The organism is Shewanella putrefaciens, from assembly GCF_016406325.1.
Taxonomy (GTDB): domain Bacteria; phylum Pseudomonadota; class Gammaproteobacteria; order Enterobacterales; family Shewanellaceae; genus Shewanella; species Shewanella putrefaciens.
The window spans coordinates 3,227,884-3,458,569 of the sequence record NZ_CP066370.1 but is presented as its reverse complement, the minus strand read 5'-3'; the positions used below and the strand labels follow the sequence as shown (position 1 = coordinate 3,458,569).

General features: G+C 44.9%; 190 protein-coding genes, 1 tRNA gene, 6 pseudogenes and 1 riboswitch (2 of these 198 running past the window's edge). Of the genes and pseudogenes, 112 read left to right on the top strand and 85 right to left on the bottom strand.

What is annotated here, in order from left to right:
• The 4 genes and pseudogenes from putA to JEZ96_RS15430 all read right to left on the bottom strand — a co-directional run.
• Positions 1–3,048: the 5' portion of a bifunctional proline dehydrogenase/L-glutamate gamma-semialdehyde dehydrogenase PutA gene (putA, locus tag JEZ96_RS15445; protein ID WP_174704333.1), read on the bottom strand. Its footprint begins 147 nt before the window's first position; only the first 3,048 of its 3,195 coding nucleotides appear in the window; its start codon is at positions 3,046–3,048; its stop codon lies beyond the left edge, outside the window.
• A gap of 248 nt (positions 3,049–3,296) precedes the next feature.
• Positions 3,297–3,845 (bottom strand): annotated as a pseudogene (locus JEZ96_RS15440) (TIGR04211 family SH3 domain-containing protein).
• Between the two features lie 196 nt (positions 3,846–4,041).
• Positions 4,042–5,331 carry an inorganic phosphate transporter gene (locus JEZ96_RS15435; protein WP_011788224.1) on the bottom strand — a complete coding sequence of 430 codons (1,290 nt, stop codon included), beginning with the start codon at positions 5,329–5,331 and terminating at the stop codon, positions 4,042–4,044.
• Between the two features lie 25 nt (positions 5,332–5,356).
• A complete protein-coding gene (locus tag JEZ96_RS15430; protein ID WP_011788225.1) occupies positions 5,357–6,037 on the bottom strand; it encodes a TIGR00153 family protein in 681 nt (226 codons plus the stop codon).
• A gap of 232 nt (positions 6,038–6,269) precedes the next feature.
• On the opposite strand from JEZ96_RS15430, the gene JEZ96_RS15425 reads away from it, so the two are divergent.
• Positions 6,270–7,781: a CYTH domain-containing protein gene (locus tag JEZ96_RS15425; RefSeq protein ID WP_164841990.1), complete on the top strand. Its 1,512-nt coding sequence runs from the start codon at positions 6,270–6,272 to the stop codon at positions 7,779–7,781.
• Positions 7,782–7,856: 75 nt separating this feature from the next.
• Here JEZ96_RS15425 and JEZ96_RS15420 read toward each other — a convergent pair whose 3' ends face one another.
• The 8 genes from JEZ96_RS15420 to JEZ96_RS15385 all read right to left on the bottom strand — a co-directional run bounded on the left by JEZ96_RS15420 (position 7,857) and on the right by JEZ96_RS15385 (position 14,890).
• Positions 7,857–8,678: a potassium channel family protein gene (locus JEZ96_RS15420; RefSeq protein ID WP_011788227.1), complete on the bottom strand. Its 822-nt coding sequence runs from the start codon at positions 8,676–8,678 to the stop codon at positions 7,857–7,859.
• Between the two features lie 130 nt (positions 8,679–8,808).
• The gene (locus JEZ96_RS15415) at positions 8,809–9,138 is read right to left on the bottom strand and encodes a hypothetical protein (protein WP_011788228.1); all 330 of its coding nucleotides are present in this window, start codon (positions 9,136–9,138) and stop codon (positions 8,809–8,811) included.
• Between the two features lie 121 nt (positions 9,139–9,259).
• Entirely contained in the window at positions 9,260–9,913 is a 654-nt protein-coding gene (locus JEZ96_RS15410; protein WP_128090257.1) for a DUF4178 domain-containing protein, read from the bottom strand.
• Between the two features lie 158 nt (positions 9,914–10,071).
• A complete protein-coding gene (locus JEZ96_RS15405; RefSeq protein WP_011788230.1) occupies positions 10,072–10,761 on the bottom strand; it encodes a PspA/IM30 family protein in 690 nt (229 codons plus the stop codon).
• Between the two features lie 11 nt (positions 10,762–10,772).
• Positions 10,773–11,186, bottom strand: coding sequence for a YjfI family protein (locus JEZ96_RS15400; protein ID WP_011788231.1), 414 nt, complete (start codon positions 11,184–11,186; stop codon positions 10,773–10,775).
• Between the two features lie 78 nt (positions 11,187–11,264).
• Positions 11,265–12,989 carry a polyamine aminopropyltransferase gene (locus JEZ96_RS15395; protein WP_011788232.1) on the bottom strand — a complete coding sequence of 575 codons (1,725 nt, stop codon included), beginning with the start codon at positions 12,987–12,989 and terminating at the stop codon, positions 11,265–11,267.
• Between the two features lie 4 nt (positions 12,990–12,993).
• The gene (locus JEZ96_RS15390; RefSeq protein ID WP_011919909.1) at positions 12,994–13,893 is read right to left on the bottom strand and encodes a DUF350 domain-containing protein; all 900 of its coding nucleotides are present in this window, start codon (positions 13,891–13,893) and stop codon (positions 12,994–12,996) included.
• Positions 13,894–13,906: 13 nt separating this feature from the next.
• The gene (locus tag JEZ96_RS15385) at positions 13,907–14,890 is read right to left on the bottom strand and encodes a hypothetical protein (RefSeq protein WP_011919908.1); all 984 of its coding nucleotides are present in this window, start codon (positions 14,888–14,890) and stop codon (positions 13,907–13,909) included.
• Between the two features lie 225 nt (positions 14,891–15,115).
• Between JEZ96_RS15385 and glnE the strand changes: the two genes are divergently transcribed.
• Positions 15,116–17,980, top strand: coding sequence for a bifunctional [glutamate--ammonia ligase]-adenylyl-L-tyrosine phosphorylase/[glutamate--ammonia-ligase] adenylyltransferase (gene glnE / locus JEZ96_RS15380; RefSeq protein ID WP_014611240.1), 2,865 nt, complete (start codon positions 15,116–15,118; stop codon positions 17,978–17,980).
• A gap of 76 nt (positions 17,981–18,056) precedes the next feature.
• On the top strand, positions 18,057–19,028 hold the full coding sequence (locus JEZ96_RS15375; RefSeq protein WP_011788236.1) for a GGDEF domain-containing protein: 972 nt from the start codon (positions 18,057–18,059) through the stop codon (positions 19,026–19,028).
• An 82-nt stretch (positions 19,029–19,110) separates the two neighbouring features.
• On the opposite strand, the gene JEZ96_RS15370 is transcribed toward JEZ96_RS15375, so the two are convergent.
• Positions 19,111–20,070 carry a sodium-dependent bicarbonate transport family permease gene (locus JEZ96_RS15370; protein ID WP_198779818.1) on the bottom strand — a complete coding sequence of 320 codons (960 nt, stop codon included), beginning with the start codon at positions 20,068–20,070 and terminating at the stop codon, positions 19,111–19,113.
• 138 nt (positions 20,071–20,208) lie between these two features.
• Here JEZ96_RS15370 and JEZ96_RS15365 point away from each other — a divergent pair, with 138 nt between their 5' ends.
• The 8 genes from JEZ96_RS15365 (at position 20,209) to JEZ96_RS15330 (ending at position 30,416) form a co-directional block, all read left to right on the top strand.
• Positions 20,209–21,204: a LysR family transcriptional regulator gene (locus tag JEZ96_RS15365; protein WP_025007584.1), complete on the top strand. Its 996-nt coding sequence runs from the start codon at positions 20,209–20,211 to the stop codon at positions 21,202–21,204.
• Between the two features lie 567 nt (positions 21,205–21,771).
• On the top strand, positions 21,772–21,852 hold the full coding sequence (gene kdpF, locus JEZ96_RS19680; protein WP_081429803.1) for a K(+)-transporting ATPase subunit F: 81 nt from the start codon (positions 21,772–21,774) through the stop codon (positions 21,850–21,852).
• A gap of 8 nt (positions 21,853–21,860) precedes the next feature.
• On the top strand, positions 21,861–23,585 hold the full coding sequence (gene kdpA, locus JEZ96_RS15355; protein WP_025007586.1) for a potassium-transporting ATPase subunit KdpA: 1,725 nt from the start codon (positions 21,861–21,863) through the stop codon (positions 23,583–23,585).
• A gap of 2 nt (positions 23,586–23,587) precedes the next feature.
• Complete coding sequence (kdpB, locus tag JEZ96_RS15350) at positions 23,588–25,606, top strand: potassium-transporting ATPase subunit KdpB (protein ID WP_025007587.1); 2,019 nt, start codon at positions 23,588–23,590, stop codon at positions 25,604–25,606.
• Between the two features lie 9 nt (positions 25,607–25,615).
• Positions 25,616–26,215, top strand: coding sequence for a potassium-transporting ATPase subunit KdpC (gene kdpC / locus JEZ96_RS15345; protein ID WP_025007588.1), 600 nt, complete (start codon positions 25,616–25,618; stop codon positions 26,213–26,215).
• A 34-nt stretch (positions 26,216–26,249) separates the two neighbouring features.
• On the top strand, positions 26,250–27,020 hold the full coding sequence (locus JEZ96_RS15340; RefSeq protein ID WP_061782946.1) for a TorF family putative porin: 771 nt from the start codon (positions 26,250–26,252) through the stop codon (positions 27,018–27,020).
• Positions 27,021–27,022: 2 nt separating this feature from the next.
• Positions 27,023–29,683: a sensor histidine kinase gene (locus tag JEZ96_RS15335; protein WP_061782945.1), complete on the top strand. Its 2,661-nt coding sequence runs from the start codon at positions 27,023–27,025 to the stop codon at positions 29,681–29,683.
• 49 nt (positions 29,684–29,732) lie between these two features.
• A complete protein-coding gene (locus tag JEZ96_RS15330) occupies positions 29,733–30,416 on the top strand; it encodes a response regulator (protein ID WP_011788245.1) in 684 nt (227 codons plus the stop codon).
• A gap of 27 nt (positions 30,417–30,443) precedes the next feature.
• Here the strand turns inward: JEZ96_RS15330 and zapE are convergent, their stop codons facing one another.
• Positions 30,444–31,661, bottom strand: coding sequence for a cell division protein ZapE (zapE, locus tag JEZ96_RS15325; protein ID WP_025007590.1), 1,218 nt, complete (start codon positions 31,659–31,661; stop codon positions 30,444–30,446).
• A gap of 255 nt (positions 31,662–31,916) precedes the next feature.
• Between zapE and JEZ96_RS15320 the strand changes: the two genes are divergently transcribed.
• Entirely contained in the window at positions 31,917–32,744 is an 828-nt protein-coding gene (locus tag JEZ96_RS15320; RefSeq protein WP_061782944.1) for an N-acetyl-ornithine deacetylase, read from the top strand.
• A gap of 63 nt (positions 32,745–32,807) precedes the next feature.
• On the opposite strand, the gene JEZ96_RS15315 is transcribed toward JEZ96_RS15320, so the two are convergent.
• From JEZ96_RS15315 to JEZ96_RS15305, 3 genes are all read right to left on the bottom strand, one after another.
• Positions 32,808–33,722, bottom strand: coding sequence for a L,D-transpeptidase family protein (locus JEZ96_RS15315; protein WP_011788248.1), 915 nt, complete (start codon positions 33,720–33,722; stop codon positions 32,808–32,810).
• Between the two features lie 171 nt (positions 33,723–33,893).
• Positions 33,894–35,447, bottom strand: a complete 1,554-nt coding sequence (norR, locus tag JEZ96_RS15310; protein ID WP_025007591.1) for a nitric oxide reductase transcriptional regulator NorR — start codon at positions 35,445–35,447, stop codon at positions 33,894–33,896.
• A 226-nt stretch (positions 35,448–35,673) separates the two neighbouring features.
• A complete protein-coding gene (locus tag JEZ96_RS15305; protein ID WP_198779817.1) occupies positions 35,674–37,959 on the bottom strand; it encodes a nitric-oxide reductase large subunit in 2,286 nt (761 codons plus the stop codon).
• Between the two features lie 611 nt (positions 37,960–38,570).
• On the opposite strand from JEZ96_RS15305, the gene JEZ96_RS15300 reads away from it, so the two are divergent.
• Positions 38,571–40,295, top strand: a complete 1,725-nt coding sequence (locus JEZ96_RS15300) for a potassium/proton antiporter (protein ID WP_198779816.1) — start codon at positions 38,571–38,573, stop codon at positions 40,293–40,295.
• Positions 40,296–40,361: 66 nt separating this feature from the next.
• Here JEZ96_RS15300 and JEZ96_RS15295 read toward each other — a convergent pair whose 3' ends face one another.
• On the bottom strand, positions 40,362–41,288 hold the full coding sequence (locus JEZ96_RS15295; protein ID WP_082785942.1) for an LpxL/LpxP family Kdo(2)-lipid IV(A) lauroyl/palmitoleoyl acyltransferase: 927 nt from the start codon (positions 41,286–41,288) through the stop codon (positions 40,362–40,364).
• A gap of 103 nt (positions 41,289–41,391) precedes the next feature.
• Here JEZ96_RS15295 and hldE point away from each other — a divergent pair, with 103 nt between their 5' ends.
• From hldE to JEZ96_RS15280, 3 genes are all read left to right on the top strand, one after another.
• Positions 41,392–42,822, top strand: a complete 1,431-nt coding sequence (hldE, locus tag JEZ96_RS15290) for a bifunctional D-glycero-beta-D-manno-heptose-7-phosphate kinase/D-glycero-beta-D-manno-heptose 1-phosphate adenylyltransferase HldE (RefSeq protein WP_011919901.1) — start codon at positions 41,392–41,394, stop codon at positions 42,820–42,822.
• On the top strand, positions 42,819–43,646 hold the full coding sequence (locus JEZ96_RS15285; RefSeq protein WP_025007592.1) for a hypothetical protein: 828 nt from the start codon (positions 42,819–42,821) through the stop codon (positions 43,644–43,646). Before hldE ends, JEZ96_RS15285 begins: the two co-directional genes overlap by 4 nt.
• 152 nt (positions 43,647–43,798) lie before the next feature.
• Entirely contained in the window at positions 43,799–44,278 is a 480-nt protein-coding gene (locus JEZ96_RS15280; RefSeq protein ID WP_011788255.1) for a TetR family transcriptional regulator, read from the top strand.
• A gap of 107 nt (positions 44,279–44,385) precedes the next feature.
• Here JEZ96_RS15280 and pntB read toward each other — a convergent pair whose 3' ends face one another.
• Together pntB and JEZ96_RS15270 are read right to left on the bottom strand one after the other, a co-directional pair.
• Complete coding sequence (pntB, locus tag JEZ96_RS15275) at positions 44,386–45,870, bottom strand: Re/Si-specific NAD(P)(+) transhydrogenase subunit beta (protein WP_011788256.1); 1,485 nt, start codon at positions 45,868–45,870, stop codon at positions 44,386–44,388.
• An 11-nt stretch (positions 45,871–45,881) separates the two neighbouring features.
• Entirely contained in the window at positions 45,882–47,408 is a 1,527-nt protein-coding gene (locus JEZ96_RS15270; RefSeq protein WP_011788257.1) for a Re/Si-specific NAD(P)(+) transhydrogenase subunit alpha, read from the bottom strand.
• 420 nt (positions 47,409–47,828) lie between these two features.
• Between JEZ96_RS15270 and JEZ96_RS15265 the strand changes: the two genes are divergently transcribed.
• The 5 genes from JEZ96_RS15265 (at position 47,829) to JEZ96_RS15245 (ending at position 55,559) form a co-directional block, all read left to right on the top strand.
• On the top strand, positions 47,829–49,628 hold the full coding sequence (locus JEZ96_RS15265) for an assimilatory sulfite reductase (NADPH) flavoprotein subunit (protein WP_061782941.1): 1,800 nt from the start codon (positions 47,829–47,831) through the stop codon (positions 49,626–49,628).
• Positions 49,629–49,727: 99 nt separating this feature from the next.
• A complete protein-coding gene (cysI, locus tag JEZ96_RS15260; RefSeq protein ID WP_025007593.1) occupies positions 49,728–51,425 on the top strand; it encodes an assimilatory sulfite reductase (NADPH) hemoprotein subunit in 1,698 nt (565 codons plus the stop codon).
• Positions 51,418–52,200, top strand: a complete 783-nt coding sequence (locus tag JEZ96_RS15255) for a phosphoadenylyl-sulfate reductase (RefSeq protein ID WP_061782940.1) — start codon at positions 51,418–51,420, stop codon at positions 52,198–52,200. Before cysI ends, JEZ96_RS15255 begins: the two co-directional genes overlap by 8 nt.
• Before the next feature lie 582 nt (positions 52,201–52,782).
• Positions 52,783–53,568, top strand: coding sequence for a monofunctional biosynthetic peptidoglycan transglycosylase (gene mtgA, locus JEZ96_RS15250; protein WP_025007594.1), 786 nt, complete (start codon positions 52,783–52,785; stop codon positions 53,566–53,568).
• 254 nt (positions 53,569–53,822) lie between these two features.
• Entirely contained in the window at positions 53,823–55,559 is a 1,737-nt protein-coding gene (locus tag JEZ96_RS15245) for a hypothetical protein (RefSeq protein ID WP_011788262.1), read from the top strand.
• 116 nt (positions 55,560–55,675) lie between these two features.
• Here JEZ96_RS15245 and JEZ96_RS15240 read toward each other — a convergent pair whose 3' ends face one another.
• The 3 genes from JEZ96_RS15240 to JEZ96_RS15230 all read right to left on the bottom strand — a co-directional run bounded on the left by JEZ96_RS15240 (position 55,676) and on the right by JEZ96_RS15230 (position 58,020).
• Complete coding sequence (locus JEZ96_RS15240; RefSeq protein WP_011788263.1) at positions 55,676–55,861, bottom strand: hypothetical protein; 186 nt, start codon at positions 55,859–55,861, stop codon at positions 55,676–55,678.
• Positions 55,862–55,945: 84 nt separating this feature from the next.
• Complete coding sequence (locus JEZ96_RS15235) at positions 55,946–57,367, bottom strand: cytochrome c biosynthesis protein (RefSeq protein ID WP_011919895.1); 1,422 nt, start codon at positions 57,365–57,367, stop codon at positions 55,946–55,948.
• A gap of 227 nt (positions 57,368–57,594) precedes the next feature.
• Positions 57,595–58,020 (bottom strand): organic hydroperoxide resistance protein, encoded by a 426-nt coding sequence (locus tag JEZ96_RS15230; protein WP_025007595.1) that lies wholly within the window; start codon positions 58,018–58,020, stop codon positions 57,595–57,597.
• A 134-nt stretch (positions 58,021–58,154) separates the two neighbouring features.
• Here JEZ96_RS15230 and JEZ96_RS15225 point away from each other — a divergent pair, with 134 nt between their 5' ends.
• The 5 genes from JEZ96_RS15225 to JEZ96_RS15205 all read left to right on the top strand — a co-directional run bounded on the left by JEZ96_RS15225 (position 58,155) and on the right by JEZ96_RS15205 (position 64,268).
• Entirely contained in the window at positions 58,155–58,661 is a 507-nt protein-coding gene (locus JEZ96_RS15225; protein ID WP_011788266.1) for a MarR family winged helix-turn-helix transcriptional regulator, read from the top strand.
• A 105-nt stretch (positions 58,662–58,766) separates the two neighbouring features.
• The gene (locus tag JEZ96_RS15220; RefSeq protein ID WP_014611219.1) at positions 58,767–59,942 is read left to right on the top strand and encodes a glycerol-3-phosphate dehydrogenase/oxidase; all 1,176 of its coding nucleotides are present in this window, start codon (positions 58,767–58,769) and stop codon (positions 59,940–59,942) included.
• Positions 59,943–60,018: 76 nt separating this feature from the next.
• Positions 60,019–61,188, top strand: a complete 1,170-nt coding sequence (gene rlmC, locus JEZ96_RS15215; protein ID WP_011788268.1) for a 23S rRNA (uracil(747)-C(5))-methyltransferase RlmC — start codon at positions 60,019–60,021, stop codon at positions 61,186–61,188.
• 128 nt (positions 61,189–61,316) lie between these two features.
• The gene (chrA, locus tag JEZ96_RS15210) at positions 61,317–62,468 is read left to right on the top strand and encodes a chromate efflux transporter (protein WP_011788269.1); all 1,152 of its coding nucleotides are present in this window, start codon (positions 61,317–61,319) and stop codon (positions 62,466–62,468) included.
• A 135-nt stretch (positions 62,469–62,603) separates the two neighbouring features.
• Positions 62,604–64,268 (top strand): methyl-accepting chemotaxis protein, encoded by a 1,665-nt coding sequence (locus JEZ96_RS15205; protein WP_011788270.1) that lies wholly within the window; start codon positions 62,604–62,606, stop codon positions 64,266–64,268.
• A 75-nt stretch (positions 64,269–64,343) separates the two neighbouring features.
• Here the strand turns inward: JEZ96_RS15205 and fdhF are convergent, their stop codons facing one another.
• Positions 64,344–68,618, bottom strand: a complete 4,275-nt coding sequence (gene fdhF, locus JEZ96_RS15200) for a formate dehydrogenase subunit alpha (protein ID WP_025007597.1) — start codon at positions 68,616–68,618, stop codon at positions 64,344–64,346.
• A gap of 496 nt (positions 68,619–69,114) precedes the next feature.
• Here fdhF and prfB point away from each other — a divergent pair.
• Positions 69,115–70,213, top strand: a protein-coding gene (gene prfB, locus JEZ96_RS15195) for a peptide chain release factor 2 (RefSeq protein ID WP_014611215.1) whose coding sequence is annotated in 2 segments (ribosomal slippage) — positions 69,115–69,189 and positions 69,191–70,213 — 1,098 coding nt in all. Because the reading frame shifts where the segments join, the coding sequence is not laid out codon by codon here.
• A 29-nt stretch (positions 70,214–70,242) separates the two neighbouring features.
• Positions 70,243–71,745 (top strand): lysine--tRNA ligase, encoded by a 1,503-nt coding sequence (lysS, locus tag JEZ96_RS15190; RefSeq protein ID WP_011788273.1) that lies wholly within the window; start codon positions 70,243–70,245, stop codon positions 71,743–71,745.
• Between the two features lie 111 nt (positions 71,746–71,856).
• On the opposite strand, the gene JEZ96_RS15185 is transcribed toward lysS, so the two are convergent.
• A complete protein-coding gene (locus JEZ96_RS15185; protein ID WP_198779884.1) occupies positions 71,857–72,195 on the bottom strand; it encodes a DUF2846 domain-containing protein in 339 nt (112 codons plus the stop codon).
• 462 nt (positions 72,196–72,657) lie between these two features.
• Here JEZ96_RS15185 and pbpG point away from each other — a divergent pair, with 462 nt between their 5' ends.
• Positions 72,658–73,626: a D-alanyl-D-alanine endopeptidase gene (gene pbpG, locus JEZ96_RS15180; protein ID WP_011788275.1), complete on the top strand. Its 969-nt coding sequence runs from the start codon at positions 72,658–72,660 to the stop codon at positions 73,624–73,626.
• Positions 73,627–73,680: 54 nt separating this feature from the next.
• Here pbpG and JEZ96_RS15175 read toward each other — a convergent pair whose 3' ends face one another.
• Both JEZ96_RS15175 and JEZ96_RS15170 read right to left on the bottom strand, forming a co-directional pair.
• Positions 73,681–75,246 carry a S41 family peptidase gene (locus JEZ96_RS15175; protein ID WP_014611213.1) on the bottom strand — a complete coding sequence of 522 codons (1,566 nt, stop codon included), beginning with the start codon at positions 75,244–75,246 and terminating at the stop codon, positions 73,681–73,683.
• 241 nt (positions 75,247–75,487) lie between these two features.
• Positions 75,488–76,369 carry a phospholipase A gene (locus tag JEZ96_RS15170; protein WP_014611212.1) on the bottom strand — a complete coding sequence of 294 codons (882 nt, stop codon included), beginning with the start codon at positions 76,367–76,369 and terminating at the stop codon, positions 75,488–75,490.
• A 438-nt stretch (positions 76,370–76,807) separates the two neighbouring features.
• On the opposite strand from JEZ96_RS15170, the gene cobA reads away from it, so the two are divergent.
• The 5 genes from cobA to cysC all read left to right on the top strand — a co-directional run bounded on the left by cobA (position 76,808) and on the right by cysC (position 82,550).
• The gene (cobA, locus tag JEZ96_RS15165) at positions 76,808–77,641 is read left to right on the top strand and encodes a uroporphyrinogen-III C-methyltransferase (RefSeq protein WP_014611211.1); all 834 of its coding nucleotides are present in this window, start codon (positions 76,808–76,810) and stop codon (positions 77,639–77,641) included.
• Positions 77,642–77,706: 65 nt separating this feature from the next.
• The gene (gene cysD / locus JEZ96_RS15160; RefSeq protein ID WP_014611210.1) at positions 77,707–78,615 is read left to right on the top strand and encodes a sulfate adenylyltransferase subunit CysD; all 909 of its coding nucleotides are present in this window, start codon (positions 77,707–77,709) and stop codon (positions 78,613–78,615) included.
• Between the two features lie 82 nt (positions 78,616–78,697).
• A complete protein-coding gene (cysN, locus tag JEZ96_RS15155) occupies positions 78,698–80,140 on the top strand; it encodes a sulfate adenylyltransferase subunit CysN (RefSeq protein ID WP_014611209.1) in 1,443 nt (480 codons plus the stop codon).
• A 3-nt stretch (positions 80,141–80,143) separates the two neighbouring features.
• The gene (locus tag JEZ96_RS15150; RefSeq protein ID WP_025007599.1) at positions 80,144–81,868 is read left to right on the top strand and encodes an SLC13 family permease; all 1,725 of its coding nucleotides are present in this window, start codon (positions 80,144–80,146) and stop codon (positions 81,866–81,868) included.
• Positions 81,869–81,932: 64 nt separating this feature from the next.
• Positions 81,933–82,550, top strand: coding sequence for an adenylyl-sulfate kinase (gene cysC / locus JEZ96_RS15145; protein ID WP_011788282.1), 618 nt, complete (start codon positions 81,933–81,935; stop codon positions 82,548–82,550).
• Positions 82,551–82,607: 57 nt separating this feature from the next.
• On the opposite strand, the gene JEZ96_RS15140 is transcribed toward cysC, so the two are convergent.
• Positions 82,608–83,447, bottom strand: coding sequence for a TIGR03899 family protein (locus tag JEZ96_RS15140; protein WP_011919885.1), 840 nt, complete (start codon positions 83,445–83,447; stop codon positions 82,608–82,610).
• 468 nt (positions 83,448–83,915) lie between these two features.
• Between JEZ96_RS15140 and hemG the strand changes: the two genes are divergently transcribed.
• Positions 83,916–84,437, top strand: a complete 522-nt coding sequence (gene hemG, locus JEZ96_RS15135) for a menaquinone-dependent protoporphyrinogen IX dehydrogenase (protein ID WP_011788284.1) — start codon at positions 83,916–83,918, stop codon at positions 84,435–84,437.
• 33 nt (positions 84,438–84,470) lie between these two features.
• Positions 84,471–85,016 carry a cytochrome b/b6 domain-containing protein gene (locus JEZ96_RS15130; protein WP_025007600.1) on the top strand — a complete coding sequence of 182 codons (546 nt, stop codon included), beginning with the start codon at positions 84,471–84,473 and terminating at the stop codon, positions 85,014–85,016.
• A gap of 48 nt (positions 85,017–85,064) precedes the next feature.
• Here JEZ96_RS15130 and JEZ96_RS15125 read toward each other — a convergent pair whose 3' ends face one another.
• The 3 genes from JEZ96_RS15125 to nfsB form a co-directional block, all read right to left on the bottom strand.
• A complete protein-coding gene (locus JEZ96_RS15125) occupies positions 85,065–85,817 on the bottom strand; it encodes a DsbA family protein (RefSeq protein ID WP_011919882.1) in 753 nt (250 codons plus the stop codon).
• 303 nt (positions 85,818–86,120) lie between these two features.
• Positions 86,121–86,765 (bottom strand): DNA-J related domain-containing protein, encoded by a 645-nt coding sequence (locus JEZ96_RS15120; protein WP_011919881.1) that lies wholly within the window; start codon positions 86,763–86,765, stop codon positions 86,121–86,123.
• A 311-nt stretch (positions 86,766–87,076) separates the two neighbouring features.
• Positions 87,077–87,730, bottom strand: a complete 654-nt coding sequence (nfsB, locus tag JEZ96_RS15115) for an oxygen-insensitive NAD(P)H nitroreductase (protein ID WP_025007602.1) — start codon at positions 87,728–87,730, stop codon at positions 87,077–87,079.
• A 122-nt stretch (positions 87,731–87,852) separates the two neighbouring features.
• Here nfsB and JEZ96_RS19675 point away from each other — a divergent pair.
• From JEZ96_RS19675 to JEZ96_RS15105, 3 genes and pseudogenes are all read left to right on the top strand, one after another.
• Positions 87,853–88,023 (top strand): annotated as a pseudogene (locus JEZ96_RS19675) (glyoxalase superfamily protein); the annotation flags it as partial.
• 77 nt (positions 88,024–88,100) lie between these two features.
• Entirely contained in the window at positions 88,101–88,457 is a 357-nt protein-coding gene (locus JEZ96_RS15110; RefSeq protein ID WP_233058891.1) for a DUF6547 family protein, read from the top strand.
• A 602-nt stretch (positions 88,458–89,059) separates the two neighbouring features.
• The gene (locus JEZ96_RS15105) at positions 89,060–89,797 is read left to right on the top strand and encodes a hypothetical protein (RefSeq protein ID WP_025007604.1); all 738 of its coding nucleotides are present in this window, start codon (positions 89,060–89,062) and stop codon (positions 89,795–89,797) included.
• Between the two features lie 480 nt (positions 89,798–90,277).
• Here JEZ96_RS15105 and JEZ96_RS15100 read toward each other — a convergent pair whose 3' ends face one another.
• From JEZ96_RS15100 to JEZ96_RS15085, 4 genes are all read right to left on the bottom strand, one after another.
• Positions 90,278–91,003, bottom strand: coding sequence for an amino acid ABC transporter ATP-binding protein (locus JEZ96_RS15100; protein ID WP_025007605.1), 726 nt, complete (start codon positions 91,001–91,003; stop codon positions 90,278–90,280).
• Positions 90,996–91,676, bottom strand: coding sequence for an amino acid ABC transporter permease (locus JEZ96_RS15095; RefSeq protein WP_011788294.1), 681 nt, complete (start codon positions 91,674–91,676; stop codon positions 90,996–90,998). The genes JEZ96_RS15100 and JEZ96_RS15095 overlap by 8 nt, the downstream gene beginning before the upstream one ends.
• Positions 91,677–91,683: 7 nt before the next feature.
• Positions 91,684–92,418: a basic amino acid ABC transporter substrate-binding protein gene (locus JEZ96_RS15090; protein ID WP_025007606.1), complete on the bottom strand. Its 735-nt coding sequence runs from the start codon at positions 92,416–92,418 to the stop codon at positions 91,684–91,686.
• Between the two features lie 425 nt (positions 92,419–92,843).
• Positions 92,844–93,734, bottom strand: coding sequence for a LysR family transcriptional regulator (locus tag JEZ96_RS15085; protein WP_011788296.1), 891 nt, complete (start codon positions 93,732–93,734; stop codon positions 92,844–92,846).
• A 122-nt stretch (positions 93,735–93,856) separates the two neighbouring features.
• Between JEZ96_RS15085 and JEZ96_RS15080 the strand changes: the two genes are divergently transcribed.
• From JEZ96_RS15080 to JEZ96_RS15060, 5 genes and pseudogenes are all read left to right on the top strand, one after another.
• Positions 93,857–94,291: a CidA/LrgA family protein gene (locus tag JEZ96_RS15080; protein ID WP_014611199.1), complete on the top strand. Its 435-nt coding sequence runs from the start codon at positions 93,857–93,859 to the stop codon at positions 94,289–94,291.
• A 2-nt stretch (positions 94,292–94,293) separates the two neighbouring features.
• Positions 94,294–95,013 carry an LrgB family protein gene (locus tag JEZ96_RS15075; RefSeq protein WP_128090259.1) on the top strand — a complete coding sequence of 240 codons (720 nt, stop codon included), beginning with the start codon at positions 94,294–94,296 and terminating at the stop codon, positions 95,011–95,013.
• A 147-nt stretch (positions 95,014–95,160) separates the two neighbouring features.
• Positions 95,161–95,665 (top strand): annotated as a pseudogene (locus JEZ96_RS15070) (GNAT family N-acetyltransferase).
• A 112-nt stretch (positions 95,666–95,777) separates the two neighbouring features.
• Positions 95,778–97,250, top strand: coding sequence for a carbon starvation CstA family protein (locus JEZ96_RS15065; RefSeq protein ID WP_011788300.1), 1,473 nt, complete (start codon positions 95,778–95,780; stop codon positions 97,248–97,250).
• A 258-nt stretch (positions 97,251–97,508) separates the two neighbouring features.
• Positions 97,509–99,191, top strand: a complete 1,683-nt coding sequence (locus JEZ96_RS15060) for a glucan biosynthesis protein (RefSeq protein WP_041408330.1) — start codon at positions 97,509–97,511, stop codon at positions 99,189–99,191.
• Positions 99,192–99,263: 72 nt separating this feature from the next.
• On the opposite strand, the gene JEZ96_RS15055 is transcribed toward JEZ96_RS15060, so the two are convergent.
• Entirely contained in the window at positions 99,264–99,992 is a 729-nt protein-coding gene (locus tag JEZ96_RS15055; RefSeq protein WP_025007607.1) for a type 1 glutamine amidotransferase, read from the bottom strand.
• Between the two features lie 83 nt (positions 99,993–100,075).
• Between JEZ96_RS15055 and JEZ96_RS15050 the strand changes: the two genes are divergently transcribed.
• Positions 100,076–100,918, top strand: a complete 843-nt coding sequence (locus tag JEZ96_RS15050; RefSeq protein ID WP_025007608.1) for an AraC family transcriptional regulator — start codon at positions 100,076–100,078, stop codon at positions 100,916–100,918.
• 211 nt (positions 100,919–101,129) lie between these two features.
• Positions 101,130–102,599, top strand: coding sequence for an inorganic phosphate transporter (locus JEZ96_RS15045; protein ID WP_011919870.1), 1,470 nt, complete (start codon positions 101,130–101,132; stop codon positions 102,597–102,599).
• Between the two features lie 209 nt (positions 102,600–102,808).
• Here JEZ96_RS15045 and JEZ96_RS15040 read toward each other — a convergent pair whose 3' ends face one another.
• Positions 102,809–103,705, bottom strand: a complete 897-nt coding sequence (locus JEZ96_RS15040; RefSeq protein ID WP_011788305.1) for a DUF72 domain-containing protein — start codon at positions 103,703–103,705, stop codon at positions 102,809–102,811.
• Positions 103,706–104,098: 393 nt separating this feature from the next.
• Here JEZ96_RS15040 and JEZ96_RS15035 point away from each other — a divergent pair, with 393 nt between their 5' ends.
• Entirely contained in the window at positions 104,099–105,526 is a 1,428-nt protein-coding gene (locus JEZ96_RS15035; RefSeq protein WP_025007610.1) for a sensor domain-containing protein, read from the top strand.
• 127 nt (positions 105,527–105,653) lie between these two features.
• Here the strand turns inward: JEZ96_RS15035 and JEZ96_RS15030 are convergent, their stop codons facing one another.
• The 7 genes from JEZ96_RS15030 to JEZ96_RS15000 all read right to left on the bottom strand — a co-directional run bounded on the left by JEZ96_RS15030 (position 105,654) and on the right by JEZ96_RS15000 (position 114,483).
• Entirely contained in the window at positions 105,654–107,546 is a 1,893-nt protein-coding gene (locus tag JEZ96_RS15030; protein ID WP_025007611.1) for a methyl-accepting chemotaxis protein, read from the bottom strand.
• Between the two features lie 209 nt (positions 107,547–107,755).
• Positions 107,756–110,389: an aminopeptidase N gene (gene pepN, locus JEZ96_RS15025; RefSeq protein WP_061783116.1), complete on the bottom strand. Its 2,634-nt coding sequence runs from the start codon at positions 110,387–110,389 to the stop codon at positions 107,756–107,758.
• 256 nt (positions 110,390–110,645) lie between these two features.
• Entirely contained in the window at positions 110,646–111,239 is a 594-nt protein-coding gene (gene lpoB / locus JEZ96_RS15020) for a penicillin-binding protein activator LpoB (RefSeq protein WP_014611191.1), read from the bottom strand.
• Positions 111,240–111,308: 69 nt separating this feature from the next.
• Positions 111,309–112,712, bottom strand: a complete 1,404-nt coding sequence (locus JEZ96_RS15015) for a COG3014 family protein (RefSeq protein ID WP_128090260.1) — start codon at positions 112,710–112,712, stop codon at positions 111,309–111,311.
• Positions 112,712–113,257 (bottom strand): peptide deformylase, encoded by a 546-nt coding sequence (def, locus tag JEZ96_RS15010; protein ID WP_061783114.1) that lies wholly within the window; start codon positions 113,255–113,257, stop codon positions 112,712–112,714. The genes JEZ96_RS15015 and def overlap by 1 nt, the downstream gene beginning before the upstream one ends.
• A 53-nt stretch (positions 113,258–113,310) precedes the next feature.
• Entirely contained in the window at positions 113,311–113,523 is a 213-nt protein-coding gene (locus tag JEZ96_RS15005) for a SlyX family protein (protein WP_011788313.1), read from the bottom strand.
• A gap of 9 nt (positions 113,524–113,532) precedes the next feature.
• Positions 113,533–114,483: a WD40 repeat domain-containing protein gene (locus tag JEZ96_RS15000; RefSeq protein ID WP_025007612.1), complete on the bottom strand. Its 951-nt coding sequence runs from the start codon at positions 114,481–114,483 to the stop codon at positions 113,533–113,535.
• A 154-nt stretch (positions 114,484–114,637) separates the two neighbouring features.
• Between JEZ96_RS15000 and fkpA the strand changes: the two genes are divergently transcribed.
• The 7 genes from fkpA (at position 114,638) to JEZ96_RS14965 (ending at position 122,093) form a co-directional block, all read left to right on the top strand.
• Positions 114,638–115,408: an FKBP-type peptidyl-prolyl cis-trans isomerase gene (gene fkpA / locus JEZ96_RS14995; RefSeq protein ID WP_011788315.1), complete on the top strand. Its 771-nt coding sequence runs from the start codon at positions 114,638–114,640 to the stop codon at positions 115,406–115,408.
• Between the two features lie 478 nt (positions 115,409–115,886).
• Complete coding sequence (gene exeM, locus JEZ96_RS14990; protein WP_025007613.1) at positions 115,887–118,517, top strand: extracellular exonuclease ExeM; 2,631 nt, start codon at positions 115,887–115,889, stop codon at positions 118,515–118,517.
• 226 nt (positions 118,518–118,743) lie between these two features.
• On the top strand, positions 118,744–119,181 hold the full coding sequence (locus JEZ96_RS14985; RefSeq protein ID WP_011788317.1) for a PaaI family thioesterase: 438 nt from the start codon (positions 118,744–118,746) through the stop codon (positions 119,179–119,181).
• 115 nt (positions 119,182–119,296) lie between these two features.
• A complete protein-coding gene (locus JEZ96_RS14980; protein ID WP_011788318.1) occupies positions 119,297–119,524 on the top strand; it encodes a YgjV family protein in 228 nt (75 codons plus the stop codon).
• 233 nt (positions 119,525–119,757) lie between these two features.
• The gene (locus JEZ96_RS14975) at positions 119,758–120,753 is read left to right on the top strand and encodes a dienelactone hydrolase family protein (RefSeq protein ID WP_011788319.1); all 996 of its coding nucleotides are present in this window, start codon (positions 119,758–119,760) and stop codon (positions 120,751–120,753) included.
• Between the two features lie 179 nt (positions 120,754–120,932).
• Positions 120,933–121,676 carry a CPBP family glutamic-type intramembrane protease gene (locus JEZ96_RS14970; protein ID WP_227498142.1) on the top strand — a complete coding sequence of 248 codons (744 nt, stop codon included), beginning with the start codon at positions 120,933–120,935 and terminating at the stop codon, positions 121,674–121,676.
• Positions 121,677–121,709: 33 nt separating this feature from the next.
• Positions 121,710–122,093 (top strand): MAPEG family protein, encoded by a 384-nt coding sequence (locus JEZ96_RS14965; protein WP_011788321.1) that lies wholly within the window; start codon positions 121,710–121,712, stop codon positions 122,091–122,093.
• A gap of 9 nt (positions 122,094–122,102) precedes the next feature.
• Here the strand turns inward: JEZ96_RS14965 and pdxR are convergent, their stop codons facing one another.
• On the bottom strand, positions 122,103–123,566 hold the full coding sequence (gene pdxR, locus JEZ96_RS14960; protein WP_025007614.1) for a MocR-like pyridoxine biosynthesis transcription factor PdxR: 1,464 nt from the start codon (positions 123,564–123,566) through the stop codon (positions 122,103–122,105).
• Between the two features lie 117 nt (positions 123,567–123,683).
• Here pdxR and JEZ96_RS14955 point away from each other — a divergent pair, with 117 nt between their 5' ends.
• The gene (locus JEZ96_RS14955; RefSeq protein WP_011788323.1) at positions 123,684–124,142 is read left to right on the top strand and encodes a GNAT family N-acetyltransferase; all 459 of its coding nucleotides are present in this window, start codon (positions 123,684–123,686) and stop codon (positions 124,140–124,142) included.
• A 278-nt stretch (positions 124,143–124,420) separates the two neighbouring features.
• On the opposite strand, the gene JEZ96_RS14950 is transcribed toward JEZ96_RS14955, so the two are convergent.
• From JEZ96_RS14950 to pyrC, 6 genes are all read right to left on the bottom strand, one after another.
• Positions 124,421–126,475: a toxin-antitoxin system YwqK family antitoxin gene (locus JEZ96_RS14950; RefSeq protein ID WP_061783113.1), complete on the bottom strand. Its 2,055-nt coding sequence runs from the start codon at positions 126,473–126,475 to the stop codon at positions 124,421–124,423.
• Between the two features lie 241 nt (positions 126,476–126,716).
• The gene (gene murI, locus JEZ96_RS14945) at positions 126,717–127,529 is read right to left on the bottom strand and encodes a glutamate racemase (protein ID WP_011788325.1); all 813 of its coding nucleotides are present in this window, start codon (positions 127,527–127,529) and stop codon (positions 126,717–126,719) included.
• A 1,344-nt stretch (positions 127,530–128,873) separates the two neighbouring features.
• On the bottom strand, positions 128,874–129,287 hold the full coding sequence (locus JEZ96_RS19550) for an FRG domain-containing protein (protein WP_233058888.1): 414 nt from the start codon (positions 129,285–129,287) through the stop codon (positions 128,874–128,876).
• Positions 129,288–130,080: 793 nt separating this feature from the next.
• The gene (locus JEZ96_RS14935; RefSeq protein ID WP_011919856.1) at positions 130,081–130,374 is read right to left on the bottom strand and encodes a DUF3144 domain-containing protein; all 294 of its coding nucleotides are present in this window, start codon (positions 130,372–130,374) and stop codon (positions 130,081–130,083) included.
• Between the two features lie 419 nt (positions 130,375–130,793).
• Positions 130,794–131,840 (bottom strand): hypothetical protein, encoded by a 1,047-nt coding sequence (locus JEZ96_RS14930; RefSeq protein WP_025007615.1) that lies wholly within the window; start codon positions 131,838–131,840, stop codon positions 130,794–130,796.
• A 131-nt stretch (positions 131,841–131,971) separates the two neighbouring features.
• Positions 131,972–133,003 (bottom strand): dihydroorotase, encoded by a 1,032-nt coding sequence (gene pyrC / locus JEZ96_RS14925; RefSeq protein ID WP_025007616.1) that lies wholly within the window; start codon positions 133,001–133,003, stop codon positions 131,972–131,974.
• A 350-nt stretch (positions 133,004–133,353) separates the two neighbouring features.
• On the opposite strand from pyrC, the gene JEZ96_RS14920 reads away from it, so the two are divergent.
• The 10 genes from JEZ96_RS14920 to JEZ96_RS14875 all read left to right on the top strand — a co-directional run bounded on the left by JEZ96_RS14920 (position 133,354) and on the right by JEZ96_RS14875 (position 143,565).
• The gene (locus tag JEZ96_RS14920; protein WP_014611178.1) at positions 133,354–134,616 is read left to right on the top strand and encodes an efflux RND transporter periplasmic adaptor subunit; all 1,263 of its coding nucleotides are present in this window, start codon (positions 133,354–133,356) and stop codon (positions 134,614–134,616) included.
• Between the two features lie 88 nt (positions 134,617–134,704).
• Positions 134,705–134,968 (top strand): hypothetical protein, encoded by a 264-nt coding sequence (locus JEZ96_RS14915; RefSeq protein ID WP_011788331.1) that lies wholly within the window; start codon positions 134,705–134,707, stop codon positions 134,966–134,968.
• Between the two features lie 96 nt (positions 134,969–135,064).
• Positions 135,065–135,805: an ABC transporter ATP-binding protein gene (locus tag JEZ96_RS14910; RefSeq protein WP_011788332.1), complete on the top strand. Its 741-nt coding sequence runs from the start codon at positions 135,065–135,067 to the stop codon at positions 135,803–135,805.
• 11 nt (positions 135,806–135,816) lie between these two features.
• Entirely contained in the window at positions 135,817–137,127 is a 1,311-nt protein-coding gene (locus tag JEZ96_RS14905) for an ABC transporter permease (protein ID WP_011919852.1), read from the top strand.
• Between the two features lie 10 nt (positions 137,128–137,137).
• Positions 137,138–138,337, top strand: coding sequence for an FtsX-like permease family protein (locus tag JEZ96_RS14900; RefSeq protein ID WP_011788334.1), 1,200 nt, complete (start codon positions 137,138–137,140; stop codon positions 138,335–138,337).
• A 111-nt stretch (positions 138,338–138,448) separates the two neighbouring features.
• The gene (locus JEZ96_RS14895; RefSeq protein WP_025007618.1) at positions 138,449–139,906 is read left to right on the top strand and encodes a sigma-54-dependent transcriptional regulator; all 1,458 of its coding nucleotides are present in this window, start codon (positions 138,449–138,451) and stop codon (positions 139,904–139,906) included.
• A gap of 52 nt (positions 139,907–139,958) precedes the next feature.
• The gene (locus tag JEZ96_RS14890; RefSeq protein ID WP_025007619.1) at positions 139,959–141,647 is read left to right on the top strand and encodes a sensor histidine kinase; all 1,689 of its coding nucleotides are present in this window, start codon (positions 139,959–139,961) and stop codon (positions 141,645–141,647) included.
• A 295-nt stretch (positions 141,648–141,942) separates the two neighbouring features.
• Entirely contained in the window at positions 141,943–142,353 is a 411-nt protein-coding gene (locus tag JEZ96_RS14885) for a curli production assembly/transport protein CsgE (RefSeq protein ID WP_011788337.1), read from the top strand.
• A 10-nt stretch (positions 142,354–142,363) separates the two neighbouring features.
• Entirely contained in the window at positions 142,364–142,759 is a 396-nt protein-coding gene (locus JEZ96_RS14880) for a curli assembly protein CsgF (protein WP_011919849.1), read from the top strand.
• Positions 142,759–143,565 (top strand): CsgG/HfaB family protein, encoded by an 807-nt coding sequence (locus JEZ96_RS14875; protein ID WP_025007620.1) that lies wholly within the window; start codon positions 142,759–142,761, stop codon positions 143,563–143,565. Before JEZ96_RS14880 ends, JEZ96_RS14875 begins: the two co-directional genes overlap by 1 nt.
• 101 nt (positions 143,566–143,666) lie before the next feature.
• Here the strand turns inward: JEZ96_RS14875 and JEZ96_RS14870 are convergent, their stop codons facing one another.
• Together JEZ96_RS14870 and JEZ96_RS14865 are read right to left on the bottom strand one after the other, a co-directional pair.
• Positions 143,667–144,272: a TetR/AcrR family transcriptional regulator gene (locus JEZ96_RS14870; RefSeq protein ID WP_025007621.1), complete on the bottom strand. Its 606-nt coding sequence runs from the start codon at positions 144,270–144,272 to the stop codon at positions 143,667–143,669.
• A gap of 17 nt (positions 144,273–144,289) precedes the next feature.
• On the bottom strand, positions 144,290–145,714 hold the full coding sequence (locus tag JEZ96_RS14865) for a coniferyl aldehyde dehydrogenase (protein ID WP_025007622.1): 1,425 nt from the start codon (positions 145,712–145,714) through the stop codon (positions 144,290–144,292).
• Between the two features lie 222 nt (positions 145,715–145,936).
• On the opposite strand from JEZ96_RS14865, the gene JEZ96_RS14860 reads away from it, so the two are divergent.
• Together JEZ96_RS14860 and JEZ96_RS14855 are read left to right on the top strand one after the other, a co-directional pair.
• A complete protein-coding gene (locus JEZ96_RS14860; protein WP_011788342.1) occupies positions 145,937–146,320 on the top strand; it encodes a SpoIIAA family protein in 384 nt (127 codons plus the stop codon).
• A 63-nt stretch (positions 146,321–146,383) separates the two neighbouring features.
• A complete protein-coding gene (locus tag JEZ96_RS14855) occupies positions 146,384–146,815 on the top strand; it encodes a universal stress protein (protein WP_011788343.1) in 432 nt (143 codons plus the stop codon).
• 18 nt (positions 146,816–146,833) lie between these two features.
• Here JEZ96_RS14855 and JEZ96_RS14850 read toward each other — a convergent pair whose 3' ends face one another.
• Complete coding sequence (locus tag JEZ96_RS14850) at positions 146,834–147,691, bottom strand: substrate-binding periplasmic protein (protein ID WP_011788344.1); 858 nt, start codon at positions 147,689–147,691, stop codon at positions 146,834–146,836.
• A gap of 339 nt (positions 147,692–148,030) precedes the next feature.
• On the opposite strand from JEZ96_RS14850, the gene JEZ96_RS14845 reads away from it, so the two are divergent.
• The 4 genes from JEZ96_RS14845 to JEZ96_RS14830 all read left to right on the top strand — a co-directional run bounded on the left by JEZ96_RS14845 (position 148,031) and on the right by JEZ96_RS14830 (position 152,445).
• Positions 148,031–148,366 carry a winged helix-turn-helix domain-containing protein gene (locus tag JEZ96_RS14845; RefSeq protein ID WP_011919847.1) on the top strand — a complete coding sequence of 112 codons (336 nt, stop codon included), beginning with the start codon at positions 148,031–148,033 and terminating at the stop codon, positions 148,364–148,366.
• A 175-nt stretch (positions 148,367–148,541) separates the two neighbouring features.
• The gene (locus JEZ96_RS14840; protein ID WP_014611172.1) at positions 148,542–149,831 is read left to right on the top strand and encodes an NCS2 family permease; all 1,290 of its coding nucleotides are present in this window, start codon (positions 148,542–148,544) and stop codon (positions 149,829–149,831) included.
• 205 nt (positions 149,832–150,036) lie between these two features.
• Entirely contained in the window at positions 150,037–151,155 is a 1,119-nt protein-coding gene (proB, locus tag JEZ96_RS14835; protein WP_011788347.1) for a glutamate 5-kinase, read from the top strand.
• A 12-nt stretch (positions 151,156–151,167) separates the two neighbouring features.
• Positions 151,168–152,445, top strand: coding sequence for a glutamate-5-semialdehyde dehydrogenase (locus JEZ96_RS14830; protein WP_025007623.1), 1,278 nt, complete (start codon positions 151,168–151,170; stop codon positions 152,443–152,445).
• An 84-nt stretch (positions 152,446–152,529) separates the two neighbouring features.
• Here JEZ96_RS14830 and JEZ96_RS14825 read toward each other — a convergent pair whose 3' ends face one another.
• The 3 genes from JEZ96_RS14825 to JEZ96_RS14815 all read right to left on the bottom strand — a co-directional run bounded on the left by JEZ96_RS14825 (position 152,530) and on the right by JEZ96_RS14815 (position 154,508).
• Positions 152,530–152,832: a hypothetical protein gene (locus tag JEZ96_RS14825; protein WP_011919845.1), complete on the bottom strand. Its 303-nt coding sequence runs from the start codon at positions 152,830–152,832 to the stop codon at positions 152,530–152,532.
• 127 nt (positions 152,833–152,959) lie between these two features.
• Positions 152,960–153,436, bottom strand: coding sequence for a Cys-tRNA(Pro) deacylase (gene ybaK / locus JEZ96_RS14820; protein WP_011788350.1), 477 nt, complete (start codon positions 153,434–153,436; stop codon positions 152,960–152,962).
• A 136-nt stretch (positions 153,437–153,572) separates the two neighbouring features.
• A complete protein-coding gene (locus tag JEZ96_RS14815) occupies positions 153,573–154,508 on the bottom strand; it encodes a DMT family transporter (protein WP_025007624.1) in 936 nt (311 codons plus the stop codon).
• A gap of 289 nt (positions 154,509–154,797) precedes the next feature.
• Here JEZ96_RS14815 and dnaK point away from each other — a divergent pair, with 289 nt between their 5' ends.
• Both dnaK and dnaJ read left to right on the top strand, forming a co-directional pair.
• Positions 154,798–156,717, top strand: coding sequence for a molecular chaperone DnaK (dnaK, locus tag JEZ96_RS14810; RefSeq protein WP_011788352.1), 1,920 nt, complete (start codon positions 154,798–154,800; stop codon positions 156,715–156,717).
• A gap of 130 nt (positions 156,718–156,847) precedes the next feature.
• Positions 156,848–157,978 carry a molecular chaperone DnaJ gene (gene dnaJ / locus JEZ96_RS14805; RefSeq protein WP_011919843.1) on the top strand — a complete coding sequence of 377 codons (1,131 nt, stop codon included), beginning with the start codon at positions 156,848–156,850 and terminating at the stop codon, positions 157,976–157,978.
• Between the two features lie 123 nt (positions 157,979–158,101).
• Here the strand turns inward: dnaJ and JEZ96_RS19670 are convergent, their stop codons facing one another.
• Positions 158,102–159,424 carry a methyl-accepting chemotaxis protein gene (locus JEZ96_RS19670; RefSeq protein ID WP_011788354.1) on the bottom strand — a complete coding sequence of 441 codons (1,323 nt, stop codon included), beginning with the start codon at positions 159,422–159,424 and terminating at the stop codon, positions 158,102–158,104.
• Between the two features lie 928 nt (positions 159,425–160,352).
• On the opposite strand from JEZ96_RS19670, the gene JEZ96_RS14795 reads away from it, so the two are divergent.
• The 6 genes from JEZ96_RS14795 to JEZ96_RS14770 all read left to right on the top strand — a co-directional run bounded on the left by JEZ96_RS14795 (position 160,353) and on the right by JEZ96_RS14770 (position 165,078).
• Positions 160,353–160,754, top strand: coding sequence for a hypothetical protein (locus tag JEZ96_RS14795; protein WP_025007626.1), 402 nt, complete (start codon positions 160,353–160,355; stop codon positions 160,752–160,754).
• Positions 160,755–161,303: 549 nt separating this feature from the next.
• Positions 161,304–161,702 carry a hypothetical protein gene (locus JEZ96_RS14790; protein ID WP_025007627.1) on the top strand — a complete coding sequence of 133 codons (399 nt, stop codon included), beginning with the start codon at positions 161,304–161,306 and terminating at the stop codon, positions 161,700–161,702.
• Positions 161,703–161,840: 138 nt separating this feature from the next.
• Positions 161,841–162,248 (top strand): DMP19 family protein, encoded by a 408-nt coding sequence (locus JEZ96_RS14785; protein WP_014611166.1) that lies wholly within the window; start codon positions 161,841–161,843, stop codon positions 162,246–162,248.
• 99 nt (positions 162,249–162,347) lie between these two features.
• Positions 162,348–163,304, top strand: coding sequence for a Shedu immune nuclease family protein (locus tag JEZ96_RS14780; protein ID WP_014611165.1), 957 nt, complete (start codon positions 162,348–162,350; stop codon positions 163,302–163,304).
• A 224-nt stretch (positions 163,305–163,528) separates the two neighbouring features.
• Positions 163,529–163,873 (top strand): hypothetical protein, encoded by a 345-nt coding sequence (locus tag JEZ96_RS14775; RefSeq protein ID WP_128090261.1) that lies wholly within the window; start codon positions 163,529–163,531, stop codon positions 163,871–163,873.
• 269 nt (positions 163,874–164,142) lie between these two features.
• Positions 164,143–165,078, top strand: a complete 936-nt coding sequence (locus tag JEZ96_RS14770; protein ID WP_128090262.1) for a hypothetical protein — start codon at positions 164,143–164,145, stop codon at positions 165,076–165,078.
• A 435-nt stretch (positions 165,079–165,513) separates the two neighbouring features.
• On the opposite strand, the gene metH is transcribed toward JEZ96_RS14770, so the two are convergent.
• Positions 165,514–169,248 (bottom strand): methionine synthase, encoded by a 3,735-nt coding sequence (gene metH, locus JEZ96_RS14765; protein WP_025007632.1) that lies wholly within the window; start codon positions 169,246–169,248, stop codon positions 165,514–165,516.
• Positions 169,249–169,504: 256 nt separating this feature from the next.
• Here metH and JEZ96_RS14760 point away from each other — a divergent pair, with 256 nt between their 5' ends.
• The 8 genes from JEZ96_RS14760 to cobO all read left to right on the top strand — a co-directional run bounded on the left by JEZ96_RS14760 (position 169,505) and on the right by cobO (position 177,718).
• Positions 169,505–170,230 (top strand): histidine phosphatase family protein, encoded by a 726-nt coding sequence (locus JEZ96_RS14760; protein ID WP_061783108.1) that lies wholly within the window; start codon positions 169,505–169,507, stop codon positions 170,228–170,230.
• Positions 170,231–170,442: 212 nt separating this feature from the next.
• A riboswitch (cobalamin riboswitch) is annotated at positions 170,443–170,642 on the top strand.
• A gap of 100 nt (positions 170,643–170,742) precedes the next feature.
• Entirely contained in the window at positions 170,743–171,624 is an 882-nt protein-coding gene (locus tag JEZ96_RS14755) for an ABC transporter ATP-binding protein (RefSeq protein WP_025007633.1), read from the top strand.
• Positions 171,624–172,751: a FecCD family ABC transporter permease gene (locus JEZ96_RS14750; protein ID WP_164837998.1), complete on the top strand. Its 1,128-nt coding sequence runs from the start codon at positions 171,624–171,626 to the stop codon at positions 172,749–172,751. The genes JEZ96_RS14755 and JEZ96_RS14750 overlap by 1 nt, the downstream gene beginning before the upstream one ends.
• 78 nt (positions 172,752–172,829) lie before the next feature.
• A complete protein-coding gene (gene cobT / locus JEZ96_RS14745) occupies positions 172,830–173,882 on the top strand; it encodes a nicotinate-nucleotide--dimethylbenzimidazole phosphoribosyltransferase (protein WP_025007635.1) in 1,053 nt (350 codons plus the stop codon).
• Positions 173,883–173,989: 107 nt separating this feature from the next.
• Entirely contained in the window at positions 173,990–174,778 is a 789-nt protein-coding gene (locus JEZ96_RS14740) for an adenosylcobinamide-GDP ribazoletransferase (RefSeq protein WP_011788363.1), read from the top strand.
• Positions 174,775–175,386 (top strand): bifunctional adenosylcobinamide kinase/adenosylcobinamide-phosphate guanylyltransferase, encoded by a 612-nt coding sequence (gene cobU, locus JEZ96_RS14735; RefSeq protein WP_011788364.1) that lies wholly within the window; start codon positions 174,775–174,777, stop codon positions 175,384–175,386. The genes JEZ96_RS14740 and cobU overlap by 4 nt, the downstream gene beginning before the upstream one ends.
• 107 nt (positions 175,387–175,493) lie before the next feature.
• A complete protein-coding gene (locus tag JEZ96_RS14730; protein ID WP_233058887.1) occupies positions 175,494–177,098 on the top strand; it encodes a cobyric acid synthase in 1,605 nt (534 codons plus the stop codon).
• The gene (gene cobO, locus JEZ96_RS14725) at positions 177,095–177,718 is read left to right on the top strand and encodes a cob(I)yrinic acid a,c-diamide adenosyltransferase (RefSeq protein ID WP_061783106.1); all 624 of its coding nucleotides are present in this window, start codon (positions 177,095–177,097) and stop codon (positions 177,716–177,718) included. Before JEZ96_RS14730 ends, cobO begins: the two co-directional genes overlap by 4 nt.
• A gap of 246 nt (positions 177,719–177,964) precedes the next feature.
• Here cobO and JEZ96_RS14720 read toward each other — a convergent pair.
• Positions 177,965–178,629, bottom strand: a pseudogene (locus JEZ96_RS14720) (integron integrase); the annotation flags it as partial.
• A gap of 83 nt (positions 178,630–178,712) precedes the next feature.
• On the opposite strand from JEZ96_RS14720, the gene JEZ96_RS14715 reads away from it, so the two are divergent.
• From JEZ96_RS14715 to JEZ96_RS14690, 6 genes and pseudogenes are all read left to right on the top strand, one after another.
• Positions 178,713–179,576: a tyrosine-type recombinase/integrase gene (locus tag JEZ96_RS14715; RefSeq protein ID WP_061783105.1), complete on the top strand. Its 864-nt coding sequence runs from the start codon at positions 178,713–178,715 to the stop codon at positions 179,574–179,576.
• Positions 179,555–180,671 (top strand): annotated as a pseudogene (locus JEZ96_RS14710) (IS91 family transposase). Before JEZ96_RS14715 ends, JEZ96_RS14710 begins: the two are co-directional and overlap by 22 nt.
• Before the next feature lie 341 nt (positions 180,672–181,012).
• Entirely contained in the window at positions 181,013–181,462 is a 450-nt protein-coding gene (locus JEZ96_RS14705) for a hypothetical protein (protein ID WP_025008454.1), read from the top strand.
• An 82-nt stretch (positions 181,463–181,544) separates the two neighbouring features.
• On the top strand, positions 181,545–181,919 hold the full coding sequence (locus JEZ96_RS14700; protein WP_025008455.1) for a hypothetical protein: 375 nt from the start codon (positions 181,545–181,547) through the stop codon (positions 181,917–181,919).
• Positions 181,920–182,889: 970 nt separating this feature from the next.
• Positions 182,890–183,927, top strand: coding sequence for a DUF2235 domain-containing protein (locus JEZ96_RS14695; RefSeq protein ID WP_011788370.1), 1,038 nt, complete (start codon positions 182,890–182,892; stop codon positions 183,925–183,927).
• A gap of 16 nt (positions 183,928–183,943) precedes the next feature.
• Complete coding sequence (locus JEZ96_RS14690; protein WP_198779815.1) at positions 183,944–184,771, top strand: cobalamin-binding protein; 828 nt, start codon at positions 183,944–183,946, stop codon at positions 184,769–184,771.
• Between the two features lie 62 nt (positions 184,772–184,833).
• On the opposite strand, the gene JEZ96_RS14685 is transcribed toward JEZ96_RS14690, so the two are convergent.
• Positions 184,834–186,225 carry an NAD-dependent succinate-semialdehyde dehydrogenase gene (locus JEZ96_RS14685; protein WP_011788372.1) on the bottom strand — a complete coding sequence of 464 codons (1,392 nt, stop codon included), beginning with the start codon at positions 186,223–186,225 and terminating at the stop codon, positions 184,834–184,836.
• A 217-nt stretch (positions 186,226–186,442) separates the two neighbouring features.
• Positions 186,443–187,561 (bottom strand): glycerol dehydrogenase, encoded by a 1,119-nt coding sequence (locus JEZ96_RS14680; RefSeq protein WP_115017454.1) that lies wholly within the window; start codon positions 187,559–187,561, stop codon positions 186,443–186,445.
• Between the two features lie 489 nt (positions 187,562–188,050).
• Between JEZ96_RS14680 and JEZ96_RS14675 the strand changes: the two genes are divergently transcribed.
• The 7 genes from JEZ96_RS14675 to JEZ96_RS14645 all read left to right on the top strand — a co-directional run bounded on the left by JEZ96_RS14675 (position 188,051) and on the right by JEZ96_RS14645 (position 197,308).
• Positions 188,051–189,328, top strand: a complete 1,278-nt coding sequence (locus JEZ96_RS14675; protein WP_025008456.1) for a DEAD/DEAH box helicase — start codon at positions 188,051–188,053, stop codon at positions 189,326–189,328.
• 99 nt (positions 189,329–189,427) lie between these two features.
• Positions 189,428–190,237: a M48 family metallopeptidase gene (locus JEZ96_RS14670; RefSeq protein WP_011788375.1), complete on the top strand. Its 810-nt coding sequence runs from the start codon at positions 189,428–189,430 to the stop codon at positions 190,235–190,237.
• A gap of 128 nt (positions 190,238–190,365) precedes the next feature.
• Positions 190,366–190,983, top strand: a complete 618-nt coding sequence (locus tag JEZ96_RS14665; protein WP_011788376.1) for an FKBP-type peptidyl-prolyl cis-trans isomerase — start codon at positions 190,366–190,368, stop codon at positions 190,981–190,983.
• 72 nt (positions 190,984–191,055) lie between these two features.
• Positions 191,056–191,868 (top strand): 4-hydroxy-tetrahydrodipicolinate reductase, encoded by an 813-nt coding sequence (gene dapB, locus JEZ96_RS14660; protein ID WP_011919818.1) that lies wholly within the window; start codon positions 191,056–191,058, stop codon positions 191,866–191,868.
• 173 nt (positions 191,869–192,041) lie between these two features.
• A complete protein-coding gene (gene carA / locus JEZ96_RS14655; protein ID WP_025008459.1) occupies positions 192,042–193,202 on the top strand; it encodes a glutamine-hydrolyzing carbamoyl-phosphate synthase small subunit in 1,161 nt (386 codons plus the stop codon).
• Positions 193,203–193,229: 27 nt separating this feature from the next.
• The gene (gene carB / locus JEZ96_RS14650) at positions 193,230–196,454 is read left to right on the top strand and encodes a carbamoyl-phosphate synthase large subunit (protein WP_011788379.1); all 3,225 of its coding nucleotides are present in this window, start codon (positions 193,230–193,232) and stop codon (positions 196,452–196,454) included.
• Positions 196,455–196,597: 143 nt separating this feature from the next.
• The gene (locus JEZ96_RS14645) at positions 196,598–197,308 is read left to right on the top strand and encodes an RluA family pseudouridine synthase (protein WP_025008460.1); all 711 of its coding nucleotides are present in this window, start codon (positions 196,598–196,600) and stop codon (positions 197,306–197,308) included.
• Between the two features lie 60 nt (positions 197,309–197,368).
• Here JEZ96_RS14645 and JEZ96_RS14640 read toward each other — a convergent pair whose 3' ends face one another.
• The 4 genes from JEZ96_RS14640 to JEZ96_RS14625 all read right to left on the bottom strand — a co-directional run bounded on the left by JEZ96_RS14640 (position 197,369) and on the right by JEZ96_RS14625 (position 201,776).
• Positions 197,369–198,142, bottom strand: coding sequence for a substrate-binding periplasmic protein (locus JEZ96_RS14640; protein ID WP_011919816.1), 774 nt, complete (start codon positions 198,140–198,142; stop codon positions 197,369–197,371).
• A gap of 196 nt (positions 198,143–198,338) precedes the next feature.
• Positions 198,339–199,427, bottom strand: a complete 1,089-nt coding sequence (locus JEZ96_RS14635; RefSeq protein WP_011788382.1) for a methyl-accepting chemotaxis protein — start codon at positions 199,425–199,427, stop codon at positions 198,339–198,341.
• Between the two features lie 248 nt (positions 199,428–199,675).
• Positions 199,676–201,049 (bottom strand): magnesium transporter, encoded by a 1,374-nt coding sequence (mgtE, locus tag JEZ96_RS14630; RefSeq protein WP_025008462.1) that lies wholly within the window; start codon positions 201,047–201,049, stop codon positions 199,676–199,678.
• Between the two features lie 19 nt (positions 201,050–201,068).
• Positions 201,069–201,776: a hypothetical protein gene (locus JEZ96_RS14625; protein WP_025008463.1), complete on the bottom strand. Its 708-nt coding sequence runs from the start codon at positions 201,774–201,776 to the stop codon at positions 201,069–201,071.
• Between the two features lie 773 nt (positions 201,777–202,549).
• Between JEZ96_RS14625 and JEZ96_RS14620 the strand changes: the two genes are divergently transcribed.
• Together JEZ96_RS14620 and JEZ96_RS14615 are read left to right on the top strand one after the other, a co-directional pair.
• Positions 202,550–203,725: an endonuclease/exonuclease/phosphatase family protein gene (locus tag JEZ96_RS14620; protein WP_061783374.1), complete on the top strand. Its 1,176-nt coding sequence runs from the start codon at positions 202,550–202,552 to the stop codon at positions 203,723–203,725.
• Between the two features lie 302 nt (positions 203,726–204,027).
• A complete protein-coding gene (locus JEZ96_RS14615; protein ID WP_011788387.1) occupies positions 204,028–205,218 on the top strand; it encodes a class I SAM-dependent rRNA methyltransferase in 1,191 nt (396 codons plus the stop codon).
• Between the two features lie 168 nt (positions 205,219–205,386).
• On the opposite strand, the gene rpiA is transcribed toward JEZ96_RS14615, so the two are convergent.
• Positions 205,387–206,049: a ribose-5-phosphate isomerase RpiA gene (rpiA, locus tag JEZ96_RS14610; protein ID WP_014611139.1), complete on the bottom strand. Its 663-nt coding sequence runs from the start codon at positions 206,047–206,049 to the stop codon at positions 205,387–205,389.
• A gap of 230 nt (positions 206,050–206,279) precedes the next feature.
• Here rpiA and JEZ96_RS14605 point away from each other — a divergent pair, with 230 nt between their 5' ends.
• From JEZ96_RS14605 to JEZ96_RS14595, 3 genes are all read left to right on the top strand, one after another.
• Entirely contained in the window at positions 206,280–207,212 is a 933-nt protein-coding gene (locus JEZ96_RS14605; RefSeq protein ID WP_061783375.1) for a DUF808 domain-containing protein, read from the top strand.
• A gap of 81 nt (positions 207,213–207,293) precedes the next feature.
• On the top strand, positions 207,294–208,190 hold the full coding sequence (locus JEZ96_RS14600) for a 3'-5' exonuclease (protein WP_025008464.1): 897 nt from the start codon (positions 207,294–207,296) through the stop codon (positions 208,188–208,190).
• Between the two features lie 206 nt (positions 208,191–208,396).
• Positions 208,397–209,326 carry a hypothetical protein gene (locus tag JEZ96_RS14595; RefSeq protein ID WP_061783376.1) on the top strand — a complete coding sequence of 310 codons (930 nt, stop codon included), beginning with the start codon at positions 208,397–208,399 and terminating at the stop codon, positions 209,324–209,326.
• A gap of 105 nt (positions 209,327–209,431) precedes the next feature.
• Here JEZ96_RS14595 and JEZ96_RS14590 read toward each other — a convergent pair whose 3' ends face one another.
• Positions 209,432–209,770 (bottom strand): PBPRA1643 family SWIM/SEC-C metal-binding motif protein, encoded by a 339-nt coding sequence (locus tag JEZ96_RS14590; RefSeq protein WP_011919807.1) that lies wholly within the window; start codon positions 209,768–209,770, stop codon positions 209,432–209,434.
• A 348-nt stretch (positions 209,771–210,118) separates the two neighbouring features.
• Here JEZ96_RS14590 and JEZ96_RS14585 point away from each other — a divergent pair.
• Positions 210,119–210,195, top strand: a tRNA-Trp gene (locus JEZ96_RS14585).
• Between the two features lie 268 nt (positions 210,196–210,463).
• On the opposite strand, the pseudogene JEZ96_RS14580 reads toward JEZ96_RS14585, so the two are convergent.
• Positions 210,464–210,526: pseudogene (locus JEZ96_RS14580) on the bottom strand (integrase); the annotation flags it as partial.
• 292 nt (positions 210,527–210,818) lie between these two features.
• On the opposite strand from JEZ96_RS14580, the gene JEZ96_RS14570 reads away from it, so the two are divergent.
• A complete protein-coding gene (locus JEZ96_RS14570; RefSeq protein WP_025008467.1) occupies positions 210,819–211,238 on the top strand; it encodes a tetratricopeptide repeat protein in 420 nt (139 codons plus the stop codon).
• A gap of 134 nt (positions 211,239–211,372) precedes the next feature.
• Here the strand turns inward: JEZ96_RS14570 and JEZ96_RS14565 are convergent, their stop codons facing one another.
• Complete coding sequence (locus JEZ96_RS14565; protein WP_061783377.1) at positions 211,373–211,993, bottom strand: IS6-like element ISSpu17 family transposase; 621 nt, start codon at positions 211,991–211,993, stop codon at positions 211,373–211,375.
• 202 nt (positions 211,994–212,195) lie between these two features.
• On the opposite strand from JEZ96_RS14565, the gene JEZ96_RS14560 reads away from it, so the two are divergent.
• The 3 genes from JEZ96_RS14560 (at position 212,196) to JEZ96_RS14550 (ending at position 215,962) form a co-directional block, all read left to right on the top strand.
• Positions 212,196–212,486 (top strand): DUF2607 family protein, encoded by a 291-nt coding sequence (locus JEZ96_RS14560; RefSeq protein WP_011788396.1) that lies wholly within the window; start codon positions 212,196–212,198, stop codon positions 212,484–212,486.
• An 85-nt stretch (positions 212,487–212,571) separates the two neighbouring features.
• A complete protein-coding gene (locus tag JEZ96_RS14555) occupies positions 212,572–214,716 on the top strand; it encodes a TonB-dependent siderophore receptor (RefSeq protein ID WP_128090265.1) in 2,145 nt (714 codons plus the stop codon).
• Positions 214,706–215,962 (top strand): DUF1624 domain-containing protein, encoded by a 1,257-nt coding sequence (locus JEZ96_RS14550; RefSeq protein WP_061783378.1) that lies wholly within the window; start codon positions 214,706–214,708, stop codon positions 215,960–215,962. The genes JEZ96_RS14555 and JEZ96_RS14550 overlap by 11 nt, the downstream gene beginning before the upstream one ends.
• 95 nt (positions 215,963–216,057) lie before the next feature.
• Here the strand turns inward: JEZ96_RS14550 and dpsA are convergent, their stop codons facing one another.
• Positions 216,058–216,525 (bottom strand): DNA starvation/stationary phase protection protein DpsA, encoded by a 468-nt coding sequence (gene dpsA / locus JEZ96_RS14545; RefSeq protein ID WP_011788399.1) that lies wholly within the window; start codon positions 216,523–216,525, stop codon positions 216,058–216,060.
• A 207-nt stretch (positions 216,526–216,732) separates the two neighbouring features.
• Here dpsA and JEZ96_RS14540 point away from each other — a divergent pair, with 207 nt between their 5' ends.
• Entirely contained in the window at positions 216,733–217,083 is a 351-nt protein-coding gene (locus JEZ96_RS14540) for a DNA polymerase III subunit psi (protein ID WP_011788400.1), read from the top strand.
• Between the two features lie 23 nt (positions 217,084–217,106).
• A complete protein-coding gene (rimI, locus tag JEZ96_RS14535) occupies positions 217,107–217,604 on the top strand; it encodes a ribosomal protein S18-alanine N-acetyltransferase (protein ID WP_025008471.1) in 498 nt (165 codons plus the stop codon).
• A gap of 67 nt (positions 217,605–217,671) precedes the next feature.
• On the opposite strand, the gene lipA is transcribed toward rimI, so the two are convergent.
• From lipA to leuS, 14 genes are all read right to left on the bottom strand, one after another.
• The gene (lipA, locus tag JEZ96_RS14530) at positions 217,672–218,637 is read right to left on the bottom strand and encodes a lipoyl synthase (protein WP_011788402.1); all 966 of its coding nucleotides are present in this window, start codon (positions 218,635–218,637) and stop codon (positions 217,672–217,674) included.
• A complete protein-coding gene (gene lipB / locus JEZ96_RS14525) occupies positions 218,634–219,287 on the bottom strand; it encodes a lipoyl(octanoyl) transferase LipB (RefSeq protein ID WP_011788403.1) in 654 nt (217 codons plus the stop codon). The genes lipA and lipB overlap by 4 nt, the downstream gene beginning before the upstream one ends.
• A gap of 93 nt (positions 219,288–219,380) precedes the next feature.
• A complete protein-coding gene (ybeD, locus tag JEZ96_RS14520) occupies positions 219,381–219,647 on the bottom strand; it encodes a DUF493 family protein YbeD (protein ID WP_011788404.1) in 267 nt (88 codons plus the stop codon).
• Positions 219,648–219,765: 118 nt separating this feature from the next.
• Positions 219,766–220,941, bottom strand: a complete 1,176-nt coding sequence (locus tag JEZ96_RS14515; protein WP_014611130.1) for a serine hydrolase — start codon at positions 220,939–220,941, stop codon at positions 219,766–219,768.
• Positions 220,942–221,086: 145 nt separating this feature from the next.
• Positions 221,087–221,932 carry a septal ring lytic transglycosylase RlpA family protein gene (locus JEZ96_RS14510; RefSeq protein WP_011788406.1) on the bottom strand — a complete coding sequence of 282 codons (846 nt, stop codon included), beginning with the start codon at positions 221,930–221,932 and terminating at the stop codon, positions 221,087–221,089.
• The gene (mltB, locus tag JEZ96_RS14505) at positions 221,916–222,980 is read right to left on the bottom strand and encodes a lytic murein transglycosylase B (RefSeq protein ID WP_011788407.1); all 1,065 of its coding nucleotides are present in this window, start codon (positions 222,978–222,980) and stop codon (positions 221,916–221,918) included. Before mltB ends, JEZ96_RS14510 begins: the two co-directional genes overlap by 17 nt.
• Before the next feature lie 16 nt (positions 222,981–222,996).
• Positions 222,997–224,103, bottom strand: coding sequence for a rod shape-determining protein RodA (gene rodA / locus JEZ96_RS14500; RefSeq protein WP_011788408.1), 1,107 nt, complete (start codon positions 224,101–224,103; stop codon positions 222,997–222,999).
• Positions 224,100–225,956: a penicillin-binding protein 2 gene (gene mrdA / locus JEZ96_RS14495; RefSeq protein ID WP_011788409.1), complete on the bottom strand. Its 1,857-nt coding sequence runs from the start codon at positions 225,954–225,956 to the stop codon at positions 224,100–224,102. The genes rodA and mrdA overlap by 4 nt, the downstream gene beginning before the upstream one ends.
• Before the next feature lie 61 nt (positions 225,957–226,017).
• A complete protein-coding gene (gene rlmH, locus JEZ96_RS14490; protein ID WP_011788410.1) occupies positions 226,018–226,488 on the bottom strand; it encodes a 23S rRNA (pseudouridine(1915)-N(3))-methyltransferase RlmH in 471 nt (156 codons plus the stop codon).
• Positions 226,488–226,817: a ribosome silencing factor gene (gene rsfS / locus JEZ96_RS14485; RefSeq protein WP_011788411.1), complete on the bottom strand. Its 330-nt coding sequence runs from the start codon at positions 226,815–226,817 to the stop codon at positions 226,488–226,490. Before rsfS ends, rlmH begins: the two co-directional genes overlap by 1 nt.
• 107 nt (positions 226,818–226,924) lie before the next feature.
• Positions 226,925–227,572: a nicotinate-nucleotide adenylyltransferase gene (nadD, locus tag JEZ96_RS14480; RefSeq protein WP_011919761.1), complete on the bottom strand. Its 648-nt coding sequence runs from the start codon at positions 227,570–227,572 to the stop codon at positions 226,925–226,927.
• 9 nt (positions 227,573–227,581) lie between these two features.
• Positions 227,582–228,613, bottom strand: coding sequence for a DNA polymerase III subunit delta (holA, locus tag JEZ96_RS14475; RefSeq protein WP_025008473.1), 1,032 nt, complete (start codon positions 228,611–228,613; stop codon positions 227,582–227,584).
• A gap of 52 nt (positions 228,614–228,665) precedes the next feature.
• Positions 228,666–229,160: an LPS-assembly lipoprotein LptE gene (locus JEZ96_RS14470; protein WP_011788414.1), complete on the bottom strand. Its 495-nt coding sequence runs from the start codon at positions 229,158–229,160 to the stop codon at positions 228,666–228,668.
• A gap of 20 nt (positions 229,161–229,180) precedes the next feature.
• Positions 229,181–230,686, bottom strand: the 3' portion of a protein-coding gene (leuS, locus tag JEZ96_RS14465; protein WP_061782753.1) for a leucine--tRNA ligase. The gene runs 1,074 nt beyond the window's last position; 1,506 of the gene's 2,580 nt are visible here — the last part of the coding sequence; its start codon lies off the right edge, out of view; it ends in the stop codon at positions 229,181–229,183.

Sequence of the window (230,686 nt, the reverse complement as noted above, 5' to 3'; positions counted from 1 at the left end):
GAAAGGCTGTACGCCAACCACAGCGCCGATTTGGTTACGGTTGATATACACGTTACCCACGTTAACCTTGTCAGCTACTTCGAGGGCATGGCCTTCGTTACGGCTGTGGATGCCTAAGGTTAAGCCAAAGCCCGTGCTGTTGATTTCATCGATCACTTTGCCAAGATCTGCCGCTTTATAACGGATCACATGCAGGATTGGGCCAAAGTGTTCTTTCTCAAGCACTTTAATTGAATCGATTTCAACCGCGGTTGGCGACACGAAGTGACCGTTCTCAGTGCCCGCAGGCAGTGGCATTTGCTTGATAAGCTTACCGACTTGTTTGATATGGTCGATGTGGGCATCTAAGTTAGCTTTGGCTGTGGCGTCAATCACTGGGCCTACGTCGGTTTTCACTGAACTTGGGTTGCCAATCACTAATTCATCCATAGCACCTTGCAGCACGTCGATCACGCGATCAGCGATATCTTCTTGGAGGAAGAGTACGCGCAGCGCCGAGCAGCGTTGGCCCGCACTGGTGAATGACGATGAAACCACATCGTTCACTACTTGCTCAGGTTGAGAGGTTGAGTCCACCACCATGGCATTTTGACCGCCAGTTTCGGCGATTAATGGAATAATCGCGCCTTCGCGGTTGGCGAGTGTGCGGTTAATCAGTTTTGCTGTGCCAGTTGAACCAGTAAAGCATACACCACCGATACGTTCATCGGCCGTAATTGCGCTACCCACAGTCGCACCAGTACCCGGTAGGAATTGCAGCACCTCGACAGGAATACCTGCTTGGTGTGCGAGTTGCACCGCACGGTAACCAATAATCGAGGTTTGCTCCGCAGGTTTTGCGATGACTGTGTTACCCGCCGCTAATGCCGCAGACACTTGGCCTAAGAAGATAGCCAATGGGAAGTTCCATGGGCTGATACAGACGAACACACCGCGGCCTTGGAGGAACAGTTCGTTCAGTTCACCCGTTGGGCCAGGAAGCAGTTCAGGTTTTGCCATCATTTTCTTGGCTTGCACTGCGTAGTAACGACAGAAATCAACGGCTTCACGCACTTCGTCGATACCGTCTTGAATGCTCTTGCCCGCTTCACGGGTACAAAGCGCGATCAATTCTTCACGGTTTTCTTCTAATAAATCCGCTAACTTTTGCAGTGCAGATGCACGGGTTTCTACTGGCGTACGTGCCCAAGAGGTAAATGCCGCTTCGGCGGATGCCAGTGCTTGTTCGATAGCAGCTTTATCTGCAAAGGCCACTTGACCCACGGTTTGAGTGGTATCGTATGGGCTAACAACCGTTTTATGTTCACCAGTTAAGGTTTTACCGTTAACCAGAGGGCCCGCTTGCCATTGGGTATTTTTAAATTTGTCTAAGGCTGCGAAGAATGGCTCAGATTCGGAAATGATGTTCATATTGAGTCCCTTGGAATTTTTGCGATCACTACCGAAAATGTCGGTAGGTAAAACGATTCTGTTGTTAGCCAGGGTTTTATAGCCCGTCAATGTCTTTAACGGATGTACCACTAATGATTCGATTGGCGTTTTAGGATCGACTAGTTTGTGGACGAACGAAGTATTCGCGCCGTTTTCCAGCAGGCGACGGACTAAGTAGGGCAGCAGATCTTTATGGGCACCGATAGGCGCATAGATACGTACCGCTTTCGCGCCAGCTTCCGATAAAATAGTGTCGTACAGTTCTTGTCCCATGCCGTGTAAGCGTTGGAACTCATGGTTACGATCGCCCGCCATATCGGAAATGGCCGCCACGGTTTGCGCATTGTGGCTAGCAAATTGTGGGTAGATAGCACCACGAGTCGCATCCGATAACAGGTAACGTGCACAGGCTAGGTAAGATACGTCGGTACCGGCTTTACGAGTGTAGAGAGGATAGGCGGCTTCACCCGCTTGCTGCGCCCATTTTAGTTCGCTATCCCAATAGGCGCCTTTTACTAAGCGGACGGGGATTTCATCCCCTTGCTCTTTCGCCAGACGCGTTAACCAAACTAGCACGGGCAGGGCACGCTTAGAGTAAGCTTGAACCACAATACCCAGTAATCCCCAGCCTTTTGTCGCTTCAGAATTAAACAGTTTTTGGAACAGTTTCAGTGATAACTCGAGGCGATCGACTTCTTCAGCATCGATAGATATACCGATATTTAAGCCACGTGCCAGCTTAATCAGGCGAATCACTGTATCGTACAGCTCAGTTAAAACACGATCTTCATTGGCCACTTCGTAACGTGGGTGCAGTGCCGATAGTTTGATGGAGATAGTTGGGCGCGGTGATTCATTTTCGTTATAGCTTTGAGCACCGAGTTCGGTTATCGCATTGGCGTAATCGGTATAGTATTTATCGGCATCTTTGCGAGTTAACGCCGCTTCGCCCAGCATATCGTAGGAATGGGTATAGCCTAATTTGCGCTTGTCTTCGCTGTTTTTGAGCGCTTCTTTCATCGTGCGGCCAAGGACAAACTGTTTACCCATGATCTTCATCGCCGCCATCATGGCCTGACGGATCACGGGTTCACCCAAGCGATTCACTAAACGGCTGAGTAGGCTGCTTGGGGTGCCATCGAGTTTTTTATCTAAACTAACAATTTTACCCGTGAGCATTAGGCCCCAGGTCGATGCGTTAACCAGCACTGAGTCACTTTTACTCATATGCTCATCCCACTTAGCGCCTGAAAGCTTATCTTCAATTAGCGCATCTGCGGTGGCGGCATCGGGAATACGTAACAGCGCTTCGGCTAAGCACATCAGGATAATGCCTTCCTGTGTTTCTAGGCTGTATTGCTGCAGGAAGGCATCAATGCCAACCATTAAGCCTTTTTTCTCAAATTGACGAACCTTGTTGACCAGTTCATGGGCTCGACGAGTGACACGCTCTATGGCTTCATCACTGGAGGGCACTAGTTTGATTAGCTCTGACAAGTATTGTTCTTCATCGACAATGTAGTTGTCGCTGATAGCTTTGAACAGTTCGTCGAGATTGGCAGAATCGTAGCGGCCTGCCAGCACTTCACTCGCTTTGAACATAGTTATCGCTTCCATCTTGGCCGTTATTGGGGCGCTATTGTTGAAACAAATAGGGAGACGCGAAACGCATTTGATATTTTGTATACAATATGAAGGTTTGCGCGCGCAGATTATACAAGCAAAATGTGACGGACAACACTATCGAGTGGAAGAATGTGAAGAATGTTTAACTGAGGCGTAAATGAATTGATGTAACGCTTAATTGACAAAAAGCCAGTGGTTTAAAACACTGGCTTTTTGCTCGATATTGATTAGGTCCAGAATTACATCCAACGCTTTTTATTACGACGTTGTGGTCTGGGGAGATAGACTAAGATCATACCCGCAATTAACCCCGCACCTGCAATCAATCCACCCTGACGCCACAATTCGAAGCGCTCATCTTGGGCGCTTCAATCAACAGCGACTTTTAAATTATCCCGTTCTTTAATTGTTTGTTCCAAGGTATTTTCCAGCTCACTCAGCTTGGCTTTTAATTCGATAACCTCACCAGCATGGTTATCTTTTGAATTAAACACCTCTGCTAATTCCGCCTTTGCTTTAGCTAATTCATCTTTTAAGACTGGTACTTGCTCACGGAAACTTTGAGTCGAGCTAATTAAATTGGTAAGTACCCAACCTTCTCGGCCTTTGTGATCAATTATTTTTGAATAATCACCTTGGGTTTCATTTAAAAAGGTAACAGGTTGACCCGCTTCAATGGAACCTAAAATACGATAATCTGTACTTGGACCATTTAAAAGATAAAGAAACACGTTATCCGAGATGTAGCGGGATTGGCCTTCGGCCAGCAGGTTGGGAGATAGCAACATCATTCCCACCAGAGTCAGGAGTCTTAACACTTTTGTATTCTCATCAACGAAATAGTGAACACATGCTATGGATTTGATGCCTGCAATGCAAGAGGGAAGTCATAGACTTCCCTCAACTTTGCGGCATCCATGCTAGCTATTCCTGTTTGTTTTATGCTTTTCTACAATTTGAAAGTTGTAGACGCTTTACATCTTCTTAATTAAAGATACCTTTAATAATAAAGAAGAAGACAATTGATAGACCCGCACCAGCAGGTAAAGTTACAACCCAAGATACAACAATATTGCGTACTACACCGAGATTAATCGCCGCAATACCACGTGCCATGCCTACGCCTAAAACTGCGCCCACTAAGGTTTGCGTAGTTGAAATAGGTAAACCAGTACCGGATGCAATAACGACTGTTGAGGCGGCTGCTAACTCTGCAGCAAAACCACGGCTTGGTGTTAAGTGAGTAATGTTTTTACCGATAGTTTGCATTACACGCTTACCGAAGATCGCTAAGCCCATCACAATACCCACAGCACCAAGGGGTAAAATCCACCAGACTAAAGCAGATTTAGCAGCAATCTCACCGCCACTATTCACAACAGAAACGACAGCCGCTAATGGGCCAATGGCATTTGCGACATCGTTCGAACCATGGGCAAAAGCCATACAACAAGCGGTAACGACCATAAGAATAGCAAACACTTTCTCAACGTTAGCGTACATTGTTTGACGGCTGGTTTTATCACTCATTTTTAAACGAGAAATTGCTACCTTACCGAAAAGACCCACAGCTATCGCTACTGCGCCGGCTAACAAATAGGCATCAGCACCTTTTAGGTTGATACCTACATGGCTTAATCCCTTCAAAATAGTCACTAATGCCATGATAAAGCCTGCAAATGCCATATAGAAAGGCACATAGCGTTTTGCATTACTTAGTGGGTCATCAGTGTTAAAAATTAGCTTTTGGGTACTTTGGAAGAGGATAAATGCGATAAAACCAGAAATTGCAGGGGTAACGACCCATGAGCCAACAATTCCGCCTACTTTATCCCAAGAGACCGAATCACTCCCGACACCTACCGCAGCAAAGCCGATAATGGCGCCAACGATAGAGTGAGTTGTTGATACTGGCCAGCCTAGGGCTGAAGCCACGACTAGCCAAATACCTGCAGCAAGCAGCGAACCTATCATACCGTAAACCAGTAATTCAGGCGTGTCCGTGAAGTAATTGGGATCGATAATTCCGTTACGTATCGTACTGGTGACTTCGCCACCGGCTAAATAAGCACCCGCGAATTCGAAAATCATCGCGATAATAATCGCTTGTTTTATCGTGATTGCATTTGAACCGACGGAGGTTCCCATCGCATTAGCAACGTCATTCGCGCCAATACCCCACGCCATGAGAAAACCAAATGCAGCCGCAACGGCAATAAGCCACGGGCCATTGGTGACTAAAACGTTAGCCACCTCAATACCTGCATCAACCATATTGATACCTTGATAACCTTATTTGTTAAACGCGAGCCAGCATAAGCTCAAGACGCGAACCGACGCGTTCGGCGAGATCTGCAAGACCACCGACCCATTCAATCGTTTTGTAGAGGAACATCACATCGACAGGATTCAATTCAGATTCCAAGGTAAATAACTGACGGCGTAACTGAATTTGTAGATCATCAGTGTCTTCTTCGATGATATCGAGTTCGTTGATCATTTTTGCCACTAAATCCACTTCACGACCGCGGAAACCTGTTTCTAATAGATCTTCGAGTTCGTTAATGACTTCTTTTGCTAAACCTACTGCATCGATACAACGTTGTAGATAAGCAATAAAAGGGACTTGCATGACCTGAGGGATTAACAGTTGACGGCCGATTACACGACCAGAGATATCTTTTGCTTTATTAGCGATTTTGTCTTGTTGAGTTAAAAGTTCCAATAAATCAGTGCGTTCTACCGGCATAAACAAACCGCTTGGCAGAGTGAGGCGAATTTCACGTTTCAGCGAGTCACCTTGCTTTTCTGCTAAACTAATTTGCTTGCGTAGTTGAACTGCACTATCCCAGTTACCTGTGATAGTGGCTTCGAAAAAGGGGACCAGTAACGATGCGCAATCGTAGACTTTGTCCATGTGCTCTTGAAGAGGCTTAATTGGCGATTTTGCAAACACGCCCAAAATAGAGTTTACTGGCATTGCCGTTTACCTATTTAGATTGTTCCATGATTGGAAAAAGCGGGCGCATGTTAACCTATGCGTCCGCGTATTGAAACTGTGTTTTTTGAAGAAAAAACCACAGCTTTATTCTAACGGGTTATATACCAACTGCAAAACCAAATCCTACGGGTTTTTTATGACACATTTGTGACATTATGAACCAAAAATGACGCATTGATGAATATTTGATGACAAAATGAGCGGTTACGCAATGAGTGCTGAGATAGAATTAAAACTGTTTTTCCTGCCTAAATATCAAGATTTCCTGATAAATAAATTAGATAGCCTCGATAACGCTATCCCTCAGGGCCAACGCCGTTTGGTCAATGGCTACTTTGATACTCCTGATTTACAGTTGCGAAAATGGCACATGGGATTAAGAGTGCGAGGCTACGATGCGCATAAAGAACAAACCATCAAAACTGCAGGGCAAGTGGTGGGCGGGATCCATTCCCGCCCAGAGTATAATGTCACTATTGAGGGGGATGGCCCTGATTTAAGTCTATTCCCTGCTGAAATTTGGCCTGTAGATGCGGATTTGCTCACAACTCAGGCCCAACTTTCCTGTGTATTTCACACCGATTTTTATCGCCGAGCTTGGCATATTCAGGTTGGTGGTAGCTTAGTTGAAGTGGCGTTGGACACCGGAGAAATTACAGCGAATGGTAAGCAGGAGGCTTTGTGTGAATTAGAGTTTGAGCTACTCAGTGGTGAAACACAGGCTTTACTTACTCTTGCTTCTGAAGTCGCCAATGTTGTTCCTGTTCGTTTGGGCAAAGCGAGTAAAGCGCAGCGGGGATATCATCTTGCGGGCAAATCTACGCCATTGGCTTTAAGTGCGTTAGCATTTTTGCCTCTGCCAACCCCGGAGGAGGTGAATCTTCATCAATCCCATCAGCAAGCATTAATGACTACTTGTCAGGTTTTACTTGAGACAGCACTCGAGCGTTGGCAACTCCTAGAAGGCATGATTGCAGAAGAGCAAGATAACGAAGCCTGTGTGGCGCTTTGGTGGCGGATGAGAGCTTGTATTCGCTTGCTACGAATGACCTTAAATCAGTTTGGGTTACTTGATGTCAGATTGTCACATCTGTTTACCCATATAGAAAAGCAATTAGCTTTTATTGAAGAAGCGCAATCCCTGACGGCATTGCTCGGCAGTCAAAAATGTTTAATGACAAAGCTGACGGACAATATGGCGCTGACGCGGCAACTACAGATACGATTAGCCGCGCTTAAGTTGGCTGAACAGTTGCCCTTGTTATGGCAGCAAGTTGAATATGGTCAATTGCAGTTAGCTATTGTTGATATTTTACTTGGTATCAGTGCTGGGCGTATTCCATTAATGGGTAGGTTAGATTTGCGGCAGCACGCTGACTGTGTTCAGCAAGCCTCCTGGCAGGCGATACTCGATATTATGTCGCCTGATAAGTCGATGGATTGTGATGACTATTTGCGGGTATCTCCTGTTTTGGATGAAGGGCTACTTGTTGGGCAGGTATATGGCAGTTTGTACGAGGCTGAATCTCGCGACGCTTTTCGGGCCCCTTGGCAGGATCTTGTACTTGGAGTTAAAACATTAGCTAACTATCGCGTCTTAAATTTGACCGCACAGCAGCTAGGTATTGATTTAAGTGAGTGGCTTGAAGATAAACAGCAAAGCTTATTATTTGCGATGGAATCATCAAGACGTAATGCTATGCAGCAAAAAACATATTGGTAGCAGAGCGCAGTTTAGGTGGGTAAAAGGGCTTAAAATTGAGCCCTTTTTATTGAGATGTTTTCAAACAGAAAATTATCATTTTTTATTTTCTAAGGCTTGTCTTAACTCTGTAATTTGCTGCAACATTTTAGTCTGATTTTCTTCAATTTGCTTTTGGTTCTCTTCCATCCTAAGGAGTGCGAGTTCAAGCTCAGACTTAATTTCGGCCTTATGGGCATCCTGACGTTCTTGCTGCTCTGTTTCATCGGGTGCGACAAATACGGATGCCATATAACCTGAAATAACCCCGAAGAAACTGACGCCGCTAACAATAACCAGACCACCAACAATATGCCCGACTGTACTTACCGGATAATAATCTCCGTAACCTACGGTAGAAATAGTCACTAGAGCCCACCAAATCGCCTGTTCAGCCGTTTGAATATTGGCACCTTCAGTGCCACTTTCAACAATTAAAATAATGATGGAAGCGAAGGTAAGTATTGTTACCATGGCAACTAATAGACTGGCTAAGGTGGCTTGTTTTCGTTGTTTTATCAGCGGTAATAGCAGTGAGCTACTCATGCGGATCAAACGGATCACTCGTAGGATCTGGAAAACACGCGCGATACGTAGTGCTTCTATTGCTGGAATGCTTGCAATAAAGTCAATCCAGTGATGGCGTAGATAAAACGTCTTATTGCGAGCACGGAATAAACCCACAAAAAAGTTGGCCATAAAAATCAGACAGACACTGGTATCAATAAAAAAGAGTAAACGATAGGTTTCAGTGTCGAGTCGGACAAAGGTCATGACGAGGACGATGATCACCGACAGTAGGGATAACAACATCATCGCCAGCTCAATAGGTGATGGGCCATTAAGCGAACGGAGCGACCATGGTGTTTTATCTGTCATGGTAAACATGATCCCTTTAAAGTGCGATAAATCTCTAAAGTAAAAGACTTTATGCTACGAGTAAATTGTGTTTGTGATAAATGGCGTCTTTACTGTGCCTGTCATCAAATCATTGTCAAGGTAGGATGTGCTAGGTCTTATCCACAAAATGCACTAGATCATCGAGTACACGACGTTTTATCTCAAGTTGCGCCTCAGCACTTAGCCCATATTTTTTGGCGAGTTGAACATAGTCATCGGCATTGAGTGATACGGTGAGGCGTGGTCGGGTCGGGCGTTTGGATACACTTAAACCTAAAATGGTACGGATTTGGTCAGAAGGACTCACACCTGCATCGAGTGCCGCTTTACGGATGGAGTATTGAAATTTTTCATCAAGATCAAAAGCGACTTGAGTTGCTTTTGCCGCCTGTTGATTTTTTAGCCATTGTTCGGGAAGTGGATTTTTTGTTTTACTCATTGCGTATTACCTATTGCTATCAACTGGTTGCATCACGCTTTCACGCTGGCGTTAATTATACAGGGAGTGTATTGAGATTAGCGATAAAGTGCGTGCCACGCACTTTATCTTATTCTAGCCGCTACTTACTAGGCCAGTATTCCCTAATATCAGTAAGAGGGCGGTATAGGGTCAATACCACATCGGTATCGCCACCTTCATAAACTTCAATTTCGATTGCACGGCTCTCATCATCATTGAGTAGCAAGTAATATTCAAAAGGTTCGCCCGTATTGCCATTAGCATCTTGGGGTGGCTTTAGGCCTCGGTAATCTTCGCGGTGGAAATAACCAAAGGCGGCAAAAGTCACTTGATGGTATTGCTTTCCAAGCCATTGCTCAAGTTGAGCAGCGTTATCAGTGGATAACGCCTGAGTTGTTAATTCGGCGTGTCCAGGCTCATCAAATAGAGTACTAAATTGTTCTAAATCAAAGATCTGTTCAACTTGGTTACGGGTGATCTTAATGGACAATGCGAGGTAGGTTTCATCGTCTTCTTCAATACTTAAATAAATGGTATCGCTACCATGCCCCTTAAGCACCCATTCGGCTTGTTGGTTACGCTCGAACTCATAGGTGTTAACAGCTTCGACTTTAAGCTGTTGACCTCGTAATTGTGTTGGTAGGGCAAAACTATCATCTATTGAGATCATATCGCCCACATTAAGCTGGGATGGATGATTGAGCTCACGTTGTGGTGGCGTTTTTGTACCAAAAATACTGTTAAAAAATCCCATATTCACTCCTGCTGACTTTGCCTGTGTGCTGCGTGATAAGCGAATAGCTGCGGATAATCACTGACGAAGGTGAGCTTATTTAATGGTTGAAACAAAAAATGCCGAGTTCAATAGGGGGTGATGATCCCATCGATACTCGGCATTCGGTCACTCTTTACTTAGCTTTTGCGAGCCTTGATCCTGTCAAGTACTGCATTTGCATTGGATTTTTGCTCACCGATGCCAGCTTCAGCTAACTTAGCTTGCAGTGATTTATCGCTGCTTTCTTCAGCTAAAGTTTCTGCGGCTTTTAGCCTGTCATCAAACTGTTGTTGACGTGCTTTGATACGCTCTAATGAATCTTTTGCATTCAGCAGTTTAGAGTTGCTTGAAGCAAAAGAGTCGGTAATCGTTGCCGTGGCTTTTTGAACGCTTTCAGTGGTTTTAACCATGCTCAACTGACGTTGATAATCAGACAGTTGGCGTTCGGTTTTCTTCACTAAGTCTTTCAAGCGTGCAGCATGGGCACTAAAGCTATCGTTTGCACTTTGTTGCTCGGATAACTCTTGATCCAACTGTGCAATCTTCTCTGCAATTTCAATCGCGAGAGGTTCATTACCTTTATCCAGCGCTTGAGTTGCATAGCCTTCGTGTTCAGCAATAGAACGCTTCAAACGATCGATTTCACGACTGGCCTGCATTTCTTTTGCCATCACATCGGTCAGTTCGCGTTTAGCGTTGGTTAAGTGTTTTTCGGCGTCACGGATTTCCTGCTCGAAAATACGGGTTGAGTTTGCGTCAACGATGCTTTGGCCAACTTCGGTGGCACCACCGCGAAACGCTGTTAAAATTTTATTCAGAATGCCCATTTTGTGGCTCCTTATTTCAGATAGTCGACCAATTCATCAATAACTTCTAAACAGTTATCAGATAAAACTGCTAATTCTTGCTCTATTTCAAGCATGCTAGATTGTAGTGATAGCGCGCCGTAAACTACGTATTTGTCATCGATTTTTGCAAAGGCTGACAAAGGCATTGGAATGTTGAGCTCTAGCATAGTTTCAAACATTTCACTGCGACGTTCTTGGTTTACTTCATTCTCGCCCCACAGGTAACTGATGCAGAGAATTTGGTTATCCGTTACCGATACGAATACCGGGATTTCTTCACGGCCGACCACATTCACTTGCAACACTTCTACTTCGCCATCAATCGGATAACAATCAAATTGAAAGCCTGTTTGGCTGTTATTGCCAAGACTGTTGAGGTGATTGGCAAGGGTATGGATATTCATATTTGTCCTTATTGACATATTATGTCTGTGTTCAAAGATAGCACCGAGACATAATATGTCAAGCACTATCTTTCTCCGTTAAAAAAGATCGATTCCTTGGTTTTCAGACCAAGCCTGTAAATGGTAGTGGTACAACTGTAATGAGCCTAATTCATTGGGTTTTATATTGACAGCATCCAGATAAAAGTTAGCTGGAAACTCAAATGCGCCCTTCACAAGTCCTAATGTGAGCCAATCATCTTTGATAGGGAATTCCGTTAACTGCGCAAGCCTGTACTGTGCATCCCGTCCACCAGCGGTAGCAATGCTCCATCCCCATTCGCCAAAGCTGGGGACATTATGGTGATATTGCTTAACGTCAAATCCTGCTACAACTAAGGTTTTTGCCACTGAAATAAAGGCCTTAGGAGCATGATAAGGCGAGGTTGACTGTACAGTCAGTGCGCCATCACTGCTCATTAGTTCCTTTAATTTACGGTAGAAATAATCTGAGTACAGCTTATTGAGATCGGGGTGGCTCGGGTCGGGTAAGTCCACAATAATGGCATCGTATTTAACGCCTGTGGCAATTAGTTTATCGACGCCGTTAAAGGCATCATCATTGATGATTGTGACACGGGGATCATTCAGTGCGTCGCCATTTAATGCCAGCATAGCTTGAGTTAAATTTTCAGGCATATCTGTATCGGGTGACTTAAATAACTTAACCAGATCAGCATCAAGATCGAGTAGGGTAACCTGTTCCGGTTGCCAACGCAGTACCTGTTTTAATCCAAGCCCGTCACCACCGCCAATAATGAGTACTTTGTTATGGCGGGCACTGGCGGCGAGTGTGGGATGCACGAGAAATGTATGGTAGATGTGCTCATCTATGCTCGAAAATTGTAAACGGCCATTGATATATAAAGCATATACAGGTGCTAATCCATTACCCCGTAGGCGTTCAGTAAACGTCAGTTGTTGGAATCGAGTTGCCTTGCTATAAACCACTTTATCTTTATAAAGCAGATTGTTAAATTCTTGCTCCCAGCGTGGGCCGTGTATCGCTAACACCAACAAGACGCCGGTGACAACAAGATGCCCGATTAACAGCAGTTTAGCTTGGCGGATTTTCGGCCAGAATCGCCAGATAAACACAAAACCCGCTAATAGGTTAAAACTGGCGGTTAAGGCGGCGGCGAGCTGAATATCAATGGCAAGCATAAAACCCACCCAAATGGCGGCACCTATGCCTGCACCTATGTAATCAGCACCATAAATAGTGCCAGCATTATGGAGCAAATGTTCATCAGAAAGGGATTGGCGTACCCTTGCGATAAGGGGGATTTCCATACCAATCATCAAGCCTAGCAACACACCCCACATATAGGGTAAGTATTCACTGAGTTTTTGCAGCGTACCTATCACACCGCCATCCGGTAATTGATCCGGTGGTAACCCTAATGTACTTGCAATGATTAAAGGCAGTTGTTGACCAAAACCAATCACCGCCGCGGTGATTAAAATGGCGAGTGAGCCACAAAGTGCGACTGTGAGTTCTAATATGACAAAACCGGTAAAGGCATCTCGGATTTTACGTGCAGCAAAGGCCCCCAATCCCATAGAAACGATCATCAAGCCAATCATAGTGTAGATGGCCGCTTCTAATGCACCTAAAATACGCCCCGCATAATGTGACAGTAGATATTCGTAAATCAGGCCGCAGCCTGCTAATACGGCCATAATGCCCAATAATAGGACATCGTCAAACCAACCTAAGCGGCTAGGTTTAGCCGCTAAGGGAGCTAAACTGTTTTCTTGCATTCGATTAGGCCATCAGTGCCGTAAGAATAAGCGCGATAGCGATACTGATCGCCATTTCTACTGCAGCAATACCAATATTGTGCTGTCTTTCCACTTCATTAGCCAAATCGATGCGAGCCAAGACTAATTTTTTCACCACAAATATCAGTAGTGAAAGCACAATCAGCATAATGATTGAAAATACCAACCAGCCAATCACATTTGTTACGTATGCTGTTGGATTAAAAATAATAAAATGACTTGCGGCATTAAAGCTCAATGCCATTGCAATCATGTAGCCCGCGTGGCGAATCGCCAGCGCAGTGTGCCCTTGTTCGAGCGCATGTTGCATAGAAGAGTCTTGGTTGCGGCTTGCAAAACGGTTTTCACGCCAGCGAGTCAGTAATACTAGCATTAATTGCGAAATCGCAAATGCACTGAAAATTGCGATGAAAGTATCGACCGTTAAATCCTCAGCCCAGAGCAAAACAGCGCGGATAATAATGGCGGTCGCAATGGCGGCGCTTGCATCAACGATGGCAACAGAAATATTTCCTTTAATGATTTGCTGATTTTTATCCAGTTCATTTAAGGCGATTTTATCGTGCAAAAAACGTCCGAGCTTGATTAGTACTAAACCAAACAGTCCATAGGCGCTCATGCCTATCGCCTCGGTCATATAGGAGTGAGCTGCAGCCCCTGTTATTGCCCCAGTTAATACAATGCCGAGAGCAGCAACTGCGCCAGCGGTACTGATACCAAAGGCAAAATTATCTCGCTCGGCGAGTTCTTTACTGCTATTAACTTTTACACTCCAGCCTTGTAAATAACGCATTAAGGTTAGCAAGATAACTGCAATAGTAAGATCGATAGCGAGTATCGTGACTAGCTCTGATGTGATACCGAAATCCTGAAATAGTGTCATTGGAAATCCTTAGTTACTTGCCCCGGCGCACACTGCGGGTCGTACGATTGCTGGAATTACGGAAACTACTGTCTTTAGAATAGTTTGAACGGAACTTACTGCTTGAATTATTCGCAGAACTTTTACTCGCGCTCGTTGTATTGGCTTTGGGTGTACTCGTGCTTTCACGGGATAATGCCGTGGCTCCTGTACGTGGTTTCGCATAGGGACTATCAAAACGCTTACCTTGAGAGTCAAATCGTTTTTTAGTTTGTTCAAATGTTTTCGCTTGGGCATCGGCTTGCTTTGGTGAGGTATAGCGATAACGGCCTACGTCATTGTAATAACTATAGCCACGATTACCTGACCAGCGGTCATAGGCAATGGGACGATTAAAAATATTTGAGAACATGGAATACATGCCGTACCAAGCCCAAAATGACGTACCACTGGAATCGGTTTGCCAACTGCCGTAGGCAGGGTTACCAACAAGTTGGCTACCAGGGCCAAAGTCTTCTGCGCCATTGGCTAATGCTGCGGCTTCACGGCTAATCGCATTTACGCGGGCGAGCTTACCCTCGGACATATCGGCAACCACGTTAACGGGATCGGACAGCATATCGTTAAACAGGCTCGGATCTGCCGCTTGATAGAGGTTTTCAGCTTCGGCTAATTGCTGATCGAGATCGGCAAAATTTGCCGCATTTTTAGACTCTTCTAAGCGACGTTTTAGTGATGTATACATAGGCCCTTTGGGGCCTGAATCCTTCGCTAGTTCATCAAGCAGTGGTGCTAAATCGGGTTTTTGCTGTTTTAACAGTGTGCTGTATTGTTTTAGCAGATTGGCGTTACGCAATTGCCCGTCATCGAGCATAGTGCCGAGCGACGCGAGACGCTGCTCAGTGAGTTGTTGATACTTAGCTATTTTATCCGGTCTATCATCACCACATCCCGTCAAGGATAAAGTCACCGTAATCAAGAGTATCGATATGAGAACATGCCTTAGCATTCCTGCCATGTTGTCTCCAAAAGGGTTGAAATAAAACTCAAATACTTGCGGGCAAATAATAATCCTCTTGCCCAATATGCCTGTTGCACAGGTTATAGTACCCTTAAACAGCACTGATAAAAGGGCATTCCTTTATTTGTGTGTTACATCAGGTAGCTGCAAGTCTCGTTGAACATGTCAATCTATATCATTTACGACATAATATGTCGATAGTTTAATTTGTTAGGGATTATTATGACCATGCAAAAAGACAGTAAGAAGTCATTGTCTACACTCATCACACAAACCGCAGAGCGCCATTGGCAGCGGCTAGAGGATGTATGGTCCGATGGGCTGTCACATTTGACACCAACAGCTAAACAAGAATTAAAAACGGTACTGGGGTTAAGTGATTATGTGGCCGCGCAGTTAAGTAGACATCCCGAATGGATTAATCGACTATTCATGGGAGACTTAACGGATGTTAATCGTAAACATTATGATGTTGAATTACATGAGTTGCTAAGTAATGCGACTAGCGAGGATATGGCTAAATCCGTATTACGTCGTTTTCGTAATTATCAAATGGTACGCTTAGCTTGGCGTGATTTTTTAGATTACACCAGTTTAGAAACCTCCCTTCTAGATTTATCTGCACTGGCTGAAGCGTTAGTGATCTGTGCCCGCGATTGGCTTTACAAAGAGATGTGCGCGCAATATGGCACACCAATGGATAAAGCTGGTAATCCGCAACCGCTGCTGATTTTAGGTATGGGGAAACTCGGTGGTCGTGAGCTTAACTTTTCCTCGGATATCGATCTGATTTTCACTTTTCCCGAGCATGGCGAAACCCTTGGTGGCCGTCGGAGTTTAGATAACCAACAATTTTTTATTCGTATGGGGCAAAGGCTTGTCAATCTACTCGATCAAATAACGGTCGATGGTTTTGTTTTCAGAGTCGATATGCGTTTGCGTCCTTATGGTGAGAGTGGTCCACTGGTGGTGAGTTTTAGTGCACTTGAGGATTATTACCAAGAGCAGGGGCGTGATTGGGAACGCTATGCCATGGTTAAAGCCCGTGCACTTGGTCCGTGGAATCATTTTTCCGATGAACTACACAGTTTACTTCGCCCCTTTGTGTACCGCCGTTATATTGATTTTTCGGCTATCGACTCCCTACGAAAAATGAAGCAGCTTATCGCTCAAGAGGTACGTCGTCGTCAGCTAACTGACAATATCAAACTCGGTGCTGGCGGTATTCGAGAAGTGGAATTCGTGGTGCAAAGTTTTCAACTTATTCGCGGTGGAAGAGAGCCAGCACTTCGCCAACAGAGTTTATTTGGCGCTATGGACACGCTTTATAGTCTTGGGCAGTTTGAATACCTGGCGGTGGACGAATTAAAACACAGTTACTTGCTGCTGCGCCGAGTCGAAAATCTACTACAAGCGATTGATGATAAACAGACTCAAACCTTACCGAATAATCCCCTCGATTGGGCAAGATTATGTCATGTACTCGATATGGCAAATGAGGTTGAGTTACGCAGTCATATTGAAGCGGCAATGGCGAAAATACACCGTCATTTTAAAGCGACCGTTGGGGGTGAAGAAGGGGAAGAAAAAACAGAGCATTGGACTGTGCAATTGTGGAATGTACAGCAGGATGATCATGCACTTGCATTGTTTGCCGAGCAACAGATCGAAGATGACAAGCTATGGCCTATGCTTAGCTGTTGGCGTGAAACGGTGATAAAGCGATCTATTGGACCTCGAGGCCGGGAAACTTTAGATAAATTAATGCCAAGATTATTGGAGGAGCTTCTCAATCAACACAGTCCGTCGGCGGCCTTCGAACCCGTTTCTAAGGTACTTGAACAGATTTTAACGCGCACCACTTACCTCGAGCTTTTATGCGAAAACCCTGGTGCGCGTCAACAATTAGTGAGCTTGTGTTGTGCAAGTCCTTGGATTGCGACTCAGTTAGCTAAATTTCCTATGTTATTGGATGAGCTTATCGATCCCGCGCATTTGTACGACACCACTTCATTGGACGATTATCCCAGCGAGTTACGCCAATATCTGCTTAGGGTGCCGGAAGATGATATGGAGCAGCAAATGGAGGCGCTGCGACAATTTAAACTTTCACAACAACTTAAGATTGCCGCAGCCGATGTCACAGGCGTATTACCTGTGATGCAAGTCAGTGATCATTTAACCTTTTTAGCTGAAGCCATTATTGAGCAGGTTGTGATGCAAGCATGGCAACAGGTGGCGCAACGTCATGGTGTGCCAGGGTATCTTGAGGGCAGTGATACTGGTTTTGCCGTTATTGGCTACGGTAAGTTAGGCGGTATTGAACTTGGGTATGGATCGGATCTGGATTTGGTATTCCTATACGAAGCCCATAAAAATATGGAAAACAGCCTAACTAATGGCGATAGACCGATAGAAGTAGGACATTTTTACCTTAAACTTGCCCAACGCATTTTGCATTTATTCTCCACTCGCACCACATCAGGAGAATTGTATGAGGTCGATATGCGTCTGCGCCCCTCTGGCGCCTCGGGGTTGATGGTCAGTGAGATTGAACGCTTCGGGGAATATCAAGCTAATGAGGCTTGGACTTGGGAGCATCAAGCCTTAGTTCGCTCACGTTTTGTTTTTGGTGACAATAGTTTAGCGGTTAAGTTTAGTCATATCCGAGCCTCAGTGTTAGAACAGTCGAGGGATAAAGCGGAGCTTAAAAAAGCCGTGCGTGAGATGCGCCAGAAGATGCGTGATCATTTGTTAAAAGTGACCGAAGGCCAATTCGATTTAAAACAAAGCATTGGTGGAATCGCCGATATTGAATTTATTGCTCAGTATCTTGTGCTTGCTAATGCCCATGAGTATCCAGAACTATCGATTTGGTCTGATAATGTGCGAATTTTTGCTGTGTTAGCCGAACTTGCGCTTTTACCTATTATGAGTGCGCAACATTTAACTCAATCCTATTGTTGGCTAAGGGATGAGAATCACCGACTTACACTACAGCAAAAGTCGGGGCAGTTGCCTTACATTGAGGTTGCAGAACATGCAGAGCGGGTACTGAACATCTATCGAGCCGTGCTTGAATCGTAAACTTTTGTCTATTCAAATTCTCTAGGTCGGGGGATTTGGTCTAAAGTTTAATGCAGAGCAGCTATTAGAGAGTGCCATGGAATTACCTCCCATCCCAGAAAATGAGCTGCAACGTTTAGCCACGTTGCGAGCTCTCAATGTGTTAGATACCGATGCAGAGGAGCGCTTCGACCGTATCACTCGCCTGACTCGGCGAATTTTTTCGTTGCCAATTTGTGTCATTACCCTTGTAGATGCTCAGCGCCAGTGGTTTAAATCTCGCCAAGGACTTGAAATAACTGAAACATCACGGGATATTTCCCTTTGCGCCCACGCAATAAACTATGAGGGTATTTTTATTATTAACGATACTCTCCTCGATCCGCGGTTTTGTGATAATCCTTTTGTGGCACAAGAACCCTTTATTCGTTTTTATGCAGGTTACCCACTCACGATAAATCATCATTACCGAGTAGGAACACTATGTGTAAATGACACTGAACCTCGGGAGTTTAGCCAAGAAGATATTGAAACCTTGACAGATCTCGGCCAAATGGTTGAGGCCGAGTTATTATCTATCGCGCAGAATACCTTAGATCCTTTAACGGGCATTTCAAATCGTCGAGGATTTGAGTTATTAGCACATCAGGCCATAGCGAGTTGTCGACGCACTGAATCGGAGGCGGCTTTAGTGTTCTTCGATCTCGATTTTTTTAAAGAAGTGAATGATAGCTTTGGTCATCGTAAGGGCGATCAGGTGTTATATGATTTTGCCCATATCTTAATGACTGCTTTTAGGGAGTCGGATGTGATCGCAAGGCTTGGCGGCGATGAGTTTGTGGTGCTGTTAAGTTTTGTGCATAGAGATACAGTTAATCGAGTCATCGAGCGCTTTACGCAGTTACTTGAGCAATATAATCAACAGCATCCTAAGCAACATCGATTGGCGACCAGCATAGGTATAGCCCATTGGACGCCGGATTCAGATATGGGCTTAGAGGATCTGTTAGATTCCGCCGATAAAGCCATGTATCAGAATAAAGCCGCACATCACAGTGATGCATCTTAAATTGCTTATGCCAGATGAAAAGGGAGACAATAATGTCTCCCTTTTCATTGGATCTGATTAGGCGAAAAACTAAATACCGGCGTTAAGCCGTAATGAGCATGACCCAATGTTGATATAAAGGTAAGCCAATTAATACGTTAACTGGAAACGTGATCCCAAGAGAAGCTAGCATTGCTAAGCCTATATTGGCTTCAGGGATTGCGGCACGTATGGCTGCAGGTGCCGCGATATAGGATGCGCTAGCACTTAAGCCCGCTAATACTAAAATACTGCCAGCGGGTAGATCTAGCCATACACCCACACCAATGCCGAACCAGGCTAAAACGAAAGGAACCACCGCCGCAAATACGAGTAGGCGCCATTGTTTGAGGGGCAGAGGTAAGCATACCTTGGCCGTGACTAAACCCATCTCGAGTAAAAATAAGGCCAATAAGGTTTTAAAGCCACCGAGTAGCACGGGCGTTATTGGTGCCAGCCCATTTGGGCCATAGAGCCAACCAATAGCGACACCACCGAGCAGAAGGGCAACACCACGGCTGGTTAAAGCCTCGTGCAATACATTGGATTGTGCCTCCACTTTAGGCATTGTTTCTGTAGCATTTTTAGCACTTAAATATCGATGTAGCCAGAGCATCACAATAATTGCAGGCAGTTCGAGTAACACTAAATACAGTGTTGTTTCGGGTCTTAAGGTGAGTCCGGTATTTTCCACGATCGCCATGACTACCGCAAAAGTCCCCGCACTCACAGAGCCATAATGGGCGGCAATGCTAATGGCATCGGTGCGGCCTATGCGTACCAGTTGGGTTAATACTGGATATAGGACTAATGGAATGATTAAACCTAGCGCAATGACGGCTAAGAGTTCACTAAGCACTAAGTTTTGGGTGTGCCCATGGAGTGACATCCCTCCCTTTAATCCCAAAGTCAGCATCAACAGAATGGATAAGGTTTCGTAAATAGCTGGGGGGACTTTAAGATCTGATTTTACGAGGCCAGCTAATAAACCTAAAGCGAAGAAGGCAATCACAATATCGGGCATAAGTATCTCATTAGTTTTGACTCTTACACCCTGTCATACCGGGTGAGTGGTCGAGTAATCCTGATGGCTGGTGATTTTGAACCTAATTGGTTATATTGGAAAATAAATTGTTTACCACTTAGGTATAGATCATTATCTATGGAAAAGCATTCGTCATTGACCCCATTTAAATTGCGGCACTTAAGTTTTCGTTTATTGCAGGTCTATGTGCAGGTTGTTCGGCTTGGCAATATTTCCGCAGCAGCAAGGGTTTTACATTTAACTCAGCCGACAGTGTCATTGCAACTTAAGAAACTGGCCGATGTGTTGGGCGAGCCATTACTGGAGAGCCGTGATGGCCGCATGTTGCCTACTTTGATAGGTAATGAACTTTACCGCGCCGCCTGCGATACCTTAAGTCGTTTTGAGGATGTTGAAGCTTTTATGCAGCAGGCTAAAGGTGGCAGCGTTGGTCATATCAATATTGGCATAGTCACCACTGCAAAATACGTATTACCACGGATTTTAGGTGCATTTTATCGGCAATTTCCACAGGTTAAAGTGACCTTAAATATTGGTAATCGTGCCCATGTGTTAGGCCGATTTGAACGCCAAGAAGATGATTTATATCTGTTTAGCCATCCACCAAGTGGTGATAATGTGTTATCCGCGCGCATCATTAAAAACCCACTGCAATTGATTGTGCCTAAAGATCACTGGGCGGTGGGCCGCGAGCAAGTGAATTTTAATGAGCTTAAACATGAGCGTTTTATCGTGCGCGAACCAGGCTCAGCCACGCGCTTGATGTTTGAGTCTTGGTGTAGTGCTCAAGGCATAACCCTAAGCGATACGATGCAAATTGAGAGCAATGAAGCCATCCGTTTGAGCGTTGCGTCGGGTTTAGGATTATCCGTCATATCAGCACACACACTGCAAGAAGGGCGTGAAAAACCAGCGGTTTTGCCTGTTATTGGTTTTCCTCTTGAAAGTAATTGGTATCTGGTTGGTCGTAAAGATCGCCGCTTACCCTATGCGGCCATGCAGTTAGTGGATTTTATGGCAGCGCACTTGGCCGAATGTATTGAACCAGAGTGGGTGGCTACGGATATCCAGCAGCTTAGCATGCATTTTAATCCTGCAAGTCTATCTAGGTAAGGGGAATCTAGCTGAACTTTTTTTAGTGATAGCAAGATTTAATAGGACTTTCATCTTGATAGGATGATGAAATATGAATAATTGGGTTTTACTGAATCTTGGCGATGCGCTATTAGCTGGCAATCAGCTCAGCAGATTACAAAAAACTTAATTGATTTATATCATCGGTATAAACGCCTGATTCATTTGCCGCCTATTATCGATATGAGTCATCGTGATAAAAATAAACTCGGCAAAAGAATGATGGCTTTTTTATTTTACTTTTACAGCTAATTCTATGGCTTTTTGCGGCCTTAATTACCACTGATTATGATGATTCAATCAGCTTTGGCTTGGAATGATAACTTATTGTTAATTGGCAATAGAATCCTAATTGATATTCTGCTGTTTGAGTGACTTTATCATCCGCAAAAACACACTAATTTTACATGTTCCTCATCATGTTTATTCTCTGATAGTTGATGATTTTTACGTATTCTTTACGGGATTAGTCATTTGAACTCTAGAGACTTTACACCGTTAATTCATATATTTGTCCCGTTACTCAATTTCTTAAGGACAAATTATATGGACTGGATATTTCTAATACTTTCCATAGCACTTTTCATTTACTTAGCAGTGGCAATGTTTGCCCCTGATAAGTTTTAGGAGTCGTTATGTTTGAAATTACCCTTATTTTTACTACTGCGCTTGGGCTCGCATGGCTGTTGGGATCCTATATGACAGGGGTTTTCTCTGGTCAGTCCCATTTTTCAGATCGTTTATTTAATCCTATTGAAAAGTGGATTTATCGGGCTATCGGCGTAAATGCCCATTCGGGGATGACATGGAAATCCTATGGTGCGGCGTTTCTTATCAGCAACTTAGTACTTGGCATTTTGGCGTTTCTTATCCTTAAATTCCAACATGTGTTACCGCTTAACCCCGATGGCATAGGACCATTATCTTGGGATCTGGCGTTGCACACTGCGGTGTCATTCCTCACCAATACCAATCAACAGCACTATTCTGGGCAGGCTCAGCTCAGTTATCTGTCCCAAGGATTTGTCATTGTCACGCTGCAATTTGTCACTCCAGCCATGGCGCTGGCGGTTTGTGTGGCGATTTTGCGGGGAATGTTAGGCGGGTTGAATAATGACAGCGCCAAAGAGGGCGAGGCTCGAAATCTGGGTAACTATTATGTTGACCTAGTGCGCGGTGTGCTCAGACTTATGCTGCCATTAGCGGCTATTGTGGCGCTATTACTGACTTGGCAAGGCGTACCGAGTAGTTTTGACGGTGCGCAAAAAGTGAACACCTTAGATTCAGTATCACCTATCTCTGAGCAGGTCGTTCCGATTGGCCCCGTTGCTTCTATGGTGGCCATCAAGCAGTTAGGCACTAATGGCGGGGGCTGGTATGGTCCCAACAGCAGTAACCCGCTGGAAAACCCAACGCCAGTCAGTAATGCAATCGAGACCATTGCCTTAGTGTTGATCCCTATGTCCGTCGTTTTTATGGCGGGCGGCATGCTAAGACGCAAAAAATTTACCTTGATGGCTCTGGTGGCAATGGGTCTATTGAGCGTCAGTTTTCTTGGGGCAACTGTGTACAGCGAGTTGCAACCCAACGCCGCCTTTGCGGGATTAAGCGCCCAAGGGCCTAATATGGAGGGTAAAGAAGTTCGCTTTGGACCTGAGCTATCGGCGCTATGGGCTTCTTTTACCACACAAACCTCTAACGGTTCGGTCAATGCCATGCACGATTCCTTCAATCCAATAGGGGGATTGATGACGCGATCAGGCATGTTGCTCAATGCGATATGGGGCGGTATTGGCTGCGGTTTTGTTAACTTTATCGTTTATGTGTGGATTGCTGTTTTCTTATCGGGATTGATGATTGGCCGTACGCCAGAGATATTTGGTCGTAAGCTCGAAACCCGTGAAATCACCCTTTTGGGAAGTCTATTAGTTTTACCTACCTTATGCGTCTTAGGTTTGACGGCGATCAGTGTGGCGATCCCGAGTATTACGGGCAACAGCAACCCCGGCTTTCATGGAATTTCGCAAGTCTTTTACGAATATACCTCCGCTTTTGCTAATAACGGTTCGGGTTTTGAAGGTTTAGGTGATAACACACCTTGGTGGAATATCAGCTGCGTTATCGCCTTACTGCTTGGTCGATACCTGCCACTGTTTTTACCGCTGGCGATTGCGGGGATGATGTCGAGTAAAAGAGTGAGCCCTGACAGTAACGCGAGCCTGAAGCTCGAGAGTCCCACCTTTTGTTTCACCCTTATTGCCGTGATTTTAATCATTAACTTCCTGTCTTTCTTACCAGCGGCGGTATTAGGGCCTATTGGCGAAGCTTTAGAACTTGCCACTATGAGTCTGGAGAAATAGTCATGCATAAACCTGCTCAAATATTAGATAGCGCTGGCGTGAAGCAAGCTGCCTTTGGTGCTGTAAAGAAAATGTCCTTAGTGAGTATGGCTGGCAATCCTGTGATGTTCGTGGTGCTGGTGGGCGCTTTACTCGCCGCATTGATCACAGGACAAAAGTTCTTCAATGGCGAGGCTGTTGCTTTTGAGTTAGCCACGACCCTTATTCTTTTGCTTACCGTGTGGTTTTCTAACTTTGCGGAATCCGTGGCAGAGGCCAGGGGGCGCGGACAAGCGGCTAGCTTAAAGTCGGCGAAAGAGGCCTTGCAGGCTCGGCGCATACGCCACGGTGAGTTGGAATCAGTATCCGCAACTTTGCTTGTCAAAGGCGATAAGGTGAAGGTTTTACAGGGGGATTATATTCCTGCCGATGGTGAGATCATCGAAGGGATAGCCACTATCAATGAATCTGCTATTACCGGTGAATCTGCGGCTGTGCTGCGTGAAGCAGGCACAGATCATTCCGGTGTGATTGGCGGCACTAAGGTACTTACGGGTGAAATTACCGTGCTGGTTGCCAATGATCCTGGGAATAGCTTTTTAGATCGTATGATAGGGCTGGTCGAAGGGGCGAAGCGTCAGAAGACACCGAACGAAACGGCGTTGACTGTGCTACTTGCATCATTGACTGCGGTTTTCCTTATCGTGGTGATGACTTTGCCACCCATGGCGGGTTTCGTCGGTGCAAGCCTTGATTACACTATGTTAATTGCGCTGTTAGTGTGTTTGATCCCAACGACGATTGGTGGCTTGTTACCTGCCATTGGTATTGCCGGCATGAACCGTGCCTTAGCCGCCAATGTGGTCGCTAAATCGGGTAAAGCCGTGGAAGTTGCGGGGGATATCGATACGTTACTGCTGGATAAAACTGGCACTATCACTTTCGGTGATCGCCAAGCGACCGCGTTTCTACCCGTGAAAGGCATTGCAGCTGAGATGTTGCGTGATGCGGCGGTACTTTCCTCCCTCGATGACCCCACCCCTGAAGGGAAATCTGTACTCAAATTGGCCATAGATTTTGGGGCGGTATTGCCCGTCAAACCTACGGATGCAACTTTTATCCCTTTTACGCCGGAGACTCGGGTTTCTGGGGTGATTTTAACCGATGGTATTCAAGGCATAAAAGGCGCGGGCGATGCGATGCAGTTTTGGGCGCAGCAGCATCAAATTCACTGGCCTGAATCTGTTAACGCGCTTATCCGTAAAGTGGCTTTGCAAGGGGGTACTCCTTTAGTCGTTGCCAGTGGCACGCACATTTTAGGGGTTATAGCCTTAAGTGACGTGATTAAGCCAGGCGTTGCGGAGCGGTTTGCCCGTTTAAGGGCGCTCGGTGTACGGACCATCATGGTGACAGGGGATAATCCGCTAACGGCTGGCGTGATTGCCGCCGAAGCTGGGGTTGATGATTTTGTCGCTGAAGCTAAACCTGAGGATAAACTTGCCCTTATTCGTGCTGAGCAGGCCAAAGGTCGATTAGTGGCTATGGTGGGGGATGGCACTAACGATGCGCCGGCATTAGCGCAGGCCGATGTAGGTCTTGCAATGAACTCAGGTACCCAAGCCGCTAAAGAAGCTGGCAATATGGTGGATTTGGATTCTGATCCCACTAAATTACTGGCTATCGTTGAAGTCGGAAAACAATTGCTGATCACCCGTGGCGCCTTGACTACATTTTCCCTCTCCAATGATGTGGCTAAGTATTTTGCCATTATTCCAGCGGTATTTGCGGGGGCTTTGCCTGCGATTGGTGCACTGGATCTGATGCAGCTTCACAGCCCAACCTCAGCCATACTCGCAGCGCTCGTATTTAATGCTCTTATCATTCCCGCCTTAATTCCATTGGCATTAAAAGGCATCAAGCTCAGACCCATAAGTGCAGAAAAATTACTGCGAAATAACATGCTGATTTATGGCTTAGGTGGGGTGATTTTACCCTTTGTCGGCATTAAAGCGCTCGACTCAATCATTGCCCTTATGCTCTAGGAGACAGTAATGAATTCAATCGTATACACCACTAAAACCCAGCATGCCGTTATGGGATTGAGAGCCAGTCTCGCCCTGTTATTTGTGTGTGGCGTTGTCTATACCGGCACTGTGACTCAGCTCGGTGGCGCTTTATTTCCCGTACAAGCTAAGGGCAGTGTGATCCACAGGGATAATGTTGCTATGGGTTCTGAGTTCATCGCTCAGCCCTTTGTTAATCCTGCCTATTTTTATAGTCGGCCGAGCGCTGTTGATTACGATCCTATGGCGACAGGTGGTAGTAACCTTGCGCCGAGTAACCCAGCGTTACGTGAACGTGTGATGGCAACGAGCCAAGAAATCCAAGCCAGAGAATCCGTTCAGGCCGCTGATATCCCTGTGGATTTACTTGCCACATCGGGGGCGGGGTTGGATCCTCATATTTCTCCCGCAGCAGCCAAACTGCAAGTCGCACGTGTGGCTCAGGCTCGACAGTTAGCTGAACCACAAGTGTTGACCTTAGTGGCGCAATTTATCGAACCACCGCAGTGGGGCATTTTTGGGCAAGCGCGCGTCAATGTGCTCAAGCTCAACCTCGCTCTCGACCAGATTGCTAAACACGCTCAATAAAACAATATTCTACTGAATTTAAGGATACATTTTTATGTTACCGATTAAGTCGGCTCTTTGTTCGCGTTGCTCGCGCCTTTGCGCGGGTGTGATGATGGCGTTATCTTCACTCTCTATGGGCGCGCTTGCCAGCACTGAGGCTCAAGGGGGCAATGCCTCTTGGCAGAGCCAAGGGAGTGTGATGCTCATCAGTGATTATGCGTTTCGCGGTATTTCTCAAACCGATGAAGGACCAGCAGTTCAAGCAGGGTATACCTTAAGCCATGATTCTGGCTGGTATGGCTCGCTTTGGGGCAGTAACATCGAATTTGGGGATGGAAGTTTAGAACTCGACTTGTCTGCTGGCTGGGCCAAGGATTGGGATAATGGCTTAACAACGGACCTAGGCGTGATACGTTATCAATACTCGCAGGACGATACAGACCTGAGTTATAACGAAATTTATGCTGTGGTAAGCTACGCCGATGCTAAGTTAGGGTTGGTTTATTCTCCTGATTATTTCGGCGAGAATGTGGACGATTTTCAGTATGTCTACGTAAGCTATGAGCCGCAACTATTCTCTAATGTAAGCCTCGCTCTGCATCTTGGGAGTAATTTTTTTGCGTCCCAGCAAGATATGGCGCAGTTCTTAGGCTCTATGGTCGCAGACAATAACCACTATTGGGATTGGCGAGTGGGGCTGAACCTCAATATGACTGAGCAGGATGTGTTGAGTGTCGGTTATGTCGATACGGATTTATCGCAGAGTCAGTGCCAGTCCCTGTGTGATGCGCGCTGGCTAGTGAGTCTTTCAAGGAGTTTCTAATCGTGGTTCCAATCAGTCAAACACAGCAAGCCAATGCGCTTTTAAGTCAGATACAGCAAAATGATAAAGGTAAACTGACGGTTTTTCTTGGGGCGGCACCTGGCGTGGGCAAGACTTATGGAATGCTCAGTGCGGCAAGGGAAATAGCCCACCAAGGTGTCGATTTGCTGGTTGGACTGGTGGAAACCCATGGGCGTGCCGATACCGAGGCCATGCTAGCAGGTTTTGAGGTATTGGCGCGTAAACCCATTGATTATCACAATAATCGTTTAACAGAATTTGACTTAGATGCGGCGCTGCTTCGTCGGCCTAAGCTGATCCTCGTCGATGAACTGGCCCACACGAATGTTCCCGGTAGTCGCCATAAACGGCGCTATCAAGACGTTGCAGAATTATTGGCTGCGGGTATCGATGTCTATACCACAGTTAACATTCAACATTTGGTCAGTTTGAATGATCTGGTTTTGCAAATTACTCAAGTGCGGGTACGGGAAACCGTACCTGATCGCTTCCTTGATGAAGCCCATGAAATTATATTTGTCGATTTACCGCCATCAACACTTATCGAACGCTTACAGCAAGGCAAAGTTTATCTGCCGGAGTATGCTCGCTCAGCCTTAGATGCTTTTTTTTCGGTCTCGAATTTGACGGCTCTGCGCGAATTGGCAATGAAAAAAGTCATAGAGAGAGTCGATGCAAAACTGATTTGTGAACTCGATGCCAAAGCACAGGGAACAGATTTTGTTCTCAAAGATAGATTGTTGGTTTTAGTCAGTAACAGCAGTGATCATCAATATTTGATCCGCATAGGTCGGCAGATTGCTGAGCGGCGGCAAATTCCTTGGTTAGTGCTTTGGGTCGATACAGGTAAAGCGCTGGGCCTTTATCAGCGAAAAAGACTAAATGAGGCCTTTGCCTTAGCCAAAGAACTCGGTGCGCAGACCGAAGTATTACGTGGCACGAGCAGTTATCAGGCCATTTTACCCTACATAGCCCTACATCGAATTAATACAGTGTTAGTCGGCGCGGGTGTGAAACGCACCTATCCTTGGTGGCGTAAAAGGCTCTACCAACGCTTGATTGAATCTGGTTTACCCGTTGAAGTCAGCGTATATCACGCCCCCGACAGTCAAGTACAAGTACGAGACCCTATCAAGCCTAAAGTCAGTTTTGGTGATCTTCGAGGCCATATTCTTGGGCTGATTGGTGTGGTGGTTATTTTCCCGCTGGTGGCATTTTTAGATACTTGGCTCAGTAATGGCAATCTGGTGTTGTTATATGTTTTCTTGATTGTCAGCATTGGCTTAACCTATGGCGCTCGGCCTGCGATGGCGACGGCGGTATGGTCATTTTTTAGTTTTAACTTCTTTCTCACTGAGCCTAAATTCACTATGAATGTGAATAGCCAGGATGACATTGCCACCTTAATCTTTTTGGTTTTTATCGGGCTTATCAGCGGCCCGGCCGCTTCTCGGATCAGGAACCAGTTTATTTTACTGCGCGAGTCAAATCGTTATGCAGAAACGTTAAAGGATGTCGCCCAAGAATTATCGGTCGCCGATGATGAAAAAGCCCTTTGGCAAACGATAGGACGCAAGATTACAGGTTCAGTGAATGCCGATTGTTATATTGTTTTGCAGCGTAAAGACGGTCAGCGATCCTATTTACCGCTGCTGAATACGCCATTTAACGACCTCGATTTGGCGGCAATCGATTGGACCCTGCGCCATGGGCAAGCTGCGGGGCGTTTGAGCGATACCTTGAGTGCATCGGGTGTCAGTGTGTTCCCCATTGAACTTGAAGGTACGACGATTGGCGCGGCGATTTTAGATTGGCAACCCACAGTCAACGAACTCAGTCCGTTTGATAGAGAGCTTATTCTTGCCATGTTACAGCAAGGCGCTAATACTTGGCGGCGTATTCAGTTAGTGTCAGATCTTGAATCGGCACGGGTGAAAACAGAAATTGAGCAGTTACGTTCGGCATTATTATCATCAGTATCTCACGATCTAAAATCACCACTCTCAGCTATGATGGGGGCGGCGGAGAGCTTAAAACTATTGAATAAGCAATTGCTAGAGGCCGACCGAAACGAGCTACTCGATACTATTTTGCAAGAAAGCCGTCGCTTGGACAGCTATATCCAAAATTTACTCGACATGACACGCCTAGGTCATGGCACTTTGAGCATAGAGCGTGATTGGGTTTCGGCAGATGACATTATTGGCAGCGTACTTGGTAGGCTTAAACGCTATTTCCCTAACGCAATCGTTGAATATCACAGAGAAAAAGAACCCCCACTCCTCTTTGTGCATGCGGCGCTGATCGAACAAGGATTATTTAACATTCTAGAGAATGCCGTTCGATTTTCACCACCAGAAGAGCCTATTTGTATTGAATTAACCATTTCCAATCACCGTTGCTGTATTGCCATTGAAGACAGAGGGCCGGGGATCCCCGTCAGCCATAGGGATCAAATTTTCGATATGTTTTATGTGGTTGCCGATGGCGATCAGAAAAAACAGAACACAGGTATGGGGCTGGCTATTTGTAAAGGCATGATAGCTGCACACGGGGGGAGTGTTCGCGTTACCGATTGCCTACAGGGGCAAGGCACTCGTTTTGAAGTTGAATTGCCGTTAGACTACCCTGTTCCTGGCTAATCATTTTTAGTCAAAATATCCTTACTAAACCACAGAATGGACTAGAGACGTGGCAATAAAAATCGTGGTTATCGATGATGAGACCCAAATACGCCGCATGTTGCGGATTGCACTCGCCAGTGAAGGTTATGATGTTACTGAGGCAGAAAATGGTCAGCAAGGACTCTCAGCTGTCGCTCGCCAGCAACCTGAATTAGTGATTTTGGATTTAGGCTTGCCGGATATGGAAGGCCATCAAGTGCTACAGGAGTTACGGGGATGGTCCGATGTTGCTGTGATTGTATTGTCGGTTCGCAATCAAGATAAGGAAAAAGTCGCAGCATTAGATGCAGGCGCGCAGGATTATGTAACTAAACCCTTTAGTGTGGAAGAGTTACTGGCAAGGGTGCGGGCAATTTTAAGGGACCATATCAAACCTGAAAAATTACCCATATTAGATGATGGTAAGTTGCAGATTGATTTAAGTCGTAGGTTAGTGAAAGTGGATAACCAAGTTATCGAACTCACACCCAAGGAATACGCGGTATTGTCTAAATTGGCGTCGTCACCTAACTGCGTTGTCACTCAGACTCAGCTACTAAAGGAAATTTGGGGGCCAGCCCACACAGAAGACACACATTATCTACGAATTGTGGTCAGTCACTTAAGGCAAAAATTAGGCGATTCCCCGAGTGAGCCTCAGTATATGCGGACTGAACCTGGTGTCGGTTATCGTTTATATTTTGAGCTATAGGTTATAGATATATTTTTACTTTGAACCTTAAGTGCTGCGGCTCATTTCGATTAATCGACTGTAGGTTCTGCGAAATTCGAAACTGAGCGCGCCACCTTGGTAGAGTTCATTGAGTGGTACATCGCAACTCAGATATAAACGGACATGTTGATCGTACAGTTCATCAATTAAACTGATAAAGCGCCGTGCTGGGTCGTCGTTGACTGCATAGGAGAGTTTACGCTCGCCTGTCGCGGCGGCTTGGTTTTCTCCTGTGCCATCCTCGGTACCGCGGGCGCGGATCCAACCTTTGACTTCACCGCCTAGTTTAGGGACACCGCTTACCATTACGATTTTAAATCGACTTGCGATTTCGATGTAATCGAGCTGGGATCTTGGGCCGTCACAGAGAGCATGAAAGTCGAACCAAGCAATTGAGTTGTCTGTGTGGGCTAATGTAGCGCGGATAACTGGGATTTCACGGTTGCAGATGGTAAGGCTAGTATTGCTTAAGTAGGGAGCATTTGGGGCTAATTTATTCACAATATTGTCAAATATCTGCTCGAAATTAAGCGTTCCACTAATACCTATATTTAGGGACGTTGAGGCGCTGATATCAGCTATCGAATCAGTATGTATCCTATGGTCTTGATTGCCTGCAAGGTGCAGCATTTGCGTATGTGTTTGCAACAGTTGGATACAGGGCAAAAATCTGTGTCTGGCTAAGCCGTTTTCATATAAGCGCTCTATGGGGATATTTGATGTGGCTACCAAGACCACACCTTGTTTGAATAGGCACTCAAACAGCCCTGCGAGTATCATGGCATCGCCAATATCTGAGACAAAAAACTCATCAAAACAGAGCACCTTGCACTCTTTCGCTAGATTTTTGGCAATCACAGTTAAGGGATCTCGTTTACCCGAATGTTCGCGTAATGCTTGGTGGATCATAGCCATAAATCGGTGAAAATGCAGTCTTAACTTTCCTTCTGTTGGTAAACAGTCGAAAAATAAATCCATCAAAAATGTTTTGCCCCGACCGACATCGCCCCACAAGTACAGACCTTTAATCTGCGAGTACTGTTGCTGGCAGCTATTTTTAGTAGGTGAAGTCAATTGATGGAATAAATCTTCTAGGGCGAAAACGGCCTGTTGTTGGGCAGGATCTACAACCAAATTTACGCCAACTTGAGCTTGGTAAATGGCCAGTGGAGATATGTTGGTATTTTTAGTGATTTTTTGATTTAAAAGCATAGTATTAGCCATATTCACAATCTAGTTTACTCTCACCTTTCAAGCCGCCACTCCAAGTCGTCGCCACGCAGGCAGCTTAGCTGCTAAGTCGGGGGATTATTCTGCCTGCTCTGGTTAAAAATGTCGCACTTTACTTTGTGAGTATTGGTAAGGCGTAGGGTAAAGTCAGAGACTCGTCGGATTTCATCGAATTCAGTTGAATATCATTCAGTTTTCTAAAAGAACTACTATGATGGCACAGTTCTTTTTCTGGCATAAGTACAAGATATGGTAAGCAGATCTCCGTTCGAATCCTTTCAGTGGAAAAGCGATATTTTTAACTGTGAAAGCACTGATATTGATAATTTTTATCTACTGCTTGAGCAAGAAATGTCCCGTTTGGGCATGGTTGAGAAGGTATTGGGTGAAGTAGGTAAATATAAGGTTAGCTTGTATCAATCTCCTGCCGCTAAATCGAGCTTACCGTCTTTATTAATCAGTGCTGGTTTTCACGGTGAAGAATCCGCTGGGCCATGGGGGTTATTGCACTTCTTAAGTGAGGCTTCCTCCGAGTTATTTGAGCGCGTTAACCTAAGTTTACTGCCCCTCGTTAATCCAACAGGATTTAATCGCGGCCATAGATTCAACAAATTCGGTGAAAACCCTAACCGTGGATTTGTGTTTGAAAATGGTAAACCAAAGGCGAATGAAACCACATCAATAGAAGGTAAATTATTACTCGAACATGCACAGTTACTGATTGCTGCGAGCCGAGAAGGGATTTTAACTTGCCATGAAGATGTGTTAAGCCATGAAGCCTATGTGTATTCGTTTGAACCAAGCCAAGTACCTGGGCGTTTTAGCCTCGATTTACGCGACACTTTAGGGGGATATTTCCCTATTGCACCCGATGGTGAGATAGACGGTTGTCCTGTAAAGGATGGTTTGATCTTCAACCACTTCGATACTTCATTTGAGGCTTGCTTGGTCCGCAGTGGTGCAAGAGTCGGGGCTTGTACCGAAACCCCTGCACTGCACAATTTTGATCAACGGATCTTGGCCAATAGTGCGGCGATGACGCACTTTTTAGCACTTTGTGCACCATTATGTGATTGAAAAACCTATTTATAGATAAAAAAATACCCGCGAATAAGCGGGTATTTTTTTAGCTGTGCAGTATTACTGATTGATAACGGTGGGCACGCCAGTACGTTCATCAAGCAGTTTTTTAATCACAGAAGAATCGGTATCCGCCTTCGCGATAAACTTAACGATATCCTTGGGTAAGGAGATAGCAACAGGTTCATTTGATTCAAACTCTGCAATAGTACGCGATAGCGGTTGATGTACCGCTAAATAGCGTTTTCCATCAGGCTCTTCTGTCGCTTTAATCGGTTGATTAACAAATTGCACACGAGTGCCGACAGGCACTGTTTTAAATAAATGCTCGATATCTTCGTGGCGTAAGCGCACGCATCCTTGACTGACGCGTAAACCAATACCAAAGCTGGCGTTAGTACCATGGATAGCATACAAGTTGCCAATATAGAGCGCATATAAGCCCATTGGGTTATCAGGGCCTGCTGGCCATACCGCGGGGAGAATTTCGCCTTTTGCCGCGTATTCTTTGCGGATACGTGGTGTTGGTGTCCACGTAGGATTGGCACGCTTACGTTGAACGCTAGTCACCCAGTTTTCTGGCGTATCTTTGCCAATTTGTCCAATACCAATAGGCAGGACTTCAACGGTCTTTTTGCCCTTCGGGTAGTAGTACAAACGCATTTCCGCAACGTTGATCACAATGCCTTCACGCGGGGCGTTTGGCAGAATTAACTGGTGTGGAATTAATAACTGGCTGCCAGGTTTGGGTAAGAATGGATCGACACCAGGATTGGCTTCCATCAAGTTACTTAGACCCAGCTGGAATTGAGCCGCGATATCTTCTAGGGTGTGTTTACCCTCTGGCACAGTGTAATAATGGTTTTCGCCAACTAACCGACTTGAAGGCGGCGGTAAAGGGTATTCCGTTGCTAAAGCGGAGAGACTTGGGAACGCTAAAGTCAATAATAAAGCTGTGGTGCGAAGCATACTCATAAGCGGATACTACGATTCCTGTTAATAAAAAAGCGTGTTGAACGCTGCTTTCTCTACCTAAAATAGCGCGGCAAATTGACGGGCAACATGCTCTGGCGCGCGAAGCTCGCATCCTTCCTTATTTTGAACATTATTTCAACTGAAATATGATCCGTACAGCGTATTTATCACTTATTTTAACTTTAGACGCTTAGCCAAGCGATGTAGATTGCCAGGATCGACGCCCAATATCCTTGCTGTAGCGGCCCAATTGTTATCTTGCGTAGCAAAGACGCGTTTAATGTAATCGCTCTGAAATGACTCAGTCGCAAGCGTTAAGTTTAAAAATTCCCTCGTTTCTCGTGCGGACACATCGCTAGTCGCTATTGATTGGCTCGTTTCGAGGGGATTGAGTTTCAGTGGTAAGTCAAAATGCTGTGGCTCAATGGTGCAGCAGCCATTTTCGGCGGATACGCGAGCTAGAACCGTTGCCCTATGGATTGCATGTTCTAGCTCTCGTACGTTACCAGGCCAAGTGTATTGGTTGAGTAGTAATAAGCTAGTGGGACTAAAATTGAGTTGTTTTATCCCAAGCTTTTGCTTGTAACGCTCGGCAAAGAAACCACTTAATAGCGTGATATCCTGTCCACGCTCCCGTAGTGGGGGCACTAATAGGGGAAATACGCTTAATCTATGGTAAAGATCGGCTCTAAAGCGTCCTTCTAGCACTTCAGTTTTAAGCACTTTGTTGGTAGCAGCAATAATCCGCACATCGACTTTTAGGCTGCGATCGTCTCCTACTCTTTGTAGATCACCGTATTGCAGTACCCGCAGTAATTTTGCTTGTAGTGTGAGTGACAACTCACCTATTTCATCTAAAAATAAAGTGCCTTTATCCGCCATTTCGAATTTGCCACTACGATGGCTTATTGCACCAGTAAAGGCGCCCTTAACATGCCCAAAGAGTTCACTTTCTGCGACCGACTCGGGGAGCGCTGCACAATTTAGGTAGACTAAGGCTTTAGTCGCTCTTGCTGATTTTTGATGTATGGCTTGAGCGACTAATTCTTTTCCTGTACCCGTTTCGCCTAGGATTAATACATTGAGATCACTGTGGGCAACGACTTCGATTTCTCGATTTAGACTTTGTATGATGGGAGAATGACCAATGAGTTCGCCATCCGTATTCAAGTTTGGGGCATTTTCTTCTGTATGGCTGGCGTGGCTATTAAGGGCCAAACGCTCAAGTTTTTCTACCAATAATGCATTGCTTAATGAGGCGGCTGCGATAGCACTTAAACTGCGTAGCTCGGTATTGCTAAATTGATCAAATTGAAGGGGATCAAACGCATCAATAGTGACAGCCCCGATAAGACGTTCATTGGAAAAGAGTGGCAGACCAATGCAGGCGTGTACTTTTAGTTGGTCAGCTTGATTCGGAATTAAACCATCGTAGGGATCGGGCAATTCACTATCAGCGGGAAAACGCACTATATCCCCCGCCCTTGCGATGGCTTCAAGCCTAGGGTGTTCACTGAGGATAAATCGTCTACCAAGCACATCGTCATTTAAGCCATTGATCGCCAGTGGCGTAAAGTATTGTCCATGGAAAGTGAGCAGTGCCGCGGCATTACAGTGGAGATTTTGTCTTACGGTATCCAGTAAACGTGAGAAACGATCCCTATGACCTAAACCTGAAGTGATATCAAGGGCAATACGGGTCAGTTCGGTTTGACTTAATGCCATACAAACTCCAGTGTATCCAGTGGGTATAAATAATTGTGATATTGACACAGGTAGTTTAAACAATGCCAGTCTGCTTTGAACTGGTAAGTTGAGTTATTATGTAACCGACGCAATAAAATCCAGTTTGATGCATGGTGGCTAGACTGACTATGGCTAGACTCACCGCTGTTAAACTATAAGTCCAAGGCATCGTAAATGATGCCTTGGACAAGTTTAAAAGAGGGCGTTAGCGATTGGGTTCGAGTAATTCATGCTGAACTTGCGGTGTTTTATTCAGTGCTTTTTTAATCAGATCGAATAGGAATGCTCCCATCAACAAACCGCCGACACTAAAAATAACGTCCCCAAACATGCGCATCCAGACGAGCCGTTCGACTAATGGGCTGTGGATAACCTCAGGCGAGCGAGCATACCAATATCCATGGTCGATGACGGCAAAGAATTGTGTAATGCCCACAGGTAGCAGTGACATAAAGACCATAGCTGCAAGACCGATATTGAGGCTCCAGAAGGCTCCTTTTAGCATTTTTTCATTCCATTGCATCTTGCCTGTTAATCCGCGTAGACAGAAGAGCATCAAGCCCATGCCTAACATACCGTATACTCCCATAAATGCCGCATGAGCATGGGTTGCCGTTGTGTTTAAGCCTTGTATGTAATAAAGGGCGATAGGTGGGTTGATTAGGAACCCAAGTATGCCTGCCCCAACTAAATTCCAAAACGCAGTAGCGACAAAGAACATAATGGCCCAATGATATCTTTGCATCCAGTGACTGGCTTTGCGTAGGCGATACGTTTCCATCGCTTCAAAACCAATAATGGCTAATGGGACTACTTCTAATGCGGAGAAAATCGCACCCCAAGCAATAACGGATGTGGGTGTTCCGGTAAAATAGAGGTGGTGTAAGGTGCCAATGAGCCCGCCAGTTAAAAAGATCATAGTGGTAAAAAGTACGGCGCTGTTGGCGCTGCGACCACGTATTAAACCAAGACGCACTAACATCAGGGCGATAACGGCGGTGGCGAAGGTCTCAAAGAAGCCTTCGACCCACAAATGCACCACCCACCAACGCCAATATTCGGCAATCGCGAGGTTAGAGTGTTTCCCCATAAAAAGACCTGCGCCATAGAATAATCCAATAGCAACACAGGAGGCGTAAAGTACCCATATAACGGGGCGCATTTCACTTTGGACTTTGAGCGCGGGTTTCATTGCCGCAGTGACTAGAGCCAACCAAATTAATAATCCAATTAACAACAGTATTTGCCATACGCGGCCTAAATCTATGTATTCATAACCTTGATGGCCGAAAAGGAAATTCATATCAAGATCAAAGTACTGCTGTACTCCCATCCACTCACCTGCCATTGAACCAACTACAATTATGACTAAGGCGACCCATAGCACGTTAACACCGAGGCGTTGATATTTAGGCTCATGACCTGATAATGCTGGGGCAATATATAATCCTGTGCCTAGCCAAGCAGTGGCAATCCAGAATACTGCTAATTGAGTATGCCAAGTACGAGTGACAGAGTAGGGTAGGATTTCTGCAAGGGGGAAACCGTAGAATTCTTGGCCTTCCACCGCATAGTGGGCGGTAATACCACCGAGTAAAATTTGTAGTAGAAAGAGGCCAATCGCGGTAATAAAGTATTTACCAACCGCTTTTTGTGAGGCGGTTGGTTTAGCCAAGAATAGTGGATCTTGCTCAGCAGGTTTAGGTAGGCTTTCGTGTTTACCACTGGCGTGATGCCAGATTAAGCCACCAATTCCTGCGATTAAAGTGACAATACTGAGGATTGACCAAACAATATTATCCGAGGTTGGGGTATTGCCTAGCTGCGGATCGAAGGGCCAGTTATTTGTATAAGTATATGAAGCATCTGGACGTTCAGTGATTGCGGCCCACGCCCCCCAGAAGAGAAAAGCATTGAGTTGCTCACGGCGGGCAAGATCGGGCACAGTGCCTTCTTTCATTGCATATTGCTCGCGTAAGTTTTTTAGCTCAGGATCGCTACCAAACAATGAGAGGTAGTGCTGGCTGACCTTATTAATGGCTTCAACTCGTGTTGTAGATAATCTGATAATACTTGTGCCATCAGCATGTTGTTCTACAGTATTACGACGCAAATCATCCCTTAGTGCTTGTTCTAAACCAGCCTTTGCAGGATTAGTCAGTTGTTCAAAGGGTTGTTGATATTGTTCCATTGCGCGTATGTTGAGCCAAGCCTCCGCTTCTTTGTGTAACCAGTCGGCGGTCCAATCAGGGGCAACATAAGAACCATGTCCCCAAATGGAACCCAGTTGATGACCTCCCATAGATCGCCATACTAATTGGCCTTGTTCTATATCTTGTCCACTAAACACTGTGTGTCCACTGGCATCGGTAAAGGCTGTTGGTATGGGTGGTTTTTCTCGATAAATTTCACTGCCAATACTAAGCAGTACCGTAAATGAAGCAATTAACACTAATAATAGTGCAATTACTGTGAGTTTTTGTTTGCTCATAAATCCCCTTAATACAACGTCATTTTGATACCTTTGTGTTATCTATAGCTGGAAATGTGCCAACATTTATCTTATTGAAATTAAATGAATATTTATTGTATGGGTGTCTTTTTGATACGCTTTTAAAGTGTCATAATGACATCTATTGTTTTTATGACACTATTTATTGAGTTGTGTCTTTAAAACAATCGTATTTAGGCTTCTTATCCTAGAACTTACTATTTTTATTGGTATTTTTATTGTTTGTGCTAATTTTCATAGTATATCGGGGTTTCTATTGCGTTATTGCTTGGTTTTAACGTCAATTAGGTGGGTTTTAATTGAATGGTTATTTTCTTAATATATTGATATTTAGCTATTTTAATTGCAATTTATTGGGTTGTTGGTGTTATCGTGAATTTAGAATTTTTTACTGGTTTTTACATCAAAGCTAATACAAAGTTACTGTTGAAGCTATTTGTCTGTAGATGATTGAAATTTAATATTTAACGCTCCAATAATTCGCTATTTTTGTGCTAATATAAAATCATAAAAATTGTAAGTTGAGTCATTTTTAACCTCGGTGATTTGTCTATCGTTTAACTAAACAACCTGTATTTAAGGAGGCATGTGTGGATGCAGATTCCATCAATAGTTTTTTTCTGATCGGTGCCTTGCTTGCAGCAGTGAGTGTTTTGCTTAGTCCTATGTCTTCCCGTTTAGGCATTCCAATTTTATTGATTTTCCTTGCTGTAGGTATTTTGGCTGGTGAAGATGGTCTTGGTGGTATCCAATTTGATGATTACTCCACAGCTTATTTAGTCAGTAACTTAGCCTTAGCGATTATTTTGCTCGACGGCGGTATGCGCACGCGCGTAGCCAGTTTTAGGGTGGCGCTATGGCCTGCATTATCCTTGGCGACTTTTGGCGTTGCGATTACCACCAGTATTACTGGTTTGATGGCCGCATGGTTGTTTGATTTGCATTGGCTGCAGGGGTTACTGGTTGGGGCTATTGTGGGCTCGACCGATGCGGCTGCGGTATTTTCCTTACTTAAAGGACGAAGTCTTAATGAGCGGGTTGGGGCAACCTTGGAAATTGAGTCCGGTAGTAACGATCCTATGGCGGTATTTTTAACCGTCACATTAATTGCTATTTTGGCTAATGTTGATACTGAGCTTTCGGTTAGTTTTATGCTGGTAAGCTTTATTAAACAGTTTGGTTTGGGAATTTGTTTAGGTTTAGGCGGTGGTTGGCTGCTATGGAAACTGGTTAATTTAAGTAAGCTTGCAGAGGGGCTTTACTCAATTTTAGTCTTAAGTGGCGGACTGATTATTTATGCTGTATCTAACAAGTTGGGTGGAAGTGGCATTTTATCCATTTACTTAGTCGGATTATTCCTCGGTAATAAACCCACTCGTGGTCGTCATTCTATTTTAAACGTACTCGATGGTATGACTTGGGTCAGCCAAATCGGTATGTTCCTTGTCTTAGGCTTGCTACTTACCCCTTCTGATTTATTTGATATTTTGCTGCCTGGTTTTGCCTTGGCATTTGGGATGATCTTATTCGCCCGTCCTCTGGCTGTGTGGCTGAGCTTATTGCCCTTTAAAAGCTTTAGTAGCCGGGATCGTTGGTTTATTTCTTGGGTGGGGTTACGCGGCGCTGTACCGATCATCTTAGCAGTATTTCCTATGATGGCGGGCCTGCCAGGGGCTCAGTTATATTTCAACTTAGCTTTCTTCGTCGTGCTAGTCTCGCTGCTGATCCAAGGAGCTTCGTTAACCACGGCAGCGCGCTTGGCAAAGGTGGAACTGCCCCCAAAGCCGCTCCCCATTTCACGCTCGGGTGTTGAAATTTATCCGAGTAGTGAATGGGAGGTCTTTGTTTACTGTTTGAGCGAAAATAAATGGTGTGTTGGTGAGCCCTTAAAACGGTTATCTATGCCTGATGGTACGCGTATTGCGGCTGTTTTTAGGGGAGACAAACTATTGCATCCCTCTGGTAGTACTTGCTTAGAGGCTGGAGATATACTCTGTGTTCTCGGTCAGGAGCGAAGTTTAGATGCATTAAGTCATCTTTTTAGCCAAGCACCTGAAATTAAGGAAGTTCCACGTTTCTTCGGTGATTTCTTTATTGAGACTGATGTCAAGTTAGCTGATCTGGCCCCTATCTATGGTTTGGACTTAGATGAGGAGGCGAGTGAGATGACAGTGGCTGATCTTGTGGCATCTGAGCTTGGTGCACATCCGGTCATAGGGGATCATTTCCAATGGCAATCTTTACACTGGGTTGTTGCAGGATTGCATGAAGGCAAAGTGACGAATATCGGGATTCGCTTACCGCCAGAAACCTAGCATTCTAGGGCCTATAAAAAATGCCAGCTTAATTGCTGGCATTTTTGTGTTAAAAAGTGTGTTAGGTTACTGATATACAGATTTATCAGAGGGATCAGGACGAGTCTTAAAGCGGCGATGCAACCACATATATTGGGCGCGGTTTTTATCTATGATGGACTCGATAATCTTGTTACCGCGAATGGCATCAGCTAATTCATCTTCGCCGGGGAAATTATCCAGCGGTGGCATGATTTCAATTCGATAACCTTCATCACCTTCAGTACGCTCTACAAAAAAGGGGAGCACTTTAGCTTTACCGAGTTTGGCTAAGGTCGTCGCGCCCGTAATCGTTGCCGCATCAGGCATGGCATAAAAGGGAATAAATACGGCACTTGAACGGCCAAAGTCCTGATCGGCTGTGTACCAAATTACATCTGGATTACGTAGGCAGCGCACCATTTGGCGTAAATCCCGTTTAGAGACCAAACCTTTGTTGGAACGTAAACGCCCCTCGACCTGCAGATATTCCATGACTGGGTTATTGTGTGGGCGATAAACGCCAACACCGGGTTGAAATTGGCCAAAGATACGTGCCCCCATTTCTAGCGGTAAACAATGCACGGCAAAAAGGATGACTCCGTGGCCGGCATCGAGTGTGTCTTGTACGTATTCTTTGCCTTTAATACTCATGTGTTGTTGCACTTTTTCATCGGACCACCACCACGCATTAATCGTATCAAAAATGGCTTTACCCGTTTCTTCAAAGTTACGTTTGAGCAGATTTTCCCTTTCAGTTTCAGACATATCTGGGAAGCAAAGGGTTAAATTGCGGCGTGCGGTATGGGTGCGGCCAGCGGCAAATTTCATCACTAAGCGACCTAACCCCTTGCCCAGTTTCATCTGCCAAGACAGTGGTAGAAACTGAGTTAAACGCATCAAAAATACGCCAAACCACATGGGCCAATGCTTGGGATGATATAAAGAAGATGAAAATTCGGCTTTCTCGACCACAAAAATACTCACTCGTTTTGAAAATTACTGCTTATTCTAACTCAATTTTTACTGAAAATTAGGTACAATCACGGTTAAATTTCTGCATGAAGATAAGAGCGCTATGAAGGTTTCTCTGCCAGCATTTGAAAAAGCCAGAGTGTTAGTCGTCGGCGATGTGATGTTAGACCGTTATTGGGTTGGCCCTACGGGACGTATCTCCCCTGAGGCACCCGTACCTGTAGTGAAGATTAATCAGGTTGAAGACAGACCGGGTGGCGCGGCCAACGTGGCCCTCAATATCGCAACCTTAGGTGGCCAAGTCCAGCTTGCAGGGCTCGTTGGCCAAGATGATACCGCCGTAGCCTTAACACTCGGTGTGCAAACCTTAGGGGTTGAACCCCAATGGTTAAGTATTGCGGATAAACCAACTATCACTAAGTTGCGGGTATTATCACGTAATCAGCAGCTTATTCGCCTCGATTTCGAAGAAGCCTTCGACAAGGCTGACAGCGTGCGTTTACTTAAGCAATCCGAAGCCTTACTCGACTCTGTCGATGTGGTGGTGTTGTCCGACTATGCCAAGGGCGCTATCGATCAGCCGCGAGATTTTATTGCCTTAGCGCGTTCGAAAGGTGTGATGGTATTAGTCGATCCTAAGGGCAGTGACTTTGGTCGTTATCATGGCGCGTCACTAATTACCCCAAATATGAGCGAGTTTGAAGCTGTTGTGGGTACGGTGACCTCTGAAGCCGATCTACTAGAAAAAGCCCGTGGTTTACTCAAAGAACATCATTTCGATGCCATTTTAGTGACCCGCTCTGAAAAGGGCATGACCTTAGTGACTGCTAATGCGCCTGAATTACACATCCCAACCGTTGCCCGCGAAGTCTATGATGTGACGGGGGCTGGCGACACTGTGATTTCGGCCTTAGCAACCTCATTAGCCGCAGGGGCCGATTTACCCCAAGCTTGTGCTATTGCAAATACGGCTGCGGGTGTGGTGGTCGGAAAACTTGGCACTTCAACCGTGAGTCGTATCGAGCTTATCGAAGCCTTAGCTTTGCACCATGGAGAATCGGGTTTTGGTGTGGTGAGTGAAGATCAGCTTGCCTACGCCTTAGAGCAAGCCAAACTGCGCGGTGAACGTGTGGTGATGACCAATGGTTGTTTCGATATTTTGCATGCGGGTCACGTGAGCTACTTAAAGCAGGCTAAAGCCTTGGGTGATCGTTTAATTGTCGCAGTAAACGATGATGCCTCGGTTAAACGCCTCAAGGGTGAAGGCCGTCCAGTTAATCAGGTTGATCGTCGTATGGCAGTGCTCGCAGGCTTAGCTTCTGTCGATTGGGTGGTGCCTTTTAGTGAAGATACGCCGCAGCGGATCATCGCCAGATTGCTGCCGGATCTCTTGGTCAAAGGTGGCGATTATAAAATTGAAGATATTGCGGGTGGCGCTGAAGTGATTGCCGCTGGTGGTCAAGTACAAGTACTTGGGTTTGAAGATGGTATTTCAACAACGGCCATTATCCAAAATATTATGGCTAATCAGTGAGTTTAATTGTTCTGACATTGGTTTCAAGCCTGTCTTGGGTGCCTATCGCGGATAAGCAGGCTTTAATTTGTCCTTTGTCGGCGTTAAACAAATGTCTCGATACACTTCCGGCATCTGTGCGAACACAGTTACCCGATACGCTTGAGCAATTCAAGCGTGATATCGGTTTTAGAAGTGCTATGGTGATACCTGTTGATGATAGTCATTTCTCTGGATTAATCCTCGTAAATAAGCAAGAAACACCCCAAATAGAAGTGGTCAATATTGACGGTGTGACCTACCAGTTAGATCTGAGAGAACAGTCGCTGCTAACGCTATGGCACGAGTTAGGGCACCTTGAGAACATTGCTCTGCAAGGAAGCATATTACCAAATGATTTAAGTACTTATCAGCATGAATCCTTAGCTGATATTTATTTAATTTGGCGCATAGCGAGGGAAAATAATAACTTTGCCCTTGCATGGCAGCAATACCATAGGCGTAATCTTGCCGCATTAACAAATGCGCATAATATGTCCCATTGGAGTGCGCCAATGATGATACAAGTGTTAAATAAATACAGCCCGGCACAGGTTGGACAATATGCTCGTTATCGAGATTTTTTGGCAGACTTTTATCCTAAAATTGACCAATTAGAACCTCGAACGTTGAATGAGTATTCGAGTTTAATCCAACGAACGTTTGGGGGGAGTGTTCTGCAATCCCTTCCTGAATACCTGTTTTGGCGTAAATCCGAACTTGGCCTTTACTTAAAACCTACCTTCATTTTGCTTATGGGAGAAGAAAAAGCCCATGACTGGTTGGTACAAAATTCAATGTTGTGAATATGTAAATAAAACAGGCCAAACCCCCTGTTTAAAACTGAACCCTAGCTGAACAAAAGTGAAATACACTCGTTTTAGTCCTTTAGATAGCAGTAATCCCTGAGATGCTTTGGTAAGCTCTGCGCCCAGAAAAAGAAGAAGGGGACTTTACTATGGCTAAACGCTCGCGGGTACAAACTGAGCAAACCATTAATCAAATTATGGATGAAGCGTTAAAGCAGATTTTGACTATTGGCTTTGAGACAATGTCTTATACTACGTTATCTGAAGCTACGGGTATTAGCCGTACAGGCATTAGTCATCATTTTCCGCGCAAAAGCGATTTTCTGGTTCGTTTAGATAGTCGTATTGGCAATCTATTTGTTGCGGCTCTGGATTTTTCTAGCCAAGAGGCATTGGAAACATCATGGATGCAGGCAATGCAGGAAGAACATTATCGTGCGGTATTGAGACTGTTTTTTAGTCTTTGTGGTGGTGCAAATAATGAAATCACCCTCTTTAGAGCGGTGAGTTCCGCTCGTCAGCAAGCGATTTCAGAGCTAGGCTTAGCGGGCGATCGTACAATCAATCATTTATTGGGCCGTACTGCTATGATGTTGTTATCAAACTTTGATATCGCTAAAGCGGCATAAATCATCTGATTGGTGTAAAACAGGGGCCGAATGGCTCCTTTTTTACGCTTGAGATTAAAAAATAAGGGGAGCGATATAGCTCCCCTTACTGGATTGAAAAACACTTGTTACAGGGCTTTTAGAATCGCCTCAACACTGGCTTTAGCATCTCCAAATAGCATTTGGGTATTTTCTTTGAAGAACAGTGGGTTTTGCACGCCGGCATAACCTGTGTTCATCGAACGCTTAAAGCCAATCACATTTTGCGCTTTCCACACTTCGAGTACTGGCATACCTGCGATGGGACTACCAGGATCTTCCATCGCTGCGGGGTTAACCGTATCGTTTGCGCCGATAACGAGCACGACATCTGTGTCTTTAAAGTCTTCGTTGATTTCGTCCATTTCGAGCACGATATCGTAGGGGACTTTCGCTTCCGCGAGCAGTACGTTCATATGACCGGGTAAACGGCCAGCCACAGGATGGATACCAAAACGCACTTTCACGCCGCGATCACGTAGTTTTTGAGTGATTTCCGCAACAGGATATTGTGCCTGTGCCACTGCCATTCCGTAACCTGGAGTGATGATGACCGAGGTTGCATTTTTCAGCATTTCCGCCACATCTTCGGCGTTGGTTTCGCGGTATTCGCCCATTTCTTCATCACCAGATGAGGCTACACCATCAGTGCCAAAGCCGCCCGCGATAACAGAAATGAACGAGCGATTCATCGCCTTACACATGATGTAAGACAGAATAGCACCCGATGAACCCACTAAGGCGCCGACTACGATTAAGAGGTCGTTCGATAGCATAAAGCCCGCCGCTGCCGCTGCCCAACCAGAGTAGGAGTTCAGCATAGACACAACCACTGGCATATCCGCGCCGCCAATCGATGCCACTAAATGCCAGCCAAAGGCGAAGGCAATTAGACTCATCAGTAGCAGTGCAGGCATAGTGCCGCCTGTCTGAACGAAGTACACCATGAGTGCGAAAGACACTAGCACGGCGACTAAGTTGAGTTTGTGGCGATGTGGCAGCATTAACGGTTTAGAAGAAATCAGTCCGCGCAACTTACAAAAGGCCACGATAGAACCTGTAAAGGTGACCGCACCGATAAAGATCCCGAGGAAGACTTCGACCAAGTGAATATTAAGCATAGCGCCTGTGAGATGCGCTTTGCTGGCGGTGTCGGCTGCTTTAGTAAGGGCATCCTGCACTGCCGCTAGCGTGGTATTAATATCACCACCTACGGCAACCACGACCTGTGAAACGTCCTGTGGATGTAAGTCGATAAAACTATTAAAACCCACTAATACCGCGGCCATGCCCACAAAACTGTGAAGTACGGCCACCAACTCTGGCATTTCAGTCATTTCAACTTTTAATGCGAGACGGATACCAATGGCACCGCCGATTACCATGGCAATTAAGATCCATGCGATACCATTAGTATCAGGATTGAAAATGGTCGCCAATAGGGCGATTGCCATACCTAATATACCGAACAAGTTGCCATTTTTTGCCGTTTCTTGCTTCGACAGTCCTGCGAGACTGAAGATGAAGAGAATGGCGGCAACGATATAAGCTGCTGTTACCAGTCCTTGAGACACGTTATACCCCCTTAACCCTTACGGAACATCTTCAGCATACGCTGAGTGACAGTAAAGCCACCGAAGATGTTAATACTGGCGATCAGCACGGCGATAAATGCCAGTACAGTGACCAAAGTTGAACCCTGACCGATTTGCAGTAGGGCGCCGACCACGATAATGCCTGAAATAGCATTAGTCACTGACATTAAAGGCGTATGCAGAGAGTGGGATACGTTCCACACTACGTAATAGCCAACCACGCAGGACAACACAAAAACGGTGAAGTGAGAGAGGAACTCTGGCGGTGCAACCGATGCTACAGCGGCGAATCCTAGCGCACCTAAGGCGGCGAGCACATATTTCAGTTTTGAGGGAGCTTTTGGCGTTGTGCTCTTAGGTTCGATTTTTGCGACAGGTTTTGCTGGCGCAGCAGAGACTGAAATCGGCGGTGGTGGGAAGGTCACTTCACCTTCTTTTATCACCGTCATATTGCGCATGACCACATCATCGAAGTTGATGCTGGCTGTGCCATCCTTTTCTTTGCACATTAACTTCATCAAGTTGACTAAGTTAGTGCCGTAAAGTTGTGATGATTGCGCCGGTAGACGACCGGGAAGGTCAGTATAACCAATGACTTTTACACCGTTAGCGGTAATAAATAGCTCGCCCGATTGGGTGTATTCACAGTTACCGCCCGTCGCAGCGGCTAAATCGACGATTACAGAGCCGCTCTTCATGCTATCGACCATGGCTTTGGTGATGAGCTTAGGTGCAGGACGGCCAGGGATCAGCGCAGTAGTGATGATGATATCGACTTCTTTGGCTTGCTCGGCAAACAGCGCCATTTCGGCGGCGATAAATTCGTCCGACATGGTTTTAGCATAACCGTCCGATGAACCGCCTTCTTCGTTACCAAAATCCAGTTTAAGGAACTGGCCACCCATGGATTCGATTTGCTCGGCCACTTCTAAGCGGGTATCGAAGGCGCGCACTATAGCACCTAGTGAGCCCGCTGTACCAATGGCGGCAAGGCCAGCTACACCAGCACCAATCACTAATACTTTGGCGGGAGGCACTTTACCAGCAGCAGTAATTTGACCAGTAAAGAAACGGCCAAATTGATGCGCGGCCTCAACAACGGCGCGATAGCCACCGATATTTGCCATCGAGGAGAGGGCATCCAGTGACTGGGCACGGGAGATGCGTGGCACCATGTCCATTGCCATGACATTGATGTTACGTTTAGATAGCTTCTCAACCAACTCAGGATTTTGAGCGGGCCAAATAAAACTGATTAACGTCGCACCATCTTTAATTTGTTCAATTTCAACATCGCTTGGTGCATTGACCTTAAAAATGAGATCCGCTTGCCAGACATCCTTAGTTACACTCGCGCCCGCAGCTTCAAAGGCCGCATCATCGAAGCTTGACAGTTGACCCGCATTGGCCTCAATAACAACCTCAAAGCCGAGCTTTTTAAGCTGCTCAACGGTGGCAGGGGTCGCGGCGACCCGAGTTTCACCGGCGAGACTCTCTCTCGGTATTCCAATCTGCATGACTACTCCCTGGTGGTTTATATAATCGTTCTGCCTGAGTACTTTCCCCTGCGCTAAACCTAGGTAGGGCTAGGCAGCAACAAGAGTTAACTCGTCTATTTGATTGCGGCAAGTTAGTGCATTAAATCTTGAGTGTGAAATTTGTGCTTTCAAAACAAACTTCTCAGCGAGCAACAGAGGTCACTGTACAGCAGGCTCATACCATTGTGGCAAGACTTTGGTTTGACACAAGCGCATATTTCTCAAGCGAGTCGTTTCTGTACTGGTCGTATCAAAAACTTTTAACCAGCGCACACTTTTGTAGCTTAAATTTTGCCCTTTGTATATTCCAAAATGGAATTAAAAATCAAATTTTATTCTTTTTTGCTTTTCTTAAACCACGATAAGCTGGTGGACATTACACTGTCATAGGGCCGTCTCATGTTGTTAAAAGAACTTTCATCGCTAGCTTCGCCATTGTCTCAAGGACAAGTCGAGAAGCTAAAACAACTCACTTCTGAGTTAAGTGCAGTGCAACTGGCTTGGGTGAGTGGCTATCTTGCTGCAACTGCCAATGCGGGTCAATTAGCGCCTGTTGCGCAGGCGCAAACGGCTCAAACTGTGACGATTCTCTATGGCAGCCAAACGGGTAATGGCCGGGGTGTGGCTAAGGCGCTTGCCGAGAAGGCACAATCCCAAGGCTATGTGGTCAATCTGGCTTCTATGGGCGAATACAATGTTCGCCAATTAAAGCAAGAAGCTGTGCTTTTGCTGGTGGTCAGCACCCATGGTGAAGGTGAAGCGCCGGATGATGCGATTGAATTACACAAGTTTTTAGCATCGAAACGTGCCCCTAAGTTAGACAATCTACATTACTCAGTGCTCGCGTTGGGGGATTCTAGCTATGAGTTCTTCTGCCAAACAGGTAAAGACTTCGATGCCCGCTTAGCAGCACTGGGTGCTAAGTCACTGTTACCTTTGATTGAATGCGATATGGATTATGAAGCTGCCGCGGGTCAGTGGCACGCCGATGTATTAGAGGCCGTTAAGCCGCTGATCGAAACCTCGTCCGCCAGTGTGGTATCCATCGGCACGGCCAAAGCGATTGGCGAAAGTGAATTTACTAAGCAAAACCCCTATAGCGCCGAAGTGCTTGTGAGCCAGAAAATTACTGGTCGCGGTTCGGACCGAGACGTGCGCCATGTTGAAATTGACCTTGGCGACTCAGGGTTAACCTATCAAGCGGGTGATGCCCTCGGTGTGTGGTTTAGTAATAACGAAGCCTTAGTTGAGGAGATTTTAACTGCACTGTCACTCTTAGGTGATGAGCAAGTGGTTGTCGAAAAAGAATCTTTGACCCTTAAGCAAGCCTTAGTTGATAAGAAAGAATTGACCCAGTTATACCCTGGATTAGTCAAAGCTTGGGCCGAATTGAGCGGCAGCGCTGAACTGCTGGCATTGAGCGAAGATAAAGAACAAGTGCGCCACTTTATCCTTAAGCATCAATTTGCCGATTTAGTCACTCAGTATCCGTTATCAAATAACTCAGTAACCTTAAATGCAGCAAAACTGCTTGAGCTACTGCGTCCATTAACGCCAAGACTTTACTCTATCGCCTCAAGTCAAAGCGAAGTTGAAACAGAAGTCCACTTAACGGTGGCCTTAGTGGAAGATGAGCGCCACGGCGCGGCACGTTTTGGCGGCGCGTCACACTTCTTAGCCTCAGCGCAGGAAGGCACGCAAGTTAAGGTTTATGTTGAGCCTAATAAGCACTTCCGTTTACCCGAAAACCCAGAAACACCGGTGATCATGATTGGACCTGGCACGGGGGTTGCGCCGTTCCGTGCCTTTATGCAGGAGCGCGTAGCACAAGGGATCCAAGGTGATAGCTGGTTATTCTTCGGTAATCCACACTTTGAGCAGGATTTCCTGTATCAAACCGAGTGGCAACAGTATTTGAAAAATGGCGATCTCAGCCGTATCGACGTAGCGTTCTCCCGCGATCAGGCCCATAAGATTTATGTGCAGCACCGCATTAAAGAACAAGGCCAAGCCCTGTGGCAATGGTTGCAAAACGGCGCACATCTCTACATTTGCGGTGATGCCGAGCGGATGGCAAAGGATGTTCACCAAGCCTTGATTGAGGTGGCAGTCGAAGTCGGTGGTTTGAATACCGAAGCTGCCGAAGCCTATTTTGAAACCCTGCGCAGCAATAAACGCTACCAAAAAGACGTGTATTAATCTCAACCGTTGCGCAGATAAGAAACGCATAAGAATAGCCAAAGCTGCACACGTGATGACCTGTGCAGCCAGCGAACCCAATTTTAAGAGGCAGTTGCCATGAGTGAGCAAAAGTTAGCGTTAAACGAATACCTAAAGACCGACAGTGATTACCTGCGCGGGACCATCAAAGAAGGTTTAGATTCTTCTGTGACAGGCAGTTTCAGCGATGGCGATCAGCAGCTGATCAAATTTCATGGCTTCTATCAGCAGGATGACCGCGATTTACGTAACGAACGTAAAGAGCAAAAACTCGAACCTTTATATAGTTTTATGTTGCGCGCCCGTGTACCTGGCGGTATTTGTTCTCCGCAGCAATGGTTAGGCGTGGACAAAATTGCTTCGACGCTCACCAGCTCGAACAGCATTCGTTTGACGACCCGTCAAACCTTCCAATATCACGGTATTCCTAAACGTAACTTAAAGACCATTATTCAAGACTTAGATCGGCAGGCGCTGGATTCGATTGCTGCCTGTGGTGATGTTAACCGTAACGTGATGTGTAACCCCAATCCGGTGGAATCTAAACTGCACGAGCAGGCCTATGCGGTGGCGAAAAAGCTCTCAGATCATCTGCTGCCACACACTCGCGCCTACGCCGAAATTTGGTTAGATGAAGAAAAGTTACTGACCACCGAAGATGAAACCGTCGAACCTGTGTATGGCAAAACCTATCTGCCACGTAAGTTCAAAATGGCGGTTGCGGTTCCTCCCGACAACGATGTCGATGTTTACACCAACGATTTAGGCTTTATTGCTGTTGCCGAAAATGGCGAGCTAGTTGGCTTTAACCTGACTGCGGGCGGCGGCATGGGCTCGACCCATGGCGAAGTGGAAACTTTCCCACGTCTGGCTGACGACTTTGGTTTTATCAAAACTGAAGATGTGATGAAATTTGCCGAAGCTGTGATGACAGTGCAACGCGACTGGGGTAATCGCTCTAATCGTAAGCGTTCACGCCTTAAATACACCATTGTCGACCATGGCTATGAGAAGTTTAAAGCCGAAGTCGAGGCCCGTGCTGGGGTGAAATTTGAACCTAAGCGCGAGGTTGTGATCGGCGATCGCGGCGATCGTTATGGTTGGGTCGAAGGCGTTGACGGTAAGTGGCATTTAACCTTATTTATCGAAAGCGGTCGTATTAAAGATTTACCGGGCCAAACGTTGCAAACGGGGCTGCGTGAAATTGCTAAGATCCACAAGGGCGATTTCCGCATGACCTCGAATCAAAACATGATCATCGCAGGCGTCGCGGCGGAAGATAAAGCCACCATTGAAGGCTTAGCCCGCAAACACGGTCTACTTGGCCAAGTGTTGACACAAACCCGCGGTCACTCTATTGCCTGTGTGGCGTTGCCGACGTGTCCATTAGCGATGGCGGAAGCCGAGCGTTATTTCCCTGAGTTTATCGATCATATCGATGCGCTGCAGGCAAAACACGGCATTAGCGAGCAAGCGATTGTGGTGCGGATGACAGGTTGTCCTAACGGTTGTGCCCGTCCATTTGCCGCTGAAATTGGCCTTGTGGGTAAGGCGCCGGGTCGCTATAACTTGTATTTAGGTGCAAGCTTTGAAGGGACTCGCCTGAACAAGATGCACAGAGAAAATATCCAAGAGGCGGACATTCTCGCCGAATTGGATGCCCTGTTTGGCCGCTACGCCGTTGAGCGTGATGCAGGCGAAACCTTTGGTAACTTCACCGTCCGCGTGGGCGTAGTGAAGGCGGTGATCGATGCCGCTAAGGATTTTCATGGTTGATCTTGAGCATAAAACCAGTGATAAAGTGCCGACTGTGGTCAGCGCTGCCGAACTCAAGGCATTATTGAGTGCGCCAAAGGCTGAGCAAGCGATAGAGCTTGAGCGTATCAATCAGTTTTTAGCTGGACTGAGCGCGCAAGAGCGAGTGCTATGGGGCTTAACTTATTTGCCCGGTAATCACGCACTGTCCTCAAGCTTTGGGATCCAAGCCGCAGTGATGCTGCATATGGTGAGTCAGGCACAGGCGAATATTCCGGTTATCCTCACGGATACGGGTTATTTATTCCCTGAGACTTATCAGTTTATCGATGAACTGACCGAGCGTTTATCGCTGAATTTAAAAGTGTATCAAGCAGTGATGACATCGGCATGGCAAGAGGCACGCTTTGGTCAGTTGTGGGAGCAAGGGTTAGACGGGCTAGAGCAATACAACCGTTTAAACAAAGTTGAGCCTATGCAACGCGCTTTAGCCGAGCTTGAAGTCGGCACTTGGTTTGCAGGGCTGAGACGCAGTCAAGCCAGTACCCGTGAGGCGCTGCCGATACTGGCAATTCATGGCACACGCTTTAAGTTACTGCCGATTATCGAATGGTCGAATAAAGATGTGCACCTCTATTTGACGCAATTTGACTTACCGTACCATCCACTTTGGGAGCAAGGCTATGTTTCTGTGGGGGATACCCATTCGAGTAAACCACTCGAATTAGGCATGACGGAGGAAGAAACCCGCTTTAATGGCCTAAAACGTGAGTGTGGTCTGCACTACGAAATCTAACTATCTTATTGAGTTAAAAACTTAACACCTCGATTTTGCTCGGGGTGTTTTTATTTATGGTCTTTTATTGTTTGATTTTGAAGCGAATTAATAGTTACAAAATTTGGGTTGTCATTCTGCCGTCATTAAAGTGAGTTAGATTGATTTTCATATAGTTAACCAATGTGTTTCTGTTGTTGAAAAAAAATTGTACATTTTTACTCACAGACTTATGCACAATTTGTTGGGTATGAACTATATTTTGAAGTCCCCATAGATAGTCTTGGGAGATTTTACTGCATAAATTTGATTGGCTTGCTAGCGCTCGTTAATCGGTTATTTCACCTCGGCGAGCTGCTGTCAAAGCTGCCGAGGTTGAATCCAGTGTGTTCTTAGACGTTAACTGGTTTATCATTCCTTAATTTTTCGTTCCTATATGCCCATTACCATTTTTGACTCGGCTTATTGCGCAGGTTGTGACAATATAATCGTTTGTTTCTGAGCGGCTATTTTTATCGCCTTGAGTGAAGTCGTGAAGAATGGATTAATCATCTGTTTAAATAACAAGTTAATATTAATGATTTTTTTAATGAGACGATATAAATGACCGCACCTTTGTATGCGATGCGGGATCATGTCAATCATCCCCGAGTTAATAGAACCAATCATCCCGCCCCCAAGCCAGGTAAGCGTGGCTTTAAGCGCTTAATTTCTTGGTTAGTTAAGATTGTATTTTGGCTGTGGTTAAGCTCGATCTTTATCGTCGTCTTTTTGCGTTTTGTCGATCCGCCTATGTGGACTTGGCGAATTGAACGCGCTTTGTTTCCGCCTGCCACTATCACTGAGGTTCGTCATCAATGGCGGGCTATTGGGCAAATTTCCCCTGAGTTACAGTTGGCGGTGATTGCCGCAGAAGATCAAAAATTTGCGGATCATACGGGTTTTGATTTAGCCGCAATCAGCGCTGCGTTTGAATATAACCAGAAGGGGAGTAAGGTACGCGGTGCCAGTACGCTGAGTCAGCAAGCTGCGAAGAATCTATTTATGTGGTCTAGCCGCAGTTTTTTGCGTAAAGGAATAGAAGCTTGGTTCACCCTACTCATGGAACTGACTTGGGATAAGTCACGCATTCTTGAAGTGTATTTAAACATTGTCGAATTTGGCCCTGGTATATACGGGGCAGAGGCTGCCGCTCAGTATTACTTTGGCAAATCTGCTGCAAAACTCACCCGTTATGAGGCATCTTTACTTGCTGCCGTGCTACCTAATCCATGGCGCTATAAGGTTTCTCCTCCTTCATCTTATGTTGAACAGCGATCAGCTTGGATCCGTAAACAAATGCGTCAACTTGGTGAAGTGACCCTTAATAAAGTACACGGTGCTGAATAAGCAGAACTAATCGAGTTTATTTTTTAATTGTTTTTACTGACTAAATCTTAGCTGTTAGCCAATAGCCTTGATTAATGCTAAATTATCGGGCAAATTTTACGTCTTGTAAGAGTGCAATATTTATTGTTACTCACGGAGGACAATTGATTTTTCGTTTTACATTGCCTTTATCGAACAGGTGTAAACGTGAATGTGCTTTTAAATACCTAAGGGTATTACTGACAAAATTATATGTACTTAAATGGAGTTTTTAGATGAAAAAGATTGTGATAGCCGCGGCAATTATAGCAGCGGGTGCAGGCGCGTATTGGTACACTCAGCATGGAACAAGCTCTAGTGTCTCTGCAAATCCGTTGCTTGATTATGTGCCTGCTGACACACCGGTGTTTTCAGGCCAATTAAAGCCATTCCCGTTAAAAGCGTATTTACAGTCTATTTCTGGAAATTATCAGCAATATCCAACGGATGTTTTTGCTGAGTTAGGCGAATTAGACAACCCAATGGGCAAGTTTTTTGTCAGCGTTTATCAGCAGTATATGGAAGGAATTAAAGAACCTGCCTTACTGCTTAAAACCTTTGGTTTTCCAGATGAAATCAAACCTTATTTTTATACGTTAGGTGCCTTACCTGTCCTTAAAATCGATGTGGATCAAGTCGCTGCATTTTGGGCTGTTTTAGATAAAGCCGAAAAAGACAGTGGTGTTACCCATGAAATGCGTCAGATTGGTGGTGTTGATTACCGCGCCTATGCATTATCCGATGAGAGCTCATCTGAAAAGGCGGATCTGCTATTTGCCCATAAAGATGGCATTCTTACTGTGACTTTTAGTACTTCAGTGACTGAACCTGAATTATTAGAAATGGCATTAGGATTGAAGAAAGCGCCACAATCTTTGGCTGCATCAGGTATGTTGCAAGAGATCATTAAAACCCACGGTTTTATGGATGATAGCATTAGCTTTATCAACCATGTGGAAATTGTAAAAGCCTTAACCTCACCCGATAGCAATATGCTTTCTAAGCAGCTAACTAAGTTATTTGCCGATGAAAACAACGGTGAAGATCCATTAGCTGAAATAAGAACGCCAGAATGTCGTGCTGAATTAACTGCGATTGCTGGCAATTGGCCACGGACAGTTGCTGGTTTAACGGCTTTTTCTGTGACGGAAAAAGAAAGCCATATGGCAGCTTCCTTTGTGGTGGAAACGAAAAACCAGCCTATCCTTACCGCTTTGCAAAAAATGCGTGGTTTTATCCCTGCTCATTTAGCGAATATTGATAGCACTATTTTCTCTCTTGGACTGGGTTTTGATGTTAACGAAGTTGCACCATCACTGACTGCCGTGTGGGATGATTTACAAAAACCGCAATTAACATGCGCACCATTGGCCGATTTGCAAGCTGAACTGAGCCAACAAAGCCCTGCTATGCTAGGTATGTTTACGGGGATGGCGAATGGCGTAAAAGGCATGAGTGTTTCATTACTCGATTACAAAATGGGGACGCAAGAGTCTGAACCTCAGCTAGAGAGTTTAGATGCCTTAGTGAGTTTAAGTGCCGATAATCCCGCAATGTTATTTAATATGGTGAAGCCATTTGCGCCTATGTTGGCAGAGGTTCAACTTGCTGAGAATGGTGATGCTACTGATTTATCCCCATTACTGATGTTGCCACCTGAATTAGGCATTAAGCCAATGTTGGCCATCAAAGGTCAGCATTTAGTGGTTTATAGTGGTGATAAAGGCTTAGCGCTTGCAAACAAATTGGCGAGTGAAAAATTGTCGGCCAATGGCATGTATAGCCTCTCAGCAGACTATGGCAAGATGTTTACGCCGGTCATTACGCTGTTAGAAATGAGTGGTGAGCCAATCCCTGAAGAAGTGCAAATGCTAAAAGATTACAATATGCGGATTCAAATGAGTTTTGACGTGAATAAGCAGGGAATCGTTTTAGGTTCTGTCGTTAATTCAAAGACCAGCGATAACAAGTAAGTCATTACACTCCTAAATGCGTTTGAAAAGTGTCAACGCTATTTATGACGGGTCAATTGCCATAAAAAAAGCGCCTGATTAAGGCGCTTTTTTATTTATCCTTAAGAAACTAAGGACTAGGCTGTTGTGTTGATATTGTGGCCAGTATTACCAACAGGTTGCGGTGTTGCGGCTTGAATTAAATCTACCGCAATCTGCCCTTCAACCTTTTGCTGCTCTTTGGCTAATTGAGCGACTTTAACTCCAATAGCACCATTTTCTAGATTAGGTGTGATTGCTTGAGTGTTTAATGAAATTGACATAATTAACCTCAGTGATGAGCCAGTCCTGTCTATCGGCAAACTCAGGATTTACTTTAGCTGAATTTGCCCTGTTTTGCACATTTGTTAGCCAGCCTTCTTAGAGCCAAGGAATTTTCTACTCATTACAATAATGGCCGTGACCCCAAGTGAGCCTAAAATTAATCCTAGCGCGAGGCCAACATTTTGCAGCGACGTAGGGTCGATAACGAGGGCGACACCCATACCAAACATCATCACCCCTGACATGAGTTTCAAGGTTTGGCCCTCTTTTTCAGTTAACTTACGCTTACCTAAGGTAGCACTGAATACGATAACAATAATTGCCAGTGGGATCACATAGACAACATTGTATAAAACCAAATACATATAACGCTCAAAATCGGGCAGGTTATGCATAGATAGCACGCTGGTATAGATCATCGGGAAACCTGCAGTGCATAACAGTTCATAGGTGTTAGCTAGAATGGCCAGTACAGTCGAGCCTAAAATCAATGCGCCCAAGCTGCTTGAATTAGAGAGTTTCCCCATACGTTTTATCAGGCTAGTACGATTCTCCGCCGACATAGATAGGGTCACGTCTCCCTTAGTGAAAAAGTAATCCTTCACGTTAATGACACCCGCGATTAACGCTAAACAACCCGCCGCGAAGATGATCATGCCACCATCACTGCCAGCACCGAGTAGCTTAAAGATATTGAGCCATGCGGTCATAAACAGGAAATAAATAAAACCAGAGAAGAACACAAAGATGCCGCCCACTAATAACATACGGCTGCGGCTCTTTGCATTGACCATGATTGACAGTAAAAATAGCAAAACAAAGAAGGCGCAAGGGTTAAAGGCATCGACACCTGCCAGCACTAGTGTGAGTAGGGGCAGTGACATAGTTTCTGGGGTGACAACACCCACTAATGGCAATTCGACAGGTTGAACCTCGGGTTCGCTAAGGCTAGTTGCATCACAAGTACCACTTCCAGTATCGCTGCCACAGGTGCCAAAAAGTGGCTCATTACTCTCTGTATTTGCAGATGTACTCGCAACCCCTTTGGTGGGCATATCCGCCTCACTCAGTGTTCCGCCCAGTGATAAATAGCAATTTTTCAACCGATTAACGAGAAACTCTCCTGTTACCGCTTCACTGGAATAGCCTACGATCGCTTTTTCACAGCTTGCCATATAGGGGACTGAACGCGCTTCAGTCGCTGTTTTTGAAGCGATATTTTGCCAAATATCTTGCACGCCTTTTGCGGATATCATATGAGACTCAAGTTCTATCCAAGGATACTTTAGTGGCAATGAGTCGATAAAAGGATGTGCTTCTGCACAGTGCGGACAGGTTTTTGACCAGAAAAAATAGAGCTTTATTTTGAGTTCGCCCTGTTCATTCACATAGTGCCAAGTGTTATCCGTGTTTGGCGTATCTGTGTTGGCCCAACTTGGACTGATAAAGAGTAGCGCAAACATGAGGGAACAGAGAAAAGAGAATCTTGATAGGTATTTTGTCATAGCGCCTCCCACAAATGTGGGTTAGTGGATCATAGAACGGTTAAATTAGCACTTACTCTACTTAATTCCATTCATTTGATTAAATTGGATAATAAGAAGTGTTACTTAACTCGCGATTAAGCATTTTTTGGGAACTCTGGCAGATCTTCTTTTGGCTGTATTTGAGCTTATCGGGATAAAAATAAAGCACCAAAATGGTGCTTTATGGTAGGGATGATACTGATTACTTAGTTTAATTCTGTGCCGTTGACACTGAGTTTCACATCAATATTGTTTCGAGTCGCGTTAGAGTAAGGGCAGACTTGATGGGCGTGGCGAACTAAAGCCTCGGCTTCCGTTTGCGGCAAATCTAAGCTGACTTCTAAAGCAACCGTAAGAGCAAAACCGCCCGTTTCATTTGCACCGATTCCTACAACGGCACTAACAGGGGCTTGCGTAATTTCAATTTTACCGATTTTAGCAACGTGTAAGACCGCATTAGAGAAACAGGCCGCGTAACCTGCGGCAAAGAGTTGCTCTGGGTTGGTGGCAAGCCCACTGCCTCCCATGGCTTTAGGATAAGCAAGGGCGACATCGAGTAAGCCATCATCAGTACTGACTTGACCTTGGCGACCCGCTTTTGCTGTTGCACGTGTTTCATAAAGTGTTTTCATCGTATTGACCTTTCAAGTTTCGGATTGAATGAGTTAATTGATTGTGTGCAATCTAATTGTGTCTAACTATAATTCGATTTTTAATGTGAATGCAAGTATATTGTGCGCAATATATTTGATTTCTGAGCCTCAAGATGCCGATACATGAATCTCATCTCCAAGTTTATCCCACTGATCTTGGTGAAAATACTAATTCAGACAATGCTTTATGTTTAGAGCATCAAGTGTGTTTCTCACTCTATAGTGCCGCCAATGCGATGGTACGAGCCTACCGTCCTTTATTGGATAAGTTGGATTTAACCTATCCACAGTATTTGGTGATGCTAGTGCTATGGGAAGAACAGGGGATCAGTGTTAAAACCTTAGGAGATAAACTGTTTCTCGATTCAGGCACCTTAACACCTTTGCTTAAACGTCTTGAATCGAAAGGATTAGTGCGCCGAGGTCGCAGTGAGTCAGATGAGCGGGTGCGAGTATTGGATTTAACGCCAGAGGGCATCGCACTTAAATCTCAAGCGAGTGACATTCCCCATTTAATGCGTTGTAAAGTGGGGGGCGAGTTGAGTGAGCTTAAAGCCTTAAAAGCACTTTGTGATAAAGCCCTTAAGCAATTACATGCCAGTGTTGACCAAGATATTTGATCCCAATTCAACCGATTGCCATATTAAAGCCTAACGGCGACAAAGCATCATCAAGGTGTAACGTATGGATGCGTTGGTTATGGCAGCATTATTTAGGGGATATTTATGGCTTCTTTTGATATCGCCATTATTGGTGGCGGGATTAGCGGCGTAGGCATTGCCCAATATGCGGCAGCGGCAGGCTATTCGACGCTCTTAATTGAAAAGGGGGAAATTGGTGGGCAAACTTCGGCTAACTCCAGCAAGCTTATCCACGGTGGTTTGCGTTATTTAGAAACCGGGCAAATTAACTTAGTTCGTAAGTCTTTGCTTGAGCGGCGTAATCTCCTCAAGCTTGCGCCTACCCTCGTCAAAGCTGTTCCTTTTTACATTCCTGTCTATGACGACAGTCAACGAAGTCCCTTAACGATACGGGCTGGCCTGAGTTTGTATGCGCTTTTGAGTGAGTTCGATGCCTTGGGGCAATTTAAATCCGTTCCCGCCGTGCATTGGCACCGTTTTAAGGGGTTAAAACTTTCTGGATTAAAAGCAGTATTCCAATATTGGGATGCGCAGACCGATGATAAATTGTTGACCCAAGCTGTAGCGCGCAGTGCTCAAACTCTGGGTGCCGAGGTTTATGCCGAAGCCGAGTTTTTAGGGCTCGAGCATCAAGCTCAATGTTGTCAGTTGAGTTTTCGTCATAGAGGCGATATTCAGCAAGTGCAGGCGAGTTTAGTGATCAATGCCGCAGGCCCTTGGGTGAATGAGGTCATCGCTAAAGTGTCACCTCCGTTGGCGGGTGTTGAGCTCGACTGGGTGCAAGGGGCCCATCTGTTACTCGATATCCCCGCGCTCGATGGTATTTTATACCTTGAGTCTTGTTTCGATAAACGGGTCATTTTTGTGATGCCTTGGTATGGTAAGACCTTGGTTGGCACAACGGAAACTCAACTTAGCTCATTAGATGAACCTCTAAAAGTGACTGAATCTGAGGTGAATTATCTCCTCGGTATCTATAGGTATTATTTCCCACTGGCACCTGACATCAATGCACTTAACGCGAAGATAATCGGCACATTTTGTGGTGTAAGAGTCTTACCTAAACAAACTGGTCATGCTTTTGAGCGCCCGCGGGACACCTTGATGCAAACATCACGATCCCATCCACGTATCTTAAGTTTATATGGCGGTAAGTTAACGACTTTTCGAAGTTCCTCTGAAGAAGTGCTTGAATGGATTGAGCGTGCTATAGGTAAACGTCAACCTATCGCCGATGTTGACTCACTCACTTTGAGCTGAATCGCGTGACTTTGGGTGATTTTTACCTGTAAAAACGCTACAGTGTGGCGCTTTTTATTGATATCTAGGAACTGCCGTGAGCGCTGTTATTGTAAATACCGTCGAGCAATGTGGTTATTTTAATCGAGGTCAGTGTCAATCCTGTCGCCATATTCAAGTGCCTATGGCGCAACAGTTGATGGCTAAATCCCTAGAATTACAGCAATTACTCAAACCATTTGTGGCACCATCTGCAGCTATTTTTTACCCTCCAGTGACTGGCGAGGCGACGGCTTTTCGCAATAAAGCCAAAATGGTGGTGTTAGGTGCGGCTCATGCACCTGTACTTGGGATTGTTAGTCCAAGTGGTGAGGCGGTAAGTCTTTGTGATTGCTTACTCTATCCATCTGATATGCAAAAGTTATTGCACCGTTTAACGCAATTTGTACAGCAGGCGGGTATTCCGCCGTATCGTGTTGATAAAGCGAAGGGTGAGCTTAAGTTTATTCTGCTAACGCGTAGCCAAGTTCGCGGCGAATATCTACTGCGTTTTGTATTGCGCTCGCACAATAGTATTGAGCGTATCGAGAGAGCATTGCCTACATTACTGGCCGAATACCCACAAATTAACGTGGTTTCAGTCAATATTCAGCCTATTCATATGGCGATCCTTGAGGGGGATGAGGAAATTTTCTTAACTGAAAATACCCGCCTCGAAGAGCGTTTTAACGATGTGCCTTTGTTTATTCGACCTAAAAGTTTTTTCCAAACCAATCCTCAAGTCGCTGCGCAGTTATACCAAACAGCCCGTGAGTGGGTTGCTGAGTTTGCTCCTAAGTCGCTCTGGGATCTCTTTTGCGGAGTCGGTGGCTTTGGCTTGCACTGTGCGACTAAGGATATCGCGCTTACAGGCATTGAAATTGAAGCAGAGGCCATTAGTTGTGCACAAATATCGGCTAACTTGATGGGGCTTGAGAAGGTGCAATTTATGGCGCTTGATTCAACTGATTTTGCTCAGGGCAAAAACGCCGCCGATAAGCCCGATTTGATTATTGTCAATCCGCCACGGCGCGGGATTGGAGAGGCATTGTGTCAATCCTTAAGCGAGTTTGCGCCTAGGGCGATTCTTTATTCCAGTTGTAACCCAAAGACCTTAGCTAAAGATCTCGAGCACATTCAAGGTTATCACTTAACTAAAGTGCAACTGTTTGATTTATTTCCGCACACAGATCACTTCGAAGTATTAGCCATGTTAGTGAAGGATTAACAGTATCAATGGTGCTGGTTGTCGGTGACGTCAGTGGCATCTTTTATGTATTTCATCAAAATGTCTTTTTAGTGACATACTCTTTAATACGTTAGGTCAACACGTTAGGCATAGACGGACCACATATCATGTTGCAAATTTTCTTGCGTTTTTTGATCTTAGGTTTGATGAGTTTTGGTGGGCCTGCCGCTCATATTGGGTATTTTCGACACACTTTTGTGAATGAACTGGGGTGGCTCGATGATAAACGTTATGCCAGTTTTGTTGCGTTAAGCCAATTCATGCCTGGACCGGGCTCTAGCCAAGTGGGTTTTGCTATTGGTTATCAAAGAGGAGGGCTCATTGGTGCGCTAGCCGCTTTTGTCGGATTTACCCTACCTTCTTTCATCTTGATGTATTTACTTGCTGTCACGACAGCCGCTTGGCTGAGCAACCATTATATGCAGGGCATGATCCACGGGCTGAAATTGATGGCCGTTGTGGTGGTAGCAGACGCAGTACTTACCATGTTTAAACAGTTTTGCCAGCGTAAAATCGCTCAGATGTTAATGCTGTTCAGCGCCGCCGCTATTCTGATCGCCCCCTTTATGTGGACACAAATAGGGGTGTTACTACTTGCAGCTATTTTGGGCGTACGTTTACTGAGTGCTCAGGATGGGAATGAGCAGAATCCTATAGCCCCCATTCGCTTAAATTACTTCTATCTATTGTTATTTGTCGCTTTGCTTATCGGTAGCTTTTTTGCAGTGAATATGGGACCCGAAGCATGGGTTTTTGGCGAGTTCTACCGCGTGGGTAGCCTTGTGTTTGGTGGGGGGCATGTTGTGCTGCCTCTGCTTGAAACCGCCGTTGGCGACACGCTTAGCAGTGATCGATTTTTAACGGGATACGCTTTCGCACAGGCAGTCCCTGGACCTATGTTTAGCTTTGCTAGCTTTCTTGGCGCCGAGGTGATGTTAGACAATCCCTTTATTGGGGCTTGTATTGCGACAGCCGCCATTTTTTTACCCGGATTTTTATTGATGTTGGTGGGGCTGAAAAGTTGGCATGCCATTGCCGCAAGACCCAAAATCGCTGGTGCAATCGCGGGGGTAAATGCTTGTGTTGTGGGACTGCTGGCGGCTGCACTTTATCAACCTGTTTTTAGCCAAGCTGTGTTATCTGGGCAAGATATGGCCTTGGTATTGCTCGGTTTTGGTGCATTGAAGCTATTTAAACCCCCTGTGTTATTTTTAGTTTTAGGCTTTTGCATCTTTGGCATAGTGACTACCTCTTTGTGATAAGTTAGTCAGTTAAAAGGTACTTTTACAAAATTTATGTAGATTTGTTATCTTCGACGCTTAGAAATTGCCCAGTTTTGGCTATACTTCGCACATACAACAATTATAAGTTTTATCCCCCCGGAGTAATTAAGCATGTCGAATTTTAGTTTGCGCAATAAATTACTATTGTTATCTCTGTTTCCCCTGATCTTAACTTTACTGATATTGATGTCTGTTTCTTACTATGTCGAGAAAGAGGCACTTGATGATGAAGTGGTTACCTTTAAAACTAAACTCGTTGGTGAACGTAAACAACAAATAAAAGAAGCGACGGAAATTGCCGCAGGAATAGTGCAGTACCAGATATCTTTAAAAGATCAAGGTAATGTCAATCAAGCCCTGCGGGATATTCGTTTTGGTAGCGCAGGGTATTTCTTTATATACGACTCTAAAGGTAAAAATATTTTCCATGCCCTGCTACCCGCACTGGAAGGGCAAGATAAAATTGACATGACAGACCCCCGCGGAACCAAAATTATTGTCGGTTTGCTTAATGCTGCACAGCGAGGTGATGGTCACTTTTCCTATTACTATCAAAAGCCTAATACTAACGAACAAATTGAGAAACTCAGTTATGTGACTATGGTGCCCGGCACGGATTGGATGTTAGGAACGGGGGCTTATATTGATGATATCGAAGCGGTAGTCGAAGATTATCGCATCACAGTGACAGAGCAAATGGTGGATAAATCCTATGGGCTGCTACTCATTGCACTGTTACTCACGGGGTTTACAGCCTTTATCATCATGATAGCCGCACACCGTATGGTGGTGCCCATTCAAAAAATGGCTGAAAATCTAAATGATATTGCTAAGGGTGAAGGCGATTTAACTAAGCGCCTTCTCGTAAAAGGCGAAGATGAAATTGCCCAATTAGGCCAATCCTTTAACCTCTTTGTTGATAAACTGCAGACTATTATTGGGGATGTAGCGAGTGCGACCACGAAAGTAAAAGAGGCGGCGAATGCGATTCACGATCAAACGAAAGTGATGTCAAGCCAGCTTATCAGCCATAACAATGAAACCGATCAAGTGGTGACAGCCATCACTGAGATGTCTTCCACTGCCAGTGAAGTTGCGCAAAATACCACGCAAGTGGCAGAAGCGACTCAAGCTGCCACGGGGGATGTTGCTAATGCTCAACGCTGTGTTGATGCTTCCCTAGAAGAAATCGCAGGTTTGATGGAGCAAATTAATCACGCGGCGGGCAGCATTCAATCTTTAAGTGAGCAATCCCAGAAGATTAACAGTGTGCTTTCGGTCATTGGTGGTATTGCTGAACAAACCAACCTGTTAGCATTAAACGCGGCAATTGAAGCGGCCCGTGCAGGTGAGCAGGGTAGAGGTTTTGCGGTGGTGGCCGATGAAGTGCGTAATCTCGCCAGCCGTACTCAGGCTAGCACTTTAGAAATTAACGAGATGTTATCTGCGCTGCATAAACTTGTCGCCCAAGCGGTGAAAACGATGGAGGACAGCCAACAAAGTTGTGTGCGTTCGGTAGCGTCTTCCCGTGCTATCTCTGAAAGTTTAGGTTCTGTGACTTCAGCGGTAACGGCCATTAATGATATGAGTACTCAAATTGCGACTGCGGCTACTGAGCAAAGCTCTGTTACCGAGGAAATTAATCGCAATGTATATGCTATTCAAGAAATTGTGAACGAGTTACTCCATTCTAGCCAAGATGCGGCCAGAATTAGTCAAACCGTATCGCAGGAGGGGACTAACTTAGGTAAATTAGTCGGACAGTTTAAGATTTAACCCTTCAGTCAATTGATAAGCATAAAAACGGGAGACATCTTATCTCCCGTTTTTTATTCGGCGCTTAAAATTGATTTAGCCGCAACTCGTTACCTTTTCTGCTTTGACTGCACACACTTTATATTCGGGAATATAAGCAACAGGATCAAGGGCATTGATGGTGAGCTTATTGGCTGCCGCTTCGACAAAATGGAAAGGTAGGAATAGCACGCCAGCTTGGGCGCGTTTAGTCACAAAGGCATCAATTTCAATCTCACCACGGCGTGTCGTGAGTTTAATTTTATCGCCATTACTAATCCCGAGCCTCTCGGCATCATAGACGGAAATCATCACCTTAGGTGAGCCGAGTAAATCGAGTCCTGGTGTTTTACGCGTTAATGTACCTGTATGAAATTGCTCCAATAATCGCCCAGTTGAAAGTGTTAGTGGATATTCACTACAGGGCATTTCGGCGGGTAAGCGGTAACTGACAGGCGTAAATTTGCCTAAGCCGCGTGTAAATTGGTTTTGGTGCATAATGGGGGTTCCGGGATGGTCTTCATCTGGACAGGGCCATTGAATACCTTGAGGAAAGTCACCATTATCCTGCTGACTTAATCGTTGCCAACGAATACCACGATACTGTGGTGTTAATTCATTAATTTCATGCCATATATCTTCTTCGTGGATGTAATTCCAATTCGCGCCCATCGCGTTAGCAATTTTCTGCACAATCTGCCAATCAGGCAATGCTACCCCTGGTGCGGGCAGAGCTTGCTCAAGCCGCTGAACCCGTCGTTCTGTGTTGGTAAAGTGACCGCGTTTTTCCACAAAAGAGGCGGCTGGCAATACGACATGAGCTAGTTCTGCGGTTTCAGTTAGAAAGATATCCTGCACCACGAGAAAATCTATTTGGTTAAGCGCCCTTAGCACATGGGCTTGGTCTGGGTCGCTTAATACTGGATTTTCCCCCATTACATATAACGCCTTGATTTTCCCTTTGGAAATATCATGCATCATATGGGTTGCTGTAACACCAATCTCACCAGAGAGCGGAGTTTGCCAATAGGCCTCAAAGCGCATTTTGGCATGAATATCGGTCACTTTTTGATAGCCAGTAAAATAGTTAGGTAGTGCGCCCATATCACAAGCACCCTGCACATTACTTTGGCCACGTAGGGGATTAATCCCCGCCCCTTTGATACCTATATTGCCACACAACAGTTGCAGGTTAGAAATAGCGGTAACATTGTCATGCCCTGTGGTGTGCTGAGTGATCCCCATTGCATAGTAAATAGCTGTTTTTTCAGCGGTGCCGATGATGCGTGCGAGTTGGGCAATTTCACTTGCATTAACGCCAGTGATAAGTGCGGCGTTTTCTAGGGAGTAATCATCCTTGGCAAGCTCCGCGTATAGTGCGTCCACACCTTCTGTGCGCTCGGCAATATAGGTTTTATCATGCCATTCGTTACGAATGATTTCCGCCATAATAGCATTGAGTAGCATCACATCCGTGCCGGGCCTTTGGGCGACATAGAGTTCAGCGTTATCGGCAATAGCGACACGTTTAGGATCGGCAACGATTAATCTTGCCCCATGTAATGTCACCGCCTGCTTTATCTTGGACGCAATAATGGGGTGCGCGCTGGTGGTATCTGAACCTAAAATAAAAATGACATCAGAGTCTTGGATGCTCGGAATATCATTGGTCATAGCGCCGCTGCCAATACTTTGTTGCAGGCCTGTGACGGTTGATGAGTGGCATAGGCGGGCGCAGTGGTCGATATTGTTGGTGCCAAGTACACTACGGACAAACTTTTGCAGTACAAAATTATCTTCGTTTGTGGCCTTCGCGGAGGCGAGACTGGCCAGCGCATTACTGCCATATTGTTGCTTTATATCGGTCAAGTTTTTGGCGATATAGTCAATAGCCTCCTGCCAAGAACAAGGCTGGAGTTGTCCGTTTTTACGAATGAGTGGAGTGGTCAGGCGTTTTTCGCTGTGAATAAAATCGAAACCAAAACGGCCTTTAACACACAACATACCTTGGTTAACGACTGAGTCCTTATTACCTTCGATATGACGGATGTGATGGGTATTTTCATCGATTTTGAGGTCGAGTCTGCATCCAACACCACAGTAAGTACAGATAGTGGAAGCGGTTTTGAGTGATGTCTTATCCCCTTGGCGTTTGTCTCGGGCGTCAACTAAGGCACCAGTAGGGCAAACTTGGACGCAATTACCACATTGAACACATTGGCTATCCGCCATGGATGCACTAAAGCCGACTCTGGGGGCGCGGCGTTCTTGGGTCAGATCTTCCGTTTGGGGGAGTGCTTGGTAAGAATCATAGGCAAATTGAATGACGCAGTGCCCACTTTGTTGGTTGCACGCATCCACACATTTACCGCAACTGATACAGCGATTGGCATCAAATTGGATAAAAGGGCTTGATTTATCAACCACAAATTGACGAGCAAAATCGGTGTTTAGTTGTTTTGATTCAACTTTGTAGTCAGTCGCATAATCTCTTAGTTTGCAATTTGTATTGGCCTGACAGGCACATTCTAAACAGCGTGCCGCCTCTTGCATGGCCGCATCAGGTGCGAATCCTAGTTCTACCTCACTGTAATTCAGGAGCCGTTGTACAGCGGTTAACTCGGGCATTTTTAAGCGTGCCTGACGCTGAATATTAGGATAAAGATCCTGTGCTATTTGATCTTGTTTACTATTGTGACTAACCGCTTTAGATGAATTAAATTCACCGCTATACAGTTCGCAGCTTAGCCCTTGTTTCAACATTTTATCAATGGCTTGTGCCGCTTTGTGTCCATCACCAATGGCGGCAACAGCGGTGGCTGGGCCTCGGCGAGAATCGCCAATCACAAACAGTTTTTCAATACCCGCAGACATAGTGTGTTCACAGCCGATAAAGGTATTCCAACGGCTAAGAGCAATTTCTCCTTGGCTTAAATGACTCGCAGGATCCTGCAGAAAACTCATATCTGGGGTTTGTGATACAGCGGCTATCACAGTATCAAAGTCTTGGGTAAAGGTTTCCCCCGTATTAATCGGTGCTCGCCTGCCTGAAGCATCGGCTTCACCAAGTGCCATTTTAGCAAAGGTGACCGCGCAGACATGGCCATCTGCATCACTATGGTTTTCAATCGGATTCGTTAAGAAGTGAAATTTGACCCCTTCAACTTCAGCTTCATGGACTTCATAGGCTTCTGCAGGCATTTCAGCACGGGTACGACGATAGATTAAAGTGACATCGCAGCCTTCACGTACTGCAGTGCGAGCGCAATCGATAGCGGTATTTCCTCCACCAATGACGGCTACTTTTTTGCCTAGTGGTAACGATTTTTCGAGGCAATGGTCTTTTAAATAATCCACGCCTAAATAACATCCCTTAAGCGTGCTACCGGGATAATCCATCGGCACGGCTTTTTGGGCGCCAATAGCAAGGCAGATGGCATCAAAATCTTTAGCTAATTGGGTTAGATGTACCTCATGCCCTAAGCGGGTTTGAGTGTGTATCATTAATCCGTTACGGCAAAGTAAGTCTATTTCTTTGTCTAATATCGCTTTGGGTAAACGGTATTCAGGAATACCGTAACGTAGCCAGCCGCCCGCTTGGGGCATTGCTTCAAATATCTCAACGCTATGCCCTTGATTTGATAAATAGTATCCAGCACTTAATCCCGCAGGACCCGCTCCGATAATGGCGACCCTTTTACCCGTTTCAGCTTGGCGTTCAGGGACGTAACTCATACCACCATTTTCACCTTCTGCTAAATCCAAATCGGCAGCGTGACGTTTTAATTGGCGAATGGCGATAGGTTCATCGACACTTCCTCGCCGACATTCGGCCTCGCAGAATGCTGGGCAGACACGGCCAATAGATAAGGGTAATGGCAAGGTTTGTTTAATAACTTTAATGGCTTGCGTATGGTTACCTTGGGCAATGTGATATAAATAGCTCTGTACATCGACACCCGCTGGGCAGGCCTGCTGGCACGGTGCCTCACAATCGGCAAAGTGGTCGCTTAGGATATTGTTGAGTGCTTGCTTACGCTTTTTACTAAGGTAGGCTGATTGAGTGATTACCCGCATTCCCATCTCAACGGGTGTTTCACAAGCCCGTACGCAACGAAGGCTTGCATCGGCATTTTCAATTTGAACCACGCATAAGTTACAGGCTTGTTTATCATCATGTTTTTGATTGTTTTTATCTGTAACTAATTGCTGTGAGGCCGCGTTTTGATCGCATAGGCTGGGGATGGTTATCCCAGCATTATGTGCCGCTTGCAGTAGTGTGTTGTTTGGGTTAACCAACAGCACTTGGTCATCAATTTGAAGTTCTATCATCCCATGGCCTTTTATATTTTGTAGGGAACTTGGCTGCTATCGCGCGAGGCTGCAGGCATAGGTTGATTTGAGTATACCTAGGGTAGTTTTGAAGATGCTTATGTACGCAGCAAGTTTAAGATGGAATTGCTGCATTAATCACAAACTGATTTAAGACTGTGCAGTGCAAGGTTTGTACTGAGTGTTGATTGTGATGCTCTTAGCAAAAAATCGTGTTTTAAATACTATCCCCCTTGATATTCGGCACATTTTCTTAAAAGACTTAGGGTCACTTGAGCAGACCTTGATACCTAGCTCAGGGAATGCTTAGCCAAAATTAATTAAGATCACAGTGTTAACTGACTTATCGAGCACAAAATTTAACCTCGAAACATCAACACGTCCTAGGCTTACTGGCGTTGTTAGGTTAAAATGCGCGGTCGCAAATACTGTTAATCACCGCCTCCTTTAATGGGAAATCAATTAAAGCGGCCAAATAAAGTGAAGTTGAAAATTCATGTTTGAAGTTAATCCAGTAAAATTCAAAATTAAGGAGCTTGCCGAGCGTACGCAGCTTCTTAGGGGGTATCTTTGACTACGATGCTAAACATGAGCGTCTAGAAGAAGTTACCCGTGAGCTTGAAAGTTCCGATGTGTGGAACGAGCCTGAGCGCGCCCAAGCCCTAGGCAAAGAGCGTGCAAGCCTCGAAGCCGTAGTAAAAACAATCGACGATATGGACTCAGGTCTTGAGGATGTCGAAGGGCTACTCGAGCTGGCCGTTGAAGAAGAAGACGAAGACACCTTCAATGAAACCACCAAAGAGCTGGATTATTTAGAAAGTCGCCTTGCTGATCTTGAATTTCGCCGTATGTTCTCTGGTCCACAGGATGCCTCAAACTGTTACTTAGACATTCAGTCGGGCAGTGGCGGTACTGAGGCTCAAGATTGGGCCAACATGGTACTGCGTATGTACCTACGTTGGGGTGAAGCCCATGGATTCAGCCCTGAATTGATGGAAGTGACCGATGGTGACGTGGCGGGCATTAAGGGTGCGACCATTAAATTCACTGGTGAATATGCTTTCGGTTGGTTACGCACCGAAACTGGCGTGCACCGTTTAGTGCGTAAATCGCCATTTGACTCTTCGGGTCGTCGCCACACGTCTTTCTGCTCGGTATTTGTTTACCCTGAGATTGATGATGATATCACCATCGATATCAACCCTGCTGACTTACGTATCGACGTATACCGCGCCTCGGGTGCGGGTGGTCAGCACGTTAACCGAACCGAATCAGCGGTACGTATTACCCACTTACCGACCAACACGGTAGTGCAGTGTCAGAACGATCGTTCACAGCACAAGAACAAAGATTCGGCGATGAAACAGTTAAAAGCCAAACTGTTCGAATTAGAAATGCATAAGCAAAATGCTGAAAAGCAAGCGGCCGAAGACGCTAAATCTGACATCGGCTGGGGCAGCCAAATTCGGTCCTATGTATTGGACGATTCCCGTATTAAAGACTTACGTACTAGCGTGGAGACGCGCAATACCCAAGCGGTACTCGATGGCGATCTGGACAAGTTTATCGAAGCCAGTTTGAAATCAGGGCTGTAATTAATTCAAAGGTATAGACGAGAAATAAGATGACTGAACAAGTACAAGATGAAAACAAACTGATCGCCGAGCGTCGTGCCAAGCTAGACAGCATTCGCCCGAATTGTAGCGCTAATGCTCACCCTAATACGTTCCGTCGCACCCACAAAGCGGCAGAGTTGCAGGAAAAATACGGTCAAAACACTAAGGAAGAACTCGAAGCCTTAGGTTTTAGAACCAGCATTGCTGGTCGTATCATGGCAAAACGTGGCCCATTCCTCGTAATTCAAGACGTGTCTGGTCGTATCCAAGCTTACGCTGAAAAGGGCGTTCAAGCGGATCTGAAGGATCGTTACCAAGGTCTGGATATCGGTGACATCATCGGCGTAACTGGTCAGTTACACTTGTCTGGTAAAGGCGATCTGTACGTCAATATGGAAGAGTACCAACTGCTGACCAAAGCACTGCGTCCACTGCCAGAGAAATTCCACGGCTTAACCGACCAAGAAACCCGTTACCGCCAACGTTATGTTGACTTAATCGTTAACGAAGAATCTCGTCAAGCCTTCGTGATGCGTTCAAAAGTGGTTGCAGCTATCCGTAACTTCATGATCAAAAAAGAGTTCATGGAAGTTGAAACCCCAATGATGCACGTGATCCCAGGCGGTGCTTCAGCCCGTCCATTTATCACGCACCACAATGCGCTGGACATGCCAATGTACCTGCGTATCGCGCCAGAGCTATACCTCAAGCGTTTAGTGGTCGGTGGTTTTGAGCGTGTGTTTGAAATCAACCGTAACTTCCGTAACGAAGGTCTGTCGCCACGCCATAACCCAGAATTCACTATGATGGAATTCTATATGGCTTACGCTGATTACAAAGATTTGATGGACTTAACCGAAGAACTGTTAAGCTCAATCGCGATCGAATTGTTAGGCAGTGCGCAAATGCCATACGGCGAGCACACCGTTGATTTCGGCGGCCCATATGCCCGTCTGAGCATGTTAGAAGCGATTCAGAAGTACAATCCTGATAACGCGACTATCCAAGCCATGACCTACGAGCAAGTGAAAGATCTCGAATTTATGCGTGAATTGGCTATCAGCCTAGGTATCAAGATCGAGAAGTTCTGGACCTGTGGTCAGCTATTAGAAGAAATCTTCGGTGAAACTGCTGAATGGCAATTAATGCAACCGACCTTCATCACTGGCTACCCAGCGGACATTTCGCCACTGGCACGTCGTAACGATGACAATCACTTCATCACTGACCGTTTTGAATTCTTCATCGGTGGTCGTGAAGTAGCTAACGGTTTCAGCGAGTTAAATGATGCTGAAGATCAAGACAGCCGCTTTAAAGCGCAGGTTGATGCCAAAGACGCGGGTGACGATGAAGCCATGTTCTACGATGCGGACTATATCACTGCACTGGAACACGGTTTACCACCAACAGCGGGTCAAGGTATCGGTATCGACCGTTTAGTGATGCTATTCACTAACACTCATACAATCCGTGATGTGATCCTATTCCCTGCAATGCGCCCACAAGCCTAAGTGATTTATTGGGTTGCAGATAAAACCTGTGACCCAATTTGCATTGGATAAATATAAAAAACCAGCCTTTTGGCTGGTTTTTATATGGGCGATTCAAGGGGGAAGTAATGACTATTTTGCTAATTTACATTCTTGAACGTTTTTCATCCCTTCGGCATCAAAGACGGCTTTTAGTCCTGCACCGCCTACAAATACACCCATTTTGATATATTGCTCAAAGAAGTCGTTTTTACCGCCTTCTGTTGAAACTTTTAAATCGTTTTCACTAAACTCAGATTCAGTTGAAAGCGTTTGCTCGCCAGGTTCAACTTCTTTGTAGAAAAATACCTTATTGGCTGATTCACCAATCATTTCACCATTGATATAAATGTTTTTCTTGAGTGCTTGTCCGACAAAACTATTACGGTAAATATAGATACCGCTTTTATTGTCAGCCGGTTTTTTCGCGATATAACTTACGTTGTATCAAAGTACTATGGGGGATGTTGTCAATTTTCAATCTGGTGTTAAGTTTTGTTTCATTGTTGTTGGGCAGAGTGATGACTAAGATGCCTTGACGGTGTTTGGTTGATTTCAGGCTGGGAACAGATGATTGATTTGCAAAAATTAATCTTTACTCATATAAAAGTTAAAAAATTATTAATAATTTTTACATTGAAGCATTTAACTTTGAAAGTGCTGTTTTTTAGCATTAATCTCTAAGCTAGTTAAAAAGTATGATTTTGAGTACTTTTAAATGCGAAATTTATAATAGGTTAAGCTGGTGCGTGAACTATGGCGCTAGATGGAAATTGCTGATATCACAGATAAAAGTTTAGTTTCATTCTATTCCTTTCTGCATATACCTCTTATACTTGGGCAAGCCGCGTGCGTTAGCACATGTGATCCTTTTCTATTTTTAGTGAAACTTAAATGAAGATCAGATCTTTACTCAGTAGTTTTATCTTTGTCTGCAGCAGTTGTACTGTTGCCGCGACAGCATATTGTGCCGAATCGGCCTCTGTCACTACGAAAAGTACCGCTTCTAAATCATCTGCCTCAGCAAAGCCTGTTTTAAATAAACAAGAAGTCGCGGCGAACAGTGCTTTGGTGGTTGATCTCAAAACCAATGAGGTCCTTTATTCGAGTAATCCTAATGCTGTTATGCCAATAGCCTCTGTGACTAAATTAATGACGGCTATGGTGACGTTAGATGCCAAATTGCCAATGGATCAGAAGCTCGCTGTTAATATTAGCGATACCAAAGAAATGCGTGGTGTTTACTCTCGGGTACGTATCGGTAGCGAAATTACCCGTAAAGAGATGTTGTTGTTGACCTTGATGTCTTCAGAAAATCGCGCCGCTGCAAGCCTTGCTCATCATTATCCCGGTGGACATAAGGCCTTTATTAAGGCGATGAATGCCAAAGCGAAAGCATTAGGTATGAAAAATACTCGTTATGTTGAACCGACGGGCTTATCTCATAAAAATGTGTCTAGTGCGAGCGATCTTATCGTTCTGCTTAAAGCGAGTGAGAAATACCCTATGCTTGGTGAGTTGAGTGCCACAGAGAAGAAAACGGTGACGTTTGGCAAACCTAAGTACAGTTTAGATTTTCGTAATACAAATCGCTTGGTTTACAAAGATAACTGGAATATTCATCTTACAAAAACGGGCTTTACCAATGCAGCAGGCCATTGCTTAGTGATGCGCACTGAAATGGCAAAACGTCAAGTGGCTTTTGTTGTGCTTGATGCCTATGGCAAATATACCCATCTAGCCGATGCAAACCGTTTACGTAATTGGTTAGAAACGGGTAAGGTGACACCGATACCTACAGAAGCTAAGCAGTATAAAAAACAGCGAAGTACTCAGCAGATAGCCAAGGTCAGTGGGACCTAGTCTTACATTGCATTGGGTCGTTGATAAAACCAGCTAATTGCTGGTTTTTTATTGTCAGTTAACTGAATGGGCTAGCTTGGATTTTAACCCATGTTGAGTTGGTTTGGATGTTGATGTTTTCACTAAACTTACTAACCCCTGCCATTCAATATCATGATTAAGAGGCAATGAAATATCAGGTTCAGTCCCTTTACCAGAGAGCAATTGCCCTTTGGAGTCATAGGTTAGAGAACTGCTTAATCGGACATTTAATCTACTGTTAGGTAAGGTAAAGTGGTATTGCCGAGCAAAGTCACCAGAGGTTCTCTCACCGACCAAATTAACTCTCGACCAAGTTTTAGTACGATGAGCTATCCACTCACATTCTTGTCGACAACGGGGCCCTATCAGTAACACTAGTTGGTTATTTCCAGTCGCTTCTACATCTGGTTTAGTGCGAGCAAACCAAGGACTGAATTTGTCTTTATCGGTTTGCGGTAAATAGCGAGTGAGTATTTTAAGTTTTGGCGCACTGAATCCTAAGGATTCTAAAGGTTTAAAATTTAGCGGTTGTAGGTAATCGTTTCTGAACGCTGCCGAGCGTCGATAGTGAGCAAACCCCATGATGCTTGAGGAGAACTGTCGAGTGCTAAGTGGCGTATTACCAGATTCAATATCTTGATAGCGTGATAGCATGGTAAGCAGTTTAGGGCTAAAGCCACTCGCTTCCCTTAGATCGATTACTAATAATGCCTGTTCCATACCTTTGAGCAGCTCTTGTTGTAGCTCTTTATCTAATTCGAAGGTGTATAGATCGTCGATTTTAAGCCTTGCTGTAGTTGTGTTGATACTTTCTAACTTATAAACGGATTGAGATGATATTGCGGGGGATGATTTGGTGAGTGGGGTTAGAAACGCATCAAAAACCAGTGGTAATGTTTCATTATCCCTATCAACGATTGGTGCAGGTTGATTTTTTTGTTTAGGGGCTAATGCCATCGTAACCTGCTGCGTTTGTAGATTGTCATTCATTAAAGTGACGACCACATAAGGTTTAAGACTAAGCCCTAAATCCTCCCGCAATAGGTTGAGTTTTTTAAGCCAAGGTAGCTGCATTTCTTGGCTATCTTTCGATGGCTCGGGTAAGTAGGCTTGACTTGCCGATATCCATTTGTTCATAGGTAAGCCATCAATGTGGCTTATAAAGGGAAAATTAGAATTAATCGGACTATTTTTAGTATCTAAAGCAAGCCATTGTTCATTTATGGGCCTGAGTGTTAAAGGTAAATCTCCGCTCTTATCTTCAAAATTTAGCACTTGAGCACCAGGATCTTTGATGCGATTGAGTAGCTTAGTGACTTCAGCCGCAAAACGATCATTGGAGACAATATCTTGATATTGTTCAGCAATATAGGCTGCAGTATCAGTCAATAGTTGAGCCATATCATTGGGTTTAAGGGCATAGAAAGCGGAGTATTGCTCAATTTGACTCAGCAAAACATAGAGGTCTTGGCGTACTTCCTGAGCACTCAATTCTGGAGTTCGTTCTTGTTCTGGCATAGCAAAAATCGCGAGCCTAATTAAGCTCGCGATAATGATAACTGTCAGAAAACTAACAATAGTCCGATAGTTAAAACCCATACTCCTCCGTGATCTTACAATGCCTTTTACTGCTAAAAAGGTGAGCGACTATCGGTGGAAATTCGATTATTTTCAATGAAAATCATATTATCCATCCTTTGGAGCTAGCCCGATTGAGCAATCTAACAGCAGATTGGTTGAGTCAGTATGAAATTATGGCTAATTTTTGTACTTCGTCACTTTATACCCATCGCATTGAATATCTCACCGCTGAATAAACAGAGAGTTAATATTATGGGTATTAGAGGATGTCATTAAGCGAAATCCCTATTCCAATACGTTGGTTGTGATAGTTGTAGTCGATTAAACTTTCTCCATAGCCATTAAAATATTGGGTATACAGACGTAAATTCCCCACTATTGGATAGCTCCACGTGAGCTCTGCTGAGCCGCGATCGATATCTTGTAGATTGCTTCTGAGGGTGAGGGTGAATCTGTGTTCATCAACGCCATAAACACCGATAAATTCGGCATTGCCTACATAGTCTTCAATATTTGGGTTGTCATCACCGCTTGTCTGATAGGGATCGGTTTTTTCATCTTCGGGAATACGCCACCAAATTTTGGTTGCGAAAGCGAGTGGACCGGCATCAAAAATCATGGTGCCATAAATCCGATTCCAGCTTCGAGAAAGTAGGCCAGATTTACCATTAGATTGATGTACCGCACCAAAACCCCAAAAAGAATTGGTCACACTGCCAATTTTCCAATCGTTATTAAACAGCATAAATATTTCGGGTTCGTGATTGGTTTCGCGAAAGGGTGAAGAGGTTTCTTTGTTATACACTTGCCAATAGGATTGATTGGTATAAGCAAAGAATAGATGCCCATTGTCACCAAATACGTTGTACCAAACCGGAAATTTAAAGCTTATCTGAAACTTAGCCTCAAATTTATCTAAGGTATAGGGATCTTGAGCCATTTCTTCAAGAAAAGGAGCAATATTAGGATCAGGATTATAGGTCGCTGGCAGTAAATAATTGACATGATGCGGGGTGATCACAAATGGACGTTCTGCAGTGGCAAGTTCATCTTTAACGCGTCCTTCTACCAATGATTCTGCATTTAGCCCTGAGCACATTAGCAATCCTATTAACGGGATATTTTTATAAAACAGATTCATTTACCCTCCTTGATGTGTTTGTTGATCGTACTTGTAACGCTCGATTTGTCAGCTTAACACTAGTTAATGAATTTACGGTGATTGGTTGAAGGAACTGTTAGTTGCATCTGCATCAGTTGGGTTAAGCAAAAGTGAGTTTTCCTCAAAATATGACATTTAGGTAGAATTTTTCGCACTAACATAGTGCCAAAATGATGGATATACCCTTGTCACAATAGCGTTTACCATGAATGCTGTAAATTAAAAATCATTTAAATTTAGTGTGTTACCTAATATCTACTTGTATTTTATTTCAAATAGACCTTTTTTTCCGTTGTTGCTCCCTAATGATGATATTAGTTATATTCCTAAATGATATAAAAACTAATAATTATCTATTTATTATGGAATATAAGACGCGCTATATTTCTACAGACTAAAGTGATCTTGGGGATTCTGATGGAAATTTTCTCTTTACCGGGCCAAGCGGCCAAAGGCAAAGTCTGGCTGGTAGGGGCTGGTCCCGGTGACGTTGAGTTATTGACGTTAAAGGCATGGCGTATCCTTAAAACCGCCGATGCAGTGCTATACGACGCTTTAGTCAGCCAAGATATCCTCGATCTTATTCCCAAAGACGCTGAGAAGATTGCCGTAGGTAAACGTGCGGGCAAGCATAGCGCCGCACAGGACGAGATTAATCAGTTACTCGTCACTAAAGCCTACACCCGTAAAAATGTGGTTCGCCTTAAAGGTGGCGATCCTTTTATTTTCGGCCGCGGGGGGGAAGAGTTACAAACTTTAGTTGAAGCTGGGGTGGAGTTTGAAGTCATCCCCGGCATTACCGCCGCCAGCGGCACGTCAGCCTATGCGGGAATTCCCCTAACCCACAGAGACCACGCCCAAGGCGTCACTTTTATCACTGGCCATTGTCAGTTAGAGAGTCGCCCTATGGATTGGCAAGGTTATGCTAATCCTAACAATACCTTAGTCGTGTATATGGGGATTCTGAACGCAGGCATTATTCGTCAAGGTTTACTCGATGCGGGCCGAAGCCCAGAAACACCTGTGGCGATAGTGTCAAAGGCAACCACTAAAGAACAACGTCGTTTTATCGGCCGTTTAGGTGAGCTTGAACAGCTTGCCGCCGATCCAGACTTACACATGCCAGCCTTGATGATCATAGGTGAAGTCGTCACGCTTTCTGAGACGCTCAATTGGTTCATACCTGAATCCATCGACAACGCACAATACCAACATGAACTGACTCAGACTGTAAAAGTATCGATAAATTAGCAAATTATAAAATTAAGTAATCATGCTGTATCAATGCAGCAAATTTTAGGTAAACGGAGAATAGTATGGCCGGGCGTGAACTAAGCCACTTACAACAACTGGAAGCCGAGAGCATCCAGATCATTCGTGAAGTTGCAGCCGAATTCGATAATCCTGTGATGTTGTATTCCATCGGGAAAGATTCTTCCGTTATGTTGCACTTAGCGCGTAAAGCCTTTTATCCGGGCAAGATCCCGTTTCCGTTGCTGCATGTCGATACGGGTTGGAAATTCAAAGAGATGATCGCGTTTCGTGATACGCAGGCAAAGAAATTTGGCTTCGAGTTACTGACGCACATTAACCCAGAAGGTTTGGCGCAGGGGATTAACCCCTTCGACCATGGCAGTGCGAAACACACTGACATCATGAAAACCCAAGGTTTAAAGCAAGCACTTAACCAATATGGTTTCGATGCGGCTTTCGGTGGGGCTCGTCGCGATGAAGAAAAATCTCGCGCCAAAGAGCGCGTGTATTCTTTCCGCGACCGTCACCATAGATGGGATCCTAAAAACCAACGTCCAGAACTGTGGCGCACCTATAACGGTGCAGTGAACAAGGGCGAAAGTATTCGCGTGTTCCCGTTATCTAACTGGACTGAGCTGGATATTTGGCAATATATCTATCAAGAAAACATTGAGTTAGTGCCTCTGTACTTTGCAGCTAAACGTAAAGTGGTTGAGCGCGGTGGTCAGTTAATCATGGCCGATGACGAGCGGATGCAATTAGCCGAAGGCGAGCAGATTAAAGAAGAAGTGGTACGTTTTAGAACCTTAGGTTGTTACCCACTCACGGCCGCCATGTATTCCGAGGCCGACAGTCTAGAGAAGATTATTGAAGAAATGCTGTTAACCCGTTCAAGCGAACGCCAGGGCCGATTGATCGACTCAGATCAAAGTGCCTCGATGGAGCAGAAGAAGCGTCAAGGCTACTTCTAATCTCTACAGGGTTAAGCCTATTTCGCGAAGGTGGCGCTAGTCAGTGCGACCTTCAGCCAAGCAGATCAAGAGTGAGAATAAGATGGACAAAGCGGTCAATAAAACCAATCTCATGGCGGCAGAAATTACCCTCCATGGTGTGAAAGAATATCTAGCCCTGCAGCAACACAAAGGCTTACTGCGCTTTTTAACCTGTGGCAGTGTGGATGACGGCAAAAGTACCTTAATCGGCCGCCTGTTACACGATAGCGCGCAGATCTATGAAGACCAATTGGCGAGCCTTAAGAGCGACAGCGCCAAGATGGGCACCACAGGTGAAGCGATTGACTTAGCTTTGCTGGTGGATGGTCTGCAAGCCGAACGCGAGCAGGGCATTACTATCGATGTGGCTTACCGTTATTTTTCAAGTGATAAGCGCAAGTTCATCATCGCCGATACGCCAGGGCATGAGCAGTACACTCGCAATATGGCGACAGGTGCATCGACCTGTGATTTAGCGGTGATTTTAGTCGATGCCCGCTACGGCGTGCAGACTCAGACTAAGCGCCATGCGTTTATCGCGTCATTACTCGGTATTCGTCACTTTGTGGTTGCCGTGAATAAGATGGATTTGCTGGGGTTTGATGAGCAAGTATTCAATCGTATTCGTGCCGATTTTACGGATTTCGTTAAAGATTTCGGTAATCTCGATATCCACTTCGTGCCCTTATCCGCGCTTAATGGTGACAACGTGGTTGAGCGCAGTACCCAAAGTGACTGGTATCAAGGCGGAACACTGCTTGAACTGCTAGAAACCATTGATACTCAACGCGAACTCAGCTCATTGCCTGTGCGTTTCCCAGTGCAATATGTGTCGCGCCCTCACTTAGATTTTCGCGGTTTTGCGGGCACGTTAGCCTCTGGCATCATCAAGGTCGGCGACGAGTTAGTCGCTTTGCCATCGGGTAAACGCAGCAAGGTTGAACGTATTGTCACCTTCGATGGTGATCTAGAGGAAGCGGTTGCAGGCCAGGCTGTGACTATCACGCTGGAAGATGAAATTGATATTTCCCGTGGCGATTTACTGGCAAAACCCGACTCAGCTCCCGCCGTCGCTAACCTGATCAGCGCTGATATAGTGTGGATGGATGAAAAGCCATTACAACTCGGTCAGTTATACGACATCAAAGTGGCCGGTAAGAAGACGCAAGCCTCTGTAACAGCTATCGATTATGTGGTTGATGTTAATACCTTAGCGCGCAGTGCGACGGACACGCTTGGGTTAAACGCGATTGCGCGTGTGACCTTAGAACTGACCGAAGACATAGTATTTGATGCCTATTCGTTAGTGCGTGATACGGGCGGAATGATTTTAATCGACCGTCTTACTAATGCGACGGTTGCCGCGGTGATGGTGGTGTCGGGTCAACATGTTAACAAGCAAACAGCGTCACAATTTAGTGCCTTTGAAGTCGAGTTTAATGCCTTAGTGCGTAAACACTTCCCCCATTGGCAAGCGATAGATATCACTCAGCTTGGAGCTTAATTTGTGAGTGACTTGTGGCAATTAGCGATTATTTTGATAGGGCTTGTGGCTGGCTTAATTAGCGGCCGTATCAACCCAGCGGTATTGTTTTTATTTGCATTTTTGCTCTGTTATCTCTTGGGCATGGTTGCGCTCGATACCGCATTAACAAGCTTTACCAATATTGGCTTAGTCACACTTGTCCTGTTGGTGTTGGCCGCGACGGCGTTAGAAAAAACGTCCTTGCTGGGAAAGTTGAGTCAAGTCATAGGTAATAGTTCTTTGCCTATGACAATGGCAAAACTCGGTTTTTCGACGGCTTTGCTGTCGTCTTTCACTAACAACACTGCGGTGGTGGCATCGCTTATCGGTGTTGTGCGCCGCAATCAGGCACACGCGCCAGCTAAGCTATTGTTGCCACTAAATTATGCGGCAATTTTAGGCGGCACACTGACCCTGATTGGTACCTCGACTAACCTGATTGTGAACTCCTTTGTAGAAAACGCTGGCTTACCCGCCTTAGGGTTCTTCGAGTTTACGCCGGTGGCTGTGATTATTTTAGTGGCTGGAATGCTGTTACTGACCTTACTGGCGAATATTCTGCCTGATAGAAGAGAAGATTCAAACGAAGAAACGCTACCTTATTTGCTCGAAGCCCATGTGGCGAAAGGTTCGTCCTTGGTTGGTCGCAGTGTGGTGGATAACAAACTTAGGGCGCTGAAAAAGTTATATCTGGTTGAATTAGAACGCAGTGGCATTTGTATTTGCCCTGTGCCGCCCCAGTTAGTATTACAAGCGGACGACGTGCTGCGTTTCAGTGGCGCGGTGGAATCGGTCGAGTTATTACACCAATTTGATGGTTTAGATTGGTTTGGTAAGCATCAAGCTAAGGGACAAAATTTAGTTGAAGCCGTACTCGCGCCATCATCTCGTTTAGTGGGCAGTTCGTTAAAAGCAACGCGTTTTCGTGAGCAGTTCGATGCGGCTGTGATGGCTATTCGCCGCGGAAATCACCCACTAAAGGGTGGGCTTGGTGACATAATCCTGCAACCCGGTGATGTGTTGTTATTGACACCAGGTGATGGTTTTAGCAATAGCGCAAAGCTAAGTTCAGAGTTTGCGGCGATCAGCGGTTTAGATTTGAATGTGCGTTTAGACAGTCGTCGTGGTCGCTGTGTGTTGCTGGGGTTTGCGGCAACGATCGTCCTGAGTGTTACTGACGTATTGCCATTGGCTAAAGGTTTAGTGATATTGCTGCTGAGTTATTTTGCCATCGGTGCTGTCACACTGTCTGAGCTGAAACGCCGTTTTCCATTTGAACTTGTCATCATCGTTGGCAGTGCACTTGGTCTTGCTAATTTGATGATGAGTACTGGCCTTGCGAACAACTTAGCCCAAGGATTATTGAGTGTAATCAATGGTTATGGGGTCTTTGGTGCCTTTGTAGGTGTGTATTTGATGACCTTGTTACTGACTGAGCTGGTGACCAATAACGCAGCGGCAGCGCTGGCGTTCCCTATTGCCTACGCGATTGCGCTTAATTATGGTGTCGATGCAAGACCCTTTATTATGGCGGTCGTCTTTGGTGCCAGTGCGAGCTTTATTTCACCCTATGGCTATCAAACGAACTTAATGGTGTTTAATGCGGGTAATTATCGCTTCAGTGACTTTGTCCGCCTTGGATTGCCGTTATCTGTGCTGTATTCCCTGATAGTGATATTTATGGTGCCGATCATCTTTCCATTTTAGTGATTAGCTTGTGTTTATAGCCCTTATGTTAGCGGTTAGTTAACATGGGGATTGAGGAGTTTTTATGACAAATATCGTGTGGCATCAACATCCTGTAGACCAAGCCGCGAGAGCCGAGCAGAAAGGTCAAAACCCTGTGCTACTTTGGTTTACCGGACTTTCTGGCGCGGGCAAGTCAACATTGGCGGGTGCATTAGAGCGGGCCTTATTTGAGGCGGGATTCCACACTTATTTGCTCGATGGCGATAATGTGCGCCATGGCCTGTGTAAAGACTTAGGGTTTACGGTTGAGGACCGTGACGAGAACCTGCGCCGTGTTGGCGAAGTGGCTAAATTGATGGTGGATGCGGGGCTTGTGGTGTTATCTGCTTTTATATCACCGACTCGCGAAGAACGTGATGGTATTCGCGCCCGTTTTCCTGCGGGGCAGTTCATTGAAGTGCATGTGTCGACGCCATTAAGTGTGTGCGAACAGCGGGATCCTAAGGGGTTGTACGTTAAAGCGCGCAGTGGCGAGATCAGCAATTTTACAGGGATTTCATCGCCCTATGAAGCACCACTGGCCGCGGAATTAACCATAGATACCAGCAAAGGTGATTTAGCGACCCAAGTGCGTGCCTTAATCGATTATTTAACTGCGATCAATGTCATCAATACCGATAAGACAAAGACAGTCGCTTAACATTTAGCCTTTACCTTGCTTAAAAGGAGCCTTTTGCTCCTTTTTAGGGTGTGATACCTATTCTATTTTGAAATCTTTGGCAAATAGTAGTTGCAGTGCTTTTACGTATTCTTGATCTGTTTTGGGTTGTACAAGTAAAGCCAGTTCATCACCTATGGGGGTTAAGCGATAATAAGTGAATAGTAAATGGCCGCTCTTAGGTGTTAACTTCATTTGAATACTAGGCATGGCAAATTGGATTGGGGTTTTGCTATTAAGAAGCCCTGTTTCAAACTCGCTACTGTGCAAAATACCCGCATCAACTAAGGTTAAAATACTGGAATAAGGCAGGCCAAATTGAGATAGGCCAAGATTTACTGTGGTGTTTTTTCTAAAGTATTGCCCAATCCCCCCAGATAACCGATAACCACTGATCAGTTTAAGACGTTGTTCATTATTCACTTTAGCCGCCATGCCAAGGGCTTTTTCAAGAATTTGTGCTTCCCTGTGGGTCAGTTGCTTGAGCAGCGCTAAGGTACGTAGACTGAAGTTTCCCGGATTCACTATCTCGCTCGACAATATCCGAGCCCACAAATCTTGCATCTTACGGTTATGGATTTGTTCCGCCATCAAGAAGAATTGATGACTCCAATCGGGATCGAGATCGACCCCAGTGACATCTGAGTGGGTGTAACTGAGGGCTAAGGCGAAAATGGTTTCCACATTGGCCTGATATTGGCTCGATAACTTGCGGGCTCTATGTTCTGCACGTTCGGCTATTGAAGCGTTCGCGGGGCGATATTCTTGCTCACTGGCGAGCCCTAATTGGCGACCGAGTAGCAGGGCTTTTTTGCGAGCGGATACTTCGGATGCTGACTCGCCTTCTTCTGCTAGCATTAAAATGTCTGAGTCCTTCATCCGAATCAATCCTTGTTTGTATGCTGATATAGGGAGTTAAGTGAATTGTCTTACCAAAGCTGATTTTGCTTAGATAATAGCGAATCCTTAATCACGGTTCTGGCTATATTAACCCAATCTATTGACGATTATTATGTTGAAATCGTAAATTTTGATACTCGTTGGCTAAGGTGAATTGCGGAATCATGGTAAGTCTATTGACGTACTATGAGGCAACGATGCAAGGTCATTTTTGAATTCTCAATTTATTACCGAGTCTATTTTTGTGAGCAAGCTAAAATTACTGTGTATGCATAAGCCCTATGGGGCTAACCCCGTGATCTATTTCATGTAAATTGATATTTAAATCACCTAGTATGCAATCTCGTAATAGGCTGTTTGCTTTTTGCGTTATCCATCTAAGCCGCCTTTCACTATCATTTTTCAGGCCGCTTTTTCTTATTTTTGTTGAGATGAATCGAGGCTAAAGTGAAAAAAATTCTGATCATTTTCTCTAGTGTTCACGGTCAAACCCGTAAGATCACTAATCAGCTAGCGCAGCAACTTAAGGACTTAGGCAATTCGGTTGTTATCGCCGATATTAAGGCTGTGCCCGCAATGGAGTCGTTCGACAAAATCATTATTGGCGCCAGTATTCGCCATGGTAAACATAATCCGACGTTATATGAATTTATTCAAAAGCATCAAAAACTACTAACACAAAAAGTAAGTGGTTTTTTCTCGGTTAGCTTAGTGGCGCGTAAGCCGGAAAAAAATACGCCTGAGACTAATCCTTATATGCAGGCTTTTTTAAGCAAAACGACTTGGAGACCTCAGTTACTGCAAGTGTTTGGTGGTAACTTGAACTATCAAGGCTATAACGCTTTAGATAGGAATATTATTCGTTTTATTATGTGGTTAACTAAGGGGCCGACGGATCCAGTTACCAATGTTGAATATACAGATTGGCAGAAAGTAAACGAGTTTGGTGAGCAAATCCATCAAGCATAAAAGTGGCTTGCTATAAGTTTAAGGGCATGGATCATGACGGATAAACCGACTGCGGCAGTAAAATTCGGCAACGTGTTTCGTATATTGATAACCCATTTACATGTGTGGCTTGCGACTTGCTGTGCGGTATTGGTATGTAGTAGCCCATGGATTTTTATAGGACGAAGCCTGAGAAAAAATGCCAGTTTTTGGGATTACCTGCATGTTTACTTAGGATTGGTCTGTACGGTTCTTGCATTATTATTCTTACTTCACAATACCTTCAATGGAAAATGGCGCTCGTATTTTGGTTGGCTAGTGGGGGATTGGGCACAACTGAAACAAGATATCGCTGGTGTAATCAAAGGTAAGTTCCCTGTTGCGGGCGGCAAAGGGTTATTCAGTGTGGTTGAAGGCATTGGAATGTTATTGCTGGTCGCAACGGGGTTGACTGGTGTTGTGTGGTTTGTATATCAAGGTACACCAATCGCAATGGACTGGCGTGGTTATCATCTTATTTGTGCACAGGCTTTTATTGGCTTTTTAATTGTACATATCGTGCTGGCAGCAACCCATATTATTGAATTTATTAGGCAGTAATCTGTGGTCTTGAGAAGAGATGGCCTCCGTTGGAGGCCATTTTTTTACTTAACGGATTCGCTTTTGGCGGCTTAATCCAATGACTGCTGCAAAGGCGAGGAATAGCCAAGTTAAACTGCCGCCTGAACTTTTAGGTGCTTGGGCATCTTTTTCAATAGCAAGATAGTTAATTAAGCTAATTAATTCATCTAAGGTTTTGATACTGCTTAAGTTAACAGCGTATTTATCATTGACAATAAACGCGGGCACACTTTCTACTTTGAACTGATTTTGCTGTGCGCGCCATAGAGCGAGTTTTTCATTGGTATTTTTACTATCGGCAAGTTCATCGTATTTAGCGGCATCGATGCCAAATTTAGCAAATATTTGTTTGATATCATCACGGTTGTTGATTTGCGGCTCGTGTTTATGCCCTGGCGCACTGTGATCGTGACCGTTTGCGCCTTCTTCACCTTGGATTGCTGCAAACATGGCATGGGTTAAGGCATCTTTATTATCAACGCTTTGGATCACGGCCAAAGAGCGCATGACTTCGGTGCCAATATCGCTATTCATAAAGTCGACATGTTTGCTATCAAATGCCACTTTTTTATCTAAGTTTGCTTTTATATCAGGTAGATAATTAGTTTCCATATTAAAGCAATTATGGCAATAGAAAGAGAAAAACTCAGTTAACTTAGGTTCAGCGCTAGGGGCTTTATCCGAAATTTGGGTGTAATGAGTACCTTCGGTAAAGTTGGCCGCAAATGCACTTAGTGGTGCCAAAATGAAGGCTACAGCCAAGGTTAATGGTTTAATCATATTTTCCTCAAAGTCGGTTAGATTGAATGAATGATATTGATATTCTGCGTGATTATAAACCTAAAACAGATCAGTTAAGCTTCATCATCGAAGCCAGACGGATATCGCACTGTCGGCGTATAGCTTCAGGTTAAATTGGAAGACTTAATTATCGCTGAATTGCGTTGAGGATATTAGACTAAATCTGTGATCCCACAGGAGGTTTCCCCCTTAGATTTACAAGACTGTAAACAGGATCACATTTATTGGTAGAGATGACAGAGGACTAAATCACCGTGGCTTAGCAATGGTTACATCACGTTTCTAAGCTATATCCCTTAGTGATTGCCAAGCCTCACAGACTTCACGAAATCTTGCTGCATCGCCGTCTGGTCTATCGGGGTGCCACTTAAGGGCCAAGCGGCGCCATTGCTTGCGAATATCCCGCGCAGTGGCGCTTTCATCTAATTCAAATACGCTAAGAGCATGCCCTTTATTCATGAGGTTAATGTTAAGGCCAATATAGCTTTTGTAACTGGTCCAGAAGGCTTCTAATAGCTCCCTGACCACGTTTTCGCTTGTGTCGTAGTTGTTCCAGTCAAGGTAATATTCTCTAAGCGATGTTTCTTCCATCATCAGTAGATTGACGTTGGATGGTACTAAACGAAAAATTTGAATATCCATAGCCTTCACTTGAAGCCACTGCCGAGGAAGCAGGATTTCTTGTAACTCAAATAGGGCATTCATCAATAAGAAGTTTCGCTTAAACAAATCGTTACCTGGATTCTCATCCAGTGGATGAATCAATCCTTTGCTTTGTAATTCAGTCGCGAGGTGGTGGATTTTCCAGCTTTGATTAGAGGCTTGCAATACGGAGAGAAGGGGCCAAATCAGTGGATTATCACCTTTGGTGGTGGATAATCTTGCCGATTGTGCTTCTGCATTGAGCGAAGGTTTAGCAAGTAACATACTGACTTTTCCATCCTATGTTGTGGTTTGCAAAACAGTGTTATAAAGCTTGTGCTTTGAGGCTATTGTTTTTCAGCGTTGGATTGGTATTCGCTAGGTGCAACAAAAATATGATTGCATTTAGACTATGCCATAGAGCAAAAGTGTAGGCAAAGATGGATTGTAGAGCAATCTGGCTTAAACGCGCTTCCGACTTGCAAGCATTAGTCGATAAGAAGAGGGATGCTGTAGATTAGCAAACGCAATAATAAAAAATGCCCTTATTTAAATTCAATTAAATCAAGGACATTTTTGAAGAACTTAAGCCGTTTTTAGATCTCGGTAAAGATAACGTCTTGTGCTAAACGTGATTTAGGTAATTTAGCGTTGAAGTCTTCCTCTGAGCGATAACCGAGGGCAACGACCACTGAAGCACATAGGCCTTTTTCCCGCAGACCTAAAACTTGGTTCAGTTTAGTGGCATCAAAACCTTCAATTGGACACGCATCAATATCTAACACGCTTGCGCCGAGCATTAAGGTTCCCAACGCTAAATAGACTTGTTTTTCCATCCAATGCTGGGCATCTTTCAGTTCATATTTATGCATATTGGCAAAAAATGAGCGCCCATTATGTTGACCTTGCTTGGCTTCTTCATTAGCAAAACGACCATCTTTTGCTTCTTGCTCAAGTACTTTTAGCAAATGCGCTTCATCTAACTGGGTGCGAGTACAAAGCACGACAACATGGGATGCATTAAGAATTTTTTGAGTGTTAAAGGCGTAATTTTCAGTTGCTTGGGCAACTAGAGCTTTACCCTCTGCCGTGCTTGCTAATACAAAATGCCAAGGCTGTGAGTTGGTTGAGGATGGGCTGAACTGCAATAAGGTTTTGATTTCCGCAATTTTATCCGCAGGAATCGTCTTAGTTGGATCAAAGGCCTTAGTGGTGTAGCGCTTTTTGGCGAAGAAACTTAAATCACTCATGTAACGGCTCCAAATCATTAAGGAATACAAATTCAATGGCAGCATTTTAAGCAGGTTTACGTAAAAAACAATGTGATCAAAGCAGGTATTAGTTTCAAAAAAAATTTGAAACTCCTGACTGTAAGATTTTAGTGAATGTGAGTGAACTTGATAAATTGTTTGCTCATGTGACTTCTAAGCCATATAAATACAACAAACCTAGTATTGAAGATGCGCCTTGGGGCGATCGTTGCTTTACTGTAACAGATCCGTTTTCAAACAGGATTTTGTTTAATGAAGCTGCAGACACATAACAGAGTGAGGCATTCGAGACCCGCGGCATTCACAAGTTCACGCGCATGGGTACTGCGTTATGCTCTCAGGAGAAAAAATGAGTTCAGTTGAATTGTGGAAAAGCTTTGTTGACGAGTTTACTCAGTTACATGATGGAGTATTTGAAAAATGGGTCTTGCAAGAAGGGAGCTATCCAAACAGGCAGGAAAATTCAGAAATAAATGAGTTCTTAAAGTCACTAACTGTCCAGCAAAGAGAGATTCTCGTCAAGATGCTTATTAATGCTAGACGTGGTGGTATTCATGATGCCTTAGTACGACTTAATGACAGAATGGACTGCGAAAATGGTCAGTATTACGAAAACGGCATTGAGATGGAATTTCAGCCCTTTGGTTCCACCCTTTACTATGACTATGTTTGTCGCCGAGAAGGGGATAATTGGGAGCAAGAATAGGTATTATCGGAATATCTTGCTTCCAGTGAACACCCTGCACAACTGAATGATTTCAGTTGCTTAACAAAGCCATCGCTGGTTAAAGGCAAACCAAAAGTGCATTATGTTGTTGGTTTAAAATGGATGGCTTGATGTATTATTCGCTAACGCGGAGCCGCTTATACCCAACGTTATGTGTAGGGAATCTTAATGATCGAAAGACCCAAAGTAATAAATCTCACAGAAGCCAGAACGATTCGCAAAGTCCATTGCGGAGAGTGTAATTGGGAGCAGGAAATAGCTGCTATCACTGAAGCTGAGATAAAATGTTGCCCTTGGTGCGGCTGGAGCGATCTGGAAATAAGTACTTTAAAAGCAGAAGGTGGCTTCCAAGAAATAGAATGTCAAAAGCACGGTAGAGTTACGGTTCTACTACCTAGCTGCAATATTGATCCACTAGAGTTCATGAACAACTTATTTTGTCCATTCTGTGAGTAACACATAACAATGCAAACCAGCCTGATGGCTTTTTTGTTCCTTGTTTTGCTACGCTACCGCAAAACAATCCACTACAAAGCAGCAGCTGTTTTCGGCTTATGCGTGAAGAGAGATCGGATATATAAATGGAAAAAGCATTAATAGATATTAGGTATTACGCTAGCGACTCCCTATATGAGACAGGTAAAAGTCTACCTTCGAGTTGTTCTAGCTTTTTCAAATTTCCTAAGCTGCTTCATTACTGGGGTGCTCGTATAGCCACAATACTTGGTGCAAATGGATTATCCCTCGGAGAATTCGATCACCTATATGTAAACTACACAAATGCTATTCCAGAAGGCTCGATGGTTTTTTCCGATAGAACACCAGAAAAGTGGCTTAGATATATAGACTGTGGTGTAAATTTTGAGAAATTAAAATCATTTAATGAGTCCGAACTTGAACAATTTGTAATTCGCAGTACCTTTGAGTGTCTTGAGCACCTTTGTAAGTTGAGCATAGAAAAAACCGAAAAAATCAAGCTTGCTTCAAACGAAGTGGAAAGATTTGGTTCTGCGGTCGAGCTTCCGGTTAAGGCAAAACATACTAAGTTATATTCGGTTTTGGTTTCATATAAATTGCGCCCAAATGGCGAAGCATCTCATGGGCTTGTAAAATACATTAACCACAAAACAGGTGCTACTTTCACTAAAAGGTTTGTTGATCTTAAGGGACCATCGGATATATTTCCTCTGGTCGGTACAATTTCAGTAAAAGATGGAAAAGTCCTGATCACGCCGAGGGCATCATTTAAAGCTAGCCTTTACACAAATTCATATCAGATTCCAATGGAGATTGATTTAAGTGAAGCGGCAAGCGCATAACAAGGCGCTCTGGGACAAACCTACGCTGCGCTTTGTCCTAGAGCGCGGCGTTAATCCATAGCAATTTTAATTCGAAAATCATAGATTAGAGCAAGAATTCTAACCCATTTATGTCTACTAGCTTTTTACGTATATATAGCAAAACTGGTAGTTAAAATTGGCATTGGCTCACCAGTGAGCGTTGGCGACATGGATGTCGCCGTCGAGCCTATAAGGACATATTCATGGCGTGTCGCTGGAGACACAATGACAATAAACTCCCTGAACTGATAAACGGCTATTTAGCTTTAGTTCAATTCCTGTTAATTCAACGGCATAATTTTTATGGTGTTGTGAAAGATGATTGTATCCTGACTTGTCTAATTTAGTCTTTGTCATGAACGTTGAATGTTGGGATCCTAATTTGAATCCTTTGCTCACTGCACGTACTTATAAAGGTCATGACAGTGAGCATGAGGGACAGGACTTAAGCCGCTTAAGCTAACGCAATACTTTGCTTAAAAATGCTTGGGTACGGGCTTCTTTCGGATGGGTGAATAGCTCATCTGGCGGACTTGATTCGACTACATAACCGCCGTCCATAAAGATCACGCGATCGGATACATCGCGCGCAAAGCCCATTTCGTGGGTGACAATGACCATGGTCATGCCCTTTAGCGCTAAATCTTTCATCACGTCTAATACATCACCGACCATTTCGGGATCGAGTGCCGATGTTGGCTCATCGAACAGCATCAAGTCTGGTTCCATGGCCAATGCGCGGGCAATGGCGACCCTTTGCTTTTGGCCGCCCGATAAACTGGCGGGGTAGGCATTAGCTTTGTCACTTAAACCAACCTGTGCCAGTAGGTCGAGGGCTTTGGTCTCGGCTTGATCTGGCGTCATCAGTTTTAGACTAATGGGCGCTAAAGTGATGTTTTGGATGACAGTTTTATGGGGGAACAGATTAAAGTTTTGAAACACCATGCCCACTTTTTGCCGCAGTTTATCGACGCAGGCGTTTGGCGCTGTGATCAATTGACCTTCAATCTCAATATCGCCTTGGCTTGGCTGCTCTAACAGATTAATACAGCGCAAAAAGGTACTCTTGCCACTGCCGCTTGGACCGATCACGCTCACCACTTCGCCCTGACGAATATGCTCGTTAATGCCTTTAAGCACTTGGTTATCGCCGAAGTTTTTATGCAGGTTGGTTATTTTAATCACTTTGTTTCAACCTCTTTTCAAATTTCGACAGCACAAACGTGAAGCTGTAGGTTAGGAATAAGTAGATGAGTGCGCAGGTAAATAAGGGCACACTGTCCTCGAAGGTACGGCTACGGATGATTTCACCGGCGCGCATAAGGTCAACGCCACCGATAAAGCCAATGACGGCGGTTTCTTTGAGGAGCACGATAAATTCATTACCAAGTGCGGGCAGAATATTCTTAATCGCTTGGGGCAGAATAATCGACTTCATGGTCATGGCTTGGGACAAGCCAAGTGAACGTGCCGCTTCGGTTTGACCTTTATCAACGGCTTGAATCCCTGCGCGGATTATCTCAGAAATATACGCGCCGCTATTGAGACCAAAAGCGATAATGGCGGCAGTGATCTTATCGACATCTAAGGCTGAAAGCACGATGAAGTAAAGGATCACTAATTGCACAACTACTGGGGTGCCACGGATCACACCGACATAAAGATTGGCGGGGAAGCGGATATACCACTTAGACGACATCTTCATAAAGGTGGTGCCAATGCCTAACACTGCGCCTAATAACATGGCGAAGAAAGTGACGACTAACGTCACTTTTAAACCATTTAATATCAGCAGCATGCCTATCATGCCATCTTCGCCAATCGGGCTAAACAGCGAGGTATTAATTGCGTCTATCATGCTGATATCACTTTATATGGGTAGAAACGAGCGTCTGATATTGGCCGTCAGCTTTCATGTTAGCCAGTGTTTTATTGATGCTCGCCAGCAGTTCAGGTTGTTCTTTTGAGACCGCAAAGCCATAAAACTCAGCAGGAAAATCCAGTTTGATCATCTTTAATTCAGGATTTTTAGCCAGATAGTTAGCGGCAGGTTCGCTGTCAAATAACACTAAATCTACCTTGGCATTTTTAAGCTCCATAATGGCTTCGAAACCCGTATTAAAGGCGGTGATATTTTGCGTGTATTTTTTCGACATAATGTCAGCGGTTGTGCCTAACTGCACCGCAAAGTGTTTGTCTTTAATATCTTCAAGCGTATGAATGCTATCGTTATCTTTGTTGACGAGTACCACTTGAGTCGCTTCGTAGTAAGGGTCAGAGAAGTTGACGTTTGCTTGACGTTCAGCGGTTATCGTCATACCTGAGGCGATAAAATCAATCTTGCCTGAATTGAGTGCGACGATCAGTGAATCGAACTTCATGTTCTCGACTTTGAGCGTCTTGCCGGCGTCTTTAGCGATTTGCTTGGCCAGATCGATATCAAAGCCTTTGATTTCATCGCCACTTTGGCCGCCAACATATTCAAAAGGAGGGAAGGCGGCATTAGTGCCAACGACTAACACGTCATCGCTTTTTCCGCATCCAGCTAACAACAAGGTGGCAGTTAAGGTCAGGCCGCCTAATAACATGGATTTTTTCATTTAAAACTCTCTTGTCGATTTCACTATCAGTGTGCAGTGTGGCGACTATAGGCATAAGTAATTGTCGTGTCAATAATTATGCTTTAAATGTGACTATAAATTCATTTTAAAAAAGGGCGTTTCATAAGGTGGTCGTAGAAACGGTTTAACCAATAGGGGCTGTATTTAAATTGTACTCAAGAGGTTGAATGGTTGTTATAGAGAATTTATTTTATTTTAGTTTATATTTTTCAATTAACTATTTGGTTTAGTGTTTTTATTTAAACATTGGTTAAATAGATATTGTTATCTGTATTTATCCTTTGTCGCGGTGAAAACGGGCCTGTTTTGATGGTGTCTCTTATTAAGGTTTTTGTGAATTTATGCAATTTCACTCTAATGGATTAGCTTGGATAAAACAAAGTGAGATCACTTTTATGGGGCGATTAGGCTTTCGCCAAATGTTTCTTAACCAAATTGATCATGGCTTGGGCTGCAAAGGATAGAACTTGCTCCTTACGCCAGAAGAGTGATAGTTCCCAGCGTAATTCGTCACTCGCTAGGGGAATATTGACTACCCCTGAGACACTGTAGCGTCGCGCAATTGAGCGTGGCAGCACCATAATGCCCGTTCCTGCCGCGACTAAAGCAATGCCGAAATCAGCTTGGCTGACTCGAGTGATATTTTGAGGGGTAAATCCTGCCGCTTGGCAAGCCGTTAGAACTAATTGATAAAGTGTATATTCAGTTTCAAACATCACTTGGGGCTGATGGTTTAAGTCGGTAATGAATAGATGTTCTCTGGAGGCTAATGGATTTTCCTTGGGGAGCACGACCACCATTGGATCGTTAAATACGCGGATACCATCATAGCCATCATCGAAATCAATAATACCAGTAGCCAGTTCTATTTCCCCTTTTTGAATCGCCGAAGTTTGTTCTACACCACCACGCACGAGCAAATGCATTTCAATTTGTGGGTATTGCTGGCGGTATTTGGCAATGATAGGCGCAAAGATTTCGGCGCTGCCTAGAGGCGCTAAACCGAGGTTGAGTTCTCCTGCGCTTAAATTACGTTGTGCTGCAAGCTCCGCTAACATGCGTTTGCGGCCATCGAGTAAGTCTTTTCCGTGGCGATAGACAACTTCTCCTGCAGGGGTGAGTTTAACTTGGGTGCCACGTTTGCCACGTTCAAGCAAGGTGAGATCGAGTTCTTCCTCTAACTGACGCACGGCTTTAGAAAGCGCTGGCTGAGTTAGGTGCACTTTTTCGCAGGCTTTACCGAAACCACCCGCATCGACGATTTCAATAAAATAGCGGATAACCTTTAGATCCATTATGCCTCACTGTTAACTTCATTCTTTAAATTCATGGATTACATTCTTAATATTCATTTTTTTTATTGAATAGACAAGCGGTAAAATGGTGTTATAGAAATTTAGTGTTGATTGAGAACATCATGTCATTCCTACAAGCCACAATATGTCGATGTCGTCATGGGGCTTTGCTGTTAATCCAAATCGGTCTCTTTTGTTTACTGTCTCTTGCTTGTCATTGGTTTGCTATTTGGGCGCACTTACCCCTACCTGGCAGTGTACTAGGATTAGGTATCTTATTGATTTTACTTATATCAAAATTGATACCTGAGCGTGCTGTACAGCTTGGCGCTGCTTGGTTAATTGGTGAGCTATTACTGTTTTTTATTCCACCTGTGATATCGGTTATCAAGTACGAAGGGCTGTTTGAGCAGTATGGTGTCAATATCATGTTTACTCTGGTCATTGGGAGTATATGCGTGATGGTGGGAACGGGCTTTGTTGTGGATAGAGTGTTTCGTTTTGAACGCCAGTTGAATATCAAAAAGCATGCTCGTCGCCATGCTAAGGTTGTTTAGCCATGGCCGATTCAAAAGTGATGGATTTTCTAATGTCGCAAACCGTTTTAGCCTTAATCAGTTTATTGTTAACGGTATTTTGTTACTACGGAGCTAAAAGTTTATACAAGCACCATAAAGTATGGTGGCTTGCACCCATAGTATTTGCGCCTGTGATGATCATTTTGCTGGTGTTTAATCTAAACATTCCATTACCCACTTATTTTGAATATACCCATTGGTTGATGGCGATGTTAGCTCCCGCAACAATTGCTTTTGCACTGCCTATTTACCGTGAGCGCAAATTAATCTGTCAGTATCCACTCACTATCACCCTTGGTGTTGTTGCTGGATTATTTTTGGGAATGATATCAACGTGGTTGCTCGTCAAATTTATTCCTTTACCTGCCGAGCTTTCTAAAAGTTTATTAGTTCGTTCGGTTTCAACCCCCTTTGCTATGGAGGCAACGAGCGCCTTTGGTGGTGTGTCAGAGCTGACCGCTATGATGGTACTGATCACGGGGATTATAGGGATGTTAGTGTGCGAACCCTTATTTAAACTAATGCGCATTCGTACTTCTTTAGGTAAAGGGGTTGCACTGGGAGCTTCCGCCCATGGTGCAGGCGCGGCTAAAGCGACTGAGCTTGGTCAGCAAGAAGGCGTAATAGCGAGTTTAACCATGATCTTTATCGGTATTGCTATGGTATTAGGGGCGCCCGTTTTTGCGCTTATTTTTATTTAGTCTGTCAATTTTAAAACTTCAATTTCGGCAATTTTGCCTCTTCGGACGCTAACTTATTCTCGGTTATGCGTCTATTTTTTTGCTTGAGCTTAATCACCTAGAATGTGGCATGCTGTCTTTTATTGAGATAGAAAGGGAGGTAAAGCAATGGGAAACGGTGCACAAACGGATCCAGAAATGCATTCTGTAACAACGCAAAGCGTCAATCTGCGAGCCATCGAAATCAGTGATCTTGAGGTATTTTTTAGCCATCAAAGTGATCCCATAGCCCATCACCTTGCTCAGTTTCCACCTCGGGAGCGCGAAGCCTTTTTTGCCCATTGGCAACAGAATATTTTGTATAGCAAGCAAGTGTTGTCTCGTGCTATTTGGGTTGACGGGAGGCTTGTGGGGAATATCGTCAATTTTCAACACAAAGGGCAGTCACTGCTCGGTTACTGGATCGGGCGTGAATACTGGGGGGCAGGGCATTGCGACTCAGGCATTGAAGGTATTTTTGCCCCTCACTTCAGTTCGACCACTATTCGCCCATGTCGCTAAGCATAATCATGCCTCGTTACGGGCACTTTTTCGGCAGGGATTTATTTTGACAGGTCAACAAATCAAAGAAAGCGAAGATACTCAGGCCTTGCTTGAACTGAGATTAAGCTGATTTCGTATTAGCAACCCTACCTTAGTCTAATGCTGAGTTGCTTGACCTCACGGCATAACTCAATGAAACTCGTCATTTAATCATCTCCCACTAAAGTATGGGTAATTAAATAATGTTAATTTTCTTCATTTGTCTTGTGCTGTTAGCGCTTGCATACCGGTTTTACAGTCCATTTGTTGAACGCCAAGCGGGTATTGATCCTAAGGCACTGACTCCTCAAGCCAGATTTAAAGATGGCGTGGATTATGTTCCTGTTCACCCCGTCAAAGCGTTTTTGATCCAGTTCCTCAATGTGGCTGGGGTAGGTCCAATTTTTGGTCCTATTCTGGGTGCTCTCTATGGTCCAATTGCTTTAGTGTGGATTGTGCTTGGTAATATTATTGGCGGTGCTGTACACGATTATTTTTCGGGCGTACTCAGTATTAAGGAAGATGGTAAGAGTCTGCCGGAAATTGCAGGCCATTACTTTAATATCTATTTTAAAGGCGTGATGCTGCTCTTTACTGCCATGCTGCTGTTTTTTGTGGGTGTGGTATTTATTATGAGTCCTGCGGGGCTTTTAAGTAATCTCGATTACTTTAAAGACACTATTTTTGGTAATAATACCTTCTGGGTGTTAGTGATTTTAGCTTATTACTTTTTAGCGACTATGTTGCCGATTGATAAAATTATTACCAAGCTATATCCCGCATTTGGTTTGTTAATGGTCGTTATGACCACCTCAATTGCAGTTGCATTAATGCTCCATGCTCCGCAGTTACCAGAAATGGGTGATGTGTTCGCCTATTTTGACCATAGCCACTATAACAATGACTTACTCGAGCCTAACCCAGATGGTTTACCTGTATGGCCACTGCTGTTTGTGACTATTACCTGTGGTGCAATTAGTGGTTTCCATTCGACTCAAGCACCGATTATGGCCCGCTGTTTAACCAACGAGAAATACGTTCGTCCTGTTTATTATGGCGCTATGGTTGCTGAAGGTATTGTGGCATGTGTCTGGGCAACGGCGGGTATTGCCGCTTTCCCTGGTGGATATGTTGAACTGAAGAGCCTGCTGGATCAAGGTGGTCCGGGCTTAGTGGTTAACCAAGTGGCGACAACCTATCTTGGTGTACTGGGCGGCGTGATGGCGATTATTGCTGTGGCTGTATTCCCTATCACTTCAGGAGATACTGCTTTCAGATCCTTACGTTTAACGATAATTGACGCATTTAATATTCCACAAAGTATGCGTAATCGTTTATTAGTCGCAGCACCTATCCTTACTATTGCTTACTTTATGACTAAGATCGATTTTTCATTGATTTGGCGCTACTTTGCCTTCTCAAATATGTTGTTATCGACCAGTGTACTGTGGCTAGCGACGAAATATTTATTCGATAGAGGCACTTTCCATTGGATTGTGAGTTTGCCTGCCATCGCTGGAACCTGTGTGACGGTTTCCTATATCGTTACCGCGGGCATAGGGCTTGGTTTACCTCAATCTTTGAGCCAACCTGTGGGGATTGCGGTGGGCGTTATCTGCCTCGTAGCGCTGATTATTGCCCATAACAGACGTAAAGTGGCTGTTGATCTGAAGTAATTCAGTTTGTGATTAACCGTTTATTAAGGGCTACATTGTGTAGCCCTTTTTAATACTATTTTCATAAACTGACGGCAGTATTGAAAATAGCCGCCGTGCCGTATTCCATTGTGCTGAAATTATGTTAGATTCTGGCGAACTGATGGAGATAAAGGTATGGTTATCATTGTCATCAACAGTTCTCCACAGGGCAGTCATTGCATATTGCTTATATGTGCAGCGAAGTGTCAGGAAGTTACACCAATTCAGAGTCTGCTTATGCAACCCAATTTATTTCCCGAACAAAGAAATGTTAACCGTGAATTGATGGCTATGCCGTCATCAGTTGAAATTCAATCTACTCGTGGACGTTTGCAACGTATGGTTGGCAGTGTATTGCTGACCTGTAGTGTATTGCTAAGTCTTTCCGCCTGCGCTGCAGGTAAGGCGAGCGCGCCGCAAGAGGGCGAAGAGTTCAGTTATGCATGGCTTAAGGGTCATGCTCGTACACTTGCTGCTGAGTCCTATGTTAGTCACAAGGGCGAACTGCCTAAAAGCCTGCAGGGGATGAGCTGGGATGATTACCAGCAGTTCCATTTTAAGAAAAAAGCGGCAATGTGGCGTGATCAGGATTCTGAGTTTCGTGCCGAATTATTTCACCTAGGTTTGTATTTTGATACGCCAGTACATATCTATGAGTTAGATGAGAGTAAGGCCAAACTTATCGAATACTCACCATCGATGTTTGATTACGGCAAGTCTAAAGTGAAAGGAAGTCAGCTACCTAAAGATCTCGGTTTTGCTGGATTTAGAATGCAGTTTAATACCGATTGGCAGCGTGATGTGGTGGCTTTCCTTGGGGCGAGTTATTTCCGAGCAGTAGGTCAAGAGATGCAATACGGTTTATCAGCCCGTGGTTTGGCGGTTGATACTGCATTACCAAAACCTGAAGAGTTTCCAATGTTTACTCATTTCTGGTTAGAGAAACCTAAACCAGGCTCGAATATTGCCACCGTCTATGCATTGTTAGATTCTCCAAGTGTGACTGGCGCTTACCGTTTTGACATTGAGCCAGGTGAGCGTTTGAAGATGAAAGTCGATGCGGCGATTTATCCCCGTAAAGCGATTGAGCGTTTAGGTGTCGCGCCACTAACCAGTATGTATATGGTGGGTGAAAACGATCGCCGTACTGGTTATGACTGGCGTCAAGAGATCCACGATTCGGATGGCTTAGCAATGCATACAGGGAGTGGCGAATGGATTTGGCGTCCACTCGCTAACCCAGAAAATCTGCGATTCAACGCCTATAGCGATGAAAATCCAAGAGGTTTTGGTTTAATGCAGCGCGATCGTAATTTTGATCATTATCAGGATGACGGTGTTTTCTACGAAAAACGTCCAAGTTTATGGATTGAACCTACGGGAAGTTGGGGTAAAGGTTCTGTACAGCTAGTGGAAATCCCAACGCTGGATGAAACCTTCGATAACATAGTGGCATTTTGGAACCCTGCAGAGCCTATTTTACCAGGTCAAGAGTTGCTTTATAGCTACAACATGTATTGGGGAGGCATTCCACCTGTGCAATCACCTCGTGCCCGTGTTGTTGATACTTTCACTGGTTTAGGTGGTGTGGTTGGTCAGAAGCGCAAATATTACAGTAAGCGCTTTGTTATCGATTTTGCTGGTGGCACTTTACCTATGTTAGGCAAAGATACTCAAGTAAAAGCGGTGATCAGTACCTCACAAGGCCGTGTAGAAATCGAATCAGCACGTCCTTTAGCATCGATTAATGGCTATCGTGCTATGTTTGATGTAGTGCCTCCAGAGGACAGCGTTGAGCCAATTAACCTAAGAGTTTACTTAGAAGTCGATGGTCAACCACTGTCTGAGACTTGGATGTATCAGTGGAATCCGCCCGCTAAGGATGATCGTGAACTCTATAACGCGGGCCATCTGCAATAAGCGATTTGTGAGTCATTAATCTAAAATGCCAGCTAACTTAGCTGGCATTTTTGTTTTGGCTTTAGCCACTTTTTACTTAGGGGTATATACGGCTTGATAGGCTAAGACTAGATTATCTAAAAAATGTCCCAGCAACTGATTCATCCTAGCCGTTGATTGCCCCAGTATAAACTCAGGGCTTTGAATATAGGGCATTTTCTGTGTGCAAGAAAAAGCATTTTCTTGGGCAATTAATGGTGTTAATTGGCTACTGATAAATTCAAGATGGCATTGAAATCCAAAAACTAAATTTGTGTAACGTACAATTTGCCGCGGGCAAGCTTCACTTGTGGCTAGCACTTCGCAATCGGGCGTAAGGCCAGGCATGTCGTTATGCCAGTGGCCGACCACTTCAGTGGTCGAAAATGTCTTAAGGTTAATATTACTTTTTCCTGCCGCAGTCAGTTCAATAGGGAAGTAACCAATCTCGGCATGTGGACTCTTTTGATAACGGGCACCTAATGCCTCACCGATTAACTGTGCTCCAAGACAAACCCCCACAACGGCTTTATTTGTTTGGATAGCTTGCCTGATAAGTCTTTGTTCTGCTTGACTATCAAAATATGGACAATCGCTTTGGGATGTGGCGGGAGACTGGGGGCCACCGAGGATAATTAACAGATCAAAACCATCACTATCTTCAGGTAGAGCTTCATCTAGATAGACTCTGCTAAAGCTCATTCTGTAGTTTTTGCTTGCGGCCCAATCGCTAAAATAGCCTGGACCTTCATAACTTTCATGGATAATGCAATGAATATGCATTGAGTGTTCCTGTGTCTTTTGTGGGATAACGCTATGCTACAATTCTTTTATTTGGCTGAATAACGTCATATGGACAAGTAATAATGCTAAGTCGCCAACTCGATTCGATTAACGCCATTATTGAGCAAGCGCCTAATATGCCTTCATTTGTAAAAACGATTGAGATGCAAAAGGGGTATGTGGATGTTTTACACCAGCACTGTTGGCATCAGCTTATTTTTCCGCTTCAAGGCCTGTTACAGACAGAGGCAAATGGGGCACTGTTTTTAGTTCCCCATACCACAGCGCTTTTTGTGCCAGCAGGAGTGGTACATGAGTCTGTTGCGATTGCTCATACCTGCTTTATTGGCGTCTATCTGAATCCTATGTATGGTCGAGATTATGGCGCCACGATTAAACCTGTCGCTATGAGTGCTTTTCTAAGGGAGTTAGTGTTAACGCTCAGAAAACAATGTGCATTAAATACCTCAATGAACATTGAGCCAATGGCACAGGCGCCAATATTACGTTTGCTTGAGGTGTTATACGATCAAATTAATAGTGCGGGAGGGCAGACTTTTAAGTTACTGATACCGCAAGATAGGCGCCTAAAATTGATTTTTGAGCACTTAACTCAAACGCCAGCTTTAGATTTCTCTTTAGTAAAATGGGGGGAGATGGTTGGAGCATCGGAACGAACATTGTCGAGGTTATTTGTGAGGGAGTTTGGTTGTTCATTTGTATTATGGCGTCAACATTTACGGCTGATCTATTCGCTATCACTATTGGCCACTGACCTATCAATACAGAATGTGGCCCACCAAATTGGTTATCAAAATGATTCATCCTATATCAAAGCCTTCAAGGAGCGTTTTGGGATGACGCCACAGCGATTTCGGTTAGGTGATCATGGGATAACGACTCATGGTAACGAGCACTCTATTTAAATGGCTTCTCTAATATCGAATCGATGTGTTCCCTCTTTTTGCTGCACAGATATTCATTGGGCCGAATAAAAATCAAGCGAGTGTTAATTGCAAGCATGCTACTGAGTTATTGAGGACTCATTCACTTTTTGACAATCTAAATAATTTTTCACTGTAAAAGACCCCAAACTTGGGCGTAATCTGTGGCGTCCTTGTCATAGGTTAGCTATTTATGTTCGAAATATTTACGACGTTAGGTTTTGGATGGTCTGTTGGTTTAGTGTTAGCGGTGCTGTTTGTACTTGCATATGAATTTATCAATGGCTTTCACGACACGGCCAATGCGGTGGCAACGGTTATCTATACTAAAGCGATGCCAGCCAATCTTGCAGTTGTAACCTCTGCGCTATTTAATTTTGCGGGCGTATTATTAGGTGGCTTAGGTGTAGCTTATGCGATAGTGCATTTGTTACCTGTCGATTCCTTACTAGGCATGGATTCTACCCAAGGGTTATTAATGGTGTTTTCCCTCTTAGTTTCGGCGATTATTTGGAACTTAGGCACTTGGTATTTTGGCATTCCTGCATCAAGTTCGCATACCTTAATAGGCTCGATAATGGGAGTGGGTGGAGCATTTGCATGGCTACACGATCAACCGATCTTACATGGCATAAACACCACTAAAGCCACGCAGATTATGCTGTCTCTGATCATTTCTCCGACATTAGGTTTTGTGATGGCAGCGTTTTTTTTACTGCTGATGAAATCGATTTGGCAAAAACATAAAATCCACCGAACACCCGATGAACAAATCCAAATCAATGGCAAAAAGCATCCACCATTTTGGGCGAGGGTCAGCTTAATTGTATCTGCCATGGGGGTCAGTTTTGCCCATGGTTCTAACGATGGTCAAAAGGGGATTGGCCTAGTCATGCTCGTATTGATCTGTATGGCTCCTGCATATTTTGCCCTCGATATGAATAGTCAGCCCTATGACTTAGAAAGAACGCAGGATGCGAATCGGCGTATTATGGCTATTTATGATCGTAATCAGACCGCTATTGGTGAGCTGGTTGATTTTAAGGCTGATATCCATGTTGCCGATAATATGTTGACTCATTGCTCGGCAGAGACAGTGTTACCTGCGATGTCACAACTCGATCGTCATTTGGGCAAAGTATCCACTTTTAAAGAGATGGGGGTTGAAGAGCGCCGTGAAGTACGCCGTTTATTGCTCTGTATCGACGATACGGCCCGTAAAGTATCCAAGCTCGAACTGCCTAAAAAAGAATTAAGTTCACTCGCCAAGTGGCGTAAAGATCTGACTATCATCACTGAATATGCTCCCTTGTGGGTCATTATCGCGATTGCAACCGCATTGGGTTGTGGCACCTTAGTCGGTTGGCGCCGAATTGTGTATACCGTGGGTGAAAAGATTGGTTCATCTGGCATGACCTATAGCCAAGGTATCGCTGCGCAGGTCACGGCCGCGGCATCCATCGGGGTGGCGAGTCTGACTGGTATGCCTGTTTCTACGACCCATATTTTATCTTCCGCAGTAGCGGGCACTATGGTGGCGAATCGTTCGGGCTTACAAAGCCAGACAATTAAGCAGATCATGCTTGCTTGGTTACTTACCCTGCCGATTACCATTCTACTTTCTGGTGGTATGTTTATTTTAGCTAATGCAATGTTTGGCTAATGCAATAATTGGATTGTGCGCAGCAGCTTGACGATAAATTTCGCAGTATTTAGTGCAGCATTGAGTACCGTTTATGTTGAATAACGGTACTGCACGGACGTTACCTTGCAGAAAAGTGAGTTCACTTGCGACAGGAATAATCCTGAAGCGTCCACACACTCTAGCACATCAAAAATGTATATATCCGTCATCGTGTTGACTGTGAGTTTTCACCAATCTAACCCCATTTGTGCACTCTTTTCCTCTGCTTTTTTCTCAAGCAGTTTGATGTCGGCGAGTTGAATGTGCTCTGCAATGTGGAGCTGCAGTTTGCGATATAAACGAGCGGCGAGTTCAGGTGCAGTTTGATTATCTGGGGTATGAATAAATAAGTAGGGCTCACGGCCTTCGTTCAACCAGAGTGTGAGTTGCTTAAGCCAATGGGTAAAAAAGGCATCATTATCCTTAGGTAAAGCTGTGGTTCCGAGTTGTGTCAGCAGAGCCAGCGTACCGTCGGCTTGGCCGATAAAGCGTACAACGGGATTATTCGCTGTGGCTATTGGGTGCACTGGAACTCGTGGTTTTTTCTTGTGGGCATCAATAATGGTTTCATTGAAAGGCGGTAGGGCAAATACGGGTCGGCTATCCATAATGATTCGATTGACTTTTTTATCTATTAACAATCGATTGAGTGTTCGCTCTGCATCACCTTTGGCAAAAAATGCAAAGTGCCTGACTTCGACGCCATAGGTCAATCCTTGGGGAACGTGATCTAAAAATCGTGCCAATACTGGAAGTTGTTCAGGCCCAAAATGAGCGGGGAGTTGGATTTTCCATATGCCTGTTTTCTCGATTAATGGCGCCATAATATGGAAAAAATCCCGCAGATCTTGATTACAATCTTGAAGCTGTTTCTGATGGGTAATACGTTGAGGCAATTTGAACGTGAAGCGAAAATTATCGGGAGTCGCACTGTGCCAATTTAAAACGGTTTGTGGTGCTGGAGTGGCATAAAAACTGGTATTACCTTCAACAGAATTGAAAATATGAGCATAGTGTGCGAGCCGTTCTGTTGCTTTAGTTTGATGGCCGTAAACACTGTCTTGCCAGCTTTGATGTGACCACATCGCTAACCCCAGACGCAACTGTCTGGGACGATAAGGTGGTGAGCTTAATGAATTCAATCGCAAATCTCTAGCATCATTAAAATGGATTAATCATCTATTTATATCAAACAACTTAGTATGTTCAAAAGAGTCATGTATTGTTGTTATGACTATCTTTGTTTGCCGATATCAGTGAATGGCAACCTAAAGCCAATAGAGAATGGATTGGTTTTGCAAATTAACCTACTCTAATAGTGTGTTATTGTTGGAATAAGCAAACAAGTTGATAAATCACTCTATGCAAAGACGGGTAAGGTTAAGCTAATTTGTAGGCTATTTAGATTTAAGTATATGTCTTAGTTAACTTTTTAGCCAATAAAGACACTTGCTTTCTGGATGTCATTGGAGATCTGCGTGAATAATGATGAATACACTTCCCTAAGTCAGTTTATTGATCTGCTGTTGGATGCGATCTGTGTTGTCGATAAAACGGGGCGGTTTGAATTTGTTAGTGCAGGAGCAGAACGAATTTTTGGTTACACCCCAGAAGAAATGATTGGTATGCAGATGCTAGAGCTTGTATTACCTGAAGATAGAGAGCGCACGTTAGCGACAGCTAAAGAAATTATGGATGGTCGTTTTAAGGTTGACTTTGAAAATCGCTATGTGCGAAAAGATGGTTCAATAGTCGATATTCTTTGGTCTGCTCGTTGGTCAGAGGACCATCAGCAGCGTGTCGCTGTTGCTCGAGATATTACGAAGAGAAAAAATGCCGAGCGTAGACAGGCGGCCTTGTATGAAATCTCAGAAGCTGTGCATGTGACAGAGGATTTACTGGCACTATACCAACATATTCACCAAATTATGGCAAAGTTACTCCCTGCAGAGAATTTTGCTATTGCACTTTATGATCAAGATTTACAAGAGCTTAGTTTTCCGTATCGGGTTAGCACCCAAGAAAACTCGGCTGTAGACATTGAAAGTTTTCGCGTATTTACTGAACAAGTGATCCAAAATGCAGAATCGATATTACTTTGCCCTATTAGCTTAAACGAGTATCCAAAAGGCGCCGCAGCCGAGTTAGGTAATAGCCGTTTAAGCTGGCTTGGCGTACCGCTTAAGTTACAAAAAGGGGTTATTGGTGCGTTAATGATGCATACCGACCCGACTTCTGCACCTTATACATATCAAGATTATGAGTTAGTTGAGTTTGTTTCAACCCAAATAGCCTTTGCTATTGAACGTCGACAAATGCTAGCTCGCCTAGAGCATATTGCTTTGTATGATCAATTAACTCAATTACCGAATAGAGCGCTGTTTTACGATAGGTTCCAAAAAGCCCTATCTCGGGCTCATCGGGAAGGGAGTTATTTTTCCTTACTGTATTTGGATCTTGATAAGTTTAAGTGGGTAAATGATACCTATGGACACAGTGTTGGGGATTTATTACTGCAAGTGACGGCGCAGCGTATACTTGGCTGTGTGAGAGCCTCTGATACAGTTGCCCGTTTTGGTGGCGATGAATTTGTGATTTTACTCGAACGAGTTGATTCTGCTAAAAATACCTTAGTAACGGCTCAAAAGATTTTACAAGTACTTAATCAACCCTTTGAGCTTATTGATCAGCAAGTTCAAATATTACCTAGCATCGGCATTGCTATGTATCCGGAACATGGTATCGATGAGAAACAACTGATTTCCTGTGCAGATACGGCTATGTATAAGGCCAAAAAGAACGGTGGTAATCGTATTGAGATGGGATATCAAGGTTTAAGATCTATCTTTGTTGATACGATACTGCCGCTCGAGCTACACCCCACTAATGCTAAAAAAGTCATTTAACATTCGATGTTAAAGCATCAATTATTGGTTAATGAATAAGACTTAGTGATTAAAACTTAGTGATTAAAACAATGCCCGATAATGTTATCCATTGTCGGGCATTGTTTTATCAGAGGATTTTTCTTTCTTATAGCTTAAAGCGGTTTACTTCCTGTTGGAGCGAAGCCGCTAAATGGGCGAGTTCTTGTGCTTGAACCATAGAGGTTTGCGCCTCAATTGAGAGATTTTCAGAGACTTCACGAATAGACTCTGTATTGCGGTTTATCTCACTGGTGACAGAGGTTTGTTCCTCGGCGGCCGTGGCAATTTGGCTCGCCATATCTGAAATATCATTAATCGCTTTACTTATTTGCAATAAACTTTCGCTAGCAGAATTGGCATCGGCAACACTGGTTTCTGCCATTCCATGACTTTGTGTCATCGATTTTACGGCTTTGGCTGCCGTTTGTTGTAGGGTTTCGATCATGGCTTGAATTTCTTGGGTTGATGAATGTGTTCGTTGCGATAATACGCGCACTTCATCGGCAACCACTGCAAAACCACGACCTTGTTCGCCAGCTCTTGCAGCCTCAATCGCCGCGTTTAAGGCGAGCAGGTTGGTTTGCTCTGCAATGCCACTAATAGTCAACAAAATACTGTTGATCTTCTGCGAGTGCTCATTAAGTTCACCTATGATACGGCCTGCGGTTTCCACCTCATTCGCTAGGTTGCGAATGGATTGCTGGCTCTGTACTACTTGTTTTTGGCCATGATTAGAAAGACTAACTGCATTTTGTGCCGTTTGCGCAGTATGCTCCGCATTACTGGCTATCTCTTCGGTTGCACTGGCCATTTCGGTAACTGCAGTCGCAACCATTGTCACTTCATCCTGCTGAACGGCAATACGTTGACTATTATCCGTCGCAGAAGCACTGCTGCCTTGGGCTTGATACTCAAGTTGCCCCGCAATTTTATGCATGCGGGAGATCATGCCATGAAGACGTTCCACAAAGCGGTTAAAGCCTGAAGCCAACATCCCTATTTCATCGTGACTGTTTGCGGTGTGAATTCGTACGGTTAAGTCGCCATCACCTTCGGCAATATCATTAAGGGCTTGGGCAACGCGTTCGAGATCTTTAAACTGAATTTTAAAAATACCAATTAAAATCAAACCAAATAGAATTAAAAGTGCGATCCCCATCACTGACATCCACCAGGCGAGATCCGTCGCCTGTGACATGATCTCCTGCTTATCCATCACGAAAATCAGCGCCCAGTCGGTCGAAGGAACGGCGGCAACATACACCAGTTTGGTTGCGCCATCTAAATAGCGTTCTTCCATCGTATTGGCGCTTGCGTTTTTGGATAACCAGCCAGAGGTAAAATTACTATCTATTTTATCCATTTGCTGGGTATTAAGCTGGCTATTGGGGTGACTAATAATGAGTCCAGCATTATCGACCATAACAGTGTAGCCTTTGCCTGGTACTTGTAAGCGCTGCACTGCATCTGTTAGCTGATCGATTGTTAAGTTAGCCGCCGCAACACCGAAAAGTCGGCCTGATACTATAACGGGCTCAGCAATAGTGACGACTTGTTTTTTCAGCGTTGCGCTGACATAAGGTGCGGTCATAACCATAGCGTTCGCAGCTTTAGCGTCCATATACCAAGGCCGAATTCTAGGATCGTAATTTGCAGTATTGAGTGCAGGATCTTGACGGTACATTTCACCTTGTTCATCGCCAAAATAAGTGAGCGCAAACCCCATCGCATTATGGGCTTGAAGCAAATAGGGTGTCACTTGCACACTGGGATCGGCTTCTATGGTTTTTTTAAGGCTAGTAATAGCCGTTTTCCTATCTTGCATCCACAAACCGATACCTTGAGCAAAAGTGTTTGCCAGTTGGTCGATTTCATGTCGGGTATTTTCTAATGCATTATTGCGAATAAAGTAACTTGAAATGCTCACTAACACAGCAACAGTGATCAAAACGGCAGAAAGACTACTGAAAAGTAGGCGAGTTTTAAGTGTGGATCGCATATTTCATTCCTTAATATTCCGTTAGCACTCTAACGTCTATTGAGTATAGCGGCTGAAAATGTCAACGCCTTAATAGGTAACGAAATATTTAAAGGATATGTGATCGTGATTGAGCCTAAGAATAAGACACTCATTTTAATGTAGCTTTATCTCCAAATATAAAAAGAGGCTCCTAGGAGCCTCTTAATGGTATGGTTCTTTAATCAAACTTAATGGGTCATTTTATTTTTTATTTGTACACATTGCTGTTCTCTTTGGCGCTTTTCGAGCAAGGCGCGGCGGGTGAGATTGGTTAAACCTGTCTGGCTATCCAGCACTTTATCCAATGCGGCAATACTTGTGTAATTGCAGTCGGTTGGGATCAAATTATGGCTATAGCTACGCATAAAGACCGGCCCCTTTTTATCCATATCGATAAGGTTTGCCAAGCGTTCTTCTGCTGTGGCAGCACTGAGCAGTTTTTGCTCCGCAGGGTACAAGTTTTCCATCACGATACGCTGTTTAGCGAAAGGCAATGCATCTAAGTGGACTTTACTTAACCAGCGGCGTTTGGCTGTTGCTTCTGGACGGATAACCTCTGCTGCGAGGGCGGCTTTCTGGCCTGAGTCTGAGTTATCCTTTGCCGCTTCTTGAGTCAAGCGTTGCAAGGCATTAGGGAAGTCATAGCGATTCAGCTGAGTAATAATTGCCCAGCGTAAATCTTGATCTAGGGTTAAACCTTTAATTTTCGAAGTCCCATCTAACAGTTGTGCGAGATGGCGCAGTGAATCGCGATCGCTTGCCAGTTTTATATAGGCATTAAACCAACGGCGCTGGAAATCATTATCGCCCCTGCTTTCCATGGTTTTTCTAAGGCTCATTTGAGTTAAGCCTTTCACTGCATTTTCGGCATAATTTTGTTGAATGGGGGCGATTTGCGCGAGGTATTCTTTTGAGCTCAATAGACTCGAAATAATTTGACCGACAACGGTGTAATCTGCCTCTGCTGGTGCATTTACAAATACTGTGCTGAGGTATTGCTCTAAACTTAAATTGCCTTCACGCACACTGTCCCAGAGACTCTGCCAGAGCATGGAGCGTAGCAGGGGATCTGACACATTACTCAGTTGTTGTTTTGCCGTAGTAAAGGATTTGTCATCGAGTGCTACTTTAACAAAGCCCCAATCATCAAAGTTTGGATACACTAAATCGGGGCAGCGTTCGCCGACCAGTTGTTTGACTTCGGTACGAGCCCCTTTATAAGTGACGGGGACGGTAATCTCATTTCTGAGGTCATATCGCCCTTGAGTAAATAAAGCGACTTGAACCTTTTGTTCACGCAATGTGGGAAGGTCGGTACTGGCGGGGAACTGTAATAGATTAAATTCAGTAATACGATTACCTTCGCAGCGATAGTCGGCTTTGATGGTATTGACTCCAGCACTATAGAGCCATTCCTGCGTCCATCCCTTTAAATCACGGCCAGCAGCTTTGGCTAGGCTATTGATAAAGTCGTCAAGTTCCGCATTTTTATAGCTGTACTCTTTTAGGTAGTTGCTTACACCACGCCTAAATACCATATCACCTAATAAGTGTTGTAATTGCTTTAGGGTCGATGCCCCCTTTTGGTAGGTGATGGCATCAATATTATCGAAGGCATTTTGGGTGGTAGCCACAGGCACTTCAATGGGATGTGTCGTCACTAAGCTGTCTTGTTCATAGGCTTTTTGTTTACCTTGGGCATAAAAACTACGCCAAGTATTGGTAAATTCGGTTGCTTCTTGGGTCGCTAGCATCCCCATAAAAGAGGCAAAACTTTCGTTTAACCACAGGCCATTCCACCATTTCATGGTGACAAGATCGCCAAACCATTGGTGTGCCATTTCGTGCATGATAACACTTGCCAAACTCTGCTTTTGATCCGCTGTCATCGCAGCTTTGTAAAGAAAATGATCTTCTGCAAAGGTGACTGCGCCTGCATTTTCCATTGCGCCATAGAGAAAATCAGGCACGAGAAGTTGATCATACTTTTTAAAGGGATAAGGGATACCAAAGTAGTTATCGAAGAAGGTTAACCCTTGTTTGGTATAGGTGAACCAATCTTCTGGCGTAACTTGTTTTGCCACTGATTCCCTTGCAAATAATCGCATCGGATAGCGGCCAGAGTTATCTTGCCACATATGATAAGGTCCGGCATGCATCGAAAAATTATACGGGCTTAATTTGGGGGTTTGTGGAAACTCCCAGCGATTAAAGGCGCCTGCTGGGGTGACGCTCGTTTCACGCATCGTGCTTATCACTTGCCAATCTTTGGGGGCCGTAACGGTAATTTGATAATTGGCTTTGAGATCGGGCTGGTCAAATACGGCAAACATTTGCTGGGCGGCAGCGGGTTCAAAATGGGAATAAAGATAGACCTTTCCATCGACAGGATCTTGGAAACGATGTAAGCCTTCGCCATTGGTGCTGTGTGCGCGGGTAAATTGTACTTCCACCGTGTTCTCGCCAGAGGTGAGTAAACGTGGATTTAGGCTGATATAGGCACCATTGTAGTTGGGGTAAACGGCAGTGCCGTTGATAGTAAAGCGTTTTATTTGGGCTTTGCTTAAATCTAAACTCAGCTGTTTTGGTACTTCACTTAAACGAAAAGTGACCTTAGTGCTGGCAGAGAATTCTGTTTCACCTGTCAGTTGAAAATCCAGTTCATAGCGGACATCTGAAATTACCTGCGATCGCAGGCTTGCCTGATACTGGCTGATATACGGGCTGGCATCTCTAGGGCCTGTATTAAGCGTGCTTTGGGTGGCACATGACATTAATGCGCCACAGGTTAAGGCAATTAGGCTAGTTTTAAACAAATTCACAACATAAATCCTTCAACGATTTGTTTTTCTTGTTTACGTTTGAGATGTGCGACGCATTTTTAATCGCGCCAGTTACTTTAGCGGTTAATAATAGTTCACGCTATAGCGGGGCTGGGGCGCAGTCATCGCAGTGTATTTTGGCCGAGTACACTACCTTATTTACCTTGGATAACCAATGTTAAAAATGTAAAAAAAGCCAGCAATGATGCTGGCTTTTGTATGAATGTTAATTACTGCTAGGTATTCAGCGTGATAATTACATACCTAAGAAAGACTTAGATTTCGTTTTACGGATTTCTTTTTCGTCAGACCATTCAATCAGCCCTGTTTCTAAATCCATTAAACGCATGGTCATTTTATAGTAAACATCTTTGGTGCTGCCATCTTGCTTCACTATGCTAGATAAATTGCCGTACAGCATGTATTGAGCACCAATTTGGCGACCGAATTTAATAGCTGTAGATGGATCAACCATGCCAGTATTGTTTTGGTAGTCCAACTGTTTGCGAACGGAGTCAACTTTAGTCATATCGATAAAGCGGAACTTGCCAGAACGCAATAATTTGTTGCTGATAGAGTCTGTAACTGACTCAGTATCAATATGTTCAGACGTTTTGTTTTTGATGCTATCAACAAATAAAATCGGGCGGTTATTAGCCGTAATTGCCACGATAGGAGGGAAAGTCATCATACTATCGACCATTTTAGCTGCAATAGCCTGAAGATCGGTTGAGCCAAAGTTTGCGTTGACGGTTTCAACTTCAGTCGCATCGCCATATTCGACTTTAGATTGACATGCAGCCAGGCCCATTACGGCAGCCAGCACAAAAATCAGTTTAAATTGTTTCATAGTCAGTTCCATTTTGTGATTGTATAAACTTAATGACACTCGTTTTATCCAAAAGTCTTCACCGCTAGGTTAAATGATTATTGAATAAATTCGAGTGTAATTACCAGTATCAATTGCCCAGACTAAGGTGGTTTTGCCTGCTGCAATGTCAATTTTAGCTGGTGGCGCCTTATCTAATTGCAAAGTGTATTCCCCTGCATTGAGATAACGCCTGCCGATTTGTGCTTGTTTAGGGAGCGTCAACCAACTGCGACGGTCCGCTTGTTCCGTTACTACGTTAAAGATTTGCATCGCTATGCTGCCAATATCGGCGGCATTATTCCCTGGTCGACCACTTTTTTCTATCTGATAGGCCATTTCTGATTTTGCATAGACACGGGCGACTTGACGCACAAGTGTTGCAGGTAAATCTTCTTTCAATGCCGTGATGGCTAAGGCATCAATATTGGCAATGGGTTCCGTTTTTAGCACTGTACCCAAACCCTGAATTTGCGTCTCTGGTACAAAAGTATTGTTTGGGCCATAGGTTGCAAGTGATACGGTTTGCCAGTTGCCATGTATGGTAAATGGCACAGTAAGCGCTTGCTTTTCGGGGGCAAAACCGCGCTCAACCATAAGGATCACTTGCCCTTCATTCGGCTTGGGTAAAGTTGCTTCACCCCAACGTCGTTTAAATTCATCGTATTGTGGCATACCAAGTTGTTTGGCGAGGCGAACTAAATCCTGTTGTAAATAGGTATTATCAGGGGTAATTTGCGCCGCTTTTCGGTAATCAATAAAGGCATCGTTGGGTTCACCTAAGACTTCGTGAAGCACACCTGTAGTGTAATAACTGTAGGCGTTTAAGAAGGAGCTTGTGACAGTGCCTGCTGCTTGCCCAAGGCGATTGACCTCGGCATCCACAGTACCATTAGCCATAGCCTGTACCGATTTTTGTGATTTTTCATAGCGTTCTTGTTCAGAGCCTTGTAGCTCATTACTGCGACGAACTTCGACTAACGCACCTTGAAAATCACCACTGAACAAATAGTTAAGTGCTTGATATTGATGAAGCATAATGCGCTCATAACCCGGTCCTCGGTAGGGGATGGCATTGTCGTTTAAGACTAAGCTACTGGCTGTTGCACCTAAGTCACTAGCACTAATTTTGGCTTTATCATCGAAGGCGGTATAGGCACTGATGGCTTGCTGATAATATTTTTTACTATTGGCAAAATCTCCTGCAACTTGTGCGACTCGGCCTGCTTCTTGGGCGTAGAGTAAGCCGTCGTTACCTTGAATATTACTCGCGAGTTTATTGATGTCCGCCATCGGTGTTGCGCTATTGAGTTCTTGTTTTATCGGCGCGATTTGCGATGGATAGTTAATAAAAATACTGTTGTAGGCGCAGCCACTTACACCCAGCGCAAAACTGATTGCAAATATGGATGTGATGACAGGCTTAATGAAAGATGTGCTGAAGGTGGGTTTCATTATTGAGCATTACCTTCCGTTACTGTGTATTTTGAGTCTATGGGTATATGTGAGCGCTCAAGCAAGGTTATTCCCTGCAAATGGTCAAATTCGTGCTGAAAAATCCGCGCAATAAATCCCGAAAGTACCGCCTGTTGCCATTCACCCTGTAAATTTTGATAGCGTACTTCAATTCTGTCATATCTTGGTATGATAAATCGTTGTTCTGGAACCGATAAACAGCCTTCTTCCCCTGCGTTGAGTTCATCCGATACGTTTAGGATTTGTGGATTAACAACGACGACAGGCGCCATATGAGGGGCGTCTGGATAACGAGCATTGGGACGAGAAGCCATAATAAACATCGCCAGCGGACTATGCACCTGAGGCGCGGCGATACCCACACCTTTAGCGGCCATCATACTGGCTGACATTTGTTCGGCTAAGTGAGTCAGTTTGGCGTCGAATTGACGGACTTCGATGGCGGTCTGCCTTAATATGGCTTCGCCATACTGCGCTATTGGGAGCGGGGCAGACATCTCTTTTAACTTCTCATCTCTAAACATCGCATATCCCTGGATATTCGTTTGCTATTTAGGGTGAACAAATTGGGTGAACATTAATAGTGTGGTGGTGGCGTTTCTTCTGCTTGCGTTGCAATATTACTCGGTTCCATTGCTTGTAATTTACCCACCAACAGTTGAATTTGATGCTGTTGATAGGCCACCAGTCTATTGAGTTTTATCACTTCTTGGTTTAATTCTTCGACGGTGAGTTCCTGAAAAGCCAATTTAGTTTGTAGCTCTTCAATCTGTTCTTGTACGCCTTGCATGACTAACCTCTATTGTTGCCAAGTCTCGACTAAGCCTTGGCTACTGATACTAACGACTTTATTGGTATCTCGAATTGCCACAGAGTATACAACGGCTCCACGTGTTTGGCTGTTTTTAGTGAGCGCAACTTGCCATTTACCAATTTGCTTGCCTGTATCTCGTTGCCAGAGTATGACTTCACGGGCGGGAGTTCCCGTTAACAACTGGCTGTCTTGCTGAGTAAAACGTACCGCTGAAAAGGTCATTTGTCGACGGTTAATCTTTAATTGATTTAAAAGCTTACCGCTTGCATTGTCCCATATTTTTGCTTCATTAGTACTGCCATTGGTAAAGCTTAAGCTGCCACTGTCGTTCAGTGCCACCTTAGTCACTCGACTGCCAAGATCCCAAGTGTGGATAGGTTGTCCGGTTTGTGCCTGCCATAGTATGGCCTGCATATCATTTGACCCCGTCAAGGCTATACGACCATCGGCAGAGAGTGCAACACTGTTGACCCTTTCGGTATGCCCAAGAAATTTAATCAGTGCAGTTTTGTTAGCATTAAGCGACATAACACTGCCATCGTTTAATCCTATCAGTAGGGCGCCATTATCTGCGACAGCGACACTTTCTCCCGATGAGGGTAATGACCACCAACCGAATGATTTTCCGTCGGCTATTGTCCATAATGCAACTGAATCTCGGCTTAATGATGCCCCATAAAGTCCATTAGGTGATATCGCCGTACTTGTTACCCCTGTATTAATATCACCATGTATCCACTGATACCTTAAGGTGTGGCTGGTGAGATCCCAGCATTGCACACCATTATTTTGGGTGGCGACTAGGGCAAATTTGCCATTGTTTGACAGACTGGCGCTATAACTTGAATCAGTAGTGAGCACTTGAATATCTTCAGCTTTAGGCTGACAAGCAGTCAGAAAAGTTGTGCAAAGAACCAGCAGTAGAATTTTCTTCATGAACTTGCTCCTAAAGTCGGTGTCTCTAGTCTCGAGAAAGTGAGATTAATCACTATTAACCCATAAAGAATCTAGTTGGTATAACCAAGATAACTAGTATAAAGTTATCGCGCTTAGGTTATTGTAACCGCTTGAGGATGCTGAGGAAGCTTTAATGAAATCGATTTATAAATTATCGTTAGTTGCATTGGCTGTGATTGGCCTATCTGCTTGTAATAAAGAAGAAAAAGCAACAGACGTAGGCACAAATGTTGAATTAACGACAGAAGCTCAAAAAGAAGCTTACAGTGTAGGCGCTTCCATCGGTCGTTACATGTCAGGCCATATTAAAGAGCAAGAAGAATTAGGCCTACCCGTTGATCGCTCTCTGATCGTCACTGGTTTTACGAATGGTTTGAACGACCAACTCAAGCTAACAGAAGAAGAGATGCAAACCCTTCTGCAAGGTTTGGATAAAAAGTTGAATGATAAACGTCAGGAACAAGCGATAGCGATTTCTGCGAAAAATATCGAAGAGGGTAAAAAGTACCTTGAAGAAAACAAGGCTAAGCCCGGAGTTGTTACCACTGAATCAGGCTTACAATACGAAGTCTTGACGCCGGGTTCAGGTGAAAAACCGGCTGCTGAAGATACCGTTGAAGTGGACTATGTAGGTACACTGCTCGACGGTAAAGAGTTTGATAGCTCATACAAGCGTGGCCAAACGATTAAGTTCCCACTGGATCGCGTTATTCCCGGTTGGACTGAAGGGCTTCAATTAATGCCTGTTGGTGCTAAGTATAAGTTTGTTATCCCTGCTGAGTTAGCTTACGGTGAGCGTGATAATGGCACTATTCCACCCAATTCAACGCTCATTTTTGAAGTTGAACTGAAATCAATTGAGAAAGCGCAAGCAGCACCTGCTGCTGAGCCCGCTAAGAAGTAATAGATTACATCTCTTAGTGTTTTAATAAGTGCTCTTATTGTGCACATGAAGAATGCCGCTCCTCACTGAGCGGTATTTTTTTATCCTATTGACTTTAATAAAGTCATCAGCTTTTTTAGCTTTAATTAAAGTATTCGTATTTTAAGGAGATACGTTCTTTATATTTTATTGAGTATGGCGTTCTGGAAGTTTTCATTGAAATATAATATTTACCTGTTGGTGATAATTTAGTCATTTAACAATCTAAATTGAGTCTATATGTATTGCTCTTACTGATTGTTTTTATTTGGCTAATACTTTTGATTTATTAGCTTGTTCCATCTAATGAACAATGTCATGTGTATAATTGCATATTCATCAATATGTTACATTGGCAATGTGCGATCTCGCCCCCTTTTTTTACGCCGTCAACTCTGAAATAATCCGCCAGCACGTTAATAGAAGTTAGCGGCAATATTATAATAATGGGGTTGATAATATGGATAATGTTAATAAATTAACGGCTATTTCTTTAGCTGTTGCAGCCGCTTTGCCTATGATGGCAAGTGCTGAAGTGATGATTACAGAGTATGTAGAAGGTAGCTCTAATAATAAGGCGATTGAAATTTATAACAGCGGTGATACTGCGATTGATTTGGCAGGTTATAAACTGGTTCGTTATAAAGATGGTGCAACTGATGCAACCGATATGGTGGCCTTAGATGGTCAAACCATTGCGGCAAAATCGACAAAAGTTATTTTAAATACTAGCGGTACTATTACTGTTGCTCAAGGCGTTGATAGCTTCTCTGGTAGTTTAAGCTTTAATGGTGGTGATGCGGTTGCTTTAATGAAAGATGGCGCCGTTGTCGATATTATTGGCGATGTGCCAACGCCAACGGGGTGGGGGCTTGATGTTACACTACAACGTAAACTCGATGCCCTCGTTGCCAATACCGTATTTAATGCCGCGCAATGGGAACTCTTACCCAAAGATACTTTTACCGGTTTAGGATCCTTAGAAAAACCCGCAGAACCTGAAGCTCCGATGTTTAGCTGCAGTGGCGCTAAAATTGTGCCTATTTATCAAGTACAAGGCGCGGGTGAGTCGAGTCCACTTGTACCTGCTGGGGCATTTGAATCTGAAACTGAAGTGACAGTACGTGGTGTTGTTACTGCCCGTGGTGAAAGTTTATTTAAAGGTTTCTATCTTCAAGAAATTAAAGGCGATAACTCACCCTATACCTCTGATGGTGTATTTGTCTTCCTCGGCGAAGCGGCACCAGAAGCAATCCAACCAGGGGTTGAAGTCTGTGTGCAAGGTAAGGTTAAAGAGTATTTTGGCTTAACCCAAATCGATATCAAAGCGGATAAAAAATTTGAGGTTGGTGCTAAGGTCGGTATCCCTGCTGCGGCACCTTTCTATGTTGCCGATGGTGAAACACTGGCTCAAGCCTTAGAGCGTTACGAAGGCATGAATGTGGTTTTAGATGCGGGTAGCGATCTTAAGATCAGCCGTACCTTCAGCTTTGACTATGCGAGTAGCCGTAACAATATGTTAGTTTCATATAAAGCACCTTTAATGAAACCAACACAGCTATATCCAGCACTTTCCCCTGAAGCAATAGCACTGGCGAAATCAAACCTCGACAATCAGCTTTTTATCGAGTCGGATTATAAACCCGCTAATGGCGTGATCCCATATTTCCCTGATTTTAACGTGGAAACAGGTTATATCCGTGTAGGCGATCAACTGACTAATTTGCAAGGTGTCATTGGCTATAGCTATGGGGCTTATCGATTAGTTGCCACTAACACCATTACCGCAGGTGATTTTATCCGTGGTGACGATAGAACTGACGCACCAAGTGTGGCAACAAAAGGGGATATCCGCGTAGCCAGTTTCAACGTCTTAAACTTCTTTAATGATGTTGTGGGTGGTGATACAAATCCTTCAGGCAGTAACCGTGGCGCGCTAACTGAAGAAGAAATGCTGTTACAACGTACAAAAATCGTGAGTGCAATTACTGCCATGAATGCCGATATCGTCGGGTTAATGGAAATTGCTAATAACGGTTTTGGTGAGAAGAGCGCACTTAAAAACTTAGTCGACGCACTGAACGAGAAGCAAACAGCGGATAATGCTTATAGTTTTATCGAATTGGCTGATGCTGATAAGTACGATGGTAAGTATTTTGGTAGCGATGCCATTACTGTGGGTATGCTTTATCGTGCGGGTAAAGTCACTCTAGAAGGGGCTGCTCGCGTTATCGAGACACCAGAGCAACATGCAACGGCTGGTAGCGTGACTCGCACTAAAGCGGATAAGACTGAGACAAACCCAGGTAACGATGCTTATCAACGCCACAGCTTAGCGCAAACCTTTAAGATCCATAATGAACCATTAACTGTGGTGGTGAATCATCTAAAATCAAAAGGTTCGGGCTGTTTAGAAGATTGGGTTAATTTTGAAGAATCTGTCGATCCTGCCGATCAACAGGGGAAATGTAACGCTTTCCGTGTTTCTGCGGCCAAAGTATTAGGTGAAGCGTTAAAAGATGTGAAAGGCGATTTACTGGTTATCGGCGATATGAATGCTTACGGTATGGAAGATCCTATCCGTGTGCTGACCGATTTTGATGCCAGTAAATCAGAGCGTGACATAGTCACAGCTTCATGGACCACTCTGGGTGGTAAGGTGTATGAGCGTCAAGGGAGTAAGATTGATAAGGGCTATGGTCTTATCAACTTAAATACCCAAGCCCACGGCGTGGCGACTTACTCTTATAGTTACAATGGTGAATTAGGTAATTTAGACCACGCCTTAGCCAATACAAGCCTCGCTAAACGCTTAGTGGATATTGAAGATTGGCATATTAACTCAGTTGAATCTAACCTGTTTGAATACGGTAAGAAATATTCAGGTAATTTAGCTAAATCTGAAAATGCCTTTTCAGCATCGGATCATGATCCTGTGATTATCGCCTTAAGCTATCCAGCGCCAGTTGTGCCTCCAACGCCGGAACCAGAACCCGCGCCTCAGCCTAAGCATGATGGTGGCGCGCTAGGTTACTTAGCTTTGGCTTTAGTATCGTTATTCGGATTACAACGCCGTCGCCGTTCAGTTTAGGCGATAATGAGCAAGTATAATCAGTGAGTTAAACTCAAACAAAGGGATGGATAACCATCCCTTTTTTATGTGCTTCTGAATGCTTTCGTGTTGGAGGGTTATAACTGCAAGGTTCACTCAAGGTTTTTTCCTTACGTTTTTTTGCGTATGTGGTATTTGTTAATCAGTTGAACTTCATTCACTTCACAGTAAACTAGCTACTGGTTTTTTTCACTAGGATGTTGAAATGAGTATTTGGTTTAGACCTATCACCTTAGAAGATTGCACTCGTTTAGATGCTGGCATGGGGGGGAAAGGCACCTTGATGCAAACCCTAGAGATTGAGATAAGTGAAATCGGTGATGACTACTTAAAGGCAACGATGCCTGCAACACCCGCAGTCCATAATCCATTAGGGATAGTGCACGGTGGCGCAAATGTGGCACTTGCTGAAACGGTTGCCAGCTATGCGGCTAATTTTGCAGTGGATTTTGAGCAATATTATTGTGTGGGGCAAGAGATTAACGCTAACCATCTTAGGGCTTCTCGTAATGGATTGTTAACCGCTACCGCTAAGCCAATTCATTTAGGAAAACGTAGCTCTGTCTGGGAAATTTTAATTCACAACAGTGCAGGTGAGTTAACTTGTATCTCTCGTATGACGGCGGCGGTGGTAAAACGCTAAGAGTGCTTCTTTAATCCTGTTAAACACGTGTGTTTATATGCCTAATTCTTGCGAGCAAGCTATGATGTAAGGACACTTATTCAAGGATATAACTGCAGCGAGATTAGGAGTTTCTATGGAGAGCGCCACAATTTGGGAATGGGTAGGTTATCTAGCATCGGTTGTGGTTGCTATCTCATTGATGATGTCGAATATCAAAAAGCTGCGCTGGTGGAATCTTATTGGCGCGGCATTATTTGTCGCTTATGGGGTGGCAATTGATGCCTACCCCGTTGCTCTAGTTAACTTTTTTATTGTTTTAATTGATATTTATTATCTCGTTAAGCTTTACCGTGAGGTTTAACGCTATTGTCTTGCCTTTTATGCTGCTTAGGCAGTGTTTTGAAATACTCGAGAGCTAAACCTCCTCATCCCATAAATTTTGCGATAGCAGTTTATGGTGCTTACTGGCTAACAGCCCTTATCTCGATACGCTTGCCTTCGTTGTGTTTAATCCTTTACTCTTTATTAACACTAAGAACCACAAGCTAGGTAAGATCAATACCTGCGGTTAGCTTGTTTAATGGAGTTTTATCTATGACACAGCGACCAACGCAGCCTCACCCCACCGCTAGCCAATCTAGTGCGATTACAACTAATCCACAACAACCTATTCCACAAGAAGCCTTCGATTGGTATGACGAATATGCCCACGGTATTATCGATCGTCGTGAGTTTATGGCTCGTCTTGCTGGGCTGGTGGCGCTCGGTTTTACCCTGACAAGCCTTACCAGCGCATTGCTGCCTAACTATGCCTTAGCCGAACAAGTTTCCTTTAATGATCCCAGTATTAAAGCCAGCTATGTAAAATTTCCTTCTCCAAATGGCTATGGTGAGGGGCGCGGTTATTTGGTGGTACCTAGCAGCCTGCTTAAGATTGAAGTGGATGGTAAACCTGCTGAAACATTGATTTACGACACCGATAAAAAAGCCCCTGTGGTACTTGTGGTGCATGAAAATCGTGGTCTTAATCCTTATATTGAAGATGTTGCCCGCCGTTTAGCGGCGCAAGGCTATATTGCTTTCGCTCCCGATGCGCTCTACTCCCTCGGTGGTTACCCGGGCAATGACGATACGGGCCGTGCGATGCAAAGCAATTTGGATCGCGCCAAAATGGAGCAAGATTTTATTGCCGCTGCACTCTTTTTAAAGTCCCACCCCCAAAGTAGTGGCAAACTCGGCGCTGTGGGTTTTTGTTTTGGTGGCTATATCGTCAATATGTTAGCCGCCACCATTCCAGATGATCTTAATGCTGGTGTTTCTTTCTACGGTACGCCCGCCGCACCCGAACTGCGTAGCCGTGTAAAAGGGCCGTTAATGCTGCAGTTTGCTGAGCTTGATCAGCGGATTAATGACACTTGGGCAGAATATGAAGCGCAGCTAAAAGCCAATAAAGCCGATTATGTTGCTTACCTTTACCCCAAGGTGAACCACGGTTTTCATAATGATTCCACCGCAAGGTATGATAAAACGACCGCCGAATTTGCTTGGTCACGCAGTTTAGATTTCTTCTCGAAATATCTAGGTGGTTAACTCAGATGAGTGCACTTAGTGAATGAGTTGCACTCTTCTATCTACGCGTCATCCACGACTTGCCTATTTGCTTAATATTACCGCTCAGGCGACTGGGCTAAGTATTTAACGCCCGCTAACGGAACACAATTTCTGAACCAATGAAGAATGATCAATAACAAAACTAAGGAGAGAATATTTTGGATTTATTGATTTCGATAATGATTAATGTCGCTATTGTCGCTCTAATAGCATTTGTGCTTGAGCGTAAAGGCATAGTTAAAATTAATTTTGTATGGATTATGGTGGCGCTGGCACTGATCTTTCTTTATGGCGTTGCGCTTTTTAATGGTGGGAAATGGATCCCATTGAATGATTATTTTACTGATTTACAATGGAATTGGGGCGGTAAAATTGCAGCAATCCTACTTTGGGTGCTGGCATTATTCGCATTATGTTTAAGTCAGAAACAATTTAAAATTGCCGAGGCAGGTTTTACGTTTAAGCAACATCGCGGCGCCGTTATTCCCTCCCTTGTTGTGATTATGTTTTTTATCGTGCTGCAATTACTCTTGTCTTACACTCTGGGTAATGGCCCAGATTATGATGCTGAAGAACTTTGGTACCAGGCGACAATGCCAGGGCTTGATGAAGAACCTATGTTTCGAGGCGTACTGCTCTATATTGTCTCGTTAGCCATAGTGTCGAGTCGGATAAATCTGTTGGGTGCGCAAATAAATGTCGCTGGATTGCTATTAGTGCTGTTATTCGGTCTTATTCATGGTCTTATGTATAACGCTGGCGAATTTCATTTCTCTCTGATGTCGATGTCATTAACTGGCTTTTATGGCTTGATTTTACTGTGGTTAAGGGAAAGAACGGGGAGCTTAGTTTTCCCCATCTTAGCGCATAATCTGGTGAATTTTGCTGGCCAATTTGTATAAAAGCTCAAGCATTATAAAAAAGGAAGCACACCCATGAACACCCTACTTATTTGCTTATTTATCGCTATGTTATTGCCATATCTTGCGAAAGGTCCAGTGGCTTGGGCTATGGCAAAGGCGGGTGGTTACGATAATAATCATCCCCGTGCTCAGCAAGCACAGCTAACCGGTTTTGGCGCTCGCGCTTTAGCGGGACATCAAAATGCCTTTGAATCATTGCTGGTGTTTGGCCTAGCCGTATTAGTGGTTATCGCCACGGGCAAAGTGAATCCCACCACTGAGTGGCTCGCCATCGTCCATGTCGGCGCCCGCTTTGTGTATCACATCCTCTATCTTGCCAACAAAGGCACCTTAAGATCCCTCACATGGTTTGTTGCCATCTTCAGTGCTTTCGGGATTTTCTTTCAGGCTTTTTAAGCTTGGATATTAAAGGATCTGCGCCAGTTTTTTGATACTTTCCCGCAGCTCATCAGGCGTATGAGCGGCATAGCCCAGTAAGATTGCTTGCCTTGGATAGGGCGCTTGGCAATATCGAGACAAAGGCTGTGCACCTAAACTGAGTTGGCGGCATTTATTGATCACTTTTTCTTCGGTCAAATCGCCCTTTAGCCAACAGACCAGATGAATACCTGAGTCTGAGGTTTGAACGGACAATTTGTCAGGCAGATACTGCTCAATTGCCGCGATTAGCGCCGTTTGGCGCGCTAAGCAGGCTTTTCGCACTCGGCGAACATGCCGCGCATAATGTCCTTCGGCGATAAACAGCGCTAATGTTGCTTGCTCTAGGTGAGCCGTGTGCGTATCGGCGTAGTGCTTTGCTAGCTGGAAAGCCTGTACCAGTTTAGAGGGCACTACTAAAAAGCCGAGTCGCAATTCGGGCAGTAGCATCTTGGAAAAGGTACCTGCATAAATCACCCTTTGGTGTTTATCGAGCCCTTGTAATGCCTGTATTGGGCGGGCGCTGTAACGAAACTCACCGTTATAGTCATCCTCTAAAATCCATTTCCTTTGCTCAGCGGCCCAATCGAGTAAGGCTAATCGCCGTGGCAGACTTAGCATGCCACCGAGGGGAAATTGGTGTGAGGGCGCGGTAAAAGCCAGTTTCACTGCAGGATACCGCTGTATCGCATCGGCAATATTTGTACCCTCATCATCAACACCCACAGGACGAACTCGCATATTTTGTGAGAGAAATGCGCCTAAAGCGCCATCATATCCAGGTTCATCAAGCCAGACTTCATCTCCCTGTTGGAGGAGGACTTGCGCCGTGAGGTTAATGGCCTGCTGAGTTCCATTGACTATGATGATCTGCTCAGGTGTGCAATTGAGGCCGCGTGTCGAACGCGCATAATCACTTATTGCCTCACGCAGCGGCAAATACCCCGCGCTATGGTTTGATTTACCTAAGGTTTTACGCGATTGCCGCCAAACTCGGCCTAACAGCCGTCCCCAAAGTTGGTGTGGGAAAAGATCGACACATCCGACGCCAATATTAAGCATGCTATGGCTGTGGTCCGTATTTCCCTTCGCTTTCAGTCGCGCCATTTCTATTAACTGTGGATTAATGTCTACATTGGAATCAAAGGCTTGAGCACTTTCTCGGGAGCTGTTGGGAATATCGATCAGTTCATCGGGGATGGTATCTGACACATAAGTGCCCGATCCCGGTTTAGTCAGCAGATAGCCTTCATCAATCAGGCGCTCAAACCCTTGCAGTACTGAGTTACGTGAAATCTGCATGGTTTCCGACAAGGCTCTGCTGGATGGGAGCTTCATTCTAGGATGTAAACGTCCATCAAGAATGGCCTCTCTAAACGCATGATAAAGCTGATCTTTGAGGATGCCATCTTTGAGTTGCAAGTGAGGGAAATTGGATTGAGGTTTTTTCATTTGCTAACTGGTACTGTAGAAAATGCAAAAAGTGTACCTTATGCGGTACCACAATTGAATCTAGAATCTTGCTTCAGTAAAACTGAGACCATTTACTTAATTTCAAGGAGTACACTAATGTCCAGCCAATCACTAACAGTGACCATTGATATGGTTCAAGAAACGGACTATTCACTCTGGTTACCACACTGGCGTGATTACCAGACTTTTTACAAAGTGGCGTTATCAGAAGCGACCACCCAAGCCACGTGGCGCCGATTTTTCGATGACCAAGAACCCATTTATTGCGCCGTCGCAAGAGAGGGCCAAAACTTACTCGGTTTTGTGCACTATGTTTTCCATCGTTCTACTTGGGCCGAAACGGATTATTGTTATCTTGAAGACTTGTTTGTTGCCCCAACGGCAAGGGGGCAACATGTTGGAAAACAATTGATTGAGTATGTAAAGCAAGCGGCCATTGAACACAACTGCGCGCGCCTGTACTGGCATACACAGGAAACAAATTTAACCGCGCAAAAACTCTATAACTGGATTGGTGAAAAACCGGGCGTTATTGAGTACAGAATGCCGCTGTAACTTTCATAAACGTATTAACGGGCTAGCTTATTAATGTATTTATTATCAGTGGCTTGATAGTCTAAAATCCTTTCAATCCTAATGCTAAAGGGCTTTTAGCATTAGGATTTTTTCACTATTGGGTTTGGCTGTTAGTGTTGATTGTGGTTAATCGTGGCGATAACCATATCAGTCTATGCACGGGTTTTACTGTGCCGGCTATATACCGCCTATATAAAGCTATACCCGATCTTTTTATTGTGGGTTCTTACAGAAATTTAGGGCCGTCTTTTCCTTGTTTACTTTTCAGTAAACGAATAACTACCATCTGTGTTGTAGCGGAGGCTAAAGCCCTTTTTTTCACCATCGTGGTAATACTTCAGGGATTGCAACCGACCATTGTTATCGATTTCATATGTCCAGCCACGTTGCTCATTGTCGCTGTAGTTGGACAGTGAATAACCGCCATCCTTCTTGTAGCGGATGCTGATTTGACTGTCTTGCCCCTGTTCATTATTTTGTAACTTTTGGACATGCCCCTCTTCATCGAATTCAAATTCTCTGATGAGATTACCATGATGGTAGTCAGAAAATTTATATAATTTTCCTTTACTATCATAATAATATTGCTCTCCGTGCTTTAGCGATGGCGTATTTCTATAGGGGGAATTCACTATATCCTTACAGTCATTGCTATAGGGGTTTTCTCGCATAATGCACTCGTCCTGAGAGGGTTTGACTGGCAGGGTTTCGTCATATTCATAATGACTTAACTCCATAAGCCTATGATTGTGGTTAGGATCAAAAATAGCCTGCATGCCATGGTACTCACCTTTGCGATAGTGCCTAATGCCGCTAACTACATCCTGTGCTGAGTACCAAATACTCTGACCATCGAGCAGGCCCTGTTTATAATGCTTATTGGCAAAGAGCACATTTTCATCGCTGATTAGTTTTTCTTCACCTTCGCGTAACCCATTGAGATAAGTCACTTCGATCCGCGATTTCTTGTCAGTTTTAAATACCCAAGGGCCAGTGCGCTTGCCATCAAGGTAAGCCCCCTGACCCACATAGTTGCGGTATTCGCCAAGCGAGACTTTATCTACCCAAGGGCCATGTTTAATGCCGTTTTGATAGTGACCTTTATTGCCATTGCTCTCAAGCCATTCACCATCTTTGACGCCGTTGCGATAAATGCCTTTTTCAGACAATCGCTTCTCACCTGTGTCTGCGCCATATTCGGGCTCATAGATTTCATAGGGGCCATCGAGCACTCCTTGATTGTAATGGGCAAAACCGTAGTTATCTGCCTCATCGAACATGGACTGTGCAATCCATTTACCTTGCTTTTTACCGTCAAGATATTCACCTTCCCAATAGCTTGCTTGGCCGTCAGCTTCCATCCATTTACCGACTTTTTTGCCTTGTTTGTACTGACCATTCAACATGATATTGGCATTACGGTTATCGTAGGCGATATAGGGGCCATCGAGCAGACCTTGGGCATAATGACTTTCAAGCGCAAGTCCAGCCCAAGATCCACCGAGATTCATGTAATCATAAGCTGGGCCCGTTTTTGGGATCTCACCCTCACCGCTGTTTAGCCAGTCTACATCATCGGCTTCAAAGGCAACGCTCACCAACACAAAACTGCCCTGTTGTTCGCGATAATCATTGCGATAAAAGTGAGTCACTAAACTGTATTGATGCTCGCGGCCTTGGGCATCTTTATCTTTGCGGGTGAGGGGGTAACGTAATTTATATTCGTCCGCGGTTTTCACATCGGCAGGTAAACCTTTAGCATTGCGATAGCCGATTAAGGTTGGTTTGAGCTTGGTTGAGCCATCGATAATCGCTTTAATGGCGGGATCTTCAATCGCCTCAACATCATAGGTTATGCGATATTGCTGCGGTGGAATTTGGTTTAACACTTTGCGGGTGTCGCTGACGGTAAAAGACGATAACGTCGGGGCGAGTTCATCCAGCACCACTTGTAGGCGTGGCAGTTTAGTGAGCTTTGAATCCTCAAAACCATAACCCCGTAAATGCTGACCATCAGCATCTTTAAGCATGACCACGACTTCTTTGTCGCCACCCTTATCAAAGTCATAGTAAAAAACGGCCACAATTTCAGCCGCACCATAATCATCAAGATGTATGCCGGGCGCATCGCCGTCGGACATTTCGCTCCATACTTGATTGTCTTTTTGGTGGAAATTAAGCCATTGGCCATTTGGTAAATCGACAGTGGGATGGACGGCTTTGCCCGCAGCGTTTGCCGCAGGAATAACCGTTAAAGAGGATAACAACATCATGCCCGCTGCAGTGAATAAACTGCGAATCGAAAGTTCCATTTAACTACACCTTTTTATACCGATAACTTGCGCTTCATGCGCACCAGTAAACGGGCCGAATTTTATGCGAAGACAAGCACTTCAGGAAGTAGCTGATACAAAAAAAGGCCGCAATAGCGGCCTGTTAAGATCCAACATTTAACAATCAGGCGATGGTATATAGCATTTATTTCGTGGTGTCTTTTAGGGTAATCATTTAGATTTCTTTGACAACGGGTTAAAAAAAAATGAGCTAAAAATATTACAATAACAGCTGCTTAAATTTAATGGAGCACTGAAGCAGTGCTTCAATTTTGCTTTGTTTCGCTTGTTCTGAATCTACATTCCCAGTGGTGTAAAACGTTATTTCTGGATCGAGTATCGGGCTACACGTTTGGTGCTCGATTTTCAACAATGAGTGCGTTCGATTAGCAATGGCTAATCCAGAATCAATGACGGTAACGTGGTGGGGAAGGGCATTTTTGATTTCTGCATTGATAAGTGGAAAGTGAGTACAAGCCAGCACTAATACATCGGTATTAAACGCATCGGGTTTGCTAAAAATACGCTGAATCTCCTGGGTTACAATGTCGGGATCAAACCCATTGCCGAGAAGTTTTTGCTCTGAGGCGAGAACCAGCGCTTCAGAGTCTTCTACTAAAACCTTACATTCTGTGGCGAAATTAGTGATCAGCATCTTCACATAAGCTGAGTTCACCGTGGTGTGAGTGCCAAGTACCATCACTACCTTTGATTTTGATAACGAAGCGGCAGGTTTTATCGCAGGGACAACGCCGACAATAGGTATATTGAGTTCAGCACGAAGTAAGTCTAGCGCAATGGTACTCGCTGTATTGCAGGCGATAACGATGATATCGGGTTGAGTCAGTGAGCTTGCTTTGGATATAACGTCTAAAATTCGCTTTTTAAGTATATCGTGCGGCTTTTTTCCGTACGGGAAAAAGCCAGCGTCAGAGACGTAACTCAGCCGTATGTTGGGGATTCTCTTTTTTATTTCGGCCGCGACAGTCAGTCCACCTGAACCTGAATCAAAAACTAATATTGAGCTATCCATTGCACCTACCTTCACATAATCAACACATTTAATTTTGCCATAGACACAGGAGCATTAGTCGAATTGGCATACGGCTTCAAGAGGCGCATTTTGCTCTTTCAGCTTATTTTGATCAATGAGGATATGTTTGGTTAAGACTTTTTCGTAAACAAAAAATCTTTTGGTGAGTTAATGCAATCTACCGCAGCGTGAGATCATGAATACTCAGTTTTGTCCGCAGTTTAGTTGGGATGCCAACTTAATCCTTCGTGCGTTTGTAAATATTGGTGGAGCTTTAATTCCGCATATCCATTAAGCACTATCATTCCAGTGACACGCCGACTTTGGTTTTAAAATAGTCGTCCATGTATGCTCGAACGTGGCATCTGCTGTATAGGACATACTAATGTCGCGATCACATGGATGTGAATAAGCGACCATGCCACGGACGGTCACTTCCATGATAGTGCTTAATTTGGTTAATCCCTGTGTATGTCTGATAGTTGATTTGATGTATTTCTAAAATCAAAGTCAAAGTCAAAGTCGCGGAGCTTCACCCCACACCCGACCAAGGAGGACTGCTCGTCCTATCCTCCTTGGATGCTCCATGACGCCCCTAACGGAGTTGAAAGCCCCTTGTGCTCATTGTCAAATTTGCTATCGCTTCCGAAGGATGCGTCCCTGCACCTGCGAAAGCTAGTCGGTCATCCATGACTGAACTCACGCAATTTGCCTATTCGCCCTGCGGCAACTCCGAGGGGATGGTGTATTCCTTAGGCTCTGGTGTTATTGGTACATTATTAAGGCATAAAAGCTCTATAAGTTCAGTTTCTTAATTTAGAACGTTGTAAAGTGTTATTTAGCTAGAATTACCACCTTTGTTCAAACAGTGAATAGCTTTTAATATGTTTCGTTTGATATTCAAGTTCAGGAAATAAAGTTGCTTCGTATATTCCGCAATATTTAAGTTCATTTAATATATCTTCCTTGAACTTAGCTGGGATAATGAAGGAATGTGAAAATTTATCAAATTCATCGTTAACTTTAACATATTGTTGGTTATACAATATTTTACCTGTATGGCAGGTAAAGCAACCTTGTTGTGTGACTAATCGTTTGTTAAGGCGTTTTGGTGTGTACATGAATCCAGCATGTTTTATTAAACGGCCTGTTCCACTGCCTTCGGTGTTAAAAATTAAATTAACTCCTTTATTCGATAATGGACTGTGATACTTTCTCTCTAATGCTAAAAAATCATCAAAACGTAATTCATTAAATAAAATCTGGTCATTTAGAAAATTAAGATGATCTTCGCGGATGGAAGATGCGGCCTGTTTAAATATATTTTCAAAGTCATCTGCATCATTATATTAATTTAGTAAGGAATATTTTACCAAAATCAAAGTTGTAATAATCGAAATCAAATATATCGTCTACAAAATCGGGTAAAAAAAAGAGTTTACCATCAAGGTTATTTTCTGTTGAGCACGCAAAATAAAGAGCAACTAATACATTTTCCGTCCAATCGAGAAGTCTTGTCGGTAAGCCATAGTGTTGGGCATAAGTAAGAAGCTCTAAAACATCGGTATGACGTTCTCTTGCTTCTGGATGCATCCTTACAAACTCATCGATGAGCATGTTCTCATCATAGTATTTTCCGTCTATTGGCCTAAATAAACTAGGTACAAGATTGTGGCGGGCGTTAGATTGTCCCCTAAACCACCATTTCTTAGAGTTATTTGAAGTTTCTGTCTTTGCTAATTTAATGGCATCAGCCACACACGATATTACTTGCTGGTTTTCTGTATCCGAGTTCGGCAATTTGCAACTCCATTTGTAGTGGTATATTAAACTTGGCTATTTAATAAGAAAGACTATGAATTTACTCATAGAACTCGACAACCTAGCTTTGCAAAAAGACGGTTCTGGTGCAACTCCTTCTGATTATTAAGATGAGCTGTAATCACCTTGCACTACAGGAATACGCTATTCTCTGCGAAGTTGTTGAAATATATTGATAAAAATTACGTGGCGACATCATGGATGATGGCGTAGGCTTGGGGGCACATTCTGAGTCGTTAGGTGATTTTTATTGGAGTATGAGACTGGTTACTAAGGTGTTTACGGAGATATGAGTCATTTAGCTACAGACTACTCAAGTGTTGACGAAATTAAGCACTTGCATGTAAGTGACCGTTGGCGGCATGGTCGCTTATTCACATCCATGTGATCGCGACATTAGTATGTCCTATACAGCAGATGCCGTCGTCGAGCCCTCAAGGATGAGTTTATGGCGTGTCACTGGAATGAAAGTGATTAATTCTATGCATATAAAATAAAGAACTAATCACTCTCTTAAAGAGGGGATTGCTGTTAATTCCCTCTTGGTCGATTCTTGATTAACAAATCAGGGTGAAGCTCCACGACGTTGGTCAGCTAGGCTTAATAGTTATAAGTCTATTACCTAGGCAGCCAATACCAAAGCTAACCTAATACAGTTTGGATAATGAAGGCTTAGATTTGAAAATTAAACACCCCGAGAATCAAATATTTTCGGGGTGTTTTTTAGCCATTACTTCTGCGTTGCGCGGTAGTGGTCGAAATTCTCGATATAATCTTCCAGATTGGCGTCGAGCATCTCTTTATAGCGCTCCATATAATAGTCCATCATTTCCTGCTTTTTGGCCTGCATTTGCTCTTTGCTTTCAAAGCTGGTGGAACCAAACCAAGCGTTATAGCGGGCGACGGCCCACATAAAAGAAGCGCTGACCTCACCAGTTTGGATTTCGGTGCTCTGGTTTTGCTTGTTCGCGAGTTTTATCAACTCAGAGGCACGGTCGTAAAAGGCTTTTTCGTTATCAGACATCAGCAATTCCTATTGTTGGGCAAAGTGGCTAAAGAAAGGGCGTGTGGTGTGTTTTCACCCTTTTGGTTATTGCTACTTACCCTAAGATATTTTGCGACAGAGGGACAGTCGCAGATCTCACAGAATGCGTTGATATCACACTAACATAATGTGCCTAAACTCAATTTGGGATAGGCGTAACACTTTTCAGTTAGTTGCAAAACTCCAGATGGCTTGAATAAGCCCATTATTAACCTTAAACACCACTATCACTTCAATCGGTTCATCCTTACTGAAATGAATTCGCTCGAAATGGATTGCTGTGTCGGGAGGGAAAGAGTGCTTGTCGTCGCGCTACTATCATTGCGCAACTCTCATCGCACTCATTATCATTGCCATGATAGCTTGCTTGCCCTCTAATATTTTCTCAGTTAAGTACACTATTCCAATAGCTTAAGTTGTGTTTGTCCCCATTGGGTGGCATAGGGCATGGCTTCTTGCGGGCTGAGGATAAACTCATTTTCACAGCCATCGCCGCGGGGCGTTTCCCAGAATTTGATACCCTTTGGCTCAAGGGTGAGCTGGTAATATCCCGAGCCGTCTGATGTGGGGCATTCTGCGTCCGGTGCTTTGCCAGCAAACAATTTGTCCCTTAATGCAGGAGGTAAAGGATGACTCATACTCTCGAGCATGCTTTGTGGTTGCGTATCGGCGAGAAACCATTGCCACGGGTGGAAAGGTTTGCCGTCGGTAAGGGAGAAACTCACAAATTCTTGGCTGATACCATTGGCGCCATAACCTGCGGCCCAGCGATATAGGCGCACACTGAGCCAATGTTGATTCATAAAAATCGGTTCGGCAAAGGTTTCGTCAGTTACAAAACTGCCCATTTGTGCCAGCATTCTGCGGCGAGTGTCAAAGGTTTGTGCTAGTTGGGCTTCATCGGTGAGCTTATGTTCAAGCCATTGATTAATTGCCAAGATACCCGTTTGTGGGCCTTTAAATTCGATACCTACATCTGTGCCAAAAGTCAGCGGGCGATACTCAATATTTTCGTAGCTTTGCCATTTACCTCGGCTGAGTTTTGGCGTGGTTTCTAGCGGTAGATTGTAAGCATCGGCACCACAATCCTCGACCTTATCTGGGCTGATTTCTCGCTCAAGTTGCACTGGTAACGATTTACTCGCGGTATCTTTAAACCAATGGCCGCTCAGTTTTTGTGGCGTGACACTATCAAACTGCCAATTTCCGGTATTGCCTTCTTCTTTCCACAGTTCATCTTGCTGCTCGAGTCTTATCGGCGTTAAGTAGCGTTGATAGTAATAACTGCCTGTTCCATATTGATTAAAACAAACTCTGACCTTGCTTTTACCTAACTGTCCCTGCCAGATCCCCGTTAATTCATTGGCCGCAAAGGTCGACAAAGAGATCGTGGCGCTCAGCAATAGGCTTGAAGATAAAACGGAGAATAACATCCTTGTGGGCATACTGATTTTCTCTTAAAAGGTGATAAGTAAGGGCCGTATTCTAAAGGCAAAGACACTAGCCGATTGTGAATTAAAAATCAAAATCTGATAAAAAGTCGCCCGTAGGCGACTTGATTTTAAAGACTTAAGGCTTACTCAACTTGCCAATCAATGGCTTCTCCAGCACGAATAGGCACTACGTTAGTATCGCCAAGCGGGTAAGTTGCAGGGACATCCCATGACTTTTTGACCAGCGTGATGGTATCGCTATTGCGTGGAAGATTATAAAAATCTGGGCCGTTAAAGCTGGCGAACGCTTCGAGTTTATCCAGCGCATTGACCGACTCAAACGCTTCGGCATACAGCTCAATGGCGGCGTGAGCCGTGTAAGAGCCCGCGCAGCCACAGGCCGCTTCTTTCTTATCCTTGGCGTGTGGCGCCGAATCTGTACCGAGGAAGAATTTTTTGCTGCCGCTTGCCGCTGCACCTAATAACGCCTGCTGGTGGGTGTTGCGTTTTAAAATGGGTAGGCAGTAAAAATGCGGACGAATACCGCCTGCCAGCATGTGATTACGGTTATACAGCAAATGGTGGGCTGTGATAGTCGCGGCCACATTATCAGAGGCTTGAGTGACAAAATCGACTGCATCTTTGGTGGTGATATGCTCAAGCACGATTTTAAGCGCTGGGAAATCGGCGACAATTTTACTTAAGGTATTTTCGATGAAGACGCGCTCGCGGTCGAAAATATCAATGGCTGAATCTGTGACTTCACCGTGGACTAAAAACAGCATGCCGACTTCTTGCATGGCTTGGAGTACGGGATAGATGTTTTTCACATCGGTCACGCCGGAATCTGAGTTAGTCGTTGCGCCCGCTGGGTAGAGTTTAGCGGCAACAATTTTACCCGAGGCTTTGGCCCTGCGGATTTCATCAGGGCTGGTTTTGTCGGTTAAATACAACACCATCAAAGGTTCGAACGGTGAGCCCGCTGGCACCTGCGCTTTAATGCGATCGTAATAGGCCAGTGCGGTTTCGGTATCGATAGCGGGGGGCACTAAGTTTGGCATGACGATGGCGCGGCCCATATAGCGGCTGATGTCGCGCACTGTATCTTTAAGTTGGGCGCCGTCTCTTAAATGAATATGCCAGTCGTCTGGGCGAGTGATTGTGATTGTAGTCATAGGGTTTTCTTTTGATTGTTTTTGCTGCGAGGGTGGCGGGATCTTATGTGGCAAGGATTTTACTGTAAAGGGAAACTCGGATTTTTCGGTTAATAAATCGAGGTCCTAGGCTCTAGCTCCTAGGCCTTAGAACCTCATACGGACACTTTTCGTTTCACTGCTGCGGACACTTTTAAATAAAAGCGCCAGTGTCCGCGGACACTTTTTGATAAAAATTTTTATTAACAACTTGAAATTAAATGATTTTACTTGTTTGGCATAGGCTTTGCTATCTCTAGGGTAGAGATTTCCAATAGTGTCCGTTGATGCGTTCCGGCACTGATGATTCCAACAGGGAAGCGAGTAAAGCCATGATTAAAGATACTAGCGGCCAAGATACAGTACTTGTGCCATCCACCACTAAACGTCTTAAATTACCTCTGTTAATTAGCGGCTGCGCCTTATTAGTTAGCGCCTTAGTGTGGGCAAGTTTAGGCTCTGATAGTGTTAGCAAATCCTTAAGCCGTAGCGATATCACCACGGCAACACTTTATGTGGGAACCTTAACTCGCGATGTGGCGACCACAGGTAAAATTGTGGCTGCTAATGCACCTATTTTATATAGCACCGAAGAAGGTACAGTGACCCTACTGAGTAATCCTGGCGATACAGTCAATAAGGGCGATGTGGTTGCCAAACTCGATAGTCCAAGACTCACTAATCAGCTAGAGCAAGCCAAATCCGTATTAGCGGGCATGGAAAGTGCGTTAGAGCGCGCTAAGTTAGATGCGAGACGCGATCAATTACAAGCTTATCAAACCTTAGATATGGCTACGGTCGATCTTGAGGCGGCCGAGCGAGAAAGTCGTCGAGGTGAGCTGCTGATTCAAAGCCAACTTATTGGCCAGATTGATTATGAAAAGGGCAAAGATGATTTACACAAAGCCAAGCTGAAGTTTAAACATGCCGAGCAAGAAGTCGCGTTAACGAAAGATACCTTAACTTTTGAGGTAAAAAACAAAGCCCTCGAAGTTGAACGTCAAACCCTCGCGGTGCGTGAACTAGAACGCCAAGTCGAAGCCTTGAATATTGTCGCGCCCGTTAATGGGATTATCGGCAACTGGATCACCGAGCAGAAAACCCGTCTTAGTGCCAACCAACCGATTTTAACCGTCGTGGATTTAAGCGCCTATGAAGCTGAGTTGGCCGTGCCAGAAAGCTATGCCGACGATTTAGGTTTAGGTATGGAAGTCGAGTTGAGTTTTGGCAGTATTAAGTTAATGGGCAAGTTATCGTCGATTTCCCCTGAAGTGCGTAACCGTGAAGTGACCGCAAGGGTGCAATTTGATCAAAATGACAGCCTGAAACTGCGTCAGAATCAACGTATCTCGGCCCGAGTGTTATTAGAGCACAGACCCAATGTACTGATGGTAAAACGCGGCGCCTTTATGACCAGCGGTGGCGGGGAGGAAACTTATCAAGTCGAAGGCGATTTAGCGACCCGCCGTGCGATAAAACTGGGTAGTACGAGCCTGAGCCAAGTGGAAGTTCTGGATGGCGGTAAAGCGGGAGATGAGTGGGTGATCTCAAGCCTCGATCCCTTTAATCGTGCTGAGCAGGTAAGAATGAACTGAATCATGCGAAACAAGGCATCCCTAATCAGTTGAGTCCTTTAGGTGAGCAATAAAAAGTGCAGCGTCATGCATTAAATAGGAGCCAGATATGCGACATAACCCCTTAAATATTAGCGTGTTGATGTCATCTAAAGTGTTTGGAGTTTTGGCATTAGCATTGTTAGTGATTGCCGTTGAGCTAAGTATCGGTGAGGCCAATAGTTGGTTTTTTCTTGGGCTTAATCTGTTGGAATGGATTGATCCCTTGGAGGATGTACATCAGGTGGGTGAGGTGTCGGTTGCATCTACGGATTTGATGATCCAAGCCTTTGTATGGTTTTTAGATTGTGTTGTTCAGCCCTTTTTCGGCTGACTCTGTGATGCCATAGCTTAATTGAAAAATAAATATACATCGCGTTTTATCGAGTTGTTTACGCGCAGAGAACACTGATTATTAAAGGAAACTAATATGTTATCAATGAAGAATGTGAGCAAGGTTTTTAAAACGGATCTCGTTGAAACCCACGCCCTGCGCGATTTTAACCTCGAGGTGAACGAAGGCGAATTTGTCGCGGTAACGGGTCCTTCAGGCTCAGGTAAAACCACCTTTTTAAATATCGCAGGTTTACTTGAAGGTTTTACCCATGGTGATTATTTTCTCGATGGGATTAACGTGTCTAACTTGAGCGATAACAAGAGCGCGACTGTCCGTAATGAGAAAATTGGCTTTATTTTCCAAGGTTTTAATTTAATTCCCGATCTTAACTTAGCTGAGAATATTGAAGTGCCGCTGCGCTACCGTGGCTTTAATGCCAAGGAGCGTCAACGCCGCGTACAAGAGGCATTAGAGCAAGTGGGCCTAGCTTCACGCCTCAAGCATTTACCTACGCAGTTGTCGGGCGGACAACAACAAAGGGTGGCGATTGCTCGGGCATTGGCGGGTAAGCCACGCTTCCTGCTCGCCGATGAACCCACAGGAAACCTCGACAGCCTAATGGCCCGTCAAGTGATGGAATTACTTGAAAATATTAACCAAGCGGGCACGACCATCATTATGGTGACGCACGATCCTGAACTCGCTCGTCGCGCCCAACGCAATATTCAAATTGTCGATGGCCAAGTGTGTGATTTTACGATGTATCAGCCCCGTGGCAGCGCACAAATTGCGACGACAGATCCACTAGACAAACTTGTCGCTAACGCAGACTAAGGATACGCGTTATGTTTTTTTATTATGTTGATTTAGCGTGGCGCAGCATTAAGAAAACCCCAGTGTTATCGCTGTTGATGGTGTTGGCGATTTCCATTGGTATCGGTATCACTATCACTACCTTAAACGTGTATAAGATGATGTCGTTTAACCCTGCGGGTGAACGTTCTGACGAGTTAAATGCGGTACAGCTTTGGAGCCAAGGTCCCGATTCTTGGGATGAGTTAAACTCATTAGTGACTTACCAAGACGCGATGAATCTGCGCAACAATACCTTACCTAAACGCCAAGCTGCGATGTTTCGCACTGGGATGGCAGTGCAAACGGATGATGTTAATTTTGCGCCTATTTTAGAAAGCATTCGGGTGACGGACAGTGACTTTTTTAAGCTGTTTGACGTGCCATTTTTATACGGTAATGCGTGGGATAAATCGGTGGACACTGAACCTGCCTATCAAGTAGTGATTAACGATAAACTCAATCAAAAGTTGTTTGCGGGGCAAAACAGTGTTGGCAAAGTGGTTTATCTTAATCGTAAACCTTATCAAGTGGTTGGGGTTATTAAAGCCTGGGATCCTAAGCCTAAATATTATGATCCCACTAACGGCGCCTTTAACGACACGGAACAAATTTTTGTGCCGTTTTCGCTGACGCCTATCGAAGAGTTTGATATATGGGGTAACACTTCGGGTTGGAAGTTTGAGCCGATGAATAGCTACAGCGATCGCCTTCACTCTGAAAAAGTGTGGTTGCTCTATTGGGTTGAGTTGCCCAATAAAGACGCTGTAGCCAGTTACCGTTCTTGGCTCAGCAATTATGTGGCGGAGCAAAAAGCCCTAGGCCGTTTTACGGATAATAAATCTGCCGCTGATTCAGTCAAAGTATCCGATGTGGCAACTTGGCTTGAATACAATCATGTGGTGCCAGAAGACAATAAAATCTTGGTCGGTTTAAGTGTTCTGTTTTTAAGTGTTTGTTTAGTCAATATATTAGGTTTGATGCTGACCAAGTTTCTCAAGCGCGCGCCCGAAGTGGGTGTACGCCGCGCCATTGGCGCTAGCCGAGGTCAAATCTTCGCTCAATATATGGTTGAAGTGGGCATGATTGGTTTATTCGGTGGTTTGCTGGGACTGGCTTGGGCCTATGCTTCGCTTTATGGGTTATCGGCCCAGTTTGAGGTCGCGAAGGGGTTAACCCAGTTATCGGCAAGTATGTGGATTATCACCCCAAGTATTGCGGTGGGCACAGCGTTATTGGCTGGTTTGTATCCTGCGTGGGTGGTGTGTCGCACTAAGCCTAGCGTTTATCTTAAAAGCCAGTAGGGGACTTATTATGTTGCATATTAAACCTATTCTCAGCAGTTTATTGCGCAGTAAAAGCGGTCCAATCTTACTGCTTATTCAAATTATTTTGTCAGTGGCGATTGTGGCGAACGCGAGCTTTATTATTCAAGAGCGTTTAGCCCTGATGCAGCGTGATTCGGGAATTAAAGAGTCAGAAGTTTTGACCTTTAGCTTGTTCAACTTCGATCCATTGATTGATAAAACCGCGCAAAACAAAATCGATCAACAAATTTTACGGGGTTTACCCAATGTGATTGATGCGACCTCAACTAACATGCTGCCCTTGAGTGGCGGTGGTTGGTCAAGTAGCTTAAAGCTCGGGCCAGATCCTGATAGTGTTAAATCAACACCGCAATTTGCGATGTATTTAGGGACAGATCACACCATTAATACCTTAGGGATTAAACTGATTGAGGGACGTAATTTTTATCCCCATGAACTTAAGGATAATCTCGATAGCCCCAGTCGATTAGCGATAATGACCAGCACGTTAGCAAAAGCGATTTGGCCAGATGAATCGGCACTGGGTAAAGTGTTATACGAAGGTAAAGATGCGCAGATCACAGTGATTGGCGTCGTTGAGAAATTACAAGGCGCATGGATTGACAGTAATAGCCTTGAAAACAGCATTATTCAAAATGTGGATTATGGCAGCAGTTCTTATATGGTGCGGGCAAAACCTGAGCATCACGCCGAGCTTAAAGACGCGATAAAAAAAGCACTGCTGGCGGAGAATCCTAATCGAGTACTCGATGGATTCAAGTCCATTGAGGCCTTAAAAGAGGGCTCATACCGCGACCATCAATTGATGATCACAGTCTTGACTATGATGGTGGTGTTATTGCTACTTATCACTTCTCTCGGGTTAACGGGTATGGTGATGTTTAATATCCAGCGTCGCACTAAGCAAATAGGCACACGCCGAGCACTGGGCGCGAAGAAGCGGGATATTATCAATTACTTCCTTGTTGAGAATTATTTGATTTGCTTAGCAGGAGGCGTGTTGGGTGGTTTGTTAGCGATACAGTTAGGGCAACAGTTAATGAAAATCTATAGCCTACCTATGTTGACGTTAAGTTATCCAATATTTACTGTGGCAGGCTTATTTATGGTCACTACGCTGGCGGTTTATCTACCGGCGCGTAAGGCGGCAAATATTTCGCCAGCAACGGCAACTCGCACTGTATAGCGGCATATTGGAGGAGATTCAAGCTAGGAAAGGTGCGATAACAATAGGATGTTATTGCACTTTTTGTTACTTTACCGTTAATGGGTTTTACTTGGGGCTGAACTGAGAATTATGGATACCATTCTTATCGTCGATGACAATCACGCCATCTGCCAAGCACTGGGTTTAATGCTTGAGTTGAATGGTTATCGAGTCTTATCTTGCCATACTCCAGAAGAAGCCCTTGGAGTGCTGACGACTCAGGAGGTCGATCTTGTCATTCAAGATATGAACTTTACCCGAGATACCACTTCAGGCGAGGAGGGACGACAGCTTTTTTATGCCCTACGTGAACAGCAAGCGGATCTCCCCATTATTTTAATGACAGCGTGGACGCAACTCGAAACGGCGGTTGAATTAGTTAAAGCGGGCGCCGCCGATTATATGGGTAAACCTTGGGATGATGCTAAAGTACTCAATAGTATCACTAATCTGATTGCGCTCTATAAACTCTCCCGTGCTAACCACCGCTTGGAGCGGGTGAATCATCAACGGCAAGTGGCGATCGCCGATGCTAATCTCTGCGGTATCGTCTTTGGCAGCGGTGCTATGCAGCGTTGTATTGACTTAGCCTTGCAATTGGCGCGCTCCGATGTATCTGTGTTGATCACAGGCCCCAATGGTGCGGGAAAAGACAAACTCGCCGATATTCTCCATGCCAATTCACCCTTAAAAAACAAACCTTTTATCAAGGTCAATGTCGGTGCGTTGCCGATGGAGTTGTTAGAAGCCGAGCTGTTTGGTGCCGAAGCGGGCGCTTTTACCGGCGCCACCAAAGCGCGTATCGGTCGTTTTGAGGCGGCAGACGGCGGCACGCTGTTTCTAGATGAAATCGGTAATTTGCCGTTATCTGGCCAAGTGAAATTATTGCGGGTGCTACAAACGGGCGAATTTGAACGCTTAGGAAGCCATAAAACACAGAAAGTAAAAGTGCGGGTGATCAGTGCGACCAATGCGGATCTGGCCCAAGATATCGCCGAAGGGCGATTCCGTGAGGATTTGTTTTACCGCTTAAATGTGATTGAACTGGCATTGCCACCGCTGAATCAACGCACCGATGATATTTTACCTTTAGTACAGCATTTTATCGGTAGCGATTTTAGCTTGAGTAAACCTGCGCTTCAGGCGTTATTGCACCACCGCTGGCCGGGAAATGTCCGAGAGCTTGAAAACGCCTGTAAGCGAGCCGTATTACTAGCACAAGGTCATGTGTTGACGGAAACTGACTTTGGTTTGGCACCTGTTGCGAGAGCCATAAAATCTTCTTCCAGTGTTTTGGCTGTTTCTGAGCAGCGGCAATTTGATCCTCAGCCTGAAATGGGTGAACAGTACTCTAAGCCCGTTTATGCATCCGCTTCTATCCCCGCTAATACTGCATTTTCCAATGAATCGGTTGATGTGAGCCGAGAAGAAATCGAAGCTGCACTGAGCTTGCATAAAGGAGTGATTGCGAGAGTTGCAAAATCCCTTGGACTCAGTCGTCAGGCGCTGTATCGGCGAATGGATAAATTTGGTTTAGATAAGTCATAGGCTAAGCGCAGGCGCTAGGTTATAGATGAAGGCTATCGATTAAGGAATATGAGTGTTAATTCGAACTAAAATTATCATTTATTCAATAGCGTGCTGTGCCTTTGGCGTATTATTGAGCTTTGCCTTGGTGAAATATATTTTATCCGAGGCATCAGTTGTTACCACGCCTCACGCGATTAAAACCCCTGATAATAATGTCACGTTTGACTTTGCTGAGCTTGAAAAAAACCTCGCGTCTATCGAACTCGCCCTTAACAATAGTGAGCCATTGCAGCAGGCCGCAGCAATGCAAGCGCACCAAAGGGCAGAGCAGATTAAGGCTGAACTGCAAAAGCTTGAACAACTTAAACAAGCACAGTTACAGATAAAACTTTTTACCTTAGAACAGCTTAAAGAAGGGGCATTTAATTCTATGCCTCATATTGTTGAGCCTTTACGTGTCGAGCCACTATCCATTTTACCGCCTAAAGCCCCCGTATCCTCTGTTGCGCCCGCCGAGATAGTCGCCAGTGAACCTGCCGCTAGTTTGACCTTAGGTGAGGGGTTGATGGTGTTATTGTTCGCCTGCTGTGTCTGTGGTTTAGGCATTGCTTGGTTGACTCGACATCTTGGCCGCAGTTTAGATTCCCTTGAAGTCGGCTTGCTCAATTTTAGTGATAATGATTTTAGTGTGAGTATTCCTGAACATGGTGAAGGGCAACTCAAAACCTTAGCGCAGTTATTTAATCATAGCGCGGCTAAATTGCGCCAAGAAAGGCAATACATTTATCAACGTGAGTTATTGCTGGATAAGGTGATTCAGAGTTCCCCCAATGTGATGTTATTGCTCGATGACCATCAACGGCTCATTTACGCCAATGATGCCGCGCGTCACCTATTTCATAAAAAGGGCAGAATGGAAGGCTTGAGCTTAGATGAATTACTGGTGGATTTGCCCGAGGCATTGGCCTTAGCACTTAAACATGAAAAGAACGGCCTCTTTGCCATGGGCGAAGATGAGATGGAAACTTGGTATATCAGCCGTGGTCAGTTTTTATTGAATAACCAACAGCATAACTTAATCTTGCTCAAACAGATGACTCGAGAACTCAATCGCCAAGAGGTGGCAGTGTGGAAAAAAGTCATCCGCATTATAAGCCATGAACTCAATAACTCCGTCGCGCCCATTGCTTCTATGGTCAATTCGGGCCGTCTACTCACTCAAGATATAGATGATCCTAGGTTAACCTTAATTTTCGATACGATTGAGAATCGCACTAATCATTTAAGTCAGTTTATCTTCAACTATGCTCGCTTCGCTAAGTTGCCGCTTCCACAGCGGTGTCAGGTGAGTTGGGCGCAATTTACCGCCCAGTTAACCCAGCATTATCCCTTTAAACTTAAGGATGATTTGCCTGAGGTCGATGGCTATTTTGACCAAGGACAGATGGAGCAAGTGCTCCTTAATTTACTGAAAAATGCCCATGAATCTGGTTCAAACCCCGAGGACGTCACCTTATCGATTCGATATCAAACCTTAGTGGATGGCGCGGGTTTCAGTATTGCGATTGAGGATCGCGGCGCAGGTATGTCTGGCGAAGTATTAGAGCAGGCGCTATTACCATTTTACTCAACAAAACAATCGGGCACAGGCTTAGGTTTACCTTTGTGTCGTGAAATTATCGAAGCCCACGATGGCTGTATTAGCATGCATAATCGCAGTGACGGTGGCCTGTTGGTTCGACTATGGTTGCCACAATAATGCCAGTGTTTTAAATAACACCGCCATACACGTTTAAGGCACATTTTTATTGCCTATTTTCTTCGCTTGTTTAAACACAACTCCTATCCTCCGTGGCCGCTTGGCACATTACCCAAATGGGCTATTTTTGCATTTTTACCTTAGCTCTTTGGGCTAATTTGTCCCCCAGCTTAATGACGGGAGATCTTTAACCCTGTTAACCTGTTTTACCGAAAATTTGCGCTACAACTCATCTTGTTTTAACCGTGGTGAGTGCAATGTTTAAGGTTCGATTAACAGCTTAAAGGAGGAATATGTGAAACCGTTAAAACAGCGTCTGCTTGCTTGTGTTTTATGTCCATTCCTGCTGTTAACTTCCCCTATCACTTTTGCCGATAACGACATTGAAATTAGTGGCTTAGTAATAGATAGAACCTTGACTCGGTTTGGTAAAGACTTTGGTTTTTACTACTCAAGCTATTGGCGTGAACTGCCCTTTACCCAAGGCGTTAACGTCACTCTGTATGAGACAGTGTTTCCACAGGCTGGCACTGTTTTAACCCTAGAGGTAAACGGGACTCGGATTTACACCACCCATTTTGGCCGTCGTGCAAATCCAGTTAAAGAGAGTGCAGAGCAGGCGATTTTGCTCACGATTGATTATTTAGCGCAAATCAGAGCCAATGCCATAACAGGTGATTTTTCAGGAACATCGGACGATTTTTAGGATAAAAATAATGACATACAGGACGTTACTTGCCCTTGTCACGTTATATGTGGCGAGCAGTGGTCAAGCCACTGAATTGATTTACACACCCATTAATCCCAGTTTTGGCGGTAATCCACAAAATGGGACTTTTCTATTAAATAAAGCCCAAGCCCAGAATGACCATAAATCTAGCTCGACCGAGAAGGACTTTGTCACCCGCTTTAAAGAATCCCTAGAGCGTAACATTATTAACTCCATCACCCGCGGTGTGGCCGATGGTGAGATCAAAGATGGCGTTTATGATACTGGGGATTTTCGTATTGAGGTGGCTTCTACGGGTAATGGCGTGATGTTAACTATCACTAACACTCAAACTGGTGAAATTACAGTGATAGAAATGCCGACGTTTGGAGGTCTTAGCTAATGGCTCGTTTAGTGTTAGTGAGTTTATGGTTATTAAGCCTGTCGGCCTGCAGTTTGATCCCTAAACCTGATTTGAATATCACGTCTGCCGAGGTTAACCCTTTAAGTGAAGTGATGCGTGGATTACAAGCTCAGCCTGGGCCTAAGTTCCCCATTCCTGTCGCTGTATATTCCTTTCGCGATCAAACGGGACAATATAAACCACAGGCTAACGTGAGTTCGTTTTCGACCGCGGTTACTCAGGGCGCAACGTCGATGTTGATGCAGACTTTGCTCGACTCTAAATGGTTTACACCTGTGGAGCGTGAAGGGCTGCAAAATTTGCTTACCGAGCGTAAGATCAGCAATAAACAAACGGGAACTAAGGGCGATGACGTACCTGTATTGTCTACTGCCAGATTGTTGCTTGAAGGTGGGATCATCAGCTATGAGACTAACACCAGTACGGGAGGTGCGGGCGTTGAGTATTACGGCATTGGTGCCTCTGAAATGTACCGTGAAGATCTGGTGACGATTTATCTGCGTGCGGTCGATGTGCACACGGGTAAAGTGATGATGTCAGTCTCAACCAGTAAGCGTGTTTTATCCCAAGAAATGCGTGCGGGGTTATTCCGTTACACGAGTTTAAATCGCCTTGCCGAGGCTGAAGTCGGTTTTACTACCAATGAACCAGTGCAATTTTGTGTGTTGCAGGCCATTGAATTGGCGGTCGCTGAGATGATTGATAAGGGCATCAAACAAGGTTACTGGAGCCCAACTCAAGTCACCCAGCCAGCCGAAAAAGCGCAGGAGTTGAGTCAGAGTTAAGTACGTGCGCCGAAATTAGGATAAGCGCTGGAGTTTAGCTGTAGACCCCAGCGTTTACCTAAGGCAGCAATTGAGAGTCAATAGCCTGATATTGGGCTATGTTAGTCCGCTTGCATGGCCTTCCAAAACAATTCAAAACTGGCATCTTGGTATGTTTTATTTGTCCCTAAATGTGGGTTATCGATAAAGAAGCGTGTGGCCGCCAGATATTGTCCATGACAGTTTTCTACCATCAGTTCAATGGGATAGTGGGCGATTAATCCCATCATTTGTCCCTGTTTAATCAGTTCGCTAATAAAACCTAAGATACCGTTCATCGCTTGATCGCGCACCTGAGCCGCTATCATAGGTGACATAGAATATTGCTGAAAAAACAGTTGCTTGACAGGATTTTCTAGCGACCAATCAATCGCACTTTGCCAAAGCTGCAATGCATTGTGTTTAAGATCATTACTTTTAGGGCTGTTTAACAGTAAAGCATCGGCAAACTCTTGTTTTATGGTAAGAAACAAAGATTCCATCAAGGCTTCCTTGGAAGGGAAGTGATGGAACAAGGTGCCCGTAGCGACGCCTGCATGTTTTGCAATCGAGGCGGTGGACGTGCCATGAAATCCTTGGCTGACAAAGAGTACTAAGGCGGTATCGAGAATGGCTTGGCGTTTATCTGTCATCATTTTTATTGGTTGCGTGGTGGCTGGCTTATTCAAGATTTATCCCCCAATGACTAGCGCAAAAATAGCTTCATTAAGATGCGTTGGATAAAAGTGCCATAGGGTGGGTGCACAAACTTACCCGTGTTAAATCGACCACGGCTGAGTACGGTTTTAGCATGGCTGAAGGTCAAAAAGCCTTCTTTACCATGGTAATGCCCCATGCCCGACGGGCCTATACCGCCAAAGGGCGCGTCATCTGCCGCGACATGGAACACGGTTTCATTGATACAAACACCGCCAGAATGGGTCTGCTGAAGGATTTTTTGCTGCGTAGGCTTATCAAAACTCATTACATAAAGTGCTAGGGGTCTGGCTCTATGGTTGATGTATTGAATCGCTTCATCTAGCGAGTCATAACCAATAATCGGCAGCAATGGACCAAATATTTCCTCTTGCATCAATAGCATGTCTTCAGTGGTGTTCGTTATCAACTGAGTCGCAATTTTGCGGTTTTGGCTATCTATGGCTTCGTCAGTCGCAGAAATAACACGGGCGCCTTTTGCTTTGGCGTCTTCGAGCACTGTCATCAAGCGGTCAAACTGGCGTGTGTTAATGATGCTGCCATAGTCTTTGTTGTGGTTAATCGTACCGTACATGGATTGAAACTTGGCTTGGTAGGCCGTGATGAAGCCATCCACTTTGGCTTTAGGGCAGAGTACATAATCTGGGGCGACACAGATTTGCCCTGCATTTAGGCACTTACCGTAAATCATTCGTTCTACCGCTGTCTCGAGCGGCATATCAGGGGCGATAATCACAGGCGATTTACCGCCTAGCTCGAGTGTTACAGGGGTAAGGTTATTGGCAGCGGCGCGCATCACATGGCGACCCACTGTAGTGGAGCCAGTAAAGAGCAAGTGATCGAAGGGCAGGGCAGAAAATTGGGCGGCAATATCCGCTTCACCTTCGATGACCGCGACATAGGATTCATCGAAAACCTGTGCCAATAACTGTTTGATCACTTGATTGGTCGCTGGGGTAAATTCAGACATTTTGAGCATGGCATGATTACCCGCGGCAATGATGGCGGCAAGTGGGCCAAGCGACAGCATCACGGGGAAATTCCATGGCACGATAATGCCGATAACCCCCAAAGGTTGATAATGCACAGTGACGTTGGCAGGAGCGAGTAAGATCCCTGCATGACGAACACTAGGTTTGAGCCATTTTTTTAAGTTTTTCAAACAGTAATTGATGTTGTTAATGACTGGCATAATGTCAGATATTAGGCTGTCATCAATCGATCTATGGCCATAATCTTGGCTTAAGGCATCGACCAAGGGTGTTTGAAATTGCAGTATGGCCGCTTTAAGTCGAGTTAATTGCTCCACTCGCGTAGCGTAATCGGGGTTCGGATTGGTGAAGTAACTGCTGCGTTGACGTTGGAGCAACTGAGTCAGCGGTGAGGTATTAAGGTGGTCAGTAGCCATATTCATAGTGGTTGCTCCTTGCGAAGTGGTAAGCAAGTCTTATTGGGTACTTATTTAAGATTCAACTCTTACAATTGAATCTTAAATAAGTACCGACTGATTAGTCGGTTTATCCTAGCTTGCTTGTTGAGGTAGCGCAAGATATCTGGTGTATTTTTGAGCAAGATCACGGCTTGTTATAGCGTTAGCTTCTACACTGAATCAAAGGTTCTCACATAAGGAGTATGTATGACTTTGTTAAAGCACGGAATTTCGATCGGTATTGAGCGTTATGGTGATGATGATTTTTTCGTTGCCTTTAAAGCTATTGGTACCTTAACTCACCAAGACTACGAAAGGATGGTGCCCGTGTTGGAATCGGCACTGGCAGGCGTAAAAGATCCCGATATCTTCGCCTTGGTTGATGTCACTGAGTTGGATGGCTTGGAACTACAAGCCGCTTGGGACGATATTAAACTTGGGGTGAAGCATATTCGCCATTTCGAGAAAATTGCCATTGTCGGTAAGACAACATTGCAGGAAGTGTTGGCTAAGTTGGCAAACTGGTTTACACCTGCTGAGGTAAGGTTTTTTGTCGATAATGGTGATGCGGTAGCTTGGTTACGAGATTAGTTCTATTACCTAAGTTTTACCTTCACTTAGTAATTCAGTTGCGCCATAGAAGGAGTACAGATTATGCGTAAAGGTCAAATACTCTGGCCCACAGATTTCTCGGAAACTGCGGCCCATGCACTAAGTTATGCTATTGAAATGGCTAATTTGTATAATGTTGGTCTAAAAATTCTACACGTGGTTGAGCAGCCTATTGGTGATGAAAACTTTATGATTTTATCCATCACACCTGAAGAGCTGGCTAAGAGTATGGAAGATGCGGCGGCCAATAAAATGCAAGCATTGCTAGATAAACTAAAAACGGATCTTCCAATTAGTACTTTGATCCGCCGTGGTGATCCTGTCGATCAAATTTTAGAGGAAGCGAACGGTAAAGATATTGGCATGGTGGTGATTGCCAGTCATGGACGGAGTGGGTTATCACACTTTTTACATACTAATGTCGCTGAAGCTGTGGCAAATGGCGCGGTATGTCCTGTGCTTGTCGTTAAGTAATTTTTCTATTGGCGGCGGTTAGAGCGCATCATTTCCGATGGGGTTACGTTCTATTATTTTGGTTGATGCCTCCGCTTCATGTTCTAGGGACATGAGGCGGCGGTATTTTTCCTGTAATGCTTGCAAGCTACCGTCTTGGGTAATGTGCTTAAGACCCGCATTAAAATCATCCCGAATTTGTGCGCTCAGAAACGCAAAACGATATTCAGTCGGGGGGAATACTTTGTGGCAAATGGCTTGTTGTTGTAATTCCTTGCTGTTCAATCGCCCATCCAGATAAGCCTGCTTTAAATAGTATTTAAAAATATTTTTATCCATCACCACCACATCGGCTCTATGCTTCATCAACATATAAACCTGTTGTAGTTGTCGAGCTTGTTCTTTATAGCCAGTATTGGCTTTAGCCATTTGGCCAAACTCTTCTCCTAACATGCTTGATGCACGCTGAAAAGCGACGACTTGTTTGTCACTTAAATCACTTATGCTATTGATATTAAATCGATTTGATTCGAGGCTAATGGCACAGTTTTGATAGCTAATGACCACATCAGAATAAAAGACATTATCTAACATGCCTTCTTTTATATTGATAATACCATCGAGTTTGCCTTCTTTTAGCTCATGAAATGTACGCGCCAAAGGAAGGTAGTGGATGATGGCATTATGTCCCTTAACCGCGAGTGCTTGGTAGAGTAATTCGAGTTCGAGTCCACTGTTAGTTTCTTGAATAACATAAGGAGGAATAGAGAGGCTAACACCAATACTCAGTTCGGCTGTATTGCCGGTTTGGTAACTGCAAAGCGCCATTAACCCCATCAATTTATAGTGGTTATATCGAATGCCTGAGTGATGAGGTTTGTCTTTATCAAGTGTCATTATCACCTATGCCTCCACGGACTCTCGCAGCTGGGATTGAGACTCGCTAAGCCAATCGATGACTCACATGAGTAAGTGTAGTTTATCTATACTCAAACAACCTCAACCTCAAACTCAAAGTATTCGTATTTTTAGGTTGTTTGGGTATCAACGTCTGAGACTAGAAATAACAGCTATCAGGGGGAAAATACAAGTTGTTTTATTCAAATTAATCCGCAGTATTGCACTGTGTGATCTGGCTATATTTAATGCCAACTATTTAGGACTGGCTATTGCGTTATTAACTGAATATAAAGTAGTTTTGATGATAATTACTTTTACATCTCGACAGGTCATCCTATGCCAGTGTCAGCATCCGTATCGCCAGCGGTTTCAAAGCAAAATAAAGCCTTTCTACGTAAGTTATATCTCGCACATTTAATGGATGACGAGCGTCATAATTTATTATCTCTCAACAAGTTAACTGGAATGCCGCGCCGTACATTGCAGGATGCTATTGCTGCCTTTGAGGATATTGGTATCCGCGTTGAATTTATACAGGAAGGGAGTCGCAACAACGCGGGTTATTATCGCATCCTCACTTGGGGACCGATCAGCAGTGCATGGGTCGATACCCATTTAGCGGAGATCGCCGAGATTATTGGCGTCGCCACTATCGATAATCAGGCGTTGTGAGCCATTACTTCATACTTATGTATTATTTCTCCGCTATTGATGGAGTTAACTATTCCTCGCCAATCTTGTGGCCTGACCAGCCTAAACTCCTTATAATCTGCCGCAAATGTAATCGCGCTACATATTCCTTACATTTAAATACCCTACCTACTTAAAATAAAAGGAACCCAGTTCCATGTTAGAAAAGCTGTTCAAACTAAAACAAAATCAAACGAGCCTCAAGCAGGAAGCTATTGCAGGTTTAACCACATTTATGACGATGGCCTACATCATTTTTGTCAATCCAATGATGTTAGCCGATGCAGGCATGGACCACGGGGCAGTATTTGTTGCCACCTGCCTTGCAGCAGCAATTGGTTGTTTAGTCATGGGATTAATGGCTAATTATCCGATTGCATTAGCACCGGGAATGGGGCTTAACGCCTTTTTCACTTACACGGTTGTGGGTGAAATGGGTTATAGCTGGGAGACAGCCTTAGGTGCCGTGTTCCTATCGGGAATTTGCTTTTTAATCTTGTCCTTAGTGCGTATTCGTGAATGGATTGTTAACAGCATTCCCGTGTCGTTACGCCTAGGTATTGCCGCTGGTATTGGTTTATTTCTTGCGCTGATTGGTCTTAAAAGTGCGGGCATTGTTGTTGCTAATCCTGCGACCTTAGTCACTATGGGTGATATTACTGCTTTTCCGGCCGTAATGGCGGTATTGGGCTTTTTCCTGATTATTGCCATGGTGCAAAGGGGAATGAAGTCGGCGGTAATTTTAAGTATCTTAATTATCACCGGACTTGGATTGATCTTTGGTGATGTGCATTACAACGGCATAGTGTCTATGCCGCCTTCAATTGCCCCAACCTTTATGAAGATGGATTTATCCCAAGTTTTTGAAGTCACGATGCTATCAGTCGTGTTTGCCTTCTTGTTTGTGGATTTATTTGATACATCAGGCACCTTAGTGGCGGTTGCCCAACGCGGTGGTTTTCTCGATGAGAAAGGTCGTTTACCACGTTTAAATCGTGCTTTGACCGCAGACAGTTTAGCTACCATTGCAGGGGCTGCTTGTGGTACTTCCACCACGACAAGCTATATCGAAAGTACCGCGGGAGTGAGTGCGGGAGGGCGTACAGGATTAACCGCTGTGGTGGTAGGGTTATTGTTTATTGCTGCATTGTTCCTATCGCCATTGGCGGGGATGATCCCGGCCTATGCAACAGCGGGTACCCTGTTTTATGTGGCTATTTTAATGATGTCTGGCCTTGTGCATGTTGAGTGGGAAGATTTAACCGAAGCCGCGCCTGTGGTGGTTGTGTGTATCTTAATGCCGCTGACCTTCTCTATTGCATCGGGGATTGCGCTGGGGATTATCTCCTATGCGGCGATTAAAATACTCACGGGTCGCTTTAGCGATCTCAATGTGGGTATCATCGTGTTAGCGGCATTATTTGTGGCTAAGTTTGTCTATGCTTGATGCTGTTTAATAGTGAGCTACTAGCCTAGTGGGTTAGATTGTCTACAAATAGGCAATATTTTTTGAGGGTCATCTAATCGATGGCCCTTTTTACTGCGTGATTATGAGCAAAATCGAAAATTTATCTCGAGTTAATCACTCCTCGCTACCAATTATCTAGCGGATTAGGTATAAGGATTGTTCGGTTATTTTTTACAAATGAATAATGAACTTAAGTGAGATTGCGTATCGCCGCGTGGTAGTGAAATTGGGAACGAGTGTGCTGACCTCTGGCAGTAAACAGCTAGATAAAGCCCATATGGTTGAGCTGGCTCGTCAAATGGCTGCACTGATGAAGTCAGGGGTCGAAGTCGTTTTATGCACCTCAGGGGCGATTGCCGCTGGGCGTGAACATCTCCAATACCCGACACTGCCCGACACTATGGCCAATAAGCAGTTGTTAGCCGCTGTCGGGCAAAGTCAGTTGATCCTCGCTTGGGCACAACTCTTTAGTATTTATGGGCTGCATGTGGGCCAACTCTTGCTAACCCGCGCCGACTTGCAGGATAGAGAACGTTATCTCAATGCTAGAGATACACTCAATGCATTGTTGGCAAACAATATTATCCCCATCATTAATGAAAATGATGCCGTGGCTACCAACGAGATTAAAGTCGGTGATAATGATAATTTATCGGCCCGCGCGGCGCTGCTGTGTGATGCTGATTTATTGATTTTATTGACGGATCAAAAGGGGTTGTTCGATGCCGATCCGCGCACTAATCCGAATGCTAAATTGATTTCGCAGGTGGTGAAGATTGATGACAGTCTGCGGATGTTAGCGGGTGGTTCTGTATCGGGTTTAGGTACGGGCGGTATGTCGACTAAACTGGAAGCCGCTGATATTGCTCGCCGTGCCGGGATTGAGGTGGTGATTGCCTCAGGTCATCACCCCGATGTGATTAAAAAAGTGGTTGGTAAAGAGTCCGTTGGTACTCACTTTAGTGCCATTGAAAACCCGCTCGAAAGCCGTAAACAGTGGATATTGGCGGGCCCTGCGACTCAAGGTTCTTTAGTGCTCGATGCTGGCGCGGTAAAAGCCGTTACCGATAAGGGCCGTAGCTTATTATCTAAAGGCATTATTGGGGTTAAGGGCGAATTTGAGCGCGGCGCAACACTGAAATTAGTTGACCAACAAGGTAAAGTAATTGCTAAGGGGATAACGAGGTATTGTGGTCAAGCCTTGAATTTGATTGCGGGTAAACATTCCGACGAGATCGAGTCAGTACTCGGTTACGATTATGGTGACGCAATAGTGCACCGAAACGACATGGTGGTCCTATAAGCGAGGTCTGTTTTGAGTGAAATGAATCAAGCGCAGTATTTACAGCAACTTGGCGCTAATGCCAAACAGGCAAGTTATGCCTTAGCCAACTTAACGGCGAGTCAAAAGGCCGATTTGCTCGAGGCTATTGCCGATGCGCTGACGGAAAACTCTCCGGCCATTTTAGCCGCCAATGCTAAGGATGTTGCCGCTGCTAAGGCCGATGGATTAACGGAGGCGATGATCGACAGATTATTGCTCGATGATGCGCGCCTTGCGGGCATTATCGGTGACATCAGCGATGTCATTCGCCTTGCCGATCCCGTCGGTGAAGAGTTTGGCAGTAAGTTATTGGATAACGGGTTAAGGCTGACTCGCCGCCGTGTACCGCTTGGGGTGATTGGGGTGATTTATGAAGCACGCCCTAATGTGACCGTGGATATCGCGGTGCTTGCCCTTAAAACTGGTAATGCGGTGATCCTCCGTGGCGGTAAAGAAACCCTTGAATCGAATAAACTTATTAGTGATGTGATCCGCAGCGCGATTGTCGCCCAAGGTTTGCCCATAGATGTGGTGCAATTTATTGATTCGCCTGATAGAGCCTTAGTGACAGGTTTGCTTAAGCTCGATCAATATGTTGACATGATAGTGCCGCGCGGCGGTCAAGCTCTGCAGCGCCTATGTGCTGAGCAAGCGACCATTCCGGTGATCTTAGGCGGCATTGGCATTTGCCATTTATATGTCGATAAAAATGCTGACTTACAACGTGCCCTAGATGTTATTGCTAACGCCAAAGTGCAGCGTCCGACCGTGTGTAATGCGCTCGATACCTTGCTGGTGGATGAGCGCGTGGCGAGCACTTTTGTACCGCAAGTTGCCGAGTATTTGCATCGTTTAGGTGTGCGTTTTTCAGTCTGTGAGACAAGTTTTGCTTTGCTCGATGGTTTAGGTTTCGATGTGACTCTGGCTAAGGCCGAGGATTTTGGCATCGAATGGTTGTCGTTAACCTTAGGTATCAAAGTGGTGGGCGATATCGATACTGCCGTTGACCATATTCGCCAGTATTCGAGCGGGCATTCGGAAGCGATTCTGACCGATGATATTCACGCTGCGGCGCACTTTATGAACGAAGTGAATTCTGCCGCTGTGTATGTCAATGCCAGTACGCGTTTTACTGATGGTGGCCAGTTTGGTTTAGGTGCCGAAGTTGCGGTAAGCACGCAAAAGTTGCACGCCCGCGGCCCAATGGGGCTTGAGGCATTAACCACCTATAAATGGTTAGCTTGGGGTGATTACACCAGCCGTATTTAAAAGACGGTAAACAAAAGCCATTGATGGATAACATCAATGGCTTTTTATTGTGAATATGCGCGATTAAATCTTTTGTGGATAGGTTTAGCGAATAAGAGGGGTATAAGTGGCGAGTAGCCACACACAGAGAAAGATTACCGTCATCATTATGGTGAACTTACGAAAGGCACTGATATATTCCAAGGTATAAATAAAGTACCTTTCTTGCACTCTGCGGGTAAGTAATACCGAGGGGAGCAAAAAACTGCAGTAGAGCATAACTACCATAGTCGTAAAACCATTTCCCCAAAAATGCTCATAGATAAAAAGCGCGATACAAAGCAGCATGGCAACCCAGCCAACGGGGCCTATGCCTTTTTCTGGATTCCATTGTGTTGATTTTTCCATCTGACTGTCCTTAGTCCAACTGTCGCTCAGTACAATTTATAGACGGATATCACGGCTTTTTCAAACACTTTAATGTGTTGGGTTAAATTATTGTTAATTTTGTGATATTCAACCCATTAGGCTTACATTAAAGTGTTTTTATATCGGCAAATGAACCATTACAGAGTTGAGCCAACTCGTTGGCGGATAAACTAATCTCAAGCCCTCTACGTCCTGCACTGACATAAATGTGATCAAAGGATTGTGCACTTTGGTCAATCAAGGTTGGCAGGCGCTTCTTTTGTGCTAACGGGCTGATACCACCCACAAGATAACCCGATGATTTTTGCGCGAGTTCAGCATCAGCCATTTGCAATTTCTTCTGCCCTAAACATTTTGCAACGGCTTTAAGATTCAGTTGATGATCGACGGGTACGAGCGCGACGGCGATTGGCGCATGGGCTTTGTCGATGGCGACCAGTAAGGTCTTAAATACCTGTGCAGGATTAAGCCCAAGAGTGTTGGCGGCTTCTTCGCCATAGGCGGCGCAGTGTGGATCGTGGCTATATTCTAAAATTTCAAAGGCAATTTTGGCTTTTTTCACCAGTCGAACAGCAGGTGTCATTCTATACTCCTTCACAAAACTGGGATATTAGCCTTTAACGTAAGATAAAAATGTTAGCCAACGCATTTTTATATCGGAGTGATATAAAAAGTGGCGTCATCATGCGCCAATAATCGATTTAGATAATGGCGGTAAATTACTCCATTATCTTTGGCGTGACCTCTTCAGGTTTTCCACTACATTTACGCTCGGTATAACGGGGTAAAAGTTGCTGTAACATCATCCCTGACAAAATAAAAGCAAGGCCAAGATAGGTCGTCATTGCAATGGTTTCTTGTAAAATCCAGGCAATAAATCCAATCGACATCACCGGGGATAAAAACACCATAGTGCTGATGTTCGCGGTGCGAGTGGCAGTTTTCAGCGCCATTAACCAGAGCACGAAGGTAATGCCCATCTCGAACAATCCCACATACATACCAGCAAATATCGCCTTAAGACTAAAACTGGGTAGCGCATCTGTTAACACTAAGGTCATGGCAATAAAAGGTAAGCCGATGAGAAAACTGAGTAATAAACTCACCACGGGATCACCTTGATCTTTAGTGTTGACGATCCAATATAGGCACCAGAGTAGCGTGCTGGTCAGCGCAAGGCCGATCCCCAGCGGGCTATCAAAGCTAAAGCCGCTGATATCGCCGCCGGTGGCAATAATAAACACACCAGTGTAGGCAATCAGCGCTGCCGCAATGTCGCTTTTACGCAAATGTTGCTTTAGCAAAGGCGCGGCAAGTAACGGCAGTAATACCGCCCAAGTGTAGTTAAGTGATAAAGCTTGCTGCGCGGGCAGTAAAGAATACGCCTTAAATAGCACAACATAGTAGAGGAAGGGATTGATTAGCCCTGTTACCAGATAAAACATGGGTCTGCGTAAAAATTGTTGCTTAAGTAAAGAGAGCTTTTTTTGCCAAGCCAAGATACTGGTAAGGGCAATAATCGAAGTGAGTACGGCAACAAACACCAGTTGCAGCGGACTGTAATAGCTTAAGGCTATTTTAAAAGCCGTGGCCACTGTGGACCAGAGGAAGACCGCGGCCATGCCGTACACATACGCTAAATTCGAAGACTTCACTCTGCTACCTTATTTAGATAAACATCTGCCAAATGTGGGCAGATTGAATAACAGCTATGGTGGATAAGCAAGCGTATTTTTGTGGGTGAAATATTTTATCCATCTCAGTATATGGAAAAGATAAAGTAAGAAAATTTTTTTATCGGCCCTTGTAATTAAATTCCCTGTCCCAATATAGGTGTTAAGGCAGAGAAGGCGGCCAACAATGGACTTGATAAACAATGCGTCCGGCCCCATATCAAAACCAACTAAACAAATTTAGATTGAATGAAATTTTTCGGAGGACCTCATGGGTAAAATTATTGGTATCGACTTAGGCACAACAAACTCTTGTGTAGCTGTCCTCGATGGTGGCAAAGCGCGTGTGTTAGAAAATGCTGAAGGCGATCGCACAACACCGTCAATCATCGCTTATACAGACGATGAAACCATTGTCGGTTCGCCTGCAAAACGTCAAGCAGTGACTAACCCGACTAACACATTCTTCGCGATTAAGCGTTTGATTGGTCGTCGTTTTAAAGATGACGAAGTTCAACGTGATGTGAACATTATGCCATTCAAAATCATCCAAGCCGACAACGGTGATGCTTGGGTTGAATCGCGTGGCAACAAAATGGCACCACCACAAGTTTCTGCTGAAATCTTGAAAAAGATGAAGAAAACCGCAGAAGACTTTTTAGGTGAAGAAGTGACAGAAGCGGTTATTACCGTACCTGCTTACTTTAACGATTCACAACGTCAAGCGACTAAAGATGCGGGTCGTATCGCAGGTCTTGATGTTAAACGTATTATCAACGAACCCACAGCAGCGGCATTAGCTTACGGTATTGATAAGAAACAAGGCGACAACATTGTTGCGGTATACGATTTAGGTGGTGGTACATTCGATATCTCCATCATCGAAATCGACAGTAACGATGGCGACCAAACATTTGAAGTATTGGCAACTAACGGTGATACCCACTTAGGTGGTGAAGACTTTGACAACCGTTTGATCAACTACTTAGCTGACGAATTCAAGAAAGAGCAAGGCTTAGATCTGCGTAAAGATCCATTAGCAATGCAACGTCTGAAAGAAGCGGCTGAAAAAGCAAAAATTGAACTTTCAAGCACCAACCACACTGAAGTGAACCTGCCATACATCACGGCAGACGCAACAGGTCCTAAGCATTTAGTGATTAAAATCACTCGTGCTAAGTTGGAATCACTGGTTGAAGACTTGATTCTCCGCACATTAGAGCCATTAAAAGTTGCTCTGGCGGATGCAGATTTATCCGTATCAGACGTTAACGAAGTGATTCTGGTGGGTGGTCAAACCCGTATGCCTAAGGTTCAAGAAGCGGTGACAAACTTCTTCGGCAAAGAACCTCGTAAAGACGTTAACCCTGACGAAGCGGTAGCTGTAGGTGCTGCGATTCAAGCGGGTGTATTGTCAGGCGACGTGAAAGACGTATTACTGTTAGACGTGACGCCACTGTCTCTGGGTATCGAAACCATGGGCAGCGTGATGACTAAGTTGATTGAGAAAAATACGACTATTCCGACTAAGGCACAGCAAGTGTTCTCAACCGCCGATGACAACCAAAGTGCAGTGACCATTCACGTACTGCAAGGTGAGCGTAAGCAAGCGAGCGCGAACAAGTCATTAGGTCAGTTCAACTTAGACGGTATTGAGCCAGCACCACGTGGCCAGCCACAAATTGAAGTGATGTTCGACATTGACGCCGACGGTATTCTGCATGTGTCTGCGACAGACAAGAAAACCGGCAAGAAACAAAACATCACCATCAAAGCCTCTTCTGGTTTAAGTGAAGAAGAAGTGGCGCAAATGGTACGTGATGCTGAAGCGCACGCAGATGAAGACAAGAAGTTCGAAGAGCTAGTGCAAGCACGCAACCAAGCTGACGGCTTAGTCCACGCGACTAAGAAACAAGTAGAAGAAGCGGGCGATGCATTGCCAAGCGAAGATAAAGAGAAAATCCAAGCTGCAATGGCCGCTGTTGACACTGCCACTAAAGGCAATGACAAAGAAGCCATTGAAAAGGCAAGCCAAGAATTAATCGAAGCGTCTGCTAAGCTGATGGAAATTGCTCAAGCTAAGTCTCAAGCCCAAGGTGGTGCAGAGACCAATGCGGGCAAACAGGCTAACGCTGCTGCCGATGATGTTGTCGATGCTGAATTTGAAGAAGTGAAAGACGACAAGAAGTAATTGTTTGAATCAAGGTTTGATTTCAAATAACTGATTTCAAATGTTTGATTTTAAATAGTTAATTCTAGGCGGGCGTTACGGGGAAACCCTAACGCCCGTTCGTTCAACTTAAGCCCAGAAGCATGAGATTATGTCAAAGCGAGATTATTACGAAGTATTAGGCGTTGGTCGTGACGCCAGCGAACGTGAAATTAAAAAGGCCTATAAACGTCTGGCCATGAAGTTTCACCCCGATCGTAACCCAGGCGATAAAGCCGCAGAGGCTAGCTTCAAAGAAGCGAAAGAAGCCTATGAAATCCTGACCGATACCGATAAAAAAGCGGCGTATGATCAATTTGGTCATGCGGGTGTGGATCCCAATCGTGGCGGTGGTTACGGTGGTGGGCAGGGCGATTTCGGTGATATCTTCGGTGATGTCTTTGGCGATATTTTCGGCGGTGGACGTCGTGGCGGTCAACGCCAAGCGGCCCGCGGCTCAGATTTACGTTACAACCTAGAGTTATCACTGGAAGAAGCGGTTAAAGGCCTGACGAAAGAACTGCGTATTCCAACACTGGCAACCTGCGATCTGTGTGATGGCAGCGGGGCGAAAAAAGGCACATCGGCAAGTACCTGTACGACATGCCATGGTCAAGGCCAAGTCCAAATGCGCCAAGGCTTTTTCACGGTGCAGCAACCTTGCCCAACCTGTCATGGCCGCGGCAAGATCATCAAAGATCCTTGCACTAAGTGTCATGGCGATGGCCGTGTTGAAAAGAGCAAAACCTTATCGGTTAAGATCCCTGCCGGCGTCGATACGGGCGACCGTATTCGTTTAGCAGGTGAAGGCGAAGCGGGTGAATTTGGCGCGCCTCCGGGGGATTTATATGTTCAGGTGAGTGTGCGTGAACATGCGATTTTCGTCCGTGATGGTAACAACCTCTACTGCGAAGTGCCGATATCCTTCAGTAAAGCCGCCCTTGGCGGTGAAATTGAAGTACCTACACTGGATGGTAAAGTGAGCCTTAAGATCCCCGCCGAAACACAAACGGGCCGTATGTTCCGTTTACGCGGTAAAGGGGTTAAATCGGTGCGTAGCCATGCCGTAGGCGATTTGCTCTGCAAAGTGGTGATGGAAACGCCAGTTAACCTAAATGATCGTCAAAAAGAACTGTTACGCGAATTTGAAGCCACCTTAACGGGTGAGTCAAAGAAGCACAGCCCAAAGGCTGAGGGCTTTTTCGATGGCGTGAAAAAGTTCTTCCAAGATCTGAATAGCTAACTTAACCCGTCGAGTGACGTGTCGCTATGAGTCGCGGCACTCGATGAAAAAAGCCCCGCAGTGTTAAACACTGCGGGGCTTTTTATATTCGGATATCAGCTTTTTAAACTGTATTTTCTACTATCAATTGGTTAATTGATTCGTAAATTGGCCTACAGCATTTACCACCTTTTGAGCACCGTCTTGGATTTCTGACATTACTTCACCGGATTGCGTCGAAAGTGCTAAGCCGTGTTGTGCTTGTTTTTTACCTTCTTCAATCATGTTAACTGCATTTTCGGTTAACTTTTTATTTTGCGAAACCACCTCGACGATTTCCTCCGTTGCCTTACTGGTACGGGAGGCGAGCTGCCGTACTTCATCGGCAACCACGGCAAATCCTCGTCCTTGTTCACCTGCTCGTGCAGCTTCAATCGCGGCATTAAGGGCGAGTAGATTTGTTTGATCCGCAATGCCGCTAATACTTTTTACCAGTTCACCAATCATTTGCGATTGTTTATCTAGGGCTGCAATTCCTTGGGCTGCGGTGTCCATTTGCGCTGTCAGTTTGTGCATGGCTTCGACAGTCTCTTGTAGCACTTTACTGCCCATTTGTGCCATATCATCCGTTTGTTTTGAGGTGCCATAGGCGATATCGGCCGCTTCGGATATGGCTTGCTCTCGATTGACTTGCTCAGTGATTACCGTTGCAAATTTAACGACTTTATACAGTTTTTTGTAACTATCAAAAATCGGATTATAGGATGCCTCTAGCCAAACCTCTCGACCATAACTATCAAGACGTTTAAAGCGGCTCGCAACGTATTTACCTTGACGAAGCTGTTCCCAAAACTGTTTATATTCTAGAGAATTATATTCTTCAGGCTCACAGAACATTCTGTGATGTTTTCCAATAATTTGATTTTGGCTATAGCCCATGGCCTGTAAAAAATTATCATTTGCCGCGAGAACTATACCCTCCAAATTAAATTCGATGACAGCCGTAGAGCGTTGTAAGGCTTGGGTTAAATCTTGGTGTTCCTGTGAGTTTTTGATGGTACGGGTGAGGTCATTTGCATATACAGATATATGTTTAACTTGACCTTTACTGTTTTTCACCGGCTGTATAATTGCCCGTAACCAGGCTTCTTCGCCATCGCCTTTGGTAATTTGTAGGGCGCCAGCCCAATGTACACAGCGTTTTAATGCATCACACATTAACTTAAAGTGATTAGTACTTCTGGCTCGTTGAGGCACAAGATCGATTAATTCTCGCCCGACGGGTGAGGTATTTTGGAATAACATGTCATGGGTAAAGTTTGCGTTGATTACGGTAATTTTTCCATTTGAATCAAGTGTTAATGCTAACATCTCGCTATCAAGGCTTTCCCTTACCTGTTGCATTGAAAGTAATTCTTCTTTCAACTGCTCATTCTCTTCCTTCAAGCGCTTATTAAATATGATCATATTGATTTCCAAAGCGAAGTACTAAAATCACTTTTTGGTGGCATGCTGCTTAGTATAGTGTGTATTGCGGTCTTTAACTGTACGTAGGTACGTAAAAATAGACAAAATAGATCAGCGTGTTACAGATGGGGCAATATAATCGCAATATACCAAATAGCAACTTGTCTCTGTAATAGGCTGATGATACTGGGATGAGCTAGTCAAGCGCAGCCCTTATTGAGATCTCTTTGTTTAGGTGTAAATCGTTAACGGTTGGTACCAGCCATTTCTGCGTTTACTTCTGTGTTTTTGCACTACTTATCCTGAATACGCTTTGATATTGGTCTGTAAAGGGATGATGAAAATTAGTTATCACTTAACTATCTAATTTGTAATGTGAAAGTGGTAGACATGGCCTAATCAGAACGCTATCTTAAGTTTTAACAAGGATGAAACTTAATCGTGACCGTGGTTAAGTTCACTTGCATCAGGAAGATGTATCTTTATTTCGCAAGAAACGCCTCCTGAACAATATGCGATGAGTTTCTAACACTAGGTGCTAGAGCCTAGATTATAGATTCTAGAATCTAGAATCTATAAAAGAGCAGTGCAATCCCTTGGCTAATGGGTGTTGGCCAAGTGCGGTAGCCATGGGGAGAGCTTTGTCGAACGACAAAGCTGAAGCGTTTTGATAGTGCTGGTTTGCTTGGCGCTGCGAATTGGCAATGTTATCTCTGCCAATTATCAGTGCAGCTAATTGCCTGCCGCAGGCTTTTGCACTGTTACACCAGTGACACGCCGTGAATACATCCCTGTAGGCTCTACTAAAACATCCATGTTTTAGAAGGTCACTGGTGCAACAATGCCAGTTCTGGTGTATCCCGTAGTATTTATGTTTTCCTATGAAAAATGAGTAATTCAAAATAGTAATGGACTTTGGAAGTTAGGGATGAAATCAGTTTTACAAATTACGTTGGGGATCTTGTTAGCGGGCTTGGTCACTTTGTTAGTGCGAATTGGTTATTTGAGTTATATCGAATACCGCCTGACGCAAGGGATTAATGAGTTTGCTATGCAACAAAAGCAAACGGAACTTGCTCGCCAGCTTGCTGAGTATCAGGTTCAGCAAGAGTTACAACAAAACGCGGCAGAAAAATCCAGACTAGCCAAGCAAAACGAGGCCGCTCGAATACGCAAAACCGAAGCATGGCGCAAATACTATATCGTCCCCGAAGATTGTAAAAACTATAAGTCAGATGAACATATGGTCAACTGCCTAAACCACAAAGCCGATACAAAAGCAGAATTTGATAGGGCGTATGATTCAGGAGAATTGGTACTTCAGAAATAAAGTAGTCGAAATTTTTACCATAAATCAAGGTCGTGGGGCTTCTCCCTTGATTGTTAAACAAGAGTCGACCAAGGAGGACTGCTCGTCCTATCCTCCTTGCCTATTGTTTTCACATCAGCCAAGACGCCCCTAACGGAGTTGAAAGCCCCTTGTGCTCATTGACAAATTTGCTATCGCTTCCGAAGGATGCGTCCCTGCACCTGCGAAAGCTAGCTCGCCATCCATGGCGAGACTCACGCAATTTGCCTATTCGCCCTGCGGCAACTCCGAGGGAATGGTGTACTCCTTCGGCTTAGGTGTTATTGGTCGATTGTTAAGGCATAAAAATGTGCTTGTCGGCTCTTTTCTAAAACGCTTCTCGGTATGTAAGGTCTCGATTTTTCTGCATGAAAAATGTTGAAAACTCATCATAAGCGATGCTAAGTTACTGCAATATTTAAATTATTTATTCTGATTGTTCGAAGGTTAAGCCATTTACGGCTTGGGTTTCGTTAGCAGTCCGAGTAATACACTGTTAGGCGAAAATTAACTTAGAGAATGGAGTTCAATATGTGGCCACGTAACTTGTACACTGGCCCTGGTGGCGGCTTATACACGGGTCCTGGTGGTGGTCTTTATACCGGTCCTGGTGGTGGTGCATACACTGGGCCTGGCGGCGGGATGTACTCTGGCCCTGGGGGCGGAATGTATACAGGGCCTGGTGGAGGCTTATATACGGGGCCAGGCGGTGGTCTTTATACTGGCCCGGGCGGCGGCGCATATACTGGCCCAGGTGGAGGCTTATACACAGGGCCCGGTGGTGGTCTTTATACCGGCCCAGGCGGTGGTATGTATACAGGCCCTAGTAACTATATGAGCAACATCCCACCGTGGCATATTTTCGCCAAACATCTAGCTAGAATCGGAATGAAAAATGAAGCTGAATTTATCCTCTCTCAACTTCAGTAAAAACGCCTAACAAGTGGTTCAAATCGTTCGCTTCGCTCTCTGGGACGGGCTAAAGCCCGCCCCTTAACCAAACGTTATGTTTTCAGAGGGAACATGCGAAAACTTCTAATTATTCTTACTGCAATATCGGGATTGGTAATGGCACAAGAATACCCAGCATCTTATGATGCAGTTTCTGAAAAGTACGAGGCTGTTGGCTTTTCCAACCTGTCTGAAAAAGAACAGGCAATATATACGATTTGGTGGTTGGAAGCAGAGGTAAACAATGGTGGGTTCCATCAATATTTCTGGAACTCTTCTGGGGATCATGCTGCGTTTGCTCTGAAATCACTCAATAATATAGGTGCCACTAAAACTGCCTCATTGCTCCAACAGGCTATAGATGTGGCTTTCAATGGTAAGTTACCGGAATCTCGCCTTGAAAGACAAAACCATTTAAAAATAGATGAAGTCTCAAAGATGGATAAGCTCGGAGATCTAGATTCAGAGTTTTACGAGTATTCGGAAAACTTTTATGAAATGCTTGATGCTTATGTGGCGAAGTAAAAACATAACAAACGCGTCAATCGGGACTGGTTTTCCGCTAGCGCTTCAAACCAGTCCATTACGCGGGCGTTAGCCGCTATGAGTTAATTGAGAGGTGTCATGGCACAAATTAAAGACAGATTAGTTAGGATAATTCGTGATAAACCTCGTGTTCTGACTAGAGCTATATTTTGGAAGATTCCGCATAACACTTCAGAAGATGAAGTATTTTTGAAACTTGGTCGGTACAATAAACCGAAGAATTGGACTGAGAGTGAAACTCTTGAGCTCGATAGCCCTAAAAGTGAATTAACGCTAGATAGTGAAGAGTTTCACAATTTGCTTGAGTTTATCTCTAATAATTATGAACCTTTTAAACAAGGTACTAGAGCTTTCTTACCACTTGAAAACCCGTATGATCTTTCGAATGCTGAGCAAATTAAGCAGTTATTGAATTTACCGGATAAACGGAGAATGCTTGAGTTCCTTTTGGTAAATGAGGTTATTCCTGAAGATCTAGAGCTAGGTTTAGAGCATGCTAGAAAAGTTCGGGCGCTTGATGAGTTTCAATATCTTTTAGAGTCTGACTTTACTGAAAATGTATGGCAAAACTGGTTTGAGAAAAATAGTTGGGTTCTTGGTAGCGATTTTGTCAAAGTCCTAGATGAACGAGCAATAGATACCCGTAACATTTCAGACTTTCTGATGGAAAGCTATGATGGTTTCTTAGATATAGTAGAAATAAAGCGACCAGAAGGTAGCCTTAAGTTTTGGTCTACAGGTCTTGATCACAATAACTACTATCCGAGCTCCGATTTAATTAAAGCGATCACTCAATCCCAGAGTTACATTCATGAAGTTGAGCTTGAAGCTAACAGTGTTAAGTTTATGGAAAGGGTAGGCTACGTTAAAACTATCAAGCCAAGATGTACGTTAATTTACGGGCGCTCAAATGACTGGAATAAAGAACAACAACAGGCGTTTCGTGTGCTTAATAGTAGTTACCATAACCTATCGATTATGACTTTTGATCATGTATTGGAAAGAGCAAAGCGCATAATTGGGAAACGCGGCTAACGAACGCCTCAAGAGTGACTGTCAACGCGTAGCGTTTCCAGTCCCATTGAGCCGCGGTGGTTACGGGTTTAATGGAACACCCATTGTTAAATCCGCAGAATAAAATGAACATCCATTGTTAATGGCTTGATCGTAACGTTATGATTCTTCTTGGGTTAAACATTAAACAAGGCGATTTAATGCTTAGTCTTTGCTGAACTCAGATAAGTCTTGGATGATTAAAAATGATCCGATATTTATTATTCGTATTCCTTGCTCTTGTGACATGTGTGGGCAATGGGGTAGCTGGCGAATATCAGTTGGATTGGCATGTTCCAGACGAGGAGCTGATTTATCATTCCTGCGGTTGTGCTGATTCCTGTTGGGTTGCCGAGGTTCGCCAAGCGAAAGCGGAAAAGCCGCTTATCGCCAAACTGAGATGCGACTGCGAAAAACTCTATTTTACTGATAAAACTGGCATAGAACGGGTTGTTGCTGAAAACTGTGATGACTTAAACACCGACAATAAAGTGGATTTGATCCTAGAGCGAATTAATCAACTTCAGTCACATTTTAATACCCCTCGTTAACTCTTTTTATCATTGTGTTGAATGGGATTCCACAATTTTTATCTTTAGGAAATTGTATGAATAAAATTAGGGTGTTGGGTGTTAGATTGTGTCGATATGTAAACATATTTCTGAACATTTTATACAGGAGGTGAACGGCCTTTTTAATCGAGTTATTACTTTCCTTAAATGAGTGAGGTTTAGCCTAGTAGCTTTTATGTTTTCGGTTTTTAACCTTTAAATTTTGAGGTTTATAATTTAAGTATTTTTATTCATTGTTGGAGTTGTTAGTGATGAAATTTGGTTGCTTTTTATTTATAGCTTTTTTACTGTTGTCTGGTTGTGAGTCAACTGATTCTGGTAGAGTTTTCACTTTTAGTGATAATGTGCATTCTGAAACGTTAGTTCCACTCTCAGGAAATAAACAAAATAAATTTCACTTTAAAATAGCAGGGTTAAATGTTGATGACGTAAAGTCAAAAATAATATTAGAGATGAAAAGGAAGCTTTCAAGCGATTTTTTAAATAAAAATGTACCGTTAAGAAAAAACCAGGACACTTTTGGTAGTGTGATAGAGACATTAAACAAAAATAGTAATATTCGATTGTACTCTAAACTTGATTGGGATGTTTCTGTTGATGGTGTAAGTATGTCATATGAAACAATTAGAGATTATAATGGGAGGCAAGCAGTTGCATATCAACGTTTTTTAATAGGGTTTGTTTTTGATTATGATCCGAAAAATCAATTGTTGACTTTGTTTGTAAATTACCCCGAGTTTTATACGGAGCGTAATGGCAACCTTGGGAGTGAAGCTATGATTATTCCTCCATTTGAATCTGAACAGTTGAAGGCACAGATAAATAGTTCTTTTGAATCTATATCAATCACTAGAATTGGTTATTATAAAGAAAAGAAAATTTCCGGTGAGTTTGTTGTAAATTACAGGGATGATTCAGTGTATGCTAACTTTATTCGATTAGGTGTAAACGATACGATTGAAAGGAAAATTGAGAAAACTGCACAGATATCACTTTCTAGAGGTGATATGAATCATGTGACTAATATACATGTTTATCCATATCGTGATACTAAAAGTAAGGTTGTGTATGAAAGTTATTTAAAAAGTGTTCAGTGGATTAATAGTGATGGTACCACTTCATTTGATAATTTTCCTGACGATAAAGAAATAGAAAAAATGATTTCTGATATTGCCAATGGATAATTGGTAAAATAGAGGGTATACATAGCACTATTTAATGCTTAAATTTTACCCTAATCTCACAGAAGTTCACCTATCCCCTGCGAAGTTGTCGAAATACGCAGATAGAAATGCCGTGGCGACATCATGGATGATGGCGCAGGCTCGGGGGCACATGGATGTGCCATCTGAGCCGTTAGGCGATTTTTATTGGAGTATGAGACAGGTAACTAATGCATGTAACTTCGCTAGGGTGAGTGCTGCGTAGCAGTGTTACGAACGAGAGCCATGGATGGCGAACTGGCAGTTAAACAAGGACGTTGTTCGGCAAGGGAGCATCCAAGGAGGATAGGACGAGCAGTCCTCCTTGGTCGGGTGTGGGGTGAAGCCCCACGACTTTTACGCTTAATTCAAACGAAGTTTGAAAGTTTAAGCCCTGCGGGTGATTGCAGATCCCAATCACTCGGGATCATAATCAAGTACTGGCGCCAGCCACTTCTCTGTTTCCGCAATGCTCATCCCTTTGCGCTTGGCATAATCTTCCACTTGATCGCGGCCTATGTTACTCACGCCAAAATAGCGGGATTTCGGGTGGGCGAAATACCAGCCCGATACTGCCGCTGTGGGGAACATGGCGTAGCTTTCGGTGATATTCAAGTCGATAGTCTCATCGGGCTTGAGCAAGTCCCATAACAAACCTTTTTCGGTGTGGTCTGGGCAAGCTGGGTAACCCGGTGCGGGGCGTATACCTTTGTATTTCTCGCGGATTAAGGCTTCGTTGCTTAACTGCTCGTCGGCCGCATAACCCCAAAACTCTTTACGTACCCGTTCGTGCATCCGTTCGGCAAAGGCTTCGGCCAAACGGTCGGCTAAACACTTGAGCATAATGGCGTTATAGTCGTCGTGGTTGGCTTCGAAACGTGCCACATGTTCATCAATCCCATGGCCCGCAGTGACCGCAAAACCACCCATATAGTCGGCGACGCCGCTATCTTTTGGCGCTACAAAGTCGGCAAGGCAGAAGTTATCGTTACCGACCCGCTCAAGCTGCATCCTCAGGTGATGGGTGGTCATTTCAACTGTGGTACGCGACTCATCGGTATACAGCTCAATATCGTCGTAATTCACGGTATTGGCTGGGAATAAGCCGATAACCGCTTTCGCCGTGAGCCACTTTTCTTCGATGATTTTTTTAAGCATGGCCTGACCATCGGCGAACAGCTTTTGCGCTTCAACGCCGACCACTTTATCGCTGAGGATTTCAGGGTAATGGCCGTGCAGCTCCCACGAGCGGAAAAACGGTGTCCAGTCGATACGCTCAACTAAATCTTCTAATGGATAATCATCAAACACTTGGCGACCGAGCATATTGGGTTTGAATGGGGTGTAACTGGCCCAATCGTGTTGGCAGCGGTTTTCACGGGCGGCCTCCAGTGAAACAATCTCTTTACGCTTGGCTTGGGATAAACGCTTGGTGCGCATATCGTCGTATTCGGCGTAGGTTTCATCAATGGTGGCTTGGCGTGTCTCGTTATTCACCAGTTTGCTGACCATTGGCACAGCGCGGGACGCATCGGCAATATAGATAGCGCCATGGGGATAATGGGGCGCAATTTTCACCGCTGTATGGATTTTTGAGCAAGTCGCGCCGCCGATAATTGCTGGAATAGTTAAGCCTTCGCGGTGGAAGGTTTTCACGTTATGCACCATCTCATCAAGGCTTGGGGTGATAAGGCCCGACATGCCGATGATATCGATATTGTGCTCTTTAACGGCGTCGAGAATACGTTCCACCGACACCATCACACCTAAATCGAATACCTCAAAACCGTTACAGGCGAGCACCACGCCGACGATATTCTTGCCGATATCGTGCACGTCACCTTTTACGGTCACCATCAATATCTTGCCGTTCGATTGGCCTGCGACTTTTTCCTTTTCAATAAAGGGATTGAGGTAAGCCACGGCCTTTTTCATCACCCGCGCAGACTTAACGACTTGTGGCAGGAACATCTTGCCCGAGCCAAATAAGTCGCCGACCACGTTCATGCCGTCCATCAGTGGGCCTTCAATCACATCGAGTGGACGTTTCGCTTCTTGGCGAGCGGCTTCGGTATCTTCATCAATAAATTCGGTGATGCCTTTAACGAGCGCATGGGCTAAACGCTGATTAACTGGCCAAGAGCGCCATTCTAAATCTTCTTTCTTACCCACCTGCGCGCCATCACCGCGGAATTTCTCTGCGATTTCAAGTAACTGCTCTGTATTGCTCGAGCCTTCAACTGGGCAGGGCAAGTTAAGCACCACGTTTTCGACGCGCACTTTAAGCTCGGGGTCGATATCATCGTAAATGGCTAACTGACCCGCGTTCACAATCCCCATATCCATGCCGACTTTAATCGCGTGGTACAGGAATACCGCGTGGATCGCCTCGCGCACTGGGTTGTTACCACGGAAGGAGAACGACACGTTAGACACGCCGCCTGAAATCATCGCATGGGGCAGGGTGGCTTTAATTGCTTTAATGGCATCAATAAAATCGACAGCATAGTTATCGTGTTCATCAATACCCGTGGCAATCGCAAAGATATTCGGGTCAAAGATAATGTCTTCTGGCGGAAAGCCGACCTTATCGACCAGCACGCGGTAGGCGCGGGTACAGATCTCAATCTTGCGCGCCTTAGTATCGGCTTGGCCTTGCTCATCGAATGCCATAATAATGGCCGCCGCGCCGTAGCGTTTCACTAAGGTAGCTTGCTCGATAAATTTGGCTTCGCCTTCTTTAAGGGAAATCGAGTTAACAATCCCCTTGCCTTGAATACATTTGAGGCCAGCTTCAATCACCTCCCACTTAGATGAGTCGATCATAATCGGCACGCGGCTGATGTCCGGCTCAGAGGCAATCAAGTTTAAAAACTTGTGCATGATCTCCACGCCATCGAGCATGCCTTCGTCCATATTGATATCGATGATCTGCGCGCCGCTTTCAACCTGTTCACGGGCGACATCAAGCGCTTGCTCGAACTTGCCTTCTTTAATCAGCTTTAAAAACTTGGCAGAACCTGTGACGTTGGTGCGCTCGCCCACGTTCACAAACAGGGTTTGGGCGTCGATAGTGAGTGGTTCCAAACCCGCAAGACGGCAGGCAACTGGAATGTCGGGTAAGACGCGAGGGTCATATTTTTCAACTGCTTGACGAATAACGCGAATATGTTCAGGCGTACTACCACAGCAACCGCCGATAATGTTGAGCATGCCTTCGCGCGCCCAATCTTCGATCACGTTCGCCATATCTTCTGGGGTTTCATCGTAGCCGCCAAACTCGTTCGGCAGACCCGCGTTTGGGTGCGCCGACACATAGCATTCGCTGATACGTGACAATTCTTCCACATAGGGGCGCAGCTCTTTTGGCCCAAGGGCGCAGTTAAGACCGATAGACAAGGGCTTGATATGGCGAAGGGAATTGTAAAAGGCTTCGGTCGTTTGGCCTGTCAGTGTGCGGCCTGATGCATCGGTAATGGTGCCCGAGATCATGATCGGCAGTCTGTCTTTAGAATGCTGACCAAATAAGTCATCGAATACGGATTCAATCGCAAACAGCGCGGCCTTGGCGTTTAAGGTATCGAATATGGTCTCGACCATAATGATATCCGCGCCGCCTTCAATCAGTGCCTTAGTGGATTCTTTGTAAGCGGTCACTAACTCATCGAAGCTGACGTTGCGATAGCCAGGGTCGTTCACATCAGGGCTAATCGAACACGTACGGTTAGTGGGGCCTAACACACCGGCGACGTAGCGTGGAATGCCTGTGGCAGCAAAGGCTTCATCACAGGCTTCACGGGCGAGGCGCGCGCCTTCGCGGTTAATTTCGGCTGACAGCGACTGCATGTCGTAGTCGGCCATGGCGATAGTCGTGGCGTTAAAGGTGTTGGTCTCAATAATATCGGCACCGGCGTTTAAGTAGTCGGTGTGAATTTGTTTGATAATGTGAGGCTGCGTGAGCACTAACAGGTCGTTATTGCCCTTAACATCGGTATGCCAATCCTTAAAGCGTTCGCCGCGATAGTCCTCTTCCTCCAGTTTGTAGCCTTGGATCATAGTGCCCATGGCACCGTCTAAGATCAGAATGCGCTCTGCAAGCTGTTTGCGAATGTCTGCTAATATCTGGCCGGCTTTGGTTGAGGGTATCGTCATAAATAATTACCTTAAATACAGCTAAGTTAAGTCCAAGCATCGACCCTTGTTATGCAAAGTGCATTTTATTCTGGTCTATCGACATTTGTTTTTGGATACTTGTTTTTATAAAATGTTTTTGGACATTTAAACGTATAGACGTCCATAATACGCGACTTATGATCGTCAGGGCAAGATGAAAGTCAAAGGCATTAGGCTCTAGGCATTGGTGCCTAGCACCTAGGCGCTAGGTCCTAGGCTTTATTTAAAGGCATATATGAAACAAGTGCAGCTTTTATTGTTACGCCACGGAGAGTGTGAAGGCGGCGCCATCTTGCGGGGGCGTGTGGATGTGCCTTTGAGCGAAAAGGGTTGGCAACAAATGTCGGCAGCGGTTGAGGCGCAGGCCAGCGTGTGTAGCGCGATTTATAGCTCGACTTCACGCCGCTGCGCCGATTTTGCCCACGCTTTCGCCGCCGAGCTGCATTCGACAGCGGCGTTGGTATCAGTCACTAGGCCATTGCAGGCGCAGTGTTTGTCGGGTTTGCAGGAAATTGATTTTGGTGATTGGGACGGTTGTCGGCTCGATGAACTGTATCAACAAGAGGGCGAACGCTTAGCGGCGTATTGGCAAAATCCTTGGCAAACGCCGCCGCCCAATGGTGAAACTATGGCAAGTTTTGAGTCGCGGGTGAATGGGGCGGTTGATCAGATACTCGCCGCCGAGTTTGAACGATTTACCCTCGACTCACATAAAATGGGTAATGAAAACAATGCCGTTAATGAGCGCGGTGACAATATGCCTGCTACCAAAGTGTGGGTTGTGACCCACGGTGGGGTGATCCGTCACTTAATGGCTCGCGCCCTTGGGGTTGAACGGGCGGTGGGGTTTTATAGTCAACTTGATTTACCCGTGGCGGCCGTGGTGAGCATGAATGTGCTGCAAGATGAACAGGGTGCCTGCTATTGGCGTTTAGATTGGCCGAGTGGGCGCAGGTGTTGAGGCCTTATTTCACGACCTCGGCGCTATGGTGTAGGCGTGATCGTTTGGCGAGAATAAGCTGACATGAAAATATTCTGATTTAAACAGCATTGCCTAATGGGATAGATGTAGGATAATGCTTTTCCCTGACGTTTGAGCTAATTGTATGCGTAATTAGCCATAACGTCGCAGAAATAGGTGTTGGGAATAGACTCTCTTGTTCGAATCGCTCCGTTGTTTTCATTCTCAATGGCGTTGTGAACAAAGCGCATATCAACCCAAACATAATAGGGAATCGGGGCACTGCTTATCAGTCAGCCCGAACTGTACCCGCAACTGTGAGTAGTAAAAGAAGAACCTAGAACCTAGAACCTAGAACCTAGAACCTTCTTTCCCTACAAGTCAGGAGACCTGCCTATTTCTGTTATCGCTGCGTGCAGCCTTAGTTCTCGAGCGGGTGACTCGAGGGAGCAGATAACAATGTACATAGCCTTTTTTAATCTAGGTTTGGACTCGCTAGGAGCGCCGCGTTGGTGAAACTCTCTGCACTCCAAATGAGCCATAGTTTGAGTGAAAGTAACACTCGTCCGTCAACGAGCCAGAGTGTCGCACTCGATGTCAGCCAGTTAAGCTGGTGTATCGGTGGCAAAACCATTCTATCCAATATTAACTTTTCGTTGCCTACGGGGGAGATGTTGGGTTTGATTGGGCCTAACGGTGCGGGCAAGTCTAGCTTGCTGCGCTGTTTGTATCGATTTGTGCGCCCGACTCAGGGCAAAATTACCCTTTTTGATCAAGATATTGAGCTCCTATCGCCCAAGACGTTTGCTTGCCGTGTCGCCGTCGTGCAGCAAGATACACCGCATTATTTTGACTTAACCACAGAGCAATTGGTCAGCATGGGCTTGACGCCCCACAAGGGCATGTTCGATACCAATTCCAGTGGGGATGCTGAGCGCATTGCTCAGGCCTTAGATAAAGTGGGCTTGAGTCATAAGAGGTATCAACAATATGAGCACTTATCTGGTGGTGAAAAGCAACGCGCCTTGATTGCCCGCGCCATAGTGCAGCAGCCGCAGCTTTTAATCCTCGATGAGCCAACTAACCACCTCGATGTGCGCTATCAAATTCAGATCCTCGAATTAGTGCGTAGTCTTGGGATCAGCGTGATTGCTTCTATTCATGATCTTAATCTAGCCAGTGCCCTGTGCGACAGTTTGTTGTTGATCCATAACGGTGAAGTCAGCGCCATGGGGACACCTACTGAGGTGTTAACCGAGGCGCGCATTGGTGATGTGTTCGGTGTGTGTGCTCAGGTATCGCCCCATCCACAACATAAAAAGCCCTTAATCAGTTATTTTTATGGTTACCACCATGTAGCTCATGGCCTGAACGAGCGAGGCGAGGGCGGATGATGTCGAGGAATAAACAACATTTCATCTCATATTTGGGGCGTATTGTGACACCGTTGACGAGACAACAACTGATGCTGCTCGTATTGGGCATCATCACTTTGGTCACCCCTATTGCTGCGGCGAGCTTTGGTGCGGCAAATATCCGCTTTATAGAAGTTATTCAAGTATTTACAAATAATGTGGTGAATCCTGTTCAAGCCAATGGTATGACTGAGCGCATTGTGATGGAACTAAGACTGCCGCGCATTTTACTGGCTTTTGTGGCGGGGGCGGGTTTGTCAATGGCGGGGAGTGTGCTGCAAACCGTGACCCGTAATCCGCTCGCCGATCCCTATTTATTTGGCATTAGCTCTGGCGCGTCCTTTGGCGCTGTGGTGATGTTGACGATTTTTACCGGTTCTGGTTTATTTGAACATTCAGCATTAATTGCAAGCTCAGGTATTTTTAGCGGCTCGGGTGCTTTTGCTGGGCTGCTCTGGTTTAGCTTACCCTTTGGTGCTTTTATCGGTGCGAGCTTATCTGTGTTAATTGTGCTTGCCTTGTCTGGGCTTGGGCTTAATAGCCAAGTGGAGCGCATGTTGCTTTCAGGTGTGGCAACCTCCTTTATGTTTGGCGCATTAACGAGTCTGCTGCTGTATTTCGCCAGTCCACAGGCCACGGCATCAGTGCTCTTTTGGAGTTTAGGCAGTTTCGCTAAGGCCAGTTGGTCGTTGCTAGTGCTGCCGAGTTTAGTGATAGGCGTGAGTCTGGTGATTATTTTAGGGATGAAGCGCCAGATCATGGCGTTGCAAGCAGGGGATGAAACCGCCCATACCTTAGGGGTGAATGTACCTAAGCTGCGGCTCAATATGTTGCTGCTTTGCTCCTTGATTACCGCCGTATTGGTTGCCACCTGCGGCGGCATTGGTTTTGTCGGTTTAATGATCCCCCACACAGTGCGGTTATTATTTCCTGGTCGTCAATCAATATTATTAACCGCGTTGGTGGGGGGATTATTTTTGGTGTGGATTGATGTCTTAGCACGTTGTTTGTTGGGCAATCAAGAGTTACCCGTGGGTATTATTACTGCCGCCATAGGGAGTTTTTTCTTTTTGATTATCCTGCGGCGGCGAAAAGTAACCCGTTAATTTAATGCTTACGACCTATGGAAAAGAGTCATGGAATGCATCGTAGTGATTAAATTTGGATTAGCAAGTGGAGTGTGAATGTCTCAATCAGCCGTGTCGTTTCAAATTAACCCTGTGAGCAAAGTACAAGAACAGTCGATTCAACAGAAAATAAATCTTAAGACTAAGCCGCTTGGCGCCCTCGGGCAGCTCGAATCCTTAGCATTACAAATAGCTCGCATACAGGGTGCTGATCAGCCATATATAGCGAATCCCACCATGCTGGTGTTTGCGGGTGACCATGGCATTGCAGCAGAAGGCGTTTCCATTGCCCCTAGTGAAGTGACGCGCCAAATGGTGCAAAACTTTGCCCATGGCGGTGCGGCAATTAATGTTTTTTGTCGGCAAGTTGGCTTTAAGCTCGAAGTGATCGATTGCGGTATTTTAACGCCTATCGAAGGGGTTAAAGGCATTATTGATCAACGTCTTGGCGCAGGAACGGGCGCTATTCATTTAGAGCCTGCCATGGCGCTGGAAACCGTTGATAAAGGCTTTGCGATGGCGCGTAATTTGATTGAACGCCACCACCAAGCTGGCTGTAATCTGGTGGCCTTTGGCGAGATGGGCATAGGCAATACCTCTGCTGCATCTGCGATTATGGCGGCGATAATGCAGCTCGATGTGATTGATTGTGTCGGCCGTGGTACTGGCATTAATCAAGAAACCTTAGCGCGAAAATTGATGCTGATTGAGCTAGCGTTATTGCTACATCAAAGTGCGTTAACTGGACCAAAAGAAGTGTTGGCGTGTTTAGGTGGTTTTGAAATTGTGCAGATGACAGGCGCTATGTTAGCCGCCGCCGAGCGTAACATGCTGGTGGTTGTGGATGGTTTTATCGCGACTGCCGCTGCATTAGTCGCAGTAACAATAGCGCCTAATGTGCGCGACTATTTGATTTTTGCCCATCAATCAGAAGAGCAAGGCCATCTGCGAATGTTAGAATTTTTGCAGGCTAAACCTTTGCTATCGCTTGGCCTAAGATTAGGCGAAGGCACTGGTGCAGCCTTGGCTCTACCGCTTATCCAAGCAGCAGTAAATTTTTACAATCAAATGGCGAGTTTTAGTGATGCGGGGATTGAGGCTGTTGTATGATATGCATCAGCTAAGCTGTTTATTTTACTTATTTAAAATAATAACTTTTTAGCCAACCGTTTTAATTTTAAACCTTGCAGCAAGTGTGGATTCACTAAGGATGCTTTATGTCAGAACGCGAAAGCTGGCACAAAGAAATAGATTTATTTTTAGTTGCTATGGGCTACTTTACCCGCATCCCAATGCCTAAATGGGTTGAGGTTGATAGCGATAAACTCAATAAGGCGAGCCGTTATTTTGGCTTAGTGGGCCTGTTAATTGGGCTATTAAGTGCGATTGTCTTTTGGTTAACACAGAATTGGCTTCCTGCAGGGGTATCAGTGCTGTTAGCCATGTTAGTTGGCGTTTTACTGACAGGTGGATTCCACGAGGATGGCCTAGCCGATACCTTCGACGGTTTTGGCGGTGGTTGGACGGCAGAAGATAAACTGCGGATCATGAAGGATTCGCGGCTTGGTAGTTATGGCGCTATCGCCTTGATATTAGCGTTATTGCTGAAATGGCAATTGTTGGTTGAATTGGCACTTTATGATCCCGTGGTTGCAGGCTCGGCGCTTATCGTGGCGCATACAGTGAGTCGCGTGGTTGCTGCGAGCATTATTTTTACCGAAAAATATGTGCGCGATGATGAAACCAGCAAATCTAAACCACTATCTCAGCATCAAGGCATTAATGAGCTATTTATCTTGGTTGCCAGCGGTGTATTGGTGTTGTTATTCCTTAAGGGATTAGCAGCCCTCTCATTGTTGTTGGTGATGATCGGGTTACGCCGTTTGATTGTCGTTATTTTTAGGCGTCAGATTGGGGGATACACGGGCGATACTTTAGGCGCGGCACAACAAATATGCGAGATTGTTTGTTATCTTGTGCTGCTGATTGTTGGAAGTATTCTGTGATCCATTTAGTCGTAGGAGGTGCCCGTAGCGGCAAGAGCCGTTACGGCGAATCCTTAGTGCGCCAATATACGGCGCTGGGATTTGATGCGTGCTTTGTTGCTACAGCGCAAGCACGGGATGCCGAAATGACTGAACGTATAGTGAAACACCAACAAGACCGTGCAGATGATGGTATTGCATGGCAATTAATTGAAGAACCCCTCGCGCTGACAACGCAATTGAAGCACTTAGCAAAACCTGGGCGTGTGATCCTTGTGGATTGTTTAACGCTTTGGTTAACTAACCAGTTACTCGCTTGTTACCCCGAATTAGATGAACCGATTCCTACAGAAGGGTATTTCGCCGCGGACATTGCGACTAAAAACACGAGCCTTGATCCGCTGATATCTTGGCAAAACGAGAAGAATGCGTTTGTCGATTCCCTTGCCGAGCTTGAAGGTGTAGTGATTTTAATCAGTAACGAAGTTGGCTCCGGCATAGTACCCTTAGGTGCGTTAAGCCGACAATTTGTGGATGAAGCTGGCTGGTTAAACCAAGCCGTGGCGACCTTAGCGGACAATGTTACCTTAGTGGTTGCAGGTTTACCCTTAACACTAAAACCACTTTAGCTTTAATCGATGCGTTTATAACGGCTTTGCATGAGTATTGGGGCTTAGCTTGGATGTTAATACCGCAAACTTAAGTAAGTCATTAATCTATGCCTTCTGTAAATACAATGTCTTCTTTCACTATAGACAATACCGCCAATATTAATTCACCTCGGCGCGCGGCAGTCTTGATGGTGCAGGGCACAACATCGGATGCTGGCAAGAGCACCTTAGTCGCAGGCATTTGTCGTTTGCTCGCTCGTCAGGGGATTAAGGTTGCGCCCTTTAAGCCGCAAAATATGGCACTCAATAGCGCTGTTACTATTGATGGCGGCGAGATTGGCCGCGCACAGGCCTTACAAGCCGTGGCCTGTTATCTTGAGCCCCATACCGATTTTAATCCCATACTGCTTAAACCAAGCTCGGACACGGGCGCGCAAATTATCGTTCATGGCAAAGCCCTGACGACACTCGAAGCCTCGGCCTTTTTTGGGCCTAAATCTAAGGATTACAAGGCTATGGCGCTTGGCGCTGTGCTGGAGTCCTTCGAGCGATTGACGGCCCAATATCAAACCATAGTGGTTGAAGGCGCGGGCAGTCCGGCGGAGATCAATCTGCGTGAAGGTGATATTGCCAACATGGGATTTGCCGAAGTTGTGGATTGTCCTGTGATTATCATTGCCGATATCGACAAGGGCGGCGTATTTGCCCATTTGGTCGGGACCTTGGCCTTGTTATCAGAATCTGAACAAGCACGGGTAAAGGGCTTTGTGATCAATCGTTTCCGTGGCGATATTAGCCTGTTGCAATCTGGCCTCGATTGGCTTGAAGCTTATACAAAAAAGCCTGTTTTAGGTGTGTTGCCTTATCTGCATGATTTACATCTCGATGCCGAAGATGCGCTGATAAGCTCGCCGACCAAAGGCGCTAACAGCCGCTTAAAAGTGCGGGTATTAGTGTACCCAAGGATCAGTAATCACACGGATTTTGATCCGCTGCGGCTGCATCCCGATATCGATTTTGACTATGTGTCATTACAAACCCAAGCCGCGAGTCACTCCACTCATCTGCCCGCCGCTGATGTATTGATCTTGCCCGGCAGTAAGAATGTGCGCGCGGATTTGGCCTTTTTACGCCAGCAAGGCTGGGATAAAGATATCGCCACACACCTGCGTTACGGCGGAAAAGTGCTCGGTATTTGCGGCGGCTATCAAATGTTAGGCCAAAGCATTGCCGATCCCTTAGGCATTGAAGACAGTGCGGGTGATACCGCTGGACTTGGTTATTTACCGCTAAGCACAGAACTCAAAGCCGAAAAACAGTTACGGCGAGTGAGCGGTGAGCTAACGTTACTTGGGCAAAGAGTTACAGTGAAGGGCTATGAAATCCACTGCGGTGAATCAAGCTATCTTATCCCTAGGCTTGAACAAACGAATGCGCCCTTGCAGTTAATCCCTGAATCCACATCTGTGAGCTTTGCCGATGGCCTGCAAAGCGATGACGGGCAAATCCTTGGCACTTATTTACATGGGCTGTTTGATAGCCCGGATGCGTGTCAGTTGATTTTGCGCTGGGCGGGATTAAACGATGCTAAGGCAATAGATATCAATCAAATACGTGAGCAGCAACTCGATCGTTTAGCCGATGTGTTAGCTGAGCATTTAGACATGCAAAAATTACAGCCAATTTTAGAAGCAGACATTTTTAGCAGCAGAGTGAAGAGAAGACCATGACAGCACAGAACGACAACGAACAAGCGCAAATCAAGGCCGAACGCCACAAGGCTCGCCAACAGAAAGTGAAAGCAGATGTTGATGCTAAAATTGCCGCCGCCCAAGAGGAGAAGGGGATTCTGCTGGTGTTAACCGGTAACGGTAAAGGCAAATCGACCTCAGGTTTTGGCACTGTTGCCCGCGCCGTCGGTCACGGTAAAAAAGCCGCGGTAGTGCAATTTATCAAAGGCACTTGGGAGTGCGGTGAGCGCAATTTACTCGAAGGCGCAGGGGTTGAGTTTCATGTAATGGGCACAGGTTTTACTTGGGAAACCCAAGATAAAGAAAAAGATACCGCCGCCGCTGTACTCGCTTGGGAAGCCGCCGAAAAGCTGCTGCAAGATGAGAGCATCGATTGCGTGATGCTCGATGAACTCACCTATATGGTGAGCTATCACTATTTAGATGTGGAGCGTGTGCTTAGCGCACTTAAAAATCGTCCACCCATGCAGCATGTGATTATTACGGGCCGTGCTTGTCATCGCGCGATTATCGAGCTGGCTGATACTGTCAGCGAAGTGCAGCCGTTGAAACACGCATTCGAATCGGGTATCAAGGCACAGCAAGGTTTTGATTATTAAACTGAGCGTGTTGTTATCATCATAAAGCGATATTTTTATATCCATATTGGGCAGATAGTAAATGGCGGCCAAGCCGCCAACGATCACGGGTGCAACAATGCCAATCTTCACGAACCCTCTAGCTGTTCGTTTAGCTAAAAGCTATTGCCCCATTGCGCGTTATCGGGGCTACTGACAATTAACCCTACAAGCTGTAAGTAGACCAAATTTTAGTAATGCTTCTGAGTTTCGAAAGGACTCTGATATTTATAATGTGTCTAACGGGCTAGTTGTCCCAGCAAAATGTTGGCCAAGTACATGTGTATAAATTTGTGTGGTACTAACGTCATTGTGGCCCAGTAACTCTTGAACACTTCTTATATCACGACTAGCTTGAAGTAAATGGGTTGCGAAGCTATGCCTAAACGTATGGCAGGTGACGCGTTTATTCATTTGAATATTACGCACGGAATTCCCGAGTGCTTTACGAATAACACTTAATGTAAATGGTGCCTGCAAAGTGTTCCTGTATAAGGATTGATACAGGTTGTGCTGGAAGGGAAAATAAACATCCACCCGTGTTGCCTAAACGCATTGGGATACTTACGTTCTAATGCATTTGGCAGAGATGGACCTATCCCTTGCTGGTTATCATTCTGTTGAATTTTAATAGCCTTTTCAATATATGTAGTGAGCTTTTCTGCGCATCTATGGCTGAGGATGGTTTGCCTATCTTTATGTCCTTTACCGTCTCTAACGGTCAGCGAAGCGCTCTCAATATCAATATCTTGGATACGTAACCTGAGGCATTCTGAAACTCTTAGTCCACTACCATAGAGTAGTTCTATTATTAGCCTATCGCGGCCATCAAGTTCATTTAGTACTAGTGAGATTTCTGATGGGGATAACACTGTCGGTAAATGTCTCTGTTGAACTAAGCCGCTGCGCGGAGCCCAAAGCGAACCACTGTTCCACACTTACTCCTAGGGATAATCCCTCACCTAGGAGGTCTACCATGTCATCACTTCTGCAACAATTCCATGATGAGATTCGTTTACGTGGTTACTCGGCCCGTACGCGTAACGCTTATTTGTATGCCATCACCCAACTGCAGCAGTATGCCAACCAACCGCTCGATAACATTACGGATGAGCAGCTTACGGCTTATTTCCGTTACTTAAATCTTGAGCGGCATCATTCCAGAGCCACCTTAAAGTTACAGCTTAATGGCATTCATTTTTTCTATGAACATGTCCTAGGGCGCGACTTTACGGTTCAGCTGAGTTTACCTAAACGTCCGCACAAGCTGCCGCAACTTCTTAGTTGCCAAGATATCGCGGCACTGCTGTACCACTGTCAAAACCTGAAACAACGCGCCATGTTGGCGCTGTGTTATGGTTGTGGTTTACGCGTCAGTGAGTTAACCCATATTAAGGTTGCTGATATCGATGGGCAGCGGCAGTTGCTCAAAGTGTGTCAAGGCAAGGGGGCCTGCGACCGCTGGGTGATACTCTCACCGACTTTACTCACCCTGTTGCGTCAGTATTGGCAAGCGTATCATCCCGTCGAATGGTTGTTTGCCTCGACCTATCATGATGTGGTTTATCCGCTTCATGAGTCGACCTTTCGTAAAGCGTTAGCGAAGTCGGCCCGCTTAGCGGGTATTACTAAGCCTTGCAGTCCACACAGCCTAAGGCATGCTTATGCGACCCATCAATTACAAGCGGGTATGCCACTTCATCAATTACAGGCTCAACTTGGTCATCACAGTATTAAATCCACCGAGCGCTACTTGCATTGGTCACCGGAATTAGGTCATCAAGGGTGTGACTTGCTAGCAAGTCTTGGGGGGATGCAATGGCAACCACCTACCATTTAAGCGATATCCTTCATCAGCACTTAGCCCACTACCAACAGCAGCATAAACTGACCGAACAGCAAGCCTTAGTCTGCCAGCATATTCAGCAGTGTCGCACGCAAACCTTAGGCATACAGCATTGGCGTTGTGATACTTGCCAGTATGAGCAGCAGGTATTTTGCTCCTGTGGTGACCGGCATTGTCCTCGTTGCCAGGGAAGGCAGACACAAGCATGGATTGCTGCGCAACAGGCGCAAGTCTTGCCTTGCCGCTATTTCCATTTGGTCTTTACCTTACCCCACGAGTTGAACATCTTGGCGCACTACGCTGCCAAGCCGCTATACAGCGCCCTGTTTGAGTCGGTGTGGCAGACGCTTGCGCAGTTTGGTATGAAGCGAAAACACCTTCAGGGTCAATTGGGTTGCACTATGGTGCTGCACACGTGGGGGCAAACCTTGAGTCAGCATATTCACTTGCATTGCTTAATCCCGGGTGGGGTGCTGACGTCAGCGGGAGATTGGCATGGCGTGAAAACGGATTATCTGTTTCCGGTTAGAGCCTTGTCCACCGTATATCGGGCCAAGTTATTACGGGCGCTGCGACAACATGAGCTGGCTATCCCTGCGGCTGACACCTTAATGGCAAAACCGTGGTGTTTACAGCAAAGCGTGTCTGAGCCGCGCCGAAACCGTGGTGGAATACCTCGGGCGTTATACCCGTAAAGGCATGCTGCATGAATCAAGAATTGCCGACGTCACCGCAGAGCATGTCAGTTTTTACTACAAGGACTATCGTGACGGTCAGCAGCATAAGCAAATGCGGCTAAGTTGTGATGAGTTTATCCGCCGTTACTTATTGCATGTATTGCCCAAAGGGCTGATGCGAGTGAGACATTTTGGTTTTCTCGCCAACGCTTGCCGCCGTAAAAAGCTCGCGCTTATCCAGCCGCAATTACGTAAGCCGCAGGTGGTATTGGTGAGTCCTTTAGTTAAGGAGGACTGTTTGTGGTCATGTCCGCAATGCCAGTTAGGTCATTTACAGTTTATTGGGCTGATAAGACAGCAGGGATTAGTGATGATTAACAACCAAAGTCAGCCAATATGCCTGTCAGGATAACCCCTCCCTCAAGACGTAGCGAAATGACCGACAGCGAAAAGCAGCCAGCCTTATGGGCGCAAGCCGATGAGGGGATAGGGTGTGAGTGTCAGCCTGAATGTGAGGCCAAATGCTGTCAACCAAGGTCAATAATCAGTCGAAAGTGAGCTTGCAAGAATGAGAAAGCTAAAACGATATCAAGTGATTACCCATCAAACTGTATAAAAAACCGCTACCGCAAAAAAGCAAATTCCTATAGCATCATTCATACCCATTTACACGGATGTGGCAGCGGCCAAGTCCAACAAGCGATTTATGCCCTGCAAACAGCGCAGCGCATAAATACTAAGACGTTAGGGTGAATGATGAGTCGAGTCCTGTTTTTTATCTTTGTTTTTATTAGCTCGCATGGAATTGCTGAGGAATCAGAGGCTCCAGAAGCTATCTGGATAGAATCAGATGAAATGGTTTCTTGCACTCCATGCATGTTAAGCCGTGGCGATGTTCTTCGAGTTAATCTTAGTGGGCACCACGGTAAGGAGCTTGCCTTATATAGGCACGACGAAAACTTATGGCTATTTTTGGTAGTTGGCTCACCGCAAGCAACCATGAAGTCTTTAATGTCTTCTCAACAGTCTGAAAGCGCAAAGGAAATTGAAATAGCTCCAACCACAACTGGGTATCGGTGGGATAACAAAGGCGGTAATGAGACGATATTTTCTAAGCCAGGGAAATATACCCTCTACGTAAGTGAAAACCTAGAAAGTGAGGAAGGCGGCTATAAATGCGAGCTATTTGTGAAAAACCACTAACAAGCAAAGGCAGCATCGCCCTGCGGGCTGGACGCGCTAACGCGCGCCGCTGCTTTGGTAGTTATACGTCAAGGAGAGTATCTTGGCCACGATATTAATCACTATTTTCTTACTTCTTTTCGCGGCTACTGAATTGATTTTTAGGTTACGAATGAGAATGGGAGCAATTCCTGTCAGTTTTATAGTATTGTTTGTAGTAATTCTGCTTGGTGCATATGGGTATTTCTTCGAAAGTTCTCCCTATGGAATAGTGCAGCCCCCAATTAAGTATGCTTTGAGCAACATTATTATGTATGGGAGTCCGATTATATTAATGCTTGTTGCAACCAGCTTTTTTAAGAAACCTTCATCACTCTTTATTCATTGGTTTGCAGGTGTTTTCTCAGCTATTTATACGGCGTTTTTCCCTTTAATTGGCATATACACAGTATGTTCCTTAGGAATTGATTGCCTTTGAAAATGACGTATAACAAGTTGCTAAATTTCGTTCCGGCCACAAAAAGCGTGGCCTCCACGGGACAGCCTACACTGCGTTTCGGCTGCCCATTAGCAAAGCGTTATCTCCATAGAAATTTTAATCCGAAACTGACAAGTTAGAGCAAAGGAGCTATCACGCTTTTGTCCCAAAACTGTGTTGCGTATGTCTTTTAAATCTACAGGTTACGCCAAAGCCAAAACGGTGAGCCATGGTGATTGGCGAGACAACCGTCCGCCCCATGGCCGCTCTTTGGCGTCCATGCCATCGCGGCATTTGTGAATCCTTTCACATCAGATGGGGCAGTCGAGCATCCACGGATGGACTTGAACAACATCCCTGTTTAACTGCCAGTTCGCCGTCCATGGCTCTCGTTCATAAGCTCAGAAACACTAGGTTTCTATTCACCGAGTCGACGAGCAAATGGCATGGCAAACCTATAAGTCGGGGCCTATGCATTAAGTTCCCTACAGCTTAAGTTATAAGTCACTCAATCGTACTATTCGTGCACTTTTGTCCCAAAGCGTGCAGCATAAGCTTTTTAAGTCTACAGGCTACGTCAATGCTAAATAGGTGAGCCATCACCGTGTCGTCGAGCAAATACCATGGTTCGCCCTTCAATAGGAGCCTGCATTTAATAACTAAGCAATAAGTCATTTAGTGATATTAGCCCTTCTATATTTAACGCTCCTCTGTCCAACGCTTGTTAAACGAACATTACATATGCAAACTGTAGCGGCATCTTATTGTTCTAATTTGTCAGCTTAGGTTTTTATGTCACTATAGGTTTTTTGCCGCGATGTTAGCATGTAAAGCAAGATGAGCTTTTAACGCCTTGAATCGCCAGCAAACAAGGATAGCGAGGCTGTTATTCCTTGGTAAAACCCGTTAGCGTCTGTATCGATAGCTTTTTACCTGTGAGATTGGGCATCAGTGACTCAAGGATGATGCGATGAATAAACGTATTGTGATTTGTGCCGACGGCACGTGGAATCGACCCGAGAAAGATCTTAAGGTCGATTTCCCAACCAATGTGCTGCGCCTCGCGCGGGCGATTAGCCCCTTGGCCAGTGACGGCAAACCCCAGCAGGTATTTTATGATTGGGGTGTGGGTTCCTATTACGATCAAACCATCGGTGGTGCGACAGGGCGCGGTTTACATAAAAACATCATGGATGGTTATCGCTATATAGTGCAAAACTATTCCCCCGGCGATGAGATTTACCTCTTTGGCTTTAGTCGTGGTGCTTACACAGTGCGTTGCCTGTGTGGCTTGATTAATAACTGCGGCATACTCAAACGTCCCGATGCGGCGTTGATTCAACAAGCTTTCGACCACTATAAAAAAAGCAGTGCGCCCTTTGCGCCTGATGGTGAAAAATCCCTCGAGTTTAGAGCGAGATACAGTCATGAATCTCGGGAAATCAAGTTTGTTGGTGTGTGGGATACCGTGGGTGCTATGGGGATCCCTATTTCATTTTTAGGGTTGTTCGAAGATAAAGACGAGTTTTACGATACTAAAATTGGCCGCAATGTGCGCGTTGCCCGTCATGCCTTAGCCATAGATGAACACCGCAGTGATTTTGAGCCGACCATTTGGCAACTACGCGACAATATGGACATGCAGCAAGTGTGGTTTGCGGGTGCCCATAGCAATATTGGCGGCAGTTATAAACCTGATAAAGACGGCTCATTGCTGTCGGATATTGCACTGTTGTGGATGATATCCGAGGCGCAGAAATTTAATTTAAGCCTAGAGCCACATTTAACGGCAAGTTTACATCCTAATCCGCTCGCGACTTTACATGACTCACGGCGCAGTTTTTATCGGATAAAGCAGGCGTACTTGCGGCCACTGGATCCTTCGACTGTTCCTGTGTTACTGCACCATTCAGTGAAAATCCGCTGGGAGCGAGACCCCCAATATCGGCCAAAAAATCTAAAAGTTTACTTGGATCGCTATGGCTGGCCGACTGAGCTAATCAATTAACCACTTAAGGAATAATATGTATATACAAGGCGTTATTGGGCTGTTTTTCTGTCTATATCTGTTGTGTTCGACTGATGTACAGGCGCAGCCCGCTAAACGCATTATTGCGCTCTCTCCCCATGCGGTGGAAATGCTTTATGCCATAGGCGCGGGCGATACGATTGTGGCCGCAACCGATTATGCGGATTATCCTGAGGCTGCAAAAAAGATCCCGCGTATTGGCGGTTACTATGGCATTCAAATGGAGCGGGTACTAGAGCTTAATCCCGATCTGATTGTGGTGTGGGATTCGGGTAATAAAGCCGAAGATATCAACCAGCTTAGGACGTTAGGATTTAATCTTTATGGTAGCGATCCTAAAACCTTAGAAGGCGTCGCCAAGGAGCTTGAAGAGTTAGGCCAACTTACGGGGCATGTTGAAGAAGCAAGCAAGGCTGCGGCCGCTTATCGCGCTGAGCTTATCCGATTGCGGGTTGAAAATGCTAAAAAATCAGAACCTAAGGTATTTTATCAACTCTGGTCTACCCCCTTGATGACAGTCTCTAAAAACAGTTGGATCCAAGAGATTATGAGTGTGTGCCATGGACAAAATGTGTTTTACGATGCCGATAGCGATTATCCGCAGGTGAGTTTAGAAAATGTGTTACTGACTTTACCGGATGTGATTTTACAGAGTGAAGAAGAAGGCAATGTGAAAGGGGTTGGTTGGCGCCAATGGCCAGAAATTCCTGCTGTGAAGAAACAGCATATTTATCAACTCAATGCCGATTTATTACATCGCGCGACGCCCAGAGCTTTATTTGGCGTTCAAGCCTTATGTGATGCCTTGGATAAAGCACGTTAAATAAAACGCCTGACAGATTATTCCGTCAGGCGTTTAGTCTGATGCCACTATTTTCTAAGCGTTTAGAAAGGCGCGTTGATGTCGACCACATTAATCAGTTTGTGGTTTACAAACTCTTTCAATCCTAAATCAATCAACTCGCGGCCATAACCTGAGCGGCGCACGCCACCAAAGGGTAAGTCGGCCTTGACCATTGTTGGATGATTGACAAACATCATGCCTGTGGAAACCTGCTTAGCGACCGCCAGCCCGCGTTGGGTGTCGGCGGTAAACACTGAGCCACCCAATCCAAAGGGCGAGTCATTGGCGATGGCAATCGCTGCTTGCTCATCTTTCACTCTGTGGATACTGGACACAGGGCCGAAGAATTCCCAATAGTAGGCTGGGTTATCTGGCGTCAGGTTTGTCAGTATTGTTGGCTGCACAAAGGCGCCTTGCTGCGGCACTTTAGGACCCACTTCGGTCGCTGTTGCGCCGTGTTTTACGGCATCACGGATTTTTTGCTTCAACTCATCGGCCGCGCCTTGGGAAGACAGTGGTGCCAGCGTAGTGGCCGAGTCCATAGGATCGCCCGCTTTTAGCGCTTCTATCCCCTTGATATAGCCCTTCATAAATTCATCGTAAATGGCTTCAACTAAGATCATCCGCTTAGATGATGTACAGACCTGTCCCGCGTTCCAGTGACGGCCAAACACCGCCCAGTCGATGGTTTTAGGCAGATCGGCATCTTCAAGTACGATAAAGGCATCTGCGCCACCCAGTTCTAGGGTGGACTTTTTCAGTGCCTTACCCGCCAGAGCGGCAATGATCGATCCCGCATCTTCAGATCCCGTGAGCGCAACACCATGCACTTTGGGCGAATTGATGATCTGTTCTATCTGCTCTCGGGTGGCATACAGATTTTGGAATGCACCTGAGGGCAGCCCGGCATCGCGCATTAAGCCTTCAAAGGCCGCTGCGCACTGGGGCACGTTGGATGCATGTTTGAGTAGTAAGGTATTTCCGGCGGCAAGCTGCGGCGCTAAGATGCGCGCAATTTGGTAGTAGGGAAAGTTCCAAGGTTCGATAGCCAATAATACGCCCAGCGGTTCGTTAACCAGTATCGCTTCACCTTCGGCGGGATCGGCAACCGGCAGTTTTTGCGGTGCCAGCAGTCGCTCGGCATGTTCGGCGTAGTATTCGAAAATTTGCGCCGACAGTTCGACTTCAGCTTCGGCTTCTGCTGTGACCTTGCCCATTTCTAAGGTCAGTAGATTGGCGTATTTGGACTTGTTGTCTCTGAGGATCTTCGCTGCCTTAGATAGTATTGCGGCCTTGTCGGCAAAGGGAGTGGTTCGCCAGCTTAAAAATGCCTGATGGGCGGATTCTATCGCCTGTGTGACTTCGGTATCTGTTGCATTTGGAAATTCTTTGATGAGCTTTCCCGTAAAGGGATTGGTTGTTGCATAAGCCATATGTGCCTCCAAGCGTTTAACAAATAGAGCGTAAATGCCAGCTTTGGCATCGAGGGTGGAAATGTCTTGTTTGTTGTGGACTCCCTTGCCATTGATTATGTGGCAAGGAAGCCTAGGATGAGCGGTAAACTCGTGTGGCAGCAGGAACTATTCAAGTAGTATTAATTAATAAAATCAGATGGTTGCTACCTACGGTGTACACGTCATATTGTTACGGTTAACAAGCTTCAGCTGTTTTATAGCGTTCAGCCATGGCATTGGCGGCTATCATGGCTTGATAGACGTCATCTGCGGTTAATTTCATCGGCATATTGCCCATAGTATCGCCCTCAGCACAGGCTATCTCAGCCACTTTGCGCCACTCGGCCTCGATAAAGGTTTTCAGCCCTAAATCTGCGAGAGTGAGCGGTAGTCCCGCCGTTTTGATAATGCGGATAACGTTATCGATTTCGGCTTTGGGGGCATTTTCGAGCACGAGCTGAGTTAGCAGCCCAAAGACGACTTTCTCGCCGTGCTGAGCTTTATGTAAGTCTGCCACCGCTGACATACCATTATTTACGGCATGGGCGGCGGCTAACCCGCCTGCTTCTGCACCAACACCACTGAGATAGATGGTGGCTTCAATGGTTTGCTCTAGCGCAGGTGTGACTATTTTGTTTTTAACGGCGTCCATAGCAGCTTCAACATTTTCAGTCAGTAACTGATAACAAAGTTGGGCCAATCCCAGCCCTGTGCGGGAAGGCTTTTTCAGGACTAGGTTGACGCCATCCGATTGATAGCAGGCACGAGCTTCAAAATAGGTTGCCAGTGCATCGCCTATGCCTGCCGCAAAAAAACGGGCCGGAGCCGCGGCGATAATGGCAGTGTCGGCAACGACAGCATCTGGGTTCTGTGGCAGAAACAGATAGCGTTCAAACTCACCAGTTTCGGAGTAGATCACTGCAAGTGCAGTACAAGGCGCATCGGTTGAGGCAATGGTGGGGTACAACACGACAGGCCGTTTTTGATAGAAGGCAACGGCTTTGGCTGCATCTAAGGTTTTTCCACCACCAACTCCAACAATGACGTTGGTATGATGCTGCTCTGCCAGCGCGCCTAAGCGCTTTATCTCGGCTTCGCTGCACTCATAGTTGAATTGTTCGAGATGGCTGCTGATCCCATTTTGATCTAGCCCAGCGACCGCTTCATTCTTCACGCGGCTGAGGATAAATTCATCGCAGATGATAAAAGCATTGTCACCAAAGTCCTTAACATAATCATGCATTTGAGCTAATAAGCCCTTGCCGATAATAAATTTTTTAGGGGAAGTGACGGTACGTGGAATGACAGTACTCATAGAGCCTCCTTGGCACTGATAATGGATTATCCTTTCAATCTGACTCTAACATACACCCAATTTAATGTATTAGGCAAAGTATCTGTAATATTTTTATTTTCCAGAGTAAATTGCTGTATTTTTGTTTCATTTTGATTTTTATAACTTATTTTTATAGTTAACATATTACTAACGTCTTTTATGTTGACGTTTTTAGTGAAAGGACTGTACGCCTTTGAGTTTACTTTTATTATTTTATTTACAAGTGGTTACAGTGTTTCTGCGAAACGGTCAAAATGCATAGATCAAAATAGTGCGGTGAGAGTGAGAATAGGGGAAAGCTTATTATATCTGTGCTTAAATAATGCCTTAGGCAAAAAAGGTTTACGTAAAAACGCTTAAACACGTTCTTTTAAATAAGTTCCTCTAAACAAGTGCCCTTAAACTAAATTGGTATTATTAGGTGACACTCAGTAGACTTTCGCTCCCATGTTTTTATCCGGTGTTGTCATGACCTTCTCCGAATTTTCGTCATCCTCTGAGTCACTCACTTTTACCAAACTTGGCTTAAATTCGGCCTTGATTAAGGCATTACCTGCGATGCTGCAGTGTCCTACTCTGGTACAGCAATTGGCTATTCCTGCCATATTAGCGGGGCGTGATGTGTTAGCGTTGGCGCAAACGGGGAGTGGCAAGACCTTAGCATTTGGTTTGCCCTTATTGCAGTCGGTTTTAGAGCAGCAGGCTCAAGCATTGGTACTCGTGCCAACAAGAGAGTTAGCGCAACAAGTGACCCTGGCACTGCAAGCTGTGGCGCAGCCTTTGTCAGGGGCGATGAAAATTCAAACCCTTTGCGGTGGCGTGGACATCGATAATCAATTAATTGAGCTTGCAGAGCGGCCTCAGATTTTAGTGGCAACCCCTGGGCGTATACTGGATTTATGTAAGCAATCCCACATTACCCTCGACTCGATAAAGCACCTTGTTTTGGATGAGGCAGACCGTCTATTGGAAATGGGTTTCTGGCCTGATGTGCAAAAGTTGATTGCGTTGATGCCCAAACATAAGCAAACCTTACTTTTTTCAGCCACGCTGCCCGAGGCTTTGGATACATTGGCGAGTCAATTGCTGATCAATGATCCATTACGCGTTCAAGCCCACAAGGCTAATTCAGTCGTCCCCCATATTGAAGAACAGCTCTATTTGGTGAATAAGGGCAGTAAAACACAGGCATTGATTGCCCTGCTAAAACAATATCAATGGCCGCAGGTGCTGGTGTTTATTAGCGCCCGTGATGATGCTGATGCGGTCGCTAAACGGCTAGCAAAAGCGGGGATGAAAGTCGCTGCACTACACGGTGAGAAAGATCAAACGGTGCGCAGCCAAACTTTGGCCGACTTTAAAGCCAAACGCATTCAAATATTAGTGGCGACAGATTTGATGGCGCGCGGCATTCATATCGATGCCTTGCCTGTGGTGGTCAATCTAGATTTGCCCATGAGTGCGCCTGTGTATGTACATCGAATCGGCCGTACTGCGAGAGCGGGCACCAAAGGGCTGGCGATTTCCCTTGTATGCCATGGTGAAATGGCAACCTTAACAACGATTCGCGGTTTAACCGAGCGAGCGTTACCGCTGACATTATTAGCTGATTTTCCGGTAACAGATAAGCCGAGTGAACAAGCCAGTGATGGTAAGGTTGAACGTAAGCGGCCACCGCGGGATAAACAGGCCAACCGCCGTAGCATAAATAAGCACAAGGCTAGCGAGTTTAAAGGTAAACGCTAATCCCATTTGGCTTATCGGCCTTATCTCAGTAAAATCATTTCATTAGCAGAGTCCTGAAAAGACTTCGTCATGTAATCAAAGGATTTGGGAGAGTTCTACATGAAATCAAAACGATTAAGCTTGATGGTGATCACTGTCATGCTCGGATTATCGGCCTGTGCAACCACAAAATCGCCAACAGGAAGGGGTCAGACTCTGTTGTATTCATCAGCGCAAATGCAGCAGATGGGTGATGCCTCTTTTGAAGAGATGAAAAAGCAACTGAAGGTGAGTAACGATAAAAAGCTGACACAATATGTTAATTGTGTGGCTAGCCGCATTACGGCGGTATTGCCAGATCAGACCCAACGCTGGGATGTAGTATTGTTTGACTCTGAACAGGTCAACGCGTTTGCTTTGCCGGGAGGCCATATCGGTGTTTATACCGGATTACTTAAAGTCGCTAATGGTCCTGATCAGCTTGCCACTGTTATTGGTCACGAAGTTGCCCATGTACTGGCGCAACATGGGAACGAACAGGTGTCCCGTGGGCAGTTAACGGGCGTTGGCATGCAAATAGCTGATGCAGCGTTGGGGGCGAGTGGAGTGTCGAATCGTGACTTGTATATGTCAGCTCTGGGGTTGGGTGCCCAAGTTGGGGTTATTTTGCCCTTTGGTAGAGCCCAGGAAAGTGAAGCCGATGTGATGGGGGTAGAGTTGATGGCGCGTGCAGGTTTTGATCCCGCACAAAGTGTTGAACTATGGCAAAATATGTCGAAAGCGGGAGGAAGCCAAGGTATTGAATTGTTATCGACTCATCCATCAAACAGCAACCGTATTGCTCAGTTGCAACAACTTCAAAGCCAAATGCAACCGCTATATCAAAGCGCAAAGGTCAATGTTAAAAACCAGTGTGTTGCACCTAAATAACAATAATAGACAATTTCTATAATGAGTTAGCCCAGAAAGTTAAATAAGCAGTCAGTTTATCAGCATAAGCCTTCGAACTATGCTAAACTGGCGCGCAAAATTCCACTGATAATTGAGAGTCGTTAATTATGTCTGATAAATTCAGTACTGTTGAACAGCAAGCAAGCTACGGCGTAGGCCGTCAAATGGGTGAGCAACTGGCCGCTAATTCTTTTGATGGTGTGGATATCCCTGCCGTTCAAGCAGGTTTAGCCGATGCGTTTGCGGGCTTAGAAAGTGCAGTATCTATGCAGGACTTGCAAGTTGCCTTCACTGAAATCAGCGGTCGAATTCAAGCTGCTCAAGAGCAAGCTGCTGCAGCTGCGTCTGCAGAAGGCGAAGCGTTTTTAGCGCAAAACGCTAAGCGTGAAGGCGTAACCGTGACTGACTCTGGTCTGCAATATGAAGTATTAGTCCAAGGTAGTGGCGCGAAACCTACTTACGAAGACACAGTGCGTACTCATTACCATGGTTCTTTCATCAATGGTGATGTGTTCGATAGCTCAGTGGTACGTGGCCAACCGGCTGAGTTCCCAGTCTCTGGCGTAATCGCTGGCTGGACTGAAGCACTGCAACTAATGCCTGTAGGCACTAAGTTAAAGTTATATGTTCCACACCATTTAGCTTACGGTGAGCGTGGTGCAGGCGCATCAATTCCTCCGTACTCGACCTTAGTGTTTGAAGTTGAGTTGTTAGACATCGTCTAATGTGATTGAAACGCCTAAGCCTGTCTTAGGCGTTTTCTTATGGGATAGATGAACCAGTTTGAGGAGAGTGAAATGGGTGGACAAGTGAGAGTTGCAATCGTCGGTGCGGGTGGTCGCATGGGACGCACTCTTATTGAGGCGGCTTACCATCAAGAGCACATTCTTCTGGGCGCGGCAATAGAACGCGCAGGCTCAAGTCTAGTGGGTGTCGATGCGGGTGAGTTGGCGGGCGTGGGTAAGTTGAATGTCATCATTATGGATTCGCTTGATTATGCGACTGATGACTTTGATGTACTGATTGATTTCACCGCACCAGACGCCAGTATTGTCCATTTAGATTGGTGTGTTCGCCATAAGAAAGCCATGGTGATCGGCACAACGGGTTTCAATCAAGCTCAAAAAATACAGATTAATGCCTTTGCCGAGCAAACACCTGTAGTCATGGCGCCAAATATGTCAGTCGGTGTCAACCTAATGTGGAAATTGCTTGAACTGGCCGCAGAGGTCATGGGCGATTATACCGATATCGAAATAATCGAAGGTCATCACAGACATAAAAAAGATGCGCCATCGGGTACAGCTCTGAAAATGGGTGAGGTGATTGCTAAAACCTTAGGTCGCGATCTGGAGAAATGTGCAGTGTATGGCCGCGAAGGAATTACCGGTGAACGTGATCGTGAGACTATCGGTTTTGCGACCATTCGTGCTGGCGACTTAGTGGGTGAGCATACTGCGATGTTTGCCGATATCGGTGAGCGTTTAGAGATCACCCATAAGGCGTCGAGTCGTATGACCTTTGCTAACGGTGCCATGCGCGCAGCCCGTTGGGTCGTGGAGCAAAAACCGGGCTTGTATGATATGCAGCAGGTTTTAGGTTTGAATTAATTCATATTAAAAAACGCCGATATGGCGTTTTTTTTTGCACCCAGTTACCAATGGGTGGACGGTTTCGCGTTTTTCCTGTAAACTCGCTGGAATTTGTCAAAATTTCGTAAAACAGCGGAAATTGGTATCTTAAAACAACATAAAAACATTATATTTCAGTGGCTTGGCTCTTTATGGAGGTCGCGTTGACAAAGTCTGCCTTACTCGTACTCGAAGATGGAACCGTATTCACTGGCACAGCAATTGGTGCCGATGGACTCTCTGTTGGTGAAGTTGTTTTTAACACTTCCATGACAGGTTACCAAGAAATTCTAACTGATCCATCCTACTCACGCCAGATTGTAACATTAACCTACCCCCACATTGGTAATACTGGTACCAATAATGAAGATATAGAATCCAATGGGGTTCACGCTTGTGGTCTTATCATTCGCGATCTTCCACTCATCGCAAGTAGTTTCCGCAATCAACAAAGCTTAAGTGATTATCTCAAAGCGAACAATGTCGTTGGCATAGCAGATATCGATACCCGCAAGTTAACGCGCATTCTCCGTGAAAAAGGTGCTCAAGCCGGTTGTATTATGGCTGGTGCAGACTTAGACGAAGCAAAAGCCCTTGACGCTGCCAAAGCTTTCCCCGGTTTAAAGGGCATGGATCTCGCTAAAGAAGTCACGACTAAAACTGCCTATCCATGGCGTAAAGGTAGCTGGCGTTTAGTGGGCGGCTTACCTGAAGATACGCCAGCAAGTGAGCTTAAATACAAAGTAGTAGCCTACGACTACGGCGTTAAGCAAAACATTTTGCGTATGTTGGTGGATCGCGGCTGCGACGTCACCGTGGTTCCTGCTAAAACCTCTGCCGCAGAAGTGTTAGCGATGAACCCAGATGGCGTATTCCTCTCGAATGGCCCTGGCGATCCAGAGCCATGTGATTACGCGATTGAAGCGATTCAGCAGATCCTGAAAACCGACACGCCGATTTTCGGTATCTGTTTAGGTCATCAGCTACTCGCGCTGGCCTCGGGTGCAAAAACCTTAAAGATGAAGTTTGGTCACCACGGTGCAAATCATCCTGTGAGCAATATCGAGCAAGGTAACGTGATGATCACTAGCCAAAACCATGGTTTTGCTGCCGATGAAACGACTTTACCCGCCAACATTAAAGTGACCCATAAGTCGCTATTTGATGGTTCACTGCAAGGTATTCATCTGACGGACAAACCTGCGTTCAGCTTCCAAGGTCACCCTGAAGCGAGCCCTGGTCCGAACGATGCCGCCCCGCTGTTCGATCACTTTATCGATCTAATCGACATATACCGTCAGAACGCTAAGTAATACGCAAGCTAGGAGAAGAGAGAAGCAATGCCAAAACGTACAGATATAAAGAGTATTCTTATCCTAGGTGCAGGCCCGATTGTCATTGGTCAGGCATGTGAGTTTGACTATTCAGGCGCCCAAGCCTGTAAAGCACTGCGTGAAGAAGGTTACCGCGTCATTCTAGTGAACTCTAACCCTGCCACTATTATGACCGACCCTGAAATGGCCGATGCGACTTATATCGAGCCAATTCACTGGGAAGTGGTCCGCAATATTATCGCCAAAGAACGCCCTGACGCGATTCTGCCAACCATGGGCGGCCAAACCGCACTGAACTGCGCATTAGAACTCGAAGCCAAAGGTGTTTTAGCGGAATTTAATGTTGAAATGATTGGCGCGACTGCCGATGCGATTGATAAAGCCGAAGATCGTAGCCGTTTCGACAAAGCCATGAAGAGCATTGGCTTAGAGTGTCCACGTGCGGGTATCGCCCACAGCATGGAAGAAGCCTACGGTGTGCTCGAGCAAGTCGGTTTCCCTTGTATTATCCGTCCTTCATTCACTATGGGTGGCTCGGGTGGTGGTATTGCCTACAACAAGGAAGAGTTCGAAGAAATCTGTTCTCAAGGGTTAGATTTATCGCCAACCAAAGAGCTGCTAATCGATGAGAGCTTAATTGGTTGGAAAGAATACGAGATGGAAGTGGTTCGTGATCGTAACGACAACTGCATCATCGTCTGTTCTATCGAAAACTTCGATCCTATGGGCGTGCACACCGGCGACTCTATCACGGTTGCACCCGCGCAAACTCTGACAGACAAAGAATACCAAATCATGCGTAACGCCTCTATGGCCGTACTGCGTGAGATCGGTGTTGAAACGGGCGGTTCAAACGTACAGTTTGGTATTAACCCAATCGATGGCCGTATGGTGATCATCGAGATGAACCCAAGGGTATCGCGCTCATCTGCGCTGGCATCGAAAGCCACGGGATTCCCGATTGCAAAAATCGCCGCGAAGTTAGCAGTCGGTTTCACCCTTGATGAGCTGATGAATGACATTACGGGCGGTCGTACGCCAGCGTCATTCGAGCCTGCTATCGATTACGTTGTGACTAAAGTGCCACGCTTTAACTTTGAAAAGTTTGCTGGCGCGAATGACCGCTTAACCACACAGATGAAATCTGTGGGTGAAGTGATGGCCATCGGCCGTACTTTCCAAGAGTCATTGCAAAAAGCCTTGCGCGGTTTAGAGGTTAGCCGTAACGGTTTAGACCCTATCACTGATATGTCTAAACCTGAAGCGATGTCACGTATTCGCCTCGAGCTAAAAGAACCCGGTTGTGACCGTATTTGGTACATTGCCGATGCGATGCGTGCGGGTCTTGGCCTTGATGAAATCTTCCGTTTGACCAATATCGACCCTTGGTTCCTCGTGCAAATTGAAGAACTGATTAAACTCGAAGGCGTTGTTGCCGAGGCGGGTTTGGCGGGGCTGGATTATGATTTACTGCGTAAGCTTAAACGTAAAGGTTTTGCCGATGCGCGTTTAGCCGATGTATTAGGGGTGAATGAAGCTGAAGTGCGTAAGCTGCGTGATAAATTCGACCTGCATCCTGTCTACAAACGTGTAGATACCTGTGCGGCCGAGTTTGCGACTGACACGGCCTATATGTACTCGACCTATGAGGAAGAGTGTGAAGCCAATCCCTCTGATCGTGAAAAAATCATGGTATTAGGTGGTGGTCCAAACCGTATCGGTCAAGGTATCGAATTCGATTACTGTTGTGTGCATGCGGCATTAGCACTGCGTGAAGACGGTTATGAAACTATCATGGTCAACTGTAACCCTGAAACCGTTTCAACCGACTACGACACCTCAGATCGTCTGTACTTCGAGCCCGTCACTCTAGAAGATGTATTAGAAATCGTCCGTATCGAGAAGCCAAAAGGCGTTATCGTGCAGTACGGTGGCCAAACACCACTGAAACTGGCTCGCGCCCTTGAGGCCGCTGGTGTGCCAATTATTGGTACTAGCCCAGATGCGATTGATCGCGCTGAAGACCGTGAGCGTTTCCAGCAGGCGATTCAACGTCTGGAGATGAAGCAACCTGAAAACGATACTGTGACCACAGTTGAAGGTGCAGTGATTGCCGCTGAGCGTATCGGTTACCCGCTGGTGGTGCGTCCATCCTATGTTCTGGGTGGCCGTGCGATGGAAATCGTTTACGACCAACAGGACTTACTGCGCTACTTTAACGAAGCCGTAAGCGTATCTAACGCATCGCCAGTACTGTTAGACCACTTCTTAGATGATGCGATTGAAGTGGATATCGACGCAGTCTGTGACGGTGAAACTGTGGTTATCGGCGCCATCATGGAGCATATCGAGCAAGCTGGGGTTCACTCCGGTGACTCAGGCTGTTCCTTACCGCCATACACTTTAAGCCAAGAAATCCAAGATCGCATGCGCGTGCAAGTCGGCAAGTTAGCAATGGAACTTGGTGTCGTTGGCCTAATGAACGTACAGTTTGCCGTGAAAGATAACGAAATCTATATGATTGAAGTTAACCCACGCGCAGCCCGTACTGTGCCATTCGTGTCGAAAGCAACGGGCGTGCCTTTAGCTAAGATCGCGGCGCGAGTGATGGCAGGGCAAAGCTTGAAGTCGCAAAACTTCACTAAAGAAGTGATCCCACCTTTCTATTCAGTGAAAGAAGTGGTGTTGCCCTTTAACAAGTTCCCAGGTGTTGATCCATTGTTAGGCCCAGAAATGCGCTCTACTGGTGAAGTGATGGGCGTGGGTGATACCTTCGCCGAAGCTTATGCTAAGGCGCAGTTAGGTGCCACAGCAGAGGTGCCTAAGTCGGGCCGTGCATTATTGTCTGTGCGAAACAGCGATAAGAAACGCGTTGCTGATTTAGCGGCTAAGTTAATTGAGCTCGGTTACCAAATCGATGCGACCCATGGTACAGCCATTATTCTGGGTGAAGCGGGCATTAACCCACGTTTAGTGAACAAGGTACATGAAGGTCGTCCACACATTCTCGATCGCATCAAGAACGGTGAATACACTTATATCGTCAACACCACTGAAGGTCGTCAAGCGATTGAAGACTCTCGTCAATTGCGCCGCGGTGCACTGCGTTACAAAGTGAACTACACTACGACCATGAATGCTGCATTTGCCACCTGTATGGCCCATGCTGCTGATGACCGTACCAATGTGACATCAGTGCAAGAATTGCATCAACGCGTATTAGCTGAATAAGCATTACTGTTGATGTCATTTAATAAGGCCGTATAACCGAGGTTATACGGCCTTATCATTTAGGCCCATTGCGGTTTTACTTTATGGTTCCGTTTTTGAATATTTTGCTCACTGAATTTCCCCTTTAGTTGTCTGAGAAAACGATGTCCGATCCCGAAGATAGCATTACCCAAGTCGATACTTTTATTGCGCCGCCTTGCCTCGGGCAAATACGTGTGCTCTATCAAGATAGCGATATTCTGCTGATTGATAAGCCGAGCGGATTATTGAGTTTATCGGGGAAGAATCCGCTGAATCTCGACTCAGTGCATTATCGTTTAGTGCAGGATTTTCCGACGGCCACGCTACTACACAGACTCGATTTTGGCACTTCTGGCATCATGCTGGTGGCACTGAATAAAACGGTTAATGGTTTGCTGACAAAACAGTTTCAGGCGCGCACGGTTGAGAAGCGTTATACCGCATTACTCCATGGGCATCTCACTGACGACAGTGGGGTGATTAATCTGCCTATCGCTAAAGATGTCGACAATTTCCCGCTGCAGAAAATTTGCCACAGCACTGGCAAGCTTGCGATCAGCGAATATCGGGTGCTTGAACGATTAACGGAACCTTTTGCTACACGGGTAGAATTTACCCCCGTTTCTGGCCGCACTCATCAACTTAGGATCCACAGTCAGCAATTGGGACACTCGATTTTGGGGTGTGATCTGTATGCTGGGGTAGGTGAGAAGATAACAGACAACGATTATGCTCTACATCATACAAGGTTAATGCTGCATGCGACTCGCCTAGCTTTTGATCATCCGATAACAGGGGAGCACATCGACTGGATTTGTAAGTGTCCTTTCTAAGGGACGATTTGAACGTGATAGTAAAAGAGATATAGAGTGTAGAATAGTTGAATTTAGTGGTTAGTGGGCTGGTCCTATCCGTTCGGTTTGCATGGGCGGTTCATCCATGGGGAGCCAAGCATGATAAATCGTTTTGAAAGTGCCATCTGCTTTTATCGCTGCTAGGCTATTTTTCCATTGTTCTATCACTTCATTGGCGGTGCCGCGAGAAAAAGCAATGTATAGATGGTTAGCACTAATCGTAAAAAGGGATTCAACATCATCAATACTGGCACCCGCCTCCGTAAGTATGCTTGGTGCTGTTAAATTAGCATTACACCAGAGATCGATACGGTGTTTTATGAGCTGCTTAGCGCTTAAAAGCGGAGTAGAAGACGCTGCAATATTGGTAAACCCTTGTTCGAGGAGTATTCGCTCTTCAACTGAGGCGCGGTATACGCCAATCGCTTTGGCTGACTTCGCATCCTCTAAACTGGTAATTTTTATCCCACTGTTTTTTAGAGCATAAAAATTAGTCGTCCCAATTGCAACTGGGCCAATCATAGTAAACATCTGCTCTCTTTCTGTCGTGCGTGTCATAGTGAATAACACAGTATTAGGTTGCTCGGTCAGCATTTTCCAACCTCGAGCCCATGGCACGACCTTAATTGGGTCTTGGTTCTTGATGCGTTTTTGAATTTCTTGTACGACTTGTACAGCTAAACCATCGGGTTTACCATCAACAGAGAAGCTGATCGGTGACCATTCTTCGGTATATATATTCAGTGGATTGGCCATGATGGTAGGCACGATCAACACTAAGATTGGTAGCAGTATTCTGGTGGCAAATTTCATTAATAACCCTAAAAATTAGTACGTTATAATTGAGTCTGACTGCCTGCTCTAAAACGATTAAAGATAGAAACTGTATTTTTTATCAAGTATAGCTATTAGCTTGGTTTATAAGATTAAAATTTAATATCGGTTTTCAGAAAAGAGCACCGATTATCGTGCTCTTAAGGTTATCTTTGTTGGTATCGCTGCTTCAATTTTATGCTTGGTACACATCACGCATTAGATTATCGATATAGTGCACTACGCGCATACTTGCATCTTCCATTTGATGTAATTGTTTGACCATATCGCTTAAGTTACCCGTATGTCTTGCATGTAGAGCGGCTTTGCCTGCCTCATGTACTGCCTTATGTGGGGCATCTAATGCTTTAAAATTACTCAAGTGTTGATAATTTTCTGCGCCAAAGCCTTTAAAATACCACTGACCTAAACGGCATTCGGTATGTGAGTTTACATCATGGCTATGTTGTGGTTGTTCAATTAATTGATAAACATTGCTTTTCCAAACCGCATGATCGAGTTTGGTGGTATTCAAAAAAGAGGCGGTTGCGGCATTATGGATCACATGCTGCATTTGATGTGAGCGTTGAAGTACATCTTCAACGACTTGGCCAATTTGAGTCGATGAGGCTGCAATATCAACGGCACTGGCTTGGTTATTATCAACAATATTTTTAATTTCATTTGCTTGGAAAACTATTTGTTTCACAAGCTTTTCTATCTGACTACTCGCTTCATGAGCTTTGCTTGCAAGCTGGCGCACTTCATCGGCTACTACGGCAAAACCACGGCCAGCTTCACCTGCTCGTGCAGCTTCGATGGCAGCATTCAGGGCGAGTAAATTTGTTTGTTCAGAGATACCTTGGATAGCCGCCACAAATTGATTAATAGAGGCGGTTGTAGCATCGAGCTCCATGACCGCATGCATACTTTGTTTTGCTTGTTCATTAATATAAGTTGCTCGAGAACCTAAGTTAGTAATGGCAATGCGGGTTTGATCAAAAATTTTATCGAGTTCAGATAAGGATTCTTTTTCTTCAGTAAGTAGTGATGCGCTGCTGGCTAATCCATCGCGAATCGCGTTTAACATTTCTCCGCCTTGATTTTGACAAGCGATCACTTCGGTAAAAAGATCTGAGTTTTGGCGGGATTGCTGCTGCATCATTTCGTTTTCGCGGATGATGGCTTTCAACTCATCGATTTCAATTTGATGTGTACGCTGCTGTTCGACGAGTTGTTGCCGGAGAATTTTATTTTCTGTTTTTAGCTGAGAGTTAAACCACATAAAGACCTCTAAACACTTCATTAGTGTTGTCATCGCTACTGCTTATAGACTTGCATTAGTGGTTCTATTGCAAATATAGCAATATTAAGAATAAGTTAGATTTATTGTGATGTTAGAATATTAACCCATGATTAATGTTTGTGCTTATATTTTAAGTGTAATTAGCACATTTATGATGTAGACCAAGTCAATCAGAATTAACCCAAAAGTGAGCCGAATAAGGGGTGTTTATTCGGCCCACGAATGATTTAGGGCATAGGTAAGTCGAGCACCATTGTGGCGATACTGAAGTACACGATTACACCTATGATATCGGCGATGGAGGTGATGAGTGGCGCGCTCGCGGCCGCAGGATCCATCTTTAATTTGCTCAGTAAGAAAGGCAGAGACATACCAATCAAGCTGCCAATAATCACCACAATTTGCATTGTGAGTGCCACAACCAGTGCGATTTCAGGTCCGCCGCGCCAAAAGCCTAGCAAGGACACTGCCGCTGCCATGCTGGCTCCTAATAATCCGGCGACAAATAATTCGCGCCCTAGCATAGATAACCAGTCTTTTATTTTAACTTCCCCTGTGGCTAAGCCGCGTACCATTAAGGTGGCTGATTGCGAGCCTGCATTACCGCCGCTATCGATCAGCAGAGGTAGGAAGAAGACTAAAGAGACATAACTGGCAATGGTATCTTCAAAATAGGCAATGCCTGCGCCTGAGAAAATATTTCCAAAGACCAAAACCACTAGCCAAAATACGCGTTTACGATAGAGTAACCCTATGCTGGCTGTTTTTAGATTGTGGTCGATATTGCCTATAGCTGCGGTTTTGGTGAATTCAAGATCCGCCTGCGAACTGGCAATATCCATTGCATCGTCATAGGTAACAATGCCGACCAATTGACCTTTACCATTGATAATGGGAAGTGCCATTAAGTCATAGTGAGCAATCATCTGTGCCGCTTCTTCGCGCAGGGCGTTGGCATCAAGCGCAACAGGATCGGGCTTCATAAAATCGACCACTCGCTCATCGGGTTGTGCGAGTAGTAATTGCCTTAAAGAGACTGTGCCTATCAAGCGGCCTAACATATCCACTACATAGGTTTGATAAATAGTTTCCTTATCATTAGCTTCAGTACGTAGCGCCTCTATGGCCTCGCCAGCCGTGTGGCGGCTATTAAGCAAGGTGTAATCTGACGTCATCACCGCACCAACCTTGGCTTTATCATAGGCGGCGAGGGTGCGCATATCTTCCCGTTTGGCCAATGCTAGCGCAGGTAAAATCGCCGCTTGCTGGGTTTCATCGAGCAGATTATAGAGGTCGGCACGTTCATCTGCTGCCATGTGAACCAGTAGCGCAGATAGCGTGGTTTTATCTAATTGCTGTACTAAGCTGGCTTGCAATTCATCGGTCAGATAGCGAAACAGATTGGCGCAAACCTTAGGTGAGGCCAGTTGCAACAATAGGACTTGTTGAGCTTGATTAAAGACGTTAAATACGGCTGCAATATCCGCAGGGTGGCGTTTTTCGGCTAATTCAGCCATGACGCTTGCACTGCGTTGCTCGATAATCATTTGCAGATTATGGATGATTTTTTTAGTGTTGTTTTTGCTGTTATTCATGTTCATAGCTCATTCTCCCAACGATCTAGTGACCAAAGTAAAAGGTGATGTCTGCGCCAAGTTGCAGCGCGTTGCCACGAAGGGCATTGCCTAAGCTCAATTCCAGCTGTAGCTGTTGTTGCGGTGTGTGTTGATAGGCGAACTGATAGGCAGTCTCGCTCAACTCTTTTTGATAAAGCTCGGCTATCACGCGGTGATGACTACTGAGTTCATGTGCCGCCGCGATACCCACCAATAATTGGGTTGATTGATTAAACTCATGGGTAAAACCTATATTGGCATAGAGACTGACATCAGAATCGCTTAAGGTTTTGCCAAAAATGCCGAAGACTTCGGTGGCTAATTCGTTACTGGCATCGAGGTTTTTCTGCAAGTTGATTACCAGTGCACTGTGCCAATCATCCTGCTGCCGATTTGAATCTGAGTGAGAGTTTAAGTTGAGCGGCAGCTTAATGCCGACTTCAGCTTGCTCCTCACGAATATCGTCATTGGCATTGGACGCTAATCCTATATGCCATTCCCATTGATTGCGGCTGCAAGTCGTGGTTGCATTTAATTGCGTCCGAGCATGATCCGACCTAGGTTGTTGCCAGCCCATTTCTAATTCACAGCGCTCAGCGAGGGCAGGATCATCCACTTCGAGATGGGATGCCGCTGCACTCATGCTGTAGTACAAGCTGATACTTGCGCAGGATAACGATCGCAAAATTGCTGTGTTGTTTATGTAAGCCATATTTAGGCTCCTCAGATGTAAACCCATAGGTGTAAATCCATAGGGAAAACGAAGTCCACTGAGGCAAAAAACTTGCTTTGAGATGCAATAAATACACATAACTGAACCCCAGCAAAATGCTGGAATTGCTAAAGCGCAGCCATAGGCTCAGGCTTATTGTCTGTGATTGATATTTTGGGGGAGGCTGAGTGAAGAATGGTTCACACTACTACCCTGCTTAGCAGGTAGCAGCAAATATTGCGGGCTAGTGCTAGGCGTTAAATCCTGTCTTTTGGACAGGGCATCTACTGTCGCTTATGTGTGTGCCCACAGTGGGTCTCCGCAATGATTAAAGTCGCCACATTCTAAGGGACTGAAATGTAAAGTCAACCGCACATGTTATTACATATGTTTTTGTTTGAATTTACACTTTAAGTAAAAGTTAATTTTATGATCATTCTTGGGCTTGCGTGATTTTGTTGGGAGTGCTGGTGGTTTTGCGTGCTAATCATTGTTGTTTGATTGTTTGTTTTTTGGCTGATAGCGGTTGATTTTTGTTGTCGGATTTAACTGTGATATTGAATTGTGGTTTTTAACGGTATGACTTATCTCAGTAAGGTGTATTTGAGTCGCCAGAGATGAGTTAAGACTTTATCTAAAATGGGGGATTTGGCATTAGTGCACTTCGGGTATACCCTTGTCGGCCTGCGGTGAGTCATTGTGCTCATTCAGATTAAGTCAGATTAAGTCAGATTAAGAGAGTTTGCTGTATTCAGATTTTGGGGGATTAAGCTGTGGCACACAATATCGATGAGTTGGAATCAGTGGCTGCACCTATCGATCATAAGCGCACCGCGAATATCAAGATCGCCAGTATCAATCTGTTTAATTTTATTGAGCCGCCTTTGGCTTACTATGATTTTGAAAATATCTATAGCCATGGGCAATGGCAGAAAAAGTGTCAGTGGTTGAGTGAGTTTCTCGCACATCGCCAGCCCGATATTGTCGGATTTCAAGAAGTGTTTAGCCCTGAACCGCTCAAACGAATCGCTCGCGAGCAAGGTCTAGGGTATTTTGCGGTCGTTGATGAGCCAACTCTTATCAGTGATTACATTTATCGCAGCCCTGTGGTCGCGCTTGCCTCCCGTTATCCTATAGTGGAAATCAGCAGTGTCGAACCTGATGCACGTTTAGTGGCAGCCATGGGATTATCGAGTGAATTTGCCTTTAGCCGTAAGGTGCTGCGCGCAACCGTTGAAGTGCCACACATCGGCAAGTGTGACTATTATGTGGTGCACTTTAAGTCAAAACGTGCGGGATTAGCGCTCGAGCCTAAGCTATTTGAACATCAGCCACTTGGGTTAGATAACTTGGCTCCCGCAGCGAGCATGAAACTGCATTCAGAAACCCAATTACTCACAGAGCAAGCCTTAGGCCGCTGGGCATCCACCATGCAGCGCGGCGCAGAAGCAGCGTTATTATTCAATGGCATATTAGTACGTAGGCAAGAATCTAAACATCCTGTCATAGTGATGGGGGACTTTAATGACAGCCTGACAATGGGCGCCTTAGATGCGTTAACGATACAGGGCGAGAGTATCCACAGTAATGACATTAAAGCCGCGGGCTTTGGGCATTTATCCGATGCGGCGTTAGCGGCGGTGTTTGCTCAGTATCAACTTAAAGATGCCTATGAATTATTTATTGAAGCGAACTTGAGGGACAGTTTGACTGGCAATACCGCTTACCATAGGGAACACAGAGCGGCGACCCATTACTATGGCCCTAAAGGTTCTGTGCTGGATTATATTTTGCTTTCGAGTGAGTTTGATGCGAGCCATGGCCGCAGTTTAGCGCAAGTCGTAGATTATCAGACCTGCGATAGACACTTAGTCAGACCTGAATATGAACGCGACGCCTACAGTACTGACCATGCGCCCGTCATTGTTGAGTTAGCGCTACGTAGCTAAGTTCTCGTGTTTGCTTATTAATTCGTCTTATTTCAAATCATGTCAGTTGTCTTTATCGCGCAGGCATCTTCTTGCTATGGTTTTGTTAGCGTTGTGTCATTAACCATTCCTACATCATTTCGCATGAATATCATTCAGAATTAACCGTTAAAATAAGGTATGATCGGCCATCCGTGGATGATGGTAAATAAGCACTGCGGCGTGTTCGGTACTCGCACTTAGGTGGCATTGGGTATATCATCCGTTTCCCATTTTTAGACAGCAGCCCTTTTTTAGTGGCGGCCCTATTTTTAAAGGCAACTATGGCTATCAGAATCAAACTTAAACCCGGCCGCGAAAAGTCGCTCGAGCGTCGTCATCCTTGGGTATTTTCCAATGCTATTCATAACATTAAGGGAAAACCTGAAGCGGGTGAGACAGTCGATGTGGTCGCGCATGATGGTCATTGGTTAGGTCGTGGTGCTTGGTCGCCTGAGTCGCAAATTCAAGTGCGGATTTGGACTTTCGATCGCGAAGAAGAAATTGATCGCGCGTTTTTTGCCAGACGTTTACAGCGGGCGCAAATCGGCCGTAACGATTTAATCCGTGAGCAGGGTTTAACGGGTTACCGTTTAGTGGCTGCTGAGTCCGATGGTTTACCTGGGATCACCATCGACAGATATGCCAATGTGTTGGTGTGCCAGTTATTGAGCACAGGTGCTGATTTATGGCGCGATACCTTAGTCGAGTTATTGGCTGAGCAATATCCAGATTGTGCTATCTATGAGCGTTCTGATGTGGATTCCCGTAAGAAAGAAGGTCTACTGCCTGTGACGGGTTTACTGCACGGCACTCTGCCAGAAATGCCAGTGATTATTGAAGAAAACGGCATCAAGATCGCCGTCGATGTGATTAAAGGCCATAAGACAGGTTTCTATCTCGATCAGCGTGATAACCGCGCCATTGCCGCCCGTTTTGTCAAAGATAAATCGGTATTGAACTGTTTTTGCTACACGGGGACTTTTGGTCTGTACGCTGCGAAAGCAGGTGCTGCCAGTATTGAAAACGTCGATGTGTCTTCTCTAGCCTTGGCGACAGCGCGCCTCAATATGCAAGTGAACGGTTTGAGTGATGACAATGTGCATTACAACGAAGCCGATGTGTTCAAGTTGCTGCGCCAGTACCGTGATGAAGGTAAAACCTTTGATGTGATTGTGCTCGACCCGCCTAAGTTTGCCGATAACAAAGCACAGTTAAACGGGGCTTGCCGTGGTTATAAAGACATCAATATGATTGCATTGCAGTTATTGAATCCGGGCGGCGTGTTATTGACCTTCTCTTGCTCAGGATTAATGCCTGCGGATCTGTTTCAAAAAATCGTGGCCGATGCTGCGCTCGATGCGAAACGTGAAATCCAGTTTATCGAACGCTTAAGCCAAGCGAGCGATCACCCTATCGGTAGCGCCTTCCCAGAAGGATTCTACTTAAAAGGTCTAGTCGCCAGAGCTTGGTAAGCCAAGCGCTTGATATAAGCTGTCTGCGATGGGCAACTTAGTTAGATAACATTGAGCTATAAAAAGAATCATAAAAAATGCCAGCCCTTGAATAAAGTGGCTGGCATTTTTACAGCGTATTTTTACAATCAGCAGCCTTGTGACTGTGATAGGATTTTTGCACTTAACTTATTTGGCAGTAAACGTTTTTACGCCATCAGGGGTGCCAACGAGTAACACATCCGCACCGCGTTTGGCAAACAGACCGTTAGTCACTACACCGACTATCTCATTGATCTGACTTTCTAATTCTTTTGGATTAAGGATTTTAAGATTATACACATCGAGGATCACGTTGCCGTTATCGGTCACAACACCTTGGCGATAAACAGGATCTCCACCCAATTTTACCAATTGGCGAGCGACATAAGAGCGAGCCATTGGAATGACTTCTACGGGGAGCGGAAATTCACCTAATATGTTGACTTGTTTAGTGTTATCAACGATGCAGATAAACTTCTCAGCTACAGCCGCGACAATTTTCTCGCGAGTTAATGCTGCGCCACCACCTTTGATCATATCCATACGATCGTTGATTTCATCGGCACCGTCTACATAGACAGATAAACGATCGACGCTGTTTAAGTCATAAACGGGAATTCCTAGCGCTTTCATTTTCTGAGTAGATGCTTCCGAGCTTGAAACCGCACCTTCGATATCATCTTTCATGGTAGCGAGTGCATCAATAAAGTGGTTTACAGTCGAACCTGTACCTACACCGACAATACTGCCTTCTTCAACGTACTTAAGCGCGGCCCAACCAGCAGCTTTTTTCATTTCATCTTGAGTCATGTTGACATCCTGTAACGGCAAATGAGTAAAAAATTCTGCGATTAGTATACTCTTTTCCGGCAGATAATGTGGGGCAATTCCATTGCCAGTGTGATCTGCATTCATGGTATTTCTAGATTAGAAATAATGTAAGCGACTTAAGCAGTTAAGATGAAAAGCATTTCACTATACGCACTCAATCTAACTAAGTTACTATGACAAAAGCAGAATGCGTTTATTAAGGAAGTTTTATGGCTGGGGCGAGTTTATTAACTTTACTCGATGATATCGCATCGATTTTAGATGATGTGGCGGTGATGAGTAAGGTTGCCGCAAAGAAAACCGCAGGAGTACTAGGAGATGATTTAGCGCTTAATGCCCAGCAAGTAACGGGCGTAAGCGCCGATCGTGAATTACCCGTCGTGTGGGCGGTGGCCAAGGGATCATTCCGTAATAAGTTGATTTTAGTGCCTGCAGCAATGCTTATCAGCGCGTTTATTCCTTGGGCTGTCACGCCATTATTGATGTTTGGTGGGCTATTTTTGTGTTACGAAGGCTTTGAAAAACTGCATCACAGCTATAACCATAGAAAGGGCCAGCAGCAACACCAAAGCCAAGTAGAGAATGAGTTACCTGAGATTAAAGATATCGCCACCTACGAGGCCGAAAAAGTTAAAGGGGCGATTCGTACCGACTTTGTGTTATCGGCGGAAATTATTGCCATCACCCTTGGTATAGTGGCGAATAGATCGTTATCGACACAGTTTTTTACCTTAGCAATTATTGGCATAGTGATGACCATAGGCGTGTATGGCTTAGTGGCAGCGATTGTCAAAATGGATGATGCGGGGTTGTACTTGAGTCAACGTGAAGGTGCCTCTGTATTAACTCAAATGAACCGTAAATTAGGCTTTGGTTTATTGAGCGCCGCCCCCATATTAATGAAAAGTTTAACGATTATTGGCACGGCAGCCATGTTTATGGTGGGTGGTGGGATTTTAACCCATGGTTTGCATATCATCGGTGAGCAAATTCACCATGCGCAACAAGCTATTGCTGCAATCAGTGTTATCGGCCCTGCCTTAGCGGTTCTCACGCCTAGCATACTCAACGGGTTATTTGGTGTGCTTGCGGGGGCCCTTGCTGTTTTTCTTATGGCGGGAATTCAAAAGCTGCGTAGTTAATTGCTAGTTTTGGTGGAAGATAGTTCGATATAGGAATGGTTTCTAACGGAAGTTGTTCTTTAAGCTCTCAAGGACGGTGTCATGAAGTTAATGAAGTATTGCCTTTCACCCAATAAGTTAGCTTGGCTACGTCAGGAGCTAGGCGAGAATGCCGATGGTTTGATTGCGGTAATGGATGCGGCGGGTAGCGCCTATTTGGCCCAAGCAGCACAGTCTGATACTTCAGTTGCAGTAGATGCTTTGCCTAAATTAATAGGGCCTGAGCTTAAGTTATTGTGGTTTAAACAAAAGCTTGCACTTATCACTCGTCTTGATGATATTGAGTTATCCCAATTAGCCCCTTTCGAGCTTGAGGGCGCGCGAGTTATTGTGGTTCAGCCTGATGAATTAACAACAGTGCTGCAAAGCATAAGCAAGCAGCGTGTCATTGGGTTTGATACCGAAACTCGCGCAAGTTTTGAGCGCGGAGTGCAGCATCCCTTAAGTTTGATCCAAATCGCGACCCATGACACCTGCTATTTGTTTCAACATGCGCTGTTAGCTGAGCAGTTAGGGTTATTAAAACCTGTGCTTGAGGATGAGAATATTTTGAAAGTGGGTGTTGGCCTTAGAAGTGACGGTCAAGCATTAACGCGGGAGTGGGGGATTAATGTCACGCCGAGGTTAGATTTGAACTGGGTTCTAGCACAGCTTGGGGCGGGTAAAGAAATGGGTACTCGTCAACTGGTCGCCACGTTACTGCAAAAGCGTATCGATAAGCCTAAAAAAGTGACCCTATCGAATTGGCAACAGGTACCTCTAACCTCTACACAAATTGTTTATGCCGCCTTAGATGCATTGGCAGCGCAGCATTGTTTTAGCGAGTTAATCGACAAACTTAAGCCATTTTATCTGGCATCATTAGAAGCGAATACTCAGTTGCTTACTCAAAACCTAACGGCTCGACTGGCGAGCTATTTTGAACAGGCCAATGGGTAAAGGGATGATTTTGAATACCAAAGAAACTCGGGCTAAGTTGAAAGCGGATCCACTTAGCTCCAATGTTAGCTCACAGGGAACTAGCACTTTGGGCTTGATATACCGAGTCATTGGGATGTTGTTTTTATTAGGACTAGTGACGCTCGGGGTTAATACATGGCTTTAAGCTCAAAAATACTTAAGCTATAAAAAGGGAGAGGGGCGCTATGTTAGATGCGATTTGTGAACTCGATGTAGAGCAAGGCGACGCAATTCGAGTGACATACAGCGTATTTACGTTTCAGCACTTGTCCGAAGCGGATATTGAGCGTCTGCGTCAAAGGTTATTTTGCCCTGCCTGTAGCGGTAAAGCCTATTTCCGTAAAGCCTCAAAAGATGGCAAAGCTGCCTGCTTTGGATCCCGCTATCATCAAATTGATTGCATTGAATTTAAACCTTCGGCACAAAAATCCCGAGAAGAGCAAGATGCTATCGAAGTGCATCAACAGCTGGTGGATGCCGATGCGCTGATGATCGATTTTAGCCGTAAACCGAGAATAGCTAAATCTAGCACTGCCAAGTCAAAGGAACACGCAGATAAAACCATACTTAATTCAGCGCAGATTGCGGATATTGAAGTAAAGAAGGTTAACGCTGACACAGTGCAAGAAGCCCCGATGCAATATCAGGTCGACACGCCAAAAGATACCCCACTCAAAGAAAAACGTGTCCCAAGCCAAGGGCTCGAAAAGTTGCTCCACAGTTTACTGCGTGGTTCCGATTTAGCCACATCCAACCTCTGGGTATATACAGATAGTGAGCGTAAATACCGTTGGCGGGCAAAGAATCTATTTGTGAATTTTGCCGATGCCGATCCCAGTGATAACAAGCCTCATATGTATTGGGGGACGATTTCACATACGGATCCAACCATGAATTGGCTCAATCCCGCAGACAGTAAAGATATAGGTATTCCTATCGATGGGGTAAAGGCAAAACTATTAAAGCAATTTGCCATTGAAGATAAACGTGATTTAGAAGGCGCAGGGCTGATTTTATTTGGCAAGTGTTTTTGGAATAAAGAAAAGACCCGCAAAATTATTCAGTTATGGAATAACGATTTACAGCGAATTTTTATCTCACCAATTGAGGATTAACCGAGCTATTAATGGTTTAAATAGGATTTAGCGGGAAAAGAGAAGTGAAAAGGGGCTTATTCTCGTGGCAGCAAAAAGACCCTATTAAAGTGATGTACTTCGGATTTATTTACCGCAACATTTTTTAAATTTTTGACCACTACCGCAGGCGCATGGCTCATTACGGTTCGGCTTTTTCTCAAAGGTGGTTGTTTTAGGTTTATTTAATAAACCTTCTAATTCAATAATGTTTTCTGGTACATCGGCATTGACTTCAATATTAGCGAACAGTTGATGCTCGGCAACAATAGCGGCAACTTCAAGTTTACGTGCTTCGTCTGCAACGATTAATTGCAGGGGAAAAGCCTCTGTTCCCGGTTTAGCGGCACGTTTAGTGTTGTAGCCATAGCTTTCATGCTTTGGCTTAGGCGTTCTACGACCTTTAAAGAAAAATTTGTCAGACATGAAGGGGGTTCCGTGGAGCTGTGTATGAAATTGACGATGCTTATACTATAAAACACCGGTTTTATAAATCGAACTCAGATATTTTTTCGATAACTGCGTTTATGACGACGCTTTATTCGGGCATCTCACCATTAAATACAGCTTATTTAGCATGGAGGGATTTATCCGTTCGCTTCAAGGTTGCAGTGCAACGCCACTTGGTAGGCTGGCATGGTGTGTTTTTCATCGTTATGCTAATTAAATCAACATACATAATAAAACTTGTTTGAAAAATCCTCAGTTAATGAGGTTTGTCATAAAAAGTCCTTTACCTTTGAGAGTGCTTTTAGCATAATGCCCCACGTCAACAGGGGTGTAGTTCCAATTGGTAGAACAGCGGTCTCCAAAACCGATGGTTGCGGGTTCGAGTCCTGCCACCCCTGCCAAATAAAACAACGGCTTGCATAGAAATATGCGAGCCGTTTTTATTTTTGTTAGAAAAGTCGTTAGAAATGTCTAATCAGCTTTTTGAATAACGATTCACTTCTTAATACTGCCGATCGTTGGCACGATCTCTGTTCTGCGATCATAAACGTTTACTTGGCCAACGGTTTTATGCCCACTAAATTGCTGCTTGTCATGAATGTTTCCTTCAAAGTCAGAGATGCCTTTCGCTTTGATGTCGTGAAATGTGAACGTTCGTTCAATGTCTGGATATTGTAGGGCTTGCATGATGATATCTGTTGGGAAATGGCGTCCAGAAAAGTTTAGCGACATTGATGATGTTAGTTAAGAGAGCATCGCTCATGATAAACTCGTTCCTCAGTTTGCGACAGAACCCTCGGAAGGTGTATGGCGTCCACTACGAGAAGCAGATATGTCTCATAGAGTCGATGCAGTAAGTTGGTGGAACAGTACCGGAAGAGGATATGGAGCAAGAGATCCTGAGGTTAGAAACTGGATGCTGGACTCAAATAACTATTACCTTGATCATTACTCTATAAACAGATCGCAAGGTGCTATGTTAGGGCAAACATATTTAAAGCCATTGATTTAAAACGAGGTTCTTATGGGTGGCATTGAATCTGAAATTGTTAAAAAAATCGAGCTTGGGAATTCCTTTGAAGATAAGGGGGATTTTAACAAAGCATTGGAGGTTTATTTTTCGGCATTAACTGATATAGAAAATGCCATTGTTGATAAATATAAATCGGAAGAGGCTCGGTGGTTAATTTCATGCATATGTGGTGTGTATTTCTTAAAAAAAGAATATCTTGAGGCAAAGAAGTGGGCTCTTGAGATATTTAAATATAACATTCCTGAGTATGGAACGTCAGAGCTAATTGATTTAGGGGTAATATATTTCGAGCTGGAAGATAAGGATAATGCTTTTGAGTGTTTTTCAAAAGCATATGCAAGAGGGAAAGGCAGAGCCTTTCAAGGCTATAACAAAAAATATTTTGATTTTTTTAAATCGTATAAAAAATAGGGTTCTGTCGCAAACTGAGAGCTTGCAGCTAAGATTTGAGGGCGCAAGATCCCTCAGATACAATTATGCGGCTAAAGAATAAAATTGTTCCCATGGTGTCATCTTTTCGGTGGTGTTCATTTGCCCTTGCTTTATCATGAACCAAAGTTCAACGCCAGCAAGCGTTGATTCGGCACCTTCCCAAGACTTCCAACCCAAACATTGATCATTTTACCTTTCACTTTTCGATGACTTTGCTCAACAATATTATTCAGATATTTTATGGCTAAAACCTCAATCATAAACAACATGCAACCAGACAGCCAAAGACGAATATTAATGGTGTCTAATGCCGCAGCATTTGCCCCACTTTGATCAATGACGACCTTTCCAGGTAAGCCATGTTGGTTGATAGCTTTATTGAAAAACGCCCGAGCAGCAGGTTCATCACGGGTCTCACTCAAATAAAAATCAATAATAGCACCGTATTTATCCACGGCGTGATAATAGTAAACCCAGCGACCTTTAATCTTTATGTAGGTTTCGTCCATTCGCCACGACCCTGATACTCGACGCTTTCTCTTCCTGAATACGGCTTCGAGTTGCGGCGCATATTTGATAACCCAACGGTTCAGTGTTGAGTGGTCAAAATGGATATTACGTTCAGCGAACATCTCCTCAATTTCACGGTAACTCAGTTTATAGGCCAGGTAATATCGTAGGGCTTGCATGATGATATCTGTTGGGAAATGGCGTCCAGAAAAGTTTAGCGACATTGATGATGTTAGTTAAGAGAGCATCGCTCATGATAAACTCGTTCCTCAGTTTGCGACAGAACCAGTTGATCTGCCTGCTTATTTTTACCTTATTTCATATACCTCTTGTAACATTTGTGCCCTGTGTCTTAGGTAAATCGATTTGCAACTTTAGTTGTTCTTAACATACAATCGCCTGCCAAATTATGTGAGGAAGTATGGTTTGAACAGTGTGATGCACACAAGACGCACCTTAGCGATATGGCTTGTTGCCATATTGGTGCTATTGTCTGTGGCTTCGGCAGTTCACAGTGTTTCCCATTTAAAAGATGACTCAACAACCCATTGTGCGCTTTGCTTACATCAACACCAAACACAACATGCGTTAACGAGTACACCCTTTCATTTCCAACTGTCCCAACAAAGCTATATCCGCGTTGAGTTTCAAGTCGTTTCCTTTGAACAACTGTTTAGTCGTTTCTTTAATAGTCGTGCACCACCGATAACAGCTTAATTTTTTGATTAAATTCATTAATTTATTGGTTTTGTAGTGTCTTGGTTTTACTAAGGCGCTGATGCTGTTTATTTTCGGAGTGAAAATGACTTATTTAGCTTTCCCAAAGCGCGTAGCGCTTTTACTGGGCGTTTTCGTTGCGTTCAATTCTCCAATGGTGTTTGCCGCGAAGGAGCTTCAATCGAATGAACAAGTTACCGATTCAGATATTGAGCGTTTAAGTATCCATTATCGTCAAGCCTACCGTGGTAATGTACCCGCAGAGGCACTTCCCCAAGCGATTAGTGTGCTGGATGAACAATTAATAAAAGATGCGGGCCTGACAAGGTTTCAGGATGTTCTGGATTATTCTGCCAGTGTAGCGCGGCAAAATAATGGTGGCGGGTTATGGGATAGTTTTTCTTTGCGCGGTTTTCCGGGCAATGAAAATATGCCATCGGGTTATTTAATCAATGGCTTTAATGGTGGACGAGGCTTTAGTGGCCATAGGGACTTGTCTAATGTTGCCTATGTTGAGATTTTAAAAGGTCCTGGTTCGGCGCTTTATGGGCGTTCTGAACCTGGTGGCACAGTCAATATCGTGACTAAGAAACCCCAATATGAAAGCAGTGGTTATTTAAAGGCATCGGCTGGGAGTTTCGACCAATATCGGTTAGAAGGCGATGTTACCTCTGGTTTAACCGAGTCTGTGGCTTTTCGGATCAATGGCGCTTGGCAGGAATACGATAGTTTTCGTGATTATGTGTTTAGTGATAAGAAAATCGTTACGCCTTCTGTACGTTGGCAGGTTTCCGATAAAGCCTCATTACTCTATGAGCTTGAGTATCTTAAACAGGAGCAGTTATTTGACCGCGGTTTTATCGTACTCAATAACGATATCAAGACAGTGCCGCGCTCACGTTATCTAGGTGAGCCTAATGATGGCGCAACGAAGGTGAATGCCACTGGGCATCAACTGACCTATGACTATGAATTAAATGATGATTGGTCATTAACTGCGGGTTATAACTATCGCGATTCCACCTTAAAGGGTTATTCCTCCGATGCTGAGCTGGCAAAGGGGCGTCAATCTTTATTTGATGATGGTCGTACACTGACTCGCCAGCATCGATATAGGGATTATGCCTCAGAGGATAATTCCCTTCGTCTTGAATTAAGTGGTCATCTTGATACGGGTTTTATTCGTCATAATTTGCTGCTTGGTGCCGATGCCTACCACTACAACCTGAAGACGGGGCTTTATCGCTATCGAGGTAAAAAAGGCGAATATGCCATCGATATTTTTGAGCCGCAATATGGCAGCGTTCAACCTGAGGTAAGTTTACTGTATGAGAATGAGGAAACTCAGAAGGCATGGGGGTCTTATCTTCAAGATCAAATGGACTTAACTGAAAAGTGGAAATTACATTTAGGACTGAGGTTTGATAGTTATCAGCAAGATATTCGTGAAACGGCTAAAGAGACGCTATCGGAACAAACCGATAATCGGGTTAGCCCTAAAGTGGGTCTCGTCTATTTGTGGTCAGATGCATTAAGTTTTTATAGTTCTTACTCTGAAGGATTTTTACCGCTTTCAGGAACTGACTATGCGGGGAATCCATTTGAAGCTGAAGAAAGTCAATCTGTAGAGCTGGGCATGAAGTTTAATGCTGCTTGGCTTAACGACCTTGCCATAAATGGTAGTTTAGCCGTGTTTGATGCCAAAAAGAGCAATATTTTAACCTCAGATCCTGTGAATGTAGGGTTTTCGGCTACTTTGGGGGAAGCGAAAAGTGCAGGACTTGAATTAGATATCGCGGCCGATCTGACTGAGTCATTACAAGGCAGACTATCCTATGCCTATCTTAATACGCGTACAGCCAACGATACTTTGAATGTTGACTTTGGCGTACAAATACCCGCAGGAAGTCCACTGGTTAACGTGCCTAAACAAACCGCAAGTATTTTGTTGAAACAAGATCTCAATGATTTTTCCATTGATGGGCATTTGGGATTAAGTTGGCGCTATATTGATTCGCGCCTCGGCGATTCTGCCGATCCTAGCTTTCAATTGCCTTCTTATCAGTTAGTTGGGTTGTTTATGAACACCCACTTAAGCGACAACTTAAGCCTTGGTGTGAATCTGGATAACTTACTGGATGAACATTACATCGCGAGTAGCTATTCCGCTCTTTGGGCCGTGCCGGGTGAGCCACGTAGCATTAAAGTGAGTGTCAGCTATGAATTCTAATATCAGTGCTAATCCAGCGTTATCTTCAGGTTTTACCGAGCAAGAACGGGGTCATTCTATTGGCCGCACCCGGATCAATAGTATCGATATGATGCGCGGTATGGTGATGCTTATCATGTTACTCGACCATGTGAGGGAGCGGTTTTTCTTTCACATGCAGGTGAGCGATCCTATGGATTTGAGTTCGACCTCTTGGGGGCTTTTTCTGAGTCGTTTTGCTGCCCATTTTTGTGCGCCGGTCTTTGTGTTCTTAACCGGGGTTTCTGCATGGCTTTATGCCAATCGTAGCCATGGTGAGCCACGTTCAGCACGGGAGTTTTTGATTAAACGCGGGCTGTTTTTAATCGCGCTGGAAATTTTAGTGATTAACTTCTCTAACCTCTCTTGGATGGTCAGCTATTACACCCTTTGGTTACAGGTGATTTGGGTGATTGGTCTGAGTATGTTAGCGCTCGCTGCGCTGATAAACCTGCCTAGACCTTGGATGGCCCTTTTAGGATTTGCGATTGTTTTTGGTCATAATCTGTTGACGCCTATTGGTTTTCAGCCCAATGAGTGGGCTTACGGTCTGTGGACCATATTGCACGACCGCGGCTATCTCGTCAGCGAAGGTGCGCTTAGGGTTAAGGTGAGTTATCCCGTGCTGCCTTGGATTGGAGTGATTTTACTGGGTTATGTTGCAGGGCCACTTTTTAGTAATAAGCCGAACGGAAGCCATCTTGATGCATTGGCTCGCCAGCAAAAGCTGTTGTTTTTAGGGATCAGCTGTTGGGTACTTTTTGCGGTGCTACGTGGGTTTAACCTTTATGGCGAAACCTTGCCTTGGCAGTCGGGGGCACATTTGGGTGAAACCTTGATGTCGGTATTTAACTTAACGAAATACCCGCCATCATTAAGCTTTTTACTGGTGACTTTAGGCGGCATGTTCTTTTGCTTAGTGGCCTTTGAGCGGTATTTTGCATCAAGTGGGAAAGTGGGTGGGAGATTAGCGCGAGTCGGTAATGGGTTGTCTGTGTTTGGCTCAGTCCCTATGTTCTTCTATATCTTGCATTTGTACGTGCTGTTACTGCTTTATACTTTAGCGAAATTCATCTTTGGCGCAAACCATGGTGAGTACTTTGGCGTGAGCAATATAGGATGGGTTTGGTTTATCGCGGGCGTGTTAGCCATCGCATTGTATTATCCCGTTAAGCTATTTAGCGAGTATAAAAAACACAGCACTCAGGCTTGGATTAAGTACCTCTAATCTATTTTGCGTGATCAAGCTTTAAAGGCAAAAAGTCGCCAAGTGTTTACTTAGCGACTTTTTTACTTTGGTCAGAGCAATAATCTATTTAGCGATTACTCTGCGAGTAAGCTACGAAGCATCCAAGCATTTTTTTCGTGAAGTTGAATGCGTTGGGTCAGTAGGTCGGCGGTTGCTTCATCATTTGCTTTGCTGACGAGTGGATAAAGTGCCCGTGCATTGCGGATAACGATTTCCTGATCGTTAAGTAGTTCGCGGATCATGGTTTCAGCCTTGGTTACCCCTTGATCCTCTTTGATTTCTGTCAAGGATGCATAGGCTGAATATGAGCCTAATGCTCTGGCTCCCAGTGCCCGTACTCGCTCGGCGATCAGATCAACGGCTAAAGCAAGCTCAGTATATTGCTGCTCAAACAGTAAGTGTAAGCTAGTGAACATTGGGCCTGTGACATTCCAGTGAAAGCTATGGGTCTTAAGGTAAAGACTGTAGCTGTCAGCCAATAGTTGGTTTAGCCCTGCGGCGATTTCTTCTCTGTTTGTTTGGTTGATGCCGATATTAATCATGGTATTTTCCTTTCAGTGCCCTACTCAATGGACCAAGAATAACAGGTCATAACTTCAAATAAAGCGATTAAAATAGATTTAACAAATCGCATAAATAGATTGGAGATTTTCTCGCACAGTCATAGTTTATAAGGTTAGTAACATTAACAACGCATAACTGGTATTCTTACGCCATTGTGATTTACGAGTGAAGAGCCTAACTAACCCATGAATAAATCAGCTTATTTAGAAGCCATGGCGATTACCTCTTGGCGTATACGTGACACTAAGGTTAAGCCCTATCAAGTCATTTGGGATGCCGATGGTGCGTTGCCGCAAGCCCAGACGCTTATTGAGCAAGTGCTTGAGTTAATTGGCGTTACGCCAGATGAATGTGATTTTGATTGTCAGATCCATAAAGGAAAGCAAATTATTTGGGATTTGCGTCGCCATAAAGTAAGGCCTCGTACAGCTTGGTTAGTCTCTGAGCCACTAGCGAGCTTGCTTGTCGGGAGTGAGGCTAAACGCGCCTTATGGTCACAGATTTGTCAATGGCGTGAGCAACACAGTAAGGCATAAATCACTGCTTCGGAACTTAATGTGTGAATATTCAAGACTCTAAAATATTAAACCCACAGTTAACTTTAGTGCGTCTTGGGCAAATGGATGTACCGCAAATGGCTTCAATTGAAGCAAGCGCACATTCTCATCCCATGAGCGAAGGCAATTTAGCCGATTGTTTTGGCACGTTATACCGCGTATATGGTTTATCGCTAGCGGGAGAAATGTCTGCTGAAACGTTAATTGGTTTTGCCATTATCCAACAGATCCTCGATGAAGTGACCCTACTGGATATTTGCTTAGCCCCTGAGCACCAAGGTTATGGTTATGGCAAATTATTATTGAGCGAAGTGATTGAAGCTGCAAAAACCTCTGGTGCTGTGGTGGTGATGCTTGAAGTGAGAGAGTCTAATCTTGCGGCACGAACTTTATACCAAACAATGGGTTTTAATGAGTCTGGCAGGCGTAAGGGATATTACAGTACAGATGATGGGAGAGAAGATGCTATTTTGATGGATTTCACCATCACCTCTGAATAACCTATTTCACGCAATAAAAAAACAGCGCAATGGCGCTGTTTTTTACAAAGCAATATTAAACAATAGGTTATTTAACTTCTTTACCTTGTGCTTGCAGATCTGCATGGTAGCTTGAGCGCACTAATGGGCCACAGGCTGCATGGGTAAAACCTAATTCATCGGCTAAGGCTTTAAGCTCATCAAACTCTGCTGGTGGTACATAGCGTTCAACCGGCAGGTGGAATTTAGAGGGCTGCAGGTATTGGCCTAAGGTCAGCATTTCAACTTTATGTTCACGTAGATCGCGCAGTACTTGCGCGATCTCTTCGTTGGTTTCACCCAGTCCCATCATCAGGCCAGATTTTGTTGGCACGTTTGGATGACGTTCTTTAAAGCGTTTTAGCAAATCGAGTGACCACTGGTAGTTAGCACCGGGTCTGGCTTTGCGATAATGCATGGGTGCCGTTTCTAAGTTGTGGTTAAACACATCAGGCGGCTCAGTTGCTAAAATATCTAATGCTGCATCGATGCGTCCACGGAAATCCGGTACAAGGATTTCAATCTTAATCGCAGGGTTCAGTTTGCGGATTTCTCGAATACAATCGGCAAAATGCTGCGCCCCACCATCACGTAAATCATCACGATCTACCGAGGTGATAACCACGTATTTAAGCTTCATATCGCGGATCGTTTGTGCCAATTTAACTGGCTCTTCGGCGTCGGGTTTTAAAGGGCGGCCATGGGCAACATCACAGAATGGGCAACGACGAGTACAAATTGCACCCAGAATCATAAAGGTCGCTGTACCGTGGTTGAAGCATTCCGCGAGGTTAGGGCAGGATGCTTCTTCGCATACAGAATGCAAGCCATTGCTACGTAGGGCTTGTTTAATATCTAAGATACGTTGATTAGAAGCGGGGAGTTTTACCCGTAACCAATCGGGTTTACGTAACATAGTATCGCGCTCGGAGGGCACAATCTTAACCGGAATACGAGATACTTTATCGGCATCCCTTAATTTGACTCCGGGCTGTAAACGTTCTGGCCTATTCATGACGCTGCTAATCCTTGATGATGAACTAGATGTTGGTAGCCCAATAATTGGCTAAAAGTAATAGTGAGTTGTTCGCCTGCTTCTGTCACGGTTTGCGGTCCGCCAAGCGCTTTGGATTGTACCATTTCAAGGCCGGCATAACCGCAAGGGTTAATTCGGCGAAATGGGGCAAGGTCCATATCGACATTTAAGGCTAATCCATGGAATGAACAACCTCTGCGGATGCGCAATCCAAGGGAGGCAATTTTGCGTTCATTAACATAAACGCCTGGTGCATCAGCCTTAGCGTAGGCTTGGATATCATACTTAGCGAGCATATTGATAATGCTTTGTTCTATATGGGTCACGAGTTGACGGACGCCGATTTTACTACGTTTGATATCAATAAGAGGATAAACCACTAATTGCCCTGGGCCGTGATATGTCACTTGACCACCGCGATCCACTTGAATAACGGGGATATCGCCAGCATTTAAGATATGTTCACTCTTACCTGCTTGGCCTTGGGTAAACACGGGTGGATGTTCTACTATCCACAGTTCATCAGGGCTTTCACTATTACGAGTGTCAGTGTAATGCTGCATGGCATGCCAAACTGATTCGTAATCTTGTTTTCCTAGATGTCGGATATGTAAAGTCGTGTCTTGCAAGGGCAACCTCTCCCCTTAAAATTGAGTGGCGTCATTATACGCCTCTTGCGCATAAATGTAAGATAGATCACATTTTACAGCCTTGAGGAATACTTACAGGACGCGACGAACACCTTCAATAGCGGCAAGTTCGGTATACAAAGTTTCAATATGATCTTTACTGGTGACAGTGACGCGAATAGTGATTGAGTAATAGCTTCCTTTGCTTGATGCCTTGGTTGTCGGAGCATAATCACCAGGAGCATGCTTTTGAACGACGGCTACGACTCTATCCGTTAAAGCTTCATGGGCATCACCTACGACTTTGAATGGGAAGGCGCAGGGAAAATCCATTAATTCATCAAATTTGGTATCTAACATAATCAGTGCTCTTAACCTGTAGTTCTTTGTATATGGCGACGATTATACCCGATTCAAGGGTTATGCACTCCCCAAAAAATAAAGCTACCCTGAGGTAGCTTTATTTTTGTGATTTAACTTAGCTAAACCATCCAGAAAACAGCTGTTTAAAGTAGTCAACTAATTTACTAAACCAGCTCCCCTCATTCACTTCTTGTAAGGTGACTAATGGGTATTGTGCTATGTCTTTTCCATCTAATTGGAAAAATAGTCGACCTACAGTTTCACCTTTTTTCAGCGGCGCATCCAATGGCTTAGTTAACTCAAAGTTGGCTTTTAAGTCTTTTGCGCGGCCACGGCTGACAGTGATCGGTGTATCAGTTGCAACGCCTAAATCGACAGTGCTCTTATCACCGTACCAAATCTGTTGAGTGGTAAAGTTATCACCTGCTTTATATGGCGTAATCGTTTCAAAGAAACGGAAGCCATAGGTAAGCAGTTTTTTGCTTTCTGCTTTACGGGCGGCTTCACTTTGTGTACCCATCACGACAGAGATCAAGCGCATACCATCTTTGGTTGCCGAAGCGACCAAGTTATAACCTGCTCCAGAGGTGTGGCCAGTTTTAATGCCATCCACATTCATACTGTTATCCCACAATAAACCATTGCGGTTATATTGTTTGATCCCATTGAAAGTATAGAATTTTTCACTATATACACGGTATTCTTCAGGCACGTCTCGAATAAGTGCGGCACCTAACAATGCCATATCATAAGCAGTTGTTTTGTGGTTATCAGAATCAAGGCCGTGTGAGTTTTCAAAGTAGCTATCACGCATCCCAAGCTGTTTTGACCATGAATTCATCATATCGACGAACGCACCTTCGGTTCCAGCGATATGCTCAGCCATGGCAACACAGGCATCATTGCCTGATTGGATGATAATTCCTCGGTTTAAGTCTGCAACTTTTACGGTTTTGCCAACTTCGATAAACATTTTAGAAGAATCAGAGAAGTTTTTAGACCACGCATTTTTACTGATGGTCACATCATCTTCAGGGGAGACATTGCCAGCTTTAATTTCTTGGCCAATAACATAACTGGTCATCATCTTAGTTAAACTGGCAGGGTTTAGGCTCTCGTAGGCATTGCTTTCTGCAATAATTTGGCCCGAATAGTAATCCATCAAGACGTAAGCCTTGGCGGCAACAGTGGGTGCATCAGGTGTAACAATAGGCTGCGCAGCATAAACAGGGAGAGAGACACTAGAAATTAGCAGCAATGTTTTAATGGGACTTTTTACAAAATTCATCATTAACTTGGCACGTCTTTTGGTTGTATTGAATGAAAAGGGCTAAATAGCTTCGCGAGTATACCACCCTTCGACAGGGGTTTTTAGTGAAGGTTCCTTCATTTGTGGTATTTTTCAGTGAAATCGATATCTTAGGCTAATTAATTTACTACTCATGAACTATATAGCTTTCAGGATATCCGTCTTGTTTGACTTTATTAAGCATCTTATCGGCGAGTTCCGCTTGGCCGATAGGACCGAGTTGTAGCCTAAACATATTGTTTACGGGTTGCACTCGGGTCTTAACTTGATATTTTCGCTCAAGTTCTTTTGCTATTTTATTCAGTTTGGCGCGATCCTTAGAGGCGACTAACTGAATGTAGTGATTGCCAGTGTCGTTGATGCTGGCAATGGCTGAACTGGTACCTGCAATACTACCGATATAAATCACCTCGAGTTTAATGCGGGCCGTACCAGTGGCAAGCATGCCGAGTTTATAGGCTGCGGCATAGGATACATCCAGAATACGATCTGAGTGAAACGGGCCGCGATCATTAATGCGGATAATTACTTGCTTATTATTTTCTAAGTTAGTGATCTTCGCATAACTTGGCAGGGGTAAGGTTTTATGTGCCCCCGACATGGAATACATGTCGTAAGGTTCACCATTGGATGTTTCATAACCGTGAAATTTTTCACCATACCAAGAGGCTCTTCCTGTTTCGGTAAAGCCTTGACCGGTATTCATCACATTGTATGACTCGCCATAAACCGTGTAGGGTTTATTTCCCCTGCGGCTATAGGGTTCATATTTGGGCGTCGCATTTGGCACGTGATCCACATTCGGTGGATTGAGTGGCATTTTGTCATTTTTTAGCGAATAGCGCCCCTTATTGGGGTCCATATTTTTCTTGCTTACATTGGTACTCGCCTTGTCGGGTGTTGAAGAGCAAGCTGCAAGTGTGAAGCATATGAGCAAAGCTAAAAGCAGTGGACAGTTATTTTTTAGAGGCATGCTGTTCTTTTAATTGTTGGCTAAATTGATAAACGGCCATGGAATATAAAGGGCTGCGGTTATAGCGAGTGATCACATAAAAGTTATTAAGGCCAAGCCAATAGTCAGTTTGATCTGCTTGTTTGAGTTCAATTAGCAAGGCTTTTTGGGATATATCTAAGTTTCTTGCATTGGCTAAGGTTAAGGTCGGACTCAGAATGTCTGCGACGCTATCGTTAAGTTTTTCCCCAGCCCATACTTTAGCTTTGGGTGCTGATTTACTCTTGTTGACTAAGGGTAAGGCAACAGGTGCATTGGCCTGCCAACCATGTTCGTGGAAATAATTAGCCACACTGCCAATGGCATCCTCAGGACTTTTTAATAAATCACGGTTACCGCTGTTATCAAAGTCAACGGCATAATGACGATAGCTGGAGGGGATAAATTGTCCGTAGCCCATGGCGCCAGCGTAGGAGCCCTTGAGGCTATTGATATCTAAATGTTCTTCTTTGACCAACTTCATCAACTCGCCAAATTCCTTGCGGAAAAAGCTGGCTCTCGGTTCGTAATAAAACCCTAAGGTATAAAGCGCATCAATAACCGGATAGTTGCCTGTGTACTGCCCATAGAAGGTTTCAATGCCAATAATGGCAACGATAATCTCGGGTTCTACTTGGTATTTTGCTGCTGCTTTGGCAATCGTAGCGTCGTGTTTTTTCCAGAAGGCGAGTCCAGCTTCTAAGCGTTTCTCGGTTAAGAAGATGGGATAATATTGGTGCCAAGGTTTTGCTTCCCAAGGACGCGTTATCGCATCGATGACCGCTTGGTTATAGTTGGCCTTATTAAGAAAGGCGATAGTTTCCTCGCGAGTGAATCCCTGTTGCATTTGAGTTTGGATAAACTCTTCTTGCAACGCCTCTGGAAGTATTGGCGTTGGAGCTCTGACGGCTTCAACTGCTTGTTCACCAGCGGGAGTTTGTACTGTGTCGCTCGGGGTTGAGCATGCAATAAGGCACGAACTTAAACAAAGTAAACCCAATGGAGCTAAATAAGCTCGAAGAATAAGCATAAAAAAGTCCCTAAAATTATCTATCGACAAAACGTCTGTGGGTATGAATGCTCATTAGAATGCCAAACCCTGTCATCAATGTCAGCATTGAGGTGCCACCATAACTTATCAAGGGAAGCGGCACACCTACTACAGGCAGAATACCTGAAACCATACCAATATTCACAAAAACATAAACAAAGAAAGTCAATGTGATACTACCCGCGAGCAATCTTGCAAAACTGGTTTGTGCGCGGGATGCGATGACTAATCCGCGACCAATAATGTAGAGATACATGATGAGAAGGATAATGCTGCCCACTAAACCAAACTCTTCACCTATGACGGCAAAAATAAAGTCGGTATGACGTTCGGGGATAAATTCAAGCTGAGATTGGGTGCCATCAAGCCAGCCTTTGCCCCAGAGGCCTCCTGAACCAATGGCAATTTTTGACTGAATAATATGGTAACCCGCACCAAGCGGATCTTGCTCAGGATCGAGTAAGGTCAGTACACGAGTTCGTTGATAGTCGTGCATCAAAAAATACCAAAGGATAGGTAAAAAGGCCAAAATAGCGGCGACAAAGGTACCTACAATAGCCCAACTCATGCCCGATAAAAACAATACGAATATGCCTGAAGCGGCAACCAAAATGGATGTTCCAAGATCGGGTTGTTTTGCGATAAGTAGCGTAGGTACAAGTAAAATGACTCCAGCTCCCGCCAAATAGCGCTTTTTAGGGGGAAGTTGAAACTTACTAATATACCAAGCCATAGTAATAGGAAAGGCGAGTTTAATCAGTTCAGAAGGTTGGAACTCCATAAAACCTAAATTCAACCAGCGTTGTGCGCCTTTATTAATTTCGCCGAAAAAATGTACGCCGAGCAGCAAAACAATCCCTGCTAAATAAATAGGCAGCGCCCAGCGTTTCAGCGCTTCAGGATTGATTTGTGCCATAATAAACATAATGACCAGTGATAGCACCATTCGAAATAACTGGCGTTCCATCATGCCGAGATCTTCACCACTTGCTGAATAGATAACAAACAGTCCAAACCCCATTACGGCAAACAAACCAAGTAATAGGGGAAGATCGATATGCAGACGTTGCCAGATATTCTGATGTTGTGTATGGGCACTCATGGCGTTGGTTTCCAAGTGTCTCTAAGCATGTATTCATCCAGCATGGCACGAGCAACTGGACCTGCATTCGCACCACCCCAACCCGCGTTTTCCATGACGACTGCGAGTACGATTTTAGGATCTTCAAAGGGGGCGTAAGCAATCACTAATGCATTATCACGAAAGTGTTCTGCAATTTTATCCGCATCGTATTTTGTATTTTCAGCTACGCCAATTACCTGAGCCGTTCCTGTTTTCATTGCAGCTGAATAGTTTGCATCGGTGAAACGAGATTTATGAGCCGTCTGGCGCATCGCTTCATTGATAATATTCCAGTTACGAGCATTCTTAAGTTCTATTGGCGGTAACTCATTAACTGGAGTGTCAATTTTTGCCGTATTATCCTTGATAGATTTAAGTAAATGCGGCTGAAAACGACGCCCCTTATTGGCTAAAATGGCAGTAGCATTAGCCAGTTGTAATGGGGTCGCTGTCCAATAACCTTGGCCGATCCCAACTGAAATGGTGTCACCTATATACCAGGCTTGATTGTATTTTAAGCGTTTCCAATCCTTAGAGGGCATATTACCTGCGGATTCCTCAAAAATATCTATTCCGGTATTTTGACCAAAGCCAAAAGGTTCCATAAAACGCGCAATGGCATCGACGCCAACTTTATAAGCTAACTCATAAAAGTAGGTATCACAGGATTCTATAATCGCACTATAGACGTTAACCCATCCATGACCCCAACGCTTCCAATCGCGATATTTACGTTCTACACCTGGGATTTGCCAAAATCCAGGATCCCAAATGCGAGTATGTTCAGTAACGACTTTTTCATCCAAGCCGAGTAGGGCAACCATAGGCTTAATCGTTGATGCGGGCGCATACTGTCCTTGGGTTGCCCTGTTGATCAAAGGTCGAGATTTATCATTGAGTAAATCATTGTAATCTTTGCTGTTAATACCTTGAACAAATTGGTTTGGATCATAACTTGGGCTTGATACTAATGCTAAAATGCCGCCATCTCTTGGATCTATCGCGACAATAGAACCCTTATGTCCTTGAAGTAACTCCACTGCCTTTTGCTGCAGTTTTAAATCGATTGTTAGATATATATCTTGCCCAGGCTCTGGCGGCACAATTTTTAAGGTGCGGATTGTGCGGCCACGGTTGTTCACTTCTTCTTCGAGATGGCCCGGAATACCATGTAGTAATGATTCATAAAACTTTTCAATCCCTTGCTTACCAATATCTTTGGTTGCAGCGTAGTTTTTCCATAGATCACTACGTTCTAACTGGGCGCGATCACGGGTATTAATTTTTCCCACATAACCGAGCACATGGGTTAATTGGCTATTGTAAGGATAATTACGTTTTAGCCCTGCTTCGACAGAAATACCGGGAAATCTGTGCTGGTTAACACTAAAAATCGCCACTTGTTCTTCAGTAAGCTGGTTTTTAAGTGTGAGCGGTTTAAAGCGGCGATGAAATTTCAGTGCTTCGGTAAAGTTTTCTCGTTCTTCCTCGCTGATCTCAATGAGCTTGCCTAGCTCATCTAAGGTCTCTTGCATTTTTGAGATTTTTTCGGGGATAAGATCGAGGGAATAAAAGGGTTGGTTTTCAGCTAGGAGTATACCGTTTCTATCGTAAATTAAACCACGGCTGGGGGCGATAGGGACAACACGAATACGGTTATCGTTAGAGCGGGTTTCATAATCCTTATAGGATTCAACCTGTAGATGATAAAGGTTGGTCACCAATACGCTTAATAGGGCGACTACACAGCAAAAAGTGAATAGCGCACGGCGCTTAAAGAGTGACGCCTCGGCGGCGTGATCATGCATTGTTATCCGCTTTTTTGGCGACACTTATGCTTTCTCCGGCTGATCCCATAACGGGTAGTTGGCACTCGTTAACATTAAGATCCCACTATTCTCTGTGGTAAGGGTGATTCGTGTTTACACTCCACGCGCGGTATAAACTTTCTGCAACCACAATCCGCACAAGCGGATGGGGTAGGGTTAATGCCGAGAGGCACCAACTTTGATGGGCAGCGTCTTTACATGCTGGCGCTAAACCTTCTGGTCCACCAACAAGCAAACTGACATCTCGGCCATCGAGTTGCCATTTACTCAGCGCAGTTGCAAGTTCTGGGGTTGTCCAGTTTTTACCGGGTAGATCTAAGCTAACAATATGATTGCCTTTGGGAATCGCAGCCAACATTTGCTCACCTTCCTTTTGCAGGATACGAACGATATCGGCATTTTTTCCCCGCTTTCCGGCGGGTATTTCGATAAGCTCCAGCGCCATATCACGGGGAAAGCGGCGCTGGTATTCTTCGAAACCACGGGTAACCCAATCGGGCATCCGTGTTCCAACGGCGATGAGTTGCAACTTCATCAGGCTTGCTTTTCTGACCAGAGCTTTTCGAGCTGGTAGAAGTCGCGGGTTTGATCTTGCATAACGTGCAGGATCACATCACCCATGTCTACAAGTACCCATTCACTGCTGTCACGGCCTTCAACACCAATAGGTGGAATGCCTGCTGCTTTTGCTTCAACGACTAGGTTTTCTGCGATAGCTTTAACGTGAGTCTTTGATGTACCTGAACATATGACCATGTAATCGGTAATGTTAGATTGCTTGCTAACATCAATCACAACGATATCTCTGGCTTTCAAGTCATCGATCTTGTCGACAACAAATTGTTTTAATTCCGCGCTCTGCACGCTGACTTACCTCATTAATTTTAAATAGCGCGGTAGTATATCAGTGTTAGACCACGGAATACATTGGATCGGCTGCCCTGTTTGCGATATCTAGGGAGATAATTAGGTTAAGACAAATAAAGTTGTTGTTTTTGAATGTAATTCAAGGTGACAGGCATAAGTGCATCCGTCGGGATTTTTCCTATGGCTAACGCTGAACGTATTTGGGTGGATGAGATATCTTGAGGTGTAATATCAACGGTGAAAATACGGCCATGGATTGGGTGATGTTTTTGGGGGGGATTTTTGAGTGTATCTATTGCTGCACTTCTCGCCATGAGTACTTGCTGCATAGGGTGTTCGTTTGATAAGTGCCAGCCCGGACGCTGGCATAGCACAAGATTGGCAAATCCAAATATTTGTTGCCATTTATGCCAGCTTTGTAGGTGGATAAATGAGTCCATCCCCATAATAAAAAACAATTCAGCATTTGGATATTGTGTGCTCAGTTGTTCGAGGGTGACGACTGTATAAGAAGGGGTATCTCGATTGGCCTCTATATCACACAGCTCGAATCCCGCTAACTCTGCACAGACATCGGCCACCATTTTGAGGCGTTGCGCTGTGGATAAATTGGGCTGATGTTTATGGGGCGGGATATGGTTGGGCATTAGCAGGACTTTATCTAAGCCTAGCGCCTCTTTCACCTCTATTGCAGGGCGAATATGGCCGTAATGTATGGGGTCGAAGGTGCCGCCTAAAATACCAATACGCATATTCTTTACTTAATCTAAGGTTATATGGGCCAAATGTTGATGGGCTTTAGGGTCAAATAACAGACAAAGATGACTAAGCCCCGTCCAATCTTCTTTACCCTGTTGTTTTAAATTAAGCTCAATCTTGGATGCAAATACAAGCATATACTCAATTTGCTCTAGTGTTAGTCGTTGCAAAGCCGCTTGATACAAGGGTTTACGCTTATCCCAAATACGATGTTTTCCCCAAAGAGTATTCAACGCTATGCCTTGCGCTTGCTCATTTTTGAGATTGAGTAGCAGGTTTAGCTCTTTGAATAAGGTCCATAGCAAGATAGGTAGAGCAGTACCCTCACCATTAAGTTGGGCTAACATATGCTGTGCACTTTGTTGTTTATTGAGCAGTAGCGCGTCACTGAGTTGAAACACAGTAAAGCGGGACTGATCTTCAAAATAGTGGCTGAGTTCATCTGCACTAACGGGTTTGGTCGGGCTTAACAGTTGCAGCAGTTGCATGGCTTGATCGGCTGCGAGTAAATTACCTTCATACAATGAATACAGCATAGCGCGGGCATCATTTTGCAGTTGCAGCTTAAAGTGCTGAAGGCGTGAGTCGAGCCAGCGCATAAACTGATCCCCCTCGGGCGTTGCGCAGGGAATATACATACCCTGGGCATCGAGAGTCTTAAACCATTTGCTGTTAGTTTGTTCGCTAGACAGTTTTGGCCCCTCGATAATCAGTAACATATCAGGGTTGGGCGTCTGTAATAGGGATTGTAATGTACTCGAGCCTTCTGCGCCGGGTTTAGCTTGGGGAAGTGTAAGTTCTATCTGGCGTTTACTGGAAAACAGACTCATAGCCTGCCATTCCTGTGTGAGATCATTCCAATTAAAGCCCGTTTCTTGGATCAGTTGGACTTTTTCATCGAAACCTTGGCGTTTAGCCAATTGGCGTATTTGATCCTTAGTTGTTTCAATTAACCAAGGATCATCGCCAAAAATCAGGTAACAGGGCAATAGTTGATTGAGATGGCGAGAGAGTTGATCTGGATAAACTCTCATTTAGTCGTTGTCCAGCATTAATGATAAACCCGCATTTAATTGTCATTCCGCATTAATTTACCTCAATACTTGCCATCGATTGTAAAATACGATCGGCAGCTTGAATGCGCATTTCTTTGACTAGCAGTTCCATTTCACGACTCTTAGCCAATGCGGTGCGGGGGTCGTCCAAGTAATCACGTCGAATTTCAACCCTAAAGGGTTGCGCCTCTTTACCGGGTAAGGCTACGGCAAACTCTACAAAGTAAATTAACTCGTATTCAGCCACATTCCCAGTGGAATAAAGCGATAGTGTCGAGCGCTCTAACGAGTCTGTTATCAACCTTAACACGGGAATATCATTAGCAGCATCAACTACTTTAACGTTGTTCAGGCGCAAACGCTCACGCACTAAGCGGGTGAGTTCACTGTATTCATCCGGGCTAGTCAAACTTAATTGATTGAGCACGTTTGGGATCTGATAACTTCGTTGGAGCTTAAAACCGCAACCAGCACTGGTCATAATGACCAGTGCGATAATTGCGAAAGCTAACCGTTTAATTAGCATAAGTTTTCGCGGTTTCCTATTTAATTTGCCACTATGCTGAGCAGTTTACCTGGTACATAGATCACTTTACGTACTGTCAGGCCATCTAGGTATTTGATCACATGCTCATCATTCATACCCAAGGCTTCAACTGAGTCTTTATCCGCATCGGCGGCAACAGTGATTTTAGCGCGAACTTTACCGTTCACTTGTACCACAATCAGTTTGCTGTCTTCTACCAATGCAGATTCATCAACAACCGGCCATTGGCTGTCTTCGATGCTGCCTGTATTACCTAAGTCATTCCACAAGGTAAAGCTCACATGTGGAATAATGGGGTACAGTAAACGCACGACCGCAGATAAGGCTTCACCGATAATGGCTCTGTCTTGGCCTGTGGTTTGTGGCGCTTTTTGCAGGTGGTTCATCAGTTCCATTACGGCGGCAACCGCAGTGTTGAACATTTGACGGCGGCCGATATCGTCGGTCACTTTGGCAATGGTCTTGTGGACTTCACGGCGCAGCGCTTTTTGCTCGCTTGTTAACTTGCTGACATCTAAGGCTTCACTGTTATCTTGGGCGATATACTCGCTTGCAAGCTTCCACAGACGTTTAATGAAGCGGTGTGCGCCTTCAACGCCAGACTCTTGCCATTCCAGGGTTAATTCTGGCGGTGAGGCGAACATCATAAATAGACGCACAGTGTCTGCGCCATATTTTTCAACCATCACCTGTGGGTCGATACCGTTGTTTTTCGACTTAGACATCTTGCACATACCAGTGTAAACCAGTTCGTTGCCGTCTTTGTCGATGGCCTTAGTGATACGGCCCTTGTCGTCTTTTTCGGTGGTCTCTACATCTAAAGGAGAAACCCACACACGGGCGCCTTTTTCGTTGATGTAGTAGAAAGCATCAGCCAACACCATACCCTGAGTCAGCAATTGTTTGGCTGGCTCGTTAGAGTTAACCAGACCCGCATCACGCAGCAACTTGTGGAAGAAGCGGAAATATAACAAATGCATACAAGCGTGTTCGATACCACCAATGTATTGATCTACGGGTAGCCAGTAGTTGGCTTTAGCGGGATCTAACATTTCGTCTGCCTGCGGGCTGCAGTAACGGGCATAATACCAAGAGGATTCCATAAAGGTATCGAAGGTATCGGTTTCGCGCAGTGCATCTTGACCGTTCACTTGGGTTTTGGCCCATTCTTTATCGGCTTTGATTGGGCTTTGAATCCCGTCCATCACAACATCTTCTGGCAGCAATACTGGCAGTTGATCTTCAGGTGTTGGGATCACAGTGCCGTCAGCTAAGGTCACCATAGGAATAGGCGCGCCCCAGTAACGCTGACGAGAAACACCCCAATCGCGCAGGCGATAGTTGACTTGGCGCTTGCCTTTACCTTCGGCGACTAACTTGTTAGCAATGGCATTAAAGCCCGCTTCAAAGTCTAAACCGTCGAACTCGCCCGAGTTAAACAGAATGCCTTTTTCGGTGTAAGCGGCTTCACTGATATCGACTTCGCCATCAACAGGCTTGATCAC

Bases quoted from the DNA above. Each gene is read 5' to 3' on its own strand.
- JEZ96_RS15435 (WP_011788224.1), bottom strand. From the start codon at position 5,331: ATGGTTGATGCAGGTATTGAGGTGGCTAACGTTTTAGTCACCAATGGC.
- JEZ96_RS15430 (WP_011788225.1), bottom strand. From the start codon at position 6,037: ATGCCAGTAAACTCTATTTTGGGCGTGTTTGCAAAATCGCCAATTAAG.
- JEZ96_RS15425 (WP_164841990.1), top strand. From the start codon at position 6,270: ATGAGTGCTGAGATAGAATTAAAACTGTTTTTCCTGCCTAAATATCAA.
- JEZ96_RS15420 (WP_011788227.1), bottom strand. From the start codon at position 8,678: ATGACAGATAAAACACCATGGTCGCTCCGTTCGCTTAATGGCCCATCA.
- JEZ96_RS15415 (WP_011788228.1), bottom strand. From the start codon at position 9,138: ATGAGTAAAACAAAAAATCCACTTCCCGAACAATGGCTAAAAAATCAA.
- JEZ96_RS15410 (WP_128090257.1), bottom strand. From the start codon at position 9,913: ATGGGATTTTTTAACAGTATTTTTGGTACAAAAACGCCACCACAACGT.
- JEZ96_RS15405 (WP_011788230.1), bottom strand. From the start codon at position 10,761: ATGGGCATTCTGAATAAAATTTTAACAGCGTTTCGCGGTGGTGCCACC.
- JEZ96_RS15400 (WP_011788231.1), bottom strand. From the start codon at position 11,186: ATGAATATCCATACCCTTGCCAATCACCTCAACAGTCTTGGCAATAAC.
- JEZ96_RS15395 (WP_011788232.1), bottom strand. From the start codon at position 12,989: ATGCAAGAAAACAGTTTAGCTCCCTTAGCGGCTAAACCTAGCCGCTTA.
- JEZ96_RS15390 (WP_011919909.1), bottom strand. From the start codon at position 13,893: ATGACACTATTTCAGGATTTCGGTATCACATCAGAGCTAGTCACGATA.
- JEZ96_RS15385 (WP_011919908.1), bottom strand. From the start codon at position 14,890: ATGGCAGGAATGCTAAGGCATGTTCTCATATCGATACTCTTGATTACG.
- glnE (WP_014611240.1), top strand. From the start codon at position 15,116: ATGACCATGCAAAAAGACAGTAAGAAGTCATTGTCTACACTCATCACA.
- JEZ96_RS15375 (WP_011788236.1), top strand. From the start codon at position 18,057: ATGGAATTACCTCCCATCCCAGAAAATGAGCTGCAACGTTTAGCCACG.
- JEZ96_RS15370 (WP_198779818.1), bottom strand. From the start codon at position 20,070: ATGCCCGATATTGTGATTGCCTTCTTCGCTTTAGGTTTATTAGCTGGC.
- JEZ96_RS15365 (WP_025007584.1), top strand. From the start codon at position 20,209: ATGGAAAAGCATTCGTCATTGACCCCATTTAAATTGCGGCACTTAAGT.
- kdpF (WP_081429803.1), top strand. From the start codon at position 21,772: ATGGACTGGATATTTCTAATACTTTCCATAGCACTTTTCATTTACTTA.
- kdpA (WP_025007586.1), top strand. From the start codon at position 21,861: ATGTTTGAAATTACCCTTATTTTTACTACTGCGCTTGGGCTCGCATGG.
- kdpB (WP_025007587.1), top strand. From the start codon at position 23,588: ATGCATAAACCTGCTCAAATATTAGATAGCGCTGGCGTGAAGCAAGCT.
- kdpC (WP_025007588.1), top strand. From the start codon at position 25,616: ATGAATTCAATCGTATACACCACTAAAACCCAGCATGCCGTTATGGGA.
- JEZ96_RS15340 (WP_061782946.1), top strand. From the start codon at position 26,250: ATGTTACCGATTAAGTCGGCTCTTTGTTCGCGTTGCTCGCGCCTTTGC.
- zapE (WP_025007590.1), bottom strand. From the start codon at position 31,661: ATGGCTAATACTATGCTTTTAAATCAAAAAATCACTAAAAATACCAAC.
- JEZ96_RS15320 (WP_061782944.1), top strand. From the start codon at position 31,917: ATGGTAAGCAGATCTCCGTTCGAATCCTTTCAGTGGAAAAGCGATATT.
- JEZ96_RS15315 (WP_011788248.1), bottom strand. From the start codon at position 33,722: ATGAGTATGCTTCGCACCACAGCTTTATTATTGACTTTAGCGTTCCCA.
- norR (WP_025007591.1), bottom strand. From the start codon at position 35,447: ATGGCATTAAGTCAAACCGAACTGACCCGTATTGCCCTTGATATCACT.
- JEZ96_RS15305 (WP_198779817.1), bottom strand. From the start codon at position 37,959: ATGAGCAAACAAAAACTCACAGTAATTGCACTATTATTAGTGTTAATT.
- hldE (WP_011919901.1), top strand. From the start codon at position 41,392: ATGAAGGTTTCTCTGCCAGCATTTGAAAAAGCCAGAGTGTTAGTCGTC.
- JEZ96_RS15280 (WP_011788255.1), top strand. From the start codon at position 43,799: ATGGCTAAACGCTCGCGGGTACAAACTGAGCAAACCATTAATCAAATT.
- JEZ96_RS15270 (WP_011788257.1), bottom strand. From the start codon at position 47,408: ATGCAGATTGGAATACCGAGAGAGAGTCTCGCCGGTGAAACTCGGGTC.
- JEZ96_RS15265 (WP_061782941.1), top strand. From the start codon at position 47,829: ATGTTGTTAAAAGAACTTTCATCGCTAGCTTCGCCATTGTCTCAAGGA.
- cysI (WP_025007593.1), top strand. From the start codon at position 49,728: ATGAGTGAGCAAAAGTTAGCGTTAAACGAATACCTAAAGACCGACAGT.
- JEZ96_RS15255 (WP_061782940.1), top strand. From the start codon at position 51,418: ATGGTTGATCTTGAGCATAAAACCAGTGATAAAGTGCCGACTGTGGTC.
- mtgA (WP_025007594.1), top strand. From the start codon at position 52,783: ATGACCGCACCTTTGTATGCGATGCGGGATCATGTCAATCATCCCCGA.
- JEZ96_RS15245 (WP_011788262.1), top strand. From the start codon at position 53,823: ATGAAAAAGATTGTGATAGCCGCGGCAATTATAGCAGCGGGTGCAGGC.
- JEZ96_RS15240 (WP_011788263.1), bottom strand. From the start codon at position 55,861: ATGTCAATTTCATTAAACACTCAAGCAATCACACCTAATCTAGAAAAT.
- JEZ96_RS15235 (WP_011919895.1), bottom strand. From the start codon at position 57,367: ATGACAAAATACCTATCAAGATTCTCTTTTCTCTGTTCCCTCATGTTT.
- JEZ96_RS15230 (WP_025007595.1), bottom strand. From the start codon at position 58,020: ATGAAAACACTTTATGAAACACGTGCAACAGCAAAAGCGGGTCGCCAA.
- JEZ96_RS15225 (WP_011788266.1), top strand. From the start codon at position 58,155: ATGCCGATACATGAATCTCATCTCCAAGTTTATCCCACTGATCTTGGT.
- JEZ96_RS15220 (WP_014611219.1), top strand. From the start codon at position 58,767: ATGGCTTCTTTTGATATCGCCATTATTGGTGGCGGGATTAGCGGCGTA.
- chrA (WP_011788269.1), top strand. From the start codon at position 61,317: ATGTTGCAAATTTTCTTGCGTTTTTTGATCTTAGGTTTGATGAGTTTT.
- JEZ96_RS15205 (WP_011788270.1), top strand. From the start codon at position 62,604: ATGTCGAATTTTAGTTTGCGCAATAAATTACTATTGTTATCTCTGTTT.
- fdhF (WP_025007597.1), bottom strand. From the start codon at position 68,618: ATGATAGAACTTCAAATTGATGACCAAGTGCTGTTGGTTAACCCAAAC.
- lysS (WP_011788273.1), top strand. From the start codon at position 70,243: ATGACTGAACAAGTACAAGATGAAAACAAACTGATCGCCGAGCGTCGT.
- pbpG (WP_011788275.1), top strand. From the start codon at position 72,658: ATGAAGATCAGATCTTTACTCAGTAGTTTTATCTTTGTCTGCAGCAGT.
- JEZ96_RS15175 (WP_014611213.1), bottom strand. From the start codon at position 75,246: ATGGGTTTTAACTATCGGACTATTGTTAGTTTTCTGACAGTTATCATT.
- JEZ96_RS15170 (WP_014611212.1), bottom strand. From the start codon at position 76,369: ATGAATCTGTTTTATAAAAATATCCCGTTAATAGGATTGCTAATGTGC.
- cobA (WP_014611211.1), top strand. From the start codon at position 76,808: ATGGAAATTTTCTCTTTACCGGGCCAAGCGGCCAAAGGCAAAGTCTGG.
- cysD (WP_014611210.1), top strand. From the start codon at position 77,707: ATGGCCGGGCGTGAACTAAGCCACTTACAACAACTGGAAGCCGAGAGC.
- cysN (WP_014611209.1), top strand. From the start codon at position 78,698: ATGGACAAAGCGGTCAATAAAACCAATCTCATGGCGGCAGAAATTACC.
- cysC (WP_011788282.1), top strand. From the start codon at position 81,933: ATGACAAATATCGTGTGGCATCAACATCCTGTAGACCAAGCCGCGAGA.
- JEZ96_RS15140 (WP_011919885.1), bottom strand. From the start codon at position 83,447: ATGAAGGACTCAGACATTTTAATGCTAGCAGAAGAAGGCGAGTCAGCA.
- JEZ96_RS15130 (WP_025007600.1), top strand. From the start codon at position 84,471: ATGACGGATAAACCGACTGCGGCAGTAAAATTCGGCAACGTGTTTCGT.
- JEZ96_RS15125 (WP_011919882.1), bottom strand. From the start codon at position 85,817: ATGATTAAACCATTAACCTTGGCTGTAGCCTTCATTTTGGCACCACTA.
- JEZ96_RS15120 (WP_011919881.1), bottom strand. From the start codon at position 86,765: ATGTTACTTGCTAAACCTTCGCTCAATGCAGAAGCACAATCGGCAAGA.
- nfsB (WP_025007602.1), bottom strand. From the start codon at position 87,730: ATGAGTGATTTAAGTTTCTTCGCCAAAAAGCGCTACACCACTAAGGCC.
- JEZ96_RS15110 (WP_233058891.1), top strand. From the start codon at position 88,101: ATGAGTTCAGTTGAATTGTGGAAAAGCTTTGTTGACGAGTTTACTCAG.
- JEZ96_RS15105 (WP_025007604.1), top strand. From the start codon at position 89,060: ATGGAAAAAGCATTAATAGATATTAGGTATTACGCTAGCGACTCCCTA.
- JEZ96_RS15095 (WP_011788294.1), bottom strand. From the start codon at position 91,676: ATGATAGACGCAATTAATACCTCGCTGTTTAGCCCGATTGGCGAAGAT.
- JEZ96_RS15090 (WP_025007606.1), bottom strand. From the start codon at position 92,418: ATGAAAAAATCCATGTTATTAGGCGGCCTGACCTTAACTGCCACCTTG.
- JEZ96_RS15085 (WP_011788296.1), bottom strand. From the start codon at position 93,734: ATGGATCTAAAGGTTATCCGCTATTTTATTGAAATCGTCGATGCGGGT.
- JEZ96_RS15080 (WP_014611199.1), top strand. From the start codon at position 93,857: ATGTCATTCCTACAAGCCACAATATGTCGATGTCGTCATGGGGCTTTG.
- JEZ96_RS15075 (WP_128090259.1), top strand. From the start codon at position 94,294: ATGGCCGATTCAAAAGTGATGGATTTTCTAATGTCGCAAACCGTTTTA.
- JEZ96_RS15065 (WP_011788300.1), top strand. From the start codon at position 95,778: ATGTTAATTTTCTTCATTTGTCTTGTGCTGTTAGCGCTTGCATACCGG.
- JEZ96_RS15060 (WP_041408330.1), top strand. From the start codon at position 97,509: ATGCAACCCAATTTATTTCCCGAACAAAGAAATGTTAACCGTGAATTG.
- JEZ96_RS15055 (WP_025007607.1), bottom strand. From the start codon at position 99,992: ATGCATATTCATTGCATTATCCATGAAAGTTATGAAGGTCCAGGCTAT.
- JEZ96_RS15050 (WP_025007608.1), top strand. From the start codon at position 100,076: ATGCTAAGTCGCCAACTCGATTCGATTAACGCCATTATTGAGCAAGCG.
- JEZ96_RS15045 (WP_011919870.1), top strand. From the start codon at position 101,130: ATGTTCGAAATATTTACGACGTTAGGTTTTGGATGGTCTGTTGGTTTA.
- JEZ96_RS15040 (WP_011788305.1), bottom strand. From the start codon at position 103,705: ATGTGGTCACATCAAAGCTGGCAAGACAGTGTTTACGGCCATCAAACT.
- JEZ96_RS15030 (WP_025007611.1), bottom strand. From the start codon at position 107,546: ATGCGATCCACACTTAAAACTCGCCTACTTTTCAGTAGTCTTTCTGCC.
- lpoB (WP_014611191.1), bottom strand. From the start codon at position 111,239: ATGAAACAATTTAAACTGATTTTTGTGCTGGCTGCCGTAATGGGCCTG.
- JEZ96_RS15015 (WP_128090260.1), bottom strand. From the start codon at position 112,712: ATGAAACCCACCTTCAGCACATCTTTCATTAAGCCTGTCATCACATCC.
- def (WP_061783114.1), bottom strand. From the start codon at position 113,257: ATGTTTAGAGATGAGAAGTTAAAAGAGATGTCTGCCCCGCTCCCAATA.
- JEZ96_RS15005 (WP_011788313.1), bottom strand. From the start codon at position 113,523: ATGCAAGGCGTACAAGAACAGATTGAAGAGCTACAAACTAAATTGGCT.
- JEZ96_RS15000 (WP_025007612.1), bottom strand. From the start codon at position 114,483: ATGAAGAAAATTCTACTGCTGGTTCTTTGCACAACTTTTCTGACTGCT.
- fkpA (WP_011788315.1), top strand. From the start codon at position 114,638: ATGAAATCGATTTATAAATTATCGTTAGTTGCATTGGCTGTGATTGGC.
- exeM (WP_025007613.1), top strand. From the start codon at position 115,887: ATGGATAATGTTAATAAATTAACGGCTATTTCTTTAGCTGTTGCAGCC.
- JEZ96_RS14985 (WP_011788317.1), top strand. From the start codon at position 118,744: ATGAGTATTTGGTTTAGACCTATCACCTTAGAAGATTGCACTCGTTTA.
- JEZ96_RS14980 (WP_011788318.1), top strand. From the start codon at position 119,297: ATGGAGAGCGCCACAATTTGGGAATGGGTAGGTTATCTAGCATCGGTT.
- JEZ96_RS14975 (WP_011788319.1), top strand. From the start codon at position 119,758: ATGACACAGCGACCAACGCAGCCTCACCCCACCGCTAGCCAATCTAGT.
- JEZ96_RS14965 (WP_011788321.1), top strand. From the start codon at position 121,710: ATGAACACCCTACTTATTTGCTTATTTATCGCTATGTTATTGCCATAT.
- pdxR (WP_025007614.1), bottom strand. From the start codon at position 123,566: ATGAAAAAACCTCAATCCAATTTCCCTCACTTGCAACTCAAAGATGGC.
- JEZ96_RS14955 (WP_011788323.1), top strand. From the start codon at position 123,684: ATGTCCAGCCAATCACTAACAGTGACCATTGATATGGTTCAAGAAACG.
- JEZ96_RS14950 (WP_061783113.1), bottom strand. From the start codon at position 126,475: ATGGAACTTTCGATTCGCAGTTTATTCACTGCAGCGGGCATGATGTTG.
- murI (WP_011788325.1), bottom strand. From the start codon at position 127,529: ATGGATAGCTCAATATTAGTTTTTGATTCAGGTTCAGGTGGACTGACT.
- JEZ96_RS14935 (WP_011919856.1), bottom strand. From the start codon at position 130,374: ATGTCTGATAACGAAAAAGCCTTTTACGACCGTGCCTCTGAGTTGATA.
- JEZ96_RS14930 (WP_025007615.1), bottom strand. From the start codon at position 131,840: ATGCCCACAAGGATGTTATTCTCCGTTTTATCTTCAAGCCTATTGCTG.
- pyrC (WP_025007616.1), bottom strand. From the start codon at position 133,003: ATGACTACAATCACAATCACTCGCCCAGACGACTGGCATATTCATTTA.
- JEZ96_RS14920 (WP_014611178.1), top strand. From the start codon at position 133,354: ATGATTAAAGATACTAGCGGCCAAGATACAGTACTTGTGCCATCCACC.
- JEZ96_RS14915 (WP_011788331.1), top strand. From the start codon at position 134,705: ATGCGACATAACCCCTTAAATATTAGCGTGTTGATGTCATCTAAAGTG.
- JEZ96_RS14910 (WP_011788332.1), top strand. From the start codon at position 135,065: ATGTTATCAATGAAGAATGTGAGCAAGGTTTTTAAAACGGATCTCGTT.
- JEZ96_RS14905 (WP_011919852.1), top strand. From the start codon at position 135,817: ATGTTTTTTTATTATGTTGATTTAGCGTGGCGCAGCATTAAGAAAACC.
- JEZ96_RS14900 (WP_011788334.1), top strand. From the start codon at position 137,138: ATGTTGCATATTAAACCTATTCTCAGCAGTTTATTGCGCAGTAAAAGC.
- JEZ96_RS14895 (WP_025007618.1), top strand. From the start codon at position 138,449: ATGGATACCATTCTTATCGTCGATGACAATCACGCCATCTGCCAAGCA.
- JEZ96_RS14880 (WP_011919849.1), top strand. From the start codon at position 142,364: ATGACATACAGGACGTTACTTGCCCTTGTCACGTTATATGTGGCGAGC.
- JEZ96_RS14875 (WP_025007620.1), top strand. From the start codon at position 142,759: ATGGCTCGTTTAGTGTTAGTGAGTTTATGGTTATTAAGCCTGTCGGCC.
- JEZ96_RS14865 (WP_025007622.1), bottom strand. From the start codon at position 145,714: ATGAATATGGCTACTGACCACCTTAATACCTCACCGCTGACTCAGTTG.
- JEZ96_RS14860 (WP_011788342.1), top strand. From the start codon at position 145,937: ATGACTTTGTTAAAGCACGGAATTTCGATCGGTATTGAGCGTTATGGT.
- JEZ96_RS14855 (WP_011788343.1), top strand. From the start codon at position 146,384: ATGCGTAAAGGTCAAATACTCTGGCCCACAGATTTCTCGGAAACTGCG.
- JEZ96_RS14850 (WP_011788344.1), bottom strand. From the start codon at position 147,691: ATGACACTTGATAAAGACAAACCTCATCACTCAGGCATTCGATATAAC.
- JEZ96_RS14845 (WP_011919847.1), top strand. From the start codon at position 148,031: ATGCCAGTGTCAGCATCCGTATCGCCAGCGGTTTCAAAGCAAAATAAA.
- JEZ96_RS14840 (WP_014611172.1), top strand. From the start codon at position 148,542: ATGTTAGAAAAGCTGTTCAAACTAAAACAAAATCAAACGAGCCTCAAG.
- proB (WP_011788347.1), top strand. From the start codon at position 150,037: ATGAACTTAAGTGAGATTGCGTATCGCCGCGTGGTAGTGAAATTGGGA.
- JEZ96_RS14825 (WP_011919845.1), bottom strand. From the start codon at position 152,832: ATGGAAAAATCAACACAATGGAATCCAGAAAAAGGCATAGGCCCCGTT.
- ybaK (WP_011788350.1), bottom strand. From the start codon at position 153,436: ATGACACCTGCTGTTCGACTGGTGAAAAAAGCCAAAATTGCCTTTGAA.
- dnaK (WP_011788352.1), top strand. From the start codon at position 154,798: ATGGGTAAAATTATTGGTATCGACTTAGGCACAACAAACTCTTGTGTA.
- dnaJ (WP_011919843.1), top strand. From the start codon at position 156,848: ATGTCAAAGCGAGATTATTACGAAGTATTAGGCGTTGGTCGTGACGCC.
- JEZ96_RS19670 (WP_011788354.1), bottom strand. From the start codon at position 159,424: ATGATCATATTTAATAAGCGCTTGAAGGAAGAGAATGAGCAGTTGAAA.
- JEZ96_RS14795 (WP_025007626.1), top strand. From the start codon at position 160,353: ATGAAATCAGTTTTACAAATTACGTTGGGGATCTTGTTAGCGGGCTTG.
- JEZ96_RS14790 (WP_025007627.1), top strand. From the start codon at position 161,304: ATGTGGCCACGTAACTTGTACACTGGCCCTGGTGGCGGCTTATACACG.
- JEZ96_RS14785 (WP_014611166.1), top strand. From the start codon at position 161,841: ATGGCACAAGAATACCCAGCATCTTATGATGCAGTTTCTGAAAAGTAC.
- JEZ96_RS14780 (WP_014611165.1), top strand. From the start codon at position 162,348: ATGGCACAAATTAAAGACAGATTAGTTAGGATAATTCGTGATAAACCT.
- JEZ96_RS14775 (WP_128090261.1), top strand. From the start codon at position 163,529: ATGATCCGATATTTATTATTCGTATTCCTTGCTCTTGTGACATGTGTG.
- metH (WP_025007632.1), bottom strand. From the start codon at position 169,248: ATGACGATACCCTCAACCAAAGCCGGCCAGATATTAGCAGACATTCGC.
- JEZ96_RS14760 (WP_061783108.1), top strand. From the start codon at position 169,505: ATGAAACAAGTGCAGCTTTTATTGTTACGCCACGGAGAGTGTGAAGGC.
- JEZ96_RS14750 (WP_164837998.1), top strand. From the start codon at position 171,624: ATGTCGAGGAATAAACAACATTTCATCTCATATTTGGGGCGTATTGTG.
- cobT (WP_025007635.1), top strand. From the start codon at position 172,830: ATGTCTCAATCAGCCGTGTCGTTTCAAATTAACCCTGTGAGCAAAGTA.
- JEZ96_RS14740 (WP_011788363.1), top strand. From the start codon at position 173,990: ATGTCAGAACGCGAAAGCTGGCACAAAGAAATAGATTTATTTTTAGTT.
- JEZ96_RS14730 (WP_233058887.1), top strand. From the start codon at position 175,494: ATGTCTTCTTTCACTATAGACAATACCGCCAATATTAATTCACCTCGG.
- cobO (WP_061783106.1), top strand. From the start codon at position 177,095: ATGACAGCACAGAACGACAACGAACAAGCGCAAATCAAGGCCGAACGC.
- JEZ96_RS14715 (WP_061783105.1), top strand. From the start codon at position 178,713: ATGTCATCACTTCTGCAACAATTCCATGATGAGATTCGTTTACGTGGT.
- JEZ96_RS14705 (WP_025008454.1), top strand. From the start codon at position 181,013: ATGATGAGTCGAGTCCTGTTTTTTATCTTTGTTTTTATTAGCTCGCAT.
- JEZ96_RS14695 (WP_011788370.1), top strand. From the start codon at position 182,890: ATGAATAAACGTATTGTGATTTGTGCCGACGGCACGTGGAATCGACCC.
- JEZ96_RS14690 (WP_198779815.1), top strand. From the start codon at position 183,944: ATGTATATACAAGGCGTTATTGGGCTGTTTTTCTGTCTATATCTGTTG.
- JEZ96_RS14685 (WP_011788372.1), bottom strand. From the start codon at position 186,225: ATGGCTTATGCAACAACCAATCCCTTTACGGGAAAGCTCATCAAAGAA.
- JEZ96_RS14680 (WP_115017454.1), bottom strand. From the start codon at position 187,561: ATGAGTACTGTCATTCCACGTACCGTCACTTCCCCTAAAAAATTTATT.
- JEZ96_RS14675 (WP_025008456.1), top strand. From the start codon at position 188,051: ATGACCTTCTCCGAATTTTCGTCATCCTCTGAGTCACTCACTTTTACC.
- JEZ96_RS14670 (WP_011788375.1), top strand. From the start codon at position 189,428: ATGAAATCAAAACGATTAAGCTTGATGGTGATCACTGTCATGCTCGGA.
- JEZ96_RS14665 (WP_011788376.1), top strand. From the start codon at position 190,366: ATGTCTGATAAATTCAGTACTGTTGAACAGCAAGCAAGCTACGGCGTA.
- dapB (WP_011919818.1), top strand. From the start codon at position 191,056: ATGGGTGGACAAGTGAGAGTTGCAATCGTCGGTGCGGGTGGTCGCATG.
- carA (WP_025008459.1), top strand. From the start codon at position 192,042: ATGGAGGTCGCGTTGACAAAGTCTGCCTTACTCGTACTCGAAGATGGA.
- carB (WP_011788379.1), top strand. From the start codon at position 193,230: ATGCCAAAACGTACAGATATAAAGAGTATTCTTATCCTAGGTGCAGGC.
- JEZ96_RS14645 (WP_025008460.1), top strand. From the start codon at position 196,598: ATGTCCGATCCCGAAGATAGCATTACCCAAGTCGATACTTTTATTGCG.
- JEZ96_RS14640 (WP_011919816.1), bottom strand. From the start codon at position 198,142: ATGAAATTTGCCACCAGAATACTGCTACCAATCTTAGTGTTGATCGTG.
- JEZ96_RS14635 (WP_011788382.1), bottom strand. From the start codon at position 199,427: ATGTGGTTTAACTCTCAGCTAAAAACAGAAAATAAAATTCTCCGGCAA.
- mgtE (WP_025008462.1), bottom strand. From the start codon at position 201,049: ATGAACATGAATAACAGCAAAAACAACACTAAAAAAATCATCCATAAT.
- JEZ96_RS14625 (WP_025008463.1), bottom strand. From the start codon at position 201,776: ATGGCTTACATAAACAACACAGCAATTTTGCGATCGTTATCCTGCGCA.
- JEZ96_RS14615 (WP_011788387.1), top strand. From the start codon at position 204,028: ATGGCTATCAGAATCAAACTTAAACCCGGCCGCGAAAAGTCGCTCGAG.
- rpiA (WP_014611139.1), bottom strand. From the start codon at position 206,049: ATGACTCAAGATGAAATGAAAAAAGCTGCTGGTTGGGCCGCGCTTAAG.
- JEZ96_RS14605 (WP_061783375.1), top strand. From the start codon at position 206,280: ATGGCTGGGGCGAGTTTATTAACTTTACTCGATGATATCGCATCGATT.
- JEZ96_RS14600 (WP_025008464.1), top strand. From the start codon at position 207,294: ATGAAGTTAATGAAGTATTGCCTTTCACCCAATAAGTTAGCTTGGCTA.
- JEZ96_RS14595 (WP_061783376.1), top strand. From the start codon at position 208,397: ATGTTAGATGCGATTTGTGAACTCGATGTAGAGCAAGGCGACGCAATT.
- JEZ96_RS14590 (WP_011919807.1), bottom strand. From the start codon at position 209,770: ATGTCTGACAAATTTTTCTTTAAAGGTCGTAGAACGCCTAAGCCAAAG.
- JEZ96_RS14570 (WP_025008467.1), top strand. From the start codon at position 210,819: ATGGGTGGCATTGAATCTGAAATTGTTAAAAAAATCGAGCTTGGGAAT.
- JEZ96_RS14565 (WP_061783377.1), bottom strand. From the start codon at position 211,993: ATGTCGCTAAACTTTTCTGGACGCCATTTCCCAACAGATATCATCATG.
- JEZ96_RS14555 (WP_128090265.1), top strand. From the start codon at position 212,572: ATGACTTATTTAGCTTTCCCAAAGCGCGTAGCGCTTTTACTGGGCGTT.
- JEZ96_RS14550 (WP_061783378.1), top strand. From the start codon at position 214,706: ATGAATTCTAATATCAGTGCTAATCCAGCGTTATCTTCAGGTTTTACC.
- dpsA (WP_011788399.1), bottom strand. From the start codon at position 216,525: ATGATTAATATCGGCATCAACCAAACAAACAGAGAAGAAATCGCCGCA.
- JEZ96_RS14540 (WP_011788400.1), top strand. From the start codon at position 216,733: ATGAATAAATCAGCTTATTTAGAAGCCATGGCGATTACCTCTTGGCGT.
- lipA (WP_011788402.1), bottom strand. From the start codon at position 218,637: ATGAATAGGCCAGAACGTTTACAGCCCGGAGTCAAATTAAGGGATGCC.
- ybeD (WP_011788404.1), bottom strand. From the start codon at position 219,647: ATGTTAGATACCAAATTTGATGAATTAATGGATTTTCCCTGCGCCTTC.
- JEZ96_RS14515 (WP_014611130.1), bottom strand. From the start codon at position 220,941: ATGATGAATTTTGTAAAAAGTCCCATTAAAACATTGCTGCTAATTTCT.
- JEZ96_RS14510 (WP_011788406.1), bottom strand. From the start codon at position 221,932: ATGCCTCTAAAAAATAACTGTCCACTGCTTTTAGCTTTGCTCATATGC.
- mltB (WP_011788407.1), bottom strand. From the start codon at position 222,980: ATGCTTATTCTTCGAGCTTATTTAGCTCCATTGGGTTTACTTTGTTTA.
- rodA (WP_011788408.1), bottom strand. From the start codon at position 224,103: ATGAGTGCCCATACACAACATCAGAATATCTGGCAACGTCTGCATATC.
- rlmH (WP_011788410.1), bottom strand. From the start codon at position 226,488: ATGAAGTTGCAACTCATCGCCGTTGGAACACGGATGCCCGATTGGGTT.
- nadD (WP_011919761.1), bottom strand. From the start codon at position 227,572: ATGCGTATTGGTATTTTAGGCGGCACCTTCGACCCCATACATTACGGC.
- holA (WP_025008473.1), bottom strand. From the start codon at position 228,613: ATGAGAGTTTATCCAGATCAACTCTCTCGCCATCTCAATCAACTATTG.
- JEZ96_RS14470 (WP_011788414.1), bottom strand. From the start codon at position 229,160: ATGCTAATTAAACGGTTAGCTTTCGCAATTATCGCACTGGTCATTATG.